Origin of the sequence: Mesorhizobium sp. B2-5-7, from assembly GCF_006440875.1 — a bacterium.
Classification (GTDB): Bacteria; Pseudomonadota; Alphaproteobacteria; order Rhizobiales; family Rhizobiaceae; genus Mesorhizobium; species Mesorhizobium australicum.
Genome location: NZ_VFUO01000005.1, coordinates 115,344 through 346,029 on the forward strand (window position 1 = coordinate 115,344; position 230,686 = coordinate 346,029).

A 230,686-nucleotide genomic window follows, 5' to 3' on the forward strand; every position below is an offset into this window, starting at 1 on the left:
TTGGTGAACATCACCCCATGACCGATGAAGACCTCGTCCTCGATGGTCACGCCCTCGCAGATGAATGTGTGCGAAGAGATCTTGCAGCGCTCGCCGATGCAGGAATTTTTCTGAATCTCGACGAAGGCGCCGATGCGCGAGCCGTTACCGACCTCGCAGCCGTAGAGGTTCACCAGATTGGGGTGATGGACGACGACCTCGCCACGCAGAACCACACTGTCGGAAATCGGCATCGCTTCCCCCCTGGAGCTGTCTGTCTCGCGCCATCTCCTGCAAATCGGATGCGAGCCTTGGCGCGCGCTCAAAGATCGGATTGGCAGCGTCGGTGACCATTTCTATGTAACCTGCCTTGTCGCTTGGCAAGCCTTGGCCACTCGGTATAACAAGTTTTAAGGCAGGCTGCGACCTTGGGGGAAGGATGCCGGAAACGATGCGATCTGAAAGCGTGCCCTGCGAGCCAGAGGTGGTGCGTATGCGTCACAACTACGCAGAGTTCCAAAGCCTTCGGGGTGAGGCTGAGCGCTGCCTGGAGGCTGATGACCTCAACTCCGCGGCGGCCTATGTAGAGGCGGCCGTCACGCTTGCACGGAAGCGGCACTGCGGCTTCTATCGGTCAGAGCCGCTTGAGCAAATACTGATCGAGATCGCGCGACGGACGCTCTCCGCAAACGCCGAAGCTGCGCGACCGGCGCGGACGCAGGTCGGCCGCGTGCTGCATGTGGCCACCGCTCTGAACGAGGTCGGCGGCCTCACCCGGATGATGCGCCGTTGGATCGCCGCCGATGAGGCGCGTCATCACTCCTTGGCCCTGTTGCGCCATCCCGGGGAGCCGCCGCCGTCGGTGCGCGAGGCCGTGGAGGCTCGTGGCGGACACGTCCATATGATCGGCGCGACGCGCGGCGGACCGGTGGAATGGGCCCGTGCGCTCCGCAAGTTGTCGCTCGATTTCGACCTCGTCGTCCTGCACGTCAGCAACGAGGACCCGACGCCGGGCATAGCCTTTGCTGACGAGCGCAACCGACCGCCCGTGGTCTTGATCAACCACGCCGACCACGCGTTCTGGGTCGGGCTATCGGTGTGCGACCTGATCGCCAGTTCGCGGGTGTCGGGCGAGCGGCTGGTGGTGGAACGGCGTGCGATCCCAGCGGAGCGTCACGCCATCCTGCCGATCCAGATCGATTTGCCGGTACGCAAGCACAGCCGGGCCGAGGCGCGGCAGAGGCTCGGCATTCCGGCCGGCGGACCGCTTCTGGTGTCCGTGGCGCGAGGCGTGAAATACCGCACGATGGGCGGGGTCTCGTTCGCCGATATGCATGTCGAGGCGCTCCTGGCTCGTCCCGATGCGCGATTGTTGGTCATAGGGCCGGGGGAGCCGGTCGACTGGCAACAGGCCACAGCGGCGACTGGCGGGCGGATCATGGGACGGCCGGAGACGCCCGATCCGTCGCTCGCCTTCGAGGCGGCGGACATCTACCTTGACTCGTACCCCTTTGTTTCGATTACCTCGATGCTGGAAGCCGGCGGGCTGGGCGCGCCCTGCGTGACGCTGTTTCCCTATCCGTCGGATGCGAACGTCATGAGCACCGATATGCCCGGGCTGGCGCCAACCATTGGCTTTGCCACCTCCATGGCGGACTACAACCGCATCCTGGCGGACTGGCTCGCTGCCCCAGAGGCCCTGCGTCAGCGGGGCGATGAGACGGCGTCCAACGTCAAGCGGCTGCACACCGCGCCCAATTGGCTGGCAAGCCTGGAGGCGCTCTACGCCAAGGCCCTGGCGATCCCGCCAGTCACGCCGCTTCGTGGGCAGGGCGCGCCCGCGGACGAGGAATTCTATGACGGTTATCCCGACATCCTGCTCAATGGGGTGTTCGGCGAGTTCGACACGGTCGAGGCGATCCTGAAACGTTCTGTGCGCCTGATGTCGCTGCCCGAACGGCTACGGGTATGGGGGCGCCTGGCGCGGACCAGGACCTTCGACGGGCCCTGGGACGCCATCCGAAACCTGCTGCCTGAATGGCTGCCCCGGTTGGTGGCCGGCTAAGGAGCGGCAGTTAATTTTTGGGTTCAATTGTAAAGTTTGCCGGCCGGCACTTCGGCGGCCGCGTGTGCGATGCCAGGACGCAGACTGACCGGCCTTCAGGAGCGACCCGCACGAAGGGGGCTTCCAGTTCCGGCAGCCATCGTGATTTACACTTTTGATTTAGCAGGCTGCCCAAAAAGTGGCGGAGATACCCTTTTTGACTCTGGTCTGTGCATGGTTTGAATCTGATACGCTCCTCGACCAAAACAGTTTCGACAGCCTGTCAGAGCCTTGCTCTTTCTCCCGATAGAGGGGTGCCGTTCGACGGGATGGGGCTTTAGGCGCCTCGGGTTCGTCAGAAGCCATAGCTGGCTCAGGCTTGCTATTCGACTCGGGTAAAGGAAAGAGGGCGAAAGTGGGTATGCTTGGGCGAGCACCGAAGGTTCTGAAGCGCGCTGTGCGCGCGTTCGGTGTCGAAAGGCGTCATGTGGTCGGGCCACGTATGGCCATCGAACGTCAAGGTTTGTCCATTCTAGGCCGACGCGTACCCCGTTCAGGAGGCCGGATCCTGGCCTACCACTCGGTCGGCCAGCCGCTGATGGACCACAACGATGTGCCGCCGAAGCTGTTCCGTCGCCAGTTGGAGTGGGCTGCGGCGCGGGGCTACCGGTTCGTGCCAGCCTCGGAGATCGCGCGGACGGGGGGCGACCCAATGGACCTCGCCATCACGTTCGATGACGGCCTCCGCAGCGTGATGACCGTGGCTGCGCCGATCCTGAAAGACTTCGCGGTACCATGGAGCCTTTTCGTGGTCACCGACTGGAGCGAAGGTGGCTCGCCCTGGGCGACCGACGAGGTTCTGGGCTGGCGCGATCTGGAGCGCCTCGTCGCCGACGGCGCCGAAATCGGCAGCCACTCCGCGACCCATCCCGATTTTGGGCAACTGGACGGCCCCGCCGCGCGCGAGGAATTGGACCGCTCGCGCGCTATGATTGAGGCTCGGCTCGGCTTTGCGCCGACGTCGTTCGCAATCCCGCTTGGCCAGTCGGCCAACTGGACGGCGGTTGCTATGCGGGAGGCCAAGGCAGCTGGCTATGATCTGGTCTACGCGCAGGCCGAGGAGACGCGTTCGGCCGGCACCATCGCGCGGACCTTCATCACGCGCTTCGACAGCATCCGAGTATTTTCGGCCGCCCTGTCGGGCGTCTTCGATCGGTGGGAGGAGTGGGGGTGAATAAGGTGCGCATCGTTTCTGTGGTCGTCCCGACCCGCGACCGTCCGCAGTTCCTGGACCCGGCGCTGGCGAGCATCCGCGCGCTGGAAGGCCCCGACCTGACGTTCGAGATTCTGGTTGGCGACAACGGCTCCAACCACGACGCCACCGCCAAGGTGACGCAAGCCCACGGCGCGCAGCACCTCATCGTGACAACTGCTGGCGCCGGGGCCGCGCGTAACGCGGCGATGCGGGCGGCCACAGGCGAGTTTCTAGCCTTTCTGGACGACGACGACGTCTGGACCGAGCAACATGTACGGTCGCATTTGCAAATCTTCGACTGCCAGCCGGAAGTCGAGGCGGTCTTCGGTCAGGTCGTGATGACCGATCCTAATCTGCGGCCCATAGCCGCCCCAATTCCCTATGACGTCCGCCTCGACGGCGACCATCTGAAGATGATGCTCGACGGCTATTTCCCGCAGATCGGCGCCACGATGGCGCGTGTCGGGGTACGCGACGTGTACGGTTATTTTGACGAGACCCTGCTGGCCGACCAGGACTGGGACTGGCAATTGCGCCTCGCCCGAGGAGGGCATATGGAGCATGTGACCGTGCCTTGCGTCTTGTTCCGCCAGCGTCCGTCGGGATCTTATGATGCCTTGGTCCTGAGCCGGATTCCCTATACGCGCAAGGTGTTCATGCGGCATGCCATGCCGGTGTGGCGCAAGTGGCGCTCGCCGAAAGAGTGGCTGCATTCCTATTTCGCCACGCTCTTGGGGTTCTACACCTATTTCGCCGATGCAGCGGTGGAGCGGGCGGCCAGGGGGGATGCCAAAGGCGTGCGATTCGCGGTGCGTCATGCGCTGCTGGTATTTCCGTTCCGGGCGGTAAGGCAGCTCGTGACGCCGACGCCGTTGCGCGCCGCATTCTTTTGGTCGATCGGCCTGGGTGCGCGCCCGGCGGCCGCCCAGGACGCGGCGTTGGACTGAATGGGGATGGAATTTAACCGTCGAATTGGCACTAGGGACGCCAACGACGCGCCGAATATCAGCGCCGGTGCCCCGGTCATCAGCATCGTCATCGCCACGCACAATCGCAGCCACGACGTTCTGGAGAACGTCAATGCCCTGCTGCCGCAGTGCGCGGGCCAGCCGGTGGAGGTCATCGTCATCGACAGCGCCTCGGCGCCGGCGCATGCCGAGGTGCTGGAGGACCTGAGGGGACGCGATGGACTGAGCCTCATCCGGCTCGACAAGCCCGGCGTTGCCCTGGCCCGCAACGCGGGTTTCGAGGCCGGTAGGGGCGAATGGATTGCGCTGCTGGACGACGACGCTGTGCCGCGCGCAGGCTGGGTAGAGGCGGCGATCACCTGCGCGGCCCGCTGTGACGTCCACACCGCCATCCTGGCTGGGCGGGTGATCCCACACTGGCCCGACAACGCCGGCAGCCTTGAAATGCCCCCGAGCAGCCTCGGGCCGCGGGCGCGCCTGTTATTGTCGGTGGTCGATGAGGACGGCTTCGTGGACACGACCCATCATCCCATTGGCGTCGGCGCCAACATGTTGTTCCGCCGCAGCGCGCTGGACGCGCTCGGCGGGTTCGACGTCACGACGGGTCGGGTCGGCTCGAACCTCGCCAGCGGGGAAGAGGCCCAGATGATGACCGACCTGATTGCGGCCGGCTATCGCTGCTGGTACTCGGACGCCTTCGTGGTGGACCACAAGGTCCATGCTGGCCGTCTTACGCGCGCATGGCTCACCGAGCGTGCCCGCAAGGAAGGCGAGGTGGAACTGAGGAGCTTGAAAACGCGGAGCCAGAGAATCGCGCGCGCGCTCAAAATGCTGATCGCAACCCCGCCACTGGCCGTGCTCCAGATCCGCGACCGGCCGGAACGCGAGTATTACCTTCGCCTGAACCACAACCTTGGCCTGCTGCGAAGGGTGCTCGGCTGGGCGAGCTGAGGGGCTCAGGCAGCGGCAGGCGCCGCTTTCTGCGTCGGCCGATGGGCCCAGGCCATGATGGGTCGTTCAAAGAATTGCCAGGAAAAGGTCGCCAGGCCTATGGTCAAAACAAGCTCGATGGGAGCCGAGATCCAATCCGACGCTTGGAATACGACGCCGAACTTCCGGGCCGCTGCCTCGACGTTGTAGAAATGAATAAACTCGTGGAAAACGTAACAACCGTAGCTGATGCGTCCCAGGTTGCGCAGGGGCCAGGTCTCCAAAAGGGCGACGAAACGCGAGGCCTGGTTCCCCGCTATCTGGAGGACCAGAAGCGCGGCTGTAGCTGCGACTGCCGGCGCATAGACGCGCCAGATGATCTCGTCCTTAAGGATAGTGAGGGGCACGATGAGAAGGGTGAGCGCGGCGATGGCCTGGGCCGGCGTGGAAACCAGCCATGCCGGCACTCGCCGGTCGAGGTTCAGTCCTGCCAGACCGCCCAAAGCAAGATAACCAAAGCCGGTCATGGGATTCAGGCCGATGACCTTCGCTGACACTCCGGCCCATTCGAGGCCCGCCTGAGTGAAGAGACCCACAACTACGAATGCAACGCAGATGTGTCCGGCGGCCTTGCTGTGGGTGAACAGCAGCAACGGTGCAAACAATAGATAAAATTGCTCTTCGATCGCCAGCGTCCAGAAGTGGTTGAAGTGGCCCACCCAGTGGCCGGTCGTCAACACATAGATGTTCGTGGCGTAGAGCAGCATGGCCAGGCGCGCGCCGCCTTCGAAGCCGTCGAAATGAACGAACAGCGACGCGATCAGGAAGAAGCCGATCGTCGCGTAGTAGACGGGGAATATCCTGGCCGAACGCCGAAGATAGAAGCGGCCAAGACCTGCCAGCTTCGTCGTCTCGCCCGCCTCGACCGCCACCCGCGTGCGAGTCAGGATACGGGTGATCAAGAGGCCGCTGAGTGCGAAGAAGAGCATTACCCCGTCGCCGCCAAGGGATGCATACGTCCCTTGATGGAACTTGTGGCTTATGAACACGAAGATGAAGGCGATCGCGCGCAGGCCATCGAAACCCCTGATGCGGCGTTCGTTGTCGAGTCGCATTGGCCGAAGCTCCGCCCGCCTCTACCGCGTGGCCGCTTGCCGTCCCGGGGACAAGGCGGCGGCTGCGCTGCTGGCCTCGGCGCCCTCCCGCGCGGTCAATCTAGCCCCCAACCGTAGGAGCGGCCGTTCGAAGAAATGCCAGGAGAGCGTCGCCAGCGCGACCGTGATGAACAGCTCCACGGCCAGTTGCACGATAGGCGGCCCGTCAATGTTCATGTGCAGCTTATGGAACACCGCTTGGACTTCGTAGAAATGGACGAACTGGTGCAGGATGTAGAAGGCATAGCTCACCCGGCCGAGCGAGCGCAGAGGCCATAAGTTGAGGAAAGCCACGACTGGAGTCTGCTGGTTGCGGGCGATCTGGAACAGAAACAGGCCGGCAACCGTGCAGGTCAATGGTCCCCAGACGTTCCATGTGTCTCGGTAATAGCCGAACACCAGCGGGATCGCGATCAGGGTCAGGCCAGCCGCCGCCTGGGCTTGCGCACTCACCAGCCAGGCGCGCGGTTTGAGGTTTTTCAAGGAGGCGACGAAGCCGCCGACGCCGAGCATGCCGAAAGCGATCAGCGGATCGACGTGGATGGCGTTCGGGTGGGTCCGCACGGACACTAGCCAAGCCAGCATGGCCGCGCCGGCGAGCATGAATCCGACGCAAATCCGAAGCAGGTATTTGCGCGGGGTGAACAGCAGGATCGGCGCGAAGAGCAGATAGAACTGTTCTTCCGCCGACAGCGACCAGAGGTGACCGAAATGGCCGTGGTCCCCAGTCGGCGTCATCGCGATATAGATGTTGGTGCCGTAGAGGGCGTAGATCGTCGCTTCCATGCGCGAGAATCCAACGAATGAGGTGAACAGCGAAGCCAGCGCGAAAACACCCAGACAGGCATAATAGAGCGGGAAAATGCGCAGGCTGCGGCGCAGATAGAAGTCACCCATCGAGCGCCATTTCGACTGCGTCCCGGCTTCGACCTTTCCGCGCATCTCCGACAGGATTGAGGAGATGAGCATGCCGCTGAGCACGAGAAAGAGCCAGACGCCGACGGAGCCATAGGAATCGTGATGGGGCAGCGTCGTCTTGTGGCTGATGAAGACCATCAGTACCGCGATCGCGCGCACGCCGTCGAAGCCGGCGATACGGTCTTCCGCCGGCCGGACCATGGTCCGCGACGGCTGAACGGCGAAAATCGCACCCTGATATATCGTTGCCATAGATCAATACTCGAGCCGATGCTCCGCAACCCAGCCATGCCCACGCCTGGGGCGGTCGGACTTTCGCGATTATAGACGCCTAACTGTTCGTCACATCAATTCGACTAGAAGGCGTAGGCTTTGAACGCGCTACCTTCCAGGGCTCCATCGCGCCAACTTTAGATTGATGATCTTCTTTAGGCGGCCGCCCCTGATCGGGCCGACGTGGCGAGCCCTTCTAGCACCGGGCGCTGCCGGGCACGTGTTGTCCAGCGGCCAAAGCGCGCGTTAGAGTCTGCCGAACTAGCGCCCCAGCAAGGGGCAAGGCCACAACGAAGGCCCGCTGACGTCATAGCGGCAGCGCCTAGTTAGGCTTCATTGATGATGCCGCGCCGTCCCAAAATGGAGCAGCGGGGCCTGTGCCACATTGGCAGCGCCGCCGGCTCCGGCGTATCAGTCGGCCCGTCCGTGGATCCGTATCTGCAGACGGCGAGTCACCGCGTAGCAGCGTTAAGAATGCCGACTTCTTCGTCGGTCAATATTATCTCGTAGCGCTGCTTTGAGTTCTTCGTATAAATATCATCGGCCGTTATGGAGATTATAACGTCTCCATTTTGGTTGGTCTGCACATCCCTGACATGGATTGGCTCGCAAAATATGCATTTTGACAAGCCTGCTCTTCGGCTTGGCTGAGTGTTTACCCGCATTTGGAAAATCCCCAATTATTGCCTAGTAAGCTGGTTTAAGCAGTATTCATGCCAGATCCCTGTGGAGCCACTCACGGCTAGGTCATATTGCTGAACCCCTCGCTGTCAGCGTTAACCTATACGTCTAAAGGACGGTGCTCTGGCCATACATTGAGCTACCGGGAGGCCCTACACATTTGGGGTCACCCGTCAAAGCGTTGGGTCCAATATTGCCTGCCCCAGCGCAATGGTGCCGGACTCGGCAGATCCAGCTCCAATGTCGCGCGAGGCGGCGGGCGTTCAGCGTTTCACCGCAACGGCGAAAAGCTCTATCTCTCTGTTTTTGCGAAACTCCCAGAGGGCACCGGGACCTCGTCTCCTACAGCTCTGCCTCGAGGTGATCGGCCCGGCTTAGACCCCTCTGCGGGCGTCGTGCCGTCGACCCCCTGCAGTTAAGTGTCCTCATGTTCGGCCTGGTAGTCAGGAAGGGCGCGTTCCTTACAGTTCCTGCGCTCTGCACGACAGATTCAGGCGGAGCTGCCGAGTTAGAACGGCGACGTCACTTATTCCACTACGCCCGGCTCGTTGGCCGTTCCTGCCGTATCCCACAATAGGAGAAGGTGAGCGACCGGCTTTATCGTGATACGACGACTGCAACTTCTCACGCCGAGATACAACTTCGTTCAGCTGAGGTCCTCACATGATTCCGATCATCAAGCCCACGATGGATGGGGCCGAGGCCGAGGCGGCGCGCCGCGTCATCCTGTCCGGCTGGGTCACGCAGGGCCCGGAGGTCGCGGCCTTCGAGACGGAGTTCGCCACCTTCACCGGCGCGCCGCACGCTGCGGCCGTCTCGAACTGCACCACAGCGCTGCATCTGGCCCTGCTGGCCGCCGGGGTGATGCCCGGCCATGAGGTGGTCACGGTTAGCCACTCCTACATCGCCACGGCTAATTCCGTTGCCTATTGCGGCGCGATCCCGGTCTTCGTCGACATCGATCCGGCCACTTACAACATCGACCCGGCCCTGATCGAGCGAGCGCTTTCGGCCAAGACTAGGGCGATCCTGATCGTCCACCAGATGGGCTTGCCCTGCGACATGGCCGCGGTCGTCGATATCGCCAAGTCCAAGGGCTTGCCCGTGATCGAGGATGCGGCCTGCGCCAGCGGCAGCGAGATCTTCTGGAACGGGCGGTGGGAGAAGGTCGGCAAAGTGCACGGCGACGTGGCGTGCTTCTCCTTCCATCCGCGCAAGATCATGAGCACCGGCGACGGCGGTATGTTGACCACGAAGCACGCTGACTGGGCCGCCAAATTCAAGCTGTTGCGCCAGCACGGAATGAGCGTGCCCGACACAGTCCGCCACGGCTCGGCCCAGGTGATCTTCGAGAGCCACCCAGTGCTCGGCTACAACTATCGCATGACCGACATCCAGGCCGCTGTCGGCCGCGAGCAACTTAAGCGCCTGCCCGGAATCGTGGTCCGCCGCCGCGCGCTGGCCGCTCGCTACGCCGAATTGCTTGGCGAGGCGCAATGGCTGGGCCTGGTGCGCGAACCCTCCTACGTGCGAACCAATTGGCAGAGCTTCTGCGTCCGTCTGCCGGAGTCCGCCGACCAGCACACCGTCATGCAGGCTATGCTGGATGCCGGTATCGCCACACGGCGCGGCATCATGTGTGCCCACCGCGAGGACGTCTATGCCTCCCGACCGTTGCGCATGTCTCTGCAGGAGTCGGAGGCAGCCCAGGATCATGCCATCGTCCTTCCGCTTTACCCCCAGATGACCGACGAGGATCAACAGAAGGTCGCCTCGACCCTGATCGAGGCCACACGGTTTTAAGGGCGCGATATGGTGGCGATCCTGCATCGGGCCAGTCTCATCGAAGGTGAGCGATAGAAATGGCAAACGTTCGGCGCGCGGTGGTCGCGGTCTATTTCGAGAAGTACGCCACCCTCATCCTCAATTTCGCGACGCTCTACGTCTCGTCGCGGCTTTTGACCCCCAACGACATCGGCGCTGCCTTCCTTGGCGCCAGCATCCTCGCGCTCGCCGAGGGTCTTCGTGACTTCGGCGTGACCAATTACATCGTCAACGCCGAAACGCTTTCCAAGGAGGAAATACGCACCTCCTTCACCATGATGCTGGTGGTCGCCATCGTCCTTACGACGGCCTTCGTCGTGACGGCGGGCTTCTACGCCGACTTCGCGCACGAACCGCGTCTGGAGAATTTTGTCCGCACTGTGGCCTTTGGGTATCTGTTCTCCAGCATCGGTTCGCCGATCGTGGCTCTGCTTCGCCGCGACCTGAAATTCTGGAGTATCGCGGCCATAAACCTCGGCTCGGCCCTGGTCGGCAACATCACCACCACCGCTCTGGTGATGACGGGTGTCGGCTATATGAGCTTCGCCTGGGGCTCGCTGAGCTATCCGCTCTCCACCTTCGTCTTCGCCGTTCTCATACGTCCGGACCTGTCCATCTTTCGCATCCAGTTCACCAAATGGCGCGACATTCTGGCGTTCGGTGGATTCAACACCGCGACCGGCCTCCTGACCGGCCTCGGCGAGGTCATTCCGACCTTCATGCTGGGTCGGGCCAGCGGCACCACGGATGTCGGCCTCTACAGCCGAGGCCAGCAGGTCACGGAAATGCCCAGCCGTCTCGTCATATCGGCGATCTCGGCGGTGGCACTGCCGGGGTTCGCCGCCCTTGCGCGCACGGGTCATCCCCTCAAGGGGCCCTATCTCAGAGCCGCGGCCAGCCTGACGGCGTTCCACTGGCCGGGCCTGGCGATGGTCATCCTCTTCGCTCATCCCCTGGTGCACACCATACTGGGACCGCAATGGTACACCTCCATCCCGCTGGTGCAGGTGATGGCCGCGGCCACGATGCTCTACTTCCCCGTCCCATTGATGTTCCCGGCCTTGGTCGCCGCCGGCGGGATCCGCGACACGGCCAAGGCCTGGATCATTTCCCTGCCGATGACCAGCCTGATCATGATCCTGGCGGCCCAGCATGGCCCCTTCGCGCTGGCGCTCTCGATCTTCGCCACCACGCCGATCCAGGTGGGCGCTGGCCTTTGGTTCCTGATGCGGCGACTGAAGTTGAGCGTTGGCGAATATCTGTGGGCTCTGGTGCCGAGCGCCACCGCCACACTGGCCACGGCGCTGGGCCCGCTCGTCGTCATCGTGCTGAATGGCTTCGACATGAACATATCGGTCTTGCAGGCGGTTCTGGGCGGCGGGCTTGGCGCAATGTTCTGGTTCCTGGCGATGGGCTTGACCCGTCATCCCTTCGCCGCCGAACTGGCCTACCTGCTGAATAAGACCCAGGCCTTGGTGCCTGTGCACCTACACGTCCCCCTCCTCCTCATCCGGGGCTTCCTGGGCGAAGAAGCCGAACAGGGACGGGCGGCCGCGCCAGGCCCCGCGGTCGGCGAAACGTGATCCGCCCGGCCACGTCAACAAGGTCGCGCCCGCTACATTTTGGCACGCAATGGTTGAAACATAAGGACGCAATATTGCGGGCCGTCCGGGCGGGGTGCAAGCTGTGTAATCTGCCGCCAACGGGGGACGGGCCGCCCTCTTTCAACAATTGCTTGGATGGCCGACAGGCAAGGACGGCACAGGGAAATCGGGGATGAGTCGCTCTGACGCCACAGATACCGCCCGGGCGAACCCCGCCGGCTCGGGCTTGAAGCGCGCGATGGCCCATGTCGCCGCGCCCGCTGTGATCGCCACTGCCCGCATAGTCACCCGCTTCACGACGCGGGGCGTTCATATCGCCTGGTTCGACGCCTGGAACTCGACCCTCGACCAGGCCCTGGGCTTCTTGCCGGCCATTCCCGGCTGCGACCGCGACCTTTATCGCGAGCTCACCCGACCCACGAGCGCCCGCAAGCGCCACGCCCTGGCGACGGAGAATGGCCACCCGACCGCGCTCATTTCCCTGCGTCGCCGTCGTCGATACTGGGAGCCCGTCGCCTATCAATCGCTTTCCGGCGTGATCGCGCCTGCGTCCTCTCCCGCCGCCCTTGCTCGGGCGCTGCACGCCTTGGGCGTCGAGGTGCGGGTTGAGGCGGGGCTCGACAAGAGCGTCGTGGAGCTAAATCCGCGATCCTACTGGTCCCCGGACAACTACAGCGTCAATCTGCGGGGCGACTATGAGGCGCGCTGGAGCCGCAATCATCGCAAGAATGTGCGCCGGGCCCGCCAGCGCTGCGACGAATTCATGCGGCTTCGCATCGACGACGAGACCGACCTGGAATGGTGCTGCGCTCAATGGGGCCGCATGTGGGAAGGCAACGATGCCGAGGAGACGGTCGCTGCCGAGGATCGTCTGCGGTTCTGGCGCGCCTTCATGAAGCGGCAGACCGCCGGCAGCCCAATCCAGTTCCACACCTTGCACCTGCTCGATGGTGATCGGCGCACAGCCGGCGTCGTCCTGATGTGTCAGGACGGCGTCGTGCTCGGCCAATGCATCGTCCGCGATCCCGAATACGACCGCTTTTGGGTCGGTGTCCGCATAATGGAGGCTTCGATCGAATGGGCCGCACGCGTTGGGCATCGCCAGTTCGATCTCGGCTCCGGGCAAGACTACAAGCAGAGTTGGGGTGAGCCGGTGGCCGGTCGTTACGGTGCCATCTTTCGCCCGCGTGCGGTTAGCGCGCTGTATCGGCTCGGACTCCTGTGACTTCGCTGGGTGAATTCTTTTTTGTTTGATAGCGCAGCGACATTTACCCAATCGAGCGAACCGGTTCGAACTCTGCAAGACCGGGGACGACGGCCGACCCACCGCGGTGATCGCCTGGGCGAGAGCAGTCACTTCGCCGCTGAGGCACAAAGCCGGGGAAAACGGCTTTGTGAGGTATTAATTCGAAGATGCTAATATTATTGTTGCGTCCAGCCGGCAACGCCACCCACGGAGCCGGTCAGGCCCGACGGTCGGACAAATTGTACCCCAACAGGCTGTCGGGCCGCTTGCGCAGACTGCCTTATGTGAGTGCGCGCGGCCCGGCGCCTGCGGGGTTGGGGGTTATGGCGCCGGGCCTTGACCGGCAGGATCCTCAAATTTGCGCGCCGGCGACGTCGACATATATGCTATTGATTATATGAGTAGAATTCATCCAAACGAATAACGAAGGAGTAGAAGGCGAAGCGTGATTGGCACCTGGCCTACCCGAATTAAAAACAGGAAAGGTCGGACATGCAGGCCATATTGCCAACCAACCGGGCTGATGGCGGTTTGTGCTCCATCTATTTACCAGGGCGTAATAACCCCCAATAGCTCGCCTAAGCGGAGCGGTAAATGCGGAGAGGTTTGCAATTCCGCGCAGCTCTCTTTCCATCGCTGCAGATATTCAGCGACGGGAATTCCGCTGCGGCCACGCCAGCGGTTGAGAGCGCCGAGCGCTTCTATGCAATCGGGGTTCTGGTCGTATTCGGCGAGGATCGTCACGCTCATTGCCTGCGCGAACGGATTAAGACCGGGAATTTCGATCGCCCCCCGGTTGTCGGCGAACCAAGCGGCGGCGTCACGGGTGAGATCCTGACCATCGGCAAGGGTCGCGTAGGCGCGAACAATGTTCTGGCAATATTGGGCGATGGCGTCACCGAAAGCGTTATCGCCGACGAACGGGGGATGTTTTCTCCAGTCCTCCGCCAGACGTCCGAGGCCGCGCAATGAGAATGCTTCGACCATGGCTTCCTCAAGCCATTGACAGGGTGCGGCGGGCTTGGCGTCGGCTTGCCAACTGTTGGCAAACACATGGCCGAGTTCATGGCCAAACTGATACGCGAGCTTCGACCAGTCTCGCTCGCCGATATCGACGATGATCCATGCCACGCTGCTTCCGTCCGGGTGCAGCCAGATCGCGGGTTGGCCGGAGGTATGCGAGTCGACGCGCACGCGCGCTGGCTGTCGATCGGAGACAAGCCGGACGTCAGTCAGGCAGGAGCGCCGCATACGTTTGATGACCTGAGTGGCCGCGCCCTCCAACATGCGGCCCCAGTCACCGGCAAGCTCGATCGGAGCGTTAAGAAGGGTCGCAGAAGAGGCGTTTGGGTTTATCGGCATGGCGGCGTGACTGGTCTCCGAGTTGATCCTGAGCATCGCCGCGATTGATCCCGCCACAACGGTGCCAAGTACCAATTGCCGCCGCGTAATAAAGTTGGCCCTTTGCCGGGTTCATGATCCAACCTTGGCGCCGATCGTCAGAGACACTTTGACCCCTTCCGGCATATCGCTTCTACCGTTGGCGGTACTTGATCAGATCTGGGGCAAGTCGGTGACGCCGGACCGCAGCATATTTACGTCCTCCAGCACAAATCGTACTTCCGCCTCATCGACGGTTGCCAGCCAGGCCTCTCTGTCGGTTACGCCGTACGAAATCAACAAACGACTTTCATCAGGATGCCAGGCCAGGCCGGCTGCGAATTCGATGCCCTTTTTGTTGAAGAAAAACGGGCGGGTCACTTTCTGTAGAGAGTTCTGTTTGTCAAACCATACGAAGCGGTGAAGATAGTAACGTCGATTTTCCGGTTGCCTCCATTGCACCTCGTGGATCAGGCACAGCCATCCTCCGTCGAACGCTATGAGCTGGCTGCCACCTCTGAATCGTTGCGCCGCAATCGGGGGCAAGGTTTCGCTGAGAGTGCGGGCCTGATCGTCGATGGTTCGGGTTGGGTCGCATAGGTACATAAAGCGAAGCTCGTCTCCGCCTATATCCGACGGATTGGCCACCACTTGCGGCATCCAGTTTTTCTGATGAATCCGCTGCCCCGCCGGATGTAGAATGCGCCAGTCAGTAAGGTGGCAGGAACCACTTTCCTCGATCCGCGCTATAATCTGTTGGCACAGCGCGTCTTGCGAAAACTCGCGCACACACGCCGAGCCCCAGAGTTCACCATTTATCGCGAACAGACGCAGGTCCTCGAAACCAAGTACGCCTTTGTAGACAGGGTCCGGCATGTCGACCGGCGGCAAAATCTCGCTTGCTGATTGAATGTCCAAATCGTCGCTCAATCGGAGCAGAAAATTCCGGGTGCGGATTGCATCGCCGTTTGTTTCATACTGCAGCTCATCTTCCGTCATCGTGTAGTTCACGGTCCGCTGGGCGAGCACAATTTGCTTGCCTATTCTCGCCACCGACGGATTAGTTGGCCGGTAGCCGTCCGGCGCCGTGAAGCCCAGCGGACGGGCACTGAAGGACGGCATCAGGGCCAGGGCGGGCTGCACATAAAAGAAGGTGTTGGACCACGCCTGGTCTCTGGGACCGTCGCCAGCCCCTCTGTTCAGAGCAAGCCAGTTGCAGGCCGCGCGGCCGCGATCCTTCCGAGCGGGATCGCGGGCGTAATTCGCGACGATCGAATATTCCTCCTGGAGGCCGGTGGCATAGACAGAATCCTCTATGAAAAGGATATCCTGTTCGGGCCGCGCGATTGCCAGCCCGGCCTCACAGAAAAGCACGCTGGCATCGTTCATACCCTTTTCGCGATAATGACGGGCAAGGTCGTAAAGGGGCTCGGCGCGATGCGGTCGCTGGTTGAACGCGGCGAGTGCCTGTCGAACGAAGCCGGCATCGTCGCCCATCTTCTTCAGGCAGCGAGCCTCCTGCAGCCTGGCGTTCCAGGCCTCCTCATCCCAGCCACCCATCGCGGCACGCTTGGCATAGGCGACCGCAGCCTCGGCTGTACGCCCGGCGTCGCGGTAGGATTGCGCCAAATAGAACCAGGAGCGATGGTTCTCTGGATCCTTTTCGAGGGCGCCCAGCAGGAGTTTGATGTCCCGCTCGAACTTGTCGACCCGGTTCGAGCCTGTGGCGTGATCTTTATACCAAACCCCCCGAAGCTCCTTCGCGCCACCGGGTATGTCGATATATTCGTGGGTTACGCCATGGTAGCGCGCGCCGACATCGCGCTTGACCAAGCGCGTGTTCCAATAGGTAAGGCCCGAATCTGCCCGTTGCAGGAACCGATAGCCCGGTGCATCGAGCCGCTCGCGAAATGCCTTGTTTTCAACAACAAGCTGCATGTCCGCATCGTCGAACAGGAGATAGTCGTACGCAAGTGGCGAGGCATAGGCGTGGTCGAGTGCTGCATTGCGCGCTTGCCCGAAATTGTAGAAAGGAAACTCATGCAGTTCGCCCGGCAGATTGCGTGCGGCGAAGAAGTTGCGGATGAAATCCTGGGTTCCATCGGTCGAGCCGGTATCGCCAATGACCCAGCAATTGATGTGCTCCGCAACCGCGCCAAGACAGCGCTCGAGATTAGCCATCTCATTCTTGACGATCATGTTCAGACAAATTCGCCCGCCGTTTGTCATTTTCCGACTGCCCGCTCCTTGGATAATTGCGCACAGAGGCCGCCATATTTGCATTGCGGCTGTATAAGGGACCCTCGATTGTCCCGGTGGCCATGGACTAGCAGCTGTTGAATCTAGCTAGCCGCAGGCGCAATCGGATGCGGACCATGCCCCGCCAAGCTTTGGGTGTCTCAGCTTCTTGCATGATCACTCATTTCATCGCCTGCTCTTCTACTTCGGTCGCAATCGACTCCTTGGAAAATGCCGGCGCGTGCCGTGTTAGCCAATGTTTGCGCCGGCGTAGAGGGATACTCTTTTTGGAGGAGCTTGCTCATACCAGCCATCGTCGGCATCAAACTTTTGGAGTATACGAGATTGCCGTGGTGTCAACGTAAGGTGTCTAAGTCACGGATTCCAATTGGATTTCGTAATAAATTAAATCTACCACTCGCAGTTACCATTATAAATTGATCCATTTACAACCAGATTATTTCCAATTTACTAGACGTTTAGGTAACGAGAGTGGGCCACTGACTAGCCGAAGGGCGGCCGGGTCGTGGAGATCTGCAAAGCTAGGAGAATGTCGGGAGGGAGGCCACTTTGTGCGTCAGAGGCACAGGGTGTTTGCTTGCCACCATGGCGTCGTGCCGACTTCACCCGGGCGACGTCTTTCCGAAATTGATGTTCCTCGCATGCAGTTCGGGTCCCTCGCAAGTTGTCGCTGGCAAAGCAGTGCCACCGGGATGGGGGGGCGTTTTGTATCGCATCGGATCTCACGAGAGTCAGGGCAATGAAACCCGCGGCTCGGACAAGCGTCGGGTCAACCGGCGGTCCGGCGCTGGAGAGAGTTCTTCCACTGCATTGGAGCTTGGGCGCCAGGTGCCTCAACAGGCCACTGCCTCGATCAAGGCCGGACTGCCTCCTGTTCGAGACCCCGGCGTCGCCCTCCACGGCGTCTCCGAAATCCTCTTCGTTGATCCCAACGTATCCGATGTCGGCGCAATCATCCGGCATCTGAGGCCGGAGATCGGGGCGATCGTTCTCGACGCCTGGCGGCCAGCGGCGCGTCAGATGGCGGCGGCGCTGGTAGACCGTTCGGAACTGCGCGCGATCCACATCATCGCGCACGGCGCGCCTGGCCGGGTCGCCTTTGCTGCTGGCGACTGGTCGTCCCAGACGCCGGCAGATGAGGCGGGCGACCTCGCCACGATCGGCGGCTCGCTCGACGAAGGCGGCGCTCTCGGGCTGTGGAGCTGCCGGGCGGGCGCCGGCGCTGAGGGATCTGATTTCATCGTTTCGCTGTCTCGGGCGGCCGGCAGGCCGGTCGCGGCAGCGTCGCACAACGTCGGTGCGCATGTGCTCGGCGGATTCTGGGAACTGAACGTGCGGACGGAGGGCGCCGAGGCGCAGCCGCCGCTAACGGAGGTGGGCATGGGAATCTATGCGGGAATTCTGATCGCCGAGGTGATGGTTACTGGTACCTTGCCGGTCGGCAATATGGCCGGGTCGGTCACCTACTACATCGTCGACATGAACCAGAAGGCCATCGTCGGTCAGGTCATGTTGCCCAGTGCGATGCCGAAGGCAATGCCCGTGTCCATGGCGGTCAAGGTGCCGAACGCAACAGCCTCGCTAGCCATCGGCACATTCGACGCCGCCGGCGACTTCCAGCGTTCCAGCATCCTGAGCGTGAGCGCCTCCGCGGAGCCAACCGGAGCGCTTGGACCGTCTGCTAGATGATCGCTGGATCCTCCAGACTCCCATTTCGCAGTGCCGGCACTGCCGGCCTTTGTCGTTCTCGTGAGCTGACTTCGAGTCAAAAGGACCTCGCCATGGCCCGCGTTTCTGAAATTCTCTTTGTCGACCCCTCCGCGCCGGATCTGGGGACAATCCTGACCAACCTGCGGCCGGAGGTAGAAGCGATCATGCTGGACGGCCACCGACAGGCGGCGCGCCAGATTGCCGAGACACTGGACGGGCGCAGCGGGTTGGTCGCCGTGCACGTGGTCGCCCACGGCTCGCCAGGCCGAGTGCATTTCAGCTCGGGCGACTGGTCAGTCGACATGTTGGAGGATGCGGCGGATGACTTCGCGGCGATCGGCAGGGCGCTGAGCGTCGACGGCGATTTCAGGCTATGGAGCTGCGAGACGGGCAAGGGCCAGACAGGCGAGACGTTTGTCGAGGCGCTGCATGATGCGACCGGCGCGGAGGCCATGGCCGCGGCAGGGCTCGTGGGCGCCGAGGCGCTGAACGGAGCGTGGAACCTTGTGTCTGATGGCGAACGGGTGATGCCGCCTTTAACTGAAATGGGGGTGAGAAGGTTCGCCGCCATTCTAAGTCTTGAGGTCACCCTTACCGGTTCGCTTGACACATCCATGGGGGTGTCAGGCCTGTTCCCTGTGCAATATTATATAACAAATTCATCTGACGTTATTATAGGCAGTTTTACGTTGCCTTCTAGAACATCAACAGGTAACTTTTCTTCTGTTCAGATGATTGGAGACGTGCCGGTAAGCGGGAGTTATAATATTATAGCTCTGGTTCCCACCAGCAGCGATGACAATAATTCGAGCTATACCGTTGTAGACGCGGGCACCTTCACAATTGCATCCTCAGGGGCGGGAACGATTGCGAGCCCAGACACCAGTAATTCAAATGGTGTCTTCAGGCTGACAGCTGTTTCTTCTAGCAGCAACGCAGGCGCCACCGGTGCGACTGGAGCTACAGGTTCGACTGGCGCCACAGGCGCCACAGGTTCGAGTGGAGCCACGGGTCCTACTGGTGCGACCGGCCCGGTGGGTTCGACTGGAGCGACCGGCGCCGCTGGCGTCACCGGTGATACTGGTGCAACCGGAGCCACGGGTGCAACTGGTGATACCGGAGCCACGGGTGCAACCGGCGATACCGGAGCCACCGGTGCTCCTGGCTCAACGGGTGCCAGCGGCGCTACGGGTGCCACCGGCGCTACGGGCGACACCGGTGCGACTGGGGACACCGGCGCCACAGGTTCAACGGGTGCGACTGGCGCGACCGGCGACACTGGAGCGACTGGCGCGACCGGCGACAACGGAGCAACTGGCGCAACGGGCGATACCGGAGCCACGGGTGCAACCGGCGATACCGGAGCCACGGGTGCGACCGGGGATCCTGGCTCAACAGGTGCCACCGGCGCTACGGGCGACACCGGTGCGACTGGCGCAACGGGTGACACCGGTTCAACCGGTGGGACTGGCGCGACCGGCGACAACGGAGCAACTGGCGCAACGGGTGATACCGGAGCCACGGGTGCAACCGGCGATACCGGAGCCACGGGTGCGACCGGGGATCCTGGCTCAACGGGTGCCACCGGCGCTACGGGCGACACCGGTGCGACTGGGGACACCGGCGATACCGGAGCCACGGGTGCGACTGGGGATCCTGGCTCAACAGGTGCCACCGGCGCTACGGGGGACACCGGTGCGACTGGCACAACGGGTGATACCGGAGCCACGGGTGCGACCGGCGATTCGGGTGCAACGGGTGCCACCGGCGGTACAGGCGACATCGGTGCGACTGGCGCAACGGGCGATACCGGAGCCACGGGTGCAACTGGCGATACCGGAGCCACGGGTGCGACCGGCGATACCGGAGCCACGGGTGCGACCGGCGATTCGGGTGCAATGGGTGCCACCGGCGGTACAGGCGACATCGGTGCGACTGGCGCAACGGGTGATACCGGAGCCACGGGTGCAACCGGGGATTCTGGCGCTACGGGTTCGACTGGAGCTGCAGGCGCGACTGGCTCTACCGGGGCGACTGGCGCGACCGGAGCCACGGGTTCAACTGGGGCAACCGGTCATTCGGGTGCGACAGGGGCCACGGGATCGACAGGTCATACTGGCGCAACGGGTTCGACCGGGGCAATTGGCCATTCTGGTGCGACCGGGGCCACAGGGGCGACAGGTCATACTGGCGCCACGGGTTCGACAGGAGCGACCGGTGCTACCGGAAGCACAGGCACAACTGGGACCACCGGCGCAACGGGCGACACCGGAGCAACTGGCGCAACCGGTGATACTGGTGCGACCGGAGCAACTGGCGCTATGGGTGATACTGGTGCGACCGGGGCTACCGGAGCGACGGGTGACACCGGAGCGACCGGCGATACTGGCGCCATGGGTGCGACTGGGGATCCTGGTGCAACGGGAGCTACCGGCGACACCGGAGCAACTGGCGCGACGGGTGATACTGGTGCGACCGGGGCTACCGGAGCGACGGGTGACACCGGAGCGACCGGCGATATTGGGGCCACGGGTGCGACTGGGGATCCTGGTCCAACGGGAGCCACCGGCGCTACGGGCGACACCGGAGCAACTGGCGCCACCGGCGACATTGGAGCAACTGGTGACACCGGAGCGACTGGCGCGACGGGTGACACTGGAGCAACTGGCGACACCGGAGCAACTGGCGCGACGGGTGACACTGGAGCAACTGGCGACACCGGTGACACCGGAGCAACTGGCGACACCGGAGCGACTGGCGCGACGGGCGACGCCGGAGCAACTGGCGCGACGGGTGACACTGGAGCAACTGGCGACACCGGAGCCACCGGAGCAACGGGTGATACCGGGGCGACTGGCGCGACGGGTGACACTGGGGCGACTGGCGCGACGGGTGACACTGGGGCAACAGGTGCGACCGGAGCAACGGGTGCGACTGGCGACCCTGGTGCAACGGGAGCCACGGGCGCTACAGGCGACACCGGAGCAACTGGTGACACCGGAGCGACTGGGGCGACCGGCGACACCGGAGCAACTGGCGCGACGGGTAACACTGGGGCAACAGGTGCGACCGGGGCCTCCGGAGCAACGGGTGATACCGGGGCGACTGGCGCGACGGGTGATAGCGGGGCGGCTGGCGCGACGGGTGACACTGGGGCAACAGGTACGACCGGGGCTACCGGAGCAATGGGTGCGACTGGCGACCCTGGTGCAACGGGAGCGACCGGCGCTACAGGCGACACCGGAGCAACTGGTGACACCGGAGCGACCGGAGCGACCGGCGACACTGGAGCAACTGGCGACACCGGAGCCACCGGAGCAACGGGTGATACCGGCGCGACGGGTGACACTGGAGCAACAGGTGCGACAGGGGATCCTGGTGCAACTGGTGCCACCGGGGCAACAGGTGCGACCGGCCATACTGGTGCGACCGGGGCAACTGGGCACACCGGAGCAACGGGTTCCACCGGAGCAACGGGCCATACCGGGTCCAGTGGTGCCACCGGTCATGGCGACAACGATCATGACCACAACGGCAACCACCATCACCATGGTCACAATGGCAATCACGACCACGATCGCCACAATGGCAATGGTGACCGTCATCACAATGACCGTGGTGACAATGGCCGTGGCAGCCGTGACAATGGTCATGGAGGGCATGGCAACGGGGATCATGGTTCGTCGGCCAACAGTCAAGGTGGCTATATCTCGACCGACACGCTTGGGCTGAAGGACATCAAGCAGTTCATACAGTCCAGTAGTTCCGCTGACAGCCAGGACTTGTTCAGGCAGCTCATCAGCCTCGCCATTGTTTCGGTGGCAGTGGACCTCCTGAACCTGCTCACTTCTGTCGCAGGCTTTGGTCAGACCCAGAACAAGCCGTTCGGTTCGACCTTGGACCTGACATCGGACAAGCAGAGCTCGGGGTATGCTCAAACCGACGACACACTGAAAAAGACACTGAGCAATATTCTGAAGCCGCATGACTAAGCGGTTGAAAACAGTGGACGCGGACCCTGCTGGAAGGCGGGGTCCGCGCCTGCGCGCTTCCAGCGCCGGCAATTGTCTCATCTCGTATGCCTGTTGGAGATGCGAACGGTCTCGCCAACTTCCATTGCGACAAGACGTAGCGAGCCTCTTCGAACTCTTGAGGCTGGTTCGCGGGAGCAGTGCACTGTGAGCGTACAACTCAGTCAAGGCCCCAAACCGAGCCCGAACCATCATGACGCGCAAGCGAATGCGGCCGGCAAGCATCCGGGAGAGGGCAAAGCGCAACGGAGTCCAGGCGGGCCTGCCGAATTCGGTCAGGTCGCACCGCGCCTAAGGGCTATGATCAAGGTCGCACGTTACCACGGTGTCGAGCTGGACCCCAACGAATTCAGGGCCGCAAGCGTAGGCACCACTCCGACCGCTGCGGATCTCTCTCAATGGGCGCAGAACGGCGGGATGTGGTCGCGCGCGGTTCGCGTCCGCTGGTCGCATCTTCTGCGCTTCGAACAAACCGGACCGGTGGTTCTGCTGTTCAGCGATGGCCGCGCTGGCCTGCTTACTGGAGCTAGCGCCGAACGCAATCTCATCTTCTTGAAGAGCGTAGATGCGCCGGATGATGCCCAAGCGATCGCGATCGACGAGCTGAGGTTGTCGCGGGTCTGGTCGGGTGAGGCGGTGCTGCTGCGTCCTCAACGATCCTTCGTCGCCGCCGACGCGCCGTTCACCTTTCGCTGGCTCGTAGATCTTGTGCGGCTCGAGGCTGTGCCGCTGCGCGACATCGGCATCGCTTCGTTCACACTCAGCATCCTGACAATTCTGCCGCCCCTTATCGTCATGACTGTGGTCAACAAGGTGCTGCAGTTCAACAGCATCTCGACTCTGGCATTGCTGAGTGCAGTGATAGTCGTCGTTTTCGCCTACGAGACCCTGCTCGGCCACGCGCGCCGCCTGATCATCAACGTGGTCGGCGCTCGCTTGGACACCAAGCTGAACTTGCACGTCTTCGGTCGGCTGTTGCGCCTGCCGCTTGACTATTTCGAGCGCCATCCAGCGGGCGAGACAATGTACCATCTGGCACAGGTCTACCGCATCCGCGAATTCCTCACAGGCAAATTGCTCAGCACCTTCCTGGATCTGATGACGCTGTGCGTGCTCATCCCGGTCATGTTCTATATCAACGCAACACTCGCCTGGATGGTGCTCGGCTGCGCCGTCTTGATCATGCTGATCATCCTTGCTTTCCTTGCGCCGCTGCGGGCCAGCTACCAACGCGTGGTGAATGCCGAGACCTGGAAGTCGGCGGCGCTCGGCGAGACCGTCGCCGGGATCAAGACGGTCAAGGCGCTTGGTCTCGAGCCGCAACGCAAGGCACTTTGGGACGAACGGGTGGCGGACGCGGGTAAGGCGCGCCTGGCTTTTGGGCAACTCGCCAATTGGCCGCAAACCCTCGTAACGCCAGTTGAGCGCGCGATGGTGTTGGGCACCATGCTGATGGGGGCGTATCTGGCCATGAGCGACAGCACTGGCTACATGGTCGGCAGCCTGTTTGCATTCATGATGATCGCCCAACGCGTCGCGCAGCCCCTTGTCGGCCTGGCACGTCTGGTAGAGGACTACGAAGAAGTCGGCGCGGCCATCGGTGAGGCGGCGTCAGTTCTCAACCGTCCATTAGAAAGCAGTTCAAATTCCGCGGGCCTGAGGCCAAAACTTGTCGGCGAAATCAAGTTTAGCGACCTGACCTTCACTTACATGGGTACCAAGACGCCGGCGCTCGACCGGGTCAGCTTCGACATTCCGTCTGGCTCGATGTTCGGCATCGTCGGGCGCAGCGGGTCCGGAAAATCGACCATCGCGCGTCTTCTGCAAGGCATCAACCGCGACTACAGCGGGTTCCTCAAGCTCGACGGGATCGACCTCAAGGAAATTAACCTGCGCCACCTCCGCCAGGGCCTAGGTGTTGTCCTTCAGGATAATTTCCTTTTCCGCGGTTCGATAAGGGACAACATCATCGCGGGACGTCAGGGCTTGACGCTTTCGGATGCCATGCGTGCTGCTCACCTCGCCGGCGCGGCTGAGTTCATCGAACGCATGCCGAATGGCTATGATACCTACATTGAGGAAGGCTCACCCAATCTGTCGGGCGGGCAACGGCAGCGATTGGCAATAGCCCGCGCGCTCATTCACAACCCGACCATCCTGATACTGGACGAAGCGACAAGCGCGCTCGATCCCGAGAGTGAAGCGGTGGTCAGCGACAACCTCATGCGTATCGCCAGCGGCCGAACGATGATCATCGTCTCGCACCGGCTGGCATCGCTGACGGAGTGCGATCAGATCCTCGTGGTGGATCAGGGCAAGGTTCTCGATGTCGCGCCGCATTCCGTCCTACTGGAGCGGTGTGGCGTTTACCGCCAGCTTTGGCTTCAGCAGAACCGGCACCTGGAAGGCCGGCGTGGCCGATTGGCGGCTGTGCCCTCCGTTGATGTGAGCCGGCCATGAGCGTCACCCCCTATGCGCCAATTGCTGCTCGCCGTCGTCGGGCAAAGGCCAGCGATCCGACGGCGCCGGTCATTCTCGAATTCCAATGGCCATCGACAGCCGTCGAAAACACGCCGGTTCCGCGAGTGGCTCGTAGCATCGTCTGGGTCGTATTTAGCCTGGTCGTCGCGCTGATAATGCTCGCAGCTCTGATACCGGTTGACCAGGTGGTCACGACGAGGGGCCTGGTGGTGGCACAATCGCCAAACATCGTCGTCCAGCCGCTCGAGACAGCCATCGTCCGCTCTATCGAGGTACGCGAAGGACAGCAGGTCAAGGCCGGCCAGGTGCTTGCCCGACTCGACGCCACTTTTGCCTCGGCCGATCTCACCGCATTGGCCGCCCAAGTCACGACCCTCGAAGCCGAGGTGGCTCGCCTGAAGGCCGAGGCCGACGGAAACTCATTCACCTATGACGGCCTGGATCCGAGTTGGACACTGCAGGCCTCGATCTTCGATCGTCGCAAGGCGGTCTATGACGCCAAGCTGGAGAGCTTCGATCGACAGGGTGACCAACTCAGTTCGGTCATCTCCCGCTCCCAGTCCGATGCCGATGGCTATCGGCAGCGATTGGCCGTCGCGGGGTCGATCGAGCAAATGCGCAAAAAACTCGAAGTGAGACAGGTCGGAAGCCGTCTCAATACGCTTCTTGCCGAGGACAACACAGCTGAAATGTCGCGAGCTCTCACCAACGCCGAGCAGACATCCGAGGCTGCTAAGCGCCAGCAGGCTGGGGTTGCGGCCGAGCGTGACGGCTTTGTCCAGAGTTGGCGCGCAGACGTTTCGCAGAGCCTGTCGGAGGCCAATTCGCGCATATCCGACGCCCGCGAGCTTCTCAACAAGGCCAAGCTGCGCAAACAGTTGGTCGAGCTCAGGAGCGAGGCCGACGCTACCGTTCAATCTGTGGCTAAAGTTTCCGTGGGTTCGGTTCTGCAGTCCGGAGAGCGGTTGATCACCCTGGTCCCGGCTGACGCGGTGCTTGAGGTGGAGACGAATATCATCGGCCGCAGCAGCGGCTTTGTTCACGTCGGCGATCCCGTAGCAATCAAATTCGATACGTTCCCCTATTCGCAATATGGCCTGGCTCACGGTACGGTACGCTCGGTCAGCCCGGATTCCTTCTCTGCCAGGGATCAGGTGCGTGACCCGAATAGCTCGTTGGCCATGCTGCCCTCGGATGCCGACCAGTTCTACCGCACGAGAATTTCCATCGACGACGTCGCCCTTCATGGCGTGCCCGCCGGCTTCGCGGTCAGCCCCGGCATGCCGGTCACAGCTGATGTGAAGGTAGGCCGCCGCACGGTGCTCAGATACATCCTCGGCACGATGCTGCCGATCGGTCAGGAAGCAATGCGGGAGCCATAAATGGCGTTGATGGATCGGTTGGCCGGACGTATCCACCCGGCGCTGGCGCTGCGCAGGGCAGCTCAGCTTACTGAACAAGGCAAAGCTGCCGAAGCGTTTCCGCTTATAGCCACCGCTGCTCGTGCCGGGGTTCCAGAAGCGGAATGCCGCGTCGCGCGCTGCTATCTTGAGGGGTCGGGCGTACCGCCAAGCCGATTGGAAGGGACGCGCTGGCTACGGCGGGCTGCTGACCATGGTAACCCCGATGCGCAGGCACTCCTTGCCGCGCTTTACAGCACTGGGCTGGCCGAACACGAGGACAACACAGGAACCAGCAGTTCAGAAAGCCTGTTCAAGTCGCCGTCTTCACGAAAGCCGGATTTCGAGGCAGCGCTTCCGTTCGCCCAAAAAGCTGCCGAGGCTGGCTCCGCAACAGGGCAGGCCATACTCGGCTATATTCTAAGCAAGGGCCCAATGCCGATGCGCAACCTCAATGCCGCTCATGGCTTGTACGAGAAGTCCGCGGCGGCCGGTTGTCCGGAAGGATGCCTTGGCCTCGCCCTGTCACTTGCCCGTCGCAAGCAACCGGAGCACAGGACTAGGATTGCCGAAGCGATGCGGCGTGCGGCCGATGCAGGTCTGCCGACAGCGATCTACCTTCTTGCGGTCCTCACCGAGCACGGAATGGGGGTGCCCGTCGATCGCGAGGCGGCTGCTGAGCTTTATCAGCTGGCTGCGGAAAAGGGCCTCGCTTCGGCCCAATTCAGGCTGGGGCTTTCTCTCATCGAGGGCAGCTTGTCACGTCAGGACCCCGCAGCAGGCGAGGCGTGGATGCGTCGCGCCGCAGTGGCCGGAAACCTCGACGCCGCCTATCGTATAGGCGAACGGTATGTGAAGCGCCCTCAACCGGATTATGCGGAAGCCGCGACGTGGTACCGGCGCGCTGCGGAGGCAGGTCATCCAGTAGCCGCTCGTGCCTTGGCATCGCTGTATCTTTCCGGGAACGGTGTAGCTCAGGACGCCGAGGAAGGAACGCGCTGGCTGCGCGGCGCCGCTAATGGTGGCAATCGAGAATCCCAGGTCGACCTTGCGAACCTTATCCTGGAAGGCGCCGGCGACCCTACTGATGGTCTCGATGTCGCGGAGTGGTTCGAAGCGACTGCTTCGTCAGGAGACGCAGTCGCGGCCTTCAATCTCGGGCTTTGTTTTGCCGAAGGGGTCGGAGTGAGCAAAAACCAGGAACTGGCGGCGAAGTGGATGAGGCGCGCAGCCGAAGGCATGGCGCAGGCGCAGTATATGTATGCGCGCATGCTTCAGAATGGACGCGGTGTGCCAGCTGACCAGATGCAGGCCAGGCTTTGGTTTGACCGAGCGGCCAATGCTGGCATGGTGGACGCGCAGGTGGCTTTGGCCGAAATGCTCTACAATGGGCGTGGAGGAGAGCGCTCGGCGCGCGCCGCGGCGCATCTATTCAAGCAGGCTGCCGCCACCGGCCATGTTGGCGCGATGTTTGCAATCGGGGCTCTATACGAGAGCGGGCAGGGGCTTACTCCGGATCGGAAGGCGGCGCAGAAATGGTTCGCAGCCGCCGCTGAGCGAGGGCATGGACACGCCCAACTCATGCTGGGCCGCTACCTTTCCCAAGGTGTTGCCGGTGAGTACGAGCCAGTTGCCGGCCGGATCTGGCTCGAGCGAGCCGCCTCTCAGGGCATTGATAAAGCGGCCGATGAGCTTGCTGTTCTTCGAGAGAGACGCGAAGCTTCAGGTCCCTCAAATGCAAGGATCCCAAGGGGCTGAGGCGCCTGGTGCTCAGCTCCTGATGTATTCGCCGTCGAATCCGGCGAACTTCGTCAGGCCCGGAGAATCGAGCACGCGGACATGGCCCTGGCGGAATTCGAGAAACTTCCGCTCGCGAAGTTCCCGCAGCATTCGATTGACATGGATCGGAGTAAGACCAAGGGCGTCCGCGAGATCGTATTGGGTGAGCGGGCAGTCGAAGCCGTTGCGGTCAACCGCGCCTACTCGTTGCAGGCGCGCTGTCAGTTCGAGCAGCAAATGTGCTGTTCGCTCCAATGCGTTGCGTCGTCCTATGTTGGCGAGGTGCTGGGCCATCACCGCGCCGTTGCGTACGAAAGCCCCAACAATGAACGAGAAGAGTTGAGGCGATTTCATAGCAGCAAGCGTCAAAGTCTTGGTGGGTGCCACAAGCAACGAAAGTTCAGTTCGAGCTACGAACGTCTCAATAGAGCCGCTCCCATGTGATTGAGGCAGAACGACATCGCCTGTCAGGGCAAAATCGAGAATTTGTCGCTGGCCATCCGGAAGCTCATGGGAAATGCATCCCCAACCCGACTCGACGACGTAAATACGATCCTTGTTGTCACTTTGGCTGAAGATCACCGCGTCGGCTGGATATCGCTTTGCGGTGAACCCGAGAGTCTTGATCAGAGCGGCGTCGTCATCGCTAAGTCCAACGTATGTCGAACGGTGCTCATCTCCTCTCGAAAAAGAACGTGAAGCATTCGCCATCCCTACCCCCTACGCCAACTCCATGTGTACCTTCCTGAACTTCACCATGTATATAAAAATTCATGTGATGGGCGCCTCTTTGGATCCCGGCAAAGAAAGGTCGCGAAGTCAATGTCGTATCGAAATCTGGCTCGCAACACGCTAGGGCTCGATTGACGCCGCTTAGAGCTGGCGTCATCTATGACTTACTTCTCTTAAAATTCTCTCTCATTGACTCAACTATTTCGCTGGCAACGAGACAGCTCCGATTATCTGCCTGGTCGGCGGCGTTGCGCAACGTCAGCGACGCATCCCTCAGCAGTCCCCTGATCTCAGACGGAGACAACAACTCCGATGCTTCGAGTTCCAGGAGGACCGATTCACTCACATGAAGCGCGGCAAGCGCAACGGCCCGAGGCCTTGTTGCAAGCAGCTTCAGAAGATCACCACTGCGCCTGTGCCGCGATTTCTTTTTTGCCATCGTCGCCTTCAACTGTACGGACAACGGTTTCTAATTCCCACGTCTTGACAACTTTACGCAGCCTCAGATCGAGAGGCAGGTCGATCCTCTCGTTTTGGCGTGACTTCCACGATATCGCACTTTGCTGTGGTGACACAGAGACAAGAAGATACCGAATTAGCGGTAGCTGGCGTCCAAGGCGTCACAGGGACGAATGGCGAGAAAACATTCTGTTTGGAGAAGATCCGTCCCTTTGCGATGAGCGATCGCTTTCTTTAGCCATAACTCTGCTTCGCGACAGCGCTGTCGTCTTTGAGAGACGGTACGGGGAACGCCTCCACCTGCCCCTCGGTCTTGTCGAGATATTGCATTAACGCTGTCACCAAATGGTAGAAGATGCTGGCAGGAACCTCCGTCGCCAGCGATCGGCCGCGCTCGTCGATCCTGTCCATCCACAGGCCAAGCGGTGCGGGATCGATATGCCATCTGAAAAGGCGCGCGACACGAGCTTCGATCTCTGGTTTCAGATCGGGCCCGCCGATGCCATCCAACGCGATCGCCGCCTTGATCGCTTCGCATTGCGGCCAGCTACGCGAGAGCCTGTCGAGAGGCAGCCCTTGTCGCGAAACGGCCGCATACGCCAACCCTGTGGCTCGATTCAGCCCGCTGGCGACCGCCGACGAATAGAGTTTCCTCGCATAAGCAGCCAGATCTTTCTGCCCGCTTGCCCGCGCGAAGTCGACGAGCAGAGAGGCCCATTCGAAATGGTGCCCCGGTTCGGTCCACTGCCCCTGGTCTCCGGGCAACGGCAGCCAGTCCGCATCGAAATACTCGCCGAGCGTCCAACTTTCCTGATCGAAGAAATGGCTGCGGAAGAGATCGATGACGCGAGCCGCTCGACGCAGATATACGCGATCGCCGGTTACGGCATACCAAGCAAGGAAAGCTTCAAGCATGTGCATGTGTGGGTTCGAGGACCGAACCCCATTCCAGCCAGGTGTCTCAAGGAAGCCATTCAGGCTGCCATCCTCGAGGTGAGAGTCGATGAACTGAAATGTCTCCTGTGCAAGCTGAAGGCCAGCCTTGTGGCCGCATCGATAGGCATGGGCAAGTGCGAGGAGCACGCAGGAGTGATCATAGGCGTCCTCCACGGGGTCCGCCACGCTTCCATTCGGATTGAGGGTGCGTACCCACCCTCCGCGATCGGTGCGGCCGTATTTTGAGATGAAGTCGATTCCGTGATCGATGAGCTTGTCGGCGTCCCCGGTCCAGCCACGTTCCTTGGCCACCGCAAAAGCATAGATCTGGCGAGCCATCGTCCGCATCCGCTTGGGTTTGCTTAATGGCGTCGCATCGAAACGAAGCGCTTCGTGGAAGCCGCCATGCACATTGTCGACCCCTGCGTTTGACCAAAGCGGAAGGGTCTCGTTGAAGAGCCAGTGCTCGACGCGCTTGCGCCATGACCCGCTGACAATGACCCGGTCTTCCGACGCCGTGAATTTCGTCTCGAGACGCCCACTCTTCTCGAGTTGCTCGACGACCTTCTTCACATTCTGGCTATGGCTGACCGGGGCGACGAATATTGCGTCCGGCGTTGCGACCACCGCCACATCCTTCATCCCTATAACGGTGAGCAGCCGACCGTGGCTTCTGAGGTAGGAACTGTCGCAGTCCATGGCGACAACATCGCCCATTACCACGTTGCCATTGCCGTCCACGGGGCTCGCCTCCAGCAATGATTGCCACGATCCAAGGTCGTTCCAGCGGAAGGACGCCGTCACCATCGCGATGCCCTGCCCATGTTCCATGACCGCATAGTCGATCGATGTGGAGGGGACCGCCGAGTAGAAGCCTTGTGGCAGGTAAAGACCCGAGACATCCACCTTGGCCGTCTTGAAGGCGCGTTCCGCCGTTTCCCATATCTCCGGCTGAAATTCGATTAAAGCTCTCTGCATTGTGTCGGCACGAAACAGGAAGATGCCCGCATTCCAGTAGAACCTTCCCGACGATAAATACTTTTGCGCCGTCTCGATGTTCGGCTTTTCGACAAACCGTGAAACCGCGGCCGCGCCGTCACCATTGGCCGCAACCTCAATGTATCCATATCCCGTCTCTGGATGAGTGGGCTTGATGCCGAACACGACGATGCTTCCCGAGTCGGCGGCAGGCATGCCCGCTTCAACGGTCTCCCAGAACTGCGTCTCGGTCGATATCTCGTGGTCGGAGGGGACCACGAGCACAAGCGCGTCCTTGCCGTGCTTCGAAATCGTCTGCAGTGTCGCAATAGCGACAGCTGCCGCGGTATTGCGGCCCAGGGGTTCGAAAATCGGCTTTCCGCCGTTCAGCCCAAGCGGAGTTATGTCCGAGATGACCCGTTCGGCATGACGTTCGGATGCTATCAGATAGATCGGCGTTTCGCTGTGCGGCCACGCCTTCAGGCGCCGAACCGTCTTCGCCAGCATGGAACCGTCCCCCGAGAGATCGTGGAACTGCTTGGGATTGTCTTCGCGCGAGAGCGGCCATAGCCGGGACCCGACTCCTCCGCTCATCACAAAACTTACGATGCGGTGTGCCATGCTTCAGCTCCTCTCAGAATGTCTGGTTGTAGGCCCCGACCTCTGGATTGCGGCGCAGGACGGCGTCGATCGCCTCGAACATCTGGCGACGGCGCTCCGACGAGACGGGGCTTTCGACGACGACGACAATTTCGGGCTTGTTCGACGAAGCTCTGACCAGACCCCAGGTGCCGTCTTGAGCCACGACACGCACCCCATTGACGGTAACCAGATCAGCCAGCGGCTGACCCGCGAACACCGTCCCGTCCCCCTTCATCTTCATGAAGTCGCCGACGACCTTGTCGACAACGCCGTATTTGACTTCGTCGGGACAGTGAGGCGACATTGTTGGCGTGCCAAAGGTTACGGGCAGGGCGCGATAGAGGTCGGCCAGCGTCCTTCCCGGATTGCGGTCGAGCATCTCGCAGACGGTGATCGCCGTTATGAGGCCGTCGTCATAGCCACGCCCGATCGGCGGGTTGAAGAAGAAGTGCCCCGACTTCTCGAAGCCGGCGATTGCGTTAAGCTCGGCAACCCGTCGCTTGATATAGGAATGCCCCGTTTTCCAATAGTCCGTCCGTGCACCGTTTTGCGCGAGAACGGGATCGGTCATGAAAAGTCCGGTTGATTTCACGTCTACGACAAAGGTGGATTGCGAATAGAGGCTGGAAATATCTCGCGCCAGCATGACGCCGACCTTGTCCGCGAAGATCTCGGAGCCTTCATTATCCACCACGCCGCAGCGGTCGCCGTCGCCGTCGAAGCCGACACCCAAATCGGCACCGGTTTCCAAAACCTTGTCCCGGATCGCATGCAGCATTTGCATATCTTCGGGGTTAGGATTGTAGCGCGGAAAGGTGTGATCGAGCTCCACGTCAAGGGGGATCACCTCACAGCCGATGGTCTCCAGCACCTGGGGGGCAAATGCGCCCGCCGTCCCATTACCGCAGGCAACGACGACACGCGGCCTGCGTCGAACGTTCCTTCCGGTAGTCAAGTCTTCGATGTATCTCTCGCGAAAGTCGGAAACGAATTCGTAGCCGCCGCCACCCACCAGATCGAAGTCGCCGTTCAGCACGAGCGCCTTGAGCGCTGTCATCTGGTCAGGCCCGAATGTAAGAGGCCTCTGCGCGCCCATCTTCACTCCGGTCCAGCCGTTCTCATTGTGGGAGGCCGTTACCATGGCAACAGACGGAGCGTTGAGTGCGAACTGCGCGAAATAGGCGGTCGGGGAAAGCGCAAGGCCGATGTCCTTGACACGTGCGCCAGCCGCCATCAGCCCTGACACCAACGCAATCTTTATGGACATCGAATAGCTGCGAAAGTCATGGCCGGTAATGATCTCAGGGCCCACGCCCATCCGGCGGATCAGAGTACCCAGACCCATGCCCAGCGCTTGGGCGCCCATCAAATTGAGTTCGGGCTCTTTCTCAGAGCCCGGATGCCCAAACCACCAGCGCGCATCATACTCGCGGAAGCCAGTGGCTTTGATGAGAGCATTGTTCTCGAACGCGAATGTGTTTGGCTTGGCTTGGCCGACTATGTTTAGGGTCACGACTTTCGCTCCGAAATTGCGCCAACATTCCTAGCATCTCGGCGAGCCACGGCCGCTTCATGAATTCGGGTAGCGCTACCCCACGCTTCGTGCCGCCTCATCCAATAGGTGGAGCCCATCGATGATCGAAAGGATGTCTCGTCTGGGCATGGCGGTTGAGTATCGTGGGAAGTAGGCCCGCGTCGGGCGCTAACCTCAATGTGGCTGTGTAGTGCCGCTGACACCATTCAGTTTCCTTTTTCGGAAGAACGTCGATCATAGGCGTTTCCGAGCCTTGGCACGTGCGCTCGACGGCATTCAGCCAGAAATCGAAAGAGAATCGGAGCGACTTCGCGGGGCCTGGAAACACATGACAGATTGTGCGGCGTTTTCCCTGGAGGCAACGGAAAACGGGGATAAGAGCGAACGCCTGTCAGCTAAGCTGGATATTCTCGCCCGGGACCTTGCAGCCAACGGAGCACGACAGTTGCTGCTGGAACGGCAGAAGTCATTTCTAGCCACGATAAGGGCCGGTCTGCCGCGCATTCTTCACTCCCACAGGGCGTAGGTCTACGCCAATTGGTGGCGTTTACCTTCCCCCGCGTCGGCGTAGTCTTTCTTGCAAAGCTTGGGATCGCGGGGCCTCGGCTCTTATGAGAACATCGGGCGGACGCCATGAAGCTCTTGTGTCGGGCGGCGTGCACGAAGGATTCTCCTTCATGCCCGCCGGAGACGTTGAATGAACCGTTTGTTCGCCAGCCAATGGCCCTTGGCAACCAATCATCAGGCCAATGCCGGACAAGAATTCATCGGCCTCTCGGACATAACCGAGTTTCTGAGATATTATGTCGGAACAATGTCGGCCTGCCTTGCCGCGGCACTCCTGGTCGCATGGTTTTACAATTCGACCACCGATCCGGTTTTTACAGCCAGCGCGAAGATATTGATTGAACCGAAGCTGCCCCAACATCTGCAGGAGGGTGGCGAAATAAATCTCTCGTTGGACACCGCACAAATAGAAAGTCAAATCGCTGTACTGCAATCCGAGAAGATTGCTTCCATGGTCATCGGTCGGTTGAAACTGATTGAGGATGCAAGTTTCAATCGCCCCGAGACACCGATATTGCAGGAGAGATTTAGGAAAATCAAAGATATAATGGTCCAGGCTGTGGGGCTTGAGAAAAGCATCTGGCTGAACGCGCTCTGGGGGCATATCGGTTTAGGCGCTCCGGAGTCGGTCGCGAAGCTGACCGACTACCAGAAGTCACGTCTCAGCATGCTGATTTTCCTCAATGGCCTCGATGTGCGAAGGGTGGGTGTCTCCTACGCGATAGACATATCCTTCACCTCCGCGGATCCCGAGGGCGCCGCCAAGATTGCGAATGCAACGGCCGACGCCTTCGTGCATGAGCAGATCGACACCAAGGCCGAGTCGGCAAGAGAAGGTGGGGCATGGTTGGAAAAACGCCTTCAGCAACTGCGCACCCAGATGAACGAGGCAATGGCCAGGGCACAGGCATTCCGCTCTCGACACGATTATAGCGTAGGCGCTGATTCAAGTGCCGGTGACGGCGTCAATTCTGAACCTACTCTCGAAGAACTCGAGGTGACCGCCGACACCTACCGAAAAATGTATGAGAGCTTTCTGCAGGCTTATACCAATTCAGTAAGCCAGCAATCCTATCCCGTCGCCGATGCAAGAGTAATCACGGCCGCGACACCACCGCTTCTTCCAAGCGCTCCAAAACCGAAGCTGGTGTTGGCCTTCGCCGGCGTCGCAGGGCTCATTCTCGGCATTGGCCTTTCCTTCGCGCGGCATTCATTCGACTGGACCATACGCTCGCCACGTCAAATCCGCGATAACCTGGAAATAGAGTGCGTAGGAGAATTGGCGCCCACCAGCAAGCGCAGGGAATTCGGAAACGTCGACGAGGTGACTAGGCATCCGTGGTCGCGATACAGCCAGAGTCTGAGGAAAGTGCGAACCGAAATCAGCTTGGCGGAGACGAACCATCCGGTGAAATTCCTTGGCCTGACTGCAGTGTCGAACAACAGTCAGAAGAGTTCCGTCGTCAGCAATCTCGCGACCCTGTATTCTATGTCCGGCCTAAAGACATTGGTGATCGACGCCGATGTCCGGAGATCGACGATCACCACTCAACTGCTTGGGCGCTCGAACGTCCAGGGCAAAGAGTGCCAGGATGGTTTTCAACACAATGTCATTCGCGCCCTGGGGCGGCGGTTCGACGTTCTTTCAAGTTCCGTGGTGGATGCAAAAAGCCTGCTCGTGCCAAGAAACATGCAGGCTTTCCTGTCTCAAGTCAGTGCTGAGGATCCGACAGCCGACGAACTGGCCGCTTATGATATGGTCATCGTTGACCTGCCAACGCTCGAATCCGGGGCGGATGACCTGATCGTTGGATCCGTGCTCGATGGTGTCGTGGTCGTTGCGGAGTGGGGAAGGACGCACGTCGACACGTTGCGGGAGCTTGTGAGGACGCTGCAGGCCTCCAGGACGCCGATACTTGGCGTGCTTCTCACGAAGGCGCGGGCAATGACGTCCAAGCACCGTCGGATTGCGGCCAAGCGCAGCGCTTTCGGAAGTCGGCAAAGCGTGTAGGGCAATCATACGTGAGGATTAGGGGGTAGCCGTTGGAGTATCGCGCTACCTCCTTTGCATTTCTTGCCGGCAAGTTCCGTCCTTGGAAGACTGTGGAAGTTGAACAACGAGAAACAGCGACCGTCACATGACAAACGCCTTCGAGAAGCAGTCGCACCAGGGGGGGGCGCTTTGGGGCCAGCCCGCTGTGCCGGCGGCGGTCGAGAGCAGGGCGGTCCTGCATGTTGTTTCTGCGCGTGACTACGCCGGCGCCGGGACCGTGTTGAATGACCTGTCGGATGTCATCACTGGAGCGACGAACCCTCCGATCGGAGGCGTCCTCAAACGGATCATGGATCTGGTCATCGCCGGCGCAGCGCTCGTTTTCGCCGCGCCCGTCATCATCCTCGTAGGTCTGTTGATCAAGATTACGGCCGGCGGTCCGCCAATATTCTCGCATAGCCGCGTAGGCTTCGGCGGAAGGTCATTCGATTGCTATAAGTTTCGCTCGATGGTGCGCAATTCGGACGAAGTTCTGAGTGCATATCTTGATGCCAACCCCGACGCACGCAGAGAGTGGGAAGAGACCCACAAGATCAGGAACGATCCGCGCGTTACGCTCTTGGGGCGACTGCTGCGCAAGTCCAGCCTGGATGAGCTTCCCCAACTCATCAACATACTGCGCGGTGACATGAGTTGCGTGGGCCCAAGACCTATCGTCAAGGACGAACTCAGGCGTTATGGCGAGCATCAGGCGGAGTACCTCGCAACCAGGCCGGGACTCACCGGTCTTTGGCAGGTGAGTGGAAGAAGCAGCATGGACTATGATAACCGCGTTGCGCTCGACAGCCAATATGTGCGGAACTGGTCGGTCTGGCTCGACGTCGTGATCCTGCTCAGGACCATTGTCGCGGTCATGCGGGTCGACAGGGCCTCCTGAAGCGTCGAGCGACGATCACTTTTCGTTTCGAGTCCAGCAGTGCGCTAGATACAAGCCTGCGAGGTAGGCGCAAGCCAGAACAAATACCAGAATTAGAGATTTGCCAACGGTCACATAGCCAGGCAGCCCCATGCTATTCCAGGTGACCGCCCCGATCACCAGCAGCGCGGTCGCTGCCAGCAGCGCCGCAGCCTTGAATCGTAAACCCAGTAGTATCCCTGCCACCGACACGGCCAGTATGCTTGTGAGCACCGATATCTCCAGTGGCACCAGCAGAACCAGTCGGCTTGCCGCGGCAGGGAGTTCCGTCAGGGGCCAAGAGCCCGCGTGCGCCAACTGATATGCGGCCTCGCAGTGCAAGGCAAGTGCTAGAGACGGTGTGTCGGAATGCTGTTCGAGATCGCGAACGGGTACTTGTAGGGCGACATATTTTTCGGGTCATAGCCACGAGCATGACCATGCACGACCCGCTGTGCCCGTCCAACGCCACCTGTAGCAAGAGGGCAGCCCGGTCGATCAGCGGCCGAGCCAGGATACGGCCCTGGTTGGCCCCAACCCGGATCCGGTCAGTTCGTACTTCCAACAGCAGTTGTTTCCGCCTGGATGCTTGTATCCGCTGCGGGCAAGCTATCTAAGCCCGACTGCGGCAGCGGGATTTCGACCTTCACGGTATCGCCCGGCTCGACGAGGGTTGTCTCCTGGGCAGCAAACTCTTCCGTGCCGCTGTCTTTCGGCCTCACAATCGTGAAGATCGGCTTGGCCCTCGCGGCATTTTGCCTTAGCGCCAGCAGTGCGGGCACTGCAACCTGGGTCTCGCGCAGCAACTGCACCGCGGTGTCGGACTTGCTGGTGACCTCATTGAGCTGCTGTTGTGTCTCGCGCAAGCCCTCGGCAACCTCGCTGGAATGCTGATTGCTGAGGTTGAGGATTTCGATGTCCGTCTTGCTCATCTCCTGCCTGACACGCAGCATCGAGGTCTCGGCCGCCAATCTGTCGCTCTGCATCTGGGCGACGGTCCCCTCCAGCGAGAGTTCCCGCGGTGCGACCGCGAGGCCCTTCTGCACGAGATTCGAGACACCCGCGAGCTCCTTTTGGATGAGTTCGATCTGTTTGTCATGGAAAGTCAGCTGTTGCTCGAGCGAGGCCAGCTCCTGTTGCAGGAAGTCCTTGAGTTCTCGCAGTGAGCGCAGTTGGGTCGCCAGTGCATCCTTGCGGATAACGAAAATCTTGCGTTCCTGGTCCATTGCCAGCGCAACGGTTGCGTTCGAAGCCCTGTCCCTCAGTTCGCTCGGGAAAGCGATGTCTTCACTGCCGGCCAGCTCTGACAGCAACCGCGCTTTGCGCGCGAGCAGGCTGACATTGTTCAAAGCCAGCAGCCCGACATCGCCTTGGCCCGTAATGAACTCTCGTCCAAGCCGAGACACATCGTCCTCGCGTATAGGCAACCCGCCGGCGACCCCGAGCGCCTGCAGTACCGTCAGGCCGGGCCTGTAGGGAAATTCTCCGGATTGCTTGACGTTGCCGATGATATAGAATGGCCTATATTGGGCAATCTCCACGGCCACATCCGGCTGGCGGCCGAGACCCATGTGCTGCATCAGCCGATCGCCTATGGCGTGAGCGAGATCCCCGGGAGCGGAGCCCTCGGCGCGCATCTGCCCAACAAATGGCAGGAAGAGCGTCCCATCGGCACCGACAGTGAAACTGTCATTGAGAGCCGTCCACTCGAAGATGACGTCACGCGATGCGCGCCATTCGTAAACCTTGAGCCTGACCTTGTCCTGCGGCCCAAGCAGGTACTCCGCGGCTGACGCCGGCAGCGGACAGGCAGCAGCTGCCGCCAATGAAATCCCTGCCACTGTTGAAAGCAATTTGCGCATTGTCTTCCCCCGTCGTCAGATCTTCAGGATGTATTCGGGTTCGATTCGCCCCATGGCGATATGCAGGATCGCGAGCGCGTTCCCGCTGAGACGACCCCTTCGGTCGACATATGGCTCGGGCCAAAGGCTCTTTGCGAGGTTGGCTGCAATATTCCTGAACATAAGGGGAAGCGCGAAAGAGGCTGGAACTGTCCCTTTCCTTACCAGGTAGACGGCATTGGCGACCTGGGAGTAGCCGAACCGCTTTCCGCTGACGCGTCCCGTTTTTATTCCAAGATGAACACCCGTGATCGACGTCACGCATACGACGCGACCTCTGGTTCTCATTTGACTTGTGAAGTCGATGTCTTCCTGCCAGCCATAGAGGACGAGGCGCTCGTCGAAGCGCAAATCGCCAACCAGCGAGGAACGGAACGACATGTTGCATCCGTAGGCACCGACATGGTCGACCACGCAGGGTCCATTTGCTGTGTGGCCTTCCGATTCCCTTAGCGCAGCTTCTGCATCCTCCCAGGTAAGACCGGCATTGGTGGCGCCGTCTCTGACGACCCTGCCCATCACAACCGCCCATCCCTCATTTCCAGCAAATGCCTCCTCGACCTGCCCCAGGTATCGAATGGAGGGAACGAAATCGTCGTCGAAGAATGTTATGATGTCGAAACGCCCCAATGCGGGCACAAGAGCCGTGTTGCGTTGGGCAGCCAATCCTTTCGGACCGAAAACACTCGATACCGGGAACGGGCAGCCGTCCGGCAGTTCGATGTGTGTGGCGTCGGGTGCCGACAATATGACTTCATCGGGAGGTCTTGTCTGGCCGCCTAAATATCCAAGCAGGCGAGCAACTTGCTCGCTGCGTCCGAGGGTCGGGATAATTACTGCAAGTTTCATGTTTCTTCCAGGCATCGCTTCCCTGACCCTATGATGACGCGAGGGCTCAAGCAGCCTGCATAAAAGTGGGCTCGACCAACGGGGCCTACCCCCGGGTACCCGCTTTTGAAGTATTTCCCGCAAGCGGCTCACAATCATAAGCGGTAGGGCAAATGCCAGCCGGCAGCAGTCCGTGACCGATCGGACAACTTGCGATCCTCCTTCGACAAAACAGAAACTGAGGCCTCAAAGGGGAAGGGGAGAACCATGCTCCATGAACGCTCTTCCGACCTGGCCATCGCGGCCAAGGTCGAAATGCCGATTGAGGAGTTTCCGGCTGCTCCGGTGTCCGACTTCGACAGATATGCCAGGATAGCGGTCGTTCACGACTGGTGCCCAAATTTCCGGGGTGGCGAACGAGTTCTGGCGCAGATATGCAAGCAATTTCCCAATGCAGAGGTGTTCACACTTTTTGATTTCCTCCCGGCTGAGGTGAAGGAGCAATACTTTCGCGACGTGGAATTTCATGCCTCCGCGGCCAATCGGATACCGATGGTACGGAAATTCTACCGGTCCCTCTTCTTCTTTTGCCCATTTCTGATCGAGCAGTTCGACGTGACCGGCTATGATGCTGTGATCTCGTCTTCGGCGGCATTTTCCCGAGGTGTGATCACAAGACCTGATCAGCCGCATCTGTGCTATGTGCACAGCCCCGTCCGCTATGCCTGGGATGAGCAATTCTCCTACCTTCAACAGGGCAAGCTCGGCTTCGGTCCGAAAGGACTGCTCTACCGCTATATGCTGCACCGTCTGAGGACCTGGGATACGAGAACCGCGCACGGTCCAGACCTGATGCTGGCGAATTCAAACTATGTCCGTTCCCGAATCCAGCACATTTACGGACGTGACGCACGGGTTGTTTTCCCGCCGGTCTCGCTGAAGGAATTGCCCTGCGTAGAGGACAAGGACGACTACTACGTCTCGGCGTCCTTCCTGGCCCCCTACAAGCGCACCGACCTGGTGATCAGGGCTTTCAACGAGATGCCGTCGCGACGGCTGGTCATAGTCGGCGAAGGGCAGCAATCAGCCAGTTTACGATCGCTGGCGGGTCCGAACGTCACATTTTCGGGGTTCCTCCCTCGCAAGGAATATATCGATACGCTTGCCCGGGCGAAGGCGATGGTGTTTGCGGGTTGCGAGGACTTCGGCATCGCGCTGGCCGAGGCGCAGGCCTGTGGGACGCCGCTGATCGCTTTCGGCAGAGGCGGCGCGGTCGATATCGCGCGAGGCCTGGGAGCAAAGTCCGAGCCGACGGGGGTACTGTTCAAGGCTCAGACCATCGAGCACCTCATAGACGCGGTCAAACGGTTTGAGGAACACAGCCACCTCATCACGCCCCAGGCCTGCGGCAAGAACGCGCAGCGCTTCTCGGAAGAGAATTTCGACCGCGCCATGCTGGAGTCCATAGGAGCGGTCCAGGCACTTCACGCGATCATGTGAGTTCACGCAGCCTGACTATGTTGGTTTCTGTACCGATACCGTCAGCAACAGCCATCGCCTGCAGGTAGCGCAAGGCGCTTGCTCTCCAGCTATATGCCGAGGCTCTAGCCTGTCCCGTCCCTATCAACTGCAGGCGCAGGCTCCTGGAATTGCGGAGTTCCATGAAACGGTCGAACCATGCCTGCGGATTGTCAGCGGCAGCATAGAGGGCTGCGTTCCCACAGACCTCTGGCAGGCTGGCGCGTTCGGACACGACAACCGGACAGCCGAGCGCCATTGCTTCGACAACCGGGAGACCAAAGCCCTCTGTTAGTGAAGGAAAGGCCAGGCAAAGCGAGTCCGTCAACAGCGCAGCCAACTCGTTGTCGCAAATGCGTCCGAGCCAATGGATGTTTCGGGCTTCAGCTCTGGCCGATCCTGTTTTGAAAATGGCCGAACCCGCCATGCCGACAACCGCGATCTTCAGTCCAGCTTTGCCAAGGCGGTCGGCCATATCGAGAATGAGATTCACATTCTTGTGGGGTGCGGCGCTGCCGATCATGACGATGGTTTCGCGCGAGGCGGCCAATCGTGTCGCTGCCGAGTGTTCAGCCTTCCACAGCAAGGCATGTTCATGGCCGTTCGGCGCAACGAAGACCCTCCGCTCTGGGACGATGTCCCGCCGGACCAGTTCGCCTAGCGAAAAATTGGAAACTGTCGAAATGCGGCATGCCATCTTGCCGAGGCATGGTAACAGCGCTTTGTAGGAGGTCCTGAAGCCAAGTGAATAGCTTTGTGGGGCATTCCAGACATTTGCATCGTGAATGCACACGATATGCTTGCGCGACAGAACCGGCCCGGTATTGCACAGGCTGAGTAGCCCGCCGCCGCGCACAGAGGCGGCTAGCCGGGTCTGCTCCCATAGATGCCCACCGCTGCTGCCTAGCACGCAACGTTCGATAGAATTGAGCGGTATGTCCGAGCTCCCCGGTGGGCAGTGAAGCCTGAGCTCAAGCCCACAGGTGAGCGGCGCCTGTTCGGTGATCAGCGCGTCCAGCGAACGGACGATCTCTCCCGCATAGCGCTGGACGCCCGTTGTCGGTTGGGAAAGGAAACGTCCGTTTATTGTCCAGTGCCGTGCCATGTCACCCTCTCGATGTTTCTAGTTTTAAACCGCTAGCGCGTGCGGTCACTACGGCCGTTGGGTCATCCAGACGCGCTGAGGGTCATCCAGCCAGGCGAGGGCGAGCGTTGGAACTACCTCAAACGTTTGAGGGCCGCTGCGTTGGCGACGGTGTTAGTCTGGCTGTTGGTCCGGCAAGGTGGAGGAGATGGTGGGCAAATCTGAGTTCAATGCGGCGCCGGCGTTGCAGTCCAGGAACTCGCGCCGGCAGAGCGCCGCCGCGATGGTGGCAAGATCGCTTCCCGACGGCTCGCCGTACCTGATTGGCCATCCTGGCCGGACACCGTCGGACTTCGAGCCGCCCAAGCGGCGGTGGACGATAAACGGCGATTTCACGACGCTTCGACGCAATGGGATAGCGCGTTACGCCCACGAGGTGACGATGGCTCTCGATGCCCTTATTTCCGAAGGGCATCCCTTGGGTCGCGACCTTGAGATCGATCTCGTGGTGCCGCGCCCGCCTGCCGAGGCTCTTCATCTCAAAGCCATCTCGATGCGGATCGTCCCTGAGTTCAACAGGCCTCGACTTCCGCAGTTGTGGGTGCAGGCGCAGTTGCCCTGGCACGTGCCGGGAGGGCTGCTCAGCTTCTGCAACCTCGCGCCCGTCGTGCTGAGACGCCAAATTGCGTGCATCCACGACATGCATACGAGAATGATGCCGTCGAGCTACGCGAGAGGGTTCCGTTGGGCACACCGCCTGATCCTTCCAATGCTGGGCAGGCGGGCCGCACGGATCACGACGGTTTCGCAACTCTCCCGCAGTCATTTGGTCGAGTTCGGGATCGCACGCGAGGAAAATATCGTCGTTACCTACAACGGCAGCGATCATGCCAAGAAGTGGGACGCAACAAGATCATCCCTGACCGTCAATCGGGGCAGGCCATATGTCGTTTGCCTAGGCCGGGGGGATCAAGAATACAAGAACATGGGGCTTCTAGCCAAGCTCGCATCGTTTCTAGATGGGATGGGTCTCGACCTCTGGATGCCTGGGGATATCGACGAGACCACGGTCTTGCGGCACGTCCCGGAAATGCCGTCGAACCTAATCCTTCTTGGGCGCGTAAACGATCACGACTTCAAAAAGGCGCTCGAAGGCGCCCTCTGCTTCCTGTTTCCATCACGGATCGAAGGCTTTGGGCTGCCCGCAATCGAGGCGATGGCCTCGGGTTGCCCGGTCATAGCCTCGACTTCGCCCTGTTTGCCTGAAATCTGCGGAGATTCCGCGCTCTATGCGGACCCGGACGACGTACAGTCATGGGCCGAAAACGTTCGCCAGCTAGCGGTTGACCCGGATTTGCGTAAGCGAATGGTTGGCAAGGGCCATACCCGGGCGAGCAGCTATTCTTGGCGATGGATCGCATGGAAGTATCTCGAGCTTATGATCCAGGTCGACGCGGATTTCGGGGAAGTCTACGGGTAGTCGAACGCAAGTGCAGTTACCCCCAACTGATTGCCGCACAAAGCACATATCAATTCGTTTCATCACGGCACGCATCAACGCCCATCCGAGTGTCCTGTCAGGGAAGTGGCAGTCAAATAGTCATGCCGCCTGATGGCTAGGTCATGGCCTCCAAAGGAGGTAATGCGAAGCTTCCCACCCCCGTATAGGCAAATTGCTTCAACATCCGGTAGTTCCGACAATCCCGATATTGAATGTCGTACAGGGAGGCATGATCGCTATGTCGTTTCGTTTTGCAGCCGCGGCTGCTTTGTTGCTGACAGCATCCGCGCCCGCATCCGCCGATTTGCTCTGGGGCGTGAACGGCCATCCGGTGGTTTCCTACCCGGATGTTCCGATCGAAAGACAACTCGATTTCGTCAGAGATCTCGGCGTCAAATCATATCGGGTCAACATCACGGCGGCAGATCAAGGAGATACCCTTGCGCGACTCGTAAAGGCCGGCAAAGAAAGAGGGATCGAAATACTGCCCGTGATCACGCCGGGACTAGACCTGGACAAGGACAAGCCGGAAGAGCTTTATGGCGAGGCTCGGCAATTGGCGTTCGCCCTTGGGGCCAGGTTCAAGAACGATATCCGCGTTTGGGAACTCGGCAACGAGATGGAGATATACGCCATCATAAAGCCCTGCGAGAAACGCGATGACGGGTCGCAATATCCATGCGGGTGGGGTCCAGCGGGTGGAAACGGAGTGCTCGACTACTACGGTCCGCGCTGGGTGAAGGTGAGCGCCGTCCTCAAAGGCCTGTCCGAGGGCATGACGGCAGTCGACCCGAGCATAAAAAAGGCAATGGGTACAGCTGGATGGGGCCATACTGGCGCCTTCGCGCGGATGAAGCAGGATGGAATCGCCTGGGACATCTCCGTCTGGCACATGTACGGGGAAGATCCCGAATGGGCTTTCCGCGAGATTTCCTCCTACGGCAAACCGATCTGGGTCACCGAATTCAACAACCCCTACGGAAGTCAGCGCAGTGAGCGCCAGCAGGCTGACGGCGTCAAGCAAACAATGACACGGCTTCGCGAACTCCAGGACAAGTACAAAGTCGAAGCAGCGCACATCTACGAGCTGCTGGATGAGACCTACTGGGCTCCAAGCTTCGAAGCCAATATGGGGCTGGTCAGACTTGCCGCAAACAAAGGCAAATGGATAGCAGGTGAACCCAAACCTGCCTATATGGCTGTTCGCGACATCACCCGTGGCCCGCAGCCCCTGCCCAAACCACGCCGGGATTGCGATGCGGGTGCCAAGTTTGCCGACGGGTTCACCTATGTGCGTCAGGTAAATTTTGCCTATTGCCTCGTACTTGGCCATAACGGCGACGCTGCGGAGTTGGATCGCTGGTCGGCAACGCTCGAGAGCGGAGACGCCCGGCTCACCAACGTGATCATGGAAATGATTCGCTCCGAAGAATTCGAGGCTAAGTATGCCACGATTGGGCTTACCGACCGCGCCTATGTCGCGTTTCTTTACCTGCTCTTGTTGGAACGCCCTGCGGACAGCTACGGTATGGAAACCTATACCCGCCAGTTGCGCTTAGGATCAATGACGCGCGATGCCATTGCCTTTGGCATCGTCAGCTCGAGCGAATTCAAATCCCGACATTCTGCCATGCGCGACGCCTCGGATGTGCCCGCGCCCGACTAAGCAGGGCAAAGACGCCGGTTATGGCGGTGGCATTGCAAGTCCATTGCTCCGGCCGCGGCACAAGACTTGAGGCCACCGCCGGCAGGTCCGTCTGATTTCACGGTTGACCGGAATCTGTACAAGCATGGTTGTTTCGCGCCATACCATGGGCCCTGAAGGACGAGATCATCAGGCAGATGCATCACCAGCCGGCCGGGGCGCGAATTTACCAATTCCTTTCGCGACAGTGGCCGCGCCCCATCGGAGTTGCCGAGATGAACGCCGTTCCTTTTTGCCAGGGTCGCAGCACGCGCATTCGCGACGTTGGAACCGCCGTTGCAGCGCTGCCCCCCACTGCTCTTAAGACGGCCGGAGAGACCACGATTGATGAAACCTGGCGCGAGAACCGACACTGTCCTTTGCCCGCGTCGGTGTGAGAGCACCTGCAGTTGGTGCATGATCCTGCAAACGGAATAGATTTGCGAAAACAACCGCGGTGCTTAAGCCGATATTGCGTTTTGGCTCAGACGAGACGCCATTCGAACAATGGCGGAGCGATATTAACAAAAATACGGCCCCCCGGGGCTAATCCCCAACGGGCCGCCTGAAACCACTATCATTCTTGCGCGAGAGCGCCTTCGCCGAAAAGATCGTTCACCTTGTAGGCGACCTCTGTCCTGTTGGTTGCCTTCAGTTTTTTCATGATGTTTCGGATGTGCACCTTCACAGTGCTTTCGCGCAAGTTCAGTTCGTAGGCTATGATCTTGTTCGCCTTACCTCGCCGAAGCGCCTGAGCCACTTCAGCTTGCCGGTGCGTGAACATAGCCGTCAACGGACGCGTCTCGCGGCTGCCTGAATCGATCAGATGCCGCATCGACAGCACGCTGCTGGCCGGCACGAAGATGCCACCCGCCGCCGCAAGGTTGACGGCTTCGACGCAGACGTCAATACCAACAGAAGTCGGGATGTATCCGCGTGCGCCGCATTCAAGTGCTGTTAGTATTTGCCCGAGATCTTCTGTATCAGATAAGATTATTACTGGAACAGAGCTGAACTCAGAAGAGATGGCTCTGATCTCATCTGCAATCCCGCGGTCAGTAAATTTGCGTCCGCCAAGATTAAATAGAATGGCAGCTAGAGGAGGATAAGCCCCCTTCTTTATACGCCATTCTTCGATCAATCCCATGGCGGCAACGGCCATTCCCAGGTCATGATCCTCGAGGGCCGATGCGAGACATTCGCGGTCCAACGCCCTTCCGTCCAGAATAAGGAGGCATTCTCTATCTGCTTGTTCGCTGCCCCTTCTAATGCTGCTCGACGGAGTTTCTGGTTGACTTGCGGAGTCGAAATTATGCAGTCCGTTTGCAGAAATCATACTAGTACCCCAACCCTTGATCAAACACGACGACCTTCTGGCGGCCGACATAACCCCCTCAAATTCCCGGATTTTCTTGAAGTTTTCTGCCCGTCCCGTGAAGGCCTAGCTGGACTTCTTCAGCTTAGAGCGCTCCTCGTTTCCCAAACGCCACCTAGGATTGAATAGTTTATGCTTTACAAGTGGGTGCTAATCTAAGTTAATTTTCCGATAATTTTTTTATTCAAGCCGAGCGAATGTCGCCAGTTGCGCGGGCAACAGGGCCGGCCGATAAGCTCAGTTCATGAACCGAGCATGCAAATAGTCCGAGATTGACTAAGCCGTCATGCTCATTCAATAGGCGGAAGCTGGGCAGGCAGTACTCTGTGGCGTCTTGCCACAAAAGGCTTCGTTGACGAAATGCGTTGCCCAGGACGAACATCGATTTGCCAGCGTCTGCCCGGGCCTTCGCGGTCTGTCTGCGGACACGCGAGACAAGATAGGGGAGCCGCCCGCCCGCCCCGATGGCTCCTCTACCGCTTTGCGGGAGCAGCGCCAGGACGGCGTAGTAGAAATCCGCCTGCCGGCATTGGCTGACAGGCTGATAATGCTCCTGGAATTGACGCTGGACCTCAGGCGTTTCCCTGGGGATCCGTCTCACTCAGCCACCGCCTACCCTTTTCATCGCTGCGGGTCACGGTTTCGAAGGCATCGATCAACTTCTTGGCGGCCTTGTTGGCAAGGTGGGATTCAGGATAATGGGCGCTCACAGCGCGCGCCCGTTCGTAAATTTCCCTCAATTGCATCATCTGCTTAGGGCCAAATGCGCCATGGACAACCTGGGTGGTCATACCGCTTATCCTCCTCAACATGGACCTCTGGAGAACCCACCCCGTTTGCCAAGAGCTCCCGATAGTGTCCCATTAACACGACGTCTCTCGATTGTAAGCAGAGACGTGCCCGCAGTTCTGTGTATAAGTGTGACATTCGCCGCCGTCGAGGCGTTCTTTAGTGTGCGTTTGCCAATTAGCCGTTTGCAGGAAGGGGTAGGCGGGAATCCGCAAGGGCGGCGTCTCGAAAATTCCGGAGGTGTCGGCCCTACGCCGCACGTGCTTCTCTTGCTCAAGCAAATCGCTCCATGCTCGCCATCCATTTCTGGCAGCCCGTTTTACCAGGCTCACCGACAAGCATAACGCCGCGGTGGGGTCTGCCGCTGCTCGGTGCTAGGGCCTCCCGCGGGACACGGGACTACGCCGTTTGGCTCTCTTGCCCAAGCTATGTGCCTGTCGAAAGATGCATCACCGGATAGCGTCTTTCGTCAACGTTACCATGACCAACTGAGAGCGGGGCTCGATCAGCAATGCAGGTTTCTTTACCGGGTCTGCTGGTGTGCGCGGCTATTCTGATCATTGCATACTATTCCCGGGGACTGCTGATCGTTGGGCTGATTGCTTCCCAGGCATTCGGCGCCACGGCCCTCATGACCCTGACTGTTTTGGGTGGGTCATCTCCGCTCATCTACACCGTGTTCGAGGCTCTACTCGTCGCTGCCGTCGCTGCCAGACGACGTATATGGCTTGACTTGGGAAGCGTGTTTGGGAGCATCCGCCCGGTCTGGATCCTTGCGAGCCTCATGGTGTACGCAATCATTGGGGCGTGGCTGTTTCCAAGGTTCTTCGCCGGCCAAACGGCCGTCTTTGTCCAGTCGAAAATCCGCGGCACCGTCGTGGAAGCGTCGCTGGCTCCGGTTTCAGGCAACATCTCTCAGACGGGCTATTTCATTCTCGGTGGGCTCACGACCATTGCGCTTTGCACCCTGTTGCTGCACGCCGACAGGATAGACCAGCTACGCCGTGGCTTCTTCTTGTGGTGCGCCCTGCACGCTGGCATGGGGCTGATTGATTTCGTCAGCAAGAATGCCGGTGTGGGCGACGTGCTCGCCCCGGTCAGAACCGCCAACTATGCGATCATCAGCGACGCGTACGAGGCCGGTTTCGCGCGCATCACGGGACCTTTTTCCGAGGCTTCTTCGTTTGCCGGCGCTTCACTGGTCTGCCTGGCTTTCTCTTACACATATTGGAGAATGACCGGATCGCGCCTTGCCCAGTGGCTGTCGGCCATCCTGATTTTCCTGACCATCCTTTCGACGTCCTCGACCGCCTACGTTGGCCTGACTTTACTGTGTATTCCGGTCGCCCTCTCAATGCTGGCATCAGTTCTCCGGGGAAGAGTCGAACGGGAGGAGATATTGATCACGGTGCTGATGGTGCTGGGCGTGGCCGTTGTTATGGGCGTCAGCCTCTACCGGGCCGACGCGCTGGACCCCTTCGTCAGGCTCATCAACAGCACCATCGTCAACAAAGCCGATTCCGCCTCGGGGCATGAGCGCACCTATTGGAACCTCAAGAGCCTGCAGTCCTTCGTCGACACCAGTGGCCTTGGCGTCGGCTTCGGCAGCTCCAGGGCATCGAGCTGGCCGATCGCGGTTCTCTCCCAGCTTGGTTTGTTTGGGTCTCTGATGCTGGCAATGCTGCTCGGTGTCCTGATCAGGGGCTTGGGCGGGCTCCAACAGTGGGTGGCGCCTGAAACGGCTGCAGTTGCAATGAGCATCAGGAACGCCGCCTTCGCGGGCATAATCGCTAACTCGGTGTCTGGTGGCAGCGCCGACCCCGGCGCCGTGTTCTTCATCGCAATCGCCGTCGTCTCTGCCACCAGGGTCAGCGCCTTGCGCATGGCGGCAGATTTTGAAAGGCGCAATCCCTATCGGGCGGCACAGCCCACGCCTGCTGTCGATGCCGCTACCCCTTTTGGCGCCGAGACGGGCTGAAAATGAAGGCGTGCGCTGGCAGCGGGCAATGCCATTTTGATCTCGCGCGGCCCAGCCCCTTTTTGACCGCCGCCTATGGGCGAGGCGGCAATCCAACGCCCTGGACCCATTTTATGCTCCCAGCAGGAGACTTCTCCAGCCCTGCAGGAAGCTTCGTTTCGAGGCGCGGGAAGCAACGTCGCGCAGCTCGAGGCTGGTCTGCGCCTTTTCGTGAGAACTCCGTAAAAACGCGCGCCGCATCGCCTGTCCGATTGCTGCCGTGTCTTTCGGCGACACTTGTGCGCAGACGCCTTCCACGGCTTCCACCAAGGCACTGTCTTCGGAGACGATGGGGAGAAGGCCCATATGGGCAGCCTCCAAGGCTGGCATGCCGAACCCTTCCAGGAGGCTCGGCAGGACGAATGCCTCAGCGTGCGCGTAGAGCCAGCGCAACTGGCTGTCCGGCACATATCCCGGCATCACAACCCCCGGTATCGAGTTCGCAAGATCAATGATCTTATCGCGGCCCTCGCCTCGCGGACCGCAAAGCACGTATTTGATACCTTGCTCATAGAACCCGGCGTCCCGATATGCCTCAAGCGCGGCCTTCTGGTTCTTGCGTGTTTCAAAGGCGCCAACCGTCAGGAAGAAGGGGCTGTCGATACCAGGAAGGGCTTCCAGGGCTCCGGTAAATAGACCCGTACGCACGTACAGCGGAATCGTGGTGAGGAAGCGGAAGTGCAGCCCGAAGATCGAAACGAAATTATCTTTCGACCAATCGCTGACGAAAACGACCCCGGGTCTGCACCTGCGGATTTTTTCATAAGCGACACGGTAGTTCTCGACGGTTACAGCGTCATAGAGAAAACTATGGCTCAAAGGGCCGACGTCATGGCAGAGCACGATATCTTTTTCGGCCAGCTCCGATCTCAGCACAAAGAGCGGATCGAGAAAGACGCGCGTGTTCCGGTCGGCGGCTTTGCTGCCGATCAAGCAGCGTGGGCTGTCCTTGAGCCAGTTGATTTCCAGCATCATCAGCCGCGCCGCGATCTTGCGGGCCAGGCCTTCGGGAGCGAGCGCACCAAGCCGCCAATACCGAACCTGCGCGTGTTCGGGAACGAACTCCTGACAAAGGTCCTTGGCGATGTGCCAAGCGCCAGTCCGGTTCAATATCGATAGCGAGTTTTCAAAAAGTGGACGGCCGACAGCTGCAGCCACGGGCGGCTCTGCACAAGCCGATGCAAATCTTCCCTCCGCCCTCCGTGGAGCTTGCCGCTTCTCAATTTCCAACAACCGTTCACCTAATGTCGAACCGTCGGCGGCTTTGATCCGATGCGCAGCATCGGAAAAATTGTCGCAAGTTTCAGTTGATTGTCAAAAGCGTATCGGGGGGCAGGTTTTTGTCAACAAAATCACTGGGGAGGAGGCTCCTCTAAAAGAGCAGGTTCGGTCTAACCTTATTGGCTGATAGTTGCGCCACTGAGATTGACCATCCACCTGCAGATTTCGCGCCTCCTTGCGCTCGCTATGTCGGCCGACTGGCATGGCGCAGGTCGACTGCGGGTCAGGGCAGTCGGCGCTCTACCACCTCTGCCATGCCCGCCGCGAGTTCTGCAGCCAGTCATCGATAATTGGTGCAAGAGCGTCATCGTCAGGCCATTGCAAGGGCAGCGAGTGGACACGTATTCAGTCCACCCGGTCGAAGGATGCCAGCCTCATTCGGACTGGCGGGCCGCAGCAGGGGAGGGCGGATATGCCGCCTTTCATTCAGTTCCAGATCAGCGGGCGAGCGAGCGGAGCGAAAGTGGGGTCGTCCTCAGCTAAAACACCCAGGGCCTGGAGGAAGGAGCCTAACCCTTTCAGGCTCCTCCGGGAGCCTGCCGGGATTGTCCCCTCGCGGTCGATCTAATTATCAGCAAAAGATTCAGAACGCCCGTCGTAAGCTGTCATCCAATCATCCGCCGCGCGTGCGACCGCAAGTTCAGTTGGATCCGGCGCTTGAATTCCGTGGGCTTGAGCATAGGCCTCAAAGGTCGCGCACGCCGCCTCAATGTCTCTTTTGTCGGCAAGCGCGGACCGGCAAAGGGCGGCTGCCGCCTCATAGATGGGGCTGCGTCTGCCGGTCCACTCATCGAGGACCTGAACGGCTTCTTGAACGGACGTCACAGGATGGGGAAAGCCAAGCCCCACGAACACGTGAACTGGATGACTGAAGCGGTGCACCGACATTGTAGGAGGCTCCGTTGGGATGGGCTGTGGCCCGACTGCCGGGGATGATTTTTGGACTTATTTGGCAGCCGGGCCGGGGCCATCACTGGCGTGCTTATCTTCGCCGACTATCAGCAACAACACAACTAAACCTTAAGGATAGCCCTTCCGAACGTGGGCCATTGCCTCGATAACCAAGGTGCAGTTCGCGAAGTAAAGTCAAAGGCATTTGCGGTTTTCCTTTCGCGGGTTACGCAGTAGGACTTAAGTCTCATGTCCTAGGTTCCTAAGGTCTAAGCTGGCCGCTTTGGTTCCGCGAACGTCTATGGAATGTTCCTTCGTCGAGTAATCTCGATTAGTGCTCCAGGTAATACGCCGGCAACTCACGGCGGTCCAAGAGGGAGGTCGACTGTTCAGGTTCGGCGGAGCGATACGGGCAGACTTCTCATCTTGGTCAATCAAAACCAGATAACATCGGCGACCCGTTAAGCTCAGCACGCCCTTAAGGCACGGTGGCAGCAATCTACCGCCGAGCGCGGGAACGCCCGCTATTGCGCGGCTCCTTCGGCACTCCGTTAAATTAGACTCGAGGTGGCAGCCAGGCGAGATAATTTCAGCCAGATTATCGCACGCGAGACCGTCAGCACGGCAAAGCGCGCCGGTCTTACCCGACTCCTGTCTCACTTCATGATCCTGCCGCGACCTTTGCCCGGTCCTGGCTCCGCCCGCGATTGAAGTAGTGCTCATTTCCTCCGGGTAGCAGCGTCGCGATAACGCGCCACTCGAAGTCGATGGAATCCTATCAGCTCACGGCGATGCTGAACCAGGCTTCCAGCCCGGGCAAGACCGCCAGCCTGTGACTGAGCCTGCCTTGCCGTTGTGAGCGTCGCGGCCACATACTCACTGCGATTCAGTTTGCTCGAGCGAGGAAGGCAATGCGGACCTCACTCTACGACCTGAGCGAGCCTACCTTCCTGCAAGCCGTGAGACCCTTCCGAAGCGTTCTCGGCCGTGCCGTCACCTCTTTTCAACACCGGTGTCGATCCCAATCGGTTCGTGCACACCCGTCTTTTCGACGAGATGGCGCCATTTCATGTTCAGATCGAAGCGGCGTGGCATCATTCCGTGTTGGGAGGTTGAGGCTCTCAGGACTGGCGCGTTCAGAAACGGCCCTGAGGCCGTCGCCCCGGAGAGATTGACGGCTGCGCGGGCAAGCACCTAGACCTGACATACAAGGCGGCGCGGCTTGGTGCCCACCGATTAGCCGGGGCGCCAAGAAGATGACCCCTTTCCCGATCTCTTTCGCAGCGGAAGCTTGTCGCTTTCGGCGATGTCGCTAAGAAAGCCAATCACCATCTTCGCCTGTTCGGACGTACAGGAATAGAAGCGCCGTTTACCTTCGGTACGCGATCGGACGATTCCGAATTTGGCCATGCCGCTCAAATGCTGTGAAAGGGCGGTCTGGGTCCCGCCCACCAGAGAAACTAGGTCCGACACGGATTTCTCACCATCCATCAGATGAACGACGATCAGCAATCGCTTGCTGAAGCCCAAGGCTGCGAATAGCCGAGAGGCAACGGACATCTGCCGTCGCGAAGGTTTTCCCTTAGAGGGGCGGGTGCGAAGGGCGGGATCCGCTTTGATTTCTGCAAGGCGTTGCCGAACATAGGAGACCAAGGGACGAGCTCCAACAAAGGACCCGATTTGCCTTGGTCATCGAACACTTGTCAACGGTGCAGAAAGCCCGCCTGGACGGCGAGCTTTCCGAGCTGCCGGAGGCCAGGAGAGTGCGGCCAAAGCCTCACGGCCGCGTCTCGGTGCGACGGCGGCATTTCCATACGACCGCATGACGGTAGAGCGGTTTAGAAAGACCTTTCCTCGCGCCCGCTGGAAAGACGATCTGAAGGCGTGGTTCGTCCCAGGCAAAACTGCGGCGCGGCGTCGATCGATGGCTCGAACGAGAGCGTTCTCAGACGGAAACCCATGGCGATCTCAAATGCCGGGACGCCTTTGCCTTTGATCCCCCCTTTCCAAGTATCTTCGTCGGCTTGATGACTATTTGGAAGTGGTGACGCCCTATCCACGCGTCGTCGTCGTTGATGAGATGCGCGAGGTGCCATTTGCCTCCTGGAATGCCGATCGCCGTGTATGGACGGTCCCCTACCGGTCCTATGAAGCCCTGCGCCGGCGCTGGAGCCGGATCGAGGAGGCGGCTAGGCGTGATTGTTGAGTCCCCGTTCGATCTGTCGTGCTGAGGCGAAAAATGTCATCAAAGCTGGGCGATGCGTATTTCCGCGCCCGTCTGCTCACGTGCGGACGCTACCCGTGGCCTTTCGTTCTAGCAAGGGCACCGCAAACACCGAAGACAATGAACCCCACCCGCTGCCGCAAGATGACGGGCTTATTGCTATGCTCTGGAACAGCCCGATCCAATGCAAGTTGGGGCCAACGCAGCGCACTCCCCACGTTCCTTCGCGCTGCTGCCCAAGGGAAAACTTGGTCGGCCCGCGCTTTTCTGCCAGGGGCGCGGGCCAAACCCCGCAGCCCGCTGACATTCGGACTTGCGCTTGCGAGTCCCTGCGATAGGCCGTATCCATTTGCGGCGAGGGGTATCTGAGGACCTGGTAGTGCTCCCGCTTGGGACGGGGGGACTGCAATGGGGGATTTGCGCTCAAGGGCTGAAGTCTCGACGTTCGATTGCAACATTATGCGCGATGCCTTCCGCGTCATGGTGCGTGAGGAACATATCCCTGAAGGCGAGTGGCAGGAATTCGCTGCTCAGCTATTTCGTGATTATACCGGCTACGAAGAGATCGAACCGCGCTTGCTGGAATGGATCACGCGCAAGTAGGGCGTTATCCACCGCTGGTACCAGTGAAATTGCATTTAAATTGGCGCGCCAGGATCGCGTGGTAGCTGCTGGTTTAGGAGCGTGGCTAGTGCCGTTGTGATCTGCGCGACGGCAAATGGCTTTGAAATCATGATGCTGTTTGGAACGCCCCGTTTAGCCCAATGCAAGGCACTGTCACCGCTGACGTAGACAACTGGCATGGCTGGTGCGGCCTGACGCAAATATTTGGCGAGTTCCCATCCACATTTCCCGGCCCCCAAACGAATGTCGGTGACTAGGGCACGAATATTCGATGGGTCTGTGTCAAACACCTCGATCGCAATTTCTGCGTTTTTCGCGCGCACGACCTCGAACCCAGCGTCTTCTAACCCCGATTCAATTTCCATTAGAATTAGCGGGTGATCTTCTACGACCAAAATCACGACTGTTACACCGGCCCCCTCAATGGACGGCATCTTGCGATGTAAGAGAAAATTAGTCCATGCTAATAGCCTTCCCTATTGAGGTTGGCTATCCACCCCCATAGGGCGTATGGTGACATCGTCGCCCGCGAGATTTGCCGGCATCGGACGTTTGGAAGTGAACATCATGCTTTCGCCCTAGCAGGGAGATGGAAGCATGGATTCCGTCAAAGATTATCTTCGTGACATCGTTTGGACCGCCTTGTCCATTCAGGACCGGATATTGGAGCGAATCAGGAAGCGGGCGGCCGACAGGGCAAGAGGAGCAGCTGCTTGAAAGTTTACTCGAAAACCTGAAATCCGCGCAGGATGCCTCCGGCGGCAGGAGGATAAGTGGAACCTATCAATCAGCATTCTCGCCACCTCCGGCCGCCGCTGCGCAGCAGCCGCAAGACCGCCCATCAAATGTTGAGTGTGTTACGAGCGCGCCGTATAGGTCGATGCGGATTCGGGCTCGCCCCGCTCACTGATAACCGCACGCGCAGCCTCGGCAACATCCTCCTTTTTGGAATTGCGAATCGCCTTGCGCTTAACCTGTGATAGTGCCTGTTCGTTCCGTTCAGAAGATGGCACAGAAGTCACAGGCTCCCCGGAGGCAAAGGCGTTCCACTGATCGATGCGGCGCAACAGACTGATTGAAGCTTGATGGCGAGGGGTGATCTGGCTGAGCCAATGAGACTTCCTGTGTCAACCTTTAGGGATATGCAGGCGTGCGGCGGGGTGTTTGTTGGGGTCGCCGGAGGGCGGCAGCAGGCGGCTGGCTTACCTGCAACCAGACGCATAATTGTCTAGGCGGACGGAGAATTTCCTAGCTCGTACGAGCCAGCATCGCCTGCAAAGCGCGCCGCATGCTCACGCTGGATATGCTGAAAAATCCCCCGTAGGGCTGACTAAGGTCGGCGATAACGAACATAACGCTGCTGAGTGAGATCGCGCTTAGAAGCATGAGGGTCCATGTCAGTTTCGTTCGTGGAGCGATGAGACCGTGGCAGGCGAAAATAATCATGAGCCACACGATCAGAATTCCGTAGAAGGGTTGCAGCAATTCACTGCGTGCCGCCTCGATCACGCCGAGACGGGCCGTAGAGACTTTATCATATCGGGCACGGCACATCGCTGCGATCGCCGTGTGTTGCGGATCGGCTGGCATGAGTTCGTTCACCTGGAGACCGATCTTGTTCATCAGCTCTTCAAGTTCCGGTGTGGCGCCCACAACAGGCATACGCGACGTGTCAGGGTAGGAAACACCGGTGGGCCGAGCTTCGTTAGGCCAAGTGCTCGCAATAGCGGCAGCGGTGTAACCTGCTAGGTCGACGCGAATGCGGGCGGCGTCAGTTCCGTAGTCATGTAGGCACGCATCCATTAGGTCAAGCTGCAGGGCATATTGCTGCCGGTCCAGAGCCGAATTGTCGTAGGCCTGCTTCACCGACGCGGTGAGAAGACCGAGAACAACCGCCGCAAAGGTCGCAAGCAAACCTACGGTTAACTGCATCAGCAGCGTGGCTTCCGGAGTCTGGTGCTGCGCGGGAAGCCAACCCCGGATAAGGATGCCCAAGCCTGCTCCAACGCATAGCAGCAGAAAGACCACTATTGCTGACAAGACCTCGACCAAGTGCCGCCCTCCTTCGACTGTCCAATCCTGCCCGCGACCGCCGCGCCTTCGTGTTTGCCGTGCGTACCTCTCATCCTGCCACAGGACCTGAAGGTGAAATAGCCGGCCCAGGATCCTGCGTACGTGAGGGCGAAGTCGTCGAGCATATGACATGTCGAGCCGCCATCTCGCGCCGGACCTGGTTTCGGCATTGTCGCGAGGACTGGAACCAGCGGGCATTCGCCTGGAATGGAAAGCCGCGCCGGTCAGCCCCGCCGGGCTAATAATCACCTTAGACTTCCCGCACCTCGCGCTGATCGCGCTCAGAGTTTCAGGCTCGTGCGAATGACGGTGACCGCACCGATGCGGCCGATATCTTGTCAGTTCGTGGTCGTCGATGTGTTTCGACGATGTCGGCTGCGAGTTGGGAGGTCAGGCCGCCGACGAGCCAGCGCGAATGCCGCATCCAGATGGCGCGCGCCGTGCTGGTTCTCGGGGCGGGTTCCTGCCTGGAACACGGAGCCGGCGAATCCTGCATGGTGCCTGCGGCGATGAGCCGATGATCGGAACGAACAGCTCCGTCAATTCCTCGAGCCACTCAGCAATCATCGCTGAGCTCTGCCCGGCCGGACGATGCACCGGAAGCCGAGATGGGAGATCGAAGTGTCCACCGGCTGAGCCATCCGCGCGGCCGGACGGTCGCGCCGGCGCGCGCACATGCGAGCCGCCCCTGGTGATGTTGCGCGGGATTTCACATTCGGCTGGCGGGGATCATAGCTCGCTTCACCGCGCGGGTTTTCGGCCGAGCAGCACGGGGTCAGGCCCCAGGAAGAAAACTGCCTACGCTCACGGAGATGAAGGACGGGAACCGGACCTTTGGTGACGTTGCTCGGACGAGGACCAAATGAGTACTCGCGTCAATCTCGAGACAGGAGCTGAGCGTCTGGAAGACACCCGCCGGCCACGGCGACCGCCAGAAGCCTTGCGGATGACAGAGACCGATGTCGCAGTTCCTAAGCCGCCTCGGCAGCGACGTTCACGGCTGACACTGCGAGCTGCGTAAGGGCTTCATCGGTGTCCTTTTCCTCGCCAAGGGTAAGCTCGAGAAGCTTAACCGCTTCGGCCATGCCGAGCTCGCTAGCCCAGGTCCGCAACGTACCATAGCGGGAGATTTCATAGTGCTCTACTGCCTGAGCCGCCGCAAGGAGACCAGCATCGAGAGCCTGAGAGCCCTTGTACTCGTCCATGATTTCGGCGCCCTCCTCGGTGATGCCCATAATGGCGGCACAGGTCTTGCCCTGGGGCTTCTTGCCTAGGGCTTCGAATATTTTCTCCAGGCGCGCGACGTGCTCCTGGGTCTGGCCGCGGTGCTTTTCGAAGGCTGCCTTAAGGTCAGGGCTTTGTGCCGCCTTGGCCATCTTGGGAAGTGTTGCCAGGATCTTCTTCTCGGCGAAATAGATGTCCTTCAAAGTGTCGACGAAGAGTTCGTTCAGGCCTTTCGTTGAGGCCCTTTTGGCGGTTGCCATGACTGTCTCCCTTTTTTCACTGCCTCACAAACGGGGCGGACGAGAAACAAAATTGCGCCAATGCAGTTCCATCGGGATTAGACTGGCATGCCGAACGGCTCTTGCCGGCGGTGCATGCAGATGCAAAATCACCGCCGAATTCCGACAAGCCATCGCCACTGCCGGCACACCTCTTTGTCACCAGCTCGATCAATCATCGCCACACATCGACTCCTTATCCATCCAGCAGGACGACTGACCGACTTTCGATCCGGCTCCACGCGCCTACAGAAAGGAGCCTGGTTAACCCTGTCGAATCTAGATGCGCTTGGCCTTCAGCCGGCGTATGACAAATTAGCAGGAGGGCATCTGGGAGGAGCCCATTATGTTTGAGGTGCGAAGTTTTATCGCCAAGCTGGTGAAACGCGAGCGGATAGCTGCCAAGCAGCGAGCGATGCAGCCGATAGCGAACACAATCGCCGATCGGCCTGTTCACAACAGACCCCGGCCAGTCAGGAACAGACCGTCTCCGCCGCAACATCACGCCGCCAGCAACATGTAGGCTGCCAGACGCCCTGGGCCGCGCCTTTTGCCGGCTGCGGCCCTCTCCGTACCCATTTGGATGACCGGAGGCCGGGCTCGGTGGCAGCCCCTGAGGGACCGTTGGGGAGCAATATTGTGCTATCGCGAATGCTTTGAGGTTATCCTCGCGAAGCTGGTGCGAACCTGTTACCCTAGCAGATGCATATCCCGCACGCTAAGCACGAACGTGGCCCCTTTCTTCGTCGCCGTCGGCGCATCGGGATCAGATGGCCTCAGCGACATTAAAGACCTTCTTAGCAACCTGCCCAAGGACCTGCAGGCCATCGAGGGCGCTGGACACATACATCGCGGGCAGACTGTCGACATCCTCTTCAATTCTGTGGCCGTTCACGCCAAGACGTGCGCAATCGGCATCGTGTTATCGGGCTCGCTGAGTGATGGCTCACGTGGACTTGCCGCAATAGCCCACGCCAGCGGCGCAACGAGGGTCCTTACCGAGGCCGGCGAGATCAAAGCCGGGATGCCGATGAAAGCGGCAATGTATGATGGGCCGCTCGACTTCACCGGTTCTGCCGATCAGATCGCCGGTGGGGTCATCCGAAGAGTGCGGCGAGCTCAGCCCCAGCCACTACTCGTTTAATCGAAAGCGAGGGGCAACTGAACATAACATTCTCGTTTGGTCCCACGGTCGGCAGCTCGCGTGCTGGTCAGGTCCCCGATACCCAGCCAGCCCCGCTTCCCTGCCGGTGAAGCAGGCCCACACGGTCGGCAAAGGTGGCAAGCTCCTTCGTTGGAACCTAAACGCCCATAATCGGTTGGGCGCTTGGTGGCAGTGGCCCTCCAGGCTCGCCGCTGGTTGAGGTCCGGCCTCAACTGCCCGCGCTTCTGCCGAGGGCGCGGGCTATCACTTAGGCCCAGAAAATGCGACGCAAGGTAGACAAATTAAGGCACGAACGGACTGACCGCGAATTTCGAGCCGTCATCGATGCGGAGCGCAGAGCCCGTGAAGAGAAGACGGCTCGTCTAAAGGCCGATCGGCTGGGGCAGCGTTCCGTCCCGCATGCAAATGTCGAGCCGAAGAACTTACGCTAGTCCGTGCAGCATGGGTAGGCTGCGGGCTTTTTTGCTACCGCCAAGAACCGATTCTATCGGCCCAAGGTCATTGCCTGGCGCCCATTGACACCTCCCAGGCCGGGAGGCGCCGAAGAGTTGTTCAGACAGCTTCGGGGCGCCCTCCGGACCCCCGAGAGCAACACATAAGACGCCGGTCGGCTTTGCCCAGGCCTTCCAAAAAGGTGATACCTATTGTGATACCTATTGTGATACAAATTCGCGTCAGGTACACAAAAAGAAAAATAAAAACAATAGCTTATCCATCGGATCGATCCCAGCCGATGGGTTTTATGAATTCACCGAACCAGCAGAGAAGAGCAAGAAGCGCAAGGACAAGTGGCTCTTCACCAAGCGCGACGAGCCGGTCTTCTGCATTGCCGGGATCTGGCGCGATACCAGTGATGCCGGGGAGGCGTTCACCATGCTCACGATGGAACCTGGCCCGGACATCGCGCCATATCACGATCGGCAGATCGTGATCCTGGAGCGCAAGGATTGGGCGAGTTGGCTTGATCCCTCCGTGTCCGCCAAATCCCTGATCAAGCCGCTTCAGGCGGGGACGCTGGTCGTGGAGCAGGTCGGGTGATGTGAGGCGGTGCGCCGCTCAATGCTGCCGCGATTTGGGCGGAGGCATTTTAGGCGCACCAAGCCTGTGGGCCCCGCGGCTATATGGCGCGAAGGTTTCATCATTGGCGAGCAACCAACGCCCCAGCCGAGACCGGAGCTGAATCGTCGTCAGGCCTTCGAACGGACGCGAGGCGGTGCCTTTTGCGAGAGCTCGATCCAGACCGGCGCGTGATCGCTGCTTCTTTCCCAGCCGCGCACCTCGACGTCGACCTGGGCGTCGATCAGCCGCTTCTTCAGTGACGGGCTCAGCAGAAGGTGGTCGATGCGCAGGCCTGCGTTGCGGCCGAAGGCATTGCGGAAATATTCCCAGAAGGTGTAGATCTTCTCACCGGGATGACGCGCGCGCAGTGCATCGGTCCAGCCTTGTTTGAGCAGCGTCGCGTAGCCGGCGCGCGCCTCGGGCGCAAACAGGGCATCGTCCAGCCAGCGCTCGGGCTTGTAGACATCGAGTTCGCTCGGCATGACGTTGAAATCGCCTGCCAGCACCACCGGCTGATTGGAGCCGAGCAATTCTGCCGCGTGGTCAATCAATCGCTCGAACCAACGCAGCTTATAGTCGAATTTCGGGCCAGGCTTCGGATTGCCATTCGGAAGATAGAGACACCCGATAATGATGCCATTGACTGCTGCTTCGATGTAGCGGCTATGGCTGTCGTCGGGGTCGCCCGGTAGGCCGCGCCGCGTTTCGTGAATCTTGCCGACGCGGCTCAGGATCGCGACGCCATTCCAGCTTTTCTGGCCATGCCAGATCACGTCATAGCCAAGGTCGCGGATTGGCCCTTCGGGGAACTTCTCCTGCGGCGCCTTCAGTTCCTGAAGACAGGCAATGTCCGGCGCTGCCTCTTCCAGCCAGCGCAGCAGCACTGGCAGGCGGCCGTTGACGCCGTTGACGTTGTACGTCGCGATCTTCATGGCGTTATAGATCCGGGAGGAACTGATCGGCTCGGCCCCATCCCGCGAGGGCCTTCGATGCGGCGCGCTTCTTCAACTCGGGCGCATCGCCGACATGGAAATGGGAGGGCGCATCGATTGTCTTCATCTCCGCCCAGGTGACCGGTGCCGCGACCGGGGCTCCTGGCCGCGACCTGGCGCTATAAGGCATGATCGCCGTTGCGCCGCGCTGGTTGCGCAGATAGTCGACGAAGATCCGTCCCTTCCGTTTCGCCTTCGACAACACGGCCGTGAAGTGAGCGGGGTCGCTCTGCGCGACCGCCTGTGCAAGCCCTGAGGCGAAGGCCTTTACCTCAGGCCATTCAGCTCGCGGCGTGAGCGGCGCGATTACATGCACGCCCTTGCCCCCCGTCAGCATCGGGAAGGTGGTCAACCCAAGGGACCTTAGTATATCGCGGAACTGGAATGCGGCAGCGCGAACCGCCTCGAAATCCAGTCCCTCGTCGGGGTCAAGGTCAAAGACAAGGCGGTCGGCCTTCTCGACGTCTTCGATGCGAGCTCCCCATCCATGGAACTCGATCGTTCCCATTTGCACACAGGTCACAAGCCCCTCGGCGTCGTCGACATAAAGATAGGGCTCCTCGTGACCATCCTTTTCGGTGATCCCGACCTGATGGACCTTCTCGCCGAAGCTCCCCGCGTCATGCTTTTGAAAAAAGCATTTCTTTGCTCGGCCCTGTGGGCAGCGGACAAGACTGATCGGCCTGCTGCCGGCCCAGGGAAGCATGATCCCGGCGACTTCGGTGTAGTGATCGGCAAGCTGACCCTTGGTGATGTTGGATTCAGGGTAGATCACGCGGCCGCGATTGCTAATCGCGATCGTTGTCGTTGTCGTTGTCGTTGTCGTTGTCGTTGTCGTTGCCGGCGGCGGCAGTGTCGCTGTGCAGTGTTCCGTCTCGAGCACGACCGCTTCCGGTTTCTTGTCCTCGCGCAGCCCGAGATAGCTTGGATGCCGCAGTGTTCCTTCATTGGTCATCTCGGTGAAGGCGATCTCGGCGACAAGCCTGGGGCGCAGCCAGTGCGCGCCGCGAACCTCCGCCCGCGGCGCTTCGACCGTGGCGGCCTTCTGCTCGAGTGGCGCCATGCTCTTCATCAGCCGGGCCATCTTGGCAGCATCGAAACCAGTCCCGACTTTGCCGGCATAGCGCAGCTTTCCGCCGTCATGGACCCCAAGGATCAGCGATCGAAAGGCGCGATCCTTGTCTGACGGGGTCCAGCCGACGAGCACGAATTCCTGACGTTTGATGCACTTGATCTTCAGCCAGCTTCCATCGCGGGCTCCGACATAGTCCGAATCCGCCAGCTTCGAGACAACCCCCTCGAGGCCGGCGCCGCAGAAGCGGTTCAGCAATTCTTCCCCCCGGCCCTGGATATGATCGGAGTAGCGAAGGATGGGGCTCTTCGCTGGCAGGATCGTCTCCAGTTTCCCCTTGCGCTCCAGAAGCGGCAGCCTCGTCAGGTCTTCCCCGTCCAGTTGGAGCAGGTCGAAGGCATAAAAATCGATGCTCACGGGAGCAGCCTTCAACGCGTTCTGCAGCGCCTGGAAATTGGATCGCCCCTCGGTGTCGATGACGACAGCCTCTCCGTCGATGAGGGCGGAGCGAACGTTAAGCCTGCGTGCCTCGGACAGGATCGAGGGAAAGCGGTCCGACCAGTCCAGACCGGAGCGCGTATAGGCGCGCGCCTCGCCGCCGCCCAGAGAGACAAGAATACGGTAGCCATCGTATTTCATTTCGTGGATCCAGCGGTCGCCGGGAGGAACCGTGTCCACCAGTTTTGCGAGCTGGACCGGCCGGAATGCGGGCGGCGCGAGTTTGGGTGCGCCGTCGGACGCCGGCTTCGCAAGGGGAGATGAAGATCCTTTGACTGAGGGCCGACGCAAAGCTGACTTGCTCACTTGAGTTGACCCTGTTCAGACCGAACTGTGCAATGGATCATTTCGAACACCCAGCTATATCTTCGGTTTCTCCGCGGCGTCATTGAGCATGTCGCGATCGTTGCCGACCGCGTGATCAGGTCTTCGGCCTGTTCTGCTGATACTTGCGCGCGAAATAACCGCCCTCGCAGCCTTCACCGCCGGAAACCGGCCGACGGTCTGCGGCGCCGCGCTTCAATTTGTTGTCTGCCATTATCGTCTCCCCTGTTCCATAGGCGCGCCGTCACGACGTTCCAGCTGTAACGCTCTGGGATGGCTTGCGATCCTGAGCCGGGCAAGAATTCGGCGTTTCACCTTCTCGCGTCTTGACGTTGATGTTGTTGATGTGAAGGTCCGGGATACAGGTTGCACGGCTACCCAGCCCATGGGCGGCAGCTGCGTGAATAGCTCATTATTTGAAGTGTCCGGAACTGCGCAGCTTCGCCAGCAGGATCATTGCGGTTCCGCGGTATTCAGCGCGCACATGCTCGCTCAACGGAGACGATTCCCAAGCAGCCAGTTCGGCGACGAAATGAGAAGCGTCACCATTTACTGACGCGCATCTGAGGCGGCCACCCTTCTCGAGCACGACTATCGCCGCATCCGATTCACCGTACCCTATTGCGGCCATCCGCTGAATGTTGACGTCCCCATCGATGCGGACGTCGAACAAGACAGATCCCGCCGTTTTATCCGCAGCATCGGCCACCCTGTCGGAAAACGGTCGCTGTAAGCCATCGCTATCGGCGATCGATTGCTCAAACAGGACCATTTCAACGTGTCCAGCCACCATGCTGGCGACTAGTGCGCGGTCCCTCAAAATTGGCAATGGCCACGGCTGAACATCCGTATATCGCAGTCATCTTTCACACAGGAATCACCGTATGGCCACGACGCACCAACAGCGTGCACATCCGTGCCTATCGAATAGAGGACGTGAACCCGGGATCAGGCTGACGCGGATGCGCTCGGTCTGAGATCGTGGCGAGCACGAACAAGGCGACGGCGAACGCGAGTGGCGCCAACAGAAGAGCGGCGCAAATCGGGTTGATCTTCCACATGCGAGGACAATCTGTGCAGCTATTTAAACAAGCCCGAACAAACATCGTTAACGCGGCCCAATCGAGCCGGGCAAGGATCAACTATGATTTCATACTGTTACGGCGGCGCCCGCGGCGCAGATGAACAATGCCCGGCCAAACCACCACAGCCCCGTTGAACGGCTGGGTCGATGAGGTGCGCTTCACCAAAAGCGGCGCGCTATCCTTCAGATGGGTCTCACCGTGCAGCCGCTGCCGTCAAGCCAGGAGTGCCCCCTTTTGGCTTCGTCCTGCTCGTCGCCATTCAGCCGCCTGCGCCTCGGCCTCGCTACAGAACCAGCGCTCCCCATACTGCGGGCCGATCCTTCCCAATAATGTCTTGGCCCGGGGACGTGACAAATGTGCTCGGCGCTATTCTGGCTGATGTGACGTTGCATCTCCTGAAGTCACGGCCGATCAACTGGCGACAGGATCACCGACAAACCAGCACCGCCCGATGACAGCGCCGTCTGCGGATGAATCGGACAAGAGGCGTTTAAGCACTGGGCCAAGCTGCGGCGCTGGATCGACGAATTCTAGGCGTATTCGCGCCCGACTGGCTTCACGGTGGCTAGAACCGCGGTTGGTCCTTTGCGCTACAACCAGGGCGTTCACCATGTTACCGGCGGCTTTCGGGCGTGATGGTCATGGGCGGGGCGGAACGAGAGCAGTTTGAGGAGCGGTGTTATGTCTGGTGTCCGCAATTGGTCAAGCTCTACGATGAAGCGAAAACATACATCGACGGAAAATGGCTGACGATTGCCATCTCATCGGCAGATGATCTGCACAAAGTGACGAAGCTTCTAACTATAAGCGCCCGCCAGATGTCTCGTCGGCATCACGCAGCAGTTCGACATCAAGGTCTTCGCGGAAGGCGTCGAGCCGATAGCCAACTGCGTGAGAGATCGAAAAGACCTTCCACGTCTGCAATTTATCTCGAACCAACAATCACTGGAGGAGACTATTCCCATGAAAGCATCGTAGTGATGGACCAGGCTGCAGGAACAGCCGGGATGAAGCTAGTGGAGCGGCCCGAGCCGCATGCCGCAATAAACGACGTGGTCGTGCAGGTTCATGCAGGGGGATTCGTCAACACCGAACTGGAATGGCCTTCGACCTGGGCTGATCGAGCCTTCAGGTGACCGACGCCGTCGATCCTCGGCCATGAGCTGGCCGGCGTGGTCACTGCACCGGTTTATGATACGACGGTGCTGCCGGTCGGGCAGCGGGTGTTCGCCCTTGCGGATTGGCATCGCGACGGCACGCTCGCGGAGTATGTAGCCATGGAGGCACGCACCTCGCGCCGCTGCCGGGCGATGTCGACCTTACAGCGGGCGCGAGCCTGCCGATCTCGGGCCTGACCGCATGGCAGGGGCTGTTCCAGCATGGCCGCCTTGAGGCGGGGCAGAGCGTGCTTGCTCATGGCGCAGCGGGTGCCGTCGGTTCGGCCGTGACGCAGCTTGCGCGAGAAGCCGGCGCCTATGTCGTCGGCACCGGGCGCGCTTCTGACCGCCAGAAGGCGCTCGACTTCGGCCGAAACGAATTCGTCGACCTGGGGAAGACACCCTGGAAGACCTCGGCGCAGTCGATTTGGGTTCGGTGTCGCTATCGTCGTTGTGCAGACCTGCCGTGACAATGCTGCCGATTGGTACGCACTAGCGAAGGAAACCGATCGGGAAGGATGACAGCTCTGCCGCAATTCATCTTGTCAGCACAAGCTCTAATCAGGCTTCATAGCGGTCTGCGGGGTTTCAGCGTCCCAAATACTGCAGTTCCGATTGCGTCCGCGAACTCAAGGCCTGTCCTCTCCCTGATCGGCATTACTTTTGAACAGCAAAAAGGGCCGGCGGATTGAGACGCTATCCACCAGCCCTTTGGCGAGGGCGGGTAGCAAGAGGGAAGGACTCCTCACGCCGCCAGCGACGCCACAGGCAACAATAGGGCGCAATTCGGACCTTGCCACAATTTCGTTTCATTTCGGACCATTCGCAAGGTCAGCGGCTCCGGTTGGACATGGAGACAATCTGACATGAATTTCCGTGAGAATTCGAACGGACAGATGACCGTTGCTGCCATCATAAAGCGTCAGATTGGCTCCAATGGAGTGAAGCGCTACACGGCGACCTTGCCGGTGTTCCAAGTTGACGACACCATCCCGGAGGTGTTCAAAGCATTGCTTGAACAGCTGGATCAGGCAGAAAAGACCAGCCTTCACAAAGAACCTCCCCGACGGGCCTCCACGAGGCAGGGCATTGAGACTGGCCTCTGCCTTTCGTCAGTCGTAACCGGGTCCAAAAGTCGACGAGCGGATTGAGCTTCGCTGATCGTACCTCGCGATCGGCCAACCCGTGGCTATGGCGCATCGTCGAAGATCGTCATGTCTGGCTGCGGAATGTTGATCGTGAATGGGCGGGTCGAATTGGCGAAGCTCGCGCCCAGAACTGCTTCGGGAGCAGTGATAAAGCAATTGAAGCCTAGATGCCGCAACAAGTTCGCGCCTTGTGAGTGAATGTAGTTCTGGTGATACGACGTCCTCTTTGCCGATCTGATCCACTTAGACGCGAGACTCAAAAATCAACTGACATCGAAGGCAATCTATCGCACGATCGTATCGGTGGTACGTTTGTACCGATTGATCAATTGCCCACTGTCGCGATTGAAAACCGCTGAAGCGCAGCTTGGCTGCTATCGTGCTGAGCTGGATGCGCGGCACGTCGTGAGCCTTGCGGCTTGCGCATCGAACTCGAAGCCGCGCCTCGATGGACCCCGGCCTATCTGATCGCCGCCAACTGTACGACGCCGCGCAAGCAAGGCGGTTCCACAGCCACGCCATATGCGCGCTGGCGCGGTCAAGACACCGGCGCAGAAAGCTGGGCGGGGAATGGTTTGTGTGGCAGTTTCGGCGACAAGGCATGAACGGAAGACCCGGAAGACAGACAGCTGCCAGGATCGAGATCGCCAGTGGCAAACTTCCCGTTGCTGCAGCGAGCACGCCAATTGCCATAGGTCCGATTGCGCCGAGCAGCCGACCGAAACTAAAAGCGAGCCGGATCTGCCGGCAGTGGTCGATCCCAAGCGTATTTGCACCATCGGATCGCGAATGCCGATCCTTGCTCCCGCTCGGCCCGGCGCTGCCTGATGGCGTCGCTGCGCAATGCGCATCGCGTGCTTGGCATGCGGCGCAAAGGCTTGGGACTCGGCAGGCTCGGTTTCGGCTCCGCCAACGCCGCGCTGACGACTGACATCGCAGAGAGAACTCATGTAGATCGTCCTGCCGTTTGATCCCGCGATCGTCTACCGCGCTCCCGCACCGCCGCAAGGCGATCCTGTTTTGCATGGTGATCCTGCAGCGCACGCTCGAGATAATCGTATAACGGGAGCCATGCTTCACCTTGCTCGCCTCGCGCAAGGAGGATCTCGGCTACGCGATCGAGCGCGCGCTCAATCCGCTCAACCGTGATCGGCCGAGCTGTTGGCGAGCGCCGCTTCACGGTCCGTTGTTTCTGGTCATCCACGAACAAAGCATATCATCTGCGTAAGCTAAGGGAAGGGCGTGCCTCTGGTCGGGCGGCGACCGGCGGCTGCGGCGTACATTTCGGACAGATCGCTGACCACACCCGCTAAGAGATGGTAGCGTCAGAGCGCTACCGCCAATACAGCGCTGCAACCGAGTTCGTCTGTCGAAGGGACTTCGCAAGCGAGGTCAGCAGATTCAAATCCTGTCCCCGCAACCACTTTCATCATAAATCAGTAACCGTCCCGGTCTGACCGGGGCGTTTTTTTGGTTCTGGGGGCCAGGAGTGTCTCGTGCTGGTTAGGGCATGGCTGGCGCGACGGCCGCACTACCAAGTCCACTTCACGCCGACGTCGGCATCCTGGATCAACCAGGTTGAACGGTGGTTCGCCGAACTCACCCGCAAGCAGTTGCGCCGCGGCGTCCACACCTAGACCAGCCAACTCGAAGCCGACATCCGCTCCTTCATTGATACAATGAGAACCCAAAGCCATACCGCTGGGTCAAATCCGCCGACGGCATCCTCTCATCCGTCAAGCACTTCTGCCAAAAGGCCGAACAGACCTTATGCAGCGAAATTTTAGATTCAGGTGACTAGTTCATCGATTTCCTATTGACGCAAAAGCTCGGATTCGGTTGCCCGTGGCTCGAAGTCCCAGCCCGCTGGCAGGAGTGGTGATTACAAGCGTGAAACTTCGGCGGAGCGCATTGAGGCGTAAAATTGGGCCAGGAGAACTTCGCCACAAATCGATCGTGGCCGCCTTCTGTGGATCGCAATAGAGGCCGTGGAGCGCTCCACCCTTAGTGAGCATTTCCGCTTCCGCAAATCATGCTTTCCCTGCGGCGGCTTGAGGGCGTTTGAACCCACCGCAGGGAAGGTCGGCAGAGGTTAGCCCTTGGCGACCGGCAGTGCGACGAAGCGGCTGTTGTCTTCACGGGTGATCTGCATCAGCACCGCCTTGCGGCCGGACTTCACCGCATCGGCCATCGCCTTATTGACGTCGCCTGCGCCGTTGACCTCGGTCGAGTTGACCGCGGTTATGACATCGCCGGCCTGGATGCCCCGGTCGGCGGCATCGCTGTTGGGGTCGACATCGGTCACCACCAGCCCCTTGCCGTTTTCGGACTTGGTGACGGTGAGGCCGAGAGCGGCCAGCGTGTCGGGCTTTGCCGGAGCGGCCGGCTGGTGCTGGTCGACTGAGGCCTGCTTGTCGCTGGCAGGCAGTTTGCCGAGATCGACCTTGACCGTCTGGCTCTTGCCATCGCGCCAGACCGTGACATCAACCGACTTGCCGGGCGAATAGGCGCCGATCAGGCGGGCGAGTTCCTTCGGCGACGCAACGTCCTTGCCGTCGACCTGGGTGATCACGTCGCCGGCTGATATGCCGGCCTTCTTGCCGGGGCCGTCGTCCTGGGCGCTCGAAACCAACGCGCCATTGTTGGACTTCAGGCCGAGCGATTCGGCGATGTCGGAGGTGACCGGCTGGATTTCGACGCCGAGCCAGCCACGCTGCACCGCACCGCTCTTCATCAGATCCCCGACGACCTGCTTGGCGGTCGAGGCCGGAATGTCGAAGGCGATGCCGACGCTGCCGCCGGAAGGCGAGAAGATGGCGGTGTTGATGCCGACCACCTGGCCGTTGAGGTTGAAGGTCGGGCCGCCTGAATTGCCGCGGTTGACCGAGGCGTCGATCTGGAGGAAATCGTCATAGGGGCCGGCGCCGATATCGCGGCCGCGCGCTGAGACGATGCCGGCGGTGACGGTGCCGCCGAGGCCGAACGGATTGCCGACAGCCACGACCCAGTCACCGACACGAACCTTGGAATCGTCGGCGAAGTCGACATAGGTGAACTTGCCGCCACCATCGACCTTGAGCACGGCGAGATCGGTGCGCGGATCGGTGCCGACCAGCTTGGCGTCGAGTTCCTTGCCGTCATTGGTCACAACGGTGAAGGCGGTGCCCTCTTCGACGACATGGTTGTTGGTGACGAGGTAACCGTCTTCGGAGATGAAGAAGCCGGAGCCCTGCGCTACCGGGCGCGGCTCGCCGTTGTTGCGGTCGCGATGTCCGAAGCGACGATGACCCTCGTCGTTCTGGCCGCCCAGGTCGCCAAAGCCGCGGAATTCCTTAAAGAAACGACGCAGCTGCGGATTGTTGGGAAGATTGTCGAGGCCGTCCTGATCGTCGGAGCCATCATCGGCGGTCGGCTGGATCTTGGCCTTGACCTTGACGCTGACCACGGCTGGCGACACACGCTCCACGACATCGGCGAAGCTCGGAACCTGCGGGGCCTCGACGCGCACGGCGTCAGCGAGAACGGGTGCTGTACCGGTGGCAAGGGCGCCTAAGCCGATCGCCCCGCTAATAGCCAGGGAAGCAGCGGCAGCCATCAAGCGTTTGCGGGGGCTGCAAGATACACTAGAGAAGGTTTTCATGATGTCGCATCCTCTTTCGATAATGTGGCCCTGAAAGGGCGTCGTGCTTAAAAGAATAGAGAGGCGTACATTACGACGTCATTGCCATTGCATGAACATTTCGTAACCTTGGTTGAATAATCTATCCAGGGATTACCTTGAGATGATCTCATGCTGCGGATCGCGGCGAAGGTCGGGAGCCTGAGTTACTACCTGTGCCCTGAATAGCACCAGAAGTGCTGCGATCATGCCGAGGCCGCGTTTGCAGCATGGCTGCGTTGGACTCCAGACCGGTGTGCAGTCGACGAGCGCTACATCCTGGCAGCGACCCTCCTGTTGAAGCCATCCAGGATCTGCTCGGCGAAACGGGCGTAGTTGCCATCAAAGTGATGGCCGCCGGTTGTGTTGATCACCTCGACACCTCTCCAGGAGAGCGCGTGGCAGAATGTTTCTGTCCCCTCATCTCCGTAGAAACATTGGACCACCTTTGAACGCACCTGCTCGATCGCTGTTGCGACCGGAACGGCTTCCGAACTGGGGCAGCGCCAAGCCACCCTTCGACCTGAATCTCCCAGTCGGCTGCATTCGCGAAGCCAAGCAGCGAAACACGCCCGATATGTGATTTCACGCCAGTGGCGAGGTCGTTGTAGACGAAGGGGAGGACGTCGGCGCCAAAGGAGTAGCCGACCAATGCGACGTTTTTGGCGTGCTATTTTTCACCGATGTCTGGATCACCGAAGTCAGGTCCGCGGCCGTCTGTTCGGGCTTTTTTCTTCCAAAAATAGCGGACGCTGTCCCTACCGACGACGGATACACCACGTGACTGCAGCTCTTCGGCGATTGTCTTGTCCAAGTCGTGCCAGCCGCCATCGCCTGACAGAACGATCGCCATCAGCCATTCGGATTTGGCGCCGGCAGCTCGATCAAGGGAAGTGCCGAGAGCCCGGTGGCGTCACCCGCATTGAAATGCGGCTGGGCAAGTGAGATGACTGCATCGCTCCCGGTGCCCGGAAAGGGCTGGATACTCATCGGCGTGCCAGCGCTTTGGAGGGAGGCAAAATAGGCGCGCGCTTCTTTCGGCTCAGCCGCCGTAAAACCAAGGCTCCAAAACCCCTGCAAGGCCTTGGAAGGTCCGTACGCGAAACCGCCAAGCCGAGGAGACGAGGGCGCTCCCGCGCAAAGCGGGCGCTCGCTGGGCAGAACCACACTCGGATCCACCGAGATAGCCCCAGCCACCGTGTTAGCTGGAGCCTGCGCCAGAATGGCGCCCGCAAGTGTTCCGCCGGCATCGACACCAGCCAAGATGGGAAAATGGTACTGCAGGCCACTGTGCTCACGTTGCAGCCGGCGGCTCAGTATCTCTACATCGCCCACGAGGTTATGGCAGGGCTCCTTTTCTTCGGAAAGCCTGGCCAGATAGGTTTTGGTGTCCACGCCGACCGCGAGCGCCCCCTGCCGCCCAAGGGCCGCAAGTGCCGTCTGGTTTGCGTCGCTCCATCCGTTCTGATCCGAAAACAAGACGACGTATCCCCGGATCTGGCCGTCCGGCACCAGAAGGTGGACATCTCCAAAGCGGCCGCCCTCGATAGCCAATGATGGTGTCGCTGCCAGGATTGCAAATGCTGCTAACAGGAGAAAGGCTAGCCTATTCATTCTGCTTGCTCCTGAGCCTCTAAACCTGCCACCGATCCCAGCGGTCCCGGACAGGGAAGTAACCGCTGGGCCCGATGGGAGCGCTCTCCTTCCGATTGCAAGCGCTGACGCTGTCGCAATTCGCCAGTGCCATGCTGGCGCTCCCAACAGTCGACCCTGGCTGCGACGTTTAAGTTCAACGAACTTCTGATGTCGGCCGGAAACTATTCCATCCTGTCAGCCTTTTTTCGCAAAAGGTGATGCGGCAGGCCGCGGACGGAGTCCTGCACAGTTAACGGGTGCCTCTGCTCCCGCTGCCCTTGCCTGGCTCACGACACCTTGCCAAATACCGAAATTGGCAGCTGTGACGAACTCGTTGTGCCCTCAATTGGGCGTTCGATAACGGTTCTCGATCCCGAAGTTGGTCAGCAGACCGATCTGCAAGCCAGCATTCAAGCCGCAACTGAAGTGCTACGAGCGACCACGACGCTATAAGGGAACGCTCTCGCTTCTCATTGGTACAGAGCAGTAAGTGCCAGGTCGCCCCGCTTGAACGCACTGCCGGGACGCTGCTCTTAGGTTGACTTGTCGAATGGAAGAGCTCGCTAGCGCCGTCTCGACTGGGGTCCGGGGAACTTTTCGACCGGTTTGCGGTCAGCTTGGCCAACCTTGGATCAATAAGGCGTGGGGACGTCTTCTTCGCGCCCACTCCGTCTGCGACCACAATAGCCTTCTTCGCGATAAGGTAGTCGGCCCTGTTTGTTCGGAAGTCCTGTTGCACAGCCATCATTGTGATCTCCCAAGAAATCAACGCAACTAGACGCAAACCGGTTCGAGATTCTTACCTAGTGCTGCAACGCCCTGAGCCGTTGCGTGTTTCGGAACCGCTTTCTTGGCGAGAAATCCTGGACCAAGCGCGCTTTCCATCCAATTCTTCCTCAGCCTGTGCACCGGTTTGGAGAACAAAGTCCGTCTCTGTTAAGGTTTGCAAATGCCAGATGTATCATTATCTCGAACATGTGGCCCTCCACACATTCGGACAGGACTTCGAGTTGGCCGGGCGGCAGCGCCGCCCTATTTAGGAGCAGGAGGTTCCGGTCATGGTCCGCGGAGCAATAGTTGCTCTCTCATGTTGGTTGGTGGCCGGGACCCAGGTTAAGACCATAGAACAATATAACGCCTTTCAATATGGCTCGCAGTCGGCCGCTTTGGCCAAGTGCCACAGCCTGTGGGTAACAAACCCCGTTGAGTACCTGCACCAGGCCAACAAATACGAACGGCTTGATCAAAGTGATCCCCTGTTCAGATACTATCGGCGCGGTATGGCGGATTTTAACAGCAGATGGAAACGCACCGGCGAAGCGAACTGCGGCGCCGAGGGTCTCCTAAGCAACTTCCTTGGCACAGACATTCGACACTAACCGAGCATTGCTGGCGATCGAATGTGACCCTTGAATCTTGACGTTCAAACCACGTGTAGGCGTCGAGAAGCACCAGATGGAGAGGATGCTCGCAATGTTTCGCCTGTTTGCCCATTTGCAGGCTACCATCGTTCGAGTATTCCGTTCCAAGCCGCAGCCGCCACAGCGCGAGCGTTACGATCGATCAGGTCGCCATGCGACAACACGATCTGCTGAAAGTCCCACGCCAGAATGCGCCGTAGCGACTTCGCCGCTGCGTGGCGGTCGCTCCACCCCATCCGGTATTCCGGCGCGGGACGGGGATTGTCCCACATCCGCAACACGTACTTGAACCAGAACTTCAACGCCCCTCCGGTATGAGGCGTGGCGTCGGTGAAGTTCTCGATGAGGTCGACGAGGATCAGCGTCCGGCTAGCGCGATGGAACATCGCGACCTCGCGCATTATGCGCGTGCCCTGCACGAGCACCTGGTCTATTTCGCCGATCCAGTCGGCGGGGGCAACGTCACCGAGGAGACCATCATATGCCAAGCCGGGGCGTCTTCTCTCGATGCCGGGACAGATCCACGTCTTGGCCCCTGGAAACGCGGCTTGCGCGGTGGCTGCGTATTTGTGGTGGAAATTTCCAGGAGCAACTATGTGGGCAACAGGTCCGAGCAACGAGATCTCTTCCGCCACCGTCGAAGTGATGTTGCATGGCGAGTGCAGCATGAGCTCGCCAGAGGCGAGGCGCACCACCGTCATTCGTGCCTCGAACCGCGTAAATGCCAATCGAATGGGATATGGGCAGAGCCATATCTGATCTGCGACATAGGGCGTAAGGCGCATCGCTATCCTTCGATGGGACGGTTGATGGATGTCGTGTCGGACGGAGCGCAATCCGATGGACCAGTCCAGGTGCACGCCCGCTAACAATAGCGGTAGCGCCGATCCATCACCTACAAGCGTGCCCCGCTTTGGGGCCGTACGATTTGGCACGGCCTTGAATCATGGTCTCAGGCGAAATCACCCGGAGACAATCGCCGCGTGCTCGATAGCTCCTTTGTGTTTTGCGTTTCGTTCCTGATATCTTGCGACATGCCTTTCATTTACGGTCGGCACCCGGCCACCGGTCGCCGGAGTAGGGGGTAAGGCGTCTTCGCCGCTCATCGCCAGGGCCACAAGCGTGATGCGTCCGACGCTCGGCGTGTCGGCCGTCGCCACAGGTCTTCCAGATGCGGCGCGACGTCGAAGCTCGCTGTCATGGGATATACCGAGCTGGACACCAAACTATTCCAAGCTGCCGGATTCTTCGGGAAGAGATGGTCGTGCCTGGATGAGGCAGCGATGTGCATCAACCAGAAGTCTGTTCACCGTTGGCGCGGTCGCGCTGTGCATTGGCCTTGGCGCCACAACCGCCGAGGCCGATGAATTCATCAACGTGCTGACCGGCGGAACCAGTGGGGTCTATTAGCCGCTCGGCGCGGCGCTGGCCAAGATCTATGGCGAAAAGATTCCTGCGGTGCGCACACAGGTGCAAGCGACCAGGCTTCTGTTGAGAATCTAAATCTGTTGCAGCAGGGCAAAGGTGAAATTGCATTCGCTTTGGAGTTCGCGATGCGTGGGATGGAGATGAGGAAGCAGGATTCAAACAGAAACTGGACAAGCTCCGAGCCATAGCCGCGATTTACCCAAACTACATTCAAACATTCGAGGCGCATGTGCTCGCTGCCGAGCGCCTCCATGGCGATGACACCACCGTGCCGATCCTGGCCGGCGGCAAGACCGAACCGGTCGCATCTGAACCTCGGCCGTTCGGTGGAATATCGCCGCCGGCGGCGGCACTCTACTATGCCTCGCGCGACCGGCGGCAGGAACATCCCCGAACCCCATCTGAAGACCTTTGGCGGCATTCTGCAGGGCGATGCCTATGGCGGCTACAATCCACCGTTCAAGGGGATCGCGATCCCAGTCCGCTGACCCAGGCGCTGTGCTGGGCGCATGCGCGCCGCAAGTTCTTCGTAGTTGCCGACATGGCTACCAATGCCAAGCGTGGCAGGGGACGGCGCGCCGATCTCCCCGATCGCGTTCGTGGCGCTCAATCGTGCGGCGGCAAATAGCCAAAACTCAGATCGAGATCAGGGATAATATACAGCACCCCGGCTGCCTCTCAAGCGGCCTCGCGCGGAACGGCTTCCTTCGGCCACCCGTTAGCGTCAACATGACAGCGAACAACGCGAGACGGCGAAGATGGACAAGCGGCAAGATACGAGAACCATCGAGATGTGCTGTCTTCCGTGCCAGTGTCACTGCTCCTCACCGTGGTATTCGCGGGAATGGTCGTTGGCTGAACGGATACGCTACCAAGCGGTCTGCGTCGGCTTGTCGACGAGCGGCCTCTTCGGCGATCAGGGAACCGAATCAGGAGCTTACGCTTCACGAAGGTTGCATGAGGCGAAATGTTCAGGGATAAACGCAAAGCCGCCCCCTCAAAAGGGTGAACGCTAACTGGGCTTTGGAAATTGTCCGGCGGATCACCGGCCGGAATAGCCACCCGGGATCACACCGGGTCCGAATTGAGTTGTTCCCGTATAGCACGTGATTGCTGCAAAGCAACATATCACCGGGTGCTTGCCCGGCTATACCGAGGCTGCGCAACATTGCGCATGGCTTAACCGGTGACCCTCCACCGCAATTTGCAGGGGTGGCCTTCTTCTCACGTTGGTCGCCGAGCTACCGCTGCTCCCCGCTGCCATCTTACGTGAGCGGTCCGGCATAAACCCCCGCGGAAACGCCGGACCGCTAAGGAAGTGCTGGCGCGTTCGCACTTCCTCGATCGAAAAAGCTTAGAGCTGCAACGCCGCGGCAACCGTATTCAGTGGCGCCTCAACCGATGCGCTGAATTTGCCAGGCCTCACCTCGAGGCAAGTTTGTGTCCTGCGAAAATCAAGCCGGTTCCTCTCGTAAATTCGAGTCTTCCAGGCACTGCCGAGCTTCCAAAGCCGTCAATGCCGTGCTCCTGAGACATCCGTTCGTCGCTGCTACGGCCGGCCAGCAGCTTAACCTCTGACCTTGGGGGCGACATTTCTGCGGCTGGCCACTTCCATTTCCTTTGCTTCCTTCTCCAGGCGATCCGGCGTGGCAGAGCCCATCAGCGCATATGCCGTGCCACCTGACTGCCAGTACACGGTGGGCACTCGACCGTCAGTGGCCGGAGTTGGGGGGACGGCGTCTTCGCCGTTCATGGGAACTGCCACCAGCGTAATACGGCCAACACTTGGGGTGTCCGCCGTGACTACCAGGCTCTGCTTCCCGTTCCAGGGCTGAACCTGAACGTCTTTCACCCGCCAGACTGTCGGAAGAGCGGGCATGCTTATGTTTACCGCTCCGATCAGCCGTTCGATCTTATCCTGCTTCGGCTCGCTGCCCTTCTCAGGGCCGGCATTGAGCTGGGCGACCCGCAACGCGTCCCGCGCGGCCAGGATGAACGTCTCATCCGCCTTTTGACCGCCTTGGCGAAGCGGCTCGGTCAACGAATTGGCTGACCAGCCCAAGAAGACCAGCGCCGCCGCAGCCAGCTGCAACTTGAACACCGCAAATACTTTCCTTCGTCGGAACGCGTTCTCCAACTCCCGGGCTCTGTCCAGGCTTGCTCGAGGGGGAAACAGCCGCTGGGGCTGGAGATTGCGCAACGCTTCCATGCGCTGTGCTTGCGCGAATACCTCCGCCGCTGCTTCCGGCTCGCGGGCAAGACGCGCCTGGAGTTCAGACCTCCGGGACGGCAACAGCTCGCCGTCAAGAAACCGGTTTATCTCCTCTTCGGAAATTCGGTCACTTGGCCACATCACGGCCTCCCACTATTTTCAATTGAGCCCGTGCGGCGTCGTTCGCCTTTTCCATATTGTGTTTCAGGGCAATCCGGGCCCGGCTCAGACGAGACATCACTGTTCCCACCGGAACCCCAAGCACCGCGGCAGCATCCGAATAGGTGAAGCCTAAGACGGCGACCAAATGGAGCACTTCGGCTTGGTCAGACGGTAGTCCCTCTAGCGCCCGTTGAACGTTGGAGAGCTCAGCGCAGTGTTCTTGTGATGGCATCAGCAACGGGTCGCATTGTTGGGCATAAGCGGCCAAGCGACGGCGCTCAGCATCAGCTCGGACAGCGCTTGTGAAAAATGTGTTCCGAACGATCGTGATCAACCACGGCATCAGCGGGCGCGAGGCGTCGTAGGTGCGCGACAACCCGAGTGCCCGAACAAGCGCCTCCTGCACCAGATCGTCCGCGTCGGTGTCATTTTTTGTGAGCACCCTGCTGTAGCGCCACAGGTCCTCCAAGTGTGGAGTGACGTCGAAGTTCACCTTCATGGTCCATATACTGATCGGGAGCCGAAACTATTCCAAGCCCACTGACTACAATTTGCTACCGCCGGTCTGATTCTACCGATGGGATCAAATCGTCGCCTGGGACTGGATTCGTCAACCGTGTTTCCAGCCACTCGCTCAGAGCTCTCTCAATGAGATCATCGCGACTGACATTCATCCGGCTCGCCAGAGTTGCCAGCCCGTCTGCAGTTTTTGGCGTCAATGGCACACCTGGCGCGTTTCGTAACATGAAGGCTGCGCGCAGGTCCGAGCGCTGCAAATCCGCTACTTGGTGGCCGGCCGTGTCATTCCTGGCGCCAGACAGTGTCATGGATGCTCCTTTTGGCGGGGGAGGCCCAGCAGTGAAGGGACAACCAAGGAGGGCCTGCTGGGCCTGACAGGCGAGGGGCGACTAGCTTGCCTGTCCTGGAATATACCGGACAGCACCGGAAACTATTCCAAGGCCGCCGGATTTTTTGCCGCCCAAAGGGCGAGACGGATCACAGTGTATCTCCTTCTCGGGGATGAGAGGCCGGCGCGGGCTAAAGAGATTAGCGCCCGGAGAGCTTCAAGGGGTCGCGCTTGGCATCGGGTGTGAATGGGTGACGCCAAGCTGGAGATCGGACAGCTCAGGCCGCTCTATCCGAGGCTACCGGCAAACCGAGGCTAATGTTTGCAAGCCGCAAGCGAGAATGACCGGAACTAACAATCGGATCGGACGGACCGGTGCGAAAACCCCTTGGTGCCAGCAAAAGCAGGACAACTGCGAGCGCGATCAATGCGATCACGACAGCAGTCTTGAAAATCTCTCTCATGACTTCCCGTTCAAGATGGTGAGAGTGAGCCTGATGACTGAGCAGTCGCTCCCACTCGATATCGAGCCATCAACGCCTCTGGCAGTAAGCAGGGCCATTGGAATTCTATTTGCAAGCGCTACTCGCCTGCAATGCGGCGCTCAGTCCCATCAGGGAATATACGTACTGGGTTTGGGTGCCCCTCCAGGACGTGGCGAACAGCGTCATCTTGCTTCCGGCTCGCATCGCACTGATCATTGACCGATCCTCACCGGCGTTCTGAAGCCAGGCCTTATTATCTTGCGTGAACATTGAGAAGCGCTGGTCTGCGATCACGACATTGATATCCGACTCTGGCTTGAGCCGATACCCCATGATTGCCTCGGGCTGTTCCTCGACCGGTGTGCGCGAGACCGTTACAAAATTTTCGCCATGATCGACACCGGCCGGCAGTTTGGAAACGGGGACACTCAAGACATAGCACCTTGTCGTGTCGGCACCATAAGAATAGACGCCCCAAGCGCCGTGCCGCGAGAGGAGTCTTGGGGCAGCCTGCACCCAAGTGGTAGAAACCAGCAAACATGCGATGCCCGCTCCAACTGATTTGATGCCCATTATTTCCTTCCAGCTTAGCAGCGCCATAGTGTCCCCGAGGCCTTCGCCCGGAAAAATCTCGCTTTCGGCTCTTCGAGGGTTCGTGACTGCCGTCAGCCTGCCGTCACCACGATTCTCGAAATGGTGAGTGGAAGGATCCGGCCCGCAACAGGCAGCTCGTTGTTCACAAGGGCGGTCGCTCAACAATCCGTGCTCTGGGATGCTTGCCTGTGATCGTCCGCAAGCCACTCGACCCGTGCGGATTCGCTTCAAAGCACCTCGCCGGGATAGACGCCCCACATACTGATCTGCCTGATGAAGCCGGATTTGGGGCCCAGTGCAACAGCACACCACTGTCCGTCGCATCGGGTCAGTTCTACCCGCACGCCAGGCTGCAGCCAGGCAACAACCGAACTGCCAGTGGACGGTTTGTCGCGCAGCGCAACGTTGCCCTTGGCCCAGGGCTCGACAACGGCCGCCCTGCGGCCTGACAGGAGCGATTCATGAATCCATCCGCTGGTTCCGTCCCAGTCTCTGACCCGTCGCCAATTGTCATACTGTTGGTAGATTTCCAGCGGCATTCCCGGGCGCATAAGGACCCATTCAACTTGATACCCCATGCCAGGCCCGACACGAAGGTTGGCTGATGAGGCTCTCAGGGAGGCAAAGCGAGGCAGAACGAGAAGATTAGCCTTGGAGCGGAGTCCAGTCGCCGTCGCGGATCCTGCGAGCGATGCAGCTATCAGAATGAACCGAGCAAGAGAGATAGACCAGTGATGCCCGGCCTTGCTGAGGACGTTCGGGCCGAGATTCGCGGTCGACTTCATGCAATCTGCCACGGAATGTGGAACGGCAATCTCCCATAGCAACAAAAACGAGAGCGTTGATTGCCGGGCGCCGTTCCTATGCTCTTGTAGAAGCCCGACCGAGCTTTGAGGCGAGGTGATTTCAATGCCGCGAGAAGATGCACGATCCGTCGGTCCAGGTAGCGTCCAGATCGGCCACTGCAGCTCAAGCCGCCGGGGGGTTCAGATCAGGTTTTACCGGTTGCGACATACGCCAGTGAGGTTCTCGCCAGCAGACCACGTATGGCATCAGCCCTTCGTCTGATCCTCAGACACGGTGCTCGTCGGAATCGCGTCCAACGCGACCAGCTTTTCCGCGCACAGATCAGCGGCGCCCGGTGCATCCTTTTTTATTCCGGCGAATTTGACCCAGCCACCGTCGGTAATGAAACCGTCCCTCTGATAGGAAGACGTTTCCTTCAGCTTGGCCAGATTTTGGCTCGCGTCGGACGCCGTGATAAACTTTTGGACACACAGATTGGCGGCCAGTTCTGCCCTCGCTTTTATGGCTGAGGTCTTGGCCATTTCCGCCGCAGTTCCTGCCAGGGTCCAGCCGCCGGCAGTGAATCCGACGATGATGGTGAGGACCACCGCGCCTACCACTGACCAGAACCAGAGCGTCTTGGAAGGCCGATATTCTTCGAATTGTTGCGACATTTCCTGGTTCTCCGTCTTGTTTGTTCTCTGTGGACTGGGATCGAAGCCAACCCGCCCAGGTCGTCAAAAGCTTACTGCTGGCTGTCCAGCAGGTGGAGGGGTGGGGCATCTCACCGGCAGAGCTTCCGATTTGTCTGATGCACAATATACTTAGCATGGGCGGAATCTATTCCACGCCGGTCGCAAGTTTCTGAAGGCAAGATGCTGGCTGTCCGTTTTCTCAGCCGGCTGATCTCTTCCTGTGGCGTAGCGCTACAGACGGAAACTTCGAAGGGAGCCCGATGTCGCGGACTCGTGGGTCAGGGCGAGAACCGCAATCGGCACAGCGGTAGCTATGCGCAGCAAGGGCCGGTCTACCACCTTGGCGTCAACCGGCGCTGAACTGTCGATGTGCTTGCCCCCAAGTTTGGCTTCTCCGGGTTTCGCCGTCACCAATACCCTCTTCGACACACTCTGTCCGACAGGGGCGGAGGAGCTCATATCTCGCCCACGACCGTGCCGTCACCGTTGGCCACCATCGCCGCAATTTCCCGGCAGGCATCCAAGTCGCTTGCTTGATCGAGCGCCTCCAGAGGAGCGCGAACGCGCAACCATACGGCGTCCCCGGTCCGTTGGGCCAGAACCGCCTTCACCGCTGGCACGACGGGCAGCTTCAGCAGCTTGCCAAGCAGGTCGTCGATCAAGGGATCGTCCTCACCGCGCACGAGTTTCGCCAGCAGGGCCGGTGCGAAATTGGCCACCCCGCTGATCGCCCCGCTGGCGCCTTGCCTGACCGCTCTCGCCAGATGGCCTTCATGGCCGACGAGTATGGCGAGGTCGCGATGCTCGGCAAGCAGCGCCGCTGTCTGCTCCCAGTCGCCGCTGGAGTCCTTGACGCCGGCGATGGCCTTGGGAAAGGCGACGCGCAGGCGCGCGACCAGTTTCGGACCGATGCGGACGCCGGTAAGGCCCGGGATGTTGTAGAGGATGACGTCGCGGGCGGCCGCGCCGGAGCGCTCCAGCACCTCGCTGATCCAGCGATAGATGCCTTCCTCCGTTGGCTGCTTGAAATAGAAGGGCGGCGTCAGCAGGATGCCGCCGCAACCAGCTTCAAGCGATCGCCGGACTTGGTCGCCTGCGTCCTGGGACGACGGCCCGTAGACACATTCAATCAGGCTGTCGGCGTGGATGCCCGCCGCGGCCGTTCTCTCGTAGAGGGTCGCACGGACCGTGGCCGAAATCGACACGCCTTCGCCGGTCGTGCCGAAGGCGGTCACCACCCGCATACCTTGTGCCAGCAAGTGTTCAGCGTGTGCGACGAAGCGGGGCCAGTCGATTGCGCCACTTTGCTCAAACGGTGTTGTCAGCGCCGCGCTGAGGCCGATCTTCTTGCGCATGGGATGGTCGTCGGACACAGGTAATATCCTTAATTGGTTGGCGGGATTTCGAGGAGCATTCGGCGCAAGGATGAGAGATCGGCCGGCGCCCGCCCGGTGAAGATACGGAAGGCTTCGATGCCCTGGTGGAAGAACAGCTCGAAACCGCTGAGTACCTTGACGCCCGCCGCTTCCGCTTGTTGCTTGAACATGGTGTCGACCGGCGTGTAGACGGCGTCGAATGCCCAGCGCAGCTCCGGCAGCAATTCCGGCCGCACCGGAGAGCCCGGATGTCCGTGCATGCCGAGCGGCGTGCAATTGACGATGCCTCCCGCGCCGTCCATCGCCGGATCGACGTCGACGCCGGAGGACGTTGCGACAGCGCCCTTCGAGGCGGTCGCGATCGCGGCGGCTAGTGACCGCGCTTTGCCGGCATCTCTGTCGATGATGGTCAGGCCATCAGCCCCGAGGGCCAGTAGTGCGAAGGCCACGGCCTTGCCGACTCCTCCGGCTCCGATCAGGACGACCTTGCCCGGCGCCATGTCGTCGAAGACTGCGCGATAGGCGGCGACGAAACCCGTATGGTCGGTGTTGTAGCCCCGCGCGCCATGCGGGTCGAACACCACTGTGTTGACCGAACCTATGCGCCTGATCAGGTCGTCGTGTATGAGCAGCCTGGAGGCCACGATCTCCTTGTATGGATAGGTGACGTTGATGCCGCGAAGACCGGCGTCGCGGCAGGCGTCGAACACGGCGTCGAAGTCCTTACCCATCTCGCGCGGGATGAAGAGGTCGTAGCTGACGTCCAGGCCACTGAGGCGGCCGGCGAGACGATGCAGGTCCGGCGAACGCGAGTGCTTTATGGTGTCGCCGATCAACCCAAGCCTGACCGGGCCGATCAGGCCGGCACTTCGGTTATCGTGCAGAGCCGTGCTCATCCCTGGTATCCGAACTGCCTTGGCAGCCACAGCACGATTTCCGGAAACAGCATCATCAGCAGCAGCGCAACGACCAGCACGCCGATGAACAGCCAGATCTCGCTGATGACTTCGCGCAGCGGAATGCGGGTCGTCGCATTGATGACGAACAGCACGACCCCATAGGGCGGCGTAATCAGCCCGATCATGGTGTTGACCACCACCACGACGCCGAAATGCACCAAGTCGATCCCGAGCAGTCGGCAGGTCGGGATGAACAGCGGTACAATGACCAGGATGATCGTCGATGCGTCGAGCAGACACCCAAGCAGCAGCAGCAGCACGTTGACCATGAACAGGAAAGCGACCGGGGATATGTGCAGTCCCTGCAGCGAGGCTGCCATCTGGGCTGGAATGTTTTCGCTGGCGACGATGTAATTGAAGATCAGGGCGCCGCCGATGACCAGGCCAACGGCGGCGGACGAGCGCGCGCTTTCTGAAAGGATGGCATAGAGCTTCCGCCAGCTCAGCGCACGATAAAAGACACCGGCCAGTATCAGCGCATAAGCGGCCGCGACGGCTGCCGCTTCGGTCGGCGTCGTCGCGCCGCCATAGATGCCGTAGAGCAGGATGACCGGCATAAGCAGCGCCGGAAATGCATTGAGTGTCACCTTCGGCAAGGCTCGCAGAGGCACGGGTTCCTCGACCGCGAAACCTCGCTTGCGGGCGACCCACGCGTTGAGGCCCATCAGCACCGCGCCCATCAGCAGCCCAGGCAGTATGCCGCCGAGGAACAGGAAACCGATCGAGGCATCCGAGACCAGCGCGTACATCACCATCGGGATCGACGGCGGGATGATCGGCCCAATGGTTGACGCGGCGGCGGTGATAGCGGCGGCGTAGCCGCGCGGATAACGGCCGTCCCTGGTCATCATCTCGATGATGATCTTGCCCAGCCCGGCGGCGTCGGCGACGGCCGAGCCGGACATGCCGGAAAAGATCACGTTGGCGACGACATTGACATGCCCGAGCCCGCCTCGCATACGGCCCACGATCGCCATGCAAAACCGCAGCAGCCGCTCGCTGATCGTGCCAGCGTTCATGATGTTGGCGGCGACGATGAACAGCGGCACGGCCAGGATGATGAAGCCGTCATAGAGCCCCTGGATGATCTGCTCGGCGGCAAGCCCCAGGTCCTGACCCTTGACGGCAAGGTAGACGATCGCCGCGACGATCATGGAATAGGCGACTGGCGTGCCAATTCCAGCGAGGACGAACAGCGCCAGCAGGCAAAGAGAGAAGGCGGCGGTCACAGCGGCGTCGCCTCGTCATGCGGCTCGGGCGCGCCGCCGCGGGCAAGTTGCCATAGGCGCAGCGCATAGCGCATGATCACCGCGACGGCGAACAGCCCATAGACGCTGAACACGACGTCGAGCCGGATGCGCAGCGTGGCACTTTTCTTGATCTTGTAAAAGGCGATGTAGTCGTATGTCGCCGGCAGCGCCGCCAAGAAACCAGCGACAATCGCCGCCGCCGAGATCAGCGCGAAAACGCGCTGGGTCCGGCGGCTGGCAATCAAGTAGAACAGGTCGAACGTGACGTGGTCGCGCTCGGTGAGCACGAATGCCGAACTCCAGAACACCAACCACAGCCAGGTGGTCAGGCACACTTCCAGTGTCCATCCGAGCGGGTCGTTGATCACGTAGCGCGTGAATATCTGCAGGATGAAGGCGATGAACATGGCGGCGAGAAGCGCCACCGCCACGTTATCGGCCCGCGCCTGCAGCCAGCGGATGGTTGCGGACATCGGTCTTTCCCGGCTTAGAGGGCGTTGATCTTGTCGACCATGCCTTCCGGCCAGTCTTTGGCGAAGTCGGAGTCCAGATAGGCCTTCTGCACATGTTTGCGGAAGGCGTCGACGTCGGGCGCGTAGACCTTCAAACCCTTGTCCTTGAAGAACTGCTCGAGTTCGGATTCCAGCGTCAGCTGCTTCTGCCGCCCGGACTCGGCGGCGTCGTCCGCCGCCTTCTGCACCGCCGCCTGCTGATCCGGTGCAAGCCCGTCCCAGACCTTCTTGGAAAAGGCGAGATAGTTCAGGTCCACGAGGTGGCTGGTCAGGCAAATCTGCTTGGTGACCTCGTAGAATTTGGAGTCCTTGTCGGACGGCAGCGGATTGTCCTGCCCGTCGATCGCGCCGGTCTGCAGGGCTGTGTAGATTTCGGTAAACGCCACTGGCACCGGATTGGCGCCCAGCGCCTTGCCAAGAAACTGCCAGGCATCGGTTCCGGGCATTCTGAGCTTGACGCCGGCCAGATCGTCCGGCGTCTTGATTTCCTTTTCGATGCGAAGGTTCAATTGGCGGCGGCCGAGATACATCACCGTCAACAGCTTGACACCGAGTTCATCCTCCACCTTTTTCTTCAACGGATCCATGAAGTCAGCCGCGAAAACCTTCTTTTGGTGCTCGGCGTCGCGATGCAGATAGCCGGCGGTGAAGATCCCCCATTCGGGATAGAGCGAGGCGAGTTCCTGCGCCGACGTGATCGACATTTCCAGATTGCCACGGGCAATTGCTTCCAGTTCGGTGCCTTGCTTGAACAGTTCGGCGTTCCAGTGCGGCTCAAACGTGGCGAAGGCGCGCACCGCTGGGGCGAACACGCTGGTCAGCGCCACCGCACGCTGGTCGCCCGGTGTCGCCGGTGACGACAGCCTCAGTGTGATCTTGTCCTGCGCCAGGGCGCGGTTGACGCGTGAGGCGTACATGGCACCGGCTACTGCGAAAGCGGTTGTGCGGAGAAACCTGCGGCGATGGATCGTGATAGTGGTCATGCTTTTCCTCCCTGAATTGCATGTCGGGCGACGTCACTCCCAATTCGTCACGCGTCGAGCATCGCACGACAGCCTTCCTCGTTCAACCACGTAGCGAAGAACGTCAGGTATTCGTAGTTTTGTATGATGATCCACGATGTACCGCCTCTATATGGGGTGGCAGTCGCTCGGATCCGACCGCTGGCCCGGAAGGCCTCAGAGTGTATGTATGGTATTTCAGGAAACTTATGATATTTCTGCCAAATGCTAGCGAACGCTTCCGACGCCACGATATCGGATACCGCCTATCGGCAGATACGGGCCGACATAATTTTTGGCCGACTGGTTCCCGGCGAGAAGCTCAAGCTCGAAAGGCTGAAGGGCCTCTACGGAGCCAGCGTCTCAACCCTGCGGGAAATACTCAATCGTTTGGCCTCCGATGGGCTCGTGGTGGCAGAAGGGCAGCGGGGCTTCGAAGTCGCGCCGGTCTCACCAGAGGATCTGAAGGAAATCGCGGCGCTGCGGCAACTGCTTGAATGCCACGCGATGGAATTGTCCTTCGGCGCCGGGGATGTGGAATGGGAGGGTAAGGTGGTTTCGGCCCACCACAAACTGCACCAAATGGAAATCAGGATGATCGGCGGAGACCGGTCGGTAACCCAGGACTGGAAACGCTACGACTGGGAGTTCCACCAGTCGCTGATTTCTGCATGCGGGTCTCGTGCGCTCATGGAAACGCATGCTGCGGTTTTTGACAAATATTTGCGGTATCAGATGATTTCGCTGACCTTTCGTGGGCAAATCGCGGCCGACGAACACAGACAGTTGCTGGAGGCAGCGTTGGCCCGCGACGTGGCCACGGCGCAGATGGTGCTGCGCCGGCATGTCGAGGCGGGCGTCAAGCATGGTTTGACCGCCTGAGCTGGATGCCTGTGCGGCAGCCACACCGCAGCTCATCCCGTCGATCGTCCCCAGAGATCGGCGCATCCACAATCGCGGTCTCATCTACGCGCCAACTTCCGGTGCGACCGTGTGCAGCCCCGACACAGATTGCCGCGCGCCTGTTCGCACGGCATCGCCACGAGCAAATCTCCAGCCGAACAACGATGCTCCGCAATCTGATTTGTGGGTCAGAGGCACGCCGAGTGGTGCCTACCCGCGGAACTCTTTCAACGGGATAACGAGGTGGCGGCACAGGACGATCGAGCACGCCTGAAGTCTTTGAAAAATGCGGCGCACCAAACGCAGCAAGTGCGATCCTTGTGAATGCTCCCTCAGGCTAAGACTGCTTGGAATCTCGCCCTCCTCCCGCAGCTCACGAGCACATCCCGATTTCCCGGCGAAGGTTAAAGTTGGTGCGACCAGTCGGATGCGTCCGCCTGAACGAAAAGGTAAATGCCGATGGCCAGCAACATCGCCAGCATTATCCAGATGATCAGTTTCGAGATGTTCACAGGTGGCAGATAATCGCAATGGCGCCCCGGCAGCAATTCACATTTCGAGGCTTGGAGCGTTTGAGGGATAAGATTGCACGATTGCGTTATCGCTCTTGATCGGCCTCTTTTTTTAGCGTTCCCTGATGCGTTGTGACGAGATCGATTTTCGAAACGATATTCGCTGTCGCTGCTGGGGTCGCCCTGTCGACTGCACTCGGCTATCTCGCCTATGCTTGGCCGGGCGATGCCGTGCCCATGCTGGAATGGCTTGCCAGTCCGTTTACATTCAGCACCCTTCTGTGGGCGGCGCTCGGGGCGACGTTTGGACTCAGCGCCTTGCAATTCCGGCGAGGCCGGACATGTGTAAGCCGCAAAATGCGGCGCGACGAGCGCGAAACACCATAGCTGACAAGCGCCTGCTAGAGATGCGGAGAGCCCTGTGAAAAGCACGCGCCTATCGCGCCGCGAAGCATGGTCACCGATTGCCCTCAAACCTCTGCGCCTGTGTAGCTGAGGGTGCGCGAAGGGCTAGGGGCGGAAGCAGCCAGACTGGCATTGATCGAAGCGGCCGGGAAGCGCATCTGTTGCCGAGCAACTGACCGAGAAGCTTTTCCCCCGGTTCTGCCTATCCTGCGGACTGATCGCTTCGTGCGAAATGCTTCGATGAAGAAGACGCGTCCAGCTCAGCAGACGAAACCCACGCCCATGGAGATGCCGGCGAGGCGGCGTGTCCAGTCATTCCGCGCCACAAAGGCTCGGACAAGGCATGCTGCCGCGAACCCTGGCAGCTCCTTTGCCCTCACGACGACACCGCAAAAAGGAGTGCCCGGCTGGAGGAACAAAACTCTGCCCCTTCAGTTCGGCCCGAGGTGCTGCGCCCCGGTGTCGCACGTGAGCCCGACGTGAGTGCCCTCTGGGGTGAACCGTCGGATCGGCCACCCCCAAAACGGAGACAATCATGTTTCACCACGTCAAGGAACTTCAGTTCAACGCGCGTGTATCTGAACCCGACCCAAAATTCGCTGCCCTGCTGCTTGAACAATTCGGTGGCGCCAATGGCGAGCTGGCCGCCGCGATGCGGTATTTTACCCAGGCCTTCTCAACCCGCAAACCTTACCCCGACAAGTACGATATGTTGATGGACATTGCGACGGAGGAATTCAGCCATCTCGAGATCGTCGGAGCAACCATCACGATGCTTCTGGACGGGGTCAACGGTGAACTGAAGAATGCGGCCGAGGCGAGCCCCCTGAACAAACTGACGAAAGGTAAGGCCGGCAAGGAGGATGTGCTCCATGAGGCGTTGACCAACCCACAATTTCTGGTTCAATCAGCTGGCGGACCGACCTTGACGAATAGCCAAGGTGTGCCGTTTTCCGGCAGCTACATAGACGCCAACGGCGATTTGACCGTGGACCTGCGCTCGGACATGGCCGCCGAGGCGCGAGCGAAGATCACCTACGAATACCTGATGAAATTCACGGACGATCCTCTTGTCCACGACAGCCTGCGATTCCTGATGACTCGCGAGATCGCCCACTTCCAGATGTTCGGGGCAGCGTTGGAGACCATTCAACCCAACTTCCCAATGGGCATCCTGCAGGGAGACCCGCGGCATACCCACACCTACTTCAATCTCTCGAACGGAGCCGAGGTGCGGGGTCCCTGGAACGAGGGACAGGGTCCGTGGAGCGCCGGCGAGAGCTGGGACTATGTGAAGGAGCCTCACAAGCACGTCATCGACACCCAGGGAGAGATCAACCACGAACCAAAGAGCGTCAACATCACTCAAAAGCAGGTGGAGGCCAAGAACAAGGAGCTCTCCCACAAACGCAGCGCCGAGGTCAAAGCAAAAACAACCTCTGCTCCCACCCAGTGGTCCTCCTATCCGCAGGACTCGATCGACAGCCCGGTGAAAGCGCAAACCACGGGAATCTGACGACGTGGGTGAGAGCGAGAACCAAGCCTCGCCCGAACCCCGGCCCAATAACACGCCGGTTCTCGAGATCTCGTATTTCACGGATCCGCTATGCTGTTGGAGCTGGGGGTTCGAGCCTCAACTGAGACGCTTACGTTACGGCTTCGCCGGTCGAATTGCGTTGCGGTTGCGTTTGGGCGGCATGATCGGTGGCTGGGACAGGTTCAGTGATCCACTCAACGACGTTCACCGTCCGGCGCAAATGGGTCCGATCTGGGTCCAGGCGGCTCGCATTACAGGCATGCCATTCGAACCGACGATATGGGCTCGCGATCCGCCAGCCTCTTCGTGGCCTTCCTGTCTCGCGGTCAAGGCGGCGGGTCTCCAGTCGGCCGCCGCCGCCGACCTCTATCTGCGCCGCATCCGCGAAGCCGTGATGGTTGAAGGCCGGAACATCGCGAAAGAAGAAGTGCTGGCCGACATCGCAAATGATCTTGCCAAAGCACGTCCTGATCTGCTCGACCCCAAGCGGCTCGAGTTGGACTTCGCCGGAGCCGAGGCGCGAGCCGCGCTGGAGGAGGATGTGCGCGAAGCCAGATTCCGAGGCGTCGGCAGATTTCCCTGCCTCAGCCTCAGTCGGCCGGGAGCGGATCGCGCCTGGATAGTCGGCTGGCTGCCTTGGGACGAATTGCTCGCCAGATTGCTCACCTATGCCCCCGACCTCGGGGCGGCGCGGGAGCCCCCCAGTGCTGAAGCGTATGCACTTTACTGGGGTGGGATGATGACGCCCCGGGAAGCTGAGGGCACAGCAGGCAATCCAGACGGCACGATGGCCAACAAAGCTGCGTTTCCCTAGGCACGCGCGGCGCGTTCCGCCGCTCACGTGATGGTGAAGCCGCGGTTGGAACAGACCGGCCAAGCTCGGGTTAGCAAAGTGCTCCGTCCCGCAAGACGCCCCCTTTGGGGTCGCTTAAAGAAACGTCGCAGGAACGATCATGAAAACCCAGCAATCGCCGAACATCAATCATCGTGGCCCGCTCGTCGTCATCACAGCGGCGGTGCTGGCGAGCGCAATCGCCGTCTACTACTTCGCCACCCCACTGACTGGGGTAAATGGAACCCCCGGAGCCATGCTTGTGCTCGTTGCCAGCCTGGCACTTGCGCTGGATGGCCTCGTATTGCGCTTCAGAGGAGGTGGTGTCGTCTTCACCCTGGCCTGGATCTTGGGCCTTCTAGGAGCACTCGGCACATTCACCGCCGCCGTATTTCTCCATGCCTGGTGGCTCGTGGCTGCCGTGGCCGTTGTGTTGGCCGGGCTGTTGATCACGCTGGTTTTCCGTCAGACCAAGATTCAGGATCCGTCCCAATGAAAACTGGTAGCTTCCGTTCGACCCTGGCCTTTGCCATCTTCATGTTGATGGGGGTCGGCATACATTCAGTCTCTGCCCAGAATGACAATAATTCACCCGCGTCACAACCGGGCGGCATACCGGATGCCGTTAAACAGCCGAACGACACCAGCGGAGGCACCAGCCCTTCGGCCGGGGGCGCGGGTTCGCCGATGGAGGCGACAACAGCCCCACTCCCTGCACCTAAGCCAATCCCTCTGGTCCCGCCGCAGCCGACCTGGAACAGCTTTCATGGCCAGCTTAATGGTCAGAAGTTCTCGCCGCTAACCCAGATTACCACGGCAAACGTCGGCTCGCTGCGCAAAGTATGGGAGTTGCACACCGGTGATATGTCGGACGGCTCAGGGGCATTGCCACCCTCCGTCTGGTCCGCAACCCCCATTTTCGCCAACGACACGCTTTATATCGGGACACCCTTCTATGGGGTGCTGGCACTCGATCCGGGCACAGGGGCGATCAAGTGGAAGTTCGAGTCCAAATCCACTTTGAAAGCATTGACACAGCCGGCCTTGAAGAACCGTGGCGTTGCTTACTGGCAGAGCAAGAATCCGATAGCCGGCGAAGGCTGTCAGAAGATCGTCTATCTCGGCACCATGGACGCGCACCTCTTTGCGCTCGATGCCGATACCGGACAGCTCTGCAAGAAATTTGGCTCGGGTGGCGTGTTGGATGTGAACCAATGGAACGACGTCAACGCCAAGTACCCGCTTTCGCTGTTGCAGCCCCCCACCGTGGCGGGCAACCACGTCATCATCGGCTGGGCTGGTAAGGATTGGGCCTATGCCGAGGCTCCTCCTGGGACGGTGTTCTCGTTGGATCCTCAGACGGGCGTGCGACAGTGGTCGTTTTCGGCGCTGCCGGCGCAGATCGCAAAACGGACCGGGACCGCAAATGTCTGGACGGCGATGTCCGTGGACGAAGGGCTCGGGCTCGTCTACCTGCCGGTCTCCAGCCCGTCGCCGAACTACTGGGGCGGCAACCGTGCTGACCCCATACCACTTGCGACATCGACCACCGCGCTGGATCTAGAAACCGGCAAGGTCGTCTGGTCGCGACAGTGGGTCCATCACGACATCTGGGACTACGACATCAATTCGGCGCCCACGCTTATGGACATCACTGTGGCAGGCAAGCAAATTCCTGCCCTGATGCAGGCAACGAAAATGGGCTTTCTGTTCGTCGTCGATCGGCGCACCGGAAAGGACGTCTGGCCGATCGACGAACGCCCGGTACCTGGCGGCGACGGCACCATTCAAGGGGAAGTCTACGCTCCCACGCAGCCGTTCCCGACCAAACCCGCACCGCTCCTGGACCAGTCCAGAAAGCCGGCAATCTGGCGTATAGCTGATATCGTCGGCATGGGCGAGTGCTCCCGGTTATGGGACACCCTGTCCTATCGTGGCATGTACAGCCCCCCGACACACAAAGGCCAAGGCGTGCTGGCTTACCCGGATTCGGCGGGCGGCGTGCAGTGGGGCGGGGTGGGGTTCGATCCAGGCACCCAAACGGCAGTGGTCAACTTCTCGCATGTCGTCCAATCCATCAAGCTCTATCCCCGCGATGAATACCAACGGCTCGCCGGCGATTCCGGCAATGAGCAGGGCTACTATCCGCAGGAGGGTGCACCCTATGGCATGTCGCTGCACAACGCTCTCAACTGGCTTGGCATGCCCTGCTGGGCACCCCCCTTCGGAGAAATCGCCGCCATCGACATGACCACCGGCGACATCAAATGGCGCCGGCCGATGGGAGCATCGCAGAAGTGGGGCTTCTATATGCCTGAATCACTCGGGTCGGTGACGATTGGTGGCCCCGCCGTGACGGCGGGTGGTTTGATATTTATCGGGGGTTCGATGGACGCCAAGGTGCGCGCCTATTCTCTCGCCAACGGACAGGAACTTTGGTCCGACATCGTCCAGGCGCCCGCGGTGGCCAATCCTGCGGTGTACGAGTACCGCGGCCGCGAATACGTGGTGTTCGTCGCCGGTGGAAATACCATTCTGAAAGACCAGGTCGGCGATCAGGTTGCCGCTTATGCCCTTCCCGGGCCGTAACGGCCAAACGCCACCACCGGTAAAGCTTTGGTCGCAGATCCGGGTCGCTGCCGCTGTGACTGTCTGGCTCAGGATGCCACCATCGGCCACATCTAGGAAGCTGTGAAGGCTACTTCGAATGAGAGTTGGGAATTGCCAAAGCGCAAAGGCTTCGTCGTGCATGCAAGGCAAGGGCGAAGTCCAAAGAGGCACCTGGCAAAGGGTGGATCGCGCCGCACCGCTCATCGCACGAGCCGTGGCCACTCTGTCGGCCGCCTCCGCGGTTCTGACCGGGTGTTCGGGAGGCGTATTCGATCCGCAGGGACCAATCGCGGCCGGCAACACGAAGATCCTGCTCAATTCGCTGGCCGTAATGCTGGTCATCGTGATCCCTACATTGATCGCGCTGCTCCTTTTCGCTTGGAAATTCCGAGCCACAAACAGTCAGAGCCGCTACGACCCCGAGTTTGTTTATTCCGGTCGCATAGAGCTGATCGTCTGGGGGATTCCAACTTTGACAATCCTCTTCCTTGGTGGACTCATCTACTACGGATCACATCACCTGGATCCCCGCACGCCGATAGCTTCAGATAAGCCACAGCTGAATGTCCAAGTCGTGGCGCTCGACTGGAAATGGCTCTTCATCTATCCCGACCAGCAAGTCGCCACTGTCAACAAGCTTGTCATCCCGGCTGGCGTGCCGATACATTTCACATTGACTTCCGCCAGTGTCATGAATGCTTTCTTCGTGCCGCAGCTCGGCAGCATGATCTACGCCATGAACGGTATGCAGACAGACCTGCACCTGCAGGCTGACCACGTGGGTACCTACTACGGGCAATCGGCGCATTTTAGTGGCGACGGCTTTTCGAATATGCACTTCCAGGTGCACGCGATCCCGGCACAAGAATTCGACGCCTTCATATCCGGTTTGAAAGCCGAAACCGGCGTCTTGAACGCCGACGTCTACCTCAAGCTCGCGCAACAGGGCAGCGATGTTTCGGCGACCACGTTTGGTCATGCACAACCGGGTTTGTTTGATGCAATCGTGCATCAGGCGCTGCCTCCCGGCCCCGGTCCAGCCGACAACAAGGCCGGCAGCAAACCGGGCATCAGGCCCGAGTCGTAGCCGTCGCCCACCGCTTCGGCGAACCCGGCGACGAAGCAACGAGAGGAGGCGCATAATGCTCGGTAAGCTCGACTGGTCCGCCATCCCCTTTGACCAGCCAATCCCACTTGGAGCGGCCTTGATCGTGTTTCTTGCCGGCCTCGGTGTGCTGGGCTGGATTACGGTAAAGGGGCATTGGCCTTATCTATGGCACGAGTGGATAACGTCCGTCGATCACAAGCGCATTGGCGTTATGTACATTGTGCTTGCCGTACTGATGCTGCTGCGCGGCTTCGTCGACGCAATCATGATGCGCACCCAGCAGCTGTTTGCGATCCACGGACCGGGTTACCTGCCGCCCGAGCACTTCAATCAGATATTCTCGGCCCACGGGACGATCATGATCTTCTTCGCCTCGATGCCGTTCATGATCGGCCTGATGAACTTCGTTGTGCCGCTGCAATTGGGAATACGTGATGTGGCGTTCCCCACGCTCAACTCGGTCAGTTTCTGGCTGACGGCGACCGGCGCCCTGCTGGTCAATATCTCGCTGGTTGTCGGGGAATTCGCGCGGACCGGCTGGCTGCCCTATGCGCCGCTTTCCGAACTCGCATATTCGCCCGGCGTGGGTGTGGATTATTATTTGTGGGCGATCCAGATCTCCGGGGTCGGAACGCTCTTTACCGGCGTGAACTTGGTAACCACCATTTTGAAGATGCGCGCCCCTGGAATGGGGTATCTGCGCATGCCCATGTTCTGCTGGACATCGTTGGCCTCTAATCTCCTGATCGTGGCTGCCTTCCCGATCCTTACGGCGACGCTGGCGATGCTGACGCTGGACCGCTACCTCGGCTTTCACTTCTTCACCAACGAAGCCGGCGGGAACCAGATGATGTTCGTTAACCTCATCTGGGCCTGGGGCCATCCAGAAGTGTACATCCTGGTGCTTCCCGCCTTTGGCGTGTTCTCCGAGATCTTCTCCACGTTCTCGTCCAAGCCGCTGTTCGGCTATCGCTCCATGGTGGCGGCGACGATGTTCATCTGTCTCGTGTCGTTCATGGTCTGGCTGCACCACTTCTTCACCATGGGCGCAGGCGCGAACGTAAATACGGCCTTCGGCATAGCCACCTCGGTAATTGCTGTTGGAACAGGGGTGAAGATCTACAATTGGCTCTTCACCATGTATGGCGGGAGAATTCGCTTCGACACTCCAATGCTATGGGCGCTTGGCTTTGTCACCACATTCACCATCGGGGGAATGACCGGCGTCCTGCTTGCAGTGCCGCCAGCCGACTACGTTCTGCACAATTCGCTCTTCCTGGTGGCGCATTTCCACAACGTCATCATCTCAGGCGTTCTCTTCGGCGCTTTCGCCGGCTTTACCTTCTGGTTCCCAAAGGCGTTCGGCTTTCGACTGCACGAGGGCTGGGGCAAGGCGGCCTTCTGGTTAACGCTACTGGGCTTCATCCTCGTCTTCGCACCTCTTTATGTGGTTGGCCTGGAAGGCATGACGCGCCGGCTCCAGCACATTGAAGTGGATGCTTGGGCGCCTTGGATCGTCATCGCGGCAAGCGGTATCGCGGTAATGCTTTTAGGTGCGGGCTGCCAGATCGCGCAGCTCTTCCTGTCAATCAGGGACCGTGAGCAGCTTCGCGACGAGACTGGCGACCCTTGGGACGGGCGCTCGCTCGAGTGGTCGACACCGTCGCCACCCCCTCCGTTCAATTTTGCGCACCAGCCGCATGTCGAAAACGAGGAGCCCTATTGGAGCATGAAACAACGCGTGATCGAAGGCCAAGACCCAAAGACGGTCAGGCAGTACGAGCCGATCGACATGCCAAAGAACAGCCCAACGGGTGTCGTGACTGCATTCTTCGCAACGGTTATCGGATTTGCACTCATCTGGCACATCTGGTGGCTGTCAATTCTCGGGTTCCTCGGCGCCTACGCCACATTTGTCGTGTTCGCCTGGCGAGACCAGGCCGAAACCGTGATCCCTGCCAAAGAGGTCGAACGGATCGACCGCGACCGCACCGCCGCGCAAATCGCGTGGCTCCGGCGCAGGGAGCAAGTGACATGAGTGACCACTTCGATACGATGCCCAGTGACATCACCGCTGGAAGTACCAGACGCGACCCCTACATGGTGGGCCGTTCGAGCGGGCAGGGAGAAGGGCGGTCACGACACCAGGGTGCCACCGGACACGGCGAGGGCGGTCCCGCCTCGAAGTTTGTAACCGTCACCTACGGATTTTGGATTTTTCTCCTGTCTGACATAATCATGTTCTCGGCCTTTTTCGCGTCGTACGCGGTGCTCGCGAATGCGACCGATAACGGGCCGACAGGCAAGCAACTGTTCGACCTCACACGCGTTGCCATTCAGACCGGGCTCTTGTTGACCTCGACCTTTACCGCGGGCCTCGCCTCCCTTGCGGTCGAAAGACGTTCAATGGCTGGCGCACAGTCGTGGCTGGTCGTCACTGGGGTCCTTGGAGCATTGTTCCTGCTTCTCGAGGGACAGGAATTCATCACGATGATCGGGGACAATGCCGGTCCCGGCCGAAGCGCGTTCCTGTCGGCCTTCTTCGCTTTGGTCGGGTGCCATGGCGTCCATGTGGGGCTTGGCATCCTGTGGCTCGGAACCATGATGGCCCAGCTCGGGGTGAAGGGCTTTCGCGCCGACATCTTGCGCAGGCTTCACTGCTTTGGCCTCTTTTGGCATGCCCTGGACATCATCTGGGTCGCGATTTTCAGCCTCGTTTACCTGCTGGGAGCATCGCAGTGACAGATAAGACCGCCCCATCCGACGCGCCCATCGACACCCGCGATGCCGCCCCTGGCGAGGAGACGATCACGCGCAATGAGCCTGCGGCTGGACTGCGGGGATATCTGCTCGGCTACGGCCTCGCGCTCCTGTTGACGGTGGGGTCGTTCATCGCCTCGCAGACGGAGTTGATCTATCAGCCGGCCGTCATTTCTGCGCTCGTCGTGCTGGCCCTTGCACAGATCGGCGTGCATCTGGTTTTCTTTCTGCATCTGACGACCGGACCAGACAACACAAACAACATTTTGGCCCTCGCTTTTGGAGTGTTGATCGTTGTCCTGATTGTGCTCGGCTCCGTCTGGATCATGCGACACCTCGACCAGAACATGGCGCCCATGAACCCGCAACCGCTTGCGTCGCTGACGCTCCGGGCTGCCGAACGACTTCGGCTACTCTCGGCTTTGCCCGGCGCGGTGGGCTGATCGAAGCTGTTCCCGTCAGTCTCGTGAGCCGGCGCATCAAATTGGCGGCCAGAATGGCAGGCGGCATCTGAATGCAATAGAGCGGCCCAACCGCGGCCCAAGGACAGCGAAAGAGGAGGAAACTATGATTCCCGAATGGTTACGTTGGGTGGCCGTGCTTTCCTTGCTGGCCGGAATTCTGTCTTCAATCTGGATTGCATTAGACGAGTTCCGAGCCCCGCAGGATATGTGGATCATGAACCTCGTTTGGCCGGTCTGTGCCCTCTTCGGATATGGCTTCGTTCTTTTCCTTTATGTGCACTCCGGCCGGCCAAGTTCCAAGGGCACCGTCGAGCGGCCAAGCGGAGACGCAAAGAACGCACGCTCGCACAAGACAGCTCTTTGGCCGACGGCGATCGCAAAGGCAGCATTGCATTGCGGAGCCGGCTGCACCGTGGGTGATGTCATTGCCGAAACGCTGGCCCTTGCCTTCCCAACTGTCCTGTTGTGGTTGGGCTGGAAAAGCTTGTTTGCAGAGAGGACGATTTCGGTCTGGATCCTGGACTACATCTTCGCCTTTGGGCTGGGCATCGCCTTCCAGTATTTTACGATAAAGCCGATGCGACAGCTGTCCGCGAAGCAAGGATTGCTACAAGCCCTCAAGGCTGATGCTCTGTCGCTGACAGCATGGCAGGTTGGTATGTATGGCCTCATGGGCGTCGGTCAGTTTTTGATCTTCAAACCGGTCTTCGGGACGCAACTGGAAGCCAACACGCCTGAGTTCTGGTTTTTGATGCAACTGGCCATGCTGGCCGGCTTTGCAACCAGTTATCCCGTAAATTGGTGGCTCCTCAGGAAAGGCATAAAGGAACTGATGTAGGGCTGCGCCCCTCGCCAGAGCTGCCCCAGCTCCCTGCGGGAGAAACCTTTGCCTGGCGATGCGGCCATTCACGCAGGGCCGCTCAGCCTTAGCGCCGCCCAGCGCACGCCCTTGCCGATCAACACTCCGCCGGTCGGATGCTTGGTCGATCCTCGCTGCCGCGGCGGCACCGTTGTGCAGGCCTTTAAAATGGACCGCTTGGCATGCCGCCAGCTCTGGAAGATTGCCTAACACCGCTTTCGCTACGGCCGCCGGACGTGGTGCAGAACACCTAATACGCGCTCGCCGCCGCCTCGACCGACTTGCGCAGGTCTCGCACCTCGTCGGAGCTCACCGCGCCTGCCTTGTTGCCCCAGGCATTGCGGACGTAGGTAGCGACTGATGCAATCTGGCCATCAGTAAGCTTCCATCCGAATGACGGCATCGCCATTGGGTTGGGACTTTCGGGCATCGAGGCAGCGTGCCCGCCGTTGAGGATGATGCGTAAAACCGACAGCGGCTGGTCGGATTGGACGACTGCATCCCCTTTGAGGGAGGGAAAGAGTCCTTTCACGCCGACGCCTCCTGACTGATGGCAAGCAGAGCATTGGTCGGCATAGATCGCCTGTCCGGCACGAACGACGTCCTGGTCTGGACCTTCCGAGGCTTGCCCAGCGGTAGCCGGAAGCGACTTTAGATACGTTGCGATCGCATGCAAATCTTCGTCGCTCATTTTGGATGTCGAGTCCTTGATAACCTCGGCCATCGGCCCATAGGCGGTGGTGCGGTCATTGCGGCCAGTCCTGAGAAAACGGGCTATGTCCTCCGTGTCCCACGATCCGAGGCCCTCACGCCGGTCGCCTGCCAGGCTCGGCGCGTACCAGTTCTGAATTTCCCCGCCCTGATACATTTGGTCCGTCTTGGCCGAGCCGAACATGTTCTTGGGTGTGTGGCAGGCCCCGCAGTGACCGAGCCCTTCCACCAGATACGCGCCGCGATTCCACTCCGCCGACTGCCTTTTGTCAGGCTGGAATTCGCCGGGCGTGAAGAACAGTTCGTTCCATCCCGCCATGGCGATCCGATGGTTGAGCGGCCATGTAAACTCGTTGGCACGCGTCGGTGCCCGGACCGGCTCAACCGTACGCAGATAAGCGCGGATGTCGTCAACGTCAGCGCGCGAAACCTTGGTGAACCAGGGATAGGGAAATGCCGGATAGAGACGGTGGCCATCTGCGGCTATCCCCTCGTGCATGGCGCGGTAGAATTGCTCCTCGGTCCACGCGCCGATGCCCGTCTCGGGGTCGGGGGTTATGTTGGCTGAGTAGATAGTGCCGAATGGCGTCTCGATGGGCCGGTCGCCGGCAAAGGGCTTGCCGCCATCCGCCGTATGGCAGGCGACGCAATCGCCGGCTGCCGCCAGACGGCGCCCGCGCTCCTGCCTGGCGAAGTCCCCGATCTGCGCTTGGGCGAAGGGGCCGGGAAGAACCAACCACCCGCCGATCAGGGCGGTGGTTGCAGCCAGGGCGAGGAGCGTCTGCTTCGTCATGTCTGCACCAGAGGACCTGGTCGCTTGAGATACTGATTGCGGATCGCGTCCGCGGCCCAAAGCGCAAGTGCGCTCACTGTCCCGGTTGGGTTGTATCCGCTGTTGTGCGGAAAGGCGCTGGCGCCGACCACGAACAGGTTAGACACGTCCCAGTGCTGCAGATACCGGTTGACCACGCTTTGCTGAGGAGTGACGCCCATAATCGCGCCACCTGTGTTGTGCGTCGACTGATAGGGCTCGATGTCATAATGCGGCCCCCGCGGCGACTTCTTGATCTCGCGCGGCTTCATCGCCTTTGCAATGTCGACCATCTTGGCCATGGTGAAATCCTGCATCTTCAATTCGTTCTGCTTGAAGTCGTAGGTCATGCGCATCAGCGGGCGGCCGTAGACGTCCCGAAAGCTTGGATCAAGATCCAGGTGGTTGGCCGCGTTCGGCATTACCGCCCCCATCAACGAAACCGACATGGAGGTCAGATAGTTCTCGATGAAGGCCTTCTTCCACTTGGCACCCCATTTCGGGGTGCCTTCCGGCAGGAACTCCGTCTCGATTGGCCGGCCGGTGGTCACGTAGCCGGCAATGTAGCCGCCGTGGATGAAACCAAGCCCGCTATGGTCGAAGTTATCGCCGTTCCAATCGTCGACGATCATGCCCAAAGCGCCGGCCCCCACAAAGGGATTGAGGACCTTGTCGCCAAGGAAGACGTCCACCGAAGGGGTAATCTGATAGCAATAGTTCTTGCCGAGCGTCCCCTGGCCGGTGCTTGGGTCGTAGATTGTCCCAATTCCGGAGGTCATCAACAGGTGCACGTTGTGGGTGATGTAGGCGCACACGACCACAAGGTCGGCGGGCTGTTCGTATTCGTTCCCGTGCATGTCGACGTAGGTGACACCCGTGGCGTGTTTGCGCGAGCTGTCGAGATTGACCGCAGTGACCTCGCTTTCGGTGCGAAGACCAAAGTTTTTCTTCTGCATCAAGACGGGCAAGATCGTCGTCTGCGCACTCGCCTTGGAATAGTTGCCGCAGCCGAACTTTTCGCAGAACCCGCAATAGGTGCAGGGCGCCAGACTGACACCGAGCGGGTTGGTATAGGCCTGTGACATGTTGGCCGAAGGGCATGGGAACGGATGCAGCCCGATCGAGCCCGCCGCTTCTGCAAACAACGTCGGCCCATAGGTCTGCTTCATCGGCGGCGTGGGGTAGGATTTGGAACGCCGTCCCTCGAAGGGGTTCCCGCCCGATTTTTTCTGTCCGTTTACGTTGCCGGCCTGACCGGCGATCCCGCACAGTTCTTCCCACCGGGTATAGTACGGCTCGAGCTCGTCATAGGTGACGCCCCAATCCTGCAGCGTCATGTCCTGCGGAACCATGCCTTCGCCATAGCGTGCGATCGTCTGGCTGCGGATCTCGAAGTCATACGGCAGGAAGCGCCAGGCCTGACCATTCCAGTGTAGGATCGAACCTCCGACGCCGGTTCCGGGTAAGAATGACCCCAGGCGCCGCATCGGCAGCGCCTTCTGGTCGGACGTATTGCGGAACGTCAGCGTCTCCTGGGCGGTCTGTTCGAACAGATGGCCGCGGTAGCGATAGCGCAGCTCGTCCTGGATGAAGGTTGGGGCAAAATCAGTGCTGGTTTCCCGCAAACTGCCACGTTCGATCGCAAGGACTTCGAGCCCAGCCTCGGTCAGTTCGTGTCCCATGATGGCGCCGGTCCAGCCGAATCCGACCAGCACGACATCAACCGCAGGAAGCTTCTGAGCCATCGTGCCTATCCCTTGCTGTCCCAAGCGGGCCGACCGCGAATACCGACAGGGGGCTGATCGTAGCGGTCCCCGTGGCGGTCGACCCAGTCGAGATAGTTGTAACGCGCACCCGGAAAGCCGAGCATCTTCCAGCCGGCCATGTCCTTGTTGCCGCCATAGATGGGATCGCTGAACATGCCCTCCTTGGTGTTCAGCCACAGCATTTTAAAGAATGTCTTGGCATCGACGCCGCCGAGATCAACCTTGCCCTTCTCAAGATCAGACAGGAGTGCATCCTGCGCTTCGGGCGCAAGCTCCGCGAAACGCCTGCCGCCTTGCGAAGCGACTGCATGCTGGTCAATCGCAGCGATCGCTGCGCGGTAGAGCGCGGAAGGCGTCATGCGCGATTGGTAGCCCTGCGTGTCCTCGCCCTTGTCCCAGGGGCCTTGCATGTACCAGCTGCCGCCGCGTCCATACGCCCCAGCGAGCTGATGGTCGATGAACAGCGGCACACCACAGCCGCGGGCACCCGGGCCCAGAGCATCCTCAGGGATCAGCCTTTCGGTCGCGGCTTCGACAAAGGCGGCCTCGTCGGCGGTGAAGAATTTATAGTCAGCCGCATCGAGCGGGTTTGGCGCGTCCGCCTGATGTGGCAGCCACCTGTCAGCGTCGCCGCCTTTGACGTCTCGCGCCGAAGCCGCCCCAATCGTGGCCGATGCTGCGACTGTCGCACCTGCCGTGAGAAACCTACGGCGGCTCAACAGGTTCGGCTTCATGGCGGAGATCCAGCAGCTGTGGGATTATTTGATCCGCAACCCGCTTCATCCCGAAATGTTCCGCTGCTGACGCGTTTGTGATCGGGAACATCGCGCGGCGTATCGGCCAGGGTGCATCCGCATCTGCTCTGGTCACATCTCCACTTCCAGCTATTCGAACTTCTTCGCACCGGCGGTTCCACTGGGGCTTCAGAGCCCTAGTTGTCCTGGTCAGACCTTACCTGAGGCCGCTATGAACGATCTTCCAATCCTCACCCTGGGGATGATCCTGCTCACCGCTTCCTTGGTGGCGATGATCTCCAGACGGCTGCAACTTCCTTACAGCGTCGGGCTTGTTGCGGCAGGTATCGCGCTTGGCTTCATGCCCGGCGTTGTCGAACTTCCGCTCAGTCGGGATCTGATTTTCACGGTCTTTTTGCCGCCGCTGATTTTCCAGGCGGCCCTTGCGATCGAATGGCGTCATTTTCGCCTGAATCTGCCGGTCACAGTTCTGCTCGCTTTTCCCGGGGTCGCAATTGCCGCCGCAGTGGTTGCGGCTGGCATGCATTTGCTGCTCGGATGGACGTGGATCGGAGCCGGACTGTTCGGCGTGCTGATAGCGGCGACCGATCCGGTGTCGGTTATCGCAGCCTTCAAGGAGATGAAGGTTCAGCCCCGCCTGGCTCTGCTTGTCGAATCGGAAAGTCTGCTTAATGACGGCGCGGCCGCGGTTGGCTTCGGCATCCTGGCGGCAATCGCGGCAGGCGCCGAAGCGACACCCCTGAACGTTGCTGCGTCGCTGTTCTGGACGGTTGCCGGTGGGATTGCCTCCGGCGTGGCCGTGGCAGCTGTGCTGCTTCTGATTGCCGGCCGGACCGAAGACCATCTCGTTGAGATAACCCTGACCACCATCGCGGCCTATGGTTCGTTTCTGCTTGCTGAGGATCTTGGCATGTCGGGCGTGCTGGCTACACTCACCGCAGGCTTGATCGTCGGCAACGTCGGATGGAAAGGCGCTATCTCCGCCAATGCCAGAAGTCACGTTCTGGCGTTCTGGGAATACGCGGCCTTCCTGGCAAATTCCGTCGTGTTCATCTTGATCGGCGGCCATGAAGCCCATCAGCCACTTGGGATATTCGCAGGCACCTCGGCGATCGCCATCATCCTGGTGCTGGTTGGCCGGACCTTGGCTATCTATCCTTTCTGTGCCCTGCTTGCTGCGACTCCCCTGAAGGTGGATGCCAGCTATCAGCACATTCTGGTATGGGGCGGGCTGCGCGGTGCGCTCGCTCTGGCCCTGGCGCTTGCACTTCCTGAAAACGTCGCCGAGCGCAGTCAAATAATCGTTGTCGCGTTCGCGGTCGTTGCCTTCTCCATCTTTGTCCAGGGGCTGAGCATGCCGTGGCTTATCAGATGGATGGGGCTTACCGCCGAACGCGCGGGTTCCTCCACACCTGACCGGAGCCGGTGAGGAAGTCGAGGCCGTTCGCGGGTTCTCGACTGCTCAGGCGCTGTCATGTCAGCAGGCTGGAAAAGCCATCCCACTCGGTTGCAGCTCGGGCTGCGCCGGACGCATGCCTGTCCAGCAGATCGCCACGCATCGGGCGCAATGAGATGCGCGGCCCGCGTTGCGGGACCTGATGCCAGCCGCGTGCCCCCGCTCACGGGACGACCAGGAACAGCACGCCGCCCGGGCTAAACACCGATGTAGCGTTGCAAGAGTTCAGGCTGCGCCTTGATCTCCGCGGCAGGGCCTTCGTGGACGATATGGCCGTTGTTGATGATGTAGACCCGCTTTGCCAGCGAAAGCGTTGCCGCCAGGTTCTGTTCGACAAGAACGAGGGTATGGCCGGCTTCGGCCAGGTCGCGGCAGGTGCGAACGAGATTCTGTACGATGACAGGTGCAAGGCCCTCGAACGGCTCGTCGAGCAGGATGATTTTCGGGTCGCGAACAAGAGCGCGGGCGATCGCCAGCATCTGCTGTTCGCCGCCCGAAAGATCGGTACCCCGGCTGCCCCGCCTTTCCTTCAGCCGAGGGAAGATCTCGTATATGCGCTCGAGCGGCCATCTGTTGTCTGCGGTCAATCCAGCCAGGATGATGTTGTCTTCGACGCTCAAGCTGCCGAAGATGCGGCGATCCTCGTGGACCAGCTGCATTCCGCGTCGAGCGATGCTGTGCGCCTTGCTGCCCGCCAGTTCCTCACCATCGAGCTTGATACTGCCCGTTCGCGGCGTCACAACTCCCATCAGGCTCTTTAGCGTCGTCGACTTGCCGGCGCCGTTCCTGCCAAGCAGCGCGATCACCTCGCGCTTTTCAACACGCAGCGATACGTCGAATAGAATGTGGCTGTCACCGTAGTAGCTGTTCAGCCCGGCGACCTCGAGCAGGCTCATGCTAACTCCTCGTGGATCCCGCCGAGATAGGCTTCCTGCACCTTTGCATTGGCCTTGATCTCATCTGGCGTCCCTTCCACGAGGACGCGGCCCTCCTGCAGCACGGTCACCCTTTCGACCAGTTCGAACAGCGCATCCATGTCGTGGTCGATGATGATCATCGTGCGGCCGCGCGCGACCGACTTCAGCAGTGCAACGGTCTCCACGCGCTCTCGTGGACTCATCCCCGCAAGTGGCTCGTCAAGCAGCAGCAGGCTGGGCGAGGTTGCCAGGGCCAAGCCAATCTCGAGCCGGCGTTTCTCACCATAGGCAAGTTCGGATACTGAGGTCTCGGGCCGGTGCGTGAGGTTCACCAGCGCCAGCGTGCGCTCCACCTGCTCTTCGAGACCTGGGATTGCGCGGATGTTGCGGAAGAGATCGAGCCTGAACCTGCCGCGAAGCTCGCCCAAGGCGGCGATCGTAAGATTCTGCCTGACCGTCAACCGATCAAAGAGCTGGTTGATCTGGTAGCTCTTGGTCAGCCCGAGCTGGCATACATCCGCGACGCCCAAATTGGTGATGTCACGGCCCTGGAACAGGATCCTGCCGGATGTCGGCGTCACCTCTCGGGTGAGCATCTTGAAGAAGGTGCTCTTGCCGGCACCATTTGGACCGATTATGCCCCGCACCTCGCCGTGCTCTACGCTGAAGTCGATGTCGCTGTTGGCCAGCAGGCCCCCGTAACGCTTGCTCAACCCGATGGCGCGAAGGATCGGTCCGGCCGCGGAGTCTGTCGGGCGGTGTCTTGTCGGCATCAGCTGCGCGCTGGAGGGGAACCTAGAGTGGTTGTTCGAGGGGAGTGCGTCTGACAACTGTGCCGGCCCCGCGGCTTTCTTTCCGCCCGTGCCCCATTCATAGACGTCGATAATAGCGCCAACGATGCCTCGCCTGAGAAAACAGACGAGCAGCACGAAGACGATGCCAAGCACCAGCTTCCAGATCGCGCCAAGGTGCAGCGTGTTCTGGAAGAAGTCGCTCAGAAAGAGCCACACCGTGGCACCGACCAAGGGCCCGAACAGTGTTCCAGCGCCGCCGATTGCGGTCTGCATGACGAGCTGGCCGGAGGTGTCGAACATGAAGGCTTCGGGCGGCATGAAGCCCTGCATGACACCGAGCAAACCGCCGGCGAAGCCGGCATAAACGGCGGCAATCACGAAAGCGGCGTGTTTGTAGCGGTGGATGTCGTGGCCCAGCGCCGCGGCGCGTAGAGGGTTGTCCCGGATGGCCGAGAGGATCGCTCCCACGGGCGAGCGCACGATCCGCAACGCGATCATCAGGCCAACGAAATACCAGAAGGCCAGGAAGACATACATCGTTCGATCGGTATCGAATTCGAGTGTGGTGAAGCCAAGGTCGAAACTCGGCGTCGGCACTCCGGGCAGGCCGTTTTCGCCACCGGTGTAAGCCGATAGCGGGTTGAACTCGACGAAGAAGAACACCTCCGAAATCGCCACCGTGATCATCGCGAAGTAGATGCCTGTCCGCTTCAGCGCGATCAATCCGACCAGATAACCAACGAGGCCGGCCACGATGGCGCCGATGCAGACGGACGCCAGCACGTGGGGGAAGTTCAACTCGGTCATCAGATAGGCCGCGAACATGCCGCCCGTGCCGAAAAACGCGGACTGGCCGAACGAAAGCAGCCCGGTGTAGCCGAAGAGAATGTCGAATCCCAATCCGAACAGGCCCCAGATCAGAATGCGATTTATGGTCGCCGGCGCAAAGCCGAAATGCGGCAGCACGAATGGCGCTACGACCAACGCGATCGCCGTCAGCACCTCGACCAGAAATGGTTTTTTGCTGTTCATGGCGCACCCGTCACTCACGGCCCGCCGTGCCGAACAGTCCGTACGGGCGAAGCACGAGCACGAGAGTCATCGCCACAAAAAGCATGACATAGGCGTAGCCCGGGTTGAACATCGAGGTGATGGAGATGATCTCGCCAGCGATCAGGCCCCCGACAACGGCACCCGGGAAAGATCCTACGCCGCCGATGACGACGACAACGAAGGTCTGCACCAGGATCCACTCGCCGACGTCCGGCGCGATCGACACCACTGGCGCGTTTACGATACCGGCAAAACCGGCCGCCATCGCCCCGATGCCGAACACCAGCGTGAAGATCTTGTGGACGTCTATGCCAAGCGAGCTGACCATCACAGAGTCCTCAATGCCGGCGCGCACGATCATGCCGATGCGGGTGCGGTAGAGCACGAAGTAGAGCGCGAGCAGCGCAACGGCGACGATAGCCAGCAGAGCCAGGCGATACGTGGGATACATCATGAAACCGAGCGGGGTGATGCCGACCAGCGGGCCGGGCGGGGGCACGGTCTTCGACAGGCCGCCGAAAAAGAAGCGCACCGCCTCGACAAAGACGATGCCCAGTCCGAACGTGACGAGTAGCTGATCCTCATAGGGTCGCGAATAGAAAGGCCTGATGATGAGCTTCTCCATGAGGAGGCCGACCAGCATGACGAAGAGCGAACCGGCGACCACGGCAGCGACGAAAGAGCCGGTATAATCATAGGCGACGTAGCCGGCATACCCGCCAAGCATGAACATCGCGCCATGCGCCAGGTTGAGCACACCGAGTGTCCCGTAAATGATGGTCAAGCCGGAGGAAATGAGGGCCAGCAGCGCCCCCAGCACCAAGCCGTTGAAGCATTGCGATATAAAATTGGCCCAGTTGATCACGCTGCCGCCCGCCGTCCGAGGTTAAGGAATAGTTCGTGCCGTCGCTGCCAGGACGAGCCATCCGGTAACGTAGGTCGTTCGGGCCGCGGGTCGAAAGCGGGAGCGCCGGCCTTCTCCGCGCTCCATGCGCGGAAAAGGCCTCACGCGTACCTCAGGTATAGTCGCCGAGCTGACAGCCGAAAGCGTCGGGCTTCTGCATCAGACCTTCGCCGGGCACGATCTCGACGACGTCCCAGAAATCCTCCTCATTTTTCATGTCCTTGGCGGCCTTGCCACGAACGATGACGACGGGACGAATGAGCTGGTGATCCTCTGCACGGAATTTCACATCGCCGACCATCGATGGGAAGGTCTCGCCCTTCTCATACTGCTTGATTACGTCGGGTGGATAGAAACTTCCTGCTTCCGAGACCATGCGTGCCCAGATAGCGAATTGCATGTAGCCATTCTCGGCGCCCCATTCAGGCCGGTAGTTGTACTTCTTCTGGAAAGCATCGACGAAAGCCTTGGCCAGGGGGTACTGGTCTTCCATCGTCCACCAGAAATCGGTGGCCGCAAACACGCCTTCAGTCAGGTCCGCCCCGACTTCCTTGGCCAGGAATGGGATTTGGTACGGAATCACCATCTTCATGTTCGGCGTCAGGCCGAACTGCTTGGCCTGTTGTACTGACAGCACGGCGTCGCGGCCCCAGTTGACGTTGACGATGAACTCGGCGCCGGAATTGGCAATATTGGTAAGATACTGGCTGAAGTCCTGGGTTCCGAGCGGCGACACCTGGTTCGTCACCATCTGCCAGCCACCCTGCGAAGTCAGATAGTCGTTGACCGATTTGGTGACGGTGTGGCCGTAGGTATAGTCGGGCGTCATGAACGCGGCCTTCTTGCCGTTCCCAAAGTTCTTCAGCAGCACCGGACCGATGGCGTTGGCGCAGGTTTCGCCATAGACGCACTGACGGAAAGAGTAACGCGCGCAGTCCTTGCCAGTCGTGTCATTCGAGCCGGAGATGGCCACAAGGTAGAGGATCTTTTCGCGCTGGGCGAATTTGTTGAGTGCGACGGCCACCGCCGAGGACGTGGAGCCCGTCATGGCGACGATCTTCTTGTCGTTGATGAAAGTCTGCTGTTCCTGCACGGCGTTGTTCGGTTTGGCGGCTGAGTCGGCGACGACCAGTTCCACCTTCTTGCCCAGTACCCCTTTCTCGATCTTAGGCGCGATCTGTTTGAGCAGATCGTTGCCTTCGTTGATGTGCTCGATCGCCAGCTGCATGCCCTTGAGTTCATCCTCGCCCTGTACCGCATAGGCGCCCGTGCGCGGGACAGAAGCGCCGATATAGACGGTGTCTCCCTGCGAGCCTACAGGCCAGGTGCCGAGCGCAGGCTTGTCGTCGGCGGCAAAGGCCGGGCGTAGGAATGAAGCTGGCAGCATCATGCTGCCGGCAACGCCGGCGCCGGCCTGCAGCATGGTGCGCCGGGACAGGCCGGCCGATTTATGGTCGTTGAATTGCATTGCATGTTCCTCCCTTGGCAAGCGCTTCTGGAGCACTCGTTGCTGCCCGCGCTCGGGCAGAAATCGGATCGCATTGGCATTCGCAACCGCACGAGAGGTTCGGTCAATGCAACTTTGGTTGGATGATTTGGATTAATAATCTAGATTAACAAGCCACCGCAAATTGCATCGGCAGACGGAACTCTCACCGCGCGGACGTGGAATGCCCCTAAACGGTCACGCAGTGATGGCCAGACTGACGCAGGTCATGAAACTTGGGGCAGCTGACCTCGCCAGTCTTGAAGCCCTCTTTGAGCGAGAGGTTACCGTCGGGAAGCGAGAGGAACTCGTCATCCACGGCTCGCCCTTCCGCAGCTTGTGCTTTGTCAAAGACGGATACGCAATTCGCTACAGGGTGCTGCGAAGCGGAAGGCGTCAAATCCTCAAGCTCATCCTGCCGGGTGACGTCATCGGATTTCCGGTCAGCTTTTTCGATCGATCCACCTATACCGTCGTGGCGCTCACTGAAGTGACCTGCACGGTCTGTTCGCTCGAGTCCTATATCGGCCTGTGCTACGAGCAACCGCAATTCGGACTTGTTCTGAGTTGGCTCGCCGCGCAGGAAGCGGCAGGCTATGCCGAGCATATCGTCAACATTGGCCGGCGCAGGCCGATCGAGCGCTTGGCCCACCTCCTGCTCGAACTGCATGAACGCCTTTCGCAGGTCGGACGTGCCACCGAAACTCGCTTTGATCTCCCGTTCTCGCAGGAGATCATGGCCGACGCCCTCGGGCTGAGCGTGCCGCATCTCAACCGCGTCATGCAGCAGTTGCGCGTGCAACGACTGATTACGACCGAGGCACGTCGCATCGAATTGACGGACGCCACCGCTCTGCAAACCCTGGCCCAGTATGAACCGCTAGGCCTCGCCCCGATCGGCCTGCCGGATCGTCTGCGCTGAGTGCTGGCTGCCTTCTTCAGGGCAAGTCGCCAGGCATGTGGACACGCGAGGGCCGGAACCGAGCGATACGAAAGCGTCGCGCAAGCAGCTCCCTCCGGTTGACCTGTTTGTCGTGGGCCAGGCGCTTGGCACGGTCGCACTAGTGCGACCTGGGCTGCCTTCAGGGCTTGTATGTTAGATATGTCAGGGCGTATGATCCTGTTCGAGAAACTGGGCAGGGATGGTTTGACGGACGAAACGACAACGCTGCTTTCCGCCGCAACCCCGCCGCCGCGTGACGGAGCGGGTCGCAACGCTTTCGGCTTTTCCGGCAGTGCGCAGAAGATTGCGACTCTCGTTCATCGACGCCTACGCGACGATATTCTGTCGCTTGCGCTCAAGCCTGGGACGGTCGTTTCGGAAAATGAGCTTTCGGCTGTCTACGGCATCGGGCGAACGCCGGTCCGGGAAGCCCTGTTGCGCCTATCCGACGAAGGCCTGGTCGAAGTCGTCCCGAAGTCGGGGACGCGGGTTACGCGGATTCCGGCGTCACGGTTGCCTGAAGCTATCCTGGTGCGCAAATCGCTGGAAGACATCACCACCCGGGCCGCGGCTGAATGCGCCAGCATCAGCGATCTTATGGGCTTGCGCATGCTGATCCAGCGCCAGCGGGAGGCCGCCGAACAGGCAAATGAAGCCGCCTTCCACGCCGCGGACGAGGCTTTCCATGCACAGATCGCACGGGCGGCAGGTTATCCCGGTATCTGGGTGCTGGTCCAGCAGGTGAAGGCACAGGTTGACCGCTATCGCCGCCTTACCTTGCCGCAGAAAGGGCGCATGGCGCGCGTCCAGAAGGATCATGAGGCCGTCCTGGCCGGACTTGAAGCGCGTGATTGCGCCGCCGCCGCCGCTGCCATGGCCGCGCACATCGACCAGCTGAGGCTCGATATCGGGGCGATCCGAAGTCTTCATCCGGACTATTTCACAGACGAGACCGATGCCGACCGCAGATCGGACATGAGGGAGAGCAGCGGCGGATAGGCGAGGGTGTCCGCACCGAATTGGTTGAACACAGGGAGGAACTGTCATGATCACCAAACTTTTCAGGCTGGCCGTCGCCGCTTTCGCGGTGCTTTCGGCATTTGCCATCGGGCCGGCATCGGCCCAAACGGTGCTGAAATGGGCGCATGTCTACGAGACCGGCGAGCCCTATCACATCCAGGCGCTATGGGCCGCTGACGAAATCGCCAAACGCACGGACGGCCGATACAAGATCGAGGTATTCCCGGCCTCGCAGCTGGGCAACGAAAACCAGATAAACGAGGCGCTGACGCTTGGCACGGTCGACATGATCTACACTGGCGTCGCCTTCGCCGGCTCGATCTACGGTCCGCTGTCGATGACCAATGCCCCGTTCATCCTGCGTGATTTCAACCACTGGAAATCCTATCGCGATTCACCGCTCTTCCAGGATCTGGCCAAGGGCTATGACGACAAGACCGGACACCACATCGTTTCCCTGACCTACTATGGCCAGCGCGACGTGACTGCCAACAAGGAGATCAAGGAACCGGAGGACATGAAGGGCATGAAACTGCGCGTACCCCCGGCGCCCTTGTTCAAGATGTTCACCAAGTCGGTCGGCGCCAACGCCACGCCGATCGCGTTTTCCGAGGTCTATCTCGCTCTGCAACAAGGCACGGTCGACGGCCAGGAAAATCCGCTCCCGACCATCATGGCCAAGAAGTTCTATGAAGTGCAGAGCCATATCATGCTGACCGGTCACATCACCGAATCGCTGGTCACCATCGTCGGCGGTCATGTCTGGAGCGCGATGAGCGAGGAGGACAAGAAAGTCTTCACCGACGTGCTGAAGGAGGCTGCCTCGCGCTGCACCGACCAGATCCGCACCCAAGAAAGCGAGCTCGCCGACAAGTTCCGCGCTATGGGCAAGACGGTCGTCGACGTCGATCGCGAGGCCTTCATCAAGGCGGCGCGGCCGCTGCACAACGATCCCGACTCCGGCGCTGTCTGGACGAAGGAGCAGTACGACGCTTTGCAGGCCCTCAAATAGTCGCCAAATCCCGCCCCGGGGGAGGCCTCGCCTCCCGGTCTGCTATCCGCAAAGCTGCGGGCCAGGAATAGGGAAACCGCTATGACGCAAGACAGCCTTGGCGACGCGGCGCGCATTCGCGTCTCCGAAGAGGAGCCCGATCCTCCAATCGAGCATCATGTCGAGGACTGGCTTGCCTTCGCCATCTTCTGGAGCATGGCGATCATCGTCTTCCTGCAGTTCTTCACGCGCTATGTGCTCAACAATTCGCTGGCCTGGACCGAGGAGATCGCCCGCTATCTCCTGATGATCATCACCTTTGTCGGCGCCGCGATCGCCATGCGGCGCGGCACCCACATCAGCGTCCAGGTTGCGCATATGTTTTTGCCCGCACCGGCCGTACGCGCTTTGAACTTCATCATCGACGTGCTGGTGATCGGCTTCGTGGGACTTTTGTGCTGGTTCTCCATTGCGATCACACGGCTCATGCAAATCCAGACCATGACCGTGTTTCCATGGCCGATGAGCATCGTCTATGGCGGCATCGCCATCGGTTGTTTCCTGATGCTGTGGCGCGCGGCGGGGCGCTTCCTCGCCGGCGCCAGGCGCGGCTGGCGTCCTGATCTGAGCCGCACAGAACTGATCATCGATTGAGGCCGGACAAAAATGTGGCTCCTGTTCCTAGCGTTTTTCGCCCTGCTGCTGATCGGTGCGCCGATCTTCCTTGCCCTGGGCGGCGCCTCCCTGGTTTACACCGTGTTCTTGTCCAGCATCCCCGACTTCGTGGTGCTGCATCGCATGGCCGGCGGCGTCGATTCCTTTCCGTTGCTGGCGGTGCCATTCTTCATCCTCGCCGGCAATCTCATGAACACGGCTGGTATCACGAACCGCATCTTCGACTTCGCCGCCTCCGCCGTGGGCTGGCTGCGCGGCGGGCTCGGGCATGTCAACGTCGTCGCCTCGATCATCTTTGCCGGCATGTCGGGAACCGCCGTGGCCGACGCCGGAGGGCTCGGCAACATCGAAATCAAGGCGATGCGCGACCACGGCTACGACCACGAATTCTCGGTCGGCATCACGGCCGCATCCTCCACCATCGGGCCGATCATCCCGCCTTCGCTGCCAATGGTGGTGTTCGGCGTCATGGCCAACGTTTCGATCGGTCAGCTTTTCACCGCAGGGATCATACCCGGCCTCGTGGTAGCAGCCGCACTGATGCTCTACGTGAGTTGGTATGCTCGACGCAACGGGCTGGGCCGCGACCAGTCGTTCCGCTGGCGCGCACTTGGGCGTGATTTCATTCGCGCTATTCCCGCATTGCTGACCCCCGTCATCATCATCGGTGGCATGACCACGGGAGCCTTCACACCGACCGAAGCGGCCGTCGCTGCTTGTGCCTGGGCGCTGTTCCTCGGAATTTTCCTTTACCGCTCGCTCACCTTCCGACAGTTCTACCGCATCACGCTGGAGACCATAGAGACGACCGCAAGCGTGCTCATCATCGTCGGCGGCGCCTCCCTGTTCGGCTGGGTGCTGACCACCACACGGGTGACGGAACATGTAGCCGCCGGGTTGCTCTCGATCACCGACAATCCGCTGCTGCTGCTGCTGATCATCAACATCATCCTGCTGGTCGTCGGCTGCTTCATGGAGACCATCGCCGCGATCTCGATCCTGGTGCCGATCCTGATGCCGGTGGTCAATCAGGTCGGTATCGACCCGGTCCAGTTCGGGGTGGTCATGGTACTCAACCTCATGATCGGTCTGCTGACTCCGCCTGTCGGCATGGTGCTGTTCGTTCTGTCGCGCGTCGGCAAACTGTCATTCGACCGCACGGTCATGGCGGTGCTGCCGTTTCTCATCCCGCTGCTGATCGTTCTGGTGCTGGTTTCGGTGATCCCGCAACTGACGCTTTGGTTGCCGACGATGTGGTACCGGTGAGCTGTCCGCCAGGGCGGGCTGCCTTGCACGAATATCGCAGCACCCCTCTTGCCCTGGAGCCTCCAAACTCCAGCTTTCAAGGATTAGCCAGTGGCCGAACAGTTTTGGTTGAGGAGACCCGTTCCATTGGACAGCCTGCCGCTGCTAGCCGGTGGCGCGGCAAAGACGCTTAGGGAGGAAACATCATGTCAAACAAAATGCTTCATCTGGCCGGCGCGTTGCTGGCCGGCGCGGCCTTTGCATTTTCATCGGGTGCGGCATGCGCGGACGACATCGTGCTCGGCGCATCGGTGCAACTGACCGGCGCCTCAGCCAATACAGGCCGCTATTACAAGGACGCCTATGAGTTCGCGATCGACAAGATCAACGCCGCCGGCGGCGTCACGGTGGGCGGCGAGAAGCACAAGCTGGCGCTGAAAATCTACGACAACCAGTCGGACGTTAATTTGAGCGTGCGCCAGTACACGCAGTTGGTCTCGCAGGACAAGGTTGCCCTGCTGCTCGGGCCGTTCGCGTCGAACTTCGCGCTGGCCGATTCCGCCGTGTCGGAGAAATACCAGGTTCCCTTGGTGCAAGGCGGCGGCGCGTCCGACCAGATCTTCTCGCGCAAATTCAAATACATATTCGGTACGCTGGCGCCGGCTAGCAACTATTTTGGCTCGACGGTCAAGATGCTTGGCGAACTCGATCCCGCACCCAAGTCCGTCGCCTTGCTCTATGCCGACGATGCTTTCGACGTCTCGGTCGCGGATGGCACGCGGCCGTTGCTGAAGAATGCCGGGCTGACGATCGCCATGGACGAGAAATACAGTTCCAATGCCAGTGACTTCAATTCGCTGCTGTCGCAGATCAAGAGCAATGGCGCGGAGGTGGTTCTGGTCGCCGGCCACGAAACCGAAATCCTCAATTTCGTGCGCCAGGCAAAAAGCCTGGCCGTCGCGCCAAAGCTCTATTCCTTCACCGTCGGCGTGCCGAGCGAGGATTTCCGCAAGGCGCTCGGTGCGGACGCCGACTATGCCTTCGGCATGACTGCCTGGCTGCCTTCGGCGGAGCTGAAGGACAAATGGTTCGGCGATGCTGCTGCCTTCGCCAAGGCCTACAAGGCGAAATATCACTATGATCCCGATTACCATGCCGCCTCGGGTGCGGCCGACGTCGAGGCATTGGCGCAGGCGATCGAGGATGCCGGCGGCATCGATCCCGCCAAGGTCCGTGATGCGCTGGCCAAACTCAACCTCGACAGCCTCTATGGCAAGATCGCCTTCGCCGAAAACGGTCAGATCGACCTGCCTCAGACCGTTATCCAGGTGCAGGGCACGGACCTCAAGCCGATCTATGGCGCCAAGGGTTTCATAGAGAAGCCGAAATACCCGATGCCGGCTTGGGACAAACGCTGACGCTGTAAAGGCAAGTTGGGGAGACCGGGATGGATCTGCTTGCGCAAATCCTGATCAACGGCATCCTGCTTGGCGGGCTCTACGCCGTCATGGCGCTCGGGCTCGCCCTTGTCTGGGGCGTGCTCAACATCGTCAATCTGGCACACGGCGCCTTCATCATGCTTGGAGCCTATTTGTCCTGGCATCTCTACACCTATCTCGGCATCGACCCGTTCCTCGGCCTGCCGATTACCGCCATAATCATGTTCGCGCTCGGCTATGGGGTGCAGCGCGGGTTACTCAACCTGGTGGCGCGCGGGCCGATGTTCAACACGCTGCTCATCACCTTCGGGCTGGAGGTGGTGCTGACCTATCTGGCGCAGCTCGCCTTCTCCGCCGATTTCCGCACCATCAACCCGCCCTACGCCGGCAACAGCATCGCCCTCGGCCCGATCGTGCTGCCGCAGGCCCGGCTGATGGCGTTCGGCGTGGCCATCGTGCTGACGCTTGCCATGTGGGCTTTCCTGCTGCGCTCCAAGCTTGGCCGCGCCATTCGCGCTACCGCTCAGAACCTCGTGGCGGCAAGGCTTTACGGCGTCGAGCCGCGTCATCTCTACGCCGTGACCTTCGGCATTGGCATTGGACTTGCAGGTGCTGCCGGCGGGCTTTACGGCACGGTTTCGCAGATCAACCCGTATATCGGCGCGGCATTGACCGCCAAATCCTTCGCCATCGCCATCATCGGCGGACTGGACAACCCCTTAGGTGTGTTGGTCGGAGGGCTGTTCCTCGGCACGGTCGAGTCACTGGCGGTGCTCTATATCGGTGCGACCTTCGCCGACGTGGCAAGTTTCGGCGTACTGGTTGCCGTGCTAATTGCGCGGCCGAGCGGACTGCTGGGCAAGACCGCATGACCGCTTTGCGCACAGTCGTCGCTTTGGTCGTGGTCGCGGCGCTCGCGGCCGTGCCGTGGTTCGGCTCGGACGTGCTGATCCAGTTCGGTATCAACGCGCTGCTGTTGGGGGTTCTGGCGCAAGGCTGGAACATCATCGGCGGCTATGCCGGTTATGCCTCTTTCGGCAATTCCGTGTTTTACGGCCTCGGCAGCTACGGCGTCGCCATCGCCATGGTGCAGTGGCAGTTGCCTTTCGCCGTCGGGCTGGTATTCGGCGTCGCCCTTGCGGTCGCCTTTGCCTTTCTGCTCGGCCTTCCGGTGCTGAGGTTGAAGGGGCATTATTTTGCGATCGCCACCCTGGCGCTGGCGCAAGTCATGATCGCCATTGTGTCCAACATCGGACTGGCCGGCCAGAACATCGGCCTCGTGCTGCCGCCGCTCAACAACGACCTGCTGTTCTATGAGCTGGCTCTCGGGCTGCTGGTGCTGGCGACCCTGACGATTTTGTGGCTGACGCGAAGCCGCTTCGGCTTCGGCCTGATCGCCATCCGGGAGAACGAGGAGGGTGCCGCCGTGATGGGCGTCAACACGACGCTCTACAAGGTGCTGGCCTTCGCCCTGTCCGGCGTTTTCACCGCTCTCGCTGGCGGCATTCACGCCTATTGGATCACCTTCCTCGATCCCGAAAGCGCTTTCGATATCAGCCTCAACGTGAAGATGATCATCATGGCGGTCTTCGGCGGGCCCGGCACCGTCCTCGGGCCTGTCGTCGGCGCGTTCACTCTGTCTGCGATCTCGGAGTTCCTGTCGAGCGAGGTCACCAGCCTCGCCGGCCTGTTCTTCGGTGTCGTTGTCGTGGTCGCTGTGGTGCTGATGCCGCGCGGGCTGGCAGATGTGGTGCGTCGTTTCCGCAAATCGGGATGGCGCTATTTCATTGAAAATGTGCGGGCCCACCGCATATGAGCTCGATCCTTCAAATCAGCCACGTGACACGCCGCTTCGCGGGGCTGATCGCCGTCAACGATGTCTCCTTCACGCTCGACGAAGGCGAGATCCTCGGCGTCATCGGGCCTAATGGCGCCGGCAAGACGACACTGGTCAGCCTGATCAGCGGCACGCTGGCGCCAAGCTCGGGCGACATCATTTTCGCCGGGCAACCGATCACAGGCCTGCCTGCCTATCGACGCGCGCGCCTTGGCATTGGCCGAACCTTCCAGATCATGCGACCTTTTCCCGGACTGTCGGTGCTGGACAACGTGGCTGTTGGCGCACTGTTCGGCCATGGCGGCGGCGAAGCCGATCTGGACCGCGCACGCGAAAAGGCCCGTGGCTACCTCGATTTCGTCGGGCTTGCCAAATCGGCCGATCAACGCGCTGACGAGCTTGGCGGTCCAGGACGCAAAAGGCTGGAACTCGCCAAGGCGCTCGCCATGGAGCCGAAGCTTTTGCTGTGCGACGAAGTGATGGCGGGATTGAACCATGTCGAGATCGAGGAGGTGATCGACGTCATCCGCAAGGTGCGCGACCGAGGTATCTCCATTCTGGTGATCGAACACGTCATCAAGGCGATCAAGAGCCTCTCTGACCGGCTGCTGGTGCTGCACCATGGCGAAAAGATCGCCGACGGCGCGCCGGATGCGGTGCTCTCCGACAAAACGGTGGTGGAGGCCTATCTTGGCAGGAGGCGCGCATGAATGCCGTGACGCACAACGGGCATGAGTCGCTCTTGAAGGTTACCGACCTTGGGGCCGGTTATGGCGGCATGCCGGTGCTGCGAAACGTCTCTCTGGAAGTGCGCAAAGCCGAGATCGTCGCCCTGGTCGGTGGCAATGGCGCCGGCAAGACGACACTGCTCCGCGCCCTGTCGCGTGTCATCGCTGCCACCGGAACGATCGAATTTTCCGGCCGGGATCTGGTGCCGATGACCTCGGACGAAGCGTTTGCGTCAGGGCTGGTGCAGGTGCCGGAAGGCCGACAATTGTTCGACCGCATGACCGTCGAGGACAACCTCTTGATGGGCGCCTACCGGCGTATCGACAAGGCGGCCGTGGAAGGCGATCTCGCGCGCATGTATAGTCTGTTTCCCCGCCTAGGCGAACGCAAGAAGCAGCTTGCCGGATCGATGTCGGGCGGCGAGCAGCAGATGTGCGCCATGGCGCGCGGCCTGATGGCGGCACCCGCCCTACTTATGATCGACGAGATGAGCCTTGGCCTGGCGCCGGTCGTGGTCGAACAGTTGATGTCGGTGCTGGCAACCATCCGCAACGAGGGTGTGACGATCCTTCTGGTCGAGCAGGACGTGCATCTGGCGTTGTCGGGTGCCGATCGCGGCTATGTCATGGAGACCGGCGAGATCGTGCACCGGGGCACGGCCAAGGACCTGATCGACGATCCCGAGGTTCGCCGCGCCTATTTGGGACTTTGATCAGGCATGTTGGGTCCAGCGTTCAAGCGGTCCGCTTCGTTCGCCGCGTCGACCAACTCGGCCTTCGATCGCTCCCTCGAGCATCCGCCAACGGCGATGATTTGCTTCGACCTTGTGCCCAGCGATGCCCGGCAGAAATCACGAGCGCGCGCCGGCAGCGCGATTGCCGAGGAACATTGATGACGAAGACACGGCACAGACCAGCCGCAAAAAAGAAGCCAGGCAGGGCCACCCTTGCGCAAGTCCCGCGATCGTCACGCGAACAGGAAAAGGCGCAACAGGCCCCTAAGGCGAAACGGGAGCGGGAACGGCGTGTGCTCACGCAGGGCCATCCGGCCATCGTACGCAGCATCGCCGACGCCATCACCACTAAGGACATCAACCTCTATTACGTCGTCGCCCCGGATGCGCAGATACCGCTGAGTGATGAGCACGGGTTCGGGCTCTATTTTCATGATTGTCGTTTCCTCGGCGGCTATGAAATGTCGCTTGCAGGAGTGGCCCCCATCGTGTTGGCCTCGACCGCGGAGAAGGGCCACATCGCGCTTTTTCAACTCACCAATCCGGACTTGCACGTGGGGCAGGGGACTTTGATCCCCAAGGAAGAGTTGGGCCTCCGCTGGGAACGGGTTCTGGATGCCGATCAAACGCGCGTGCGCGAGACCATCTCATTCCAGAACTTTGGCCATAAGGCGCACCACTTCTCTCTTACCCTGGGCTTCCGCGCCGGTTTCGAAGACATATTCAACGTGCGCGGGTTGGTGCGCGAGACGCGCGGCAAACCCGAGCCGCCGCGCTGGAGCGGCGGCAAACTCCATTTCGTATATCATGGCGCCGACGGCTTTCGGAGAACGACGGCAATCGCCTTCTCTCCGCCACCTCACGCCAGCCATGACACCACCGCCGAGTTCAGGATCAGGATCTCCCCAGGGGACACCAAGACCTTTTCGGTTGGAATCGAGCTGACCGAAACCTGCGCGAAGCCCGGACACAATGATCCCGAGGAGCAGCCGAATGGAGCTCGGCAGGTGGGCCTTGCAAACCCGCGAAATGGGTCCGAGCAGCGCCTGGAGCAGCATACAAACTTCATCAGCGACAGCTTGCTTTTGAACAACATCGTTGATCGCTCGCTGCGCGACCTTGGAATTTTGCGGTCGCGGCTGGGGCGCGAGGAGTATTTTGCCGCCGGGGTGCCTTGGTTCGTGGCTTTGTTCGGCCGTGACAGCCTGATCGTAGCTCTCGAAATGCTCGCCTTTCAGCCGCACATCGCCGCCCAGACATTGCGCCTCCTTGCCAGCTACCAAGGGCAGTGCGTGGACCGGTGGCGTGACGAACAACCCGGCAAGATCCTTCATGAACTCCGCGTCGGAGAATTGGCCAGGGCGGGTGACATTCCCCATGCCCGCTTCTACGGCAGCGTGGATGCGACCCCGCTGTTTCTTCTGCTGTTGGGCCGATATGTGGCGTGGACAGCAGACCTTGCACTGTTCCGGGAGCTACGAGACACCGTCGATCGCGCATTGGCTTGGATTGCCGAAGCGTCGGACATGAACGGCTACGTGGCGTATCGAAGCGCTTCGCGAAAGGGCTTGGTCAATCAGGGCTGGAAAGATTCCGGGGATGCTATCGTGCGTGCGAACGGCAGTATCGCGCAGCCGCCGATAGCCTTGGTCGAGGTGCAGGGCTACGTTTTTGCCGCCAAACGCGCAATGGCCGATCTCTTCGAACGCGAGGGAGAGATCGACCGGGCCAAGCAGCTTCGAAGCGAAGCCAAGATGTTGAGGAGCAGGTTCAATCACGACTTCTGGAGCGAGGATCTTGGCCTGTTCGTGCTCGCGCTCGAGAAAGGAGGGCGTCAAGTTTCGGTTGTGTCCTCCAATCCCGGACAGGCGCTGTGGACCGGCATCGCAGACGAGGACAAGGCCCAAAGGTCGCTCGCACGACTGATGCAGGACGATATGTTCGGGGGCTGGGGCGTGCGTACCCTCTCGACCACAGAGCGGCGCTACAATCCAGTTGGTTATCACCTCGGAACCGTTTGGCCGCACGACAATGCCTTGCTGGCGGCGGGATGCCGGCAGTATGGCGAGGATACGGCAGCGTTGCGGGTCTTTACGGCCATTGCAGAGGCGGCGATGCATTTTCGGCATCAAAGGCTTCCCGAAGCAATTGCAGGGTTTGGACGGGAGGATTTTCAGGTACCGGTTCACTATCCGGTCGCCTGCCATCCGCAGGCCTGGGCGGCGGGAGCCGTACCATTTCTCCTGACCACCTGCCTTGGGCTGCAGCCGGAGGCATTGGCCCGTACTTTGCGGATCATACGACCGCGCCTTCCCACTTTTGTGAGCCGCATCGAGCTGCATGGCTTGCGCGTCGGTGGAGAGAGCGTCGATCTGCAATTCACGAAGACCGCCGATGCCGTTACGGCGAAGGTCCTGCGGGTCAGCGGCGATCTCGCCGTCCACATCGAGGGATAAGCTACAATCCGGTCGGCTCAAGCAAGGACACAGCTCTCAATGTGCTTTGTTCTGGCTCGAAACTGGTCCGGACTCGGTAGTGCTCCTGCCTTGTCGGCCTCCGAGCGAAACCGCTGGAGGTGAATTGATCCTCTTGTCCAGGATGCAACAGCCTCTAGCTTCCGATCATGACCACCCGTACCGTACTGATCTCCGGTGGCGGAATTGCTGGGCCAGCGCTGGCCTTTTGGCTCAATGCAGCCGGATTCCAGCCAACCTTGATCGAGCGAGCGCCAACTTTGCGCACCGGCGGATATGTTATCGATTTCTGGGGCCTCGGATACAGCATCGCCGAACGCATGGGGCTTGGCGCGGATATAGAGCGCGTTGGCTACCATGTGCGCGAGGTGCGCATCGTCAATGACCACGGCAGCCGGATTACGGGTTTTGGCACCAGAGTCTTCAGCGAGGTGACTGATGGCCGTTATGTGACCCTCGGGCGCAGTGACCTGTCGCGATTGTTGTTCGAAAAGATCAGCCACACGACCGAAATTACTTTTGACGAGGAGATCCTCGCGCTTCAGGAACTGCCAAATGGTGTGGGCGCTCGGCTCGAACGGGGGGGCGAGCGCCAGTTCGATCTGGTGATCGGCGCCGACGGATTGCACTCGGCCGTTCGCCGGCTTGCCTTCGGCCCCGAACACGAGTTCGAGAAAAAACTCGGCTATACGGTCGCCGCCTTCGAGACGCAGGATTATCGTCCCCGTGACGAGGACGTGTATGTGATGTACGGCCGACCCGGGCAATTGGTCGGACGCTTTACGCTTCGCGACAACCGCAGCCTGTTTCTGTTCGTCTTTACCTCCCAGGATGACCCCGCTCCCCTCGGGCTTCACGCACAGAAGGCCATGCTTCGACAACGTTATCGCGATGCAAAATGGGAATGTCCTCGCATTCTGGAGGAGCTTGATAAAACCACCGAACTGTACTTCGACAGCGTCAGCCAGATCAGGATCAACAGGTGGACGAACGGCCGCGTTGCCCTGACCGGCGACGCCGCGTTTTGCGTGTCTCTTTTGGCGGGGCAAGGGTCTGCCTTGGCCATGATTTCCGCCTACGTGCTGGCGGGCGAGCTGTTGAGGGCTGAGGGACGTCATGAGGAAGCCTTCCCCAAATACGAAGCATACCTGCGCGACTATATCGGGATAAAACAGCAGGGCGCCGAGCGGTTTGCTACAGCCCTTGCTCCCAAGACGCAGATGGGCCTGTGGTTCAGGAATCTGGTGATAAGAACATTTGCAATCCCCGGCCTGGCGCGTTTGGCGGTCAGCAGGGAAATTGCCGATTTGCTCGAACTGCCCGACTATCCGTGGCCGGCCGCTGTGGATTGACGGGAGCCTGACGTGCGCATCGGCACGTTCAAGCTGCCCGAACAAACCGCTTCAGCTCCCTTCAAAACGCGAGCAAGGAAAGTGCCCGCCGCGGCACATTCCCGAACAGGCTTTCAGGATGGAATAGTTTCCCGACATGCTCAGTAGATGGGGTGCGAGTAAGTTTCGGTGCGCCTCGAGGGCCATCGGCGGCCGCAAGGAGTGGTAGCGCGGGCTAAGTCTTGGGTAGCTCAGCGCTTCGCGTTTTGGGAGGAGCGCGCTCCTATCAGGCCCAGCGGCTGTTCCCTGGCCGCTGGGCCGGTCCGCATGTTGTGAACAGATGGGCAGTGTTGATCATGGATACGGTGCTTGGAGGCAGAAGATATTACCCGTCTATTTGCCCGGTCTGCGCGGGAACGGCACTCGAAGCCGATCTCCTTCCGCAATTGTGCGAATTCCAGTGCGGCTTTTGCGGGGCCTACGAAATCACCGGCACCGCACGCTCTGTAATGAAAGGTATCTCCCAGGAGTACAGGCAGCTGTGGCTTTCTCAGGCCCGAGACCGGGCTGTGGGTTCGCGGCACATCCCTCTGGTGGCTTGCATCAACGAAGAACCGGAGACGGTAGAGCCAGATTCCGCTCCTCGAAACAAAGAGCAACAGCGCGCCAGAGGCAGTCAGGCCAGCCCCCGCGATCAAGTAGTACCAGGACCCGCCGAGCGCGACGAGCCAGATGCCACCGGCTCCAAGCATCGCCCCGATCAACACAATGGCAGCGCCTAGAATTCTGCAATAGTTGATCCAGCCGCGACCCTTACCGCGCTTCGATGTCCGCATTCGAGTCCTCCTGGGGCTGTCGCGAGGCAGGGCCAGCACTGGGCCCGATCACACATTGTTTCATCTCGCTACAGAACAGAACTGCGCGGCGGCGCCATTGTTCCCCGGTTTTCCGCGAACCCCGAACGCCGTTGCGCGGGCCAGAGGCATCTTCGTTGACCATCCCAGTCGCGCCCACCGCGTGAAGGACCATCGCCGAGGGAGACGTCGCGGCCGCGTCCTCTCGGTCCAACGAGGTTTCCGTCCAAGTCCGAACTTGCCAACACCTAAACCAGTTTCACGAAGCTCTGCCCGGCTTGCCGGGTTCTGCCAACGCCGAGACATCCTTGCTGGCAGGGGTGCGCTCGACGTGTAGCCGCAAGAAAAAAACGCGGATGATAGCAGCCAAAGGTGTGGCAAGCGCCAAACCGTAGACGCCAAACAGTACCCCAAGCACAATCTGTCCGGAAAAGAGCATAGCTGGAGGCACCGAAACCGCTCGCCTTTGGACCATCGGCGTCAAGACGTAGCTCTCCAGCGTCTGTACGGAGACATATATCGCGGCCGCTCCGATCACCGCCCAAATGCCGAAGGGCAAGCTCGCGACGATGATTATGATACCTGCGAGCAGCGGGCCCAAGGTTGGCACAAAGGCAAGCAGGCCCGCTTGCAGGCCCAGAAGGGCAGCCGGACCGACCCCAATGAGCATTAATCCAAGCCACACTAACAGCCCAATTAGAGCCATCGTTACCAGCTGGCCCAGAATCCAGTGCCGAAGGGCTTGCCCCGATTCTTCCAACACCAAACCCCAGCAGTCTTGTCGGTCCGGCGGGGCAAGCAGGAGAATGGCGTCTCGGTAGACCAGAGGCTGTGCGGCCAAAAACAGCCCGAGGAACGCGATGATCATACCGTCGCCCAGCCCGGCCACCAAAGTCGCTATGGCGGTCCAGGCCGGCCCAAAGAGCCCTCCCACGTCTGGCAGCATGGACTTCAAGGTTGGCGTTGCATCGCGCATCTGGGTCAGATCCCCGGCGCTGTCGGCTGGAAATTTCAGGCCGTGCTGCTTCAGCCAGGCCAAGCCGTTGTTGATCTGCTCGCGCACGGTGGCCGCCAGTTCGCTGCCTTGTGCCCCAATCGCGGTTCCGCCCCACGCAATGCAGGCAGAGACAACAACAAGGATTACAGTACAGACATTCATCAACCGCACGCTGCGAGGCCACTGCACCAGTTTCCCGAGCAAGAAGGTGAGGGCATCGAGAAACGCCGCGAACACGATGCCAGCAAAAAGAAGCAGCAAAGCTTCACTCACGCGCCAAACGAGAAAAAGGGCTGCCCCGGCAAAGGCAGCGCAAAATCCCGCATAACGGATGAGTGCTTTCGGGTTTTCGCCACCTGCCACCTGTGCACCATTCTTTCGCTCAGCCGCCGGGGCGGCCCGCTTCGACATTGTGCCAATCGGTGGAGCGCCAGGAGCTGCTTGTCGGTCGACACCTGCCGACGTCCACGGGACTGCCGGGCGAACCCAGCGAAATCGATCAGGTGCGGCCGGGCCTTACGGGCTGTGGAACGATGCGCTTCATGAATGGTTCCCTCGCATCAGCGAGCCCGGAGGGTGCAATGCCGCAGTCTTGGTCCACGTCAGCGAAGCTGCGATCCTGGGTGCTTGTCGTGGGTCGAGCCGCGACCGCATTCCGCACCCACAAGCTCTCTATCATTGCATCGGGTGTGGCGTTCCGCGCCACCCTCGCGGTCTTTCCCGGCGTCGCCGTGCTGGTCTGGGTCAGCACCCGGTTCATACGCCCGGACGAGTTACGCGCAGCAGTGCATGCTGTCGCCTCTATGATGCCACAGAGTACACACGACATCATTCGTACCGCCATGAACAGCCAACTCGCGCACGATCCCGGCGCAGGTTCTTCTTCGGGCTTCCTAGGGCCGTTTTTCGCGCTCGCTCTGGCCGCCTGGAGTGCCAGCAGCGGTTTCAAGGCGATCTTGGTCGCCCTCAACACAATCTTTGATCGCACGGAAAGCCGACATTTCCTGCGCCTGACAGTGATCGCGTTTTCATTTGCCGGCGGCGCTCTCTTTCTGTCGCTCATCGGCATCGCTTTGATCCTGGCAGGCCCTTTCGTGCTTTCGCTTGGCGGAACCGCGCAACGTTGGCCTGTGCTCTTGACCTACCTCAGATGGCCCATCTTGGTGACGCTCTGCATCGCTGGCGTCGGAACCCTCTACCGCTATGCTCCAAATCGTGAGGGCGAGCGGGCGCCACTGGTGACCTACGGTTCATTCACAGCAGCGTTGGCCCTGACCGGCTGTTCCGCGGCGTTCTCACGCGTGCTCGCTCACGTCGCCAGCCTCTCGGTTACATATGGATCGCTGAGCACCCTGATTGCCTTTATGATCTGGCTCTGGCTATCAGCCACGCTGGTGCTGGTCGGCGCAGAACTGGACGCGGCGCTCAAAACCGGCAACGGAGACAAGTCGAAGGACCGCGACGACAGTAGAGCACGGGAAATCGGGCGGCAGGCCGTCCCAGGCCACCGCGACCGCCTGTTCCGCGCAACGATGCATGTCGGGCGCCGGGTGATGGATTGGAGGCGCGTTGCTTCCGGGGCGCTTCTGTAACCCAGACGGGAAGACGAAGTCGTCGGTCCGTTCCTCGCTACAGGCGCCAGCCACAGCCCCTTGGCGCCGCTTCGTAGCTGCATTCCGGCAGCGAGGACCGCTCCTCATCGGAGCGGTCCTTTGGCAACTACTGCACGGTCATGCGCTGGTTGTCGCGATTGTCGGCCCAGGTGCTTTTGTCGTAAGCGGGCTGGGCTTTCAGCTGATCCTTGGTGAAGTTCGTGTACAGATATTTGTTGCCATTCTGATCCTTCATGAATGAAAGCTTGTCCATGCCTACGGCCACTTCCTTCTCGCCCATGCCGAGGAAGCCGCCCACGTCGACGATGACCGCGTCGACCTTGCCGTCCTTGGTCAGGACCACGTCGCCGATCTCGCCAACGTTAGCGTCGTTGGCACCGTAGACAGTTGTCCCGACTAGCTCCTGGGTGCGGATCTTGCCGGGATCGATGGGAGTCAGCGATGCCTTGTCTGTCGCGCCAATCGCGGCCGTGGTGGCCGGCGCGGTGGTCGTCTCCGTAGGCGCTGCCGCCATGCTTGTGTCGTTGTTACTATCCTGCTTCACCGCCGCACTGTTTTCGGACGTCGTATCATAGGATTTGCGGTCGAAATTCGCTTTTGCCTTCAGATCGTCCGACGTGGCATTGATGACGAGCCAGCGGTTGCCATCCTTCTCCGCCCATTTCACTGTGTTGTACGGTATAGCCACGTCCTTTTCCCCCATTCCTAGAAAGCCTCCGACGCCGACGATAACAGAGTCCACTGCGCCGTTGTCGCCTATCAAAAGGTCATCTACCGACCCGACATTGTCAGCATTGTCGCCGGTACCGTTGTAAACCTTCTTGCCGATGATATTGGATGCCAAGTGGCCCGACACGGTTTGGGCTTGCTGGGTTGTGGCTGTCTGGGCCGCATAAGCCAGGTTCGAAGCTGAAACAAATGCAGCCAATGCGGTCGTGGCTAGAATAGTGCGTACCATGAGGATTCTCCTGTTGACGATCAAGTTCGTTCTGGCCCTCGGGGGCAGCGAACGGACTATTGGGACAACGAGACGCATCCGGACAGGTTCCGAATGAAGTGGGCAGGCATCCTCTAGTTGCTTTTCCACTCAAACGCTCGACAGCGAGACAAGTTTGGTCGGCTTTGCTCCAGCGATTGATCCTGTTCCCACCGCAGAGGAAGGTGTACGCGAATCGCCGGGCCTCTCCTGGTCCCTGGCAACATTGTGCAGCCCCTTGGCACACGGTTGATGACGTCCATCTCAAGTGAACCGGCCCGGAGTCTGGTAGACCTCCTGAAGCGTCGTAGTGGATATGTCGCCTTGGCAGCGGAGTCCTTGCTGCGGCGGTCTGCCGGGCACGCGTGATCTGCTGCTTGTCTAGCAGCTCCGGGCGATGCGAACCGGGAATCTCTCCTGGAGCGCAAACGTCGGAACAAAACAACCGAGGACTTGTTTTTCATGACGTTCACTTGGCCGCGAAAGCACTCCGCTGCTGCGAGCCTGTTCACCAACGCCGCCCACGACGCGGACTCCGCCGATTCAATTCGCGACGGCGCCGGCCAGATGAAGAAGTGGTGGCGAAAAAAGTGAAGCCGACGAGGCTGATGCATGCAAGAGCAGGAGCATCGATCGCGACCGCCGCGATTGAGAAGAACATACGCAGGAGCTCGAGATGCTTAGTAGCGCGTCCGCGCTTGCAAAGGTGGGATCCTGTGAGCCGTCGTGGAGGAACAAGCCCTAATCTGGTTCCAGACGCGAAGTGCGGTACGCAGGAAACCTGACATGACAGTGGTAATTGGACTGTTTGACAATCATGAGGATGCAAACCAGGCCGTAGGTGAGTTGGGCGAGGCGGGAGTTGCGCTTTCCGACATCAGCATTGTGGCAGGTGGTGCTAATGGCTGGTATGCCGACCATCGCTCGCAGGCCGCGGAAGATGCTGCGGCCGGTGCGGCTATCGGCGGATTAGTCGGTGGCGCGGCGGGACTTCTGGCAGGATTCGGCATAATGGCGATTCCGGGACTCGGTCCTGTGGTAGCCGCTGGATGGTTGGCCGCCACAGCTGCGGGCGCCATAGGCGGCGGCGCCGCAGCTGGAGTAACCGGCGGAATCATCGGAGCCATGACAAGCTCCGGCGTTCCCGAAAGCGACGCCGGCCTTTATGCGGAAGGCATTCGCCAAGGCGGCACACTTGTGGTGGCGAAGGTCCGGAATCAACTGGTTCCCAACGCCAAACAGATCCTTCGGGCCAGATCAGTCGATCTGGTGGAACGGCGTAGCCAATATCAGACGGCAGGGTGGACCGGGTTCGATCCCTATGCCGGTTAGAAACAATCCCGTTGCCCATTCTTTTCACCTGCCGGGGACAGCGAAAGCGGCCGTCGGTTCGTCATTGCATCCGTCCACGCGGTGTCGGTCTGGCGCATCTCGCGACATCCCCAGGCGAACTGATGAGCAGTTTCAAACGAGCGCTGGCGCTTGGTGCAGGCACGGTGCTGGTGCTCGGCTTGTTGGGCGGATACGTCAAAAACCGGCTGTGGCTGGCCGAAAGTACGATCTGCCTCATCCTGGGTGCGGTTTTAGGGCCGATGGGGCTTGGCTGGGCAGATCTTGCCTCGCTGCCACTCGACCCGTTTGCGCTCCTCAAGGAAGCGGCACGTCTCACTTTGGGGATCTCTGTCATGGCGGCCGCCCTGCGGCTGCCGCCGGGATTTGTAGCCCGGCGTGCGGCCGGCCTCGCGCTTCTTTTCGTCACGCTGCCAGCTCTCCTGGTTGCCCAGGCTCCAGTCGAGGCTCTTTCGGAATGGCTGACGCAGGTTCTGCTCTGGCAAACTATAGGTAGCATTTCGATTGCTCGTATTGGGGTGGCTGGCGGGTCACCTGCTAACGTGGGCTCGGCGCCAGCCCTTTTGCCAGCACCATTCCATAGCAACCATTGCCCTGGCATCGTCGCTGACTGTCCTTGCCTTCGTTCGCCTGATCGGGAGTGACGGCATTCTTGCAGTTTTTGCCTCGGGCCTTGTCATCAATTCCTTTGTTTCTAAAGAGGAGGCCCGCCAGGAAAACGTCCAGGCGGCGGTTAGCCGCTTCTTCGATCTCCCAGTCTTCATCCTGGTTGGGACTATGCTCCCTTGGGCAGCTTGGCACGAGCTTGGCTGGAGGGCGATTGGATTCGCGGTAGCTGTGCTCATTGTGAGGCGGGTGCCGTGGTGGGTTGCATTGTATCGGGCGGTGCCTGAAATCAGAACAATGTCGGAGGCTGTTTTCCTTGGCTGGTTCGGTCCAATCGGGATCTCCACCATTTACGATCTTCTGCTGATCCGTGAAAAGACAGGCCTGCACGAGGTATGGGAAATCGGCACCATCGCGGTGTCTTTATCTGTCGTGGCGCACGGCATGTCCGCGACGCCCTTTACGCAGCTGATAGGGAGGGCAAGAACAACCTCGGGACAAGCCCAACAGGGATCTTAGTCTAGGCCGGCCGACACGGTCCAGCTTTGCAAATCTGCTAACCGGCGTGTTGGCACACACCAGGCAGGTTCAAAGCCGCCATTGCGTGCGAGCCATCCGCCTTCCGTTATTCGTCACCGTTGGGCTGGCGCAGCTAGGCCAAGTCATAGATTCCTACATGTAAGTAGTTGTTCTTGAGAAATACGAAAATTGCAACAAGAATTCTTGATGGGCAAACCCGATTGGAACAAACCACCATACAGCGGTTTGCAATCTATCAAGCAATGGAGGCTTCGATGAAAAAATCCTCGATTATGCGAAGCATGCTAGCAGTTCTACTTGCCTTCGGAACCGTCGTTCCGGCCAGTGCTGTGCCGGCGTTTGTTCCAAAGGTCCAGTCCGCTTCCACGGAGGTGGTCCCTGTTCGGTACGATCGAAATCGCCTGATGTTTAGAAGAAATCACGGGTACTGGCGTGGTCATCGGGGCTACAGACACTACCGTCCCGGATATCGCCGGCATAACGGCTGGTGGTTTCCTCCGGCAGCATTTGCGTTGGGCGCCATCATTGGCGGCGCCATGAGTCAGCCGCACGTGGTCGGCAATCGACACCTCCGCTGGTGCTATGATCACTATCGCTCATACAGGGCATCCGACAACACATTCCAGCCGTATCACGGACCGCGTCGGCAATGCCGATCGCCCTACGATTAAGCCGTCCATCCGCAGCATCTCACGAGAGACCTGATGGCCTCGCTTCAGCAGACTGACGCGAGGCCGACGACTTCGTCCGATGGGTCGTCGTAGAAGCGTGCGGTCGTCTCCAAGCAGTGCGGATGCGCTCCGAGCGTTCACTGCAGCAAGGTTGTTTTCCCTCTGCCCGCCGCGTGCTGAGACGTGCCCTGTAGCGGGCTGCAAAGCCACCAGGCGGCATGTCCATGGCTCTGATGACACATAGTCGATGTCCGGCTCAGACCATATGGCGGCAAGCGGCCGAAAAAATTTGCGACAGCCTGGAATAGTTTCGGTGCGAGCCGAGTAAACGGGATGTTTCGGGCGGCCATCCAAACGCTGTCCCGCAACTCCATGCCCGATCTGGGAGTACCGATCTCATAATGATGGTTCCGATGCTTACCGCCAACAGAAGCGCTCGTTGGCGAGCACGCCCCCGGATGGCGTCGAACAATGCAGCCGCGCAATCGGCCAGAAGTGGGAGCATGAGCATAGGTCATGCGCAAATTGCACGATTATGAAGAAGTAGGCCTGATCGGCTATCCGTCTGATGGCGCCTACGTCGCCGTGATGGGCAAGGGGGATTATCTGCTTGGAGGCGAGTTGTGCGGGCTCAACGGGGCGCGCTTGGCCGAACAAGCAGCTTCCCTGCCACGATACTATCCGCACGCGATGCGGCTCGTGTTGATAACAGTGCACGGAGACCGCCTTGTGGCGGTCAGGGACTATGGGGTCCCGCTAGGCGAAATTGATGCGTGATTGGCCGTGCCCAACAGGCATGAAGAGACGCGGACCCGACTCTGATGGGCCCTCGACGACGGTTCGAGCTAAGGTGCCGAATCGCGCCGTGCCGGCGTTAAGATCAGATCGCTATTTTGCAGCTGATCGCTTCGTGACCGGCATCGCTAGAGTTCTGCGCTGGAGATGCCATTGACCAGCAGAACGCTGATCGCGGCTACCATCGGCCTCATCTCAGGAGCCGCTATAGGTGTCAGTCACGACAACCTCTTCGCAGGCGCTGGAATCGGCACCGCTTTTGCCATCGCCTTTGCAATGGCAGTGCGTGATCGGAACGAATAGTTTGCAAGGAGGGATCCAGCGTGCTCGCTTGTGCGGCTGGAAAGAGTACCGCCCGCGCAGCCGCTTTGGCAGAACAGAGCGTCTGAAACAGCGCCGCGCACATGTTACCAGCCGGCCGGTCCGGGCAGGCGGCCTTGACGCCGTCAAGCCCCCCAGATCGCCCATAGGGCCACCGCCACCGCCACCGCCACCGCCACCGCGATCACCGCAAGGAGGGCGAGTGGAAGCCACCGATTCGGGTGGGTGGCGGACCGTCTGCCGGCATGCTCGCGTTCCATGGAACGACTGTCGGCCTTTTTGGCCGTCACCTCTGCGCGCAGCGGTGTGCCCGTTCCGCCCGGCTGCGGAAAGCCGCCCGCTTCTGCATCCGTTTCCATTGGGGCGGCGGCGGGATCGAAGCCAGGGGTCTTGTCGCCAAATGATCCGGTATCAACGGCAGCGGCAGTGTTCCACCCCGGCTTTTTGTTCCTTTCGTTGGTCGACCCTGTCATCCCATTTCCGTCCCAAATTCACCGCGGCCAGAACTGCTTATGCCGTGGCGAACTTTAGGCGTCGTGGAATGTTCCCTCGCAGCCGCGGCTTTCCCCGGCCCGACTGGACCGCCCACACGGAGGACGACGACTAAGCGATAGCTGATAGGTGCGACTTTGCTTGTCTTCCGCTGCTGCTTCATCTGATCCGGAGCGAATCGCGACAAACTGTAGCGCCTTGGTAAATCGAACGCGGAGTGATCAGGTCATCGGCTGGTCAATCAGCGTCAGCACAAACAGGATCAACAGCCAGAGCGCGCCCGCCACAACACTCAGCCTTACCAAGATTTCCATGCGGGCCAATTCCATGAATGCCAGAGCGATGATGACGGTCTTTGCCGCAGCGATCGCCATGTTGGTCAACATGTTGAAACCGGCCAAATCGAGATAGGACGAGGCGACAGTGAGCGCCAGCAGCGCGAGCAGACCAATGTAGGCGAGGATGAGCCGTGAGAGGGTCATGCCCGGCTCACCAGGTACAGAAGGGGAAACAGGATCACCCAAACGATGTCGATGAAGTGCCAGTAGAATCCGACCGCACGTACGCGGCGCAGGTGGTTTGATGGGTTCGCCCAATTCCAGCTGGCAGCGATCCCGAGCACCACCGCGATGCCGCTGAAGAGGTGCAAAGCATGTAACCCCGTCATGGCAAAGTACAGTTGGAAGAAGTGGCGCGCCGCCAGTTCGTGCGCTCCTTGCCAGTGGAAAGGCAGCCCGAGCACCGGAGCCACGTGTTCCTGCGCCTCCTCAAAATATTCATAACCTTTGATGGCGAGGAAGGCAGTACCAAGCACGGCTGTCGCCAGCAGTGACAAGACCGAAGTCTTTGGGCGCTCACCTTGCAACCCCCAATGCGCCAGCGCCATCGTCAGGCTTGAGGTAATCAGGATTGCCGTGTTGGCAGTGCCAAGTAGGACCGAAAGGTGCCTGGACGCTTCGCCGAACGTTTCGGAGCTGTGGATCCGCGCGGCCGTGTAGATCAGGATGAGTCCGCCGAAGAGCATGGCTTCGGAAATCAGAAATACCCACATCCCAAGGGCGTCGGCCGTGCGCTCGCGCTCGGCATCGCGAAACGCAATGCTTTCGGTCGCTGTCATGACTGCTGGTCCTTGAGCTCGTATTGATACGGCTTGCTGGTCACCTGCGGCATCTGTTCAAAATTGTGCGGTGGCGGCGGCGAACTCGTCTGCCACTCAAGGCCGGTGGCGCGCCATGGGTTAGCCGGAGCGAAGCGGCCGGCAAACAGCGACCACCCGAGATAGAAGAGCGGCATCAGATACCCGATGGCAAGGATCACAGCGCCGGCGGAAGACAGTTCATGCCAGAAGGCGAATTCTGGGGGATAGGCGTGATAACGGCGCGGCATCCCCAAAACCCCGAGCACGAACTGAGGAAAAAAGGTGAGATTGAAGCCTATGAATATCGTAGCGGCGGCCACCCGGGCCCACATCTCGGGATACATGCGTCCCGTCATCTTGGGCCACCAGAAATGGATACCCGCCATGAATGCGGTCACCATGCCGCCCACCATGATGTAGTGGAAGTGAGCTACCACGAAATAGGTGTCATGGAGGTCGACGTCGACCGCCAGCGAAGCCAGGAATAGCCCCGCGAGTCCGCCGAAGGTAAACAGCGCCAGAAAACCCAGCGCATAAATCATCGACGCTTCGAAGGTGATGGAACCTTTGCGCAGCGTGAGGCTCCAGTTGAACACCTTGATTGCGGAGGGAATGGCAACGCAAAACGACAGAAAAGAGAACACGACGCCTGCGTACGTTGATTGGCCGGAGACGAACATATGATGGCCCCACACCAGAAACCCGAACAGGGCGATGGCCATCGTGGCGAGCGCGACGGCGGTGTATCCAAAGAGCGGCTTTCGACAAAAGCACGGTATGATCTCGGACACCACACCCATGCCGGGCAGGATCATGATGTAGACGGCGGGATGGGAGTAGAACCAGAAAAGATGCTGAAACAGCAACGGATCTCCGCCTTGACCAGGGTCGAAGATCCCGATGCCAAACAGCCGATCAAACACGATCAGGATGAGCGTCAGCGCCAGCACCGGCGTTGACAGCACCATGACAAGGCTCGTCGCGTATATCGTCCAGACAAAGATCGGCAGCCTGAACCAGGTGAGCCCCGGTGCGCGCAGCTTGTGGACCGTAACGATAAAATTGATGCCGGTCATGATCGTCGAGAAGCCGACTACGAAGACGCCGAAAGCGGCCGCGCTCACGTGACTGTTCGAGTAAATAGACGAAAACGGAGTGTAGAAGGTCCATCCGGTGTCGACACCGCCGGCAACCACCGCAGACAGCGTAAACAGGCTGCCGAGGATGAACACGTACCAGCTCGCTAGGTTCAGTTTTGGGAAGGCCAGGTCGCGCGCACCAATCATCAGCGGCAGGAGGAAGTTGCCGAGCGTGGCTGGGATTGAGGGGACCAGGAAGAACCAGACCATCACGATCCCGTGGATCGTGAATAGACGGTTATACGTGTCGTCCGAGACAAGGTCGCCGGCGGGCGTCGCGAGCTCGATGCGCATCAGCGTGGCCATGGCCCCACCGAGAAAAAAGAAGCCGGTGAGCGAAATCAGGTAAAGCCAGGCGATGCGCTTGTGGTCCGTCGTTAGTAACCACGAAACAGGTGTCGTGCCTTCGCTGAGATAGCTCGGTGCGACCGGGGCGGCCGGAGCATTCATCGTGAACCCTCCTGTGTGGACAATGATTTTATGTACGCCACGACCTCTTGAAGCTCGCTCTCCTCGATCAAGCCGTCGAAACTGGGCATCACGGGATCGTAGCCGGCCGCTACCTGCTTGTTCGGCTGCAGAATGGAATCGCGGATATAGCGCTCGTCGGCCATGACGGTGGTGCTGTTGGAGAGCGCCACCGGGCGCCCGAAAACACCTCGCAGGTTAGGGGCCCGCACCGTGCCGCCACCATCGTGGCATCCCGAACATCCAAGTGAGCTGAAAAGGCGCTCGCCGGAGCCGGCAAGCGATTGGCCCCCACCTTCTTCCTTCAGCCAGGCCGCGAAGTCCTGAGGCTCCATCGCATAGACGGTGCCCAGCATTTGCGAGTGAGCTGTGCCGCAATATTCTGCGCAGAACAGCCGGTACTTGCCGGGCTTGGTGGCGGTGAACCAGACCCGCGTTGATCGGCCGGGAACCGCGTCCTGCTTTACGCGAAAAGCAGGAACGAAGAAGGAGTGGATGACATCCTGAGAGCCGAGCGTGACGAGGATGGGGCGACCAACTGGAATGTGCAATGCGTCGATTTCGCGCTGGCCGCCGGCATGCCGGAACTGCCACATCCACTGCTTGCCGAGCCCGGCTATCTCGATCGCATCCGCGGGCGGATGGTCGCGCTGCACGAAGAGATAGGCTCCCCAGCCGAAAAGCGCGAACGCTATGACGAGCGTGGCGGTCGTCCATCCGATCTCCAAAGGGGTGTTACGCGCCACGCGCCCGGAGCGGTCGGCGGATGAGCCCGCCCGGTATTTCACCGCGTATCCAATAACAAGCGCGGTCAAAAACAACCCAAGCCCGCCCGAAAAGGCCAAGAGCGTGTAGAACAACCAGTCGACCTGTGGCGCCAGGCTCGAGGCCTCGGGCGGGAGAAATTGAATGCCTCCGCTCACGGCGTCTTCTCCCTCCGGCGGTTCCCGCTTCCCCCGGGCTTGCGCGACAGGATGAAGATCAGCCCGCCTAGCAGTGCCAAGGTCACGCCACCTGAGGCCGACAGCACCCGGCCGATCAGCGGCGTGTATTGGCCACGCGACGCATCAAAGCCTGAACAAAGCAGCACGACCTGGTCTGAGTAGGTGCCGATGGAGCCGCTGGACGCCTCGACCAGTGCCAGCCGGAGATCGCGCGGCTTCAGCGTGGTCGAAGAGAGCAGGCGCGAGAGTCTGGCTTGCGGCGTGAGCACGGCGACCGAGACGGGATGGACAAACTGGTTTATACGCTCGCGGCTCTGGTAGGTGTAGCCCAGTCCATGCGCGAGGCTGCCGATCGAGGCGTCATCGCCGGTGAGAAAGCGCCACGCCGGCATGTCGGTGCGGTTCATGATCCTCGCCAGCGTCGCCTTGCCGGCTTTCGCATCAGCCGCCGTCTCGCCGGGGTCGATCGAGACGAAGACTGCCCGGTAAGCGTCCCCGTCGAGTCCGCTCTGCTCAAGGGCGTCCGCTACTATGTTCTGCGTGAGACCGCAGAGGTTTGGACATTTGTTGTAGCCAATCAACAGGACAGCAGCTTTGCCGCCGAGCACATCCTTGAAAGGCCTGCGCACACCCGATGCCTCCAAGAAGGCGAGGTTGGGATCAATCCCCGCGTTCGGAGGCGGCAAAAGCGCCGGACGACTGACAGTAGCCTTTGCCTGAACCGCCAACAGCAAGCCGGCGGTCAACAGCACCACAACCGCCAAAGACTTCATCTGGCGCCTCCAGTTGCCGCTGCGCTGCCAGCTTCCGCGGCCGGCGTCGATCCGCCGGGTGCGGTCTCGTCCGTATTCCTGCAGTCTCTTGCCTGCGGCGCCCGTGGGACGTTTGCATTTAGCAGGTCGCATTCGCCGCTGTTAGCGGAACCGCGCCCCATCCATTCCGGTACACCCTTGTCCGCGATCATTTGGATGGCATCCTCTATCGGAATGCGGGCTATGCCGGCCTTATGATCGATCCATCCGGTCTTTTCCAGTTGCGCCTTCTCGCGCGCCAGGAGCATCCCCAGCGCATCTTCGCCGTCGCGCTGCAGAGTAGGGGAACGATCATTGTCCTCGAAAGCGCGACCGAGGGGTGGCTGTCGCGGAGTGGTGTCGAAAAGGAGCGCGAGCACGCCGAGCGTTACGCCGAGGAACACGACGAACCCGGCTGAAGACCACAGCAGGATTCGCGCCGATACGTCGCGACTTTCGGGTTGGCGCCTGTTCGGTTCAGCCATTGATCGGCGCTCTTGATGCGAGACGGTCAATAAGGCGCGGCGACCCCGCAGCAGCCAGAAGCAAGCCGCACAGAGCCGCAAAGGCGGCAACGTCGATCCACGCATAGTGCAGTGAGGTCTCTGAAAATGCCGGCCGCACGCGCCAGACGACGTCTAGGGCATGACCGGCGAGAACAACTGCGGCGAGGACGGCGACGGCGTTTCGGCTGCGCTTGAGGCCTCGCGACAAGAATGCTGTGACCGCAACGGCGTGGCAAGCGACCATAACCCACGTCGCAATTTGCCACCCGTTCTTGCCGCGGGCAACGTACCAGTGAATCTCGTCTGGCAGGTCCGCCGCCCAGACGATGAGGTACTGCATATAGACAAGATAGACCCAGCCGAGAACGAAGCCGAACAGCATGTTGCACGTGTCCTCAGTGATGAGCACGCCCCTCTTGCCGCCTTGTGGAATGCTTTCTGTCAGCCCGAGCGACATCAGCAGTGTTGCCAGGGCCAAAGCACCAGACATCTGGCCGGAGGTCTCGATCATTCCGTACACCGTCGAGACGAACTGCGGTTCCAGCGCCAGCATCCAGTCCACGGAGAACATCAGGACGCTCAACCCATAGATGACGAGGCCGACAGCCGCCCAGCGGCCACGGCGGGCGGAGGGTCGGCTTTTCGCCCCATCCGAACTGATTGACATAGCCAGCGACCACAGCCATAGCCAGGCAACCGCGCAACTGGCAGCACGCAACAAGAAGAATGGCACGTTGAGATACGCCAGCTTGAGTTGCACCTTTTCGGGCAATTCTTCTGCGGGAAGGTGTGCCCAGGCGAATACCGGGTGCAACGCCAACAGCAACGGCAGCATCATGGCCAGTGCGACTGGCAAGGTGGCGGCGATAGTGCGCAGCCAGGGTCGCAGGGCGCGCCCCCAGTCGCCGCCGGTGAGCACATGGATCATCAGCAGGGCAATGGCTCCGAGCGGCAACCCGAGGATGAACAGAGCGGCCGTCCACCACGCGGCGGCGACCTGCATCGGTGCCAGGAACAAGCCGAACGCGCAGCCCGCGAGACCTGCAAGGCCGACTATGCCGGCCACAGGCGCGGCGCGCTGCAGGATAAGCTCGTTCATTGTGTCGCGCTCCCCTCGATCTTCTCGCGCACCGCGGTCGGCAATTCCGCCAGCCGGGCATGCTGCGAGAGCTGAAGTGCGCGCACATAGGCTACGATCGCCCAGCGGTCAGCTGGCGGAACCCGATCCGCATAGGAGTACATCACGCCGTAGCCACGGGTTATGACATCGTAAATATGCCGGTTGGAGACTTGCAGCAGGGCATCCTGATGGTAGGTGGGCGGTGACGGGAAGCCGCGTTGCACGATCATCCCTTGCCCGTCCCCCGAGAGCCCGTGGCAGGGCGAACAGAATATGTCGAAGCGTTCCCTGCCGTGTTGAAGCAGAGCCATGTCTATTTTCTGCGGGATATCGCTTGGCGTTGGGGAGATGTCGGTGTCGCGCCGCACCGTTCCGGGAACCGGCTGCCTGGCCGACGCGCCGTCGGGAAATGTTGCCGCCGATGCGAGCGGATCATAGCGTGGCTGGTCCGACATCGCCTGCTTTTGGCAGCCTGCCAGCAGGCCCGAGCACACGAGGACCGCCGTGGTCCCGAGGCGCAGCCCGCCAAAGCAGCGGCGGATGCGTGGGGCGGAGGTCATGGCTTCACCAGTTCGATATGGTGTGCGCCCAGCCGCTTGAGCAGGTTTCGCGCGGCCACCGGCCTGAACAGCGGGTCCGAGGCCTTGAGCAGCAGGTGGAAACGACCGCCAGAACCATAGCTGAAGTCAGACACGCCGAAGACGGGATGGTGGTAACGAGGCAAGCCGTTGGCCGCGAGCATCCCCACAAACCCGGCAATGGCCGCTCCGAGAACGCCGGCTTCGAAGGCAAGGACGAGATAGGCCGGCCATGCATTCATCGGCCGGCCCCCGACGTTGATCGGATAGTCGATCTCGACCGAGTACAGGATAAGCAAATAAGCGGCCGCGGCCCCGAGCAGACCGCCCGCCAGCACAACATAGGGCAATCTCGTACGACGCGCTCCCAGCTTCTCGGGCAGACCCTCGATGGGGTAGGGCGAGAAGGCATCCAACCTGGTGTAGCCGAACTCGCGCAGGGACTGGACCGCGCTGCTCAGGCTTTCCGGCGTCGGAAAAGTCGCCATCATTCCATACGGCTGAGGGGCGCTCATGCTTTCCCCACCGTTTGCTCATGCGCCAGCTCCTCGACTTCGAAGATGGTCACCGCAGGGAGAATTCGGATGAACAGAAACACCAGCGCGAAGAATGTGCCGAGCGAACCAAACAGGATGCCGAAGTCGAGCCAGGTCAGCGACTGCGAGCCCCAGGACGACGGCAGGTAGCCGTTGGCCAGGCTACTGACCACGATGACGTAGCGCTCCGTCCACATACCGACATTTATCAGCAACGAAATTGTCCAAAGGCCCGGCATCCACAACCTGACGCGGGGGAACCACAAGAGCTGCAGGACGCCCACATTGCAGAACATCATCAGCCAGAAGAACCAGGCGTAGGGCCCGAAGGCGCGGCGGAACATCATGACCCGCTCGAAATCCTCGCCCGAGTACCAGGAGAAGAAAATCTCTGAGATGTAGCCGTAAACGACGATCATGCCCGAGGCGATCATCAGCTTGGCGGCATTTTCCATGTGGCGTTTCGTAATGATGTCTTCCAGCTTGAACAGAGTGCGAAGCGGGACGGCAATAGTGACCACCATGGCGAGGCCCGAATACAGCGCCCCAGCAACGAAATAGGGCGGGAATATCGTTGAATGATAGCCGGGCACCAGCGCATAGGCGAAATCAAGCGACACGATCGAATGCACGGACACGACAAGCGGCGCGGCGAGGGCAGCCAACAGATAGTAGACGCTCTGGAAGCGCATCCAATGGTAGGCTGACCCGCGCCAGCCAAGCGCGAGGATACCATAGAACAGCTGCCCCCGGCGCGTTTCAGCGCGGTCGCGCAGGATTGCGAGGTCGGGTATCAGGCCCATGTACCAGAACAGCAGCGACACGGTGGCGTAGGTTGAGATTGCCGCGAAGTCCCAGACCAACGGGCTGCGCCATTGCGGCCAATGCATGTGCGTGTTGGGCAGTGGCAGCAGCCAGTAGAAGAACCACGGCCTGCCAAGGTGCAAAATCGGGAACAGCCCGGCCATCGCCACTGCGAACAGCGTCATGGCCTCTGCAAAGCGGTTGATGGAATCCCGCCAGCTCTGACGCAGGAGAAGCAGCACGGCCGAGATCAAGGTTCCGGCATGACCAATGCCGATCCACCACACAAAGTTCGAGATCATTGTGCCCCAGGCGACCGGGATGTTGATGCCGTATTTCCCGACACCGACAGCGATCAGGTAGACGATCGAGTATAAGAACAGCATCACCAGCATGAAGAAACCAGCAAAGGCGAGCCAGAAATATCGCGGCAATCGGCCTTGCAGTACGATCGAGCCGATGCGCCTGGTGATCTCCTGTTTGGTGTGCCTCCCTTCCAGGACGGCGAGGGAGCCGTCCCGTCGCGCGACGTCAGCCTTTGCCATGGCCGTCCCCTTTCTCCTCCCTCTCGCGGGCAAGCGCCGGGTTCGGGTTCCTGACCTTGCCGAGGTAGGTGGTGCGCGGCCGCGTATTGAGTTCAGCGAGCAATGCGTAGTTGAGCGGCGATGCCTTGACCTGATTGACGGCAGCGTGCCTGTCGTTAAGGTCTCCAAACCAGATCGCCTGCGTTGGGCAGACCTGTTGGCAGGCCGTGACCACCTCGCCGTCTGCTATGGGGCGATTGTCGATTTGCGCATGGATGCGGGCGGCCGCGATCCGTTGCACACAGTATGTACACTTTTCCATCACGCCACGCGAGCGGACCGATACGTTCGGATTGTTGACCGCCTGAAGGAAACCCACCTTTTCCTTGTCGAACTCCTGGTATTCCAGAAAATTGAAGCGGCGTACCTTGTAGGGGCAGTTCTGGGAGCAGTAGCGGGTGCCGATGCAGCGGTTGTAAACCTGGGCGTTGATGCCGTCATGCGTGTGGACCGTGGCGTTCACGGGACAGACCACTTCGCAGGGCGCCTTCTCACATTGCATGCAGGGCACCGGCTGGAACAACGTCTGCGGATCGTCCGGCAGACCTTCATAATAGCGGTCCACGCGCAGCCAGTGCATCTCGTGGCCACGCGCGCACTCTTCCGGGCCGACCGTCGGAATGTTATTTTCCGACTGGCAGGCGGCGACGCAGGCCATGCACCCGATGCAGGCGTTCTCGTCGATCGCCATCGCCCACGCTTCCTGATCATAGTGGTATTCGGGATAGAGCGACTCCTTCGGCTCCGGAGGCGCGCCTGCATTCACGAAGTCGGGATTGTCACGATACTGCGACCAGGTTGCGTGCCGCGCTATAGGACGTCCTTCCATCGCCTGATGTTCTTGCGTCGTCGTAAGCTGCTTGCCCAGGTCGAGCCGCTCGACAGTTGCGCCGCTCAGTGCCCACGGTGAAACCGCCTTCCGCAGCACGAACGCGTCGAATCCGCCTGCAAGATCGGCCACCGGTCCCGCGGAGCGCCGGCCGAATCCGAAGGTTAGCGTCAGACTCCCCTTGGGGTGGCCTGGCGTCAGCCAGACCGGCGCGTCGATGCTGCTTTTGTCGGCGGAAATGCGGATGACGTCGCCATTGGCCAGCTTGTGCAACGCGGCATCTGAGGGCGCCATCAGCGCGGCGTTGCTCCACACCAGCTTGGTAAGGGGACGCGGCAGCTCCTGCAGCCACGCATTGTTGGCAAAACGCCCGTCGCGCAGCCACGGGTCGGGCGCGAAGCGGATTTCCAGGGTCCCGGGGCGATTGGCTTGCTGGGGTGGGGACGCGGTCGGAGTTGTCGGCGGCTGCGTTGCTGCATCCGGTTCGCCGCTCCCCGCCACACAACCGGCTTTCAACGCCTGATCCCAAGCATCGTTCTCCATGCCGGACGAGCGCCAGATTCGCCGAACAAGATCCAGCGCAGACAGATCCTGTTGCTGGAGAAGGACGGCCAATATCTCGTGCACGGTACGACCGGCGAATATAGGGGCAATCGTCGGCTGCATGATCGAAGTCGTGCCGTCGAAGGCACGCAGATCTGACCAGCTCTCGAGGTCGTGGGCGGCGGGGACGTGCCAGCGGGCGAGCCGTGCGGTCTCGTCGACATAGAGGCCGTGATGGACGACATTGGTGATCTTGCCGAACGACTTGCCAATCTCCAGGTCGCCGGGCGCGGTATGGACCGGATTGCAGTCCAAGACGACGGCAGTGTCGATGCGTCCCGCGTATGCATCATCAACGAAACCCGGCAATGCGGCCGCGTCGCCGAGAACTTCGGGCGGCTCGATCAGGCGAAGGGTGACCCCGACCGCGCCGAGCGACTGGTTGGCCAAAAGGGCCTGATGGGCAACATCAGCGCTCACGCCGTTGCCTACGGCGAGCAATGCCCCCGACCCGGCCGACCTCAGATCGTCCGCGGCAGCCCGAAGCCATTGCGGTGCGTCCTCGCCGGCGGCGCTATCGCCCGAAATCAGGGCTGCAAGCCGCCTGCCGAGGCCGTCCAGTTGGCTGGGCCTCACAGCCAGACGATGATCGGCCGAGGCACCCGTAATGGTCGGAGTCGTCTCGATGGCGTATAGCCGGTTCATGCTGCTGCCGGGCCTGGGCGTGCGTCGACGCAAGCCAAATCCGCGTGCATAGGCGAGGTTGCCCGGGCCATCACCCAGGAAGTCATCGTCGAGGCTGACGATGACACTGGCATGCTGCAAATTGTAGATCGGCGACAGCGGGCGGCCAAATGCAGCCGTTGTGGCTTTTGTCATGGCGTTGCCGCCCAGAGCGTCATGGCGATAAAACCGCATCTCCGGAAAAATTGCGCGCAAGTCGCGAAATTGGGCGGCGAGCGTCGGCGATGTTGACGGTCCGGAGAGGACGGCGAGCCCCTTACCCCGGACCTCAGCAAATTGCTTGCGCAGCGCGGTCATTGCGCCGAGGAAAGACCCATAATCGGCGGGAGCGCCGTCCAGCAGCGGGGTCCGAGACCTGTCCGGATCGTAGAGCGAAAGCACCGCCGCCTGCATGATTGCGTCTGTGGCGCCCAAGGACGCGGGATGGTCGGGATTGCCCTCGATCTTGGTCGGCCGCCCCTCGTGCGTCTCGACAAGCACGCCGACGCCGTACCCTTCTCTGGCAAAAGTCGTGGCATAATATTCGGCCCTGCCAGGCACGACGTTTTCAGGCTGACGGACGTAGGGGACGATATCGTCGGCCGGTACGCACGCCGCCAGCCCGCCGAATGAAACCGCGGCGCCTAGAAGCTTGAGGAGCTTGCGCCGATCGAGGCCCGGTCGAAATGTCGCCCAGCCTTCGTCGCGCAAGGACGGGAATTCCGCTTCGACATATTTGCGAAACTCTGGCGCATCGGAGAGTTCGGCCAGGCTTCTCCAGAGCCGAGATTCGTCAGCGGTGACAGACATAGCAATCAGTCATCGTGTGGGGTTCGATGTTCAGCAGTTTTATCAACTTGGCGCGCATTTCCTCGACATTGGGGGGTGGCGTCCAATCGGTGCTGAAGACGGCGTTGGGAGGACGCAGATTATCTTTGGGATCGCGGTGACATCCCAGACACCATTCCATGTCGAGGGGCTCGCTCTTGCGCATCAAGGGCATTTCCTCGACATGGCCGTGACAGGTCACGCAGGCGACGCCCTTGTTGACGTGTATCGAATGGTTGAAGAAGACGAAATCGGCCACCCGGTTCACCCGGTGCCAACGGAGCGGATTTCCGGTTGCCAAGCTCTGCCGAACGGGGGCCAGCATGTCGGCATTTGTCCAAAGCTGCGAGTGGCAGGTCATACACACTTCCGTTGCCGGAAGCCCGGCTGACGACGACACCTCCACGCTGTTATGGCAATAGCGGCAGTCGATACCGAGCTGACCGACGTGATGCTTATGGCTGAATGGAACGGGCTGCGCATCGGCACGTGCAACAAACGTCGACCAATTGACACGCGGGGCAACCGAGACGAGCCCAACCAGGGCCACCAGGCCTGCCAGTCCACCCCAAAGGACAAACCGTGCAACCCCGTTTGCGCCAGGCCGGAAAATCTGTGGCATTCGCTACGCTGACATTTTAGGCGTGAGAAAGAATAACACCTGGAATTTCGGAATGTTCCATCGCCGGAGGCTTCGCAGCCACCGCATCCTAGCCCGAGACAAAATCCTACGAACCTTTTTCACGACCCGCGGTTTAGGCTTGGCGGGAAGGGCTGTGCTCGCTTCCTGAGCGAGACGCGCCTCCTTCAACCGCGCTGTTTTTGCGGCGCGCCTGGCCCGTTCCTCGTCCACAATAAGCGCCGCCGCCGCCGTGGCCTGGTCGTTGCGCCCGTCATCACTGGTCCACGGCATATCAGCGCCTCGCGTTGGCTCGTAGCTTTGGGCATTCCATTTTTGAATCTGCACTGCACGTGACTATGTCGATCGTCCCGAACTCCGGCGTCCCGGATGTGTTCCTGCACGGATGCGAATGCAACGTCTCAGGATTGGTTCGAAGGCGGCAAAGTGTTCCTGCGCTCTCGCTCTGATGTGTATAGAGTTCACCGGCTGTAGCGCGTCGAAGCTGCCCAATTGGATCGGGTCGTCAGGAAGCAGGCGTCAGCCACCGGAACGTACTCAGGAGTAGGTTCGGGGCTGAGGGGCTGATCGCCCGGCCTGTCTGGCGGCGTTCACCACCTCGAAGAGTTGGGCTCGCTGACAGTTACGGCACAGCCATCATGGTGACCGGCCGGGCTGGCATCATCGAAAAGACGAGCCGAGCACCCGACAGAGACAAGCGCTAGGTGTTGTTTCCGTTGGAGGGGCCCCATGCCGGCCGCCGGGTTAAGCCGGGGTGCCTGTTGTGCTATGGTTCGCCTCATGGGAAAGAAGGTGAAGCAGAAACCCAAGCAGAGGGTGAAGCATGCGGACGAACGCCCGCTCAATCGCGAGCGGGCACGAGAAGCTGAGTACTACGCCCGCAAGGTCGGCATCACCAGAGACGAAGCGCTCAGCATCATCCTTGAAGCCCACATGCCGAAGCTTGTCATAGCACGCAAGGACGGCGCGAAGGGGAAGTAGGCATCCAAACAGGCCTTTCCCACTGGGATCCGAAGGAAAAGGGCCACGCCGTCACGCCTGATGTCGCATACGCATGCCACTCGATGAGGGTGCAACTTTCGACGCGCCATCCCTCTGCCCTGTCACGGCAGGGGGGGGTCTAAAGCAAAGCCTTCATTCCTCGCTGAATAATCGTCTTCGACAGGAGCGAGGAACGGTTACTCTGTGCGGCGGGAACTCGAGGCCGGCAACAAACCGGGCCTAGGTCGGCAAACGCCACAAGCCGCTCGAAGAGGAGGTCTGAGCCACGAAAAATTCAAACTTGTCCCATTTCCGTTCTCGATTTTGAGCGCGGCGTATTCCGTTTTCAACGCGCACAGCGGAGCGCTGGACCCGGCTTCACGGTATGGGCAGCAAAGCGGCCCGGCATCTTTGGCGGGGACCAGGAACGTGCCGGGCCTAACCGGCGGGGGCGGGGGACGGGCCGCCGGCTGGCTGATAATATATGCCTCCTTTCTAATGGACGAAACGTTCGGAGAAAAAATTCAGCCATTCCGCAACATCAGGCCAGCCGCTCACGGCGAGGCTGCCATCCATTTGCTATAAATGTTCACGTCTGCTTGTCGGCCAGCGGCGTCTTACGATTCGGCGGCACATACTTGGCTTCCAGCCGCACCGCATCCGGCGAGAGGTCACCCTGTCGTCATCGACGTGGCGAAGCTAGCCTATCAGCTCGGTCGGCTTGCCTCGGCGACCTTCGATGTTCGATCCGCGATGGAATGTGGCTGGTTGGACGATGGGATCAAGACGCTCACCCGATGCTCAGTCACCCGCCTGCGCAGGGTCGCGGTAGTGGCGATCTCATCGCCAACCTTGATGCTGCCCTTCGACATACCATTCCGCGCAGCGGGTGGCTACTCAAGCTGTTACTAACAGATGGGCGGCCCAGTTGCCGGGGGTGTGCTTGGCTTGGGGGCCGGCAACCGGGCCATGCCGGAGTTCCTCCCGGCAGAAGGGATCATGGCCTAATATTAGCATTCGTGCAAATACTAGCGGCGCCGGGTTGAAATCAACCCGCTATAGCGTGAGCCATGGCGTTTCCCACACCTATGTCGAAGCCGAAGAACAAAGCTCGTGCTGCCATCTTCGCGGCAAACGCGCCGTAGCGCCCCGCTGGCCTCTGAGGGACTTTCAAGGCGCCGCGATGTCATCGAAGCGTGTCCATGCCGGGCAAAGTATAGGCGGTGAGCGATTGTGTTGAAGCACTACTCGCCTTCGGCTGGCGTAGCCGTTTGAAATTGACGGGATGCAGTATGCATTCCCATGGCGGCCCCGCCTCCTGTATGCTTAGCCGAAAGCACGGAGACCGCTCATGTCGGTGCGCGCCCGCGAACTGTTCAACAGCTATGTCGTCAACACCCTCAACCATCCGGATCTTAAAGGGCTTGGGATTGGAACCCATGTATTCAGCCTTACCCGTTTGGCAAGCGAGGCTGACATCCCAATGGTGGAGGTTGTTGCAGAAGTTGGCCCGATTGCAGCTGCACTTGCAAAGCGCACTATCTAGCCGATGCCCACGCGGACAGGAACGGCCCGCCGTCCGCGTCACCTTCGGTGCCCCAGGCCCGCAGACCGTCAGCAACGCCTTTCACGGCGGTAGAAAGCTAACGGTATCGGGGACAGGCGGACACAGAGGACTGGAGCGCCTAGGATCCGAATGACGGGGTCCAAGGGCTAGTGTCTAGCCAAGGCGCGGCTTAAGACTGCTTGAATCGGCCTGAGGTGAAATGGCCGTACCGATCGCGGTATGGCGCGCGCCAGGACGGTCAGCGTGCGTCGTCTTTGCATCGGACGTCTACTCGAGGTGCTGCGCGCCTATCGCTTCCTGATGAGTTAAGTCTCTAATTTTTCCTGGCCAGCGACTTGGAGGCCAGCGACTTGGAAGATTGCCAGATCGCTTCCACCGTGGCGCTTCGCGTTTTGTCCAAACTGCGATATAGCCGGACCTCAAGATCGAGCGTCCAGGTGGGGTTGCTTGAACAGGCGACGAGACCGCCACTGGAAATGTCTTTTTCGACGAGACTTTCCGGCAGCCAGCAGATGCCTGCGCCAGCTAGCGTCAATTCCTTGAGGCCTGCGCTGATGGTGCTCTCGTGGACCGTCCGACGTCGGAAGGGGGAGTGTTTCGCAAACAGCCTTCCAAGTGCGACGCCAAAAAAAGAGCTATGACCGTAGCCCAGATAGGGCAGCAACAGCTTCGCCGTGTCGGGTTCGTCCAGAATACCTTCAGCTTGCAGTACCGACTTGTCGATGCGCAGTTCCGACGCAGCGACGGGGATCAGCCGGTCCGCACCGATGGTCAAGAATGCGAACCTGTCGCGGTCGAGATGAAACGGCACTTCGCGGTGTGAGTATGTGAGAAAGAAGTCAGTTTCATCATCGGTCAGCGCAGCCAGATTTGCTTCGATGCCCCCCCTGTCGGCAATAAAGGACGTGCCGAACTTACGGGTATTGCGCTGCAGTTCTCGCAGCCAGTCAGGAAAGAACGTGATGGTCAATGTGTGGAGGGCGGCAAAGCGTACCAATCCCTGTTCAGCGGGCGGGCGCAGCGACTCGCGCACCGAATAGAACATCCTAATCGCATCCTGCGCCATGGGAAGAAAATTGCGCCCGGCCGGTGTCAGTTCGGCCGGCATGGTTGCGCGGCTGATGAGCGGTGCTCCGATCCACGTTTCAAGCTGTTTGATGCGTCGACTGAAGGCCGGTTGGGTGACATTACGGGTTTCGGCCGCGCGCGAAAAGCTCGACGTCTCGGCAAGCGTTACGAAATCCTCCAGCCATTTGATTTCCACCAGCCCCCCCTTGTTTGCGGCAGACGCCGGATTGGCCGGTATTTGCCCGGAATCGCCAATGTATTTCATTCATTCGCGAGCTATGCAAATCTTGCATGAGACGTTGCAAAAACCGAATTGGCCACGGACCGGCAGAGGCCGCACCCTGATACGAACAAGCTGGCGGCAAGCCGGCATTCGGGAGGAAGCCATCTCGGATTCTGTCGTGGTTCGGTGAAATTTCCGCGACCACAACTGCCAGGGACACGCCTCAGTTGGAGTGTCACACCGGAGACGTTGTGGAGCAGCGAGTGCCTTTCGGGGGGACACAACCAATATGAGTTCCGTAGATACGGCCGATCTCGTTCTGCATAGCGGCAAAATATGGACAGGTTACGGCAATCCTGTCGCAGAGGCGATTTCAATCCTTGGCAACAAGGTATTGGCCAGTGGCTCGAACGCCGGCATCACAGCGTCTGTCGGCTCAGACACGAAGGTAATCGATCTGGGGGGACGCTTTGCGATGCCCGGCCTGAACGACGCGCATCTGCATCTGATCTCGACGGGCCTTCTGCGCGGCAAGGTCGATGCGACACCGGATGCCGCGCCGACCCGCAGCGCGCTGGTTGCCGCACTCCAGGCGCGTGCCGCCGCAACCCCCAAGGGCGAATGGGTAACCGCGCGCGGATTTGACCAGACCCGCTATCCGGACGGCTTGATGCCCACGGCGCTGGAACTGGACGCGGCCTTACCCGATCATCCTGTATCGGTCACGCGCGCCTGCGGCCATGTCACCATCGTCAATTCCTTGGCGCTGGCGCAGGCGGGGATCGACAGCGCAACGCCCAATCCGGATGGCGGCCTTATCGGGCGCGAGAACGGGCAACTGACCGGAATGCTGGCGGAAAACGCTCAGAACCTCGTCTATGACGTCCAACCGACGCCCCCGCTTGCCCAGCTCATCGACGCCATCGAAGCGGGCGGCCACCATCTTTTGCAATTCGGGATCACGTCTTGCATGGATGCGGCTGTCGGCCAGGTCGATGGCATGACCGAGATCGAGGCTTATCGGCAGGCCGAGCGCAGCGGCCGGCTGCCGGTTCGGGTCTGGGCTACGCTTCTGGGCGATCCCGGTTCGTCCATCGTCGAGTCATGTCATGCGATGGGGCTTGTCACTGGCCACGGCAGCGACATGTTCCGCATAGGCGGCGTGAAGATATTCACGGACGGCTCGGCAGGCGGGCGAACGGCCTGGATGCGCCAGCCCTATGTCGGCCAGCCTGACAATGTCGGGATTCAGATGCTGTCCGACGCCCAGTTGTTCGAATTGGTCGACCGCTACGCAGCACTTGGCTATACGCTAGTCTGCCATGGCATCGGCGATGCCGCCATCGACCAACTCGTGCGCGCCTATGAGCTTGTGCGTGCCGCAAATCCGAAACACACGAGCCGCCACCGCATCGAGCATTGCGGCTATGTCGACGATGCCCTAAACCAGCGCATGTTGAAGGCGGGCGTCCTGCCCGCGCCGCAGCAGGCCTTCATCTACGATTTCGGCGACGCCTACGTCTCGGTTCTCGGGCCGCAGCGCGGGTTGGGCTCCTATCCGATCGGGACCTGGGATCGTCTGGGGATGAAGCCGTCCACCGGCAGCGATTCGCCAGTCTGTTCGCCCAATCCTTTTCCGGACCTCTACGCCATGCTGACGCGCAAGACGTACAAGGGCACGGTGATGGACGCTTCCGAGATACTGACGCCCGAACAGGCCTTGCGCGCCTATACGGAAAATGGCGCCTATTCCCAGAGTGCGGAAAGCGTCAAAGGCCGGCTGGAGCCCGGAATGCTGGCGGACATCGCCGTGTTTTCGAACGATCTCTTGAGCGCCGCGCCTGAAAAAATCCTGCGGGAAACGCGTTGCGAGATGACCATCCTGGATGGGCGCATCGTCTATGACAGAGGTTGAGTTGTTCGCCCAGGCCGGTCCGACCCCAACAGGAAGACAAGTAACGAACCACACAGGGAGGAACTAGGATGTGGATCCGATTTGGACTGGTAGCAGCGCTTGCGCTCGGGACGGCGACCGCCGCGCTGGCGCAGGACGCAACCCCCAAGGATGGCGGGACATTCGTGTACGTCGCGCCCTATGGAAATTCGATCACATCGCTCGACATCACGGCGACACCGCATACGCAAGACGAGATCGTCGCCAAAGCGATGAATCGCTCGCTCTACAAATGGAACCCGGAAAGCGGCAAACCCGAGCTTGATCTTGCAGAATCGGTCAAGAAGTCGGCCGATGGCAAAACCTATACCTACAAGCTCAGGGAAGGGACCTTCCACAACGGCGACAAACTCGACGCCGATGATGTGCTCTGGTCCTACAACCGTCTGGCCGATCCCAAGAAGGCGTTGCCAGGTGCCGAGCAAATGCTGCAAATCGCCGGCGTTGCCGAATTCCAGGCAGGCAAAGCCGACCACGTTTCAGGGCTGAAGAAGATCGATGACAGGACCGTCGAGATCACCTTCATCAACCTGGCCGATCCGGGCTGGAACCTGATGTCAAACTATGCGCCGATCTACTCCAAGGATTATCCGGAAGATCAGCTCGCCTCGAAGCCAAACGGTCTTGGCCCGTTCAAGCTGGTCAACTACGTTCCTGGCTCGAAGGTCGAATTCGAGAAGTTCGACGGCTATTATGAGAAGGGCAAGCCGCACCTCGACAAGCTTGCCATCATGCTGATGGGGGAAGCCTCGGCTCGTGACGTCGCTTTCCGCAACAGCGAAATTGATGCCAACGTTCTCGGACCAGTGCAATATGAAGCCTATGGACAGGATCCGGCGCTGAAGGATCACATCCTTGAAGTGGCCGAAGTCTACACGCGCAATATCGGCTTCAACACGAAGATCGAAGCGTTCAAGGACAAACGCGTCCGGCAAGCCATCAACTATGCGATCAACAAGGACCTGATTGTCGAGAAGTTGCTGAAAAACAAGGCGTATCCCGCGGTATCGTGGCTGCCGAAGTCGTCGCCCGCCTTCGACAAGGAGGCCAAGCCCTATGCTTATGATCCGGAAAAAGCCAAGGAACTGCTGAAGGAGGCGGGATTCGAAACCGGCCTAAAGTTCTCGGTGACCGCGACTTCGAATGAAAGCTGGGGCTTGCCGATCGTCGAGGCGATCATCCCCATGTTGGCGAAAGTAGGCGTCGAAGTCACGACAGACCCCGTGGAAAGCTCCGTCCTGTCCGACAAAATCCTGTCCGACAAATTCGAATCCTATATCTGGTCGAATTCGTCAGGTCCCGATCCACTGAAGTACCTGACCTGCTTCTATTCGAAAACCCCGCAGACCGCCTGCAATTACGTCAAGTTCTCCAATGCCGACTTCGACAAGCTGATTGACGAGGCAGGCGATGAAACCGATGAGGCCAAGCAGAACACTCTTCTGAAGAAGGCGAACAACCTACTGCAGGAAGAGGCACCTATCTGGTTCTTCAACTACAACAAGGCCGTGATGGCCTATCAGCCATGGGTCCACGGTTTGAAGCCGAACGCCATGGAATTGGCCATCCAGGACTACGAAGATATCTGGATCGACGACAGCGCGCCGGCGTCGCGCAAGTAGCGGGGTGAACTAGCGGATGGGACCGGCATGGTCCCGTCCGCCGCACGGCGCCCGCCCATTGGAGGCAGAACCCGCTTATGTTGCGCTTCGTCTTTCGCCGCACCCTGCAGATGATCCCGACCTTGCTGGCGGTCGCCCTGATTATCTTCGTGATATTCAGCGTTGTTCCAGGCAGCTTCCTATCAAGTTTGATGGCTGAGGGGCGTAACGCCACGAACGCGGATGTCATGGGGCATCTGAATGCACAGTTCGGCCTGGACAAGCCGCTGCCTGTCCGCCTTTGGGACTATCTATGGGGGCTGGCGCATTTTGACCTTGGAATTTCGTACCGGACCCGCGAGCCGGTGTGGGCCGTGATCGAGCCGCGGCTCTGGCCTTCGATCAAGCTCGCGTTGGCGGCAATGAGCTTTGCCGCGGTGATCGGCATTCCCCTGGGGTTTCTTGCCGCGCTGAAGCCGGGCAGCGCATTGGATACCGGCACGATGATGGTGGCAGTCTCCGGCCTGTCGCTTCCCGAATTCTGGCTCGGCTTGCTCCTGATGTACGTGTTTGCGCTGCAACTCGGCCTGTTGCCGAGCTTCGGCTACCAGCCAGGCAGCATCCGCTACGTGATATTGCCCGCCATAGCACTTGGGGTGTCGCCAATGGCGCTTCTTGCGCGAACGACCCGCGCTGGCGTTCTCGATGTGTTGAACGCCGATTTCGTGCGCACGGCGCGCGCCAAGGGAGTGTCCGAACCGCGTCTGGTGCGCGCTCACGTCACCCGCAACGTGCTTGTCCTGATCCTTACCACGCTTGGCCTTCAGATCGGCTCTCTCATGGGGCAGGCGATCGTGATCGAGAAGCTGTTTTCCTGGCCGGGGGTCGGATCGCTTCTGGTCGACAGCGTGTCGGCACGTGACATTCCCGTGGTCCAGGGCACAGTGATCGTGATTGTGGTGTGGTTCCTGGTCATCAATATGCTGGTCGATATCGCCTATGCGGTCATCGACCCGCGCATCAAGGTGGCTTGATCCATGCAGCTGCGGTTCAATTTTGCTCTTGGACTGGTGCTGGCGCTGCTCGTAGTAATAGCGGCTGTCAGCGCCGGCTGGATTGCGCCTTACGATCCGATATTCGATGCCGACCTGATGAATTCCGAAATGCCCCCAAGCTGGGCGCATTGGTTGGGCACGGACGGACAGGGCCGCGATGTCCTTTCCCGCGTCCTCTACGGCGCAAGAGTATCGCTGACAGTCGGCCTCGTCTCGCAGTTGATCAACTCGTTCATCGGCACCGCGCTCGGCGTCTCGGCCGGTTATTTCGGCGGCTGGTGGGACGATCTGGTGAACGGGTTGACCAACGTCATGCTGGCGATCCCATCCCTGGTATTCGCGCTCGCCATCATGGCGGTGCTGGGGCCGGGCCTGCCAAGCCTTTTGATTGCGCTCGGCCTGACCAACTGGTCATGGACCTGCCGCATCGCCCGCAGTTCCACCCTGTCGCTCAAGAACCAAGGCTTCGTGCAGGCCGCAAGAGCGGCAGGCTTCGGCGACATTAACATCATGCGCACCCAGATATTGCCGAACATCCTCGGCCCAGTCCTCGTCATCGCGACGCTGGGCATCGGCGGTGCTGTTCTGGCGGAGGCGGCCCTGTCCTTCCTCGGCGTCGGCATCCGCCCGCCGCAGCCAAGCTGGGGCAACATGCTCACGGACGCGCGCGACCTGATCCGTACCGCCCCCTGGGCATCGGTGTTCCCCGGTCTGGCGATCTTCGCCACGGTCCTTGGCTTCAATCTGCTCGGCGACGGGCTACGCGATATGCTGGATCCCCATATGAGGACCCGCAAGGCATGAGCGGCATTCTTCCCGATCCGATTCTGTCGGTGCGCGACCTGTGCATTGGTGTCGGCAAGCGCCACGAACTCCTTCACGACGTCTCTTTCGACATCCTGCCGGGGGAAACCTTTGGCCTAGTTGGCGAATCCGGCTCGGGAAAAAGCATCACCGGCCTCTCGGTGATGGGTCTGCTGAAGCGCCCGCTGGGCGTGACCGGCGGCTCGATCTTCTTCCGGGGACAGGACGTTCTGAAGCTCGGCGTCCGCGCCAGGCGCCGTCTGCGCGGTGACCGTATGGCGATGGTGTTCCAGGAGCCGATGACGGCACTCAACCCGCTGGCGACGATCGGCCGGCAGATTGCGGAAATGTTCGTCGTTCACAGCGGCATGGGATGGTCGGATGCGCGCAGGAAAGCCGTCGAGGCGTTGGAGAGCGTGCGGGTGCCGTCGCCCGAGGAGCGCGCTGAATCCTACCCGCATCAACTGTCCGGGGGGATGCGCCAGCGCGTCATGATTGCGATTGCACTGGCCTGCCGTCCCGACCTTTTAATCGCGGACGAGCCGACGACCGCGCTTGATGTAACCGTACAGGCAGACGTGCTGGAATTAATTGCCGAACTGTGCAGGGCCGAGGGAACGGCCGTGCTGCTGGTGAGCCACGATCTGGGCGTGATCGCCAATATGTGCCGCCGCGTCGGCGTCATGGATCAAGGGCGGCTCGTTGAGGAACAGGACACCAGGGCACTGTTCGAAAATCCGATGCACCCCTATACCAGGGGCCTGCTTGCGGCGCGTCCGCGTCTGGGTTCGAGAACGCCCGCCGGTCGTCGTCGCCTCACCGAACTCGACGAGGTCGTGACCGCCGAGGAACGCGGGCGGGACGCGCCAACGCTGACGACGCCGCGCGGTCTCTATAAGGAGGCGACCGCATGAGTGCGCCCTTGCTGGAAATCCGCAATCTCAATGTTCACTTTTCGCTGCCGCGTCGATCGCCTTTAGGGCCGAAGCGGACGCTCCGAGCCGTGCAAGGAGTGAACCTGACCCTGAACGAAGGGGAATGCCTGTCCATCGTCGGCGAATCCGGTTGCGGGAAATCCACCACCGCGCTGACCGTTATGGGCCTGCAAGCGCAGACCTCGGGAGAGATACTGTTCAAGGGAAAATCATTGACGGGGCCCGGCGCTCCCGACAGGAAGGATCGAGCCCGCATCGCGCAGATGGTGTTTCAGGATCCCTACGCGTCTTTGAACCCGCGCCAGACCATCGGCCGCATGCTGTCCGCGCAGCTCGTCCTGCATGGTATCGCCAAGGGCAGCGAGGCCAACCACCGCGTTGCCGAAATGTTGACGCGGGTTGGCCTGGCGCCGGACCACGCAGACCGTTATCCGCATGAGTTCTCGGGCGGGCAGCGTCAGCGCATCGGTATCGCCCGGGCGTTGATGCTCAGCCCCAAGATTTTGGTGCTGGACGAGCCGGTGTCGGCGCTCGACGTGTCCATCCAGGCCCAGATCATCAACCTCTTGATGGATCTGCAGGAAAGGCTAGGGCTGAGTTACATCATGATTTCCCACGACTTGAGTGTGGTCGAACACGTTAGCGACCGGGTTGCCGTGATGTATTTCGGCCGCGTAGTGGAGGAAGGCGACTGGCATTCGATTTTCAGCCGCCCGACGCATCCCTATACGCGTCGTCTGATCGGCTCTGTTCCCGACCCGGATGCGATCTTGACCGGCGCGCGCGCTTTACCCGACGCTGCCTCCATTCCGGACGCCGCGCGTTTTTCGCCCGACATTGCGCGCCGTCCGAACCCTGACGAGCAACCGGAGCCGAGCGCGCTTGTTGAGATCGGCCAAAACCACCGCGTTCGCCTCGCGCAATAGAGAAGCCCAATGCCGTTCACTGTTTTGACTGCCGAATTCATGCACGAAAGCAATACGTTTTCGCGCTACCGCACCGACCTGCCGCAGTTTAAGGTGGATGCACTGCATTATGGCGACCAAGCAATCCGCGCGCGGCGAAACGCCAACACCGAACTCGCCGGCTTCATGGATGTCGCCGAGCTTGCCGGCTGGAACGTCGTCCACGCGGTGTCAGCCCACGCCGTGCCCGGCGGGCGGGTAACTCAAGCAGCCTATGACCACATCGCCGGCGTCATTCTGGAGGCGGCGCGTTCGAGCAGGGGCCGGCTCGACGGCGTGCTGCTCGGCCTGCACGGCTCGATGGTGCCCGACTTTTGCGACGACGGGGAGGGCTATCTGCTTGGCCTGCTGCGGGAGGAACTGGGGGCGGAAATTCCTATTGCGGTAACACTTGACCTTCATGCCATGGTCTCGGAAGACATGGTCCGGGACGCACAGATACTCGTCTCCTACAAGACCTATCCGCATGTGGATATGCGCGAGATTGGCGCGCATGCCGCGCGCATTCTGGATCGCACGATTCGGGGAGAGATCGCGCCTCGCACCCTCAGGGCGCACGTGCCGATGCTTGACGAGGCGAACTCCGGCCGCACCGATGTTCCCGAAACCCTTGCGCTTTATGACCGCTGCCGCGAGGCCGAGTCTGAGGGCTTGCTCGCTGTTTCCGTTAATGCAGCCTTCACGGGGGCAGACGTGTCGTGTGTCGGCCCCACCGTGCTAGCGACCTTTGACAGCCGCGACCCTTACGCCAATGCAACCGCCAGCCGTGTGACAGAGGAACTTGCAGACAGGATCTGGCAGGGCCGAACTAAGAAGCGCAATGTCTTCATAGGGGTCGATGAAGCCGCCGCCGAGGCGCTCGATTGGGGTGGCGACAAACCGCTTGTCATCGCTGACTATGCCGACAATCCCGGCGCCGGCTCCTACGGCGACTCAACCGCGCTGTTGAAGGGCTTGCTTGATGCGGGAGTGAAGGGCGCGGTGTTCGCGCCCATGATTGATGCGGAGGCAGCAGCGGAACTGCATCGTCACAGGCAAGGCGAAGCCGTCACGGTCACGATTGGCGGTAAGGGCGACCCGAACTTCGGCGGCGGCCCGCTGACGGTGACTGGCGTCTTGGCCATGCTCTCCGATGGCGCCTATGTCGGCGACGGACCGATACAGGGTGGGCTTAGCCATAGCTTCGGACCTACCGCCGTCATCGACCTCGACGGGATCGAAGTCTTGGTGGTCTCAGAGGCGCAGCAGATCGTCGATCTTCAGCAATTGCGCGCTTTCGGGATAGAACCGACGGCTCGCCGCGTATTGGTTCTGAAATCAATGCAGCATTTCCGTGCGGCATTCGAGCCGATAGCTGGCAGGGTCATCGTCTGCGATGCAGGCGCGCTGGCAACGCCGAGGGCGGAACGGCGACCTTATACCCACACACCACGCCCGCTCTGGCCGCTCGACAAGGATTTCGAGCGCACATTGATCCCGTCTCCTTGACAGACGCACTCTAACCTTAGCTGGAGAAGTTTGCGGGGCTTAAGTCAGCGGATTGCAGATCCATCCTGCGGGCCTCCATGTTGGTCGTTTTCGGAAGGCCCGCTTCAGCCAATTGGTCCCGAAAGCGGACTGATAGTGGTCATCCTCCGGGTCCACCACTATCGTAATTTCTCAATGGCTTACCAGCAGATTCGCCAGAAGGTTCGGCAACAATCGGCCTGCGGGTCGCCAGCCGCACGACGCGATCCATGCCCTGAACCGCAAGACGAACCTGCGATGCCTCGCGTGAATAGAGCTCGGCATGATCGATGTCGTCGTGGCCCAGCACCTCCATGAACTGCCTGGTCGAGGCCTCGGCCTCGGCGAGATAGACGCCGAGCGACTTTCGCAGTCCATGCAGCGTCAGCCCCTTCGTAAGCCCTGCAAGCTTGCACCAGCGCGCCATGCTCCCGGTCAGGGACTTGGAGGAGAAGGGCTGGCCATAAGCGGTCACCAGGACGGTTTCGCCGCGCTTGTCGGCGGCACCAAGCATCTCGGCCAACATGGGCGTGATCGGTACGAAAAGCCGCTTGCCACCGGTCCTGTTCTTGTTCTTTGCCTGGACGATCTCGAAGCCGTCGAAATGACGCTCCTGGCCATCGATCATGACCTTGCGCGTGACCCTCTGGTCCCACCGTAGATCGGCGACATCGCCGCGACGATTGCCTAGCCAGAGCGCCAGCCCGTAGTGCGCGCAGCCGTCCCCAGCGGCCAGCGCTGCTCAAATTTCTGCATCGCTTCGTGAGGCCAAGCCTTCCAGCCCGTGTAGGCAGGACGCCACTCGACTGCCGCGGTAGGATCGATTTCAATCCAGTCCAGTCGCACCGCGACATAGACGAGCTTGCGTATCGCGACCAGCAGGTGCTTGGCCTTGTGTGGTGTCGCGATGAAGTGTCCCAGAAGCTCTTCGACGTGGACCCGCCGCAGGTTCTTAACGGGCACGTCGCGCCATGTCAGCGGATGGTCCGGGACCACCCGCAGCGCCAGAAATTCCTCGACCAGGCGGCTGTTCTTGAATCTCGTGCTGTCGTCAAGAGCGAGCCACTTCACCGATGCCTTCAATCTCCTTTCGGCTGCTCCGAACGTTCCTGGCAAGGCAGCACCCGGCATTGTGACAACCGGCGCTTTTCGTGTCTTGCGACCCTCGACAGCAGCCCGATAGGCTTCCTTGAAACCTCTCTCGTTCGGGGCAGGCAGCGGCACCAGGCGCCCATTGGCGCGGTAGCGCCAGCGCGTCTTCCCATGACGATCCTTATAGGAGGACACACCTGGGTATTCGTCTTTAAGACGCTGTTCCATGGCAGAACCAGGCTATTACCCTCGATGGTTCCCTTTCAAGAGAAAGTCGACGATATTGTCGTCATCGTCGCCGGGCAGATCCGCGAACGCAGCCTCCAGCTTAAGGCGATCCCAGATCACACGAGTGTCGATTTTCTTTGGCTTTGGCATTCGCCCGTCCAAGACCATCTGGTCGAACTTTGTTACGCCTACGCCGACGTAGCGGGCAGCTTCATCCCGCGACAGGCCACGTGGGGGGTAGGAGAGGGTGTCGCTCTTCATCACCTTGATCCGCTAATCAGCTGTCCGAACGCGTGGCACTTTCTGTGAACGCGTTCGAAATAGCAGGCGCCCGACCAAGGGGAAAGCCCGATGTCCAGCTTTGATTGCAGAAGGGCTACCCTGGCGTGCAAATCGGACGCTCCAGCCGCCCTTGAGCGATAATCGCAGCCCCTGGTCCATCGAGAACAATGTCTTGCCCGTAACGTAAATTGAAAGCAGGCCGGTGGCATATGGCCCTGCATCAGTTTAATATATTAGTCCTGTCTAAGATTAAGCCGGAGACCCTGAAAATGCAGCAGGCGAAACAAATCCTGGTGACAGGCGGCGCAGGTTTCCTGGGCTCATTTTTGTGCGAGCGGCTCCTTGCTGAGGGCCATCAGGTAGTTTGCGCAGATAACTTCTTCACAGGAAGCCGCAGAAACGTCTCTCATCTCCTCGATGACCGATCGTTCGAGATTATTCGTCATGACGTGACGTTTCCACTCTACGTAGAGGTTGACGAAATATACAATCTCGCCTGTCCGGCGAGCCCCGTCCACTATCAGTCCGACCCCGTCCAGACGACCAAGACCAGCGTTCATGGCGCGATCAATATGCTCGGACTGGCCAAGCGGGTTCGCGCACAGATTCTGCAGGCGTCCACCTCCGAAGTCTACGGCGACCCTGAAGTTCATCCGCAATTGGAAGGCTATTGGGGCAGAGTGAACCCGATTGGCCCTCGTTCCTGCTATGACGAAGGCAAGCGATGTGCCGAGACTCTGTTTTTCGACTATTGGCGACAGCACAAGCTGAAGATCAAGGTAGCCCGCATTTTCAATACCTACGGTCCAAGGATGCGTCCCGACGACGGTCGTGTCGTTTCCAATTTCATCGTGCAGGCGCTGCAAAACAAGCCGATAACGGTCTACGGCACTGGCCAGCAGACGCGTTCATTCTGCTACGTCGAGGACCTCATCGACGGTCTGGTACGTCTTATGCAGACTGCCGACGACATCACCGGTCCTGTCAATCTCGGCAACCCGGCGGAATTCACGATGCTCGAGCTCGCAAATCTGGTGATCGAACTTACCGGAAGCCGATCGAAGATCAGATTTTCGCCTCTACCCGTCGACGATCCAAAGCAGCGGCAGCCCGATATCCGATATGCTTCCCGCGAACTCAAATGGAAGCCAAGAACTGCATTGCGTGCTGGCCTTGCCAAGACCATTGCGTATTTCGAGGACGTGGTTTCATCTGGGCACATTCGGCCCGCCGCAGCCGAATGAAGACGGTCCTGGTCACTGGCGGGGCCGGCTATATCGGGTCGCACTGCTGCAAGGCATTCGCGGAATCTGGATGGTCGGTTGTTGCCTTTGACAACCTTTCGCGCGGCTGGCGCGACGCGGTGAAATGGGGACCGTTGATCGAGGCGGATATTTCCGACGCCGCGGCTGTGGCGGCCGCCCTGCACCGGTATCGGCCGGACGCCGTGGCGCATTTCGCTGCCTACGCTTACGTTGGCGAGTCAGTCGAGCGGCCGGAACTTTACTACCGAAACAACAGTTTCGGTACCCTGGTCCTGCTCGAGGAAATGCTGAAGGCCGGCCTGGACAAGCTGATCTTTTCGAGCACCTGCGCAACTTTTGGGATTCCGACGCGGTCTCCGATAGACGAAACGCATCGGCAGTCGCCCATCAATCCCTACGGCTGGTCCAAATTCATCATAGAGAGAATGGTCGAGGATATCTCGCTTGCTCGTGGCCTCAATGCGGTCGTGCTTCGGTATTTCAATGCGGCCGGATGCGACCCCGACGGCGAAATCGGCGAAAAGCATGAACCGGAAACACATGTCATTCCGCTGGCCATAGAGGCGGCAGTGAGGCCAGGCCGCACCTTCGTCATCAACGGAGCCGATTTCGATACCCGCGACGGAACCGCCGTGAGGAACTACGTCCATGTTGTCGATCTCGCGCGCGCCCACGTCCTGGCAGGGGAGAAGCTTCTCCGGGACAAGGGCGTCCACGTCTACAACCTCGGAACCGGAGCCGGTACAACGGTGGCCGAACTGGTCGACGCCGTCAGCCGGACTTCGGGAATACCGCTTCCGGTGGCCTACGGACCGCGCAGGCCAGGCGACCCGCCAGCGCTTGTTGCCGCGGCCGGCAAGGCCGAGCGGGAACTCGGTTGGGTGCCCGAACAATCGGGCATCGACAGGATCGTCGAGACAGCACTGGCTTGGTATCGCAGCCGATTGAAACAAATATAGCGCATGTGGGCTACCGCGCGGTCAGCAAGCGATCAAGAGCGCCAGCAACCGCGCCGAGCGAAAAATTTCCCTCTATCCGCTTTCGCGCCGCCTGTCCGAGGCGCTCTCGCATAATCGGATCGTCGTAAATTTTCTTCAGCGCCTGTGCAATGGCCGCCGGCTCGTCCCTTCGAACAATGAGGCCGCCGGATGCCTCGCCGTTTGCCAAGATGTCGGGTAGGCCCTGTGCGTCGGTGGCAACGACCGGAAGGCCGCAGGCCATCGCCTCCAACGGCGCAACGGGCATACCTTCGGTGCGAGACGCTGTGACATAGGCATCCGCCGCCGAAAGCCAACGCCGTATCAAGGTCCGGTCCGTGGTATAGTCGCAAAGCCATCTCACATTCGGCAGTGCGGCCTCGCTCAGCAGCCTGGCAAAAGCGTCTCGGTCCTGCCCCGAGCCGATGATGACCAGTTCGGACGAAGCATCGCCGGAAAAGAGGGACCATGCGTTCAGGAGCACATCCAGCCCCTTACGGCGAACGTCGATGCGTCCGTGGTTGACCACGACGAAGTTCCCGCTCGCCAGACCGAGGTCTTGCCGCGCCTGCTGACGTTCGATCGCTGTCCACTCGCTGGAATCGATGGGGTTGGGGATATTTGCGATGTTGAGCGCGATGTGCGGGTAAGCTTTGGCGAGGCGTTCACGCTCCGCTGCCGATGCGACGATCAGGCCGCTGCAGGCACGGAGAGAAGCCTGCCTGGCGATCGCCTCTATCCAGGAGAGCGTCCGGTCGCCGCCCTGGAACGTTGCATAGAGCGGAATCCGCATACGGACTGCCAGCCAGGCAAGCGCATCGAACCGCGTATATTCATATTCCTGAACGAGAATTGCATCACATTGCGACCGGGCGAGCACCTTCCGGAATGCCGGGAGCGGCGTCGCGGACCAGCGCCGCAGACTGTGAGCCGCTGCGGAGTGACCTTGACGCGCACGCGCGCCGGGAACGATCCAGATCGGCGCGCCCGTGCCGGCATGGTAGTGGCATTCTACCTGCGAAGCATGCTCGGAAGCGCACACGATGACCGGCCTATGCCCGGCCAATTGCAGAGCGGAGGCGTAACCGAAGAGCCAGCCGCCAGTCATCTGTTCGACGAAATCCTTAAGCCGCAATCCTATCGGATCGAGGAATTCCTCCACGACGTCGCCCCATGGGAAGAGGGCGATGACGAGGGAAGAGCGGCGGCCCATCAAATGCCCCGAAAAATTCATTTGCGCCAGGAAAAAGCCGTCTCCGTGCCGCGTGTTGAGCGTTGGTGCAGCACGTATCCGACAGCCGTTATCGGCGCCGCTAGAGCGTAAAGTATCTTGCGGCGACGGCGTCCGAAACGAGAAAACGCGATGTCGTGAAAGAGTGCCGTCACCGGGTTGATAAATGTGGCGCGGCGTTCCGGCGCACTGTCGAAGAGCGCTGCGAGTTCGGGATCCCGGTAGCCGCGCCGGACGTGACCCCATTCCTGCATCAGTTCGCTTTCATGCGGGCAATAGGGCTTCATGAAGCGGAAATAAGGGTAATGCCACTCCGCATGTGGCGTCGAGACAAGAACATACCCGCCTGGGCGCACGACCCTCAAGGCCTCTTGTGCGGCACTACGGTCATCCTCGATGTGTTCAAGCACGTCGAAGAGCGTCGCCACGTCGAAACGGTCATTCGCGAAGGGGAGGTCACAGGCATCGCCGCAGACGAAGGTCGACCTCGCCCAATCTGGCTGGTAGTTGCCCAACTCGGGATCTAGATCGAGGTTAACGACTTCAGCATTCGGATAGAGGATACTTGCCATCCCGCTGCGCCCGCCTCCAATTTCCAGTATCCGGCCTGGCCCGTCGATCGCCGCGGGCGCGACGCGATGAATTGCGCGCATCTTCTCACGGTAGAAAAGCCCGTCCGTCAGAGCGTTTGGAAAGGGATTCCGGGACAGAAATTGTCCGAGCGGTGCCTTGCTGATCATCGGTTTTGTTCCTCAGCCAATTTGATGTTCGCCGTTTTCGCCAGCCGAAACGGACGAGGAATTGAAGACCCGCCAGCCAGCCTTCGACTTCCGCCGCGAGGATACTGGTCCTGCCGGGAGGGCCTTCGAAAAGCGCCTTGACGAATGTTCTCAAGAAATATGCGGGCAGCTGCTTCCCGATGCGATCGATGTTTCCGCGATCGCCAAAATTGTCATATTGCGTGACAAGAGCTGCGACGTGGCCCTTCATGTAGGCTCTTACTTGCCGCCTGAAGCCCGGCCAGTCGCGGCGATGATGATGGAAGACAACGGCGCGAGGTTCATACAGGCAAGTCCCTCCTGCGGCCAGCAGCCGGTACCATAGCTCCGAATCTTCGGAACATCCGGCAGCACCGGCGCCGAGGCGCTCGTCGAACGAGCCTACCCGATCGAAGGCCGATCGCCGGAAGGCCATGTTGGCTCCAGCGCCGATTTTCCAGACATGCGCTCCGCTTGGCCGGGTCTCTTCGAAGAAGCGGTGGTCGAAGAGAAGCGGCACGAAGGTGGACCCAAAACCGCCCATGTCGAACTGGAAACGGCGTTGGGCGATCGTATCGAGCCGGGCTGGCAGCACCAAGCCGGTCAGTGCCTCGATGTCCCGTTCTTCGAAGGCACGCGCGATTTCGGCAGTCCAGCCGGGATGGACCTCGACATCGTCGTCTGTGAACGCGATGATGTCTTGATGGCTTTCTCGGATGCCGGCGGTTCGGGCCACACTCAGTCCGGGGCGCGGCTCATGAACGTAACGGACGTCAGGGAATCGGACACATACCGGACGAGCGTTGGCGTCGCGGGAGTTATCGACGACGATGACCTCGCCAGGGGCGCTGCGTTGCCTTGCAATGCTTTGAAGACACACCGCCAGGGCGGGGCCGCGATCGCGCGTGCAAATTACGACTGAGATGTGCTGGGCCGACGCGGAAGACGCAGCCGCGAGGTCATCGAGGCGGTCGACAAGGTCCTCCGCACCGGTCGCCGCGGTCAAAGACAGCGCGGATTTTGGCGATCCTTCATAGGTAGCCCGCAAGGGGGCTCCCAGTGGGATGCTGCGGGCAGCCAATTGTGCTGCCGAAAATTCCGCCGCGAACTGCCGCAGACTTGCCTCGCTGTAGGGCAATTCGTCAGGCAAGGACGCTCGCATTCCCAGCGGCAAGTCCTTCCACCAGAAGATCGATAGCGAAGGGGTATCTCCCGCATCGGCGTCCGCATAGGGAGAGCCGAGATCGATTTGCCTGACACGGAAGGCGTCGCCATTCACCGGTACTGCTCCCGGATCCTCTGCACGCGGACACGTGAGCGATCATATTCGCCTGAAAGGCCGTAGATTCCGCCCCACAACTCTGCAATTCCGAAACGAAAATCACGACCTTGAAGCTTGCGCCCGGCCCGCGCCAGCGCTTTCAGCCGATCAAAAAACCACCAGCAAACCATGGCACGGTGACGTGCCCTGAGCTCTCCGTCGGTCCGACGGCTTTTGACAAGAAAGGCCATCATACCAAGTCCCCATGTCCAATATTGCCGTCTCAATTGGTCGATCGTGTCGCGGTGCTCGTGGTAAACGGCATACTCCGGTTCATAGATCATGGCCCGGCCTGAACGCAGCACGCGATAGAAAATGTCGAGATCGCCACCGCCAGGCAGCGGTGCTCCGGTATCGAGCGCTTCGTCGAAACCGCCCAGCGATACCAGCAGCGTGCGGTCGAAAGCCATGTTGCAGCCGGCGCCGAGAATACCAGACCCTACCGGGTGCAGCGCATTGTCGAAACGGGTGTTGTGGAATTCGTTGCGCCTGAAGCCGCGGCCAAATCCCCCCCTTCGTTCGAAAAAGATCTGGGCCTCGGTGTCCAGGCGAAGCGGCAGCACCAAACCCGTAAAGCCACCGGCACCCGGATTGTCCCGGCAGGCTTTGGCAAGCCCGTCAAGCCAGTTGCGGTCGACGACCACGTCATCGTCAAGATAGGCAATCAGGCCGCCCGTGGCTGAGTGAAGAGCGGCATTTCGTGCAAAATCAAGCCCGGGCCTCGGTTCGAACACGTAACGAACGTCCTCGAAGCGCTCGACTGCTTCGCGTGTGGCTGAATCCACAGACGCATTGTCCACCACGACGACTTCGACGCTCGGAAAAGCGGTTCTGTGTCGGATGCTTTCGAGCGAAGCCAGCAACCTCGAAAGACGTTCGGCGCGGTCCTTCGTACATATCGCGATGGAGAGGCTCGGCAGGGGCAATTGCCCAACCGGTCTTCGGCGCAGCAATTCCTGATCCATCTTCTCAACAAGGACGCGATCGGCGAAACGTTCATCGGCAATGGATTTCAGTCGCTCCGCCGACAGCATCGCGGCGGAGGCGAGCGCGATCATCTCAAAGCCGACAAGCCGGCCCTGCCAGCGGGCAATGAGACCAACGCCGTCGTGCTCTGGCGCAAGCTCAATCGGGGCCAGCGGACTTGACAGTTCGATGTCGGCAATCTTGTAGCCCATCGCCTTAGTTCGCATCCATGGCAACACGACCGTTTTGAAACTCGTGAAGTTTTGAAAAATGGCCCGCTCGCTTCAGAAGTTGATCCGGCGAACCAATCTCGACCACCCGTCCCTTGGACATCACGATGATCTGGTCAGCGGCCTGGACGGTGGACAGGCGATGCGCAATGACAACCACGGTGCGATCGTGCGAGTATTGCTCGAGGGCGATCTGGAACGCCTGTTCCGTCTCGCCGTCGAGCGCATTCGTGGCTTCGTCCAAAAGGAGAATGTCGGGATTGCGAAGTATGGTCCGGGCCAGCGCGATCCGCTGCCTCTGGCCCCCCGACACGCGCATTCCCTGATCGCCGATCTGCGTCTCGTAGCCCTCCGGAAGCGAGCGGATGAAATCGTCAGCCTTCGCAATGCGGGCCGCTTGGCGCAGTTCGTGCTCACCGGCGTCGAAATCGCCGTAAGCGATGTTGGCCGCGATGGTGTCGTTGAACAGGTACACCTCCTGGGACATCAGCGACAGCCGCTTGCGCCAACTGCGCAACTCGAAACCTGAAAGCGGGATACCGTCGGCAAGGACTTCCCCCGACGTCGGGTCCATGAAGCGAAAGAGCAGGGCCATGACGGTCGACTTGCCGGCACCCGACTCGCCAACGATTGCCGTGGTCTTGCCGGCGGGGATACTGAAAGACACATCCTGCAGCGCCAAAGGCCGATCGGGCGCATACCGAAAGCAGACATCGCGAAATTCGACGGCCGTCTTGAGTGCAGGCGCCGGCACATAGCCTTGGCTGAGAAACGGCGTTTGCGTTGTGCGCAGGAACTCGTCCACATCGTCAATCGCGCCCGCAAGCCCGTCCAGCGCAATCTTCGACTGCAGCAATTCCCGTGTGGGCCCCTGGAGACGATAAAGCAGTGACAGGAAAGCGGCGAGAGCCGCGATTCCTATGCTTGCGGATTCGGCAATGAGAACCAGTGCACCGATCAGGATCGTGATCGAGATCTCGGAGACAGGCCCGGGGGTCGCCCAAAGCATGTCGAGCCTCAACAGACGACGCCTTACCCTGTCCGATGTCTGAACGAACCGGTCATGCTCGTAGGATTCCTGTGCGAAGGCACGGATCAATTGCAATGAATTGATGCTTTCCCACATCCTGAGGCCGAACTGCTTGTTTTCCTCGACGACGGCCTTGCCGGTCTCGTCAGCGCGCCGCGTGGCCAGACGAATGGCCATTGCTCCGAAAAGCAGGAAAATCATCGAAAAAAAGGTCAATCGGACTGAGATCAATAGCATCAAGAGAACGAAGACGCCGAAGGTACAAAGGCAGACCATCAACCGGTAGGCCAGGCTCAGCCCTTGGCTGACCTTCCAGGTATTGTTGGCAATTGTCGTGATGATGTCCGTTCGCCTGTTCTCGACACGGTAGTCGATGCACGAACTTATCGTCTGATCGAAAACCCTGGATCGCAACCGGTGCGCGACGAGGCCGTCGATGTATCTGGTTACCCAGGTGTTGGCGAGATGGACCGCATTTTTGAGGACGATGCTGACGCAAAGCGCTCCGACCAGGAAGGCGGTTAGGTAATGATGCGGGATGGGCGACAGGAGCCTGTCAAATACCGGCTGCCATCTGCCGGGCTGTGGCGGCGAGGCTCCCAGGCTCTGCAGCAGCGGAATGAACAGAACGAGACCCGTACCTTCCAGAACCGCTGCGATCAGTCCAAGCCCCACCACGGTCGGCCCAGCCCAGGCTGGCGCTGCCGCCAGGCGAAAGAGCCGCCGCAATCGCACGACCATTCTCACCAGATGCTCTCTGCGTAGTGGGGTTGGAACTCGGCGTTCTTGTTTCGCATCCCTTTCACTCGGATTTTGACCCACCGAGGCACCAGTCTGGCACGGCAATAAATGTCCATCATTCTTGGCAGGCGAGAAATCGCCGTCCCTGGCTCCATAAGGAAGAGTTTCTTCATCAGGCCATACGCTGCCGAAAGCCGCCCGGAGATCAAGGCTCTTACGGCGAGCCAATGCAGCATGTCGATCAGATGATCGTCGAGATCGTCCCCGAACTGCGGGTACTTCTGGCGAAACTCGGCAAGGACAATTTCACAAGAACGAAGCATCTGCATGACATCGCTCGACATGTTGGCGTTCGTCATCCGGTAACCCACGAGGTACTGAGGGACGACGCGAAACTCGTATCTTTCGGCTATTCTGAGGCACATCAGCAGGTCCTCGCAGCCTTGTGCGTTCCTGGCCCTCAAGGAAGGGTCGAAGCCTCCCGCTCGCTCGAACGCGGCGCGTCGGACCAGCATTGAACTTCCGTTGCCAACAAAATTCGTCCTGCACATGCGTTGGAGCACGCGACCCTCGGCATCGGGCCGGTTATGCAATGAGAATACCCGGCCGTCGCCGTCTATATCGGCGAACCAGCAATATGCCAGGCCTGCCGAAGAGCCGCCTTGCTGTAAGGTGCACATCTGAAGCGCGATTTTGGATGGGGCCCAAAGATCGTCGGCGTCCACAAACGCCAGGAACTCCGCATCGGTGGATGCAACTCCACGATTGCGCGCATTCGCAACGCCGCCGTTCGACTGCGTTATCAGGCGGATACGGCTATCCTGTTCAGCATAGGAGGCCACAATCGAGGCAGAAAGGTCCGTCGACCCGTCGTCGACGACGACAATGTCCAGCACCTGGTATTGTTGCCCGCAGATGCTGTTCAGGGTCGCGCGAATCGTTCGTTCCGCATTGAACATCGGCACCACGACGCCCACCGTGGCATTGTCTTTGATCATGGGCCTCTGTTGTCTCCGCAAACAGTTGGCTTGACAGGCATTGTAACCGGGCGCCCGGCGAGCCTCTCCGCGACACGCACCCCCTGGCCTCGATGGCTCTGCCGACTACGCCGTCGTGCGGGAACCTGGAAGTGTGAGTCACGGCGGCATGCTGCACTGCAACACAAAATTACACCGCAATGCGCAATGTTGCTAATTTAATCATCTCTAAAGTCCGGTTTGCAGGATCAGTTTTTCTTACGGCCCGAAACAGCGCTTGAACCGCCAGCGCGCGCCGTTACCGCGAACGCCGCCGTCCGGCGCGGCGTCCCGCCCACCGCTAAGCTGAGATTGGCTGTTCAAGAGGCGGGCGTCTTACTACGCAGCCTTTAACCTGACCGGGATCCTGATGAGGTACTGGCGCGTCTTCACGAGCCAACCTCAGCGACCGACATGAAGCTCCGACCTGCCTTGCGACGCCAATGCGCGACGGGGAAGAGATCGGCACGGCTGCAATGAGAGACAGGACTCACCCGCAGCCGCACTCAAGCCGCGACGGTTAGCCGAGAGAGGAGGAGAGGGCGCTATGGTTATCTCCTGCGGGCGAAGGCGATCGCTATAGCATTGTTGGCTGCGTGGACTGGCGTCATTCGAATAGACGAGTAGGGTTCGCCATGGCACCGCATCAAGCAAACCCGCCGCGCGGCCATCGTTTCTGCCCGGGAAACGCGTGCTCCAAGGGGCAGCGAGGTGCGGGGCCTGCACCTAGGAGAGAGAAGGCTCGAGCCGGCCAAGCTGTCCGCGTGGCTAGAAGCGCGGAGACATCTGAGAGCGCTGCGTTCGCCCGAACGAGCCGAACCATCGGATGGCGACCATCCACCCGACGGTGATCCTGACGTCGCCCTGCGTGACCCTATGAAGGACCGGCGTTGGTTCACATCGAGTTCCTGAGATCGTTCCGCGGACCTATGTCACGCAATGTCATTCACGATTCCTATCCGGCGATAAATGAAAGCTTCGTCCCCTGCGGCATTGGCGACGTTGCGCCGGGTTTCATCGACCAGCGCAGCCATGCGCGCGTGTGCCTCCGACTTGATGCAGACCGGATCTGTCGCAGCGGCATCGCCGACAATCGCCAACGCCTGACATCTGCAGCCGCCCCAATCGATCTCACGCCGCTCGCAGCTTCGGCATGGCTCCTGCATCCACTCGGTGCCGCGAAAGGCATTGAATGCGGGTGAAGCGGCCCAGATGTCGGCCAGCGGTTTCGCTCCAAAACGTTCGAAGCGAAGTGAAGGAATCGTCTGCGCGGCGTGGCACGGCAATACAGTACCGTCCGGGGTAACCACTAACGCGTCGCGCGCCCAACCGCCCATGCATGGCTTGGGATATGTAGCGAAATAATCCGGCGTGACAAAATCGATGTTCATAATGCCGGCGAGCCTTTCGCGCGCGGCTGCGACGATGTCCGCCTGCCGGTCTATCGCGCCACATTCGGGCATCAGCATATCGCGATTGGCCAGCGCCCAGCCGGCATACTGCACGTTGGCGATCTCGAGCCGGTCGGCGCCCAAGGAAAGAGCCAGATCGATGAATTCGGGTACCTCCTCGATGTTGTGACGATGGATCGGTGCGTTGATGGTGAGTGGCAGCCCGGCCGCGCGGGCGCGGTGTGCCGTCTTCAGCTTCTTTTCGTGGCTGCCGCTGTGGTTGGCGACACGGTCGGTGGTCCGCTGACGGGCACCCTGAAAGCTCAGTTGCAGGTGGTCGAGACCGGCTTCGGCAAAGGCTTCGATACGGCCTTCGGCAATGCCAACACCAGCGGTGATGAGGTTGGTGTAGATACCGCGCGACGAAAGCGCGGCGATCAGTTGCTCAAGGTCGCGGCGAAGCGTCGGCTCGCCGCCGGACAGGTGCACCTGGAGAACGCCCAGATCGGCGGCCTGCGAGAACAGATCGAGCCAGGTCCGCGTGTCGAGCTCCCGATTGGCCTTCAGCAATTCGAGCGGATTGGAGCAGTAAGGGCATTGCAGCGGACAGCGATGCGTCAGTTCCGCCAACATGCCGATCGGAGGCAGGAGAGGCTCGCTCATAGTTTCACCAGAAGCTTGTCCGACCATTCCTGCAGGAAGGCGATGACGTCGGCCGTTACCTCATCCTGACCGGCGTCATAGTCGGCCGCAAGGTCGGCGATGATGTGGCCGACCGTGGATCTCCCGTCGCAGCGGCGCAAGATGTCGAGGCTGACCTCGTCCGGCCAGAAGACTTTCTCCGGCGAAAGCACGGCGAAGGCGCGCCGCACAGGGTCGTACTGGATTCGGACATGCTTCGGCAGTGACGGCGCCGATCGCAACGACACGATGGCTCTTTCGCGCAGTCCCGTCATGAGGCCGCCTTCGGGCGGAAGGCGCCGGGCGGTATGTTTCCAGGCGCGCCATAGGCATGTTGAAGTGCGTCGAGCATCGCCCACAATATGTCGCATTTGAACACCAGCGCATCGATCGCCTGCTGCTGACGTTCGGCCGTCTCGGCATGTTCTAGCACGTAGGCGAGCGCGAAGTCCGCGTCGCGTGATGCCTGTTCGGGCCGCCAGCTGAAATAGGCCAGCGTGTCTTGCGTAATGTAGTCGTATCTGGCCAGCATCGCCGGCACTCGTTCGCCGATGATGCGGGGTGAGAACATCTCCGTGAGTGACGATGCGACCGCCTCGAGCAGCGTACGGTTGGTGCAGAAGGAAAGGTAGGCGCCCACCGCGAAACGGGTCGCCGGCAGCGCCAGACGCTCGCTCCTGACCGCTTCGGCCTCGAGCCCCAGTGCGGTGGCCAGATGCAGCCAGCGCGCGATGCCGCCGCTCCAGCCGTCGTCGCCGTCATGATCCTCGATGCGTTTGCGCCACGCGGCGCGAAACGCCGGATCTTCGGCACGCGCCAGGATCATGGCGTCCTTGCGCGGAATGACGGCCTGGTAGCAATAACGGTTGAGCGCCCAGGCCTGCATTTCGGCTTTCGACAGAGCGCCACTGGTCATACTGTGATGGAAAGGATGTCGGTTGTGATAACGTTCTTCACCGACCTGCCGCAGCACGGCTTCGAACTCGCTCCTGGACAGGCCATCTTTCGCAGCCTCGTGGAAATCGCTCAAAATTCCATCTCCATCCCATCGCTGGCGACTTCCCAACCAGCCACTCTGACCGCCGCGTGTTCGGCAGAATTCTCGTCGAGAACAGGATTGGTGTTGTTGATATGGACGAAGATACGACGGCCGATTTTCACATCGGCTAAGCCGGCAATCGAGCCCTCCTCTCCAGACATTGCGATGTGCCCCATGCGCGCGCCGGTTTTCTGGCCGACGCGGGCAATAATCATCTCGTCGTCCGTGTAGACGGTGCCGTCGAACAGAAGGCAGGCGGCATCAGCAACACGAGTGCGCAGGGCGGCATCGATGCGCGCGCAGCCCGGAATGTAGAAGATGGCGCCGCACCTGCCGGTCGCAGTGATGCGGACTCCGATTGTGTCACCCCTGTCGGAACTGAAATCGGCGCTGGGATCGGCCTTTTGCTCGAGGTAGAGCGCGATCTTCCCAGGTACGGGAAAGCTGTCGACCACAACGCCAGTTTCGCGGCCATACGCGTCGCGAATCGCCAGTTCGCCCGTTGGCCCCAGCAGGCGCCGAGATACGATCGACGGATCGAGAACGTTGAAAATCGAATTCGCCTCCAGCGTCTCCAGCACCTGTGCTGTTCCGTAGATTGCGAAAGGCTGTCGTTCACGCAGGCTGAGCAGGCCGGCGACATGGTCCACGTCGGCGTTGGTCAGCACCACGGCGCGGATAGGCGTTGAGCGCGGCGGCGCATCGGCTGGCGGCTGCAGTTCAGGCGTTTGCGCAATCTGCTGGCGAATGTCGGGTGACGCATTGAAGAGAACCCAGCCTGCCCCGTCACCCGACACGGCAATGGACGATTGGGTTCGTGGACGAACGCCGGGCATCCCGCTGCGAGCCGCGCGGCTCAAACGATAATTGCAATTCCACTGCGGAAAGCCGCCTCCCGCCGCCGATCCGATGATCTTCACGAGCATACCATCGCTCCGAAGCCCTATGGAACTAGCAGGACGTTCTCAAAAGCAACCGCGTCCAATTTTCCTACGGACAAGGCATTGCATGCCGCCGTTGAAGGGCACATGCAATTTGCAGCCTACTTCTTGGGCGGATTTTCTGCGGGCAGGTATCGCGAAATCTCTAAACCGGCGGCGACCTGACACATGGTCGGTTTCTTCCAGATCTTCTTCATGCCGTTCTCCTCTTGCGCCAGCCGAACGGGCCGGTCACGCTATCGATGCCATTACCTGACAATGGGCACTCTTGGGGGCTACAACGTGTTGCTGCTTCAGTTGTTCCTTCATCACCAGCCCGGTTTTCGAATGAACCAGCCTTAACTTTCCTCGAACAGGCGTGAAATGTCGAGCCGCAACCGGTAAGCCGATTGTCAAATATGAATGCGGTCACGCCTCGTGCGTTTCACAGTGATGCATGCCAAAGGCCCGAGCTAGTCGGGCGGCTGGCGCATCGGTCCCTGCCAAAGAATCGCGCAATGCGCGTGTCAAAGCTTCAGGCCGGGTGGCCAGATTTCAAGCGCGCCGTAATCGCGCGTTGCCTCCGTGTCGTAGTGACCGGTCAAAAGCACCGTCGACCGACCGGTGCCGAGAAGGAGCATCGCCACAATTCATGATCGTTCCTGATAGAGTTGAAACGCTTGCAGAGCTAGACCAGCTGGGCGCAGGCCCGCCGGTAGCCGCAGAAGCGGTGAGAGCAGGCGTGCCGCTCAGGGGACCGGCTGCGACTTGGGACAAGCGCGGCCAAGGAACAATCGGAATTTCCAGCAGTTAGGGTCGGGTCGGTCCTCCCTCTACCGGTCCACGGCATGGAGCCCGCCCCAAATACGGAAATGGGGCGGGCTCACTTTGTTGGAATCCAGGAACATTCCTTTGTCCAAAACATTAGGGTCGCTTCCATCCTGGAGCGCACATGCCGATTATTGACGTCCCACTTGGCTTGCCCGCCTTGGGCCGAATGAGGCTGGCGCTGACATTTCTCGTGCTGCTCGCTTTGGTCGCGCCCGGGCTTGGCGAGCCCCAGACGATGGTGATCGGCTATCTCGGCGAACAGCGCAAACCGCCTCTGCCGCTCGGGCCACTGGACGAGGTCGTCACCGACGACGGCCTGCAAGGTGCCCGGCTCGGCATCGCCGACAATGCCAGCGCCGGCCGCTTTCTCGGTCAGCAATTCCGGTTGCAGGAAATCACCCTCAAGCCCGGCGAGATGCCAGCCGAAGCGGTCAAGGAATTCGCGGCCGCCGGCATCAGCTTCCTCATCGCCGATCTCGATGCCGCCGGTTTGCTGCAGGCGAGCGACGCTCCAGGCGCCGAGAGGATGACGCTGTTCAATAGTCGCGCTCCTGACGAGCGGCTCCGCCAGGAGGATTGCCGCAAGAACGTGCTGCACACGGTTCCGAGCCGCGCGATGCTCGCTGACGGGCTGGCGCAATATCTCGTCTGGAAGCGCTGGCAGCACTGGTTCCTGCTGGTCGGGGCGCATCCCGAGGACCAGGCGATGGCGGTCGCCTTTCGACGCGCGGCGACGCGTTTCGGAGCAGAGATCACCATCGACCAGCCCTGGACGTTCAGGCCCGCCAACGGGCGCGCCGATACCGGACATGTCACGCTGCAGACCGAGATTCCCGCTGCCACGCAGGTCAGCGACTATGATGTGCTCGTCGTTGCCGACGAGGCGGACGAGTTTGGCGCCTATCTCGAAGGCCGAACCGCATTTCCGCGGCCGGTCGCAGGGACGCAGGGTCTGGTCGCGACCGGCTGGAGCGCGGTCAACGAAGAGTGGGGTGCCACGCAACTCCAGGATCGCTTCCACAAGCAGGCCGGGCGCTGGATGCTGCCCAGCGACTACGCCGCCTGGCTCGCCGTGCGAAGCATCGGCGAGGCGGCAACGCGCCTGCACAGCCTCGATCCGATTGCGATCGGAAAGTATCTCCGCAGCAACGATTTCCTGCTCGCCGGATTCAAAGGACAGGGTCTGAGCTTCCGGCCATGGGACGGCCAGATGCGGCAACCCGTCCTCATAGCCGGACCGCGACTGCTCGTCTCCAGTTCGCCGCAGCCGGGTTTCCTGCACCAGCGCACGCCGCTCGACACGCTGGGCATCGACCTGGAGGAAAGCGCATGCAGGTTCTGATCGCGATCCTGCTTTCGATGTCCATCGTGGCCGGACCTGCCGCCGCCGAGACGATCTACGTATCGAACGAGCAGGACAACACGGTGGCGGTGGTGGATGGCGCCAGTATGAACCTGTCCACGACCATCAATGTCGGAAGGCGCCCGCGCGGAATGGCGCTTTCGGCAGACAAGAAACTGCTCTTCGTTGCTGTTGGCGACGACAACCGGATCGACGTTGTCGATCTCGCCAAACGGCAGGTGACCGGCCAACTTCCCTCGGGAGCCGATCCGGAGTTTTTTGTCGTGCATCCCGACGGCAAACGGCTGTTCGTCGCCAATGAGAACGACAATCTGGTCTCGGTGGTCGATGTCGCGTCCGCCAAGGTTATTGGTACGGTCGACGTCGGCGTCGAACCCGAGGGCATGGCGGTCAGTGCCGACGGCCGCTACGTTGCCTGCACCTCGGAGACCACCAGCATGGTGCATCTCATAGATGCTGGCACGCTCGACCTCGTCGACAATCTCTTGGTCGACACCCGCCCGCGCGCTGCGGCGTTCTCGCCGGATGGAAAGCAGCTTTGGGTGTCTTCCGAAATACGCGGAACGGTAACCGTCTTCGACACCACGTCTCGTGCTGAGACCGGCAAAGTCGAGTTCGAGGTCCCCGGCATCCGCCGCGAGGGCGTCCAGGCGGTCGGCATCGAAATGGCACACGACGGCGCCACTGCCTATGTCGCGCTCGGTCCGGCCAACCGGGTTGCAGAGGTCGACACCAAGACGCTGGCGGTGCGCCGCCTCTATCTCGTCGGCCAGCGGCCGTGGCACTTGGCGCTGTCCGATGACCAGAAGCGCCTGGTCAGCGCTAATGGCAATTCCGGCGACATCTCGTTCATCGATCTGGAGAATGAGGAGGTGGTGAAGTCGGTGCCGGTGGGACGCGGCCCCTGGGGAGTGGTGATCGGTCCATGAAGGCGCTGTCGCTCGAGGGCCTCGGACACAGCTTCGGAGAGCGACGGGTCCTCGATGCCGTGTCGTTCTCGGTCGCTGAAGGCGGAATGTGCGTACTGCTTGGACGCAACGGAGCCGGCAAGACGACGTTGTTCTCGCTGGTCACCGGCCTCTATCATGCCCGATCCGGCCAGATCGATGTGTTCGGCCACTCCATGCGGACCGATCCGGCCGCCGCACTTGCCCAGATGGGCGTGGTCTTCCAGCAGCAGACGCTCGACCTCGACCTCACCGCTGCCGAAAATCTGCGCTATCACGCCTCACTGCATGGGCTGGAGACCGGCATCAGCGAAACGAGATTGCGCGAGGAACTCGACCGGCTGGAGGTCCTCGACCGGTGCGACGAGCCGGTCCGTTCGCTATCGGGCGGTCAGCGGCGGCGCGTCGAAATCGCTCGTGCGCTGATGCACCGGCCGCGTATCCTGCTGCTCGATGAACCGACGACCGGGCTCGACGTGCCTGGGCGCCGGGCGATCGTGCAGCACGTACGCGCGCTATGCCGCGAACGAGGTATTGCTGTTCTCTGGGCGACGCATTTCCTGGAAGAGGTGTCGGCCGGCGACGACCTGGTGGTGCTGCACAAGGGCAGGCTGCGCTGGGCCGGCGGCGCCGGCCGCGTCGCCGCGGATCTTGCGGTCGGCAGCCTGGCCGATGCATTCGATCTGCTGACGGAGACGGCATGAAGACACGTCACGCGGTGCGGGCGCTGTTGGGAATCCTGCACAGGGAGATGTTGCGAACGCTTCGGCAGCGCGGCCGGCTGCTCTCGGCGATCATACGGCCTTTGGTCTGGCTCGCCATCTTCGCCGCCGGCTTCCGCTCGGTGCTTGGCCTGTCAATCACGCAGCCCTATCAGACCTACGTGCTCTACGAGGTCTATGTCGTCCCCGGGCTGGCGGCCATGATGCTGCTCTTCCATGCCATGGCAAGCTCGCTGGCGATGGTCTATGACCGTGAGACGGGCAGCATGCGCCTGTTGCTGACCGCGCCGCTTCCACGCTGGTATCTGCTTGCCGCGCGGCTGCTGGCGAGCGTCATCGTCGGTCTGCCGCTGGTCTATCTGTTCTTGCTGATCGCGCGTTATTGGGACGTGCGCCCGCCGGTTCTAGGCTACCTCGCCGTGTTTCCGGCGCTGGTCCTGTCAGGCCTGATGCTGGGCGCGTTCGGGTTGCTGGTATCGTCAGTTTCGACGCAGATGGAGAACTTCGCCGGCGTGATGAACTTCGTCATCTTCCCGACGTTCTTCGCCTCGACGGCGCTTTATCCGATATGGCGGCTCGCCGAGGCAGGGCCGGTGCTGGCTACGATCGCCGCATGGAACCCGTTCAGTTCGGCGGTCGAACTGATACGCTTCACTCTCTATCTGCGCTTCGATCTCGTTTCCGCCCTTGTCGTTCTCGCCTGCCTCGTCGTGTTTTTCCTGGCGGCAGTGGTCGGCTACGACCCCGGCCGCGGCCTGTGGTCCCGGCGCGGCGGCGAGGGCTGATCATTTCAGGGCGAAGAGGTAGGCAGCGATATCACGCGCCTGCTGCTCTGTGATCCCCGTCGATGGCATGGCCGTGTGCGGATTGATCTCCCTGGCCGCTCGTATCCAGCGGATCAGGTTCTCCGGATTGTTCGCCAGCACGCCGGCGATAAAGACCCGGTCGGCAAGGCTGGAATCGAAGCGCGGACCAACCTGGCCTTGTGCCCCCGGCACGCCGGGGATCGTATGGCATCCGGAGCAGCCATTCGCGATCGTGATCGGAATGGCGCGCGCTTCCAAGCCGCCGGTCGCCATGTCCGATTCGTGGCGAACACGATCGCGCCGGTCGGACCACAAGGTCGCTGCGGCGACTGCCGCGGTCAGCAGCAGGATCGCGGCGAGCGCCGCCCACCATCCTAGCCAGGCCGGAGCGCATGGCTTGCCTCCCTGATTCCGCTCTTGCTTATCCAAAGGCCGGCAAGCAGCAAGGCGGCTCCGCCATAGATCAGGCCAGCCGGAACCCACATCACCAGTCCGGCGAGCTGCTGGTCCTCGATCGGGGTTAAACCCCAGAGCGCCGCGCCGGCGGCATTCTGCGGGTACCAGAGTCTGGGCGACAACAGCAGCAGCACGCCGAGCAGACCAGTGTGCAGCGACGTGAAGAAGAGATGCATGACCGCGCTGCCATAGGCCTGCTGGCGGCCGGAGCGCGGCAGAATCCCCCACCAGAACAGCAGGGCTGTGCCGAGGAAGCTCGCATGCTGGGCGTAGTGCAGCACGCCCTGCTGAAGCGCTGCCTCGAACAGGACGGGAACGTGCCAGATCCAGATCGCGATGCCGTGGATGGCGGTTGCGTTGAGGGGGCGGCTGGCAACGGTCCAGATCGCCTGGAGAGTCCTGCCGTGCGTGAGCCCTCCCGTCCCTCGGCGAAGTGCAGCCGGCAATGCCCATATCAGGGCTGCGCCGGGGCAGGCGGCGACAAGGAGCGGCGCCGCTACCGCCATCAGCAGTTCATGCTCGATCATGTGGGCGGCAAACACCCGTTCGCCAAGCGCATGGATTGGGCTGACCAGCGCTCCCGTCAGCACGCCCCAGCCGGCGGCGAAGAAAAGCGCCACCACCGGCATCACGGCCAGGAAGCATTCTACAACAACGGCCATCGCTCGTGGCGGCACCGTCACCACCGACGGACACCGTCGCCGTCACCAGTTCGATGCACCGTCACCACCACAATCCGCCCTGTCGTCATCCAGCAGGACGACTGATCGCTCTGCGATCCGGCTCCATGCGTCAAGGCGAGGAGCCGGATCAACCGTGTCGAAGAGGAAACACTCCGGCGGCCGGTTCACATCAAACCCCGACCCGCAAGAACAGAAGGGCTCCGCCTTAGCAGGCTCTCAAGCAGGCGCACGCCAATCTGGTCGACACGCAGGGCGCCTACCAGCGGGCCGAGGATCTCTTCAGGTCAGGATTCGGCACGAACCAAGCCCCCGACGGGGCCACCAACCTCGCAGCCGGGCGGGAGCGGCTATGTGATGGCGGAAACTTAACTCAATCAAGCGAAGGCGAACCTCGCCACTGCCCAGGCACGTCTGGGCTACGCCACGACAAAGTCGCCGCACGACGATATCCTGATCACACGCAACGTCGAGCCTGAGCGGCGCTGCTCGTTCTCGCGCCGGCCGGAGAGATGCAACCGGTGCTGCAGATGGATGAGAAAAAATCTGGGGGCCTCCTGAGCTGGGACAGGGCGCGCGCGGGTTTTTTGTGTTTGAGCGTGGTGGCCGGTGTTTCTCCCTCTGACGTCGCTCCTCACTCCTGACCGTCACGACCCTTGGGGCGTTTTTTTGGCGGTTGATGGAACAAGGATCGTGAGCATCCGTTCGGGTCGGCTCGTAGCTCTCCGAAAGGCTCTCTGTCATGACCACACATCGCATCTTCGCTGCCGTAGCATTCGCAGCCGGCATCATTGCCAGCAACCAGGCACTCGCCAAAAGCGATACAGATTTTCTGACCGACACCATCAAAGGCGACAATTCCGAAGTCGCTCTTGGTACCCTTGCCAGGCAGAAGGGCGACAGCAAAGGCGTCAAGGCATTCGGCCAAACGCTCGTAAAAGACCATGGCAAGGCCAAGAAGCAGGCACTGGCGGTCGGCAAGAAACTGGGTGTTGCTGAAACCGACGATCTCACCGACGAAGCGACGGCCGAGATGACGAAGCTGAACGGACTTTCGGGGGCGGCTTTCGATCAGGAGTTTACAACCTACATGGTGTCAGACCACCAGAAGGATATCGCCGAGTTCCGGGATGAGGCGAAGACCGGCAGCAGCAAGGTCGCTAAGCTCGCCAAGAAGACCTTGCCAACACTTGAGAAGCACTTGAAAATTGCGCAGTCGCTGGCCAAACCGTGATGAGCGAGTCCGGCGTCGAAAGTCGGACGATCGAACTGGAATACTACGACCGGCCGACACTCTGGTTTCATTGGCTGACGGTGGTTTTCGTCGTCCTGTTGTTCGGTACTTCGCTGGTATGGAACTACGTCACGCCGCGTGACCGAACTTGGCGCCCCCTCTTGGAGGGCACTCATGTCTCACTCGGGATCCTGTTCGCCGGCCTAATTCTAGTCCGGATCGTCTGGCGGCTGACAGGAGGCCGGCAGTTGACGCCAGAGGTCGGACTTTCGGGAACGCTCTCCCAGCTGATGTACATCGTCCTATATGTTTTGCTTGCCGCAGAGAGCATGCTGGGCTTCGTATTGCGATGGGCCCAGGGCGAGGAGTTTACGTTCTTCGGACTGTTCACGATTCCTGCCTTGATGGCGCAGAATCGAGACCTCGCCCACACTTTCGAAGAGCTTCACAACTATGTCGGATGGGCGATTGTCATCTTGGCGGCAGGGCACGCCATCGCGGCGCTCGTTCACCATTACGTTTTGCGGGATAAGGTTTTTGGCAGAATGTGGGTTCGTCGTCAGGAGACGACTAGGGGCAGGTAGCTTCCGTCCGCAGGTCACAAAAGGCGGACACGGTTTTGGAGGTATCGTGCACCGGATCGACGGTAAGCCGCTGGTGCTAGGGCCGCGCGCGGCCGCGCTGCTTGATATGCCTGGAGAAGGCCAGTCCGACGGCGCGGGATAGAATCCGGTCCCCGCAACCAATTCTATCATAAATCAATAACCGTCCCGGTCTGACCGGGGCGGTTTTTGCGTTTGAAAGAAACGAAGACTTTCATCCTCCAGCCATCTGATCGCGGCAGTATCCATCCGTCTTCACCGGTCCTCCTGCACGCTCAACAGCACGGTCGCCCAATCGCTTTTGAAAGCGATCCCTATGAGTGACATATGGGACGACCGGCAGGAGGCACTTGCATGACACGACGAGAATTCTCCCGCGAGGAACTCTTCGCGCTGGTCTGGGAAAGGCCGACCAGTGAGATCGCAAAGGAGCTCGGCATCTCCGATGTGGCACTCGCCAAGCTTTGCAGGCGCCTGCAGGTCCCCAAGCCACCTCGAGGCTATTGGGCCAAGGTTCAGGCAGGAGGTGGTCCCCGGCGCCCACCGTTGGGTGCCTTCCGCGATGAGATCGATCGGCGCCGGCGTGAAACCGCGCGCATCAAAGCAGCCGGAACTCTCTCCAATCTTCAACAGCAATTCTACAGCGCCGCTATAACCGACCTGAAGGCGCAAGGCGTCGACGTTACTGCGGTTACCGGAAACAGGCTCCCGGATCTCGATCCGAACCTCGCGGCGCAACTTTTGCTGCTGATCCAGAACCGCGCTCACGAGTGGATCAAGCAGGGAAAGATCGACGCCCGATGGAGCCACTCGCTGCAGGGAAGCGCTGCGAGTCTCGTCGGAAAGCTGCTTCCATTCGCCCGACCCCAGCTTCTCATGTTCGAGAGCGAGCAAAGAAACCGGTTGTCGAGCGGGAACGGTCCCGCCGTTCTTGTCCGCCTGACCGCTCCTTTACAGGAGCGGATTGCCTCTCTGGTGCGCATGGTTCGCGAACATCAGCTCCACCATGTTGTCATGCCGCTGACGTCGGCTGACCATTCCTGGTCTGCCCGCTACATCCACACTCCGGATTCGCGAATGCTTCTGGACAGCACCCTCTGCATCTCCGCCTCAGAAATTTGGGTCGAAAGCACGCGACGCGCGTGGAGAGAGGAAGATCCGCCTGACCGCATCGGTACCGCAAGATTGGCGCTGCGCGAAATCATGCCAATCGACTACATTCCCACTCGTGAATTACCCTTGCCTCCTTCCATCACGAGAGCGACCGTTGCGCCCTACCGGGGTAGGCTCCAAGCACTGATGGACGCGGAGCAGGTGTGCGAAATGCTGTCTGGAGCGGCTCGCGCGATGGAGCGAAACGTTCCTAACGATACCCTCGCGCTGGCCGACAGAATCTGGTTCGGCGTCGAACGCCCGTTTCGGTCAGCTCGCGATGCCTGGTCGCGAATCGAAGAAGAGCTGGAGCAATGGGAGACGGAGCTTGAGGCCGAACGTTCGGCAGTGGCAAAATCAATCCTCGGGATCGATATCGGTGACATCGTGACTGGGCAGGTTCAAGGCCGCATCGTTCGCATCTCTGTAACGAGCACGGCCGTTTACTCCACTGAGAAAGGCATCATCTTTGTGGTCGACGGAACACGCTTCCGGAAGGACGGCACGCTCGGCAAGCAGCAGGACGCGATCAGGCTTTATTTTGCAAATGACGTGTAGACGGCCTTGCATGCCCCAAGAAGGCGACCCCTCCGCGATCGTACACATACACTGGACTGGTCGTGGTGCGGCAGCTGCTGTAATGATAATTTTTTGATACTTCTTCGCTAGTTGTAGCTCGTTTCCAATGCCGGTTGACTGGTCGGACGAACAGAATGACGCAATCGTCGCGAACTATTTCGCGATGCTGGCTCACGACATCGCCGGGCTGCCCTACAGCAAGGCCAGCCACAATCGTTTCCTCCAAGCTGCGATCGGCCGCCCGCGCGGCTCGATAGAGTACAAGCACCAGAATGTTAGCGCGGTCCTCAAGGGACTCGGAGAAACTTGGATACCCGGCTACAAGCCGGCCTTTAACTTCCAGGCGTCGCTCGTCGACGCGGTGGTGAGATGGCTCGATCGTCACCCGGAGTGGCTTGTGCCTGCTGCGCCTCACCCGCAGTCAGCCTTGCAAGAGGAGACGATGCTGTGGATCGGGCCGCCGCCAACGCACAGCAATGCTCCGCCGCCCGACGAGACCGAGCAGATGGCCGCTATGGCCCGCAAGTACGATGTCGCCCAGCGGGACGCCCAGAACCGGGCGCTCGGCCGCGCGGGAGAGGAGCGCATCCTTGCCCATGAGCGCGCTAGCCTGCTTGCTGCTGGACGAACCGACCTTGCCAATCACATTCGCTGGGTGTCGCACGTCGACGGCGACGGGGTGGGCTATGATATTCGGAGCTTCGAAGTAGATGGCAGCGATCGCCTGATTGAGGTGAAGACGACAAATGGCTGGGAGCGCACACCGTTCCACATTACGCGAAACGAACTGATGGCCTCCGATCGTCATCGCAACGACTGGCTGCTGATGAGGCTGTGGAACTTCACTCGCGAACCCCGGGCATTCGAACTGCGGCCACCGCTTGAGGCCCATGTGAGTTTAACGGCGAGTATCTACCGAGCGAGCTTCCTTCGATGACCAGAAGCGGCCACTTGACTATTGAGAGCAAGCGAAAAGCAGACAGCACTAAACCGACAAAATCGTCTTGCATCCACTGATCTGGATGCGCCGCCGGAAGGGCCTCGGTGTCAGTCCGCCATGTATCGACCGTCCGCATCTCGCGAGAAAAGACCGCACGATACCGCCAGGGAGAGCATAATCTGAAGTCGGTCGCCTGTCGGCTCGTACACGCTTCTCGATGACGATCTCCGGACCCTCATCCAGCCGTTGCCCTCAAGGCCGATCCGAAGACGTTTCTTTCCGTCTCCGCCACGCACGGCCGACCAGTGGACATGCTGGCCGATGACCCAGCTCTCGATGACCTCCTGCCAGATGGACGGCATCGGCCGGGCGGCTACTGCCTCCAACCGTCTGGCCATAAGCCCCATCGGAAGCCTGTCGGGTCGGCCCTCGATACCGTCAACGAGACCGCCCGGCGGGCTTTTGCCCTCGAACGCGTTGGCGACGGCGCGCACTATTGCGAATGATCGCGCGGCCAGTGCAGGAACGCGAGTGACATCGCGGCGTTGCGCTTCGATCAGCGCGGCGATCATCGAAATGGCATCGGTCGTGCCCGTTGACGACGCTCCCGGCCATCCGGTGGATTGGCCCTCGATTTCGACTGATAGGAGGAAGTCACCGATGGTCGCCGAAGAAGCATATGTAGCATCACCTGCTGCCGCCGCGTTGTGCGCCCTCGCAATGAGTTCCTCCGACGTTTTCGGCTGATACATGGAACCAATGCGGCCCTCGGAAAGCAGTCGCTCGAGCCAGAAAAGCATGGCCTCGGTTGCGAGCCTCTGGAGCTGCCTCGCCTGAAGGAGGCATAGCAGCATCCCTGAGATGGCAATCTGTTCGGGGTCGCCGTCGTTCACCGCCGGCAAAACGTGCCGGGCAAACTGTCTCCTGATGGAGTCGATTGAGCTTGGCCCATCCCGTAGCAGGAGACCGCGGACGAGGTCGATAGTCCCTTTCCTGCGCTTCGCGGATCCCGGTGAGGCGACGTGTCCGCCGATGTCAAAGAACAGACCTCTGAAGACCTTCATCTCGATTTCCGATGGTGCATCGACAGGAAGGTGCTGGGCGAAGGGAGCTATCTCCTCGTCCATGACAGAGGGAGCGTCGATCGCGAAGAGACGCGCAGGGAGCAAATCGCGCACCCGCGCTTCGAAATCGCGAACTGCAGGCATGGCTTCTTCTGCGACATACCCGGAGTCTGCGCCGATGTAACGGATGGACTTGATTGAGGGGCCGTACTCGGTCGGAGCCATAAAGCTAGTGCGGCTGTCCCGGTACTGTTTCCAAACCGGGCCGCTGAACACGAAAGGCTCCCGATCCGCTCGGTGGCCGATCGTCCGCTTCAGCGCCGCCGCTCCCCTGAATGGGCGGCCTGCAATCTGATGCGACCAAGCGTAGAGGGCCTCATAGCGGTCGACAAGATCTGCGACCACCTCCGGATCGTCGTTCTCGGCCTCGCGTGCGACAATGGAAGCCTTCCATGCGGCCCACGCCATGAACGTATAGGGCCGCACGTGCTGCGTCACGTTGTTGATGCCCGGCAGGGAGTCATCCATGAGGTCGAGATTGAGCTGTCGCAGGCCCACCGGATCGACCCCGCTTTCGTCCGTCCGCAGCTCGTCGACCAGTCGGCAGCCGGGCGCCCTCTCGAAGATCTCGTCGATTTCAGCCAGTCGCATTTCCGAGCCCTCTAGAGGGAAACATCCACGACGACCCGTCCGCACCGGATGTAGTCGCAGGTGGCAATCCGGGTGTTTCTCAGGCGCTTCTCCTGTAGTGCCGGGAAGTTAACTCCACATTTGCATGCCGGCCGATGGCCGGCATAGGGCCGCTCCAACCAGTATATCCTGTCTGGTCTCCCTTCGCGGGCCGCGAATTTGCCCAAGACCGCCAGCTCGTGGTCTGTTGCTCCTTCTGGTGCCACAAAGGACGCATCTCCGGCCAAGAGGGCGCGCCGCAGGTCATTGACTGTATTCCATTTCGTACGCGTGCCAAGGATCGACCGCCACGCTCCCGACCACTCTTCCTGGGAGAACCCTCTGCCGAGAAGCTCCTGGTTGAGGTTTCCTGCAATCGGCGACCTTTCACATGCGAAATTGTCAGGTACCTCTCTCCCAAGCCAAGATTGCAGGAACTCGTGCATCTTCACCGCCTTGGCCGATTCGCTGATCACCAGCCGGCTGACGACGGCGGCCACGCATTCATCGAGTTCGCCCTGATCGTCCTCATCGGGTCTCGCTCCCTTCGCCAAGGTGAGCCAGCGTTCGAGGAAGAGGGCAAGAAGCTTTTCTCCTTCCTCCGCTCTCGGAACAATCCGCGAGATCATGTCGAAGAGAACGTAAAGTGCATTCCCGCGGGACGGCCCCGCGGGACTCTTCTCCAGTTTCGTGAACAACTGCGTAAAGGCACGTTCGATGATCTGCTTCTTTATCCTCTGCCCCTTTCCGGGCGGGTTCCTTCCTTGCCCCTGACGGCCCTGCGGCCGTTCTCCGGCACCATCTAGCTTCTCCTCGTCCTCGTCATCCCCCGCATCATCGTTTCCGCCTGGGAGCGCTCTGGCGAGATGCCTGACCAACGCATCGATCAGATCGTCCTGAGCGTAGCTCCCCGAACCAGCACGCCAAGTCTCCTTCATGTCGAGCGCGCTCTTCGTGCTGAAGGCGCCCGTGACGAAGAGATGCCCGGACGGCGTGTTGGCCTTACGCCCGCCGCCTGTTCGTTCCGCTGCCTCCAAGAGCGCGCCGGGTTCCCTTGCAATGAATTCGAGAATGGAAGCCATGCCGGCGGGGGTGCCAAACCCCGCCACGAGGCGTCCGATCTCTCTCGCCAGCGGGCCTCGGCGGTTCATCGCATCGAGGAAGCCGCGTAGCACCAGCCAGCCCCGGACCTCTTCGGATCCACGGACGAAGATGACCTGCACCGACGACCCGAAGGATAGGGGGTCCACATCCCCCGGCATGACGAACGTAAACGATCCGTCGTCGGCGACCGCCACTTTGCCTGCAGCAGCGCGACGCGCTCCAGCCGCTAGAGCCGCCTCCCACTCGCCGGAGACACCGTCCGCCCCCACTATCCTGCCAGACAGGGTGCCGTCTCCATATTCCAGGACGAGGGCGGCTCCGCCGCGGTTCTTCGGCTCCTCTTCACCCGTGAGGCTCACTTCCTTGTATGCCATGCACGGAGACCATCCGAAAACGGGCGTGCGGTCGTGGATCCTCGCTACTACGGCCTCGACGTTCGCCCCGGTGAGCGCAGGCACGGTGGCGTTTGCGCTGCCTGCGACGATCAGGCGCCCGTTCACGCATTCGATGTCGAATAGCTTCGAATGAAGCGACCTGTCGTCGCTGAAGGTGTCACATGCAACGGGCGACACCTTCATGCCGTTCGCCGCCGCAGCATCGAAGTCGAAGACTGATGGCGCAATCGAAGGCACTGCCACCGACACTCGTTCGCAGCGGAGGGATTCGCACAGGAGCCGGACGCCGTGGTGGCCCGAGAAAAATGGCGACACCACGCAGACACTCACCGCGCCGCCAAGATCGTCCGCCATTTCTCGGATCTGCTCGTCGAGTGGCCTGTCCATCGTATGGAGAAGCCTCGATCCGCCGTCACCTGGGATGGCTGCCGCCTTTCGTCCAAGCTCGATGAAAGGGCCAAGGTCAGGAGGCGTTACGCAATCGAGCCGACCTTGCGGTGCCGTCTCGCGCATCATGGATTCGAGCATGGACACGAGATCTGCGAAACACGCCGAATCCCTCCCCGGCCGGAGGTATTCGAGTATCTCGTTGTTGTAGCCCCACCCCCCGAAAGTCAGGTTTCCGGAGCCGACCGTGGCACGTATCTCGCCCGCCTCGTCGGTCATCAGCGCGATCTTCGGATGGAAGACCCCGGTGCGGCACCTGACGGGAACAAGATCGTAGTCGCGGCCCACGCCGACCGCACCGACATCGGCGAGCGAGGCCCGGTACCCTTCGATGTCGGAGAGCACGGTGAAGTTCCGGTAGGTTCGGTAGACCGAAGAGAGGGGTATCGCCTCGAGAAAGGAAAGACTGAGCGAGTAGGTAGTAAGAAGTATCGATGACCACGGATTGGATGCGATCAGGTCGCGTGGCGAGAATGGCTGCAGGTTCAAGTCCCCCCAAGATCCCGTGCAAGACGAGTTGAAAATATGTAGCCAGAATACCCTTCGTCCGCAAAGAGGGGTTATCGGCGGCGCTCAGCGTAGGGCGATTATGGTCTTGGTGATCGCCGTGATTTGAAAGAGTCGGCGTTGTGGATCCGCGCCCTTCCTTTTCAAAGGAGGGAGGCCTCTTGCTCCTTCGGGACGGTGGCAGGGTTGAAGTGCACGACCGTCTCCTTCTTGTCGCCTGTGAAGGTAAAGGGGAATTCTGGCGCCGCAGGATCCGGTCGGCGTCCCTTCTTGGGTTTCTCCGCTTTGCCTGCTTGTCGGAAAAACTCCCGTGAGACATGTCCAAGAGATGGGATGACCGGGCGATCACCGGCAAACCACCGTTCAACCGAAACGATCTGTAGTCTCGGCAGATGGCCATGGGCTGTGTCAACAAAGCCGAAGGAGGCGGCTTCCGATCGCATCTCTCGGGTTGGTTCTCGCAGGCAAATGAACAGACCCATCTCGGCGCGTTCTCTTTCGATCACCGCCTTGAACTCCCTTACGTCCTTTGCGCCGACATGCTGGCCACCTTTGACGGACGTGAGAATGCGCCCCCACCCTCGAGGCCCGTTCATGAAGCTGCCCGTCGATGCCGCGGTCGGGGCCTTTGCGGATTTCCTTCAGCGCCTGCACGCCGACCAAGTAGTTTGCCCACCACTGGAATTGGTACTTGTCGCGTTCGGCAAGGCGCGCAGCGGCGGCAAAGTCGCGCGGAATGCCGCCAAGATCATACTTAATCTGACCCGGCATATCCGCGAGGCGATCTTCGATCACTCTGATCGCATGGTAGGCCACATCGATACCTATCCACATTCGATCTGCCGCCTGGGCGGCCGCCACGGTCGTGCCGCAACCGCAGAACGGATCCAAGATGATGTCGCCGGCACTCGTTGACGCTCGGATTATGCGGTCAAGGAGCGCAACCGGCTTCTGTGTTGGGTAGCCTATCCGCTCACGCGCTCGCGCGTTGACAGGCGGAATGTCAGTCCAGATCGTTGAAGCTAAAGTGCCTTTTTGTTCGTCCAAATATCGTTTGAACCGTGGTCGCTTCGTGGTGTCCAGGCTCCCGTCCGGGTGGGTCGGATACCAAATGAGGCCGGCTTCGTCCAACTCGGCCATCCTCTCACGTTGAAATCGCCAACCGAGCGGTGGAGAAGGAAAGCCCTTCCACTCGTACATCATGTTCGGTCTTGGTGACGGGCTGAGGATCGAGGTTAACTGATACTGGCGCCCGGCGTCGTCTGCGCTGCTGTAATGCGATTCGATGTATCGATCGGAGTGGGGTAGGTAAGGCGGATTCCACGTAAATTTTGTGGCTTTGGTGTAGAAAAGTATCTGATCTGCAACCCGACTCCAACTCTTGCTATCGCCGTGCGAGGCGGTCCGCTGCCATGTGATTTCGTTTCGAAATCCGCCGACGCCAAAGATGCTGTCCAGGACCACCTTCAGATAATGGCTCGCGGTTGGGTCGCAGTGAAGATAGAGACTGCCCGTTGGCTTCAAGACCCGTCGCAGTTCGTGCAGTCGCTGCGACATCATGACCAAGTAGGCCATCATGTCGCTGTCGCCGAGAGCAGCATGCAAAGCGTGAACGATTGACGCGACTCCTCCCCCCGTGTGCATGATTTCATCGAATGCCCACTTGGCTTCAGCCCCCCAACTCCATGTATCTCTGAAAGCCTCTACTTGCGCGGTCGCGGCGTCCTCGGCCGGCGTTTTGAAGAGGATGTTATAATTCGCCTGGCTGTTGAAAGGTGGGTCTAGATAGACCAGATCAACGCTCTCATCCGCGATCTCCTCACGTAAGATCGCCAGGTTGTCGCCAAACCACAACTGGTTCTGCATTGCCCCATCCCTTACCGTCCCGAAGTAAGAGTGCGGAAATAGGCTGAAGATTACGTTACCTGTATTTCGTATGCCGGCCGGAGCGTCTTGGCACGGGCTATTCGCGCGGCTACGCGGTGAGATTTCCTGTTTCAAATCGATTGTGGATTGCGGGAAGCGGGGCTCGGGGCCTCGCTGTTTTGGTCAGCTGCTCTACACACGATGTCGAGCTGTTGGCTTGTCCCACCTGTTGCCGTCGAAACGATCACCCTTAAACGATCCGCCAATGGGCGACCTCATCTAGCTTCGGTAGGGCACCGCTGACGGCTCAACCGGGACTCTTTCGTATCCTTTGGCTTCCAAGAACAATTGCACACTGCGCATGGTCAGCTCCTGGTTCTTGCCTGGCCCAACTGTCACTCGCTTGATGGGCAATCTTTTGCCGATCGGGACAGCCACCTCGAGATAGGGTACCAAAACCCCATCGGCGTCTCTGAACCTGACATGCTCGAAGTCATTTTCTTTCTGAATGACAAACCGCCACTCGTTCTCTTCGCTGAAACCGTCGTCCTTAAACCGTGGAACTAGCTTAGGCAGGCGCCTTATTAGCTCGAACCGGATCTTGTCTACGTCCTTTTCACGCAAGAGGTCTGCCAGACCAGAAAAAGTGACAATGCTTCTGCGCATGCGATCCACGGTGCGTTGCTTATCATATATCACCTCCATTGGGATCCCACCGTGAGAACGAAATAAAGAATCCAACTGCTTCCCGTTAAACGTGACACTTACTCCCTGGACACGACCTCCATAGCCTCTCCATTGGCTAAGCAGGTCGTGCGCTTTGCAGAAGCAGGTAGCGTAAGTATCCGGAAGCTTGGCCTTCTTCAGCTCAATGATCACCTCATCTATAATCTGGGCGAAAATCTGCTTCTTTTGTGCCGTCGCGAAGTCGCGAAGGACTTTTTCGGCGGCACTGATTCCGTGCTGCAGCTCTCGTCGATCGTTTAGAAACGACACATTCGAGGCCCAAAGACAGCGGTTCTCCACGATCCCCAGCAATCCTGGGAGCGTGGTAAAATGCGTTAGTTCGTTGGGCACCTGGACGAGAACGAGCTTGCGTTTTGCAGTCATTTCAACTCACCTCTTTGCCAGCTTCTCCTGGCACCGCCGTTTTTGGGATAAAGCTCTGGGACAGCGGGCTTGAGACGGCAGCGCCATATGCCCGCTCCCCGCGTGGGGGCAACACTTGCGAGACCGTTGTGTGTCATGGAACGATGAATTTCAAACTTCACGCTCGGGGCGGGACGGCTTTCTCACCACTTCCACCGGGCCCCACAAGCCGCCTGTGAAGCTGTCGCTGTCTGCAATTTGCAAGATGTTCGCGGGATCGTTTCGGTATTTTTCTCCGAACCAACCCTCATACTCAAGATGAATTGGAAACTCGGCCCGAGGCTTCCAAAAGCTCTTTGTGGCTTCTCGATGGGTCAGTCCAAAAGAGCATGAGGTTCGAGCACCATTTTGCAAAAGGCGGATCACTGTCGACGGCTCAAAACAAGCCAGCCAGAGCCCTCGTGACCTGGTGTCTGCGCCAGGGCCTAGTGCCGCGTCCAGCGACGGCTGATCCCGTACGATCAGCTTGATGTTCTTCGCTGGAATGGAGCCCGAGTTAAGCACAACGAGGTTATAAGCTATTCCGTCATTCCCGCCATGGTGTGTCTGTACCATAGCTGTCACGATTGGTCGAAACTGTCGCCGCCAAAAAAAAATTGAAAGGGCCAATGCCAATATCGAAATGACTAGTGCGACAACGGACACGGCGAGTTCGGCAGTCATGTCGGCTCCATAGTATTGGGCAGCATAGTTACAGGAAAGAATCAGTGCTACAACTGGTTTATGCGCTGACCACTGTTGGCTGGCCGAAAACTGTTCTGATTCCTCTACCAATCGCTCCAAGCGAACGTGTTCCGCGGATGTCACTTGAAGCGAAGGATCTCGGTATCAAGATGGCTAGGCGTCTTAGCCGCGGGGACTGAAGATAGATTGGGGTCGGAAAGGGCATCGAGGTGAAACAGGAAGCTACGCAGCAATACCCAACGTCAGTGGTCAGGAAGCTCAGGAATGAAATGGCCGGGGCGATTTCCGATTTCAGCGCGAACGAGGTGCCCTCGCTCTGTAGTCGGCTCGGATTGCGGACTGGGGATCGCGACGAGTCGTTCAAGAGCAAATTCAAATATGCTGAACGGCGGCTGTTTGAAAAATCTGCCGCGGAATTGATCCCGATCGCCGTGCGGCTTCTTGAAGAAGTCGACTCCTATAACCTATCGGAAGCATTAGCCAAGCTTCAGGAAACTGGCCAGGCCACGGTCACTGAACTCACTCGTCGACGTATTATGGCACTTTTTGATAAGCGACCTTACAGCACGGAGTTCGAAGAAATCGACTTCATCCGTCGTATTTGGCCAACAGGCCGGATGCTTTCTGTCTTCGAGAACGTCGCCACCGAGCAGACTTTGGACGACGATCTATTCAACGCGATCGTCCGAAACAACGATTGGAACAATCGAGAGACATTAGAAGCCGTGGGCTATCTGACATGCTCGCAGAGGCAGTTCTTCCGCTTCCTGGAGGAGGTAACGAGTCCCCTTACGCAATCGCGGGAAGTTCAGGCAGAACTCGCTGCAGCAGTCAACGAGCACCTGCGCCATGACGGTTGTCAGTTGATTATTATCCGTCGGCTGTCAGGCAGCCCTGTCTATGAAGTTCGACCCGCTATAGTTGGCAGTCCAGCAGATGACGCGATATCGCAGGCGCTGGCAGCCTTCGACACTGACACGGTGCATGCCAGATGGATTCAGGCGCTCGACCGTCGAGATGCTGACGCCGAGGGGGCGATCACGCTGGCCAGAACATTGCTCGAGGACGTATGCAAGTGGATCATTTTCGAAGCAGGGGAGTCCTACGAGGAAAAAGACGACCTGCCTGTTCTCTACCGGAAGCTGGCGAAAATTCTGAACTTGGCGCCAGATGGCCACACTGAGCCTGTCTTTAAGCAGATCCTTGGAAGCTGCCAATCGGTCGTAGAATCTCTGGGGTCGCTGCGGAACAAAATTGGTGACGCTCACAGCCCGGGGCCGAAGAAGGTGAAACCTGCTTCCAGGCATGCTCAGCTTGCGGTCAATCTGTCGGGAACGATGGCTACCTTTCTCGTTTCGACGTGGGCAACAAACAAGAAAGGTTAGGTCCTATTTGTATGGATAGCCGTCTTCGCTCAGCGCGACATACACGAATCGGTCGTTGCGGAAGGTGACACTTTCAATCTCAACTGGTTTTCCTAATTCGTCCACCGCGATCGTCATTGAAAAATCTACATCAACTCGAACTTCAGTTTCTCCACTCACGTCTTCCATCGTCGGAATCAAAACCTTATCCTCGCTGTCGTAAGTGGCCGTAGCCCAATCGGGATGCGTGTAATTCACGCCCACCTTCAAATCTGCTTTTGCTACAACCAAAATCGATCGGTCATCACCTATTTGGCCGAACACACTGAAAGAATGAAGCGTTTCCACCTCCACCCAATCTTGTTCGACATCGGCGTCTTCAACGTCGGTTGCGATCATTTCCCAATTGGCAAGCTCTTCAGCCAACAGATCGCGAATCCTGTCCATACTGCCATCAATGAATTCGAAAATGTCGGGCTCTTCGATTTCGTAGCCTAGTTCAGTGAATAGGTCCGGTATCGATTTGAGCACTGTCAAATGCTTCACGGACCTTGAAGGCGAAACGAAGTCCGCATCATCGGACACAATAATAAGGGGCGTCTGGTCCGTAGCCTCAGGCTTCAGGCATTCAAAAATAAATGCGTCGGGGAATTGGTCTCGCTTGCTCTGACCCGAAAAGAAGCCTTGATCCGCAGAGTACGCGTCGAACACTGCCGACGGCTTGATGTTATCGATCGAGAGCACCTTTGCCCTAAGCCTTTCGAACATGTCCCTGGTCAGCTTCTAATATTTTTCATCCAGCCTTTGACGGAGTTTGTCCTTGCCAATCTCCGGCAACTCGACGCCAAGCGTTTCGCGGACAAGCCTTCGGAAATGCTGTCTTCCCACGTCCTTTATGACGTTGAAGTCGTTGTCGGCATGTTTTTTCGCAACCTCAATCAGAGTCAGATCAGTGGCCACAACTGCCACGAAGTCCGCATTCACGAGGTCGACAATGCGATCAATAAGCGGGCCGCCGGGCGAGCGTCCGGCGCGAATAATGACGTTGGCATCCAAAAAAACCTTCTTCGTCATCGGCCTTTCGCCCAAGGGGGTTCCGGGTTCTTATAGAGTTCTAGGCTTCAATCTGGCGTGGCCGCCAGGCGGATAGAGACGGATCTGGAATAATGACCTTGCAGCGCGATATTCGGTAGCCCTAGCCATCACGACATGCCTAGTTAGCGGTCCAGCGTTGACCCAATCAGCCACGGAACACCACATCTGGCAAGATAAGCGCGAATTCGAGCCGTATAGCCGCGCCGCCGAGTCGATCACAGGTGCGATACGGCTGTCCGGAAATCCGGAATTCGCCGTCGCCGGTAGCAAGATGACGATCACTTTTGGCAAAGGCAACAATGTCGATCTGACGTCGGTGGGCGCTTTTTGGCGTCAGTGGGACGAGACCGTCGACAAGAAGACGACTGCGGAAGTCTTCAAAATGTCACGGGATCCAGGAGCTCTCAGAGACGGCAACACGCTTTGCGGCGATCCGAAATCTGACCCGGCTCGATACGTCGTGTTCCTCGAAAAATCGTCGCTTGGACATTCTCCGCTGCTTGGGGTGGCGGTCTTTGGATCGAAGGAAGCCCCCTACAACATCAACAGCAAACGTCTCTGCGGCACTTTCAATTATTCCGCCGACTAGATGTGAGCGCACTGCATGGTGACGGGCTCGGAAGGGATTCCCAAATCAGGAGGGGTTTGATTCAACTGCTGGCTGGAGTGGAGGCCAGCATGAATGACAGCTTCCTACTCACAGGATTTGTCTAGAGTCCGTAGTTTGCAACGTAGGCCGGCAGACTGCATCCCGGTTGAGGTAAACGATCGCTGAGTACAGGATGCAGCCAATGGCAGCTTGGGCAACGCACCTGCAACACCAAGGTTGGTGGTAACGTCAATAAGCCCCCCACCCTCGAGGCGAAAAGGTGAAACCAATCCGACCGTCCCTACGTGTCGTGAGAACTCTCCTGAATGATTCGTCTCGAAATGCGGCCCCTCGTGCTTTGGTCCGATAGTACGGGATCGTACGCTGGGTGTCGTACATGTATCCTTTGTCGGAAATTACGATGAAATAGGGGCTACAATAGTCGAAGATTTCGGGACAGATCCCGCTTTCGCGTCCATGGTGTGAGGCTATTAACACATGGGTATTGCGCAGCGCGCTTCGGAAATTCTCATCCCTCAGCAGGGCAAGCCAGCCGGTAGTTTCCAGATCGCCGGGAAACATGATTCCGACCCCATGACAGGACAGGTGCAAGGCCATGCTGAGGTTGTTCTCGTCGTCAAAGTCCTTAGTGGAATTGGAAAACGCTGTGCTCCTTAGGTCCAGGAACTTCGGACCAGGAGACGGCACCGATCCGCTGTATTCGCGCTCGATCATGTAAACGAGTTCATCGATCCCCGGTCCCATGCCATCTTCCGATTTGAGGTTGCGGATTTGTCGAGCGGAAACCTTTTTGTTCCGCCAGAGCCAGCCGATTTCGACGCTTTTGCGAAGGTCTGGTAACCCATCGACGTGGTCTTCGTCGTAGTTGGTGATTGCGAGCATTTCCAAGTAGCTGATCCCGAGATGCCGCAGATAGCTTCCTGGCCGCCAACCGGTAACCGCGTTCTGTCCACAATCGATCATCATTCTAGTGTCGTCATCGCAAGTCAGGAGCGCACATGCACCGTGCTGAACGTCAAAGATTTTGAGATCCATTGAAGTTACCCTGGAAAAATACGTTGGCGCCGGTCGCAGAGTGCGTAGGTACAAAGTATTCGGTGAATTGCAGGAAAAGCCAACTGGCGACTCAGTGCTTTCGTGTCTACCCTTGGCAAGGGTTGTAGGGTACGGGCGCTGAGATGGCTGATTTTTTCGAAATTGACTTCTTGGACGTTGAAACCAAAAAGAGCGGCGATGCAATCTCATTGCGTTATGAGATTGCCAATCAGACGTTTATCCACGTTGTTGACGGCGGGTACGTTGAAACGGGGGAAAAGCTGGCTCTCCATATCAATCAGTACTACGGCAATCCAAAGAAAATCGACCATGTGGTTGTAACTCACAACGACCACGACCACACTGGTGGCCTTCGCTATATCCTTGAGAACTACGAGGTGGGGCGTCTGTGGATATTACGTCCTTGGATCTATGCAGGAGAGATCATTCATCGCTTCCAGCGGTTTTCCAACGTTGAAAATCTGGCGAAGGAACTGAAACAAAACTACTCCAACTTGGCTGCCCTCGACGAGATCGCGCAAGCAAAATCAATCCCGATGTCAGAGCCATTTCAGGGAGCCAAGATCGGAGCGTTCACGGTGCTGGCGCCTACGAAGACACGTTTCCTGGACCTTGTGGTTGAATCAGAAAAAACTCCAGCAACGAAATCTGCCCTCGATACGCTTCTAGAAGGCATTGCGACGCTCGCCAAAGCTGCGATCAAGCTTGTGAAAGAGGGCTGGGGCTTTGAGAAGTTTTCGACGGAGCCCATCAGCGCGGAAAACCGAATGTCTGTGATCCAGTATGCGTACCTGAACGGACGCAAAATTCTGCTCACCGGCGACGCTGGCGTTGATGGGCTTCTGGAGGCCGCCGCGTACGCACCCTTCGCCGGCCTCATTCTCCCGGGAATCGATCGATTTCAGGTTCCCCACCATGGATCTCGCCGCAACTTGTCGACCGAAATCTGTGATGCTTGGCTTGGAAAGCGACTACCCGCAAAGCCCGATTCCTCGACCTTCGTTGCAATGATCAGCTCGGCGAAGCTTGACGAAGACCATCCCAGGAAAGCTGTCATTCGGGCGATGATTCACCGCGGTGCGAAGGTGCTAACCACGGAAGGCGGCAGCATCACCACATATGCTAATGCGCCTGCGAGAGAAGGCTGGGGCGCGGTGCCTGGGGAGCCATACCCCGATGAGATAGAAGAATAGCGACCGAATCGGCGAAGGCGGTCGAAAGGCGGAAATTGGGATTTCTCGATTCATACAGCATAAGAGCTCGCCTGTTCCCGGCGGTTTGGGCCATTGCACCCGCCATAGCGCTTGCGACTGTCGCTGTCACATGGAACGCTTTCAGTTTGCCACAAGCAATCACAACGTTGGCTGTCGGGGTAATCTTTGTAGGATTTTCGGACATCGCGCGGCGGTTCGGCAAGCGTGCCGAGCGGCAGATTTTCAGCAGCACAGGTGGACGGCCGGCCATCACATTGCTGCGGCGCGGAAAACAGGAATTCGCAGAAGAAACCAAGGACCGATACCGCAATTTCCTGGCGAAGCAACTCGGCGAGCCTGCCCCAACGGCGGAAAACGAGCTTAACAATCCTCGCATCGCAGACGGTTTCTACGAGCGGTGCGGAAATTGGCTTCGAGAGAGAACCCGGGACACAACGAAATTCAAAATCCTTTTTGAGGAAAACAAGACTTATGGTTTTCGACGCAATCTGTATGCGTGAAATGGCCTGCGCTGACACTCAATGCGGTGGTCGTGCTCATCTGCCTGTTGATAATTTCACGCAAAATGGATGTCCCGAACGATCCTTCGCTCCTTCAGGTTTTTACGGTGCTGATGATCGCTGTCATCCACGCGGCCTTCTTTTTCTTTTTCGTTGGCAAAAAGGCAGTACTCGAGGCCTCCGATCAATATGGGAGGCAGCTAATTCTAAGCTGCGAGACCCTCATAAACGAGACAAAGTAGACGATCGGAATTCCAGCAATCGGCACTGACGTCGGCAACTCGATATCGGCGCCAAGCTATCCCGACGCCAGGCCAGCGTCCATTCATTGGCAGATTGCCCTCATCTTGCTGCATACCGAGCTCGGGCGCGCCGCGATGTCGGCGCAGCGCAGCAGACCGACAAGGCCGATGCACTCGGCATCGCCCATATCATGCGCCCGGGTGGTTCCGGCAGGCCCATGTCAAGTCGGAAAGCCGCTATCGGACCAAGCTTCTGCTGACGCACCGGCGCAATCTGAAGGGCCAAGTTCCTCGACCTGGAGAACGCCATTCGCAGACGGCATTCGGCATCCGCCTGAGCAAGGTCGGATGAGGAGCCTTCGAGCGGCGGTGCGTCAGGCTGTGGCGGACGACCCGCTAAAAGGGAGCTGATGGACCCCGTGCTGTCGGCGCGCGCTCCAATAATGAAGAGGGTTCGCACATACTTGTTGCCACGCTTGCTAAGCCCACCGAGCATCGTTCTGTCGCCGGTGCAGAGCTATTTAGGCACCAAGCCGAGCCAGGCGCCAAAGTCACGCCCCTTCGAGAAGGCTGCGCCATTGCGGATCGTGGCGACCGTTGTGCTCGCAGTCATCGGGCCGATCCCCGGAACGCTCATCAGGCGTTGGCAGCTCTCGTCTTGGCGCGAGAGTGTCTGGATTTCGTCAGTCACTGTCTCAACTCGATCGTCGAGCCGGCGCCAGTCTTGCGCAGTTCTTCGACAAGACGAACCACACGCGGCCACAGCACGTCGGTGCGCTGAGCCAACACAGATGGGCGCACCTGGCCCAGTCTCGCAGGCCCTTGCGGGACGATGACACCGCCTCAAGGAGGAAGTCGCGAAGCTGGTTGATGACTGCGGTACGGTGGCCGACGGGCCTGCTGCGAACCCGGTGCAAAGCCTGAAGGTCGAGCTGCTCGGCGCTCTTGATTGGAACGAAGCGCATCGTGGCCCGCTGCACGGCTTCGGCGATGGCCTCGGCGTCGCGGTGGTCGTTCTTCTGCCCTTTCTGGAAGGGTTTGACGTACTGTCCCGGGATGAGTCGAACGTCGTGGCCGAAAGCCCCCAGTCGACGGCCGATGTGATGGGCGCCCGCACAGGCTTCGACGCGCACGAGGCACGGCTGAAGATTGGCGACATACTGTTCCAATCGTCCACGCGTCAGTTTCTGGCGAACAATCACTTTGCCGCGCGCATCCATTCCGATGAGATGGAAGCTGTTCTCGCCAAGATCCATACCGATCGTGGCGACACTTTCGTCATGTCGAGCGATGTCAGTCATGATGTGCTCCTTTCGCGATTAGCCGCACTTGCAGCATGGCCGCCGCGCCGCCGGAGCGCGGCCGGTCCATACCATATGTGGAGCGACGGAACGTTCTATTTCGGCGATTCCACGACGAACCGAAGCGATGCTGCCCGGCGCGCTGATATCTAGAATCGCAGGCTGTTGGGAGTGCATCGATTAACGGTGCAACGAAAGTCGAAACACATGGCGCCGGCACGCTGACGGGCGCCATCTGACACAAGGAATCCGCTTCGGTGGATGACTACTCATGCAGACCAGGAACGACGAAACGCACTTTATCGTGCCTGCGGCCGAGCCGATCGCGAGACGGCCGGTCCGCGCCAGATTGCCCGTGACGATGCTCCCCGTCAGTTCGATGGAAAAGTGCACCGCGACGATTCCAGTGCTGCTCTCATGCAGCCGGTAGGCCCCGTTGCAGAGCGCGGAAGACTGCGCGGCGCGTTGGAAATCGACGCCAGAATACGCAATCGTGACATAGAGCATAGAATAGCGTACTATCGCAGCTTAGAAGAGTAACGACGATGGCAAATGAGCCTAGCAAAATACGACCGTTGAAGATGGCAAGATAAAAAGGCGCACATTGTGCGGCGGTCGGTTGGTGGTTTTTGCTAGCATTTTTCGCGCCCGCGGCACATTGTGAGCCTTTGCCGCAATGTGCGCTCCGATGCTAAACAATTGTATTAGCTCAATAATTGACAATGTTCCCTTAAATTGATAATTGCGATTGTCCTGGGATATTATGGAAGTGGTTCCGCACCGCCGTGAGGTTAGGGCCTTGGATGGCTGCCGAGTTGTCGTGAAGGAAGCCTGCACCCTTGTCGACAGGGCATGTTTGACCGGCGGTCTGCTACGTCGATCGCATCGCTCAAAGTGCGAAGGTTGGGCCGGTTACTATGAATGGATACGCCGGCGCCACGTTGTCTTAAAAGTTATCCAAACCGCTGATACGCGGATGACGAGCGATGTGCATCACCAGCCGCTGCTGGCGGTGCGATATCGGCCATGATCGAATTGAGTCCTATTTTGCCGTGCAACTGACACGCCTTGAGCTTTACAATCGAGTCTGCGAGAGGCCTCTCAGCAAAATCGCTCCAGAGCTCGGAATTTCCGGCACGGTGTTAGCATCGACATGTAAGCGGTATCAGGTTCCCTATCCTGGGTCGGGATATTGGACGCGTAAATTGCTCGGGCTCCCGGTAGACTTGCCGCCACTGCCGGAGGCATCGGACGAACTGATCGAGCTAACGTCGTCGACCTCAAAGCCTCAACGAAAGAGAACCGCGAAGGAAGGCTCTGTTCGCAAGGCCAGACCTGCCGCGAAGCCCCATCGTCCGGTGCGCCATCGGCTGCTCTTCGGCGTTGAAGAGCACATGCGAAAAACACGCGACGTTAAACAGGGCGAGTTCCTAAGGCCCTACAAGAGAATCCTGCCGGATCTGATTTCCTCAGAGACCCAGTTGCTTCGCGCACTCTCGATCGCCAACGATCTCTATCTCGCGCTGGACGAGCAGGGATACCGCGTTCAAGTCGCGCCGGCTGCCGACGGCCTTGACCGCATCCGCATCAAGGAACAGGAGGTGGAGAGCAAGGATCGCAAATACGGTCACTATCACTCCGGGAGCATCTGGGCTCCGGATCGACCTACCGTCCTCTATGTCGAGACGGTGCCGATCGGGCTCGCCATCACCGAAATGACCAAAAGAGTGATGGTGCGATACCTCGACGGCGAATACCATCGGGAGGACAGCAGGCTCATCCGATCCGCCAAGCCTTGGCAGCTAACGCATTCCTGGACAAGGCAGCAGGACGTGCCCTGCGGGCGCTTTCGGGTCATTGCCTACTCGCCGAAAAAGAACGTCGACTGGTCGGTCAGCTGGCAAGAGACCGGGGAGAAACCGCTTGGCGCTCTGATCCCAAAAATCGTGGAAACATTGAAAGAGGCCAAGGGCACGCTTCAGCGCCTTATGGACGCCGAGGATGTGGCGGCGGCGAAGAGGAAGAAAGAAAGAGAGGAGGAGTGGGAGCGCTATCTAAAGCAGGAGGACGCCCGCAAAGTGGCTCAGGCACTAGCCGATAGCCAGCAGCAGCTTGCGGAAATTATTGAACGGTGGGGCAAGGCGATGACGGTAGGGCGTTTTTTCGCGGATGCCGAAAAGCGGTTGAACACTACGGACGATGAAGATCGCCGCAAGCGCCTGGAGGAGCGTCTGGCTCTCGCGAGAGCAATGATGGAAAGCGTCGATCCGCTGGATTTCATCGAAAGCTGGCGGGCACCGCAGGAGCGGTACCAGGCAAAATTCGATTAGACGAGATATGTGCTGCCTAGACTTGTTTATTGCGGCAACGGGGCCGATTTTCAGACTGACAGCTTTGAGGAGCACGGAGCAAGAATCGGTCGTGGACCGCCATCCCACGGGACTATAGTGTCGCTCGCATTTGCAACATAAACAATCCGGAGCGGAAGTGACCTCGACCGCAATCTTGATCGGCAATGCTGAATACGACCAAGAGACTCCCCTGCCATGTTGTAGCGAGGACGTCGCAGCCATGCGGGCGCTTCTTGAGGCCACCGGGCGATTCGATCACATCTTTCCCTACGTCAACCTGGACGCGGACGCGATGCGGGAGGCTGTGCGAGGCGCATTGCCGCCGGACGGCGACCATGACGAGGTGCTATTCTACTTCTCGGGGCATGGCATCCACATCGGTGCCGAACTCTACGTATGCGGAACAGCATTCGATCCAAGCCGCCCCAACGAAACAGCCTTTCCACATAGTGAAATAATGGACCTATTCCGGGCCGCTAGACCGGACGTGCTCGTTACGGTTATCGACGCTTGCTATTCCGGTGCGCTGCTGGTGAAGGGTGACCGCCCGCTGCTGCCCGTAGTGAAGGATGGATTGCGGAATGTGCTTCAGTTCTCATCATCACTGGATGACCAGACGTCGCTCGGCGGAGAGCGGCTAAGCGCTTTTACCCGCGCGTTTCTCGAAGCGAGCGTACGAAAGACCGAAGGGGTCGTCTATTACACTGACATCAAGAACACGCTGCGCGACGACTTCATCGGAAACGACGACCAAACTCCGTTTTTCGTCAACCAAGGCACCGGGCGCGAGATACTGGTCGACGACGCTCGCAAACTAGCTGGCTTCCGCGACGAGCTTGCAAACCGTTGGCGAAGTAAAGCAGATGAAAGCGACGAGAACGTCGAACGCGACGACACCGGAGACCTTACCGTCACCGCCGGGCCGGTGACCGCCACACAACTGCTTATGGCGGCGGAGAAACGGATGGGCGGGCCTGATGAGGCCAAGGCGCTGATCGACAACCTGTTCGATGGGGTGCTCAAGAGGTTCAACGAGAGCGAGTTCGCTGAGTTCTTCGATGCAGCGACTACTGAACACGCGACTTTCAATGAGCCCGTCATAAGGGACTTTATGATCCGGGTGCTGTCCCGTGAGACACGACCTGACCGACTTGTGACCGCCGAGATCAAGCGTACCAAGAAGAAAGCGAGTCCGTGGGAACAGGCCACAATGGGTATTCTGGCCACCTTTAACCAGGAGTGGACCGAGCATTTCGACCTAGAGCTGAACTGCACCATGTTACGGGCTCAGCTCAAACTGACGCTGACGCCGAAGTACAAGGCGCTCCAGCAGCTCCAACTTGTCCTAAGCTGCGCACCCAGCCTCAACCAGTGCTACATCTTCGAGATGGTGACGCAGCACCCTAGAATCAGCTGGGATGCATTCGACGATGAAGGGCGAGAGATCGTTCGCCGCTGGTATACCAAGGGATGGGCCGCCGACGTGGAGTTCTTGATAGGGAATATTTGCGATGCGCTAACGAAAGCGGTTCGTGACCATATCGACGAGACGACCAAACGCCTGGAGGGGGACTAAGAAAATCGACCAGAATGCCGTGGCTAACCCAGTGTGGTCCCCGTCTGCTCATCGGCAGCTACAACGTCAGTCTTGAACCATCACTGCGATGAGAGCAGTGTCAATTATTTCGCTTTATCCTGACGACCGGAATTAGCCTGGAAGGATTAACTCCAAGCTTCTTCAAAGGCGCGAGGTTTATAAAAATCTTTGTGTTCCAGCTTAAATAAGCGCTCTTTCGGTAGGTTGTCGAATAGCGAAAACGCCTCTATGTATACCTTAAATTTCTTCGCACGGTCAGTGAGTCCGTTATAAAAAAGAACAACCATTTCGTCATCATTGAGCTGGGCGCGCAGGATGCGGATATAGCGCACCTTATTTTTATCATCTATATTCTCATCAATGAAGCGGATGACGTTGTAGAGGTAGCGGTAGTAGTGGGCCAGATCACCGTAGAATTGCTCCCACAGCACCTCATGGCCATCGATAACCCGTTCCAGCTCCGTTGGCTTAGTGCTTTTCTCATAAGCTTCCCGCATCACCTTGACGAAATGGCGGAAACAATCGCGGCCATGCAGGGCCTCTTGATTGCGCCTCTGCACGTCCATGGCGTGTACAATGGAGTTGTGTAAGCCCAGCATTTCGAAGAACGTTGACTCGCTCCCGCCCGCTCTTGCCTCTGTGAGCCCCCGTTGCTGTAGGATGATGGTGATGAGCAGACCCAGGAAGGTCAGGAACGTCAGGACCGGGTTTACGACGCCACCGACGAAATCACCGAATGTGCCGAGCGTAAGACTGTCGTCGCTCCCCTTCCATGCGTCGAGATAGAGCGCCAACCCCAACACCGCAACAAGGACGACAAGGCCAGTGACGAATAACCGGTAGACACTGTTGGCGCTGTCGTTGTTCTTGGGCTGGACTATGCTGTCAAAACCCTTTCGCAGCAACTCAAACCGCCAGTTCAGTAAGAGCAACAAAACAACAACCACGGCAAAGGCCCATTTGTGCCACATGATGATATTCCCCCAATGCAATACCATGACATGACAGAACGTGGCGCTGCAATGCTGGTTAGGATAGACAACGCAGGGACCCGAGCCGATTCCGTGAGGATGACATGGACGACAAGCCGCCAATCTGGGAATCGTTCAGCAAGGCGCTGGGCGCTGAATACCGACCCGCCAAGGAAATTCAGGGCGCGAGCGGTCTGACCCATGAGGTTCAGGCCATAGCGGTTGATGACAAAGGCAACCGTGTGATCCTGATATCCGCCGATCCCAATCCACGCACTGCCGCGTTGATGCGTGTCGATGTTCAGGCGACCCTGCCAACCGCCAAGGTGTTGGTTGCAAGGCCATTGGCCGTTGATTTGGCATTCGCGGCTCGCTTTATGTTCAACACCGACACCGGCGAGCTTGACCTTCCGAAGGTGATGCAAATTGGCGCCGTGATGGCAAAGGGCGACTCAGCACAAGAGGAAATGAAGGAGCTGCTTGGACCGGGGATGAATTCGATCTTCGGCCCGATACAGCAAAGCGATCTCCCGCTAAAGACGCATTTTATGAATGCCATCGAGCAGGCTGCGTCCCTGGACTGGCGTGCCATATTCGAAGGCAATCACGGTGCCGCGCTGGACATGACCTTGGAAGCCCTCAACCAACTGCGGTCCATTGACAACCTAGCCGGGGATCGAAAGCAGGGGATATGCCCAATTCCAACCTACGAGTTTACCGAAGGTGATTGGGATCTGTTCCACAGCGGCAAACACATTGATGAGGTGCAGGAGCGCTTAAAAAGCCTCAACATCTTCCAGTATTTCTTCCCTCCCGCCGACAACCTTGCGCTGGGCCTAATCGACAAAGGCCTGTCTGGGGGCGACCAACTGAGGGCGGGCTTTGATCTGGCCGAAGCACAAGGCCACTTGATATCTCGGAACACGATAGTCCCCGACGCAGCTTCCATGACGGACACCATCGATGAGCTGCAGGCGAGAGGGTTCGTTGTCACTGGAGAAACCGAGATTGCTATTGGCCCCGAAGGAACGACATTTCGGCAAACGATCTCTCACCGGCCAGCCGAGGGCCTTATCGAGAGGTTGTCCAAAATTATCTCGTTTAAGGTGGACCTCAATCTCAAGGACCTTCTCAAGCCTCCGTCTTGATCACTCGGCGCATCGGAATGACGCGGCAAGAAAGATCCAGAAGGATAGCGGATCCTCTGATTCGGAAAATGAGATGTGCCTATCAAAGCCCGGGATCGAACAGCTTTTTGGGGGGAATAACGACGCTTTATCCAAAGATCGAAACGATGCGCAAACCCACCGCTCGCTCGCTACGGCGCTGTTTACGGCGCGCTCGCGAGCGGCTACGCGCGGACCTATTCTGAAATGATGGCTGTTCGCTTTTGCGAATGAGCGCTCTCGGCTCCATACCTAGCGCGTCGGCGATGCGCCCAAGAACATTTGCCGAACATCAGCGCGTTCAGACCGGAGCGCTCCGACAATTCCTGTTGAGTCATTTGCCGCGTGTTTCTGGCTTGCCGGCTGTCTTAGAGCCTAGACCAGCCTCGACAAGTCGGCGGAAAGCCTCCGATCTGGTGGGAAGATCGGGCTGATTTCGGCGCCATTCGTCAACGCGGGCAAGCAAGTCACTCGTAAGCCGCAGTTCGAAGCGCTCAGTTTTGTTATCAATAGCATCGGGCGTGTTTGACAATGACCATGTCCGTAATGTACGGTATGTACGTAAATTGTGGTTTGCGCTTTGCGGCCGAACAACGTGCACGAACACGTCGCTCGGCCTGACCACAACCCAAGCTGATTGGAGCTCGGATCATGGTTGATTCCGACAATACCACGACTTTGCCTTTCGTCATCGGCCGCCAACGCGATGAGCTCGAAAGGCCGGGGCCCCGAGGCACAGAATTAGCTTTGAGACTATGGAGCGAGTGGCAACGAGCTCGATATGCCTCATTGCTGTTGTGTCGAATTCAGCAGCGGATGGAGGCGCGAATGATCGCCAATACCGGAATTCAGGTATTGACTGCGGGCGAGCCGATGCCGTGGCAACTATCAGTGTCTACTACGGGTCTAGGCTCTGAGCATCTCATAGCCTGCGAAGCCGAGGTCTTTGCGATGACCGAAGCTCTTAAACTTCAAGATTCGATCCCCGAAGTCGCGGCTACGTCGCTCGTCGGCGTCATCGCTAAGTTAGAAATGATCGTCGGCGCTGATCGAGATATTGGTGACCCTACCGACTTCCCGTGGCCGCACATAGCTTCGGTACTGCGTGACTTAAAAGCGATCGCAGGAGGTTTGCCGGTTTGTCGCCGAAGCCGGGAGAAGACGCGGAGCGATGTCGCCAATCATTGGGAGTCCGCAGTCAAGCTGGTCGCGGCGCTTAAAGAGGAAGGGGAAGCAGAGCAGCCTGACGATGTTGCGGACTTCCGACACGTCCTTTGAAGCGTATTAACAGCCCGGGATTATCGAGAGCCGGCCGACAGATTGCGAAGGTTCACTTCCCTCTGATGGTTCGGCCGGAGGTCAGCTTCAGGACGTTCCCACTTTATCGCCTGCAGCCCTACCTCGACGTTCGAAATGAAACCGCAATGCGCAAGTCATTGCACGCTGTGGTCCTACGATATGAACTTCATGCTTTCCCTCGCCGTTAGGCGGCCATTCGATAGACGGTCGATCCACCATTTGGGAGAGCGACCGCGATGGCAGAGGAAACCTGGACTGGGCCGCAGGCGTCGGTTCCGGCGAACGACAACGGCGACCTCGCCAGCCCCGAGGGATGCCCGAAAAACGTCGCGGCAGCCAAGCTGGATCGGGTGATGCTGGATATCGCCCGCCTGATCGGCCGGCAGCTGGCGCGGGAAGCATTCGAGGTGCGGCTGGCGGCCAACGACAATCGGCCGGGCCGCCGAGAGGGACAGGGCAGGGCGCCGGATGGCAAACCCGTTGAGAAGAAGAGAGAGGATCTGCCACCATGACCCGCGTCGCGCTCTATGCCCGCTATTCTTCCGACAGCCAACGGGATGGCTCCATCGAGGATCAGTTGAGGCTGTGCCGCGAGCAGGCGGCGCGGGAGAGCTGGAGCGTAACAGGAACCTATGAAGATGCAGCGATCTCCGGAGCCAGCACGGTGCTGCGGCCGGGCATCCAGCATCTGGTACGTGATGCCCAGCGTGGCCGCTTCGAAGTGGTGCTGGCCGAGGCGCTCGACCGCGTTAGCCGCGACCAGGCAGATGTTGCCACTCTCTTTAAGCATCTCAAATTCGCCGGCGTTGCCATCGTCACTTTAGCCGAGGGCGAGATCAGCGAACTGCACGTCGGCCTCAAGGGCACGATGAATGCCTTGTTCCTGAAGGACCTTGCCCTCAAGACCCATCGAGGCCTGCGGGGGAGGGTGGAAAAGGGTAAGGCCGGGGGCGGGCTTTGCTACGGCTATCGGGTGGTGAAGAAACTGGATGCCGCAGGTGAACCGGTCCGTGGCGAGCGCGAGATCGTGCCGGACGAAGCGACCATCGTGCGCCGCATATTTCGCGAGTTCGCCGCCGGCAAGAGCCCGAAGGCGATCGCCGTCGACCTCAACAAGGAGGACGTTCCTGGTCCGCTCGGCCGACACTGGGGCGATACCAGTGTGCGCGGACATGTCATCCGGGGTACCGGCGTCATTAACAACGAGCTCTATACCGGTGTGCTGGTTTGGAACCGCTTGCACTTCGTCAAGGATCCCGCCACCGGCAAGCGCGTGTCTCGGGCCAATCCGCCAGCCAAATGGATCCGCACCGAGGTGCCGCATCTCAGGATCGTCGAGGGCGAACTGTGGCAGGCCGTTAAGGAGAGACAGAAGTCCATCGCCAGCCAGTTCGAGGCGGTGACGATCGCCACGCGCAAAGCCAGGGCCAGGAAGCTGCACACCATGAAGCGGCCGGTCTCGCTGCTTTCCGGCCTGCTCACCTGCGGTTGCTGCGGCGGGCGCTACGGCCTGTTCACGCGGGGCGCTATGCCTGTCTCAACCACCAGCGCCGCGGCATCTGCGACAATGGCCGCTCCATCAACCGCGAGAAGATCGAGCAGCGAGTCCTTGCAGGCCTGAAGGACAGGCTGGTCTCGGCTGATGCCGTGGCCGAGGCGATCAGGGCCTATGCCCAGGAGACCAATCGCCTCAACCAGGAGCGTCGCGCGCAAGGCGAACAGGACCGCAAGGCGCTCGACAAGATCGAGCGCGCCATCGCCGGCATGATGGCCGCGATCGAGGATGGCCTGTACCAACCTTCGATGAAAGCGAGAATGGAAGACCTGGAGAGGCAGAAGGCGGAGATCACCGCGCGTCTAGCGGTGGCGCCCACTGACGTGCCCGACCTGCATCCCAACATCGCCACTCTTTATAAGAAGCGGGTCGAGCAGTTCACGCAAGCGCTTGCCGATCACGACAATGGACGTCCAGCCGCCGAGGCGCTGCGCTCGTTGATCGGAGAGATCGTGCTCACTCCCGGCGACAAGCGCGGCGAGGTGCATGCCGAGCTACGCGGCGAGTTGTTCGGCATCCTCGAACTCGCCAAACCAGACCAAATGCAAAAGCCTGACGATGTTATGACAAAAGTGGTTGCGGGTCCCCGCAACCATAATCATTAACCGTCTCGATCTGATCGAGGCGGCTTTTTTTGTTTGACGGGCACCAAATCCGCGCGGCGCGGCAGAGGGTGGATGCAGCACACTCAAGATCGGAGTGCTGGAGCAAATGCTGCTTAATCCTGATCATCCCTGCTGCCTTGAAGTAGTTTTGGCACTCGGGCTGCTGACGTCGAAACGCATAGGCGCAAGTCTTTTGCTTTTTGTACTCTGAAGCGCATTGATGGCAGTCTGGAATTGATACTGGCATGCCCTCAACCGGCTCGCTGAAATGCGGTGCTTGCCTCTTTTTTCAGATTTTCAAGTCGGGATCGGCATATTGATTCAATCCGATCGATAAGATCCGAGACGCGCTCTGCGAACCATTGAAGTGCTTCATTCGTGATCTCGAAATGTCGCGAGTACCGCGCTTTCACATAAGCCTCGTTGAGAACGTTGAACCACGCGACGAAGCGCTGTTGGTCACGAGGCCATGCTTCGGCCAGTTCCTGGACCTGATCCTCGGCGAGGCTCCGAAGAAATTTTAAGTTGTGAGAGGCGGGGCTGTAGTTCGTCAGCACTAGCAACAATGCCGCGTACGCTTGCTCGATGGATTGATGAAGGAGAAACGCGCTCTCCTTGAGCCTTCCTCTGGCGGCGAAGAAGTCCGCCCCTTCGGCGAACGTTCTAGCTTGCGGGAGTCGCTCCGTGTAGTAGTCCTCTGCCAGTCGAAAAGCATCCGCGGGGCCGGAAGCGACGGGGTTCGTGAGGGGCTCTTCGTCGAGCTCATACAGCACGATCCCATCACGCCGAATATCTACGAAAAAATATCGGCCCTCTCTTAGTGCCGTGTTCACCTCCCGGCGCGAGTGGACGATGAAGCTGACGGGCGTATTGATCTCACGCATCATACGATCAGCTGCAGGCTGCCAATAGCTGGAGAAGTCCGTCAGCTTTCGATTGTTGACCACCACCAGCAGATCGAAATCGGAACGGTAGCCCTTCTTGGTATGCGGCTCGTCGACCCAGCCGCCGCGGGCATAGGATCCAAAGAGTATGATCTTCAGAATGCGCCCGCGCTTCTTGAAATCGGCGGTTCCCCCTCTCACAGCGTCATCGAACTCCCCAAGCAGTAGCTCGACTGCCTTTTTGAGCTCACGCTGCTTCGGGGGAGGAAGGTGGTCGATGCTGGATTTCATGAACAATGATCTACCGCCCATATGGCATTGATAGGCAAGGCCGAGCCTTCGTTCTGTAAATAGCCCCTTCCGGCCGCGCCAAGCAACGTAAAAGATGTTGCAAAAATACAAACATGTTCTTCCAGAGGAGTTGTGATGTCGGGAGAAAGTAAAGGCGGCATGGTCCTGATTCGAGTCATAGCCGCCTCGGTGAGTTGCGGTACCGCTAAGAATTCCTGGTTGAGAGAGCGTCGTATCGTTTGCTGATCACGTTCGTTAGGCTCCCTTGCGCGGGATAGAGCGGTATCAGGCAAGCCTGCAGTGCGTGATACAAGTCGGCCTTGCCGACAAACAGCGAATGCGCTGGCTGCAATCCCTCATCCAGCTCCTCGAACCACCCGCCATGCTCGCGGTCTATATAGGCCTCGGCGATCGTGTTCCAGATGCGCCGGTACCATTGTTCGTGGAAGCCGCTCGGGCGGTGCTCGACCAGGAAGGAAGCCGCGCCCGCTGCCTCGGCGACCGGCCACCAGGGCTTGAACCGGAATGCCGGCTTGTCGGCCCAGTCTAGCGTGTAGAAGAAGCCGCCCTTGGCTTCATCCCATCCCAATTCCACGGAGCGCCGGAACAGCGTCTCCGCAGCTTCCGGCATCCAGTCCCGCCTCTTGCCGCCCAGCACCCACAATTGCAGGGTCAGTCTCGCCCATTCCAGCCAGTGACCGGGCGTTGTCCCCGACGGGCGAAACATCTCGTTGACCGCCTTGTAGGAGCGGTCGATCGTCCATTGCTCGTCGAAATGCTCGGCAACGCGAAAATCGCATTCCCGGGCACGGCGGTTGATGATCAGATCCGCAATGCGCTCCGCCTTGTGCAGATAATCCTGATCGGCGGTCGCCTCATAGGCCGCCATCAACGCCTCGGTCAGATGCATGTTGGAATTCTGGCCGCGGTAGCCGCGCACGGGCCTCCAGTCGCACTCGAACTCTTCCGTTATGGCGCCATGCTGTTCTTCCCAGAAACGGTCGTTGAGAACCGTCGTGACGTCGGCCAGCATGCGCTCTGCCAAAGGATGGCCCACCAACTTGGCGCTCGATGCCGCAAGCAGCACGAAGGCGTGGCCGTAGCCCTGTTTGGTCACATCCTTCGGTCCCGCGTCGTCGAGCGACCACATATAGCCGCCATGCTTGACGTCGCGATGCGACTGCCAGAGATAGCGCATGCCGTGATCGATCATCCGGTCGCTTCCGGGCCGGCCAAGCAGGCTGGCGATGACGTAGCAATGGACCGCCCGTGCGGTGGTGTGGATCTGCCTGACGGCGCTGCCCGGCAGCGGTTTGCCGGTGGGGCCGAGATCGTAGAACCCGCCTTGCGGGTTGATGGCCACCGGGTCGAAAAGATCGAACAGGATATCGGCCTGCTTCTTCAACCAGGAACGATGCCACGGCGCATCCCGCCAGGCCGCGGGGCTCGACGACGTAAAGGGCAGTTCTGACATCCGCTCTTTCCTGTTGTGCCTGACCGGGCTTGCGATTTGCCGGACCGGCGCGTTGCCCTTTATAGACCCAGTCTGACCTGCGAATGAACCCGTCGAGTCATCAATCGGCTTTGGGAGGCACTAGCCTCCGCCTTACTGGGCGGACCGGCGTCTTTCAATCTAATGCGACCGTTTTCACACGTAAGGGGGCCGGAGTATTTCCCTGCTCCAGCGACTGCCCGATCGTGAGCTTGTACAGCGTGCTTTTTGCGCCCGGGAAACACAGCCCAAATCTGCAACTCCTAGTCTAGCAGGTCCTGAACGGCTGCCGACCTTTTTCTTCAGGTTCAAGAGTGAAAAGGCGGCTACATCCACCAGCAGCCAATCACGCGCATGCTGAGGGATCGGTTCGGCGTCCAAGCTCGCGGTGGCCGCGCCTGCGCAGGACCATGTCCACAGGCTACAGTCGGTCGACGAGCCGCAGATCGACGAGATAAGGCAAGCCATTCTCTCTGGGACGAGATGAAGAAGCCCCGAATTTCAGCGTTCCGCTGCCGGATGAGAAGGTACAGTTCATCCACGATGCCGCGGCGCAGATTGCCTCCGACGCAACGGGCTTCGAAAGCCGCATGTCCCAAAGTCGCCGCTCGGAGAGTGGACAGTTTCGAAGCAGCAAGAATTTCTGCGACCGGCCATAGGAGAATGGTCTGCCTAAGAGAATCCAAGGCTCGCTGGATGCGCTGCGCCGATCGTGCACCTTCTGCTGGATCTGAAGACGGGACGGGCGATTTATGGGCCATCGCGTGCTGACGCAGGCGCAAACGCGGCAGTGACGAGCCCCGCCGTACGACGGAGATTTGCCTCGAAGGCATCGAGTTCGATGAGGAGAGCGGGGGTGTCGAACTCCTGGATCGACGCCCCGGGCAGGGCAGGCCGGCATTGCAGCAGAAGCATCGTTCCGATCACATCGGCTTTTTGGACGGAGTCCGTTATCGGCCTCGCTGACCTCGCTAGAGGGCCGCGACGAGCTCGGCTGTGTGCTTTCCTATGGCAGGCAGGATTGTCAGGTTCGCCGAGATCTGCTCGCCTTGAGTGAAGACGACGCAGGTGAACCGCTTGCCGTCCGCCAGCTCGACATGAACGGCGTCGTGGCGGCGGTAGCTCGCGCGGGGATCGCCTGTCCAGCCCGTCCAGCCTGCTTTCGACCACAGTTTGGCCCCCTCCGGCAGGTTCGCGCCCATATAGTTGACCACCTGCGACAACGGGCGTTTGACGAAGCCGGGGTCGCGCGGCCGATACAGGAAGTCGGCCATAATGCGCGAGCGTTCCGGCGAAATCATCGCGCCATCCATGATTCGAGAAAAGACGGATGCGGAGGCGTCGGCCGTGAGGCGGTTGTGGTTGTTGCCACCAACCTCGACGAATACCTTTTCGCGGCCATAGCGGTCGTCGTCCATCAGTTTCTGACAGACATTGATGCCGTCGAATTCCGGCAAGGCGAGCTGCTTGAAATAGGCGTTGATGCCGTTTCGGGCCGCCATCCAGCGCCGCATCTCCTCTTCGCCCAGCTCGGTGTCGCCGGTCGTCCCGGTCAAAGTATCGATGACGTAGTTGGTGGCGTTGTTGCTCGACCACTTGATCATATCGTGCATGGCCCGCTCCAGCTCGGGCGTCGCCTGGACTTTTCCTGCGTCAAGGGCAGCCTGCGTGGCGACAAGATAGAAGACCTTGATTACGCTGCAGGGATAGAAGAGGGCATCGCCGTTGTAGGAGTAACCTGTCGGCAGCGTCCCACCCTCGCCATAGGCTTTCTCTTCCCGCCGGAGATGGACTAACAGCGTGAAAGCGAATTTATCTTCCGCCAGCCCGCGGGAGGCGAAGCCGTCCAGCGCTGTGCGCACGATTTCCTCGCCAACCGCTTCAATCTGCTTCGATTTCTGAAAAAACATCACTGATTTCCTGTCGCTGGATGTACCGATCCGGGTTCGGCAAAGGTGGCCGCCGGGTTGAGGCAGCGCACGCCATGCTCGCCGGTTTGGTAGAGATCGGGGTGCCGGGCCCGACAAGGGTGGATCACATGAGAGCAGCGGGTCGAAAATCCGCAGCCGATCGGTGGACTGAGAGGGTCCGGTATTTCGCCCTCGATACTCGGTACACTGGTGCGCCGCTTCGGGTCGGGCATCGGAATCGCGGCGAGCAAACCACGCGTATAGGGATGCAAGGGGCGGGTGAACAGCGCGTCTGCGGCCGCGGTCTCGACGATCTCGCCAAGATACATCACGGCAACACGATCGCTTATGTGGCGGACCACGTTGAGGTCGTGGGCGATGAAGATCAAGGCGATATTCAGCTTCACCCTGAGGTCCTCCAGGAGATTGATGATCTGCGCCTGCACTGAGGCGTCCAGAGCAGAGACCGGTTCATCGGCGACTATGAGTTGCGGTTCGACGGCGAGGGCGCGGGCGATGCAGATGCGCTGGCGCTGGCCGCCGCTGATGGTATGGGGCAAGCGGTCCTTGAGCGCGGGCGCAAGGCCGACCATCAGCATCAACTCGTCGACACGTTCGCGCTGCCGCGTCGCATTGCCTGCGAGCCCGTGCACATGGAGAACCTCCTCAAGTGTCTGGCCGAGGGTCATGCGCGGATTGAGCGAGGCGTAGGGATCCTGGAACACCATCTGGATGTGGCGGGCGCGGGTCCTGCGGTTTGCGCCGGCGGTAATTGGAGCGCCCTGCCAGAGGATGTCGCCCTGCTCGGGGCTCTCGAGACCGGCGATGCAGCGCCCGAGCGTGCTCTTGCCGCACCCCGACTCGCCGACCACGCCGACCACTTCGCCGGGCTGAATGGTCAGCGACACATCGCGGAGGGCCCGCAGGTTCTGCCTGGCCGAGCGCGTGACGACATCGCGGAAATTGCGGGCCATCGGGAAGGTCTTCGAAAGATCGCGGATCGCGAGGAGCGGTTCGGTCACGTCGGCTCTCCGATCCTGATGCAGGCGGCCGCATGGCCTTCCTGGATGGCGGCAAGGGGCGGCTGCTGCAACTCGCAAGCCGGGATTGCCAGCGAACAACGCGGATGGAAGCGACACCCAGGCGGCGGTGAGGCCAGGCTCGGCGGCGAACCGCCGATCGGCTGCAGCCGTCCGCCCCGGCCCCTATGGGCCGGCAAGGCCTTGAGCAAGGCACGCGTATAGGGATGGGACGGGTTGGCAAAGAGCTGCTCGGTCGTGGCGATTTCCACGATGCGGCCGGCATACATCACCGCAACCCGATCGCAGGTCTGCGCCACGACACCGAGGTCATGCGTGACCAGAAGCACCGCCATGCCGATATCCGCCCGCAATTTCAGGATCAACTTGAGGATCTGGTCCTGCACGGTGACGTCGAGCGCCGTGGTCGGCTCGTCGGCGATCAGCAGTTTGGGGCGGCAGGCGAGTGCCATGGCGATGAGGACACGCTGGCGCATGCCGCCGCTGAAGGCGTGGGGGTAGCTGTCGAGCCGACGCTCCGGCGCCATCACGCCCACAGATTTCAGCAGCGCGACGGCCTGTCCCCGAGCTTGCTTGGTACTGAGTTTCTCGTGCTGGCGCAGGCCTTCTTCGATCTGGCGGCCGACCTTCATGGTCGGGTTGAGGGCCGTCATCGGATCCTGGAAGATCATCGCGATTTCGCTGCCCCTGATTTTAACGAGATCCTTAGGCTGGAGAGCGGCGAGGTCGCGTCCTTCGAACATAATCGAGCCCGTCAGGGCCGAGGGCCTCGAGCCGCCGAAGAGCTGGATGAGCGAGCGGCAGGTCACGCTCTTGCCGCAGCCGGATTCCCCCACGAGACCGAAGACCTCGCCTTGCCGGATCTCGAAGCTGACATCGTCGACCGCCGTCGCCGCATTCGGCGCCTTGCCAAAGGTGACGCGCAAGTGCTCGACCGCGAGGGTGTTCTGCGCCACGCTCACGCCTTCGGCCTCAACAGATCATCGAGGCCTTCGCCGATCAGCGTGAAGGTCACGCCAACCAACACGATGGCGAGGCCCGGGAACAGGGAGATCCACCAGCCGTCCTGGATGAAGTTGCGTCCATCGGCGATCATCACACCCCATTCGGGCGTCGGCGGCTGGATGCCTAGACCGAGGAAGCCGAGCGAGGTGACGCCGAGGATGGTGAGGACGACATCGGCCATCATGAACACGATGGCCGGAGTGATCACATTGGGCAGAATATGGCGCAGCATAATGCGGGCGTGGCTGTAGCCCAGCACCGATACGGCTTGCGTATACTCTAGCCGGCGCGCCAGGAGGACCTCGCCACGTACGATCCGGGCGAAGGAAATCCACACCACCAGCGAAAAGGCGAGATAGATGTTGGTGGTGCGCGGCCCCAGCGCACCGACGATGCTGATGACCAGTACGTAGAAGGGAAAGGCCCACAGGATGTCGACGAAGCGCATGATCAAAAGATCGACCCAGCCTCCGAAATAGCCGGAGACCAGACCGATCGTGCTGCCGATCAGGAATGGCAGGAGAACGCAGACTGCCACCACTTGCATGTCGACCTGCCCCGCCGCCACCACGCGGGCGAGGACGTCGCGACCGAGATCGTCGGTGCCGAACGGATGCTGCAGGGTCGGCGCCAGCAGCGGATTGCCGAAATCGAGCTCCTCGGGATCGTAGGGGACGAGCGAGGGGCCGAAGAGGCTCGTCAGCACGATCACGGCTAGCAGGAAAAGGCCGATCTGCAGGTTGCGGTTTTGCTTGAAGCGCCGCACCGTCTCCTGGCTCAACAATTTCATGACAGGCTCACCCTGGGATCGACCATCGAATAGGCGATGTCGGCGAAAAGATTGATCACAACGACCAGGACCGCGAACGTCACGGTCAGCCCCTGGACCATCGGATAATCACGAGCGCTGATGGAGGCGACGAGCAGCGAGCCAAGGCCGGGAATGCCGAACACCGTTTCGATCACTACCGTGCCACCGATGACCCAGCTGGTGTGGACGGCCAGCACGGAGATCGTCGAGGTCAACGAGTTGCGGAAGACGTGGCGCCACAGCACGGCGTTTTCTGGCAGGCCCTTGGCGCGGGCCGTGTCGACATAGTCGGCTCCCAGCACGGCGATGATGGAACTGCGCAGGGAACGAATCGTCAAGGCAGCGGTGCCGAGGGCGATGATGAAGGCCGGCAGGGCGAGATGGTGCAGTTTGTCGAGCCAGTCCTTGCCGTAGCCGGACACAGGAAAGATCGGAACGGCAATCGCCAGAGGCAGCACGAGCAGCACCCCAAGCCAGAATGGCGGCATCGCCATCGCCGTGACGAAGAAGAACTTGACCGTATGGTCGACCGCGCCATTGCGGCGCACGGCGGTGTACATGGCGAGCGGGATCGTCAAGACGAGGGCCATTACCGTGCTGAGGCCGACCAGCGCCAGTGTCGGCCACAGCCTCGCGATGAGGAGCGGGCCGATCTCGGCCTTGTAGGCAATCGAACGGCCAAAGCTGCCCCTGGCGATGTCACCCAGAAAGAAGAGATATTGCTGCCAAAGCGGCCGGTCGAGGCCGAGCTGGCTCGTCAGCGCCGCGATGTCCTCAGGCGTCCCGCGGCTTCCCAGCATCAGCGTTGCCGGATCACCCGGCATCACGCGCAGCAGCAGGAACGCCACGATGGTGATGCCGAGAAGGACAGGAATGAGCTGCAACAGCCGCGAGATGCAGAAGAACAGGATATTCATTACAAAGTACTGCCTGCCGGCCCACCGGTCATGGCGGGCAGTTGCTCCGCGACACTATTTCACCACCACGTCCTTGAGCGAATAGTTCGCTGTCGGCACCACCTCGAACCCGCTGACATTCTTGCGGTTCGCATAGGCAGCATTTGGCGTGTAGAGAAAGATGAACGGGGCTTGATCATGCACGACCGCCTCGATCTCCTGGAACTGCTTGGCCCGCTCCGGGCCATCCTGGGTCTCGCGCTCGTCGGCATACAGTTGATTTACCCGGTCGCTCTTCCATTGAGTGTGGAAGGCGTTGGCGCGCTCGGGATTGACGGCGGTGAAACCCACGAGCTGGTCGGGATCGATGGTATCGCTGGTGGCGTAACTCAGCGACATTTCATAGTTGCCGCTCTTCGTCGTGCTGAACTGCGAGCTGTCCTCGATGGTCTGCAGGGCGACCTCGACACCGACTTTCCTGAGCGAGGCCTGGATCGCGCTGGCGACCTGGCGTGCGGTAACATCACCGGCCGAGACCAGCATGCTGGTCTTGAACCCGTCCGGCACGCCGCCTTTGGCGAGAAGCTCCTTTGCTTTGGCAAGATCGAGCGGATAGGGCTTCAGCTGGTCATTGTGATAGGCCATGACGGGGATCGAGGACGTCGTGGGCTTGGCGTTACCACGCAGGATGCCCTTGATGATGGCTTCCTTGTCGAGGGCGTAGTTCAGCGCCTGGCGGACCGATACATTGTCGAAAGGCTTCTTCGTGGTGTTGAGCTGCACCATGTCGACGCGAAACACCGGCGCTGCGTGGATATCGATATCGGCATCCGTCTTCAGGTTTGCTGCCTGGTTATAGGGGACGTCGGTGATGGCATCGAGCTCACCGGCTTTGAGCTTCAACACCCGCGAATTATCCTCGGGCACGACCTCGATCGAGACGTGGTCGATGCTCGGCTTGTTCTTTTCCCAATAGTTGGGATTTTTCGTCAGTTCCTCGCCCTGACCGCGGGTCCAGCTCTTCAGCACGAAAGGACCAGAACCGATTGGATGTTCGAAGAATTTGTCGCCTTGCTCCTGCACGAGCTTGGCCGGCAGGATCGAGGCGCTGAACAGAGCGAGATTGTTGAGGATCGGTGTGAAGGGTTTGTCGAGCTTCATCACGATGGTACGGTCGTCGACCACCTGATAGCTGGTGATGGGCTTGAAGAAGCGGGCCCATTCCGATTTCTCGCCGGAAGCACGCTGCAGCGAAAAGGCGACGTCGGCGGCCGTAACCGGCTGGCCGTCCGAGAATTTGGCTTCGGGACGCAGCTTGAAGGTGAATTCCTTGCCATCGGCGGAAATCGTCCAGGATGCGGCAATCGCCGGCTCCAGCTTGGTGCCGTCCTTGCTGGGGCGAACGAGCTGGTCATAGACCTGCAATTCCAGCCAGATCGAAGGATTGTCGCTCGAGGCGATTGGATCGATGGTCAGCGCATCGGCCCGGACCCCGAGCCGGAAATCGGCGGCGTGGGCCGTCGCCAGGATCGCGGTTGACGCGAGGAGGGCGGCGGCGATTGCGCTTTTGAGGAAGGTCGCCGGAGCAAAGATTGTCGACATGGCTGGTTCTCCTCTGGTGCCGCTGTCTGGGCGGCGGTGATTGCCCGGAATTTTCGTGGCTCGCTCGGGCGGAAGCTGCCAGTTCCCAGGTCATGTCCTGCGATTTCAACGCAAATGACATGGCTGGTCAAAATGTATTATCGACGGCATACATAACCTTGGGTTATGTGGGTGAAGGCATCAGGAGGGTTCGGCATGCGGCTTCGCCACATCGAGGTATTCCATGCGATTAAGCAGACGGGCTCGATCAGCAAGGCAGCCGCCCTGCTCGGCGTCTCGCAACCGGCAGCGAGCAAGGTGCTACAGCACGCGGAAAGTTCTCTCGGCTTCAGGTTGTTCGAGCGAGTGAAGGGGCGGCTTCTCCCGACGATCGAGGCCGAAGCGCTGCACGTCGAGGTCGCCAAGCTCCACACGGGGATTGAGCAGCTAAAGATGCTTGCGGCCAATCTGCGGCGTTTTCCCGAGGGCCGGCTCCATATCGGTTGCCTGCCGAGCCTCGGCCTTTCGATCATGCCGCAGGCGGTCAGCGGCTTTCGCCGCAGCTATCCCGCGGTGACCTGTGAGGTGGAGACAGATCATATCGAAGCGCTCGTCACCGCTCTGAGAGCCCGTCGGCTGGATTTTGCAGTGACACTATGCCCCGGCGAGCATCCTGGGTTGCGCACGGAAGTTCTGGGAGAGGTCGAACTCGTCTATTTCGGCTCAAAGCCAGGCCCCGACATCACCTTGGCAGAAATAGACGGACTAGACCTGGTGGGAGTTTCATCAAGGGACAAGATCGGCGCGCTTATTGCTATGCATCTTGAAGCGGCTGGTCGGCACTTCAGTCCTTCGATAGAAGTGCAGACCTATTTTCTCGCTTGTGCAATCGCGACGGCCGGGAATGGGGCGACGATTGTCGATGAACTCACCGCTCGTAGCATGCTGCGCGAAGGTTTCCACATCCGACGAACTGTGCCACGGCTTTCAGTCGAGGTCGGTTTTCTGACACATGAAGCGCATGTCAGCCGAGGTTTCTATGCTGATTTCATCCGAGCATTGAAGACAGCACTGAATTCCTACCGTCGAAACGAAACGCTGTAGCACGCGGAAAGGCCCGCGGCTGTGATGGCGGACTACGGCACGCAGTCCGCCAGGACGTTGGCGATCGACGACATAGCCAAGTCCTCTGATACATAGCATGTGATGGCGCTGCCCCCGGGACTTGATGAGACGGCTGTTCCGACCGGCATCGAGATCGTTGGAAGAACGTCCGACGAACTGACGGTGTTCCGGCCTGGATGGGCCACTGGCAGTGTTGGCGAGAAGGATGTCGGTGTCGAAAATTCGGATTTGCAAGGGCCGGAGTATTGGAAAGGTCCTATACTGGCAAACCGGGGCAGAGTGAATCTCATCAGGAGAGTGGGCGAGATGCGGTTTCAAGACAAGGTCGTAGTCGTCACTGGGGGCAATTCTGGAATCGGACGTGGAATAGCGCTGTATTTTGCCAAGGAAGGCGCCAGGCTTGCTCTTGTCGGGCGCGACGATACCAAGGGCTCCGAAGTTGAATTAGAGATCGCGTCTGCCGGGGGAAGAGCTACTTTCTTTCAATGTGATCTGGCAAGCGAGGCGGCAGCGGCGGAATTGGTGGGCAAGGTTGCGCAATGGGGCCGAGTGGACGTCATCGTCAACAATGCCGGGGTCGGCTCCCGCCGGTCAGGCATCGAAGCTCATGAGTCGCCGGGCGAGCGCTGGTCAAAGTTGCGCGGCCCCAATCTCGATTCAACCTACTTCGTCTCCTCTTACGCGCTTCCGGTGATGCGCGACTGCGGCGGTGGGTCGATCGTTAACATCTCGTCGACTGCCAAACTGCACGGAAACTGGGGATTGTACGGCGTTGCGAAGGCGGGAGTGGAGGCGCTCACGCGCTCGCTGGCGATAGAAGGTGCGCCATTCGGAATCCGGGCCAATTGTGTCAGCCCCGGCTGGATCGCCACAGAGCTCGATGAAAAGGAACCTGCGTCGAGCATGAACCCCTCGGGTGAATGGGAAGTCCCGCCGGGTGTCTTCAACCGCATGGGAACTCCAAGCGAGATTGCTGCAGCGGTGGCCTTCCTCGCTAGTGAGGAAGCATCGTTCATCACCGGTCAGACGCTTGTGGTCGATGGCGGATTGTCGATACTCGATTACACGTCCTTGTCGTTGCTCAAGACGCGCGGCCCTGCGCTTTTTTCAGGAACATTGGCAGATCCGCCCACCGACCAGGAACCGAAGTGACACCATCAAAAGTGCTCATCCAGTTCCGGTGCGAAAGATCGAACTGGCTTCGCCTGTGCCCCGCTACTGGCGGGGTTTTTTCACGGAAAGCCCGGTGGAGCCGTGCACCTCGAGGGCGGGCTTTGATCGCCCGGCCTCTCTGGCGGCGTTCACCACCCACGAAGAGTTGGGCTCGCTGACAGTTACGGCACAGCCATCATGGTGACGGCCGGGCTGGCATCATCGAAAAGACGAGCCGAGCACCCGACAGAGACAAGCGCTAGGTGTTGTTTCCGTTGGAGGGGCCCCATGCCGGCCGCCGGGTTAAGCCGGGGTGCCTGTTGTGCTATGGTTCGCCTCATGGGAAAGAAGGTGAAGCAGAAGCCCAAGCAGAGGGCGAAGCATGCGGACGAACGCCCGCTCGATCGCGAGCGGGCACGAGAAGCTGAGTACTACGCCCGCAAGGTCGGCATCACCAGAGACGAAGCGCTCAGCATCATCCTTGAAGCCCACATGCCGAAGCTTGTCATAGCACGCAAGGACGGCGCGAAGGGGAAGTAGGCATCCAACCGGCCTTTCCCACTGGGCTTCGAAGGAAGGGGCCACGCCGTCACGCCTGATGTCGCATACGAATGCCACTCGATGAGGGTGCAACTGTCGACGCGCCATCCCTCTGCCCATGTGCGAAACCGCGGGAACTCCGGGCCGGCAACAAATCGGACCTGGTTCGGGCAAACCCACAGGCCTCTCGAAGAAACTGCTTGTTTTGCCCAGTTCGATCGGCTTTCATGACCACGCTTTGAAGAGATCAGAGGCATCGGGTGAAAACGACCGCCGGCTTTCGAAGCAGCCGATCTGGACGGCAAAACTTATAGGCCTAAACGGGTGCACTGAATGTCTACTGGGGGAACCCTGGCCTAATGCAGAACCTTCAATCACGACGCGAACCTGTGCTCGTAATGTCGTGAAGATTACGCCTGGTCAGGATCGCAAGCCGATCATCGTCGCTGAAGACGTCCGCAAGACCTATCGGTCCAATGATGGCCGTTCACACCTTGCGCTGGCCGGGATCACCACTGCAGTCGGGCATGGCGAGGTGCTCGTCGTCTTCGGACCTTCAGGCTCCGGCAAGAGCACATTCCTTCGCACCATGAACGCACTGGAGACGATCGATTCCGGGCGGATCGTCATTGATGGCGTCTCGCTTTCTGAACCCGGGGCTGACCTCAACAGGTTACGCGCCGAGGTTGGAATGGTCTTCCAGTCATTTAATCTTTTCCAGCATCGAACGGCGCTCGACAACGTCGCATTGCCGCAAACGGTGGTGCGTCGCCGCTCACGGACGGAAGCATTGCGTCGGGCACATGAATTGCTGGAAAAGGTGGGCGTAGATGACCGCGCGGGGTACTATCCCAGCCAACTGTCCGGTGGACAGCAGCAGCGCGTGGCCATTGCCCGCGCTCTGGCCATGGACCCAAAGGCGATGTTGTTCGACGAACCGACCTCGGCGCTGGATCCGGAAGCGGTCACGGGTATTCTCGACCTGATGAAGGTTTTGGCATCTGAAGGGATGACGATGGCGGTGGTTACCCACGAGATGGGCTTTGCGCGTGAAATCGCGGACCGGATGCTGTTCATGGACGGCGGATTGATTGTCGAGGAAGGCACTCCTCAGCAGATTTTCCACTCGCCAAAGAAGGAACGAACAAAGCAGTTCCTCGATCAGATACTGTGATTTTGGAATGTCAGAGCGTAATCAACAAGGGAGAGAGAAAATGAACAGCAGTTTAAAGAACAGATTGGCCGGCGCGGCAGCGAGCTTGGCCGTGATCGTGGCAGCCTGGTTCACGCTGGCGAGCGGCGCACGAGCCGACGAAATGGACGATATCCTGAAGCGGGGGGAACTGGTCGTGGCAGTCCAGACACAAGGCCCGCCTGTCAGCTTCGTCGACAAAAACGGCGAACGCACCGGTCTCGCCGTCGAGTTCGCCAAGCAGATGGCAACCGATCTCGGCGTCAAGGTTGTGTTTCAGGATTATGACTGGAAGGGCCTCATTCCAGCGCTTCTGGCCGGCAAGGCGGACATGATTGCCGGCGACATGACCCCAACGCCGCAACGAGCGGCGCAGCTTTTATTTTCCCGGCCGATGTTCTTCAACGACACGCTGGCTTTTGCTGCAAAGGATTCACAGTACAAGACGTGGCAGGACCTCAACAAGGAAGGCGTGACGGTGGCGGCGCTGCAAGGTAGTACCTACGCCGATGCGGTGACCAAATATCTACCGAAGGCGACGCTGAAGGTGTTTGCAGGCGGCGGCCCGGCGGTGGCGCAGACCCTGACGATGGGGCGGGTCGACGCGATGGTCGGGGGGCAGGACTACAATTCCTACGTGCGTCAGTTCGAAAACCTCAAGCCGCTCGAAGGCACAATGACGAGGGAGCCACTGGCCTTTGCCACCCGGCCTAACGCTTTCCACCTCAAAATGTGGCTGGACAACTATGTCGAGCTGAAGACCGCCGACAATTCGCTGCAGACACTGCTGGCTTATTGGTGGACCTCCGACGCCTGGGAGAAGGATCACAAATAGCGCCTGGAAGCGATCGACGCGGCGATCCTGCGCCGCCTCGATCGACGCCCCTTCTGCGCATAGCCAGCGATCTGGCTGGTCGCCTCGGCGGCCAATGCCTGACCCCAACGCGGAAACCGGATGAACTTCGTCCTCGAGTTTTACAACTATCGCATCGTCGAACAGTATCTCGGGCGCTTCGCGGAGGGTCTTGAAAACACGCTTTTCGCGGCGGCTGTCAGCCTCATTGCCGCCGTCATACTTGGCACAGCGTTGGCACTTTGCCGCATGTCGAGCCGCGCGATTCTATGGCGCCCGGTAGCCGGCTATGTCGCGTTCATTATGGCGACCCCGCTGCTGGTTCAGATCTATCTTATCTACTACGGTCTGCCGATCCTGGTCCCCGAAACCGGCCGCTGGAGCGAGATGACGCTCGGCATCATGGCGCTCTCGCTGCACAATGCCGCTTATATGAGCGAGATCGTGCGCGGTGGCATCGCGTCGGTTTCCCGGGGACAGATCGAAGGCGGCAAGGCCGTTGGCATGACCTATCTGCAGCGGCTGCGATACATCGTCCTGCCGCAGGCATTCGCCAATACGCTGCCGCCCCTTCTTGGCCAGACTGCAGTGCTGATTAAAGACACCTCGCTTCTTTCGATCATTGCAGTGTTTGATTTCCTCAGTGCTGGCCTGTTGCTGAATAGCGAAAGGGTGCGGCCCAACGAGAGTTTCCTCACCATAGCCGCCGGCTATCTCGCCATCTACGCCGTGATGATGGGCTTGTCATGGACTGTCAAACGCTGGCTCGCGGGCCCCGCGTGGAACGACGGAAAATAGAATGCAACATTATGTTGGGATAGTCGTCGCGATCCTGCCGTTCTTGTGGACCGGTTTCGTGCAGACGTTTTGGGTCTCGCTCATTGCAATCGTCGTCGGCTCTGTGCTGGGTTTCCTGATCGGCGTCGTGCGAAGCCAACGAGTGCCGGTAATCCACCAGCTTTTCGGCCTCTATATCCACATGCTGCGCGGGACACCGTTCCTGGTGCAACTCTACGTCTTCTATTTCGTGCTGCCCAACACTAGTATTGCCGCACTGCAATGGAGCTCGCAGATGGCGGCGTTCGTGTCGCTCTCCGTCTATACGTCCAGCTATGTCGCCGAGATCGTGATGGGGGCTATCGACGCTGTTCCCAAGGGACAGTGGGAGGCTGCCACCTCGCTGGGTTTCAAGCGCGTTCCGATACTCGCCCTCGTCGTCCTGCCGCAGGCCTTGAAGCTGACCGTACCGCCGATGAGTGGCGTCTATGTCAACATCATCAAGAACACAGCCATTCTTTCGGTGATCGGCATCTCGGAGCTGACGCGCCAGGGTGAGATTTCGATCATGCGGTTTCCGCGCGACGTGCTTTTCATCTACGGCGTGATCGCACTGGTTTATTTCGCCTACTGCTACCCGGTCCTGCGTTTCACGCGTTGGGCAGAGCGTAAGGTCGGCGGCACCCGTTTCATCAACCTCGATTGAGCCAGCGTGGCCGGCGGATCCAATGACGCCCTATGTCGATACCTACTATAGACGCACGCTCACATCAGAGACTTCCTACCCCGTGCTGTCTGGCCGGCATGACACCAGGGTCTGCATCGTCGGCGGCGGCCTCGCCGGACTAACGGCTGCGCTCGAACTTGCCCGCCGCGGGCTTTCGGTGACTGTTCTTGAGGCTCGTCGAATTGCCTGGGGTGCGTCCGGCCGCAATGGCGGTTTCGTGTCTCCGGGTTGGGCGGCGCGCAGCGACCAAATCCGTAGGCGTGTCGGTAGCAAACATGCCAAGATGCTGTTTCGCCTTTCCATGGAAGGCGTCGCCATGGTCTCCGACGCGATCCGCGACCTGGGCATCACCGATGCGCGTGTCACGCACGGTATCTTGCGTGTGTCGCGTTACGAAAATAGCGAGGCGCTGAAGGCTCAGCGCGACGAACAGGAGACTGAGTTCGGGCGCCAGTTGCGCTTGCTTTCCCGAGAGGAAGTACACAGCCTGTTGCTATCGAGTAAATACCATCAAGGCCTCCTGGACGACGCCTCATTCCATCTCCACCCGCTGAATTATGCCCGCGCGCTGGCGGGCGAGATTATTCGCCTCGGTGGGTCCGTCCACGAGGATACGCCTGCGGTTTCCGCCGATCTCGCTGGCGCGGAAAAAATAATACGCACGCCCGAAGGCCAAGTAAGCGCCGCGAGCGTCGTGTTCGCCGGCGGCGGCTATACCGACCGCGTGCTCCCGGCTTTGCGCCGCACCTTCCTGCCGATCGCCACATACGTCGTGCTGAGCGAACTGGCGCCCGAATTGATCGCAACCGCGATCCGTACGCAATCAGGGATCAGCGATGGCCGGCGCGCCGGCGACTACTACCGCGTGGTTGACGGGAAGCTGCTATGGGGTGGGCGGATAACCACACGCACCACCGATCCGCGCGACATCGCTGCCGTGATCCGGCGAGAAATGGTCGCGACCTACCCCCAACTAGAGAGCTTGAAGATCGATATGGCATGGTCGGGACTGATGGCTTATGCAAGACATCTGATGCCGCTGATCGGACCGGTTATGCCGGGTGTGTGGGCGTGTACCGGGTTCGGCGGCCATGGTCTCAACACCACCGCGATCGGCGCACGGGTGGTTGCCGAGGCACTTGCCGGCGAGAGCGACCGCTATCGCGCGTTTGCGCCTTTCGGTTTTCTGTGGAACGGCGGCCTGTTCGGCACTGCGGCTGTTCAACTGACTTACTGGGCCTACCAAGGCACGGATTTCTTGCGCGAACGCCGCTCAGTGCGCGTTGCTTAGGCGTTTCAAAAACGGCTAGGCGAATAAGGCGCGGGGTCAATGTGGGTCCGATTGGCGGTGACGAGTTCGGCGATCAGCCGTCCCGTCGAGCCGCCGCCGATCATACCCGTGTGACCGTGTCCCGTCGCGACAAATAGGGAGCGATGTCCGCGCACCTCGCCAATCGCCGGTACGCTGTCAGGCAGGGAGGGGCGGAAGCCCATCCAGCTCGTCGGCTCTCCGCCCTTCAGGTCCGGAAACAACGCTCGAGCATGGGTGAGCAGGATTTCGGAACGCCGTTCGTCAGGTGGGGCTTCCAGGCCGGCAATCTCGACCGTGCCGGCAAGCCGCAGGCCATGTTCCATCGGCGACAGCGCGAAACCCCGGTTCTTCATCTGCACCGGCATCGGCAACTCGATCGACGGGGAAGGGATCATCAGGTGGTAACCACGTTCAGTCTCGAGCGGCAATTCCGCACCAAGCGGCTTGAGCAAGCGGTTCGACCAGGCGCCAGCGGCGATGATCACCGCGTCCGCCTTTCGGTTAGCTGTGTTCGTCATAAGCGTGTAGCCGGCGGAATCGCGAGGGATGATCTTCAGCACGCGTTCCGCTTCGAACACACCGCCGGCTAGCCGCACCCTGTCAGCAATGGCCATGACCAAGCGATGTGGATTGATCGTGTGGGCGTTGTGGGGATAGAGGAGCCCGCGTTTTGCAATGTTTGAAATACCCGGCAGCAAGCGCTCCAAATCCGACCGGGCCAACGGTTCGGTGACGACGCCTTGCCGCTCGTTAATTTCAGCAGTGATGCGGTCGGAGGTACCAACGGCGTCGCTTTCCCAGACCTGGATACCGCCTACCTCGCGGATCAGGGCTTCGAATGTTGGACCGCCGACCAAATCACGATAGCATCCGAGGTTGCCCTTGTGGAGGTTGAGTAGGGCGTCTGCTGCCCTATTCACGATGTCCATCCGTCCGGCCCGAATCCATCGAAGCAGCCAAGGTGCTGCCTTCAACGCATAGTGAGGCCTCAAAACCAGCGGCCCCAACGGATCGGTAAGCCAGCCTGGCACTTGCCTCAGCATTCCAGGGATTGCTACAGGCACATTGCAGTCATGTCTCACCATTCCGGCATTGCCGAACGACGTCGCAGTGCCGGGCGGCAACGGGTCGATGACGGTGACGTTCAGGCCTGCCCGCTTCAAATAAAGAGCTGCGCTGGCGCCGACGATGCCCGCTCCAATAATTGCCACTTCCTTGCCAAATTCCGGCATGTGGACGCTCACCTGCTTCAATCGAGTTCAAGTGCACAACCGTAAATTCGGGGACCGTTGTCAAGCGTGGACGACAGGGCCGCCGTTTTCTGATTGCAATCGCAGCGGAAGGGCTTGGCGCTACCTGGCCGACCGCTGCGCTCGTGTCTGGCTGCAATGGAGCAGAACGGTAATCAGCGCCAGCGCCTTCTCGGCAATTCCCAAAACCACAGCGCCGGCAGCATCGTAAAGGCCGTCGGCCGGCCGGCATCTTCGGACCTTCGCCGCAGGACGAAATTGACCCCGCGCTGTGCGAGCACGATTGCCAACGGCAAGACGATTGCGGCGAAGGTAAACCAGGAGAGTATATAAAGGCCGGCTATGCGCTCCAGGAACAGAACGATCAAATAAGCTGTCAACAGCCATCTTGCTGCCGTGTGACCGTGCCCGCCGTCTCGCCGTGTTCTTGGCCGACGCCAGACGGCTAGCAGCAAGAGCAGCAGCAGGACGAAATCGGCGCCCAGAGGCAGGACCATCATTCCGGTATGATCGATCCCGAGACCCGGCAAGAGGTTAAAGGCGGCGAAGAAGAAGGCGAAGACGCCGATGATCCGGGGTAACCAATAGAACCAATGGTCAGCCGTTTCGTCGGTGATCGGCAAGGCACGAACCTCGACGGCGTTCTCGACGTGCATGAAGGAAGGGACGAGCATGGCAAAACGTAAGCGCGCACACCCCACGTGAAAACTGCAGCCACCAGAAACGCGGCGTGTCCGTCAAGTCATCCTGTGGCCCCGCAGACCTCGTCCCGGGGACTTGAACCCGCAATTTTGCCATCACAGTCTAAAAAGCATGAGCATCGATCAGGCTAGCGGATCTCCGAGTACCACGCCTTACTATCCGTTTCTGCGACGGATCGATTTGACGTGTGCCCCGTCTCCAGCATGAGCACGTGCTGCGAGGCATCGACCAGGATCATGATCTCGGCAGAATTGAAGGAGGCCACGTCCTCGGACTCCTGTTTTCCGCAGGAGCACAGAATGGCGCAAATCGCCTCACATTCAACAGCCAACTTGCATGCACCCTAGCTCAAACTTCGCGTCCACTAGGCCCCTGTGACAGATCCACGGCAACCGGTCCTCAGCCCGTGGTCAGAGCGTCGCGGGGTAAGTTGCGCAAGCATCCACGATCGCGGTCCTTCTTACGACGCGGCCGTAACACGCTTTCCCGCCAGCCTCGCTTGAAGAAGGACGACGACAAGCAGGAACAGCCCACGAATTACGGACTGCCAGTACGCTGAGAGCGAAATCCAGCCCATGCCATTCTCAAAGTTCAAGATGTTGAAAAGGATACCCAGCAGGAGGACGCCAGCAAGCGTGGTCAATACCGAGCCCGAGCCGCCGGTGAGCAGCGTCCCGCCCACGACCACCGCCGCGATGGCGAAGAGTTCCCAGCCGACGCCCTCGATCGGTTGGCCGGCGCCAAATTGCGAGGCAAGGATGACGCCGGCCAACCCCGCAAGGCCGCCGCTCGCGACATAGACGAGAAACTTGACCCGGTCAGTGCGCAGTCCCATTAAGCGTGAGGCGTCCTCGCCACCCCCGATTGCCAGCACCGTGCGTCCTGCGCTGGTGTAGTTCAAGACGACGGAGCCGATCACATAGGCGGCTACGGCAATCACCGCCGGGACAGGAAACATCCAGAAACTTCCTTGGCCAATGCTTGTGAACCCTGAATCGTAGGACACCGAGACGGTTTGATTGCCAGCAAGCAGCAGGGCAGAGCCGCTGGCTGCCAGCATCGTGGCGAGGGTTGCAATGAATGGCATCAGCTTGCCGCGGGTGATAAGGAAGGCATTGATCAGCCCTGCGGCAAGCCCGACGCCTACCCCGGCCGCGAGGCCGGGGAGCATCCCAAAGGGACTGGCCAGTGCGGAGGCTACACTGCCCAAGGCGGCTACGGAGCCAACGGACAGGTCGATGCCGCCGGTCATGATGACGAAGCACATGCCAAGGGCAACGAGCGCGAACATCGAATTATAGCGCATGACGCTCATGACGTTGAAGAAGCCCAGGAAGCGATCATAGCGTAGGAATCCGAACAGAACGAGCGCCGCAAGCGCGAGCAGCACACCGTAGGTGCCGATGATGCGGACGAGATGGGCGCGGTTCACGGCTATGTCCGGTGCTGCTGCTGTAGCCATACAGCAAGTGCGATGATGATCGCCTTGACCACAAGCGCCGCGGCGTCGGGCACCCCGTTGGCAAGCAGGGTATAACGAACGAGCTGGATGGTGAGCGCGCCGAGCAGGGTACCGATGATAGTTGCCTTGCCGCCGCTGAGCAACGTTCCGCCGACCGCGACCGCTGCTATAGCATCCAGCTCCATGCCCGACCCGACAAGATTCGCGTCACTTGAGGAGTTGATGGCGATGACGATGAGTCCCGCCAGCCCCGCGCAACTCCCGCTAATGGCATAGACCGCCAGCTTGATTTTCGAGACGTCAATGCCTGCGAATTCAGAAGCCTTTTCGTTGCCGCCGACCGCAAGGATACTGCGTCCGAACACGGTGCGTTTCAGGACCCAAGCCGCGACCGCAACGAGCATGATCATGATCATGACCTGAGCAGGTATATTGAACGGGCGGGCAAGCCCGATCCATTGGAATTGTGGCACGCGAAACGTCTGCAAGTTGCCATTGGTCATAACTTGCGCAATCCCTCGCCCGGCGATGAACAGCACCAGCGTTGCCACTATGGGCTGGATGCGGAAGCGGGCGACCAACCAGCCGTTGAAGAGACCAAACAAGCTGGCAACAAGGATCGCCGCGATCATGGCAAGCGTCACCGCCACATAAATATTGCCAATGGGAAAGATCTTGCCCATGAAGATCATCGGAGCCAGCGCGCCGGAGATGGCCATCAACGACCCGACCGAGAGGTCGATGCCGCCGGTTGCGATCACCAGCGTCATTCCGACCGCAACGATGACGATTGTACAGACCTGCGTGAGATTAACGTTGAGCGTCTGCATCGTCGCGAAGTTCTGGGTGTAGGCAAGATTGAAGCCCATTAGCAGCGTCAGCGCGATCACCATTCCGTAGCGTGCCAGAAAGCCGAACAGGTCGAAGCCGCGCGTCCTGGTGCCGCTAGCCGTCGATGGTCTCGCCAGCTCGGTCACGCTTCCACCTCCGTCGGTGAACCGCCATGCGCCATGGCCGCGATGACGTCCTTTTCGTTGGCGGCATCGCTTTCTAGCTCGGCCACGCTGATACCTTCGCGCAAGACGAAAATGCGGTCCGCGCCCTCAATGACTTCTTCCAGTTCAGAGGAGATCATCAAAACTCCCAGGCCCTCGTCGGCTAGCCGTCGGATGAGACGCTGGATCTCGCCCTTTGCACCGACGTCGATGCCGCGTGTCGGCTCGTCAAGGATAAGCAGCTTCGGATTCATCGCCAACCAGCGGGCAAGCAGGACCTTCTGCTGATTTCCGCCGGAGAGTTCGCGAACCTTCTGGTTCGGGCCGGAACATTTGATGCCAAGTTCGCGGATGAACCGCTCGACGATTTCACGCTGCCGTGTCTCGTTGAAGACACCGTTGCGGCTGATCTTCGGCAGCAGCGCGAGTGTGACATTCTCCGCCACCGTCATCTCCGGCACGATGCCCTCGGCCTTGCGGTCCTCAGTGCAGAAGCCCATGCCCGCGGCGATGGCATCGGCCGGGCCGGCAGGGCGGTAAGGCGCGTTATCGATCGTCATGTCACCGGCGCTGAGGGGGTCGGCCCCAAACACAAGACGCGCGGTTTCGGTGCGGCCGGCGCCAAGCAGGCCCGCAAAGCCGGCAATTTCACCACGGCGTACGTCGAAGCTTACACTTCGTACCGACTGCCCGGCGGCAAGGCCGCGGGCGGAAAACAGCACATCGCCTATCTTCGAACGATCGCGCTCGCCGAAGGCTGTTGCGTGACCCTCGACCATGGAGACATCGCGGCCGAGCATCGCCGCCACCAGCTCGAGCTTGCTGATGTCCTCCATCTCAGCGCTTCGCACCGTCCGGCCATCGCGCATGATCGTAACCCGATCGCAAACCTCGTAGAGTTCGTCGAGCTTGTGGCTGACGAAAATGACGGAGACGCCCTCGGCCTTCAACTGCCGGATCACGTTGAACAGAACCGCAACCTCACGCTCGTCAAGGGAAGAGGTCGGCTCGTCCATAATGACGAGCCGGGCCGAAAAGCCGGTTGCTCGGGCGATCGCCACCATCTGCTGGGTGGCGGTGTTGAAACTGCCGAGCGGACGGCGCACGTCAATGAGGATCGAGAACCGGCTGAGCAGGCGTTCCGCATCCGCGTTCATGGCAGACCAGTCCAACAGGCCGTAGCGGCGTTTCTCACGACCAAGGCAAATATTTTCGGCCACTGAGCGCAGCGGGACGAGATTGACCTCCTGGTAGATGGTGCTTATGCCGCTGAGCTGCGCCTCGTGCGGCGAGCCGGCCTCGAATGGACGGCCTTGAAAAAGCGCCACGCCAGCTTCCTTGCGATGGTACCCCGTAAGCACCTTGATCAGGGTGGATTTCCCCGCCCCGTTCTGGCCGATGAGGGCGTGGACTTCCCCCGCACGGACCTGAAGCGTGGCCTCGGTCAGCGCCGGGATGCCGGCAAACTTCTTTTGGATTTCGCGCATATCCAAAAGCAACCGAGCGGATTCAACCGGCTGAGCGGTCATGGGCCAAACTCCGAACGGCCTGCCCGCGGATGTGGACAGGCCATTGAAAAGTGCAATCAAAACGCGATGTCGAAATCCTTCTTGGCGTTGGTGGCGTCAAAGAAGTGATCTTCGTTCTTGATGAAGGGCGGGATTTTCTTGCCGGCGGCGTAGTCGGCCATGGTTGCGAACGCCTTCGGCCCGAACAGTGGGCTGCATGCGCAGATAGCGCCGATTTTGCCGTCGATGATCGCCTGGACGCCTTCTTTTTCCCCGTCGATCGACAAGATCAGTACGTCCTTGCCCGGGGCCTTGCCGGCAGCTTCCAAGGCGGCAATGGCCCCCAGGGCCATCTCGTCATTGTGGGCATAAATAATGTCCGCGTCGGGATGCGCCTGGAGTAGCGTCTCGGCCACCTGGCGGCCCTTGTCGCGGGCGAAGTCGCCCGACTGGGACGCCAAAATCTTGAATTGCGAGTGCTTGGCGATGAAATCGTCGAAGCCCTTCTTTCGGTCGGTCGCTGCCGACGCGCCAGTCGTGCCTTCGAGTTCGATGATCTTCGATTTTCCGTTGGCGTTCTTGAGCAGCCATTCGCCGATACGGGTTGCCTCCTCGATGAAATCGGAACCGATGAAGCAGACATAGTCCTCACCGGGCTTTGCCATGGTATGGTCGACGTCCCGATCGATCAGGAAGACCGGAATGCCGGCATCGCGGGCGGCCAGTATGACGGGCACCAGCGGTTTGTCCTCGCGCGGAGGCAAGAAGATAGCGTCGACGCCTTGTGCGATCATCGAGTTTACGTCGGCGGCCTGCTTTGCAGACGACCCGGCTGCGTCCGTGTAGACCAACTGATGGCCGAGCTTCGCGGCCTCGTCGTGCATGCTCTTGGTCTCGGCCAGCCTCCAGGGATTGTTGCTTTCGGTCTGCGCGAAGCCGACCTTGTACTTGTCCTTTTTGGCAAGTGGCGGAAGCGCCGCGAAGGCCCGCGATCCCAGCGTGAGTGCCGCAGCGCCAACGGCGGAGCCTATCAACAATTTCCGACGGGTAATGATCATGCTCTTTCCTCCTTGATTGTCGTTTTTTTGACGACTGTGAATGTTCCTCACTAACCTTGCATTCGCGGCTGCCCGTTTATCTTTGGATTTCCATTGGACGTCATGCCGCTTCCAGGATGAAGTCGGCGCAGCGGTCGCCCAGCATCATCGCCGGCGCGGCCGTATTGCCGGCGTTGATGTTAGGACAGGCCGACATGTCCGC

192 protein-coding genes, 9 pseudogenes and 1 other annotated feature (2 of these 202 only partly in view) are annotated in these 230,686 nt (G+C 60.1%); of the genes and pseudogenes, 97 read left to right on the forward strand and 104 right to left on the reverse strand.

The window, feature by feature from the left end:
* On the reverse strand, positions 1-233 hold the beginning of the coding sequence (locus FJ543_RS21710; RefSeq protein ID WP_140793327.1) for an acyltransferase. 253 nt of this gene lie to the left of the window's left edge; 233 of the gene's 486 nt are visible here — the first part of the coding sequence; the start codon lies at positions 231-233; the stop codon falls past the left edge of the window.
* A gap of 239 nt (positions 234-472) precedes the next feature.
* Here FJ543_RS21710 and FJ543_RS21715 point away from each other — a divergent pair, with 239 nt between their 5' ends.
* The 4 genes from FJ543_RS21715 (at position 473) to FJ543_RS21730 (ending at position 5,197) form a co-directional block, all read left to right on the forward strand.
* Complete coding sequence (locus FJ543_RS21715; RefSeq protein ID WP_140877016.1) at positions 473-2,044, forward strand: glycosyltransferase family 4 protein; 1,572 nt, start codon at positions 473-475, stop codon at positions 2,042-2,044.
* Positions 2,045-2,525: 481 nt separating this feature from the next.
* Complete coding sequence (locus tag FJ543_RS21720) at positions 2,526-3,257, forward strand: polysaccharide deacetylase family protein (RefSeq protein ID WP_224682075.1); 732 nt, start codon at positions 2,526-2,528, stop codon at positions 3,255-3,257.
* Entirely contained in the window at positions 3,254-4,225 is a 972-nt protein-coding gene (locus FJ543_RS21725) for a glycosyltransferase family 2 protein (protein ID WP_181174040.1), read from the forward strand. The genes FJ543_RS21720 and FJ543_RS21725 overlap by 4 nt, the downstream gene beginning before the upstream one ends.
* The gene (locus FJ543_RS21730; protein ID WP_140877020.1) at positions 4,226-5,197 is read left to right on the forward strand and encodes a glycosyltransferase family 2 protein; all 972 of its coding nucleotides are present in this window, start codon (positions 4,226-4,228) and stop codon (positions 5,195-5,197) included.
* Positions 5,198-5,202: 5 nt separating this feature from the next.
* Here FJ543_RS21730 and FJ543_RS21735 read toward each other — a convergent pair whose 3' ends face one another.
* Together FJ543_RS21735 and FJ543_RS21740 are read right to left on the reverse strand one after the other, a co-directional pair.
* On the reverse strand, positions 5,203-6,291 hold the full coding sequence (locus FJ543_RS21735) for an acyltransferase (RefSeq protein ID WP_140877022.1): 1,089 nt from the start codon (positions 6,289-6,291) through the stop codon (positions 5,203-5,205).
* A gap of 21 nt (positions 6,292-6,312) precedes the next feature.
* Positions 6,313-7,500 carry an acyltransferase gene (locus tag FJ543_RS21740; protein WP_140877024.1) on the reverse strand — a complete coding sequence of 396 codons (1,188 nt, stop codon included), beginning with the start codon at positions 7,498-7,500 and terminating at the stop codon, positions 6,313-6,315.
* A 1,365-nt stretch (positions 7,501-8,865) separates the two neighbouring features.
* On the opposite strand from FJ543_RS21740, the gene FJ543_RS21745 reads away from it, so the two are divergent.
* The 3 genes from FJ543_RS21745 (at position 8,866) to FJ543_RS21755 (ending at position 12,855) form a co-directional block, all read left to right on the forward strand.
* Complete coding sequence (locus tag FJ543_RS21745; protein ID WP_140793339.1) at positions 8,866-10,005, forward strand: DegT/DnrJ/EryC1/StrS family aminotransferase; 1,140 nt, start codon at positions 8,866-8,868, stop codon at positions 10,003-10,005.
* Positions 10,006-10,064: 59 nt separating this feature from the next.
* Complete coding sequence (locus FJ543_RS21750; protein ID WP_140793341.1) at positions 10,065-11,609, forward strand: oligosaccharide flippase family protein; 1,545 nt, start codon at positions 10,065-10,067, stop codon at positions 11,607-11,609.
* A gap of 193 nt (positions 11,610-11,802) precedes the next feature.
* Positions 11,803-12,855, forward strand: coding sequence for a GNAT family N-acetyltransferase (locus tag FJ543_RS21755; RefSeq protein ID WP_140877026.1), 1,053 nt, complete (start codon positions 11,803-11,805; stop codon positions 12,853-12,855).
* Between the two features lie 567 nt (positions 12,856-13,422).
* On the opposite strand, the gene FJ543_RS21760 is transcribed toward FJ543_RS21755, so the two are convergent.
* Together FJ543_RS21760 and FJ543_RS21765 are read right to left on the reverse strand one after the other, a co-directional pair.
* A complete protein-coding gene (locus FJ543_RS21760; RefSeq protein WP_224682074.1) occupies positions 13,423-14,274 on the reverse strand; it encodes a hypothetical protein in 852 nt (283 codons plus the stop codon).
* 156 nt (positions 14,275-14,430) lie between these two features.
* Positions 14,431-16,485 carry a hypothetical protein gene (locus tag FJ543_RS21765; RefSeq protein WP_140877028.1) on the reverse strand — a complete coding sequence of 685 codons (2,055 nt, stop codon included), beginning with the start codon at positions 16,483-16,485 and terminating at the stop codon, positions 14,431-14,433.
* Between the two features lie 735 nt (positions 16,486-17,220).
* On the opposite strand from FJ543_RS21765, the gene FJ543_RS21770 reads away from it, so the two are divergent.
* The 7 genes and pseudogenes from FJ543_RS21770 (at position 17,221) to FJ543_RS21790 (ending at position 27,895) form a co-directional block, all read left to right on the forward strand.
* Entirely contained in the window at positions 17,221-18,204 is a 984-nt protein-coding gene (locus tag FJ543_RS21770) for a DUF4347 domain-containing protein (protein WP_181174041.1), read from the forward strand.
* Between the two features lie 92 nt (positions 18,205-18,296).
* Positions 18,297-18,722 (forward strand): annotated as a pseudogene (locus tag FJ543_RS31890) (DUF4347 domain-containing protein); the annotation flags it as partial.
* A 1,720-nt stretch (positions 18,723-20,442) separates the two neighbouring features.
* A complete protein-coding gene (locus FJ543_RS31895) occupies positions 20,443-21,957 on the forward strand; it encodes a hypothetical protein (protein WP_224682227.1) in 1,515 nt (504 codons plus the stop codon).
* 50 nt (positions 21,958-22,007) lie between these two features.
* Entirely contained in the window at positions 22,008-22,217 is a 210-nt protein-coding gene (locus FJ543_RS31900) for a hypothetical protein (RefSeq protein WP_224598478.1), read from the forward strand.
* A gap of 186 nt (positions 22,218-22,403) precedes the next feature.
* Positions 22,404-24,716 (forward strand): peptidase domain-containing ABC transporter, encoded by a 2,313-nt coding sequence (locus FJ543_RS21780; protein ID WP_224682226.1) that lies wholly within the window; start codon positions 22,404-22,406, stop codon positions 24,714-24,716.
* Positions 24,713-26,119 carry an HlyD family type I secretion periplasmic adaptor subunit gene (locus tag FJ543_RS21785; protein ID WP_140877032.1) on the forward strand — a complete coding sequence of 469 codons (1,407 nt, stop codon included), beginning with the start codon at positions 24,713-24,715 and terminating at the stop codon, positions 26,117-26,119. Before FJ543_RS21780 ends, FJ543_RS21785 begins: the two co-directional genes overlap by 4 nt.
* A complete protein-coding gene (locus tag FJ543_RS21790) occupies positions 26,120-27,895 on the forward strand; it encodes an SEL1-like repeat protein (RefSeq protein ID WP_140877034.1) in 1,776 nt (591 codons plus the stop codon).
* Positions 27,896-27,907: 12 nt separating this feature from the next.
* Here the strand turns inward: FJ543_RS21790 and FJ543_RS21795 are convergent, their stop codons facing one another.
* The 3 genes from FJ543_RS21795 to FJ543_RS21805 form a co-directional block, all read right to left on the reverse strand.
* Entirely contained in the window at positions 27,908-28,627 is a 720-nt protein-coding gene (locus tag FJ543_RS21795) for a Crp/Fnr family transcriptional regulator (protein ID WP_140792991.1), read from the reverse strand.
* Between the two features lie 714 nt (positions 28,628-29,341).
* The gene (locus FJ543_RS21800) at positions 29,342-31,642 is read right to left on the reverse strand and encodes a mannose-1-phosphate guanylyltransferase/mannose-6-phosphate isomerase (RefSeq protein ID WP_140877036.1); all 2,301 of its coding nucleotides are present in this window, start codon (positions 31,640-31,642) and stop codon (positions 29,342-29,344) included.
* A 13-nt stretch (positions 31,643-31,655) separates the two neighbouring features.
* Positions 31,656-33,176, reverse strand: a complete 1,521-nt coding sequence (locus tag FJ543_RS21805) for a phosphomannomutase/phosphoglucomutase (protein WP_140877038.1) — start codon at positions 33,174-33,176, stop codon at positions 31,656-31,658.
* A gap of 718 nt (positions 33,177-33,894) precedes the next feature.
* Between FJ543_RS21805 and FJ543_RS21810 the strand changes: the two genes are divergently transcribed.
* Entirely contained in the window at positions 33,895-35,775 is a 1,881-nt protein-coding gene (locus FJ543_RS21810; protein WP_140877040.1) for a GNVR domain-containing protein, read from the forward strand.
* 127 nt (positions 35,776-35,902) lie between these two features.
* Positions 35,903-36,694: a sugar transferase gene (locus FJ543_RS21815; RefSeq protein WP_246678851.1), complete on the forward strand. Its 792-nt coding sequence runs from the start codon at positions 35,903-35,905 to the stop codon at positions 36,692-36,694.
* 15 nt (positions 36,695-36,709) lie between these two features.
* Here FJ543_RS21815 and FJ543_RS21820 read toward each other — a convergent pair whose 3' ends face one another.
* The 3 genes from FJ543_RS21820 to FJ543_RS21830 all read right to left on the reverse strand — a co-directional run bounded on the left by FJ543_RS21820 (position 36,710) and on the right by FJ543_RS21830 (position 39,462).
* Positions 36,710-36,946: a hypothetical protein gene (locus FJ543_RS21820; RefSeq protein ID WP_140877042.1), complete on the reverse strand. Its 237-nt coding sequence runs from the start codon at positions 36,944-36,946 to the stop codon at positions 36,710-36,712.
* Positions 36,947-37,260: 314 nt separating this feature from the next.
* A complete protein-coding gene (locus tag FJ543_RS21825; protein WP_140877044.1) occupies positions 37,261-38,574 on the reverse strand; it encodes a polysaccharide biosynthesis/export family protein in 1,314 nt (437 codons plus the stop codon).
* Positions 38,575-38,589: 15 nt separating this feature from the next.
* A complete protein-coding gene (locus tag FJ543_RS21830) occupies positions 38,590-39,462 on the reverse strand; it encodes a glycosyltransferase (RefSeq protein ID WP_140793005.1) in 873 nt (290 codons plus the stop codon).
* 294 nt (positions 39,463-39,756) lie between these two features.
* Here FJ543_RS21830 and FJ543_RS21835 point away from each other — a divergent pair, with 294 nt between their 5' ends.
* Entirely contained in the window at positions 39,757-40,941 is a 1,185-nt protein-coding gene (locus FJ543_RS21835) for a glycosyltransferase (protein WP_224682252.1), read from the forward strand.
* Here FJ543_RS21835 and FJ543_RS21840 read toward each other — a convergent pair.
* Positions 40,934-42,064, reverse strand: coding sequence for a glycosyltransferase family 1 protein (locus FJ543_RS21840; RefSeq protein WP_140877048.1), 1,131 nt, complete (start codon positions 42,062-42,064; stop codon positions 40,934-40,936). The genes FJ543_RS21835 and FJ543_RS21840 overlap by 8 nt on opposite strands.
* Positions 42,065-42,251: 187 nt before the next feature.
* Between FJ543_RS21840 and FJ543_RS21845 the strand changes: the two genes are divergently transcribed.
* Complete coding sequence (locus FJ543_RS21845; protein WP_224682223.1) at positions 42,252-43,523, forward strand: glycosyltransferase family 1 protein; 1,272 nt, start codon at positions 42,252-42,254, stop codon at positions 43,521-43,523.
* A 250-nt stretch (positions 43,524-43,773) separates the two neighbouring features.
* Entirely contained in the window at positions 43,774-45,210 is a 1,437-nt protein-coding gene (locus FJ543_RS21850; RefSeq protein ID WP_224682222.1) for a DUF4214 domain-containing protein, read from the forward strand.
* A 595-nt stretch (positions 45,211-45,805) separates the two neighbouring features.
* Here the strand turns inward: FJ543_RS21850 and FJ543_RS21855 are convergent.
* Complete coding sequence (locus FJ543_RS21855; RefSeq protein ID WP_224588096.1) at positions 45,806-46,585, reverse strand: response regulator transcription factor; 780 nt, start codon at positions 46,583-46,585, stop codon at positions 45,806-45,808.
* Positions 46,586-47,175: 590 nt separating this feature from the next.
* Positions 47,176-47,394 carry a hypothetical protein gene (locus tag FJ543_RS21860; protein ID WP_140793013.1) on the reverse strand — a complete coding sequence of 73 codons (219 nt, stop codon included), beginning with the start codon at positions 47,392-47,394 and terminating at the stop codon, positions 47,176-47,178.
* 509 nt (positions 47,395-47,903) lie between these two features.
* On the opposite strand from FJ543_RS21860, the gene FJ543_RS21865 reads away from it, so the two are divergent.
* Positions 47,904-49,370: a hypothetical protein gene (locus FJ543_RS21865; RefSeq protein WP_140877049.1), complete on the forward strand. Its 1,467-nt coding sequence runs from the start codon at positions 47,904-47,906 to the stop codon at positions 49,368-49,370.
* 111 nt (positions 49,371-49,481) lie between these two features.
* Here the strand turns inward: FJ543_RS21865 and FJ543_RS21870 are convergent, their stop codons facing one another.
* From FJ543_RS21870 to FJ543_RS21880, 3 genes are all read right to left on the reverse strand, one after another.
* On the reverse strand, positions 49,482-50,567 hold the full coding sequence (locus FJ543_RS21870; RefSeq protein WP_140877051.1) for a glycosyltransferase: 1,086 nt from the start codon (positions 50,565-50,567) through the stop codon (positions 49,482-49,484).
* Between the two features lie 687 nt (positions 50,568-51,254).
* Complete coding sequence (locus FJ543_RS21875; protein ID WP_140877053.1) at positions 51,255-51,578, reverse strand: DUF982 domain-containing protein; 324 nt, start codon at positions 51,576-51,578, stop codon at positions 51,255-51,257.
* Between the two features lie 1,239 nt (positions 51,579-52,817).
* Positions 52,818-53,234, reverse strand: coding sequence for a metalloregulator ArsR/SmtB family transcription factor (locus tag FJ543_RS21880; RefSeq protein WP_140793021.1), 417 nt, complete (start codon positions 53,232-53,234; stop codon positions 52,818-52,820).
* 979 nt (positions 53,235-54,213) lie between these two features.
* Here FJ543_RS21880 and FJ543_RS21885 point away from each other — a divergent pair.
* Positions 54,214-54,408 carry a hypothetical protein gene (locus tag FJ543_RS21885; protein ID WP_140793023.1) on the forward strand — a complete coding sequence of 65 codons (195 nt, stop codon included), beginning with the start codon at positions 54,214-54,216 and terminating at the stop codon, positions 54,406-54,408.
* Between the two features lie 35 nt (positions 54,409-54,443).
* On the opposite strand, the gene FJ543_RS21890 is transcribed toward FJ543_RS21885, so the two are convergent.
* From FJ543_RS21890 to FJ543_RS21905, 3 genes are all read right to left on the reverse strand, one after another.
* Complete coding sequence (locus tag FJ543_RS21890; protein ID WP_224682221.1) at positions 54,444-54,830, reverse strand: response regulator; 387 nt, start codon at positions 54,828-54,830, stop codon at positions 54,444-54,446.
* An 847-nt stretch (positions 54,831-55,677) separates the two neighbouring features.
* On the reverse strand, positions 55,678-56,481 hold the full coding sequence (locus tag FJ543_RS21895; protein ID WP_140877057.1) for a DUF4239 domain-containing protein: 804 nt from the start codon (positions 56,479-56,481) through the stop codon (positions 55,678-55,680).
* A gap of 992 nt (positions 56,482-57,473) precedes the next feature.
* Complete coding sequence (locus FJ543_RS21905) at positions 57,474-57,986, reverse strand: DUF892 family protein (RefSeq protein WP_140877059.1); 513 nt, start codon at positions 57,984-57,986, stop codon at positions 57,474-57,476.
* Between the two features lie 748 nt (positions 57,987-58,734).
* On the opposite strand from FJ543_RS21905, the gene FJ543_RS21910 reads away from it, so the two are divergent.
* Together FJ543_RS21910 and FJ543_RS21915 are read left to right on the forward strand one after the other, a co-directional pair.
* On the forward strand, positions 58,735-59,148 hold the full coding sequence (locus FJ543_RS21910) for a chemotaxis protein CheB (protein WP_224682220.1): 414 nt from the start codon (positions 58,735-58,737) through the stop codon (positions 59,146-59,148).
* Between the two features lie 750 nt (positions 59,149-59,898).
* Positions 59,899-60,207: pseudogene (locus FJ543_RS21915) on the forward strand (SOS response-associated peptidase family protein); the annotation flags it as partial.
* A 149-nt stretch (positions 60,208-60,356) separates the two neighbouring features.
* On the opposite strand, the gene xth reads toward FJ543_RS21915, so the two are convergent.
* From xth to FJ543_RS21935, 3 genes are all read right to left on the reverse strand, one after another.
* A complete protein-coding gene (gene xth, locus FJ543_RS21920) occupies positions 60,357-61,160 on the reverse strand; it encodes an exodeoxyribonuclease III (RefSeq protein ID WP_140877063.1) in 804 nt (267 codons plus the stop codon).
* Between the two features lie 4 nt (positions 61,161-61,164).
* Positions 61,165-63,096: a DNA ligase D gene (gene ligD / locus FJ543_RS21925; RefSeq protein ID WP_281405331.1), complete on the reverse strand. Its 1,932-nt coding sequence runs from the start codon at positions 63,094-63,096 to the stop codon at positions 61,165-61,167.
* Positions 63,097-63,526: 430 nt separating this feature from the next.
* A complete protein-coding gene (locus tag FJ543_RS21935; RefSeq protein WP_224682218.1) occupies positions 63,527-63,886 on the reverse strand; it encodes a hypothetical protein in 360 nt (119 codons plus the stop codon).
* A 739-nt stretch (positions 63,887-64,625) separates the two neighbouring features.
* Here FJ543_RS21935 and FJ543_RS21940 point away from each other — a divergent pair.
* The 5 genes and pseudogenes from FJ543_RS21940 to FJ543_RS21960 all read left to right on the forward strand — a co-directional run.
* Positions 64,626-65,005, forward strand: a pseudogene (locus FJ543_RS21940) (DUF3788 family protein); the annotation flags it as partial.
* Between the two features lie 174 nt (positions 65,006-65,179).
* A pseudogene (locus tag FJ543_RS21945) lies at positions 65,180-65,786 on the forward strand (NADP-dependent oxidoreductase); the annotation flags it as partial.
* A gap of 436 nt (positions 65,787-66,222) precedes the next feature.
* Positions 66,223-66,507: a hypothetical protein gene (locus FJ543_RS21950; protein ID WP_140877066.1), complete on the forward strand. Its 285-nt coding sequence runs from the start codon at positions 66,223-66,225 to the stop codon at positions 66,505-66,507.
* 416 nt (positions 66,508-66,923) lie between these two features.
* Positions 66,924-67,109: a hypothetical protein gene (locus FJ543_RS21955; protein ID WP_140877068.1), complete on the forward strand. Its 186-nt coding sequence runs from the start codon at positions 66,924-66,926 to the stop codon at positions 67,107-67,109.
* 897 nt (positions 67,110-68,006) lie between these two features.
* Positions 68,007-68,305, forward strand: a pseudogene (locus FJ543_RS21960) (IS630 family transposase); the annotation flags it as partial.
* A gap of 291 nt (positions 68,306-68,596) precedes the next feature.
* Here the strand turns inward: FJ543_RS21960 and FJ543_RS21965 are convergent.
* The 5 genes and pseudogenes from FJ543_RS21965 to FJ543_RS21985 form a co-directional block, all read right to left on the reverse strand.
* Positions 68,597-70,144: a Do family serine endopeptidase gene (locus FJ543_RS21965; RefSeq protein ID WP_140877070.1), complete on the reverse strand. Its 1,548-nt coding sequence runs from the start codon at positions 70,142-70,144 to the stop codon at positions 68,597-68,599.
* A gap of 290 nt (positions 70,145-70,434) precedes the next feature.
* Positions 70,435-70,677 (reverse strand): AcvB/VirJ family lysyl-phosphatidylglycerol hydrolase, encoded by a 243-nt coding sequence (locus FJ543_RS31525; RefSeq protein WP_281405332.1) that lies wholly within the window; start codon positions 70,675-70,677, stop codon positions 70,435-70,437.
* 44 nt (positions 70,678-70,721) lie between these two features.
* A pseudogene (locus FJ543_RS32220) lies at positions 70,722-71,015 on the reverse strand (AcvB/VirJ family lysyl-phosphatidylglycerol hydrolase); the annotation flags it as partial.
* Positions 71,015-71,776, reverse strand: a complete 762-nt coding sequence (locus FJ543_RS21980; protein WP_140877076.1) for a hypothetical protein — start codon at positions 71,774-71,776, stop codon at positions 71,015-71,017. The pseudogene FJ543_RS32220 and the gene FJ543_RS21980, both read right to left, overlap by 1 nt.
* A gap of 1,522 nt (positions 71,777-73,298) precedes the next feature.
* Positions 73,299-74,003, reverse strand: a complete 705-nt coding sequence (locus FJ543_RS21985) for a DUF4336 domain-containing protein (protein ID WP_140877078.1) — start codon at positions 74,001-74,003, stop codon at positions 73,299-73,301.
* Positions 74,004-74,490: 487 nt separating this feature from the next.
* Between FJ543_RS21985 and FJ543_RS31915 the strand changes: the two are divergent.
* Positions 74,491-75,274: pseudogene (locus tag FJ543_RS31915) on the forward strand (TAXI family TRAP transporter solute-binding subunit).
* A 400-nt stretch (positions 75,275-75,674) separates the two neighbouring features.
* Positions 75,675-75,730, reverse strand: a sequence feature (sul1 is cis-regulatory element that is thought to sense ions involved in sulfur or methionine metabolism; They are found in Alphaproteobacteria).
* A gap of 483 nt (positions 75,731-76,213) precedes the next feature.
* Here FJ543_RS31915 and FJ543_RS22000 read toward each other — a convergent pair.
* The 11 genes from FJ543_RS22000 to FJ543_RS22050 form a co-directional block, all read right to left on the reverse strand.
* On the reverse strand, positions 76,214-76,999 hold the full coding sequence (locus FJ543_RS22000) for a hypothetical protein (protein WP_140877082.1): 786 nt from the start codon (positions 76,997-76,999) through the stop codon (positions 76,214-76,216).
* Positions 76,986-77,519: a sigma-70 family RNA polymerase sigma factor gene (locus FJ543_RS22005; RefSeq protein ID WP_140877084.1), complete on the reverse strand. Its 534-nt coding sequence runs from the start codon at positions 77,517-77,519 to the stop codon at positions 76,986-76,988. Before FJ543_RS22005 ends, FJ543_RS22000 begins: the two co-directional genes overlap by 14 nt.
* Before the next feature lie 55 nt (positions 77,520-77,574).
* Positions 77,575-77,847, reverse strand: a complete 273-nt coding sequence (locus tag FJ543_RS32225) for a ribbon-helix-helix protein, CopG family (RefSeq protein WP_140877086.1) — start codon at positions 77,845-77,847, stop codon at positions 77,575-77,577.
* Positions 77,848-78,436: 589 nt separating this feature from the next.
* A complete protein-coding gene (locus FJ543_RS22015) occupies positions 78,437-78,925 on the reverse strand; it encodes an invasion associated locus B family protein (protein WP_140877088.1) in 489 nt (162 codons plus the stop codon).
* A 248-nt stretch (positions 78,926-79,173) separates the two neighbouring features.
* Positions 79,174-79,731: an SH3 domain-containing protein gene (locus FJ543_RS22020; RefSeq protein ID WP_140877090.1), complete on the reverse strand. Its 558-nt coding sequence runs from the start codon at positions 79,729-79,731 to the stop codon at positions 79,174-79,176.
* Positions 79,732-79,998: 267 nt separating this feature from the next.
* Positions 79,999-80,406 carry a hypothetical protein gene (locus FJ543_RS22025; RefSeq protein WP_140715735.1) on the reverse strand — a complete coding sequence of 136 codons (408 nt, stop codon included), beginning with the start codon at positions 80,404-80,406 and terminating at the stop codon, positions 79,999-80,001.
* 476 nt (positions 80,407-80,882) lie between these two features.
* Positions 80,883-81,782, reverse strand: a complete 900-nt coding sequence (locus FJ543_RS22030; protein WP_246678855.1) for a dihydrodipicolinate synthase family protein — start codon at positions 81,780-81,782, stop codon at positions 80,883-80,885.
* A gap of 29 nt (positions 81,783-81,811) precedes the next feature.
* Positions 81,812-82,699 (reverse strand): shikimate dehydrogenase, encoded by an 888-nt coding sequence (locus tag FJ543_RS22035; protein WP_140877094.1) that lies wholly within the window; start codon positions 82,697-82,699, stop codon positions 81,812-81,814.
* The gene (locus tag FJ543_RS22040; protein WP_140877096.1) at positions 82,696-83,991 is read right to left on the reverse strand and encodes a TRAP transporter large permease; all 1,296 of its coding nucleotides are present in this window, start codon (positions 83,989-83,991) and stop codon (positions 82,696-82,698) included. Before FJ543_RS22040 ends, FJ543_RS22035 begins: the two co-directional genes overlap by 4 nt.
* On the reverse strand, positions 83,988-84,485 hold the full coding sequence (locus FJ543_RS22045; RefSeq protein ID WP_140877098.1) for a TRAP transporter small permease subunit: 498 nt from the start codon (positions 84,483-84,485) through the stop codon (positions 83,988-83,990). Before FJ543_RS22045 ends, FJ543_RS22040 begins: the two co-directional genes overlap by 4 nt.
* A gap of 14 nt (positions 84,486-84,499) precedes the next feature.
* A complete protein-coding gene (locus tag FJ543_RS22050) occupies positions 84,500-85,507 on the reverse strand; it encodes a sialic acid TRAP transporter substrate-binding protein SiaP (protein ID WP_140877100.1) in 1,008 nt (335 codons plus the stop codon).
* Between the two features lie 243 nt (positions 85,508-85,750).
* Between FJ543_RS22050 and FJ543_RS22055 the strand changes: the two genes are divergently transcribed.
* The 10 genes from FJ543_RS22055 (at position 85,751) to FJ543_RS22100 (ending at position 97,494) form a co-directional block, all read left to right on the forward strand.
* Positions 85,751-86,407 carry a GntR family transcriptional regulator gene (locus FJ543_RS22055; protein WP_140877102.1) on the forward strand — a complete coding sequence of 219 codons (657 nt, stop codon included), beginning with the start codon at positions 85,751-85,753 and terminating at the stop codon, positions 86,405-86,407.
* 1,473 nt (positions 86,408-87,880) lie between these two features.
* On the forward strand, positions 87,881-88,861 hold the full coding sequence (locus tag FJ543_RS22060; RefSeq protein WP_140877104.1) for a manganese catalase family protein: 981 nt from the start codon (positions 87,881-87,883) through the stop codon (positions 88,859-88,861).
* A 4-nt stretch (positions 88,862-88,865) separates the two neighbouring features.
* The gene (locus FJ543_RS22065; RefSeq protein WP_140877106.1) at positions 88,866-89,696 is read left to right on the forward strand and encodes a DsbA family protein; all 831 of its coding nucleotides are present in this window, start codon (positions 88,866-88,868) and stop codon (positions 89,694-89,696) included.
* A gap of 139 nt (positions 89,697-89,835) precedes the next feature.
* Positions 89,836-90,210 (forward strand): hypothetical protein, encoded by a 375-nt coding sequence (locus FJ543_RS22070; RefSeq protein ID WP_140877108.1) that lies wholly within the window; start codon positions 89,836-89,838, stop codon positions 90,208-90,210.
* Complete coding sequence (locus tag FJ543_RS22075; protein WP_140877110.1) at positions 90,207-92,303, forward strand: pyrroloquinoline quinone-dependent dehydrogenase; 2,097 nt, start codon at positions 90,207-90,209, stop codon at positions 92,301-92,303. Before FJ543_RS22070 ends, FJ543_RS22075 begins: the two co-directional genes overlap by 4 nt.
* A 160-nt stretch (positions 92,304-92,463) precedes the next feature.
* Complete coding sequence (gene cyoA / locus FJ543_RS22080; protein WP_140877112.1) at positions 92,464-93,411, forward strand: ubiquinol oxidase subunit II; 948 nt, start codon at positions 92,464-92,466, stop codon at positions 93,409-93,411.
* A 55-nt stretch (positions 93,412-93,466) separates the two neighbouring features.
* Positions 93,467-95,470 carry a cytochrome o ubiquinol oxidase subunit I gene (gene cyoB, locus FJ543_RS22085; RefSeq protein ID WP_140877114.1) on the forward strand — a complete coding sequence of 668 codons (2,004 nt, stop codon included), beginning with the start codon at positions 93,467-93,469 and terminating at the stop codon, positions 95,468-95,470.
* Positions 95,467-96,174, forward strand: coding sequence for a cytochrome (ubi)quinol oxidase subunit III (locus tag FJ543_RS22090; protein ID WP_140877116.1), 708 nt, complete (start codon positions 95,467-95,469; stop codon positions 96,172-96,174). Before cyoB ends, FJ543_RS22090 begins: the two co-directional genes overlap by 4 nt.
* Positions 96,171-96,635 carry a cytochrome o ubiquinol oxidase subunit IV gene (gene cyoD / locus FJ543_RS22095; RefSeq protein WP_140877118.1) on the forward strand — a complete coding sequence of 155 codons (465 nt, stop codon included), beginning with the start codon at positions 96,171-96,173 and terminating at the stop codon, positions 96,633-96,635. Before FJ543_RS22090 ends, cyoD begins: the two co-directional genes overlap by 4 nt.
* A gap of 124 nt (positions 96,636-96,759) precedes the next feature.
* Positions 96,760-97,494 (forward strand): DUF4396 domain-containing protein, encoded by a 735-nt coding sequence (locus tag FJ543_RS22100; protein WP_140877120.1) that lies wholly within the window; start codon positions 96,760-96,762, stop codon positions 97,492-97,494.
* A gap of 271 nt (positions 97,495-97,765) precedes the next feature.
* Here the strand turns inward: FJ543_RS22100 and FJ543_RS22105 are convergent, their stop codons facing one another.
* The 3 genes from FJ543_RS22105 to FJ543_RS22115 are packed head-to-tail and all read right to left on the reverse strand — an operon-like array spanning position 97,766 to position 101,537.
* A complete protein-coding gene (locus FJ543_RS22105; protein ID WP_140877122.1) occupies positions 97,766-99,019 on the reverse strand; it encodes a cytochrome c in 1,254 nt (417 codons plus the stop codon).
* Positions 99,016-100,752 carry a GMC family oxidoreductase gene (locus tag FJ543_RS22110; protein WP_348643269.1) on the reverse strand — a complete coding sequence of 579 codons (1,737 nt, stop codon included), beginning with the start codon at positions 100,750-100,752 and terminating at the stop codon, positions 99,016-99,018. Before FJ543_RS22110 ends, FJ543_RS22105 begins: the two co-directional genes overlap by 4 nt.
* A 35-nt stretch (positions 100,753-100,787) precedes the next feature.
* A complete protein-coding gene (locus tag FJ543_RS22115; RefSeq protein WP_140877124.1) occupies positions 100,788-101,537 on the reverse strand; it encodes a gluconate 2-dehydrogenase subunit 3 family protein in 750 nt (249 codons plus the stop codon).
* 232 nt (positions 101,538-101,769) lie between these two features.
* Here FJ543_RS22115 and FJ543_RS22120 point away from each other — a divergent pair, with 232 nt between their 5' ends.
* A complete protein-coding gene (locus FJ543_RS22120; RefSeq protein WP_140877126.1) occupies positions 101,770-102,987 on the forward strand; it encodes a cation:proton antiporter in 1,218 nt (405 codons plus the stop codon).
* Between the two features lie 224 nt (positions 102,988-103,211).
* Here FJ543_RS22120 and FJ543_RS22125 read toward each other — a convergent pair whose 3' ends face one another.
* The 4 genes from FJ543_RS22125 to FJ543_RS22140 form a co-directional block, all read right to left on the reverse strand.
* Positions 103,212-103,910, reverse strand: a complete 699-nt coding sequence (locus tag FJ543_RS22125; protein ID WP_140877128.1) for an ABC transporter ATP-binding protein — start codon at positions 103,908-103,910, stop codon at positions 103,212-103,214.
* Positions 103,907-105,757, reverse strand: coding sequence for a branched-chain amino acid ABC transporter ATP-binding protein/permease (locus FJ543_RS22130; protein ID WP_140877130.1), 1,851 nt, complete (start codon positions 105,755-105,757; stop codon positions 103,907-103,909). The genes FJ543_RS22125 and FJ543_RS22130 overlap by 4 nt, the downstream gene beginning before the upstream one ends.
* 10 nt (positions 105,758-105,767) lie before the next feature.
* Positions 105,768-106,643 (reverse strand): branched-chain amino acid ABC transporter permease, encoded by an 876-nt coding sequence (locus FJ543_RS22135; RefSeq protein WP_140877132.1) that lies wholly within the window; start codon positions 106,641-106,643, stop codon positions 105,768-105,770.
* A 151-nt stretch (positions 106,644-106,794) separates the two neighbouring features.
* Positions 106,795-108,150, reverse strand: coding sequence for a substrate-binding protein (locus tag FJ543_RS22140; RefSeq protein WP_140877134.1), 1,356 nt, complete (start codon positions 108,148-108,150; stop codon positions 106,795-106,797).
* A gap of 226 nt (positions 108,151-108,376) precedes the next feature.
* Here FJ543_RS22140 and FJ543_RS22145 point away from each other — a divergent pair, with 226 nt between their 5' ends.
* The 12 genes from FJ543_RS22145 (at position 108,377) to FJ543_RS22200 (ending at position 121,606) form a co-directional block, all read left to right on the forward strand.
* Positions 108,377-109,090 (forward strand): Crp/Fnr family transcriptional regulator, encoded by a 714-nt coding sequence (locus FJ543_RS22145; RefSeq protein ID WP_181174044.1) that lies wholly within the window; start codon positions 108,377-108,379, stop codon positions 109,088-109,090.
* Between the two features lie 180 nt (positions 109,091-109,270).
* Positions 109,271-110,110 carry a GntR family transcriptional regulator gene (locus FJ543_RS22150; RefSeq protein ID WP_224682214.1) on the forward strand — a complete coding sequence of 280 codons (840 nt, stop codon included), beginning with the start codon at positions 109,271-109,273 and terminating at the stop codon, positions 110,108-110,110.
* Between the two features lie 46 nt (positions 110,111-110,156).
* Positions 110,157-111,143: a sialic acid TRAP transporter substrate-binding protein SiaP gene (locus FJ543_RS22155; protein ID WP_140877138.1), complete on the forward strand. Its 987-nt coding sequence runs from the start codon at positions 110,157-110,159 to the stop codon at positions 111,141-111,143.
* Between the two features lie 81 nt (positions 111,144-111,224).
* The gene (locus tag FJ543_RS22160) at positions 111,225-111,776 is read left to right on the forward strand and encodes a TRAP transporter small permease (RefSeq protein WP_140877140.1); all 552 of its coding nucleotides are present in this window, start codon (positions 111,225-111,227) and stop codon (positions 111,774-111,776) included.
* 12 nt (positions 111,777-111,788) lie between these two features.
* Positions 111,789-113,063: a TRAP transporter large permease gene (locus tag FJ543_RS22165; RefSeq protein WP_140877142.1), complete on the forward strand. Its 1,275-nt coding sequence runs from the start codon at positions 111,789-111,791 to the stop codon at positions 113,061-113,063.
* Between the two features lie 197 nt (positions 113,064-113,260).
* Positions 113,261-114,460: an amino acid ABC transporter substrate-binding protein gene (locus FJ543_RS22170; protein ID WP_140877696.1), complete on the forward strand. Its 1,200-nt coding sequence runs from the start codon at positions 113,261-113,263 to the stop codon at positions 114,458-114,460.
* A 29-nt stretch (positions 114,461-114,489) separates the two neighbouring features.
* Positions 114,490-115,353 carry a branched-chain amino acid ABC transporter permease gene (locus FJ543_RS22175; RefSeq protein WP_140877144.1) on the forward strand — a complete coding sequence of 288 codons (864 nt, stop codon included), beginning with the start codon at positions 114,490-114,492 and terminating at the stop codon, positions 115,351-115,353.
* Entirely contained in the window at positions 115,350-116,297 is a 948-nt protein-coding gene (locus FJ543_RS22180; protein WP_140877146.1) for a branched-chain amino acid ABC transporter permease, read from the forward strand. Before FJ543_RS22175 ends, FJ543_RS22180 begins: the two co-directional genes overlap by 4 nt.
* Entirely contained in the window at positions 116,294-117,028 is a 735-nt protein-coding gene (locus FJ543_RS22185; protein WP_140877148.1) for an ABC transporter ATP-binding protein, read from the forward strand. Before FJ543_RS22180 ends, FJ543_RS22185 begins: the two co-directional genes overlap by 4 nt.
* 5 nt (positions 117,029-117,033) lie before the next feature.
* Positions 117,034-117,759 (forward strand): ABC transporter ATP-binding protein, encoded by a 726-nt coding sequence (locus tag FJ543_RS22190; protein WP_181174064.1) that lies wholly within the window; start codon positions 117,034-117,036, stop codon positions 117,757-117,759.
* Between the two features lie 314 nt (positions 117,760-118,073).
* Positions 118,074-120,236, forward strand: coding sequence for an amylo-alpha-1,6-glucosidase (locus FJ543_RS22195; protein ID WP_181174046.1), 2,163 nt, complete (start codon positions 118,074-118,076; stop codon positions 120,234-120,236).
* Positions 120,237-120,403: 167 nt separating this feature from the next.
* On the forward strand, positions 120,404-121,606 hold the full coding sequence (locus tag FJ543_RS22200; RefSeq protein ID WP_140877154.1) for an FAD-binding domain: 1,203 nt from the start codon (positions 120,404-120,406) through the stop codon (positions 121,604-121,606).
* A 1,092-nt stretch (positions 121,607-122,698) separates the two neighbouring features.
* Here FJ543_RS22200 and FJ543_RS22205 read toward each other — a convergent pair.
* Positions 122,699-123,847 (reverse strand): AI-2E family transporter, encoded by a 1,149-nt coding sequence (locus tag FJ543_RS22205; RefSeq protein WP_140877156.1) that lies wholly within the window; start codon positions 123,845-123,847, stop codon positions 122,699-122,701.
* A 170-nt stretch (positions 123,848-124,017) separates the two neighbouring features.
* Between FJ543_RS22205 and FJ543_RS22210 the strand changes: the two genes are divergently transcribed.
* Positions 124,018-125,028, forward strand: coding sequence for a YihY/virulence factor BrkB family protein (locus FJ543_RS22210; protein WP_181174047.1), 1,011 nt, complete (start codon positions 124,018-124,020; stop codon positions 125,026-125,028).
* Positions 125,029-125,155: 127 nt separating this feature from the next.
* Here the strand turns inward: FJ543_RS22210 and FJ543_RS22215 are convergent, their stop codons facing one another.
* Complete coding sequence (locus FJ543_RS22215) at positions 125,156-126,007, reverse strand: PRC-barrel domain-containing protein (RefSeq protein ID WP_140877160.1); 852 nt, start codon at positions 126,005-126,007, stop codon at positions 125,156-125,158.
* An 804-nt stretch (positions 126,008-126,811) separates the two neighbouring features.
* Between FJ543_RS22215 and FJ543_RS22220 the strand changes: the two genes are divergently transcribed.
* From FJ543_RS22220 to FJ543_RS31535, 6 genes are all read left to right on the forward strand, one after another.
* Positions 126,812-127,357 (forward strand): hypothetical protein, encoded by a 546-nt coding sequence (locus FJ543_RS22220; RefSeq protein WP_140877162.1) that lies wholly within the window; start codon positions 126,812-126,814, stop codon positions 127,355-127,357.
* A gap of 122 nt (positions 127,358-127,479) precedes the next feature.
* Positions 127,480-128,019, forward strand: coding sequence for a hypothetical protein (locus FJ543_RS31920; RefSeq protein WP_246678856.1), 540 nt, complete (start codon positions 127,480-127,482; stop codon positions 128,017-128,019).
* On the forward strand, positions 127,910-128,500 hold the full coding sequence (locus tag FJ543_RS22225; RefSeq protein ID WP_246678873.1) for a cation:proton antiporter: 591 nt from the start codon (positions 127,910-127,912) through the stop codon (positions 128,498-128,500). The genes FJ543_RS31920 and FJ543_RS22225 overlap by 110 nt, the downstream gene beginning before the upstream one ends.
* A 275-nt stretch (positions 128,501-128,775) precedes the next feature.
* Positions 128,776-129,192, forward strand: a complete 417-nt coding sequence (locus tag FJ543_RS22230) for a BA14K family protein (RefSeq protein ID WP_140715910.1) — start codon at positions 128,776-128,778, stop codon at positions 129,190-129,192.
* Positions 129,193-129,708: 516 nt separating this feature from the next.
* Positions 129,709-129,969, forward strand: coding sequence for a hypothetical protein (locus FJ543_RS22235; protein WP_140715670.1), 261 nt, complete (start codon positions 129,709-129,711; stop codon positions 129,967-129,969).
* Positions 129,970-130,140: 171 nt separating this feature from the next.
* Entirely contained in the window at positions 130,141-130,290 is a 150-nt protein-coding gene (locus tag FJ543_RS31535) for a hypothetical protein (protein ID WP_181172975.1), read from the forward strand.
* A 143-nt stretch (positions 130,291-130,433) separates the two neighbouring features.
* Here the strand turns inward: FJ543_RS31535 and FJ543_RS22240 are convergent, their stop codons facing one another.
* From FJ543_RS22240 to FJ543_RS22300, 13 genes are all read right to left on the reverse strand, one after another.
* The gene (locus tag FJ543_RS22240; protein ID WP_140877166.1) at positions 130,434-130,781 is read right to left on the reverse strand and encodes a hypothetical protein; all 348 of its coding nucleotides are present in this window, start codon (positions 130,779-130,781) and stop codon (positions 130,434-130,436) included.
* A gap of 240 nt (positions 130,782-131,021) precedes the next feature.
* Positions 131,022-131,282, reverse strand: coding sequence for an oxidase (locus FJ543_RS22245; RefSeq protein ID WP_140715666.1), 261 nt, complete (start codon positions 131,280-131,282; stop codon positions 131,022-131,024).
* The gene (locus FJ543_RS22250; protein WP_140877168.1) at positions 131,279-131,917 is read right to left on the reverse strand and encodes a cytochrome c oxidase subunit 3; all 639 of its coding nucleotides are present in this window, start codon (positions 131,915-131,917) and stop codon (positions 131,279-131,281) included. Before FJ543_RS22250 ends, FJ543_RS22245 begins: the two co-directional genes overlap by 4 nt.
* Positions 131,914-133,527, reverse strand: coding sequence for a cytochrome c oxidase subunit I (ctaD, locus tag FJ543_RS22255; RefSeq protein WP_140877170.1), 1,614 nt, complete (start codon positions 133,525-133,527; stop codon positions 131,914-131,916). Before ctaD ends, FJ543_RS22250 begins: the two co-directional genes overlap by 4 nt.
* Positions 133,524-134,468: a cytochrome c oxidase subunit II gene (gene coxB, locus FJ543_RS22260; RefSeq protein WP_140877172.1), complete on the reverse strand. Its 945-nt coding sequence runs from the start codon at positions 134,466-134,468 to the stop codon at positions 133,524-133,526. The genes ctaD and coxB overlap by 4 nt, the downstream gene beginning before the upstream one ends.
* Positions 134,465-135,241, reverse strand: coding sequence for an SCO family protein (locus FJ543_RS22265; RefSeq protein ID WP_140877174.1), 777 nt, complete (start codon positions 135,239-135,241; stop codon positions 134,465-134,467). Before FJ543_RS22265 ends, coxB begins: the two co-directional genes overlap by 4 nt.
* A gap of 17 nt (positions 135,242-135,258) precedes the next feature.
* Positions 135,259-135,765 carry a hypothetical protein gene (locus FJ543_RS22270; protein ID WP_140877176.1) on the reverse strand — a complete coding sequence of 169 codons (507 nt, stop codon included), beginning with the start codon at positions 135,763-135,765 and terminating at the stop codon, positions 135,259-135,261.
* Positions 135,758-136,885, reverse strand: coding sequence for a hypothetical protein (locus FJ543_RS22275; RefSeq protein WP_140877178.1), 1,128 nt, complete (start codon positions 136,883-136,885; stop codon positions 135,758-135,760). Before FJ543_RS22275 ends, FJ543_RS22270 begins: the two co-directional genes overlap by 8 nt.
* Positions 136,882-137,361 (reverse strand): cytochrome c, encoded by a 480-nt coding sequence (locus FJ543_RS22280; protein WP_224682249.1) that lies wholly within the window; start codon positions 137,359-137,361, stop codon positions 136,882-136,884. Before FJ543_RS22280 ends, FJ543_RS22275 begins: the two co-directional genes overlap by 4 nt.
* A gap of 101 nt (positions 137,362-137,462) precedes the next feature.
* Complete coding sequence (locus FJ543_RS22285; RefSeq protein WP_140877182.1) at positions 137,463-137,999, reverse strand: DUF3341 domain-containing protein; 537 nt, start codon at positions 137,997-137,999, stop codon at positions 137,463-137,465.
* Positions 137,996-139,369: an NrfD/PsrC family molybdoenzyme membrane anchor subunit gene (gene nrfD, locus FJ543_RS22290; protein ID WP_140877184.1), complete on the reverse strand. Its 1,374-nt coding sequence runs from the start codon at positions 139,367-139,369 to the stop codon at positions 137,996-137,998. The genes FJ543_RS22285 and nrfD overlap by 4 nt, the downstream gene beginning before the upstream one ends.
* The gene (locus tag FJ543_RS22295; protein WP_140877186.1) at positions 139,356-142,313 is read right to left on the reverse strand and encodes a TAT-variant-translocated molybdopterin oxidoreductase; all 2,958 of its coding nucleotides are present in this window, start codon (positions 142,311-142,313) and stop codon (positions 139,356-139,358) included. Before FJ543_RS22295 ends, nrfD begins: the two co-directional genes overlap by 14 nt.
* A complete protein-coding gene (locus tag FJ543_RS22300) occupies positions 142,297-142,953 on the reverse strand; it encodes a cytochrome c3 family protein (protein ID WP_140877188.1) in 657 nt (218 codons plus the stop codon). Before FJ543_RS22300 ends, FJ543_RS22295 begins: the two co-directional genes overlap by 17 nt.
* A gap of 798 nt (positions 142,954-143,751) precedes the next feature.
* On the opposite strand from FJ543_RS22300, the gene FJ543_RS22310 reads away from it, so the two are divergent.
* Both FJ543_RS22310 and FJ543_RS22320 read left to right on the forward strand, forming a co-directional pair.
* Positions 143,752-143,952, forward strand: a complete 201-nt coding sequence (locus FJ543_RS22310) for a hypothetical protein (RefSeq protein WP_140877190.1) — start codon at positions 143,752-143,754, stop codon at positions 143,950-143,952.
* 1,351 nt (positions 143,953-145,303) lie between these two features.
* Positions 145,304-145,498, forward strand: coding sequence for a hypothetical protein (locus tag FJ543_RS22320; RefSeq protein WP_140877192.1), 195 nt, complete (start codon positions 145,304-145,306; stop codon positions 145,496-145,498).
* Positions 145,499-145,832: 334 nt separating this feature from the next.
* Here the strand turns inward: FJ543_RS22320 and FJ543_RS22325 are convergent, their stop codons facing one another.
* Complete coding sequence (locus FJ543_RS22325; RefSeq protein ID WP_140877698.1) at positions 145,833-146,783, reverse strand: LysR family transcriptional regulator; 951 nt, start codon at positions 146,781-146,783, stop codon at positions 145,833-145,835.
* A 316-nt stretch (positions 146,784-147,099) separates the two neighbouring features.
* On the opposite strand from FJ543_RS22325, the gene FJ543_RS22330 reads away from it, so the two are divergent.
* The 7 genes from FJ543_RS22330 (at position 147,100) to FJ543_RS22360 (ending at position 155,612) form a co-directional block, all read left to right on the forward strand.
* Positions 147,100-148,725: an amidohydrolase gene (locus tag FJ543_RS22330; protein ID WP_140877195.1), complete on the forward strand. Its 1,626-nt coding sequence runs from the start codon at positions 147,100-147,102 to the stop codon at positions 148,723-148,725.
* 68 nt (positions 148,726-148,793) lie between these two features.
* Positions 148,794-150,386: an ABC transporter substrate-binding protein gene (locus tag FJ543_RS22335; RefSeq protein WP_140877197.1), complete on the forward strand. Its 1,593-nt coding sequence runs from the start codon at positions 148,794-148,796 to the stop codon at positions 150,384-150,386.
* A gap of 77 nt (positions 150,387-150,463) precedes the next feature.
* Positions 150,464-151,399, forward strand: a complete 936-nt coding sequence (locus tag FJ543_RS22340; RefSeq protein WP_140877199.1) for an ABC transporter permease — start codon at positions 150,464-150,466, stop codon at positions 151,397-151,399.
* 3 nt (positions 151,400-151,402) lie between these two features.
* Positions 151,403-152,224, forward strand: a complete 822-nt coding sequence (locus tag FJ543_RS22345; RefSeq protein WP_140877201.1) for an ABC transporter permease — start codon at positions 151,403-151,405, stop codon at positions 152,222-152,224.
* Positions 152,221-153,138 (forward strand): ABC transporter ATP-binding protein, encoded by a 918-nt coding sequence (locus FJ543_RS22350; RefSeq protein WP_140877203.1) that lies wholly within the window; start codon positions 152,221-152,223, stop codon positions 153,136-153,138. Before FJ543_RS22345 ends, FJ543_RS22350 begins: the two co-directional genes overlap by 4 nt.
* Positions 153,135-154,085: an ATP-binding cassette domain-containing protein gene (locus FJ543_RS22355; RefSeq protein WP_140877205.1), complete on the forward strand. Its 951-nt coding sequence runs from the start codon at positions 153,135-153,137 to the stop codon at positions 154,083-154,085. Before FJ543_RS22350 ends, FJ543_RS22355 begins: the two co-directional genes overlap by 4 nt.
* Before the next feature lie 9 nt (positions 154,086-154,094).
* Positions 154,095-155,612 (forward strand): M81 family metallopeptidase, encoded by a 1,518-nt coding sequence (locus FJ543_RS22360; protein WP_140877207.1) that lies wholly within the window; start codon positions 154,095-154,097, stop codon positions 155,610-155,612.
* 229 nt (positions 155,613-155,841) lie between these two features.
* Here the strand turns inward: FJ543_RS22360 and FJ543_RS22365 are convergent.
* The 3 genes and pseudogenes from FJ543_RS22365 to FJ543_RS22375 form a co-directional block, all read right to left on the reverse strand.
* Positions 155,842-156,333: pseudogene (locus tag FJ543_RS22365) on the reverse strand (tyrosine-type recombinase/integrase); the annotation flags it as partial.
* On the reverse strand, positions 156,318-156,950 hold the full coding sequence (locus tag FJ543_RS22370; protein WP_140877209.1) for a hypothetical protein: 633 nt from the start codon (positions 156,948-156,950) through the stop codon (positions 156,318-156,320). The pseudogene FJ543_RS22365 and the gene FJ543_RS22370, both read right to left, overlap by 16 nt.
* A 15-nt stretch (positions 156,951-156,965) precedes the next feature.
* Positions 156,966-157,211, reverse strand: a complete 246-nt coding sequence (locus FJ543_RS22375; protein WP_140663761.1) for a hypothetical protein — start codon at positions 157,209-157,211, stop codon at positions 156,966-156,968.
* A gap of 290 nt (positions 157,212-157,501) precedes the next feature.
* On the opposite strand from FJ543_RS22375, the gene FJ543_RS22380 reads away from it, so the two are divergent.
* Both FJ543_RS22380 and galE read left to right on the forward strand, forming a co-directional pair.
* A complete protein-coding gene (locus tag FJ543_RS22380; RefSeq protein WP_140877211.1) occupies positions 157,502-158,476 on the forward strand; it encodes a UDP-glucuronic acid decarboxylase family protein in 975 nt (324 codons plus the stop codon).
* Positions 158,473-159,456 (forward strand): UDP-glucose 4-epimerase GalE, encoded by a 984-nt coding sequence (galE, locus tag FJ543_RS22385; RefSeq protein WP_140877213.1) that lies wholly within the window; start codon positions 158,473-158,475, stop codon positions 159,454-159,456. Before FJ543_RS22380 ends, galE begins: the two co-directional genes overlap by 4 nt.
* A 10-nt stretch (positions 159,457-159,466) precedes the next feature.
* On the opposite strand, the gene FJ543_RS22390 is transcribed toward galE, so the two are convergent.
* From FJ543_RS22390 to FJ543_RS22440, 11 genes are all read right to left on the reverse strand, one after another.
* On the reverse strand, positions 159,467-160,708 hold the full coding sequence (locus FJ543_RS22390; RefSeq protein WP_224682204.1) for a glycosyltransferase family 4 protein: 1,242 nt from the start codon (positions 160,706-160,708) through the stop codon (positions 159,467-159,469).
* Positions 160,705-161,445, reverse strand: a complete 741-nt coding sequence (locus FJ543_RS22395; protein ID WP_140877215.1) for a class I SAM-dependent methyltransferase — start codon at positions 161,443-161,445, stop codon at positions 160,705-160,707. The genes FJ543_RS22390 and FJ543_RS22395 overlap by 4 nt, the downstream gene beginning before the upstream one ends.
* The gene (locus tag FJ543_RS22400; protein ID WP_140877217.1) at positions 161,363-162,742 is read right to left on the reverse strand and encodes a glycosyltransferase; all 1,380 of its coding nucleotides are present in this window, start codon (positions 162,740-162,742) and stop codon (positions 161,363-161,365) included. Before FJ543_RS22400 ends, FJ543_RS22395 begins: the two co-directional genes overlap by 83 nt.
* Complete coding sequence (locus FJ543_RS22405) at positions 162,739-163,962, reverse strand: glycosyltransferase (RefSeq protein ID WP_140877219.1); 1,224 nt, start codon at positions 163,960-163,962, stop codon at positions 162,739-162,741. The genes FJ543_RS22400 and FJ543_RS22405 overlap by 4 nt, the downstream gene beginning before the upstream one ends.
* Positions 163,963-163,966: 4 nt before the next feature.
* Complete coding sequence (locus FJ543_RS22410) at positions 163,967-165,751, reverse strand: ABC transporter ATP-binding protein (RefSeq protein ID WP_246678874.1); 1,785 nt, start codon at positions 165,749-165,751, stop codon at positions 163,967-163,969.
* A gap of 2 nt (positions 165,752-165,753) precedes the next feature.
* A complete protein-coding gene (locus FJ543_RS22415; protein ID WP_140877221.1) occupies positions 165,754-166,749 on the reverse strand; it encodes a glycosyltransferase family A protein in 996 nt (331 codons plus the stop codon).
* A gap of 950 nt (positions 166,750-167,699) precedes the next feature.
* A complete protein-coding gene (gene pqqE / locus FJ543_RS22420; protein ID WP_140877223.1) occupies positions 167,700-168,821 on the reverse strand; it encodes a pyrroloquinoline quinone biosynthesis protein PqqE in 1,122 nt (373 codons plus the stop codon).
* Positions 168,818-169,114, reverse strand: coding sequence for a pyrroloquinoline quinone biosynthesis peptide chaperone PqqD (pqqD, locus tag FJ543_RS22425; protein ID WP_140877225.1), 297 nt, complete (start codon positions 169,112-169,114; stop codon positions 168,818-168,820). The genes pqqE and pqqD overlap by 4 nt, the downstream gene beginning before the upstream one ends.
* Entirely contained in the window at positions 169,111-169,869 is a 759-nt protein-coding gene (gene pqqC / locus FJ543_RS22430; protein ID WP_140877227.1) for a pyrroloquinoline-quinone synthase PqqC, read from the reverse strand. Before pqqC ends, pqqD begins: the two co-directional genes overlap by 4 nt.
* Positions 169,866-170,804, reverse strand: a complete 939-nt coding sequence (gene pqqB, locus FJ543_RS22435) for a pyrroloquinoline quinone biosynthesis protein PqqB (protein ID WP_140877229.1) — start codon at positions 170,802-170,804, stop codon at positions 169,866-169,868. Before pqqB ends, pqqC begins: the two co-directional genes overlap by 4 nt.
* Positions 170,805-170,920: 116 nt before the next feature.
* Positions 170,921-171,016: a pyrroloquinoline quinone precursor peptide PqqA gene (locus FJ543_RS22440; protein WP_140620309.1), complete on the reverse strand. Its 96-nt coding sequence runs from the start codon at positions 171,014-171,016 to the stop codon at positions 170,921-170,923.
* A gap of 734 nt (positions 171,017-171,750) precedes the next feature.
* On the opposite strand from FJ543_RS22440, the gene FJ543_RS22445 reads away from it, so the two are divergent.
* From FJ543_RS22445 to FJ543_RS22460, 4 genes are read left to right on the forward strand one after another with little or no spacing between them, the layout of a single operon-like run.
* The gene (locus tag FJ543_RS22445) at positions 171,751-172,971 is read left to right on the forward strand and encodes an ABC transporter substrate-binding protein (protein WP_140877231.1); all 1,221 of its coding nucleotides are present in this window, start codon (positions 171,751-171,753) and stop codon (positions 172,969-172,971) included.
* Positions 172,959-173,921, forward strand: a complete 963-nt coding sequence (locus tag FJ543_RS22450; protein WP_140877233.1) for a PQQ-dependent catabolism-associated beta-propeller protein — start codon at positions 172,959-172,961, stop codon at positions 173,919-173,921. The genes FJ543_RS22445 and FJ543_RS22450 overlap by 13 nt, the downstream gene beginning before the upstream one ends.
* Positions 173,918-174,643, forward strand: coding sequence for an ABC transporter ATP-binding protein (locus FJ543_RS22455; protein ID WP_140877235.1), 726 nt, complete (start codon positions 173,918-173,920; stop codon positions 174,641-174,643). The genes FJ543_RS22450 and FJ543_RS22455 overlap by 4 nt, the downstream gene beginning before the upstream one ends.
* The gene (locus FJ543_RS22460) at positions 174,640-175,446 is read left to right on the forward strand and encodes an ABC transporter permease (RefSeq protein ID WP_140877237.1); all 807 of its coding nucleotides are present in this window, start codon (positions 174,640-174,642) and stop codon (positions 175,444-175,446) included. The genes FJ543_RS22455 and FJ543_RS22460 overlap by 4 nt, the downstream gene beginning before the upstream one ends.
* Here the strand turns inward: FJ543_RS22460 and FJ543_RS22465 are convergent, their stop codons facing one another.
* On the reverse strand, positions 175,447-175,740 hold the full coding sequence (locus FJ543_RS22465) for a c-type cytochrome (RefSeq protein ID WP_224682200.1): 294 nt from the start codon (positions 175,738-175,740) through the stop codon (positions 175,447-175,449).
* Positions 175,741-175,841: 101 nt separating this feature from the next.
* Positions 175,842-176,585, reverse strand: coding sequence for a cytochrome c oxidase assembly protein (locus tag FJ543_RS22470; protein ID WP_224682199.1), 744 nt, complete (start codon positions 176,583-176,585; stop codon positions 175,842-175,844).
* Between the two features lie 760 nt (positions 176,586-177,345).
* Between FJ543_RS22470 and FJ543_RS22480 the strand changes: the two genes are divergently transcribed.
* The 4 genes from FJ543_RS22480 (at position 177,346) to FJ543_RS22495 (ending at position 181,107) form a co-directional block, all read left to right on the forward strand.
* Positions 177,346-177,837, forward strand: a complete 492-nt coding sequence (locus FJ543_RS22480; protein WP_140877239.1) for a DUF4142 domain-containing protein — start codon at positions 177,346-177,348, stop codon at positions 177,835-177,837.
* Complete coding sequence (locus FJ543_RS22485; protein WP_140877241.1) at positions 177,837-178,421, forward strand: cytochrome b; 585 nt, start codon at positions 177,837-177,839, stop codon at positions 178,419-178,421. The genes FJ543_RS22480 and FJ543_RS22485 overlap by 1 nt, the downstream gene beginning before the upstream one ends.
* Positions 178,422-178,793: 372 nt before the next feature.
* Positions 178,794-180,149, forward strand: a complete 1,356-nt coding sequence (locus tag FJ543_RS22490) for a hypothetical protein (protein WP_140877242.1) — start codon at positions 178,794-178,796, stop codon at positions 180,147-180,149.
* Between the two features lie 127 nt (positions 180,150-180,276).
* Entirely contained in the window at positions 180,277-181,107 is an 831-nt protein-coding gene (locus FJ543_RS22495) for a DUF3883 domain-containing protein (RefSeq protein ID WP_140877244.1), read from the forward strand.
* Positions 181,108-181,217: 110 nt separating this feature from the next.
* Here FJ543_RS22495 and FJ543_RS22500 read toward each other — a convergent pair whose 3' ends face one another.
* The 5 genes from FJ543_RS22500 to FJ543_RS22520 all read right to left on the reverse strand — a co-directional run bounded on the left by FJ543_RS22500 (position 181,218) and on the right by FJ543_RS22520 (position 188,974).
* Positions 181,218-182,825 carry a hypothetical protein gene (locus FJ543_RS22500; RefSeq protein ID WP_140877246.1) on the reverse strand — a complete coding sequence of 536 codons (1,608 nt, stop codon included), beginning with the start codon at positions 182,823-182,825 and terminating at the stop codon, positions 181,218-181,220.
* Positions 182,826-182,836: 11 nt separating this feature from the next.
* The gene (locus tag FJ543_RS22505) at positions 182,837-185,278 is read right to left on the reverse strand and encodes a phospholipase D family protein (protein WP_140877248.1); all 2,442 of its coding nucleotides are present in this window, start codon (positions 185,276-185,278) and stop codon (positions 182,837-182,839) included.
* Positions 185,279-185,704: 426 nt separating this feature from the next.
* Entirely contained in the window at positions 185,705-187,162 is a 1,458-nt protein-coding gene (locus FJ543_RS22510; protein WP_210243713.1) for a site-specific DNA-methyltransferase, read from the reverse strand.
* A 279-nt stretch (positions 187,163-187,441) separates the two neighbouring features.
* The gene (locus FJ543_RS22515; RefSeq protein WP_140877250.1) at positions 187,442-188,272 is read right to left on the reverse strand and encodes a DUF2971 domain-containing protein; all 831 of its coding nucleotides are present in this window, start codon (positions 188,270-188,272) and stop codon (positions 187,442-187,444) included.
* 150 nt (positions 188,273-188,422) lie between these two features.
* Positions 188,423-188,974, reverse strand: coding sequence for a hypothetical protein (locus FJ543_RS22520; protein ID WP_140877252.1), 552 nt, complete (start codon positions 188,972-188,974; stop codon positions 188,423-188,425).
* A 230-nt stretch (positions 188,975-189,204) separates the two neighbouring features.
* Between FJ543_RS22520 and FJ543_RS22525 the strand changes: the two genes are divergently transcribed.
* Complete coding sequence (locus tag FJ543_RS22525; RefSeq protein WP_224682196.1) at positions 189,205-190,380, forward strand: abortive infection family protein; 1,176 nt, start codon at positions 189,205-189,207, stop codon at positions 190,378-190,380.
* A gap of 3 nt (positions 190,381-190,383) precedes the next feature.
* Here the strand turns inward: FJ543_RS22525 and FJ543_RS22530 are convergent, their stop codons facing one another.
* Positions 190,384-191,127 carry a PIN domain-containing protein gene (locus FJ543_RS22530; protein WP_140877254.1) on the reverse strand — a complete coding sequence of 248 codons (744 nt, stop codon included), beginning with the start codon at positions 191,125-191,127 and terminating at the stop codon, positions 190,384-190,386.
* Between the two features lie 15 nt (positions 191,128-191,142).
* The gene (locus FJ543_RS22535; RefSeq protein WP_140877256.1) at positions 191,143-191,433 is read right to left on the reverse strand and encodes a hypothetical protein; all 291 of its coding nucleotides are present in this window, start codon (positions 191,431-191,433) and stop codon (positions 191,143-191,145) included.
* Between the two features lie 157 nt (positions 191,434-191,590).
* On the opposite strand from FJ543_RS22535, the gene FJ543_RS22540 reads away from it, so the two are divergent.
* A complete protein-coding gene (locus FJ543_RS22540; protein WP_140877258.1) occupies positions 191,591-192,043 on the forward strand; it encodes a hypothetical protein in 453 nt (150 codons plus the stop codon).
* A gap of 249 nt (positions 192,044-192,292) precedes the next feature.
* On the opposite strand, the gene FJ543_RS22545 is transcribed toward FJ543_RS22540, so the two are convergent.
* Entirely contained in the window at positions 192,293-193,099 is an 807-nt protein-coding gene (locus FJ543_RS22545) for a hypothetical protein (protein ID WP_140877260.1), read from the reverse strand.
* A 143-nt stretch (positions 193,100-193,242) separates the two neighbouring features.
* Between FJ543_RS22545 and FJ543_RS22550 the strand changes: the two genes are divergently transcribed.
* Positions 193,243-194,313, forward strand: a complete 1,071-nt coding sequence (locus FJ543_RS22550; protein WP_140877262.1) for an MBL fold metallo-hydrolase — start codon at positions 193,243-193,245, stop codon at positions 194,311-194,313.
* 35 nt (positions 194,314-194,348) lie between these two features.
* Entirely contained in the window at positions 194,349-194,834 is a 486-nt protein-coding gene (locus FJ543_RS22555) for a hypothetical protein (protein ID WP_140877264.1), read from the forward strand.
* A 759-nt stretch (positions 194,835-195,593) separates the two neighbouring features.
* Here the strand turns inward: FJ543_RS22555 and FJ543_RS31540 are convergent.
* Together FJ543_RS31540 and FJ543_RS31935 are read right to left on the reverse strand one after the other, a co-directional pair.
* Positions 195,594-195,713: a transposase gene (locus tag FJ543_RS31540; RefSeq protein WP_224682248.1), complete on the reverse strand. Its 120-nt coding sequence runs from the start codon at positions 195,711-195,713 to the stop codon at positions 195,594-195,596.
* A 265-nt stretch (positions 195,714-195,978) separates the two neighbouring features.
* Positions 195,979-196,377 (reverse strand): annotated as a pseudogene (locus FJ543_RS31935) (transposase); the annotation flags it as partial.
* Between the two features lie 1,205 nt (positions 196,378-197,582).
* Between FJ543_RS31935 and FJ543_RS22570 the strand changes: the two are divergent.
* Together FJ543_RS22570 and FJ543_RS22575 are read left to right on the forward strand one after the other, a co-directional pair.
* Complete coding sequence (locus tag FJ543_RS22570; protein ID WP_246678857.1) at positions 197,583-198,707, forward strand: hypothetical protein; 1,125 nt, start codon at positions 197,583-197,585, stop codon at positions 198,705-198,707.
* Positions 198,708-198,864: 157 nt separating this feature from the next.
* On the forward strand, positions 198,865-200,304 hold the full coding sequence (locus FJ543_RS22575; RefSeq protein WP_181174050.1) for a caspase family protein: 1,440 nt from the start codon (positions 198,865-198,867) through the stop codon (positions 200,302-200,304).
* 146 nt (positions 200,305-200,450) lie between these two features.
* Here the strand turns inward: FJ543_RS22575 and FJ543_RS22580 are convergent, their stop codons facing one another.
* Positions 200,451-201,296, reverse strand: a complete 846-nt coding sequence (locus FJ543_RS22580) for a putative phage abortive infection protein (protein WP_181174051.1) — start codon at positions 201,294-201,296, stop codon at positions 200,451-200,453.
* A 104-nt stretch (positions 201,297-201,400) separates the two neighbouring features.
* On the opposite strand from FJ543_RS22580, the gene FJ543_RS22585 reads away from it, so the two are divergent.
* The 5 genes from FJ543_RS22585 to FJ543_RS31940 all read left to right on the forward strand — a co-directional run bounded on the left by FJ543_RS22585 (position 201,401) and on the right by FJ543_RS31940 (position 205,921).
* The gene (locus FJ543_RS22585) at positions 201,401-202,444 is read left to right on the forward strand and encodes a hypothetical protein (RefSeq protein WP_140877270.1); all 1,044 of its coding nucleotides are present in this window, start codon (positions 201,401-201,403) and stop codon (positions 202,442-202,444) included.
* 846 nt (positions 202,445-203,290) lie between these two features.
* Positions 203,291-203,740, forward strand: coding sequence for a hypothetical protein (locus tag FJ543_RS22590; protein WP_140877272.1), 450 nt, complete (start codon positions 203,291-203,293; stop codon positions 203,738-203,740).
* Between the two features lie 257 nt (positions 203,741-203,997).
* On the forward strand, positions 203,998-204,273 hold the full coding sequence (locus FJ543_RS22595; RefSeq protein ID WP_140877274.1) for a hypothetical protein: 276 nt from the start codon (positions 203,998-204,000) through the stop codon (positions 204,271-204,273).
* On the forward strand, positions 204,270-205,382 hold the full coding sequence (locus FJ543_RS22600; RefSeq protein WP_224682190.1) for a recombinase family protein: 1,113 nt from the start codon (positions 204,270-204,272) through the stop codon (positions 205,380-205,382). Before FJ543_RS22595 ends, FJ543_RS22600 begins: the two co-directional genes overlap by 4 nt.
* Positions 205,383-205,408: 26 nt before the next feature.
* The gene (locus tag FJ543_RS31940; protein ID WP_224682189.1) at positions 205,409-205,921 is read left to right on the forward strand and encodes a hypothetical protein; all 513 of its coding nucleotides are present in this window, start codon (positions 205,409-205,411) and stop codon (positions 205,919-205,921) included.
* Positions 205,922-206,172: 251 nt separating this feature from the next.
* On the opposite strand, the gene FJ543_RS22605 is transcribed toward FJ543_RS31940, so the two are convergent.
* The 8 genes from FJ543_RS22605 to FJ543_RS22640 form a co-directional block, all read right to left on the reverse strand.
* A complete protein-coding gene (locus FJ543_RS22605; RefSeq protein ID WP_140877276.1) occupies positions 206,173-207,096 on the reverse strand; it encodes a nucleotidyltransferase and HEPN domain-containing protein in 924 nt (307 codons plus the stop codon).
* 205 nt (positions 207,097-207,301) lie between these two features.
* The gene (locus FJ543_RS22610) at positions 207,302-208,570 is read right to left on the reverse strand and encodes an AGE family epimerase/isomerase (RefSeq protein ID WP_140877278.1); all 1,269 of its coding nucleotides are present in this window, start codon (positions 208,568-208,570) and stop codon (positions 207,302-207,304) included.
* Positions 208,571-209,559: 989 nt separating this feature from the next.
* Positions 209,560-210,498, reverse strand: a complete 939-nt coding sequence (locus FJ543_RS22615) for a serine hydrolase (protein ID WP_140877281.1) — start codon at positions 210,496-210,498, stop codon at positions 209,560-209,562.
* A complete protein-coding gene (locus tag FJ543_RS22620) occupies positions 210,498-211,520 on the reverse strand; it encodes an oligopeptide/dipeptide ABC transporter ATP-binding protein (RefSeq protein ID WP_210243714.1) in 1,023 nt (340 codons plus the stop codon). The genes FJ543_RS22615 and FJ543_RS22620 overlap by 1 nt, the downstream gene beginning before the upstream one ends.
* Entirely contained in the window at positions 211,517-212,494 is a 978-nt protein-coding gene (locus FJ543_RS22625; protein WP_140877283.1) for an ABC transporter ATP-binding protein, read from the reverse strand. The genes FJ543_RS22620 and FJ543_RS22625 overlap by 4 nt, the downstream gene beginning before the upstream one ends.
* A gap of 2 nt (positions 212,495-212,496) precedes the next feature.
* Positions 212,497-213,333: an ABC transporter permease gene (locus FJ543_RS22630; protein ID WP_140877285.1), complete on the reverse strand. Its 837-nt coding sequence runs from the start codon at positions 213,331-213,333 to the stop codon at positions 212,497-212,499.
* Positions 213,330-214,271, reverse strand: a complete 942-nt coding sequence (locus FJ543_RS22635) for an ABC transporter permease (protein WP_140877287.1) — start codon at positions 214,269-214,271, stop codon at positions 213,330-213,332. The genes FJ543_RS22630 and FJ543_RS22635 overlap by 4 nt, the downstream gene beginning before the upstream one ends.
* A gap of 54 nt (positions 214,272-214,325) precedes the next feature.
* Entirely contained in the window at positions 214,326-215,852 is a 1,527-nt protein-coding gene (locus tag FJ543_RS22640; protein WP_140877289.1) for an ABC transporter substrate-binding protein, read from the reverse strand.
* 195 nt (positions 215,853-216,047) lie between these two features.
* Between FJ543_RS22640 and FJ543_RS22645 the strand changes: the two genes are divergently transcribed.
* The 8 genes from FJ543_RS22645 to FJ543_RS22680 all read left to right on the forward strand — a co-directional run bounded on the left by FJ543_RS22645 (position 216,048) and on the right by FJ543_RS22680 (position 223,488).
* Positions 216,048-216,935 (forward strand): LysR substrate-binding domain-containing protein, encoded by an 888-nt coding sequence (locus FJ543_RS22645; RefSeq protein ID WP_181174052.1) that lies wholly within the window; start codon positions 216,048-216,050, stop codon positions 216,933-216,935.
* Between the two features lie 102 nt (positions 216,936-217,037).
* On the forward strand, positions 217,038-218,108 hold the full coding sequence (locus tag FJ543_RS22650) for an SDR family NAD(P)-dependent oxidoreductase (RefSeq protein WP_246678858.1): 1,071 nt from the start codon (positions 217,038-217,040) through the stop codon (positions 218,106-218,108).
* Positions 218,109-218,447: 339 nt separating this feature from the next.
* Positions 218,448-218,648 carry a hypothetical protein gene (locus FJ543_RS22655; protein WP_224682187.1) on the forward strand — a complete coding sequence of 67 codons (201 nt, stop codon included), beginning with the start codon at positions 218,448-218,450 and terminating at the stop codon, positions 218,646-218,648.
* 403 nt (positions 218,649-219,051) lie between these two features.
* Complete coding sequence (locus FJ543_RS31950; protein ID WP_348643270.1) at positions 219,052-219,822, forward strand: amino acid ABC transporter ATP-binding protein; 771 nt, start codon at positions 219,052-219,054, stop codon at positions 219,820-219,822.
* 40 nt (positions 219,823-219,862) lie between these two features.
* Positions 219,863-220,675 (forward strand): transporter substrate-binding domain-containing protein, encoded by an 813-nt coding sequence (locus FJ543_RS22665; RefSeq protein ID WP_140877295.1) that lies wholly within the window; start codon positions 219,863-219,865, stop codon positions 220,673-220,675.
* Positions 220,676-220,795: 120 nt separating this feature from the next.
* On the forward strand, positions 220,796-221,491 hold the full coding sequence (locus tag FJ543_RS22670; protein ID WP_140877297.1) for an amino acid ABC transporter permease: 696 nt from the start codon (positions 220,796-220,798) through the stop codon (positions 221,489-221,491).
* Between the two features lies 1 nt (position 221,492).
* Positions 221,493-222,176 carry an amino acid ABC transporter permease gene (locus FJ543_RS22675; protein ID WP_140877299.1) on the forward strand — a complete coding sequence of 228 codons (684 nt, stop codon included), beginning with the start codon at positions 221,493-221,495 and terminating at the stop codon, positions 222,174-222,176.
* 22 nt (positions 222,177-222,198) lie between these two features.
* Positions 222,199-223,488 (forward strand): FAD-binding oxidoreductase, encoded by a 1,290-nt coding sequence (locus tag FJ543_RS22680; RefSeq protein WP_140877301.1) that lies wholly within the window; start codon positions 222,199-222,201, stop codon positions 223,486-223,488.
* A gap of 5 nt (positions 223,489-223,493) precedes the next feature.
* Here the strand turns inward: FJ543_RS22680 and FJ543_RS22685 are convergent, their stop codons facing one another.
* The 7 genes from FJ543_RS22685 to FJ543_RS22715 form a co-directional block, all read right to left on the reverse strand.
* Complete coding sequence (locus tag FJ543_RS22685; protein WP_140877303.1) at positions 223,494-224,741, reverse strand: FAD-binding oxidoreductase; 1,248 nt, start codon at positions 224,739-224,741, stop codon at positions 223,494-223,496.
* 173 nt (positions 224,742-224,914) lie between these two features.
* Positions 224,915-225,382, reverse strand: a complete 468-nt coding sequence (locus FJ543_RS22690) for a hypothetical protein (protein WP_224682185.1) — start codon at positions 225,380-225,382, stop codon at positions 224,915-224,917.
* Between the two features lie 539 nt (positions 225,383-225,921).
* Positions 225,922-226,893 carry an ABC transporter permease gene (locus tag FJ543_RS22695; protein ID WP_140877305.1) on the reverse strand — a complete coding sequence of 324 codons (972 nt, stop codon included), beginning with the start codon at positions 226,891-226,893 and terminating at the stop codon, positions 225,922-225,924.
* Between the two features lie 2 nt (positions 226,894-226,895).
* Positions 226,896-227,900, reverse strand: a complete 1,005-nt coding sequence (locus FJ543_RS22700; RefSeq protein WP_140877307.1) for an ABC transporter permease — start codon at positions 227,898-227,900, stop codon at positions 226,896-226,898.
* Positions 227,897-229,447 carry a sugar ABC transporter ATP-binding protein gene (locus FJ543_RS22705; RefSeq protein WP_140877309.1) on the reverse strand — a complete coding sequence of 517 codons (1,551 nt, stop codon included), beginning with the start codon at positions 229,445-229,447 and terminating at the stop codon, positions 227,897-227,899. Before FJ543_RS22705 ends, FJ543_RS22700 begins: the two co-directional genes overlap by 4 nt.
* A gap of 56 nt (positions 229,448-229,503) precedes the next feature.
* Positions 229,504-230,484 carry an ABC transporter substrate-binding protein gene (locus FJ543_RS22710; protein WP_140877311.1) on the reverse strand — a complete coding sequence of 327 codons (981 nt, stop codon included), beginning with the start codon at positions 230,482-230,484 and terminating at the stop codon, positions 229,504-229,506.
* Positions 230,485-230,584: 100 nt separating this feature from the next.
* Positions 230,585-230,686, reverse strand: partial view of a GMC family oxidoreductase gene (locus tag FJ543_RS22715; protein WP_140877313.1) — the final stretch only. It continues 1,518 nt past the right edge of the window; only the last 102 of its 1,620 coding nucleotides appear in the window; its start codon lies off the right edge, out of view; it ends in the stop codon at positions 230,585-230,587.

Coding starts and splice junctions, on each gene's coding strand:
- FJ543_RS21715 (WP_140877016.1), top strand. CDS start 473: ATGCGTCACAACTACGCAGAGTTCCAAAGCCTTCGGGGTGAGGCTGAG.
- FJ543_RS21720 (WP_224682075.1), top strand. CDS start 2,526: ATGGCCATCGAACGTCAAGGTTTGTCCATTCTAGGCCGACGCGTACCC.
- FJ543_RS21730 (WP_140877020.1), top strand. CDS start 4,226: ATGGGGATGGAATTTAACCGTCGAATTGGCACTAGGGACGCCAACGAC.
- FJ543_RS21735 (WP_140877022.1), bottom strand. CDS start 6,291: ATGCGACTCGACAACGAACGCCGCATCAGGGGTTTCGATGGCCTGCGC.
- FJ543_RS21740 (WP_140877024.1), bottom strand. CDS start 7,500: ATGGCAACGATATATCAGGGTGCGATTTTCGCCGTTCAGCCGTCGCGG.
- FJ543_RS21745 (WP_140793339.1), top strand. CDS start 8,866: ATGATTCCGATCATCAAGCCCACGATGGATGGGGCCGAGGCCGAGGCG.
- FJ543_RS21750 (WP_140793341.1), top strand. CDS start 10,065: ATGGCAAACGTTCGGCGCGCGGTGGTCGCGGTCTATTTCGAGAAGTAC.
- FJ543_RS21755 (WP_140877026.1), top strand. CDS start 11,803: ATGAGTCGCTCTGACGCCACAGATACCGCCCGGGCGAACCCCGCCGGC.
- FJ543_RS21760 (WP_224682074.1), bottom strand. CDS start 14,274: ATGCTCAGGATCAACTCGGAGACCAGTCACGCCGCCATGCCGATAAAC.
- FJ543_RS21765 (WP_140877028.1), bottom strand. CDS start 16,485: ATGACAAACGGCGGGCGAATTTGTCTGAACATGATCGTCAAGAATGAG.
- FJ543_RS21785 (WP_140877032.1), top strand. CDS start 24,713: ATGAGCGTCACCCCCTATGCGCCAATTGCTGCTCGCCGTCGTCGGGCA.
- FJ543_RS21790 (WP_140877034.1), top strand. CDS start 26,120: ATGGCGTTGATGGATCGGTTGGCCGGACGTATCCACCCGGCGCTGGCG.
- FJ543_RS21795 (WP_140792991.1), bottom strand. CDS start 28,627: ATGGCGAATGCTTCACGTTCTTTTTCGAGAGGAGATGAGCACCGTTCG.
- FJ543_RS21800 (WP_140877036.1), bottom strand. CDS start 31,642: ATGGCACACCGCATCGTAAGTTTTGTGATGAGCGGAGGAGTCGGGTCC.
- FJ543_RS21810 (WP_140877040.1), top strand. CDS start 33,895: ATGAACCGTTTGTTCGCCAGCCAATGGCCCTTGGCAACCAATCATCAG.
- FJ543_RS21815 (WP_246678851.1), top strand. CDS start 35,903: ATGACAAACGCCTTCGAGAAGCAGTCGCACCAGGGGGGGGCGCTTTGG.
- FJ543_RS21825 (WP_140877044.1), bottom strand. CDS start 38,574: ATGCGCAAATTGCTTTCAACAGTGGCAGGGATTTCATTGGCGGCAGCT.
- FJ543_RS21830 (WP_140793005.1), bottom strand. CDS start 39,462: ATGAAACTTGCAGTAATTATCCCGACCCTCGGACGCAGCGAGCAAGTT.
- FJ543_RS21835 (WP_224682252.1), top strand. CDS start 39,757: ATGCCGATTGAGGAGTTTCCGGCTGCTCCGGTGTCCGACTTCGACAGA.
- FJ543_RS21840 (WP_140877048.1), bottom strand. CDS start 42,064: ATGGCACGGCACTGGACAATAAACGGACGTTTCCTTTCCCAACCGACA.
- FJ543_RS21845 (WP_224682223.1), top strand. CDS start 42,252: ATGGTGGGCAAATCTGAGTTCAATGCGGCGCCGGCGTTGCAGTCCAGG.
- FJ543_RS21850 (WP_224682222.1), top strand. CDS start 43,774: ATGATCGCTATGTCGTTTCGTTTTGCAGCCGCGGCTGCTTTGTTGCTG.
- FJ543_RS21860 (WP_140793013.1), bottom strand. CDS start 47,394: ATGACCACCCAGGTTGTCCATGGCGCATTTGGCCCTAAGCAGATGATG.
- FJ543_RS21865 (WP_140877049.1), top strand. CDS start 47,904: ATGCAGGTTTCTTTACCGGGTCTGCTGGTGTGCGCGGCTATTCTGATC.
- FJ543_RS21875 (WP_140877053.1), bottom strand. CDS start 51,578: ATGTCGGTGCACCGCTTCAGTCATCCAGTTCACGTGTTCGTGGGGCTT.
- FJ543_RS21885 (WP_140793023.1), top strand. CDS start 54,214: ATGGGGGATTTGCGCTCAAGGGCTGAAGTCTCGACGTTCGATTGCAAC.
- FJ543_RS21905 (WP_140877059.1), bottom strand. CDS start 57,986: ATGGCAACCGCCAAAAGGGCCTCAACGAAAGGCCTGAACGAACTCTTC.
- xth (WP_140877063.1), bottom strand. CDS start 61,160: ATGAAGATCGCGACGTACAACGTCAACGGCGTCAACGGCCGCCTGCCA.
- FJ543_RS21935 (WP_224682218.1), bottom strand. CDS start 63,886: ATGGTCCTGTTTGAGCAATCGATCGCCGATAGCGATGGCTTACAGCGA.
- FJ543_RS21950 (WP_140877066.1), top strand. CDS start 66,223: ATGAATTTCCGTGAGAATTCGAACGGACAGATGACCGTTGCTGCCATC.
- FJ543_RS21965 (WP_140877070.1), bottom strand. CDS start 70,144: ATGAAAACCTTCTCTAGTGTATCTTGCAGCCCCCGCAAACGCTTGATG.
- FJ543_RS21980 (WP_140877076.1), bottom strand. CDS start 71,776: ATGAATAGGCTAGCCTTTCTCCTGTTAGCAGCATTTGCAATCCTGGCA.
- FJ543_RS21985 (WP_140877078.1), bottom strand. CDS start 74,003: ATGCGCCTTACGCCCTATGTCGCAGATCAGATATGGCTCTGCCCATAT.
- FJ543_RS22000 (WP_140877082.1), bottom strand. CDS start 76,999: ATGTGGCCAAGTGACCGAATTTCCGAAGAGGAGATAAACCGGTTTCTT.
- FJ543_RS22005 (WP_140877084.1), bottom strand. CDS start 77,519: ATGAAGGTGAACTTCGACGTCACTCCACACTTGGAGGACCTGTGGCGC.
- FJ543_RS32225 (WP_140877086.1), bottom strand. CDS start 77,847: ATGACACTGTCTGGCGCCAGGAATGACACGGCCGGCCACCAAGTAGCG.
- FJ543_RS22015 (WP_140877088.1), bottom strand. CDS start 78,925: ATGGGCATCAAATCAGTTGGAGCGGGCATCGCATGTTTGCTGGTTTCT.
- FJ543_RS22020 (WP_140877090.1), bottom strand. CDS start 79,731: ATGAAGTCGACCGCGAATCTCGGCCCGAACGTCCTCAGCAAGGCCGGG.
- FJ543_RS22025 (WP_140715735.1), bottom strand. CDS start 80,406: ATGTCGCAACAATTCGAAGAATATCGGCCTTCCAAGACGCTCTGGTTC.
- FJ543_RS22030 (WP_246678855.1), bottom strand. CDS start 81,782: ATGCGCAAGAAGATCGGCCTCAGCGCGGCGCTGACAACACCGTTTGAG.
- FJ543_RS22035 (WP_140877094.1), bottom strand. CDS start 82,699: ATGAGCACGGCTCTGCACGATAACCGAAGTGCCGGCCTGATCGGCCCG.
- FJ543_RS22045 (WP_140877098.1), bottom strand. CDS start 84,485: ATGTCCGCAACCATCCGCTGGCTGCAGGCGCGGGCCGATAACGTGGCG.
- FJ543_RS22050 (WP_140877100.1), bottom strand. CDS start 85,507: ATGACCACTATCACGATCCATCGCCGCAGGTTTCTCCGCACAACCGCT.
- FJ543_RS22055 (WP_140877102.1), top strand. CDS start 85,751: ATGCTAGCGAACGCTTCCGACGCCACGATATCGGATACCGCCTATCGG.
- FJ543_RS22060 (WP_140877104.1), top strand. CDS start 87,881: ATGTTTCACCACGTCAAGGAACTTCAGTTCAACGCGCGTGTATCTGAA.
- FJ543_RS22070 (WP_140877108.1), top strand. CDS start 89,836: ATGAAAACCCAGCAATCGCCGAACATCAATCATCGTGGCCCGCTCGTC.
- FJ543_RS22075 (WP_140877110.1), top strand. CDS start 90,207: ATGAAAACTGGTAGCTTCCGTTCGACCCTGGCCTTTGCCATCTTCATG.
- cyoA (WP_140877112.1), top strand. CDS start 92,464: ATGCAAGGCAAGGGCGAAGTCCAAAGAGGCACCTGGCAAAGGGTGGAT.
- cyoB (WP_140877114.1), top strand. CDS start 93,467: ATGCTCGGTAAGCTCGACTGGTCCGCCATCCCCTTTGACCAGCCAATC.
- FJ543_RS22090 (WP_140877116.1), top strand. CDS start 95,467: ATGAGTGACCACTTCGATACGATGCCCAGTGACATCACCGCTGGAAGT.
- FJ543_RS22100 (WP_140877120.1), top strand. CDS start 96,760: ATGATTCCCGAATGGTTACGTTGGGTGGCCGTGCTTTCCTTGCTGGCC.
- FJ543_RS22105 (WP_140877122.1), bottom strand. CDS start 99,019: ATGACGAAGCAGACGCTCCTCGCCCTGGCTGCAACCACCGCCCTGATC.
- FJ543_RS22115 (WP_140877124.1), bottom strand. CDS start 101,537: ATGAAGCCGAACCTGTTGAGCCGCCGTAGGTTTCTCACGGCAGGTGCG.
- FJ543_RS22120 (WP_140877126.1), top strand. CDS start 101,770: ATGAACGATCTTCCAATCCTCACCCTGGGGATGATCCTGCTCACCGCT.
- FJ543_RS22125 (WP_140877128.1), bottom strand. CDS start 103,910: ATGAGCCTGCTCGAGGTCGCCGGGCTGAACAGCTACTACGGTGACAGC.
- FJ543_RS22130 (WP_140877130.1), bottom strand. CDS start 105,757: ATGAACAGCAAAAAACCATTTCTGGTCGAGGTGCTGACGGCGATCGCG.
- FJ543_RS22140 (WP_140877134.1), bottom strand. CDS start 108,150: ATGCAATTCAACGACCATAAATCGGCCGGCCTGTCCCGGCGCACCATG.
- FJ543_RS22145 (WP_181174044.1), top strand. CDS start 108,377: ATGGCCAGACTGACGCAGGTCATGAAACTTGGGGCAGCTGACCTCGCC.
- FJ543_RS22150 (WP_224682214.1), top strand. CDS start 109,271: ATGTCAGGGCGTATGATCCTGTTCGAGAAACTGGGCAGGGATGGTTTG.
- FJ543_RS22155 (WP_140877138.1), top strand. CDS start 110,157: ATGATCACCAAACTTTTCAGGCTGGCCGTCGCCGCTTTCGCGGTGCTT.
- FJ543_RS22160 (WP_140877140.1), top strand. CDS start 111,225: ATGACGCAAGACAGCCTTGGCGACGCGGCGCGCATTCGCGTCTCCGAA.
- FJ543_RS22165 (WP_140877142.1), top strand. CDS start 111,789: ATGTGGCTCCTGTTCCTAGCGTTTTTCGCCCTGCTGCTGATCGGTGCG.
- FJ543_RS22170 (WP_140877696.1), top strand. CDS start 113,261: ATGCTTCATCTGGCCGGCGCGTTGCTGGCCGGCGCGGCCTTTGCATTT.
- FJ543_RS22175 (WP_140877144.1), top strand. CDS start 114,490: ATGGATCTGCTTGCGCAAATCCTGATCAACGGCATCCTGCTTGGCGGG.
- FJ543_RS22180 (WP_140877146.1), top strand. CDS start 115,350: ATGACCGCTTTGCGCACAGTCGTCGCTTTGGTCGTGGTCGCGGCGCTC.
- FJ543_RS22185 (WP_140877148.1), top strand. CDS start 116,294: ATGAGCTCGATCCTTCAAATCAGCCACGTGACACGCCGCTTCGCGGGG.
- FJ543_RS22200 (WP_140877154.1), top strand. CDS start 120,404: ATGACCACCCGTACCGTACTGATCTCCGGTGGCGGAATTGCTGGGCCA.
- FJ543_RS22205 (WP_140877156.1), bottom strand. CDS start 123,847: ATGTCGAAGCGGGCCGCCCCGGCGGCTGAGCGAAAGAATGGTGCACAG.
- FJ543_RS22210 (WP_181174047.1), top strand. CDS start 124,018: ATGCCGCAGTCTTGGTCCACGTCAGCGAAGCTGCGATCCTGGGTGCTT.
- FJ543_RS22215 (WP_140877160.1), bottom strand. CDS start 126,007: ATGGTACGCACTATTCTAGCCACGACCGCATTGGCTGCATTTGTTTCA.
- FJ543_RS22220 (WP_140877162.1), top strand. CDS start 126,812: ATGACAGTGGTAATTGGACTGTTTGACAATCATGAGGATGCAAACCAG.
- FJ543_RS31920 (WP_246678856.1), top strand. CDS start 127,480: ATGAGCAGTTTCAAACGAGCGCTGGCGCTTGGTGCAGGCACGGTGCTG.
- FJ543_RS22230 (WP_140715910.1), top strand. CDS start 128,776: ATGAAAAAATCCTCGATTATGCGAAGCATGCTAGCAGTTCTACTTGCC.
- FJ543_RS22235 (WP_140715670.1), top strand. CDS start 129,709: ATGCGCAAATTGCACGATTATGAAGAAGTAGGCCTGATCGGCTATCCG.
- FJ543_RS22240 (WP_140877166.1), bottom strand. CDS start 130,781: ATGACAGGGTCGACCAACGAAAGGAACAAAAAGCCGGGGTGGAACACT.
- FJ543_RS22245 (WP_140715666.1), bottom strand. CDS start 131,282: ATGACCCTCTCACGGCTCATCCTCGCCTACATTGGTCTGCTCGCGCTG.
- FJ543_RS22250 (WP_140877168.1), bottom strand. CDS start 131,917: ATGACAGCGACCGAAAGCATTGCGTTTCGCGATGCCGAGCGCGAGCGC.
- ctaD (WP_140877170.1), bottom strand. CDS start 133,527: ATGAATGCTCCGGCCGCCCCGGTCGCACCGAGCTATCTCAGCGAAGGC.
- FJ543_RS22270 (WP_140877176.1), bottom strand. CDS start 135,765: ATGGCTGAACCGAACAGGCGCCAACCCGAAAGTCGCGACGTATCGGCG.
- FJ543_RS22275 (WP_140877178.1), bottom strand. CDS start 136,885: ATGAACGAGCTTATCCTGCAGCGCGCCGCGCCTGTGGCCGGCATAGTC.
- FJ543_RS22280 (WP_224682249.1), bottom strand. CDS start 137,361: ATGTCGGACCAGCCACGCTATGATCCGCTCGCATCGGCGGCAACATTT.
- FJ543_RS22285 (WP_140877182.1), bottom strand. CDS start 137,999: ATGAGCGCCCCTCAGCCGTATGGAATGATGGCGACTTTTCCGACGCCG.
- nrfD (WP_140877184.1), bottom strand. CDS start 139,369: ATGGCAAAGGCTGACGTCGCGCGACGGGACGGCTCCCTCGCCGTCCTG.
- FJ543_RS22295 (WP_140877186.1), bottom strand. CDS start 142,313: ATGTCTGTCACCGCTGACGAATCTCGGCTCTGGAGAAGCCTGGCCGAA.
- FJ543_RS22300 (WP_140877188.1), bottom strand. CDS start 142,953: ATGCCACAGATTTTCCGGCCTGGCGCAAACGGGGTTGCACGGTTTGTC.
- FJ543_RS22310 (WP_140877190.1), top strand. CDS start 143,752: ATGGGAAAGAAGGTGAAGCAGAAACCCAAGCAGAGGGTGAAGCATGCG.
- FJ543_RS22320 (WP_140877192.1), top strand. CDS start 145,304: ATGTCGGTGCGCGCCCGCGAACTGTTCAACAGCTATGTCGTCAACACC.
- FJ543_RS22330 (WP_140877195.1), top strand. CDS start 147,100: ATGAGTTCCGTAGATACGGCCGATCTCGTTCTGCATAGCGGCAAAATA.
- FJ543_RS22335 (WP_140877197.1), top strand. CDS start 148,794: ATGTGGATCCGATTTGGACTGGTAGCAGCGCTTGCGCTCGGGACGGCG.
- FJ543_RS22340 (WP_140877199.1), top strand. CDS start 150,464: ATGTTGCGCTTCGTCTTTCGCCGCACCCTGCAGATGATCCCGACCTTG.
- FJ543_RS22345 (WP_140877201.1), top strand. CDS start 151,403: ATGCAGCTGCGGTTCAATTTTGCTCTTGGACTGGTGCTGGCGCTGCTC.
- FJ543_RS22350 (WP_140877203.1), top strand. CDS start 152,221: ATGAGCGGCATTCTTCCCGATCCGATTCTGTCGGTGCGCGACCTGTGC.
- FJ543_RS22355 (WP_140877205.1), top strand. CDS start 153,135: ATGAGTGCGCCCTTGCTGGAAATCCGCAATCTCAATGTTCACTTTTCG.
- FJ543_RS22360 (WP_140877207.1), top strand. CDS start 154,095: ATGCCGTTCACTGTTTTGACTGCCGAATTCATGCACGAAAGCAATACG.
- FJ543_RS22370 (WP_140877209.1), bottom strand. CDS start 156,950: ATGGAACAGCGTCTTAAAGACGAATACCCAGGTGTGTCCTCCTATAAG.
- FJ543_RS22375 (WP_140663761.1), bottom strand. CDS start 157,211: ATGAAGAGCGACACCCTCTCCTACCCCCCACGTGGCCTGTCGCGGGAT.
- FJ543_RS22380 (WP_140877211.1), top strand. CDS start 157,502: ATGCAGCAGGCGAAACAAATCCTGGTGACAGGCGGCGCAGGTTTCCTG.
- galE (WP_140877213.1), top strand. CDS start 158,473: ATGAAGACGGTCCTGGTCACTGGCGGGGCCGGCTATATCGGGTCGCAC.
- FJ543_RS22390 (WP_224682204.1), bottom strand. CDS start 160,708: ATGAATTTTTCGGGGCATTTGATGGGCCGCCGCTCTTCCCTCGTCATC.
- FJ543_RS22395 (WP_140877215.1), bottom strand. CDS start 161,445: ATGATCAGCAAGGCACCGCTCGGACAATTTCTGTCCCGGAATCCCTTT.
- FJ543_RS22405 (WP_140877219.1), bottom strand. CDS start 163,962: ATGGGCTACAAGATTGCCGACATCGAACTGTCAAGTCCGCTGGCCCCG.
- FJ543_RS22410 (WP_246678874.1), bottom strand. CDS start 165,751: ATGGTCGTGCGATTGCGGCGGCTCTTTCGCCTGGCGGCAGCGCCAGCC.
- FJ543_RS22415 (WP_140877221.1), bottom strand. CDS start 166,749: ATGATCAAAGACAATGCCACGGTGGGCGTCGTGGTGCCGATGTTCAAT.
- pqqE (WP_140877223.1), bottom strand. CDS start 168,821: ATGAGCGAGCCTCTCCTGCCTCCGATCGGCATGTTGGCGGAACTGACG.
- pqqD (WP_140877225.1), bottom strand. CDS start 169,114: ATGACGGGACTGCGCGAAAGAGCCATCGTGTCGTTGCGATCGGCGCCG.
- pqqB (WP_140877229.1), bottom strand. CDS start 170,804: ATGCTCGTGAAGATCATCGGATCGGCGGCGGGAGGCGGCTTTCCGCAG.
- FJ543_RS22440 (WP_140620309.1), bottom strand. CDS start 171,016: ATGAAGAAGATCTGGAAGAAACCGACCATGTGTCAGGTCGCCGCCGGT.
- FJ543_RS22445 (WP_140877231.1), top strand. CDS start 171,751: ATGCCGATTATTGACGTCCCACTTGGCTTGCCCGCCTTGGGCCGAATG.
- FJ543_RS22450 (WP_140877233.1), top strand. CDS start 172,959: ATGCAGGTTCTGATCGCGATCCTGCTTTCGATGTCCATCGTGGCCGGA.
- FJ543_RS22455 (WP_140877235.1), top strand. CDS start 173,918: ATGAAGGCGCTGTCGCTCGAGGGCCTCGGACACAGCTTCGGAGAGCGA.
- FJ543_RS22460 (WP_140877237.1), top strand. CDS start 174,640: ATGAAGACACGTCACGCGGTGCGGGCGCTGTTGGGAATCCTGCACAGG.
- FJ543_RS22465 (WP_224682200.1), bottom strand. CDS start 175,740: ATGGCGACCGGCGGCTTGGAAGCGCGCGCCATTCCGATCACGATCGCG.
- FJ543_RS22470 (WP_224682199.1), bottom strand. CDS start 176,585: ATGGCCGTTGTTGTAGAATGCTTCCTGGCCGTGATGCCGGTGGTGGCG.
- FJ543_RS22480 (WP_140877239.1), top strand. CDS start 177,346: ATGACCACACATCGCATCTTCGCTGCCGTAGCATTCGCAGCCGGCATC.
- FJ543_RS22485 (WP_140877241.1), top strand. CDS start 177,837: ATGAGCGAGTCCGGCGTCGAAAGTCGGACGATCGAACTGGAATACTAC.
- FJ543_RS22490 (WP_140877242.1), top strand. CDS start 178,794: ATGACACGACGAGAATTCTCCCGCGAGGAACTCTTCGCGCTGGTCTGG.
- FJ543_RS22495 (WP_140877244.1), top strand. CDS start 180,277: ATGCCGGTTGACTGGTCGGACGAACAGAATGACGCAATCGTCGCGAAC.
- FJ543_RS22500 (WP_140877246.1), bottom strand. CDS start 182,825: ATGCGACTGGCTGAAATCGACGAGATCTTCGAGAGGGCGCCCGGCTGC.
- FJ543_RS22510 (WP_210243713.1), bottom strand. CDS start 187,162: ATGCAGAACCAGTTGTGGTTTGGCGACAACCTGGCGATCTTACGTGAG.
- FJ543_RS22515 (WP_140877250.1), bottom strand. CDS start 188,272: ATGACTGCAAAACGCAAGCTCGTTCTCGTCCAGGTGCCCAACGAACTA.
- FJ543_RS22520 (WP_140877252.1), bottom strand. CDS start 188,974: ATGACTGCCGAACTCGCCGTGTCCGTTGTCGCACTAGTCATTTCGATA.
- FJ543_RS22530 (WP_140877254.1), bottom strand. CDS start 191,127: ATGTTCGAAAGGCTTAGGGCAAAGGTGCTCTCGATCGATAACATCAAG.
- FJ543_RS22535 (WP_140877256.1), bottom strand. CDS start 191,433: ATGACGAAGAAGGTTTTTTTGGATGCCAACGTCATTATTCGCGCCGGA.
- FJ543_RS22545 (WP_140877260.1), bottom strand. CDS start 193,099: ATGGATCTCAAAATCTTTGACGTTCAGCACGGTGCATGTGCGCTCCTG.
- FJ543_RS22550 (WP_140877262.1), top strand. CDS start 193,243: ATGGCTGATTTTTTCGAAATTGACTTCTTGGACGTTGAAACCAAAAAG.
- FJ543_RS31540 (WP_224682248.1), bottom strand. CDS start 195,713: ATGAGCGTTCCGGGGATCGGCCCGATGACTGCGAGCACAACGGTCGCC.
- FJ543_RS22580 (WP_181174051.1), bottom strand. CDS start 201,296: ATGTGGCACAAATGGGCCTTTGCCGTGGTTGTTGTTTTGTTGCTCTTA.
- FJ543_RS22585 (WP_140877270.1), top strand. CDS start 201,401: ATGGACGACAAGCCGCCAATCTGGGAATCGTTCAGCAAGGCGCTGGGC.
- FJ543_RS22590 (WP_140877272.1), top strand. CDS start 203,291: ATGATCGCCAATACCGGAATTCAGGTATTGACTGCGGGCGAGCCGATG.
- FJ543_RS22595 (WP_140877274.1), top strand. CDS start 203,998: ATGGCAGAGGAAACCTGGACTGGGCCGCAGGCGTCGGTTCCGGCGAAC.
- FJ543_RS22600 (WP_224682190.1), top strand. CDS start 204,270: ATGACCCGCGTCGCGCTCTATGCCCGCTATTCTTCCGACAGCCAACGG.
- FJ543_RS22605 (WP_140877276.1), bottom strand. CDS start 207,096: ATGAAATCCAGCATCGACCACCTTCCTCCCCCGAAGCAGCGTGAGCTC.
- FJ543_RS22610 (WP_140877278.1), bottom strand. CDS start 208,570: ATGTCAGAACTGCCCTTTACGTCGTCGAGCCCCGCGGCCTGGCGGGAT.
- FJ543_RS22615 (WP_140877281.1), bottom strand. CDS start 210,498: ATGTTTTTTCAGAAATCGAAGCAGATTGAAGCGGTTGGCGAGGAAATC.
- FJ543_RS22630 (WP_140877285.1), bottom strand. CDS start 213,333: ATGAAATTGTTGAGCCAGGAGACGGTGCGGCGCTTCAAGCAAAACCGC.
- FJ543_RS22635 (WP_140877287.1), bottom strand. CDS start 214,271: ATGAATATCCTGTTCTTCTGCATCTCGCGGCTGTTGCAGCTCATTCCT.
- FJ543_RS22640 (WP_140877289.1), bottom strand. CDS start 215,852: ATGTCGACAATCTTTGCTCCGGCGACCTTCCTCAAAAGCGCAATCGCC.
- FJ543_RS22645 (WP_181174052.1), top strand. CDS start 216,048: ATGCGGCTTCGCCACATCGAGGTATTCCATGCGATTAAGCAGACGGGC.
- FJ543_RS22650 (WP_246678858.1), top strand. CDS start 217,038: ATGGCGCTGCCCCCGGGACTTGATGAGACGGCTGTTCCGACCGGCATC.
- FJ543_RS22655 (WP_224682187.1), top strand. CDS start 218,448: ATGGGAAAGAAGGTGAAGCAGAAGCCCAAGCAGAGGGCGAAGCATGCG.
- FJ543_RS22665 (WP_140877295.1), top strand. CDS start 219,863: ATGAACAGCAGTTTAAAGAACAGATTGGCCGGCGCGGCAGCGAGCTTG.
- FJ543_RS22670 (WP_140877297.1), top strand. CDS start 220,796: ATGAACTTCGTCCTCGAGTTTTACAACTATCGCATCGTCGAACAGTAT.
- FJ543_RS22675 (WP_140877299.1), top strand. CDS start 221,493: ATGCAACATTATGTTGGGATAGTCGTCGCGATCCTGCCGTTCTTGTGG.
- FJ543_RS22680 (WP_140877301.1), top strand. CDS start 222,199: ATGACGCCCTATGTCGATACCTACTATAGACGCACGCTCACATCAGAG.
- FJ543_RS22685 (WP_140877303.1), bottom strand. CDS start 224,741: ATGCCGGAATTTGGCAAGGAAGTGGCAATTATTGGAGCGGGCATCGTC.
- FJ543_RS22705 (WP_140877309.1), bottom strand. CDS start 229,447: ATGACCGCTCAGCCGGTTGAATCCGCTCGGTTGCTTTTGGATATGCGC.
- FJ543_RS22710 (WP_140877311.1), bottom strand. CDS start 230,484: ATGATCATTACCCGTCGGAAATTGTTGATAGGCTCCGCCGTTGGCGCT.